This is a genomic window from Bradyrhizobium sp. SZCCHNGR1005, from assembly GCF_032489995.1.
Lineage (GTDB): Bacteria > Pseudomonadota > Alphaproteobacteria > Rhizobiales > Xanthobacteraceae > Bradyrhizobium.
On the sequence record NZ_JAUEZC010000003.1, the window covers coordinates 673,967 to 901,651 of the forward strand.

Sequence of the window (227,685 nt, forward strand, 5' to 3'; positions counted from 1 at the left end):
GAGCGCAAAGCCGTCGATCACCATATCGGCTTCCGGCGCGGTGACGAGGTCGGATGCGGGCGCGGCCAGCGTGACGTGATAGCCGAGCGGCTTGGCTTGCGCAGCCAACGACAGCGCCACCGGGCTGGCGCCGAAGATCACCAGCGAGGGATGCGGCAACACCGGCTCGACGAAGATGTCCATCGTGCCCTTGCTCGGGCACATGTTGCTGGCGAACTTCACGCCCAGGCGCGTCTCGCCAGCCTTGACGCCGAGTTCGGCCAGGAGGTTTTCCGGCTGCACCGAGACCATGCGCGGGATGCCGTCGGCCAGCGCCTCGCGCGCAGCCTTCAGCACCGCGCCGCGTGCGCAGCCACCGCCGATCCACCCCGCCACGATGGTGCCGTCGGGACGGATGATCGCCTTCGCCCCTGCCTTCGCCGCCGTCACCGACACCGTGCGCACGATGGTGGCGAGCACGAAGCTTTCCTCCGACGCCTTCAGCTGCGCGGCGAGATCGAGCACTTCGGGGATGGCGGTCATTGGCGCCTGCTCCGCAGGTCGTTCGAGGCATACTGTCGAGGCATCAGAAATGCGTTCCCTCCCCCCTTGTGGGGGAGGGTTAGGGAGGAGGGTAAGCCACGGGCGATCTGCCTGGAGGCCCCCCTCCCCAGCCCTCCCCCACAAGGGGGGAGGGAGCATACTGCCTTCGGGCTACCAGTTCGGCTCAGTCTCGCTTCAACCCGGCTCACCATCATCACAACCTCGCCAGATATGGCTCCAGCGCCGCGAGCGACGCGAGCGTGTGCGCCGGCGCATAGAGATCGACATGAGGCAGCGCCGCTTGGATGCCCTTGGCCTCCGGCGCGTAGCCCTGCCAGCCCGCCATCGGATTGAGCCAGACGATGCGGCGGCAGCGCCGCGCCAGCTGCGCCATCTCCCGTCCCAGCAGAGCAGCATCGCCGGTCTCGTAGCCGTCGGACACGATCATCACACAGCTACGCGAATGGATGACGCGCGTCGCGTGCCAGCGGTTGAAAGTCTGGAGGCTCTCGCCGATCCTGGTGCCGCCACCCGCTCCCTGCGCCATCATCGAGAGACGATCGAGCGCGCGCGCCGCATCCTTGTCCTTCATCGCATCGGAGACGTGGACCAGCCGCGTGTGGAACAGGAACGCCTCGGCCTCGCGAAATTCGTCGAGCACGCCATGGATGAAGCGCAGGAACACCGCCGTGTACATGCTCATCGAGCCGGAGGCGTCAAGCAGCACGACGAGCCGCAGCGGCTTGTGCTTGCGGCGGCGATGCACGAGCGTGATCGGCACGCCGCCATGACTGATATTGCGATGGATAGTGCGGCGCAGATCGAGCCGCTGGCCCTTCTTCGTCAGCTGATCACGGCGGGTCAGCCCCGTGCGCATGGCCTTCGCGAGCCGCGCGGCCGCCTCGTGCGCCCGCGCCATCTGATCCGGATCGGACAGCTTGCGGAAATCGACCTCGGCAAGATTGTCGACGCGCGAGGCGCCCTCGCTGCGCCCTTCACCACCTGCCTCCTGCGGCGCGTCGTCCGACGACGGCACCTGATCGGTCGCCGATTGCGGTGTGCCGCGCCTGTCATCTGCATCCAGCAAGCTCTTCAGGGATGGGCTGTTCGCCGCCTTCGACGATCCGGATATCAACGAGCGCGACCGCACGCGCATGTTCAGCCAGAATGCATCGAACAGGCCGTCGAACCGGTCCCATTCGCTCTTGCGCGCCGAGAGCAGGTGTTTCAGGGCCGAACGAAGCAAGCCCGGCTTCTGCGCGTAACCGGACGTCAAGATGGTCGCGGTATCCCGGCCTTCGGCGAGGCCCACGGCAAAGCCGTTATCGCGCAGGGTCTTCAAGAACGCCGAAAGACGGATCGCGATCAGTCGCGTGGCCGCGCTCATGTCGTCGGCATCTGGCGTGGGACCGCAGCAGCTCATGCGACCTTCCCCAGTAGGCGCGCCGAGACCTCACGCGTGATCCGGGCGCGATCTTCATGGGTCTTGAGCAGGCACATCAGCGTCTCCTGCACGATCTCGGGCTGGTCCTTGAGATCATGCACGTCGAGACCGACCAGCGCGGCCGCCCAGTCGAGCGTCTCGGCGACGCCCGGCACCTTGCGCAGCTCTTCCTTTCGGATCGATTCCACCATGCGCGCGATCTGCAGCGACAGCTGCGCCGATGCGCCGTCGATCCGCGCCAGGATAATGCGGGCCTCGCGATCGACGTCGGGATAATCGACATAATGGTAGAGGCAGCGCCGGCGCAGTGCATCGGAGAGCTCACGGGTGCCGTTCGAGGTCAGCACCACGTGCGGGATCGACGTCGCCTTGATGGTGCCGAGCTCAGGGATCGAGACCTGGAAGTCGGAGAGCAGCTCCAGCAGGAACGCCTCGAACTCGTCGTCGGCGCGGTCGATCTCGTCGATCAAGAGCACCGGCGGCGTGGCGCGCCGGATCGCGGCAAGCAGAGGCCGCTCCAGCAGATATTTTTCCGAGAAGATCTGGTCCTCGATCTCGTCGGCATGGCCGCGATGCGCCTCGATCGCAAGCAGCTGGCGCTGGTAGTTCCACTCGTACAGCGCCTGGGACTGGTCGAGCCCTTCGTAGCATTGCAGTCGGATCAGCTCGGTCGCGTGCACGCAGGCCAATGCCTTGGCCACTTCCGTCTTGCCGACGCCCGCCTCGCCTTCGAGCAGCAGCGGACGCTTCAACAGCTGCATCAGCGAGATTGCGATCGTGAGCTCGCTGTCGGCGATGTAGCCGCAGGCGGCGAGTTGTTCCGCAATCTGGTCTCGGGTTTTCATTGCCGAAACTTATTTGTAGCGACAACGGAAGCACGTTCCCTCCCCCCTTGCGGGGGAGGGTTAGGGAGGGGGGTACCCAGCAGGCAGTGTGCTTGGAGACCCCCACCCCCGACCCCTCCCCGCAAGGGGGAGGGGAGTAGAGGCACTTCTGCAAGAGAGCGAAGCTGACGCATCACGAGCTGCTCCTCGCAAGGACGGGCCATCACGCCACCACGCCCAGCTTCTTCGCCGCCTTCCAGTTGCGCCAGAAATCGTGCGGCATCTGGATATGCGTCGACCCTAAGAACGAGAAGGCATCGTTGACCGCATTGGAGAACGCCGGCACGCCGCCGACATTCGGGCTTTCGCCGACCCCCTTGGCGCCGATCGGGTGATGCGGCGACGGCGTGACCGTGAAGTCGGTTTCCCAATGCGGGGTTTCCACCGCGGTCGGCATGAAGAAGTCCATGAACGAGCCGGTGACGACATTGCCGCCCTCGTCGTAGCGGATCTCCTGGCCCATCGCGATCGCGAAAGCTTCGGTGAGGCCGCCATGCACCTGCCCTTCGATGATCATCGGATTGATGCGGGTGCCGCAATCGTCCAGCGCATAGAAGCGTCTGATCTTGTAGACGCCGGTGTCGACGTCGATATCCATCACACAGAGATAGGCGCCGAAAGGATAGGTCATATTGGGCGGATCATAATACGAGACCGCCTCCAGCCCCGGCTCCATGCCCGGCGGCACGGAATTATACGCCGCCCAGCAGATGTCCTTCATCGACATCACCTTCTCCGGCAGTCCCTTGACGCGGAAGCCGTCGATGTCCCATTCGAGATCGTCCTCGTGAACCTCGAGCTTGTAGGCAGCGATCATCTGCGCCTTGGCCTTGATTTTCCGCGCGGCCATCGCGATCGCGGCACCCGCGACCGGCGTCGAGCGCGAACCGTAAGTGCCGAGGCCGTAAGGCGCGGTATCGGTGTTGCCCTCCTCGACCATGATGTTGTCGGCGGGAATGCCGATTTCGGTGGCGATGATCTGTGCCCAGGTGGTCTCGTGGCCCTGGCCCTGGCTCTTGGTGCCCATCCGTGCGATCCCCGCACCGGTTGGATGCAGGCGGATCTCGCAGGAATCGAACATCGCGATGCCCAGGATGTCGCAGTTCTTCGATGGGCCGGCGCCGACGATCTCGGTGAAGAAGGAGATGCCGAGCCCCATGATCTCGCGGGTCTCGCCGCGCTTGAAGGCCGCGCGCTTCTCAGCCTGCTCCTTGCGGAGGCCGGCGTAATCCACACTCTCCATCATCTTGCGCATGGCGGTGTGGTAGTCGCCGGAATCGTACTCCCAGCCCAGCGCCGAATGATACGGAAATTGCTCCGGCTTGACGAAGTTCTTCAGGCGCAATTCGGCCGGATCCATGCCGAGCTTCTGCGCCAGGATATCCATCGCGCGCTCGATGCAATAGGCAGCCTCCGTAACGCGGAACGAGCAACGGTAGGCCACGCCGCCCGGAGCCTTGTTGGTATAGACGCCGTCGACCGCAAGATGCGCGACCGGGAAGTCATACGATCCCGTCACGATGTTGAAAAAGCCGGCCGGCCATTTCGACGGATCGGCGCAGGCGTCGAAGCCGCCGTGATCGGCAAGCACGTGAACACGCAGGCCGGTGACCCTGCCCTCCTTCGTCGCGGCGATTTCGGCCGTCATGTGATAGTCGCGTGCGAACGCGGTCGCGGTCAGGTTTTCGATGCGGTCCTCGACCCATTTCACCGGCTTGCCGGTGACGATCGAGGCCACCGCCGCGCAGATATAGCCCGGATAGGCGCCGACCTTGTTGCCGAAGCCGCCGCCGATGTCGGGCGCGATCACGTGGATCTTCTGCTCCGGCAGCTTGGCGATCAGCGACACCACCGTGCGGATGACATGCGGCGCCTGGAAGGTGCCCCAGATCGTCAGTTCGCCCTTGATCTTGTCGAACGAGCAGACGCACTGGCAGGTCTCCAGCGGCGACGGATGGGTGCGGTGATAGGAGATCATCTCCTTGATCGTGACCTCGGCCTTGTTGAAGGCTGCGTCCGTCAGCTCCTTGTCGCCGACGCTCCATTCGAAGATGTGGTTGTGATGCTTGCGCGGGCCGTGGGCGCCGGACGTCTTGCCGGCGAGATCCTCGCGCAGCACCGGCGCGTCGGGGTCCATCGCCTTGAACGGATCGATCAGCACCGGCAGCGGCTCGTATTCCACCACGACCTTGCAGACCCCATCGTCCGCCGCATAGCGGTCGGTCGCGACGACGAAGGCAACCTCCTGGTTCTGGAACAGCACCTTGCCGTCGGCGAGCACCATCTGCACGTCGCCAGCCAAGGTCGGCATCCAGGCGAGATTGACCGTCTTGAGCGTCTCGGCGGTGATGACCGCGAGCACGCCGGGCACCTTCAGCGCCTCCTCGGTGTTGATCGACTTCACCCGCGCATGCGCATGCGGGGAGCGGACGAAGTCGCCGTGCAGCATGCCCGGCAGCTTGACGTCGTCGACATAGTTGCCCTTGCCTTGCGTGAAGCGGATGTCCTCGACGCGCTTGCGCTTGCAGCCCATGCCTTCGAGCGCCGCTTCGCGTTGTTCCCGCGTGGGAGTCATGTCGTTCATTCGGCGGCCTCCTTGAATTCCACGCCATTGATCTTGGCGGCGGCGTATTGAATCGCCCTGACGATGTTCTGGTAACCGGTGCAGCGGCAGATGTTGCCGGAGATGCCGGCGCGGATTTCCTCTTCGGTGGGCGACGGATTTTCCTGCAGAAGCCGGTGGGCGCGCACGATCATGCCGGGCGTGCAGAAGCCGCATTGCAGGCCGTGCATCATGCGAAAGCCTTCCTGCAGTGGCGACAATGTCCCGTCGGCATTCGCCATGCCTTCGATCGTGGTGATCTCGGTCCCCTGCGCCTGGACCGCGAACATCGTGCAGCTCTTCACGCTCATGCCGTCGATGTCGACGGTGCAGGCGCCGCAATGGGTGGTTTCGCAACCAATATGCGTGCCGGTCAGCAGCGCCTGCTCGCGCAGGAAATGCACCAGCAGCGTGCGCGGCTCGACGAGGCCTTCGACCTCGCTGCCGTTCACTGTCATCGTGACGTGGGTTTTGGGCATTGGTTCGCTTCCTCAAGAAATTGTGGATCGGTCTCACTGAGGCTACGGCATCGGTTTGCTCCCCCCACGCCGCAATCGCGAAGCGATTGTCGGCAGCGGGGAGGGGTTGGGGGTCCACGGCGACAGAGCCGCTTGGGGCTCCCCCCACCCCGCCCCTTCCCCGCAAGAGGGAGGGAGACGACCGCGCTCGCGGCGGCTTCACTCCGAAAAGCAGATCGTCACTTCGCGCGTTGCGCTGCCCGCTGCAGCGCGCGGATCACCATGATGCCGCCGACATGTTTGCGGTATTCGACTGGGCCGCGCGCATCGGCCGCCGGCGCCATGATGGCGCGCGCCGCGTCGGCCGCCGCATTCAACGCGGCCGGATCGAGCGCCGTGCCGATCACTGCGTTGGCGGCATCGGTCGCGAGCAGCGGCGTCTCGTGCAGATTGGTCAGGCCAATCGCGCAGGCTGCGACTTTGCCGTTTGCCATTGTCAGCACCACGGCGGCGGCGGCGGTCGCGTAATCGCCCACTTTCCGTTTCAGCTTCTCATAGGCATAGCCATGGCCGGCCGGCGGAAGAGGAACGGAGATTTCCGTCAACAGCTCGCCGGGCTCGAGCGAAGTGAAATAGGCGCCCTGATAGAACTCGGTGGCGGCGATCTCGCGTGCCCCGCCGGGCCCTTCGAGCCTGTAGCCTGCGCCCAGCGCCATCATCAGGGCCGGCATGTCATTGCCGGGATCGCCATTGGCGACATTGCCGCCCAGCGTGCCGCGATAACGCACCTGGGGATCTGCGATCAGGGCGGCGGCCTCCTGCAGGATCGGCAGGTTCGCACGGATCTCGTCGGACGTGAGCAGGTCGTGTTGCGTCGTCATCGCGCCGATGCGGATGCGATTGCCGTCGCGGCGGATGAATTTCAATTCGGACAGGCCATGCAGATCGATCAGGTGCGCCGGCGTGGCGAGCCTGAGCTTCATCATCGGGACGAGACTATGGCCGCCGGCGAGCGGCCGGGCTTCGTCGCCCAGACCTGCGAGCAGCTTGACCGCATCGGCCACGCTCTCGGGCCGGTGATAGCTGAACGGACCAGGAATCATCCGCTGTCCTCCCTGTTCTGATTTTTCGCCGCGTCTCTTGCCGCAATCGCGAAGTTGCAGCCGCGAAGAGAAGAGGCGCGTCGTGTTGGGAGAAGGCTTGTCCGAGAATGAGCCGGGCGCAACGCGCCCGGCACGAATGCGGCTCAATTCACACGAATTGCGGGCCGCAGCGCACGAACTGCGTCAGCGTGTGCGACCTATCATGCCTGCCGCCGCACGAGCCCGAGGCGCGATTTGACCTCGGCGATCTTGGCGCGGCTAACGGGGACGCGATGCGGCGCGGGTCCGTCGAGTTCGATGATGGCGCCGTCGCCGTCCTTGCCCACGAAGCAGACATGCGAGATCGCGACGATGTGACTGCGGTGCACACGAACGAACAGGCTGGGATCGAGTTGCGCTTCGGCCTCCGAGATCGACCATGGGCACATGCGCTCGCGCATGCCGTCGTGCACCCTCGTATAATGAGCATCGGCACGGACGCTGCGGACCTCGGCGGCGTCGATGAAATGGGTGCCGTTGGCACCCTCGATCGGAAGCCGGGACGCCGCAACGCGCGGCGGCTGGCCGAGGCCGCCCAGCGGCGCCGCCGGCATCATGCGCGCACTGGTCGGAAGGATCGGCTCGGCTTCTTCGGGCGGGGCCGAAGCCAGGTCCTCTGCCCTCTCCGGCTCCAGATGGGCTGGTTCGTCCGAAGTGGCTTCGACCTGCCGCCGCGCGTCCGGCACCAGGGAGAGCAGAAACCCGGCCGCGATGACGAAGCACAGCACAGACACCACGATCGACAGCACCTGCTGCGACGCAGCGAGGCCCGCGACACCATGGTGATGAACGTCCGCCGTGAGCGGCACGAAATGCATGCCGAGCATCGCGGTATAGTGCATGCCGGAGACGGCGATGCCGAAGGCGATCGCGCTTGCCGCGAGCCGCAGGCCGTCCTGCCGCGCCAGAAAGATCCGCAAGCCGCCATAGGCAGCGAGCATCGCGATCGCGACCGACAGGAGCACCATCGGCGGATCATGCGTGATGGCGAAGTTTCCCGACAGGCCGTGGATGCCGACATAATGCATGCTGGCGATGCCGGTGCCGAGCAGCACGGCGGAAGGAATGATCCGCTCCGGTCCCCGCTCGCCGATGCTGACGAAGAAGAGCGAGATGCCGACGACCAGCGCGCAGATCAGGAACGAGGTGACGGTCGGCAGCATGAGGTAGGTGGCATCAGCCGGGAGCGGTGCGGCCATGACGCCGACGAAATGCATGGTCCAGATGCCAACGGCGAGAAAGGCCGCGGCGCCGGACAGCAGCACGCGGCGGTTCACGCCCGCGGCCTCGCGGATGCGCGCGGTCAGGCTGAAGCCGGTGTAGCCGCCCAGAATCGCGATTGCCACCGACAGCGCGACCAGAAAGGGATCGTGTCCGTCGAACATGATGCTTGCCGACCCGTCGCCACGGGCCGACGTCCTCCCACCGCCGATGTTATAGAGGTGGCGAGCACGATGGCAAACAATGCGTGGATAGCCGACGCGGACGGGCCTGATCACAGATCACACCCGTCCGCGATTGCGTTACACGATCCCCGCCGCGACCTGGCTGCGCAGCCGCTCCAAACTCAGCAGCGTGTTGGCGCAGGCTTCGGCGACTTCCCCGCCCTTGACCGCAAAATGCTTGCGGAAGAACTCGAAATGCGCCTGCGTCTCGTGGAATTGCTGCGGCGTCAGCACCGCCGAAAACACCGGCACTTCCGTTCGCAACTGCACATCCATCAGCGCCTTGATCACGGTATCGGCGACGAATTCGTGGCGGTAGATGCCGCCATCGACGACCAGCCCGGCCGCGACGATCGCGGTGTAGCGGCGGGTCTTGGCCAGCAGCTGCGCATGCAGCGGGATCTCGAAGGAGCCCGGCACCTCGAAGATGTCGACGCGCTCGCGTGCGATATGCCGCGCCTCGATCTCGTCGAGAAAGGCGATGCGGCATTCGGCGACGACGTCGCGGTGCCAGGCCGACTGCACGAAGGCGACGCGCTGCGGCTTGGCAAACCGCGGATGCGAGGGCGTAGGCGGCGCCTCGTCAGGCGGGCTTGGCTCCACCGGCACGGCGGCCTGCGGAGAGGCTTCGGTTTCGATATCAGCTTGGGGGTCTTGCAACATCTGATTCATGGTTGTCCTCGTTTGAGACCAGAATCAGGGCATACGGAACGACGACGCCCCCACGCGCATGCGCGGGGTGCCGGGACCCGTTCTCTTTCATCCGGACTGTGACCGTCGGCTTCGGAGTCGCACCGAATCTGCTGACCCCTGCCCGATCGCGAGAACGGACAGGGCGCTCGCGGGCTTGGACGCTTCCAGGAAGGCCCTTACCGCCGGTGGGGAATTCCACCCCGCCCTGAGAACATGAACCGCCCGGCTGGACGGCCCGCTCGAACTATGCCGGGCGGCGAGCAGCCCGACAAGTTCCCTGACCGGCAAAATTCGACCACCGGCCATGCAGTCCCGGCTCGGCCTCCGCCGAATCCCGAATGCCAGAATCAAGTCGCTGAGGCGGAGCGCGCCACCCGAATCCGATTCCGTTTTGTTCACGGCCATGGAGTCCATCGCTTGATGAGCTGTGGACGAAATAGGGTTTGGCTGTGGACGGATTCAGCGTGCAGTTGCGCGGATTCAGCAAATCACATCAGTTTGTTCGCGCAACGCCCGGGGTTCCTCCGGGACTGCAAGCCGGTTGCGACTGCGCCTCCAACGGCGCGGGCCGGGTCGCCGCGTGAGTACCACCCAGATCAAGAAGACAGAGGTCGAGACGGCATGTCCCTGCTCGAAGGCATCATCGATTCCGGAAACGATCCGCTGACCGTGGTCGAGACCATCGCCGCGGATAACAACTGGGCGTTCGAACGCTCCGGCATCGATGAAGTAACCATCGCCTCCAGGGGGCAGTGGACGGACTATCAGATCTCGTTCACCTGGATGGCCGAGATCGAGGCGCTGCATCTCGCTTGCGCCTTCGACATGAAGATTCCGGAAAACCGGCGCGCGGAAGTGCAGCGGCTGATCGGTGCGATCAACGAGCAGCTCTGGCTTGGCCATTTCGATATCTGGACCCACACCGGCATGGTGATGCACCGCCAGGCGCTGGTGCTGCCCGGCGGCATCACCGCTTCGGAACAGCAATGCGCCAGCATGCTCGAGGGCGCGATCCATGCCTGCGAGCGCTATTACCCGGCGTTCCAATTCGTGGTCTGGGCGGGCAAGTCGACGCAGGAAGCCATGGCTGCGGCGCTGTTCGACACCGAGGGCGAGGCGTAAGGCAAACAACGGCGGATCGCTGCCGCCTCAAATTCGGTGTCGTCCCGGCGCACGTCGGGACCCATAACGCGTGACCTCTCCGTTCAGGCAAGCTGCTTGTCGCTCTGCCATCGCTCCACTAAAACCGCGGTGGGTTATGGATCCCGGCTCAAGGCCGGGACGACAGCTTTTGTGCGGTGACAACAGTGAACAACAATAGGCTCCAAAACATCACGGGCACCATCGCACTCGCCGGGGCCGGCAAGATGGGCGGCGCGATGCTGACCGGCTGGCTGGCGCAAGGCCTCGATCCGTCGCGCGTGGTGGTGATCGATCCGATGCCGTCAGCCGAGATCGGCGCGCTCGCGGCCAGGGGCGTGCGGCTCAATCCGGCTGAAGCGCCGGAGGCGGAGACGCTGGTGATCGCGGTGAAGCCGCAGATGTTCCGCGAGGCCGGCCCGACGCTGAAACGTTGCGTGGGCGCGTCGACGCTGGTGGTCTCGATCATGGCCGGCACCACCATCGCCGCGCTCCAGGAGGTCGTGGGCGGCGCCGTGGTCCGGGCGATGCCGAACACGCCGGCCGCAATCGGTCGCGGCATCACGGTCGCGGTGCCGGCCCCCGACGTCAGCACCGCACAGCGCGCCATCGCCGACGCCTTGCTGCGCGCCACCGGCGCGGTCGAATGGGTCGATGACGAAGCCCTGATGGACGCTGTGACGGCCGTATCGGGCTCGGGACCGGCCTACGTCTTCCTGCTCGCCGAGGAGCTCGCGCGGGCCGGTGTCGCGGCTGGCCTGCCGGAAGCGCTGGCAACGAAACTCGCGCGCGACACGGTGTCGGGCGCGGGCGAATTGCTGCATCGCTCGGAGCTGTCAGCGGCGACCTTGCGCCAGAACGTGACCTCGCCCGGCGGCACCACGGCCGCGGCGCTGGCGGTGCTGATGGGCGCGGACGGATTTGGCCCGCTGCTGACGCGCGCGGTGGCCGCCGCCGCGGCGCGGTCCAAGGAATTGGCGAAGTAGGAGTTTCCGTCGTTGCGAGCCGCCCGGTCCGCGCGAAGCGCGACCGGATGACGAGCTCCGCGAAGCAATCCAGGCATGAGGCGCGGACAGAGCCTGGATTGCTTCGGCGCTTACGCGCCTCGAATGACGGCTTCGTCGTAGCCGCTACGGCACACCAAACCGCTTCTTGAACTGCGCGACATTGACGAGCCCGCGGCCGTGCCGGCCCTCGCCGATCTTGAGATCGCCGTGGAATGCGGCGACCGCAAACCGGATCACGCGCCGCTCGACCTCGATCACTTCGGCCGTGGTGCGGATGGTGGCACCGACCGGCGCGGCCGCCAGATGCTTGATGTCGACCTCGGTGCCGACCGTGACCCAGCCCTCCGGCAGGCTGGCCTTGATCGCGTCACCCGAGGTCATCTCCATTTCCAGGATCATCATCGGCGTCGCATAAACCATGGGCATGTGCGGCACAAAATGCCCGACCGTGCGCTCCGGCGGCACGATCAGGATGCGCTCGGCGCTCAGGCCGACTTTGATGATGTCGCGTGCGTCCATGTCGGGCCCCAGCTTTCGTCATTCCGGGCGCTCGCCAATAGCGAGCGAACCCGGAATCCAGAGATGATAGCTCGAGATTCCGGGTTCGCGCTACGCGCGCCCCGGAATGACGCTATGACCTATTTCTTTAACTCGGCCGCGCGTTCGACGAAGGTCTTGCCGCCCTTCATCTTGTGGGAGAGCGGCGCCTCGTTGATCTGGATCACCACGGCTTCTGCATCGACGCCGAGATGCGTCACCAGCGCCTTGGTGATGTCGCGCATCATGCCAGCCTTCTGCTCGTCGGTGCGGCCAGCGGCCATGTTCACGGTGATCTCGGGCATGCATTGCTCCCTGCTGTTTCGTTCTGGCCGAGCAAAAGCGCGAAGCGCGTCTTCGCCCCGAATGTCCCGGCCATCCACGTTGGGCCTATCAAACAAGACGTGGATGCCCGGCACAAGGCCGGGCATGACAGCAGAGCGGAATGCCTACCCCCAGTTCACATCATGCCTCGCGAGCACCTCGCGCACGCCGGCAACGAGCTCGTCCTCCTTGCAGGAGAACTGCGCCGGCCGGCTCTCGCGCCATTCCTGGTTGGAGGCGATCGCGGCCGCCGCCTTGGCGCCCTCGATCAGATCCTTGATCTGCACCTCGCCGCGCGCCTTCTCATCCGAACCCTGGATGATGACGCAGGGCGCGTTGCGGCGGTCGGCATATTTGAGCTGGTTGCCCATGTTCTTGGGATTGCCGAGATAGAGCTCGGCGCGGATGCCGTGATTGCGTAGCTGCGAGACCATGGCTTGATAATCGGCGACGCGATCGCGGTCGAACACAGTGACGACCACAGGTCCGAACGCCGGGCGCGTGTCGAGCTTGCCCAGCATCGTCAGCGCCGCCTGCAGCCGCGACACGCCGATGGAGAAGCCGGTCGCGGGGACCGGCTCGCCGCGAAAGCGCGAGACGAGGCCATCGTAGCGCCCGCCGCCGCCGACCGAACCGAACCGCACCGGCCGTCCCTTCTCGTCCTTGGTGTCGAGCAGCAGTTCGACCTCGTAGACCGGGCCCGTGTAGTATTCGAGGCCGCGGACGACGGAGGGCTCGATGCGAACGCGGCTGTAGCCGTAGCCAGCCGCACTGCAGAGTTTCGCGATCTCAGTCAGGTCATTGATGCCGTCGGCATAGGCCGCGGACGACATGAACAATTTCCGCTGGGCGACCGAGCCCAGCACCGTTGCATTGAACTGCAAATCCTGCTCGTCGTTTTGAAACGCCGGCTGAGCCACCTTCATCTCAAAAAAGGCCAGCAGCGCCTCGATCTGGTTGTTGTCGAGACCCGCGCCCTTGGTGAAGTCGCCCTTGCCGACCTCACCGCCATCCCAGCGGCCTTCACCGAGCAGCTTCCTGATTTCCGCGATCGGAAACTTGTCGGCCTTGTCGATCGCGCGCAGGACTGTGAGCCGGCGTCCTGCATGCTCTTCGCCGCCGATGCCGATCGCCTCCATCACGCCATCGAGCACCTTGCGGTTGTTGACCTTCACGACATAAGAGCCGCGCGGAATGCCCAGCGCCTCCATCGTGTCGGCCGCCATCATGCACATTTCGGCGTCCGCCGCGGGCGAACCCGACCCCACCGTATCGGCATCGAACTGCATGAACTGGCGGAAACGGCCGGGGCCCGGCTTCTCATTGCGGAATACGTAACCGGCCCGATAAGACCGATACGGCTTCGGCAGGTGATCGAAATTCTCGGCGACGTAGCGCGCGAGCGGCGCGGTGAGATCGTAGCGCAGCGAGATCCACTGCTCGTCATCGTCCTGGAACGAGAACACGCCCTCGTTGGGACGGTCCTGGTCGGGCAGGAATTTGCCGAGCGCGTCGGTGTATTCGAACGCCGGCGTCTCCACCGGCTCGAAACCGTAGCGCTCATAGACGGCGCGGATCTTCTCGACCATCTCGCGCGTGGCCGCGATCGCGGCGGGACCGCGATCCTCCAGCCCGCGCGGCAGCCGCGCCTTCAGCTTCTGGGGTTTCTTGGGTTTGTCGGACATGGCGGCTTGGTAGCAGCCGTCGCACAAGGCGGCAACCGCCGCTGACGTGCTTCAGTCTTGCAAGCTGCTCACATGTGGCGAGAGCACCCGATCGCCGCGCATGCGGTGCGCTCCGTCCCCACTTGCGGGGGAGGTCGGGGTGGGGGCCCCGCGGGCAGTCTTCGTGGAGCTACCCCCGCCCCCTCCCCCTTGCGGGGAGGGGGGCCTACCGTCCCTGTGGCACGGTTCGCCCGGCTTACTTCACTTCGCGGATCCAGTTGTGCGGATCGGGGCTGCGGCCATACTGGATGTCGACCAGCTTCTTGCGCAGGCCCATGGCGACCGGACCGGCCTCGCCGCCGCTGATCAGGAAGTCGCCGCTCGCCGAGCGCACCTTGCCGATCGGCGAGATCACCGCGGCGGTGCCGCAGGCGAAAGCTTCCTTCAGCCGGCCGCTCTTGGCGTCGGCGCGCCACTGGTCGATCGTGTAGGGCTCCTCGCGCACCACCGTGCCGGCATCTCTCGCCAGCGTGATGATCGAATCGCGGGTGATGCCCGGCAGGATCGTGCCCAGCGGCGGGGTCGACAGCGAGCCGTCGTCGAACACGAAGAAGACGTTCATGCCGCCGAGTTCCTCGACATAGCGGCGCTCGACCGCATCGAGGAAGACCACCTGGTCGCAGCCGTGCTCGATCGCTTCGGCCTGGGCGCGCAGGCTCGCCGCATAATTGCCGCCGCATTTGACGCTGCCGGTTCCGCCGATCGCGGCGCGCGTATAATTCTCCGACACCCAGATCGACACCGGCGCAGGTCCGCCCTTGAAATAGGAGCCGACCGGCGAGGCGATGACGGCGAAGAGATATTCGCCGGACGGCTTCACACCGAGGAACACCTCGTTCGCGATCATGAAGGGCCGCAGGTAGAGGCTGCCCTCGCCGCCCGGAATCCAGTCGCGGTCGATCCGCACCACCTGCTCGACGGCTTCGATAAACAGGTCCTCGGGCAGCGGCGCCATCGCCATCCGCTCGGCCGAATTCCAGAAGCGCTTGGCATTGGCATCGGGGCGGAACAGGTTCACGCCGCCGTCGTCGCGCTTATAGGCTTTCAGGCCCTCGAAGATCTCCTGCGCGTAATGCAGGACGGCCCCGGCCGGATCGAGCGGGAAATGGCTGCGGACGATGATCCGTGCATCGTGCCAGCCCTTCGCGTCGGTGTAGCGGACCACGGCCATATGGTCGGTGAACACCCGGCCGAAGCCCGGATTGGCGAGCTTCGCCGCGCGCTCCTCCGCCGAAATTGGATTGCTTGCCGGCTCGATTTCGAACGTCAGACTCATTTTTGCTTTCCCCGCTGTCCTGGCCATCGCGAGTTGTGGGGACCGACCGATCTGTTCGGCCCCGCTGGCTTGATCAATCCGGACGTCACGACCGCCGGCCCCAGGGCCGGTTGCGGTGCCAGCAAGTCGACGAGGACATGCTTTTGCGCTGGGCGGAAGTCCAGTATGTTTGCCGAAATGCCGCTCGACAACACGGTAGATCGCTGCCCAAGCCCTTTGCCGCCTGCGACGGCTTCTTTGGGCCAATGGAACAACCTGACCTCCGATCGAAAAGACCTAAAATTTCGTCGGAACCGACCGTTTTGTAACATTGAACCCAAGATACGTCAATATGGCTGACATAAATTTCTCAACGCCCGTGCCAGGCTCCGATTCGCGCTCTTCCGAGCCCCAGGCGGCGGCTGGGGACGACCCGGCGTTGCGCTGGGACATCATCGAGCTGTTGTTCTTTGCCTATCGCGATTTCGTCGGCGATGCCGATCACGAGTTGGAAGCTTTCGGCTTCGGCCGTGCCCATCACCGGGTGATCCATTTCGTCACCCGCTATCCCGGGCTCAAGGTCGCCGATCTCCTGGACGTGCTGCGCATCACCAAGCAGTCGCTCGGGCGGGTGCTGAAGCAGCTGCTCGACGAAGGCTACATCGTGCAGAAGACCGGCAACAACGACCGCAGGCAGCGCCTTCTTTTCGCCACCCCCAAGGGCGAGGCGCTGGTGACCAAGCTTGCCGGCTTGCAGACCCGGCGCATCGATCGTGCGCTGGAGCAGATCGGGCCGGCAGGCGCGGACAAGGTCCAGCAGTTCCTGCGCGCGATGATCGATCGCGACGACCCGGACAAGGTGCTGGAAGCGATCTTCAAGATGCCCGTCGTCACCGTAAAGGAGTGATCGTGCCGCTCGCCGCCATCACCACCCGCGCTCCGCAGACACCCGCCGACGACGCGCCGCACCTGCTGCTCGTCGATGACGACCGCCGCATCCGCGATCTGTTGTCGCGCTTCCTGCGCGCCGAAGGCTACCGCGTCACCACGGCGATGAGCGCGAGCGATGCCCGCGCCAAGCTCACCGGCCTCCATTTCGATCTCTTGATCCTCGATGTGATGATGCCCGGCGAGAGCGGCTTCGACCTCGCCCGCTTCATCCGCACCCAATCCTCGGTCCCGATCGTGATGCTGACCGCGCGCTCCGAGCCGGAGAGCCGGATCGAGGGACTGCAGCTCGGGGCGGATGACTATGTCGCCAAACCGTTCGAGCCGCGCGAGCTGGCGCTGCGCATCGGCAATATCCTGAAGCGGGCGGCGCCGCCGCCGGCGGAAGAGGTGATCGAGCAGGTCGCCTTCGGTCCCTTCAGCTATCATCTGGCGCGGGGCGAGCTGAAGCAGGGCGAAGAGGTGATCCACCTCACCGATCGCGAGCGCGAGATGCTGCGCATCCTCGCCAATGCCCGCGGCGAGACCGTGCCGCGCGGTGCCCTCACCGGCAACGGCACCGTGAACGAGCGTGCGGTCGATGTGCAGATCAACCGGCTCCGCCGCAAGATCGAAATCGATCCGGCCAATCCGCTGTTCCTGCAGGCCGTGCGCGGCATCGGCTATCGGCTGATGGTGGCGGGGTGACGTGCGTGAGAGATCGATTTCCGATGATGGCATCATACCGAGCCACAAGCGCGTTGCGCTCCCTCTCCCGTAGGGAGAGGGTTGGGGTGAGGGGTTACGGTCTTTCGATCGAGAGCTCCCCCTCACCCGGATTGCTATGCAATCCGACCTCTCCCCGCAGGGGAGAGGTGTCCCGGATTCGCGGCGCCGTTGTCGGTGCGAAAGCCGCCGTCCGACTCACATGACCACCCTCGACACCGGCTTAGCCTTCATCCGCACTGCCTCGCGCCGCGTGTCGGCTGCGAACGGCTGGATGGGCCATGCGTTCAAGAGCTGGATGCCGACCGGGCTCTACGCACGTGCGCTCCTGATCATGATCGTGCCGATGGTGATCCTGCAGACGGTGGTGGCCGGCGTGTTCATGGAGCGGCACTGGAACACGGTGACGCGACGACTCTCGACGGCCGTCGTGCAGGACATCGCGGCGCTGATCGACATCTACAAAGGCTATCCGCAGGACAAGGACCGCACGATGCTGCGGCGGATCGCCCAGCAGCGGCTCAATCTCGTGGTTGATTTCCTGCCCGCCGGCGACATGCCGCCGCCAGGGCCGAAACCGTTCTTCAACCTGCTCGATCAGTCGCTGTCGGGCCAGATCGGCCGGCAGATCAGCCGGCCCTATTGGATCGACACCGTCGGCCGCTCCAACCTGGTCGAGATCCGCATTGCGCTCGACGACGCGGTGATGCGCGTGTTCGCGCAGCGCAGCGCGGCCTATGCCTCCAACACCGACATCTTCCTGTTCTGGATGGTCGGCACCTCGTCCATCCTGCTCATCGTCTCGGTGCTGTTCCTGCGCAACCAGATCAAGCCGATCCTGCGACTGGCGGATGCGGCCGAGAGCTTCGGCAAGGGCCGCGAAGCCCCGAACTTCCGGCCGCGCGGCGCGCGCGAGGTGCGGCGGGCGGCGCACGCCTTCCTGGAAATGAAGGCCCGGATCGAGCGCACCATGGACCAGCGCACGGCGATGCTCGCCGGCGTGAGCCACGACCTGCGCACCATCCTCACCCGCTTCAAGCTCGAGCTCGCCTTGCTCGGCGACGGCCCCGAGATCGATGCGATGCGCAAGGACATCGACGAGATGTCCGGCATGCTGGAAGACTATCTCGCCTTCGCGCGCGGCGACGGCGGCGAGGTGGCGCAACCGACCGACATCTCGAACGCGCTGGAGGAGTTGCGCAGCGATGCCGAGCGCAACGGCCACACGGCCTCGGTCGCATTCCGGGGCCTGCCGGTCGTCACGGTGAAACCGCAGGCGTTGAAGCGCTGTCTCGGCAATCTCGTGTCCAACGCGGCGCGCTATGCCGACACGATCGCGATCTCAGGCCATCGCGATCACCGCTACCTCACGATCACCGTCGATGATGACGGCCCGGGCATTCCGCAAGCGATGCGCGAGGAGGTGTTCAAGCCGTTCCTGCGGCTCGATCATGCGCGCAATCAGGACGAGGGCGGCACCGGTCTCGGGCTTGCGATCGCCCGCGACATCGCCCGCTCCCATGGCGGCGACATCATGCTGGGCGAGAGCCCGGCGGGCGGCCTGCGCGCGACGGTGCGCATTCCGGTGTGAAGGCTGCAAAAGCACGGTAGCCAAGCGACAGGCTCGCAGAGCGTAGGAATCCGACGCTCGGGTGTCGCCGGGGCCTCAGTGATGCCCCTGTGCCTGCGCTCGAATCCCGCCTACTGCTTGGCGCCGGGAATCAATGCCTTCAGCTTGTCCATGTCTTTGACGTTCAGCTTGAAGCCACCGCCTGGCATCACGATGTCACCGGGCTTCTGACCCGGCTTGCAGGCCCCCAACCACTTCGCCTCGATCGTCATCGTGGTGTCGCGCAGGACCTTGGCCAGGCTGGTGTCGCGCACGACATTGCTCACGCCCTCGCTGTGTGAGGTCGTCTTCACCGTGTAGGCCGAGTTGAAGTCGCCGGTGATCTCGGCATGTGAGGCGGTGTTCACGCCGCGCATGCTGCATACCGAATCGACGACATAGCCGGTCGGCGTCTTCTGCACGTCCTGCTTGGAGCAGATCTGCTTGGCCATCGGCGAGACCATGTTGTTGAGGTCCTTGTCGGTGGTCTCGTCGGTGCAGTGCTGCATGGTCATGTCGGGCATCTGCGAGCCCGTCCTGACCATCTTCATTTCCCAAAGCCCCGGCTTGCGGGTCGGCAGCTCGGCGGCGAATGCGTTGCTGAGGGATGCCGCGAGCAGCACGCTGCATCCCAACAGCTTCGCGCCGACCTGTCCGCGGATCATATTCGCCTCAGCTTCCCGGGTGATTCCAGACCGGCTCAGTACAGCGTGCGCAACGGACGCTGCGCCGAGCCGTACGGCACCCAACGGCACGAGAACGACAAATAGCCGCCATACCGGGCGTCCACCGCCAGGAACTTGACCACCTTGCCGTAGGACGCGCAGTGGTCGACCGCCAACTGCCTAGCATCGGTGGTCTGGGCGAGCGAATAGGCGATGATGCCGCCGGTGTCATTACCCTTGAATGCCGGCACCCAGTCGGCCCGAGCCGGGCCTGCAGCCAGCGCGACGCCCACGGCCATCAGCCCGACGGCCTTGGAAACGACGTCGAAAAAACTGGGCTTCGTCATCAGCATTGCAATCTCCATCGGTTAGCTCCCATCCTAAATGGGCTGTCCGCGCAAGAAAAGAACACCGCGCGCGGAGTCCCCGACTTGTCGTGGAGTGTTGCCGCGTTGCACTTGACCTCATCAGGCCGGCACGGCACGTTCCATTCTTCTCTCCAGCTTTGCGGATGGCCTATGCGCGACCTCAGCATCTCGTTCAAGACCATTGGCGCTGTCTGCGGCGCGGTGCTCGGCGTTGTCACGGCTGTTGCCCCAGCGCAAGCTGCCAACCCGCTCGAGCTGAACTTCTGGCTGTCGGGTCCGAAATATGATGGCCGCCTGTCCCCCTGCGAATCGGCCCTGTCCAGAGTCGCCAGCGACTTCCGGGACAAGGAAAGCACGTTCTGGAATTCCTCGTTGACCATCACGGGCTTTTCAAACATCCACGAAATCGCTTTCCGGCCCTGGCAGTCCGACAATATTCCGCGACGCTACTGCACCGGCACCGCGATGATCAGCGACGGCAAGGCGCGCACCGTCAATTTCTCGCTGATCGAGGATGCCGGCTTTGCCGGTTACGGCGAGGGTGTCGAATTCTGCGTGGTCGGCCTCGACCGCAACTGGGCCTTCAACCCCGCCTGCCGCGCGGCGAAGCCCTAAGAGTCCCACCGACTGAACGGGACTGGACGAGACGCGTCGCAGGCTTTCGCCGGCGCGCGGCTCCAATTTTGTTCTTGAATTGTTCTTTCGCCTCCTGGTAGAGTTCTCGCCATGTTCCTGGGAGCTCGTCATGTTGGATCGGTTGTCTGATCGCCTGCCCACCTACTCCGGCCGCGGACTGCGGACAATTCAGATCCTCGCCGCTCTCGCGCTCAGCGGGATCACCCTGTGGTCGGCCCAGCTCTCGCCAGCCCAGGCGCAAGACCGCCGCCAGAACGCACCGGGCGCATTCGATTTTTACGTGCTGTCCTTGTCCTGGTCGCCCTCGTTCTGCGCGGACGTCGAGGAGCGCGGCAATGGCGGACGGTCCCAGCAGTGCAGCGGCCGTCCCTACTCTTTCGTGGTCCACGGGCTCTGGCCGCAATATGAGAACGGCTATCCGGAGTATTGCGAGCAGCCGTCGCCGCGGCTGCCGCGCAACATCATGGTCTCGATGCTCGACCTGATGCCGGCGCCGGGGCTGATCTACAACGAGTGGGACAAGCACGGCACCTGCTCCGGACTGCCGGCCAAGGCCTATTTCGAGACCATCCGCAAGGCTCGGGCGGTGATCAAGATTCCGCCGGAATTCCTCGACTTGTCCGAGCCCAAGACGGTGACGCCGGCCGCGGTCGAGGAGGCCTTCGTCAAGGCCAATCCCAACCTCACCAATTCCGCCGTCGCCGTGACCTGCAACCGCACCCGGCTCAGCGAGGTCAGGATCTGCCTCTCGAAGGAGCTGCAGTTCCGCTCCTGCGATGAGATCGATCGCCAGGCCTGCCGCCGCGACGAAGTCACGATGCCGCCAATCCGCGGCGGCTGAGGCCCGCGATCTCGTTCAAGGCGTAATCCCTGGAACGGCGCCATCGCTGATGAGCGCTGTTTCCGTGATGATGCAGGGTTACTTTCGTCGCAAGACGTCGTAACTCACAGCGATGAACTACCGTCACGCCTTTCATGCCGGCGGCTTCGCCGACGTCATCAAGCACATCGTGCTCACGCGCATCCTGATCTATCTGCAGGAGAAGCCGGCCGCGTTCCGCGTGATCGACACCCATGCCGGCGCGGGTCTCTATGACCTCACGGGCGAGGAGGCCAGCCGCAGCGGCGAATGGCGGACCGGAATTGCCCGCATCATGCAGGCGCGATTCTCCGATCAGGCGCTTGCTCTGGTTGCCCCCTATCTCGACATCGTCCGGGCCTTCAATCCCAAGGCCGAGCTCGCCGCCTATCCCGGTTCACCCTTGATCGCGCGCGCCCTCCTGCGGCCGCAGGACCGGATGACGGCCTGCGAGCTCGCACCTGTCCCGCGCAAGCATCTGATCGACGTGCTGCGGCGCGATACCCAGGCCCGCGTCGTCGATCTCGATGGCTGGGTGGCGCTACCGGCTTTCGTGCCGCCAAACGAACGGCGCGGCCTCGTGCTGATCGATCCCCCCTTCGAGGCGAAGGATGAATTCGAGCGGTTGGGCGAGCGCTTCGCAATCGCATTCGCCAAGTGGCCGACTGGTATCTATTTGCTCTGGTATCCAGCAAAGAGCCGCCGTGCGACCGACGAGTTGGTGCAGCACGTGGCGGGGCTGGCGGCGGCGGCAAAACCGCCCGGTAAGTTGTTACGTGTCGAGTTCAGCGTGGCGCCGCAGGTCGCCGGAGAGGGGCTGGCCACGACCGGCCTCCTGGTCGTGAACCCGCCCTGGACGTTGCATGACGAGCTTAAGGTCATCCTGCATGAGTTGGAGAAGCCGCTCGGCCAGGGCGGGGCCGCGCGCTTCCGGCTCGAGTTCCCCAAAGCCGGGGCCGGCAATTAGTCGAAAATCCATAGGCAATTGCCGAGGAACCGTAGTAAAATAACTGATTGAGACTGGCTTTACGTTCCGCTTCCGCGAATGGTTGCGGCGGGGTGATCAAGGCCCAACAAGAATCCGAGCGACCCGACACATGCACAATGTCGGCTCGTAAAGGTGGCCACGCTTTCCGATTCAGTGATGCCCGGTCGGACGCTGCGCATGTCGCGCAGTGGAGGAAGCAATGCGGGGGGAGGAGTTTCCCGATGCCAATGACGGGTACGGTCAAGTTCTTCAATGGTGAACGCGGCTACGGCTTCATCAAACCGGATGATGGCGGGCGCGACGTGTTCGTGCATATCACCGCGGTCGAGCGCGCCGGATTGAAGGATCTGACTGAAGGACAGCGGATCAGCTTCGAGGTTGAACCGGACAAGAAGGGCAAGGGCCCGAAGGCGGTCAATCTGGTGCTGTCGTCGTAAGGCCGCCGATCGACACTCGTCCGCAGTTTGCGGCGGAGTGCGAAGGCGAGGAATACGAACGTCCTTTTGTTTGTCGTTTGAACTTGGAGCCGCGGACGGCGCAGCCGGCTCGTGTGCGGCGAAGCTCGCAGCCGACATTCGCGTAGATGATGCAAAAAAATCCCGGCCGCGCGCGGCCGGGAGGTTATGATTTTTGCGGTTTCTTCTTCCTATCAGAAGTGGAAGTTGATGCCTGCGCGCACCACTCCAAACCGATAGTCGTTCTTCGCCCCCGTAACCACGAAATTGCTGCTGTCGAGATCGACATAGAGATATTCGATCTTGGCGGTCCAGTTCTGCGCCAGCCCGAATTCGGTGCCTGCGCCCAAGGTCCAGCCGATCGTCGAATGCGATTCGGACAGGCCGAAGGTTTCGCCGCGCAGCTCGCCGAAGGCGAGACCGCCGGTGCCGTAAAACAGGATGTTGTTGAAGGCGTAGCCGGCGCGGCCGCGCACGGTGCCGAACCACGGGTTGGAGAATTTCCAGGGCGCGAAGGTGTCGTTGGCGCCGGTCAGGTTGATGTCGCCCTCGATGCCGAACACCCAGGGACCGGTCTGCCAGTTGTAACCCGCCTCGATCCCGCCGGTGATGCCCGACGGCTTGGTCGGATTGTTGCCGACCTCGCCCCAGCTGTAACCGAGCGTGCCGCCGAGATAGGGGCCGGCCCAGCTATAGGCATTCAACGGCTGGTTCACCGTGTAGCCCGGACGCGGTGCATAGTTGAAATCGGCGGCCTGCGCCGACACCGTTCCCAGCGCCCCGAGCGCAACCGCGCCGGCGACGAACCTCTTCATGACCTACTCCACGCAACACCCGTGCCTGCCGGCTGCGTGCGGCGCCTGCATGAGGCAGCGCGCCTGACCGGCATGGTTACGGAACTCCAGCTTTTTTCGTGAAGATTTATCGAGAGTTTGAGGTTAAAGCCTCATTAAGCGCGGTTACCGGCCGCTTAACGTCCTTAATGGACGGTTACCGCCGCGCCTGTGCATGGGCGCCGCCGCGTGCTGGCATGCGCAGCCCCCAAAGCTTAAATTCGTCCCATGGCCACCCACAGCTCCGATCCACCAAAGGCGCCCGCGCCCGAGATGAAGCGCGCCGACGCCTCGCCGCAGCCCCTGGAATCCCCCGACATCGATCCAGCCGCATCCTCGACCGACGAGGACGAGGAAGGGCGCCTGCCCGAGCTGACCGAGGAAAGCACCGAGGTTGTTGCCGAAGGCCCGCTTGCGATCGGCCATGAGGCGATCGAGAAGGCGGTGCGGCTGGCCCCGACCTCGCCTGGCGTCTATCGCATGCTGAATGCGAACAACGACGTGCTCTATGTCGGCAAGGCCAAGAACGTCAAAAAGCGCCTGTCGTCCTATGCGCGGGCCAACGCACCGCTGCCGGCGCGCATCCTGCGCATGATCGCAGCGACTGTGAACGTCGAGATCATCTCGACCACGACCGAGACCGAAGCGCTGCTGCTCGAGGCCAACCTCATCAAGCAGCTGAAGCCCCGCTTCAACGTGCAGCTACGCGACGACAAGTCGTTCCCCTATATCCTGATCACCGGCGACCATTGGGCGCCGCAGATCCTCAAGCATCGCGGCGCGCAGTCGCGGCCCGGTCGCTATTTCGGCCCGTTCGCGTCCGCCGGCGCCGTCAACCGCACCATCACAGCGCTGCAGCGCGCCTTTCTGATCCGCTCCTGCACGGATTCCTTCTTCGAAAGCCGTACCCGGCCCTGCCTGCTCTACCAGATCCGCCGCTGCGCCGGCCCGTGCACCGGCGAGATCGATTTCCCCGGCTATACCGAGCTGGTGCGCGAGGCGACCGACTTCCTCTCCGGGCGCAGCCATGCGGTGAAGCAATTGCTCGCGGTGGAGATGGAGAAGGCCTCCAGCGAGCTCGAATTCGAGACCGCGGCGGTCTATCGCGATCGCCTCGCGGCACTGTCGGCGATCCAGTCGCAGCAGGGCATCAATCCACGCACGGTCGAAGAGGCCGACGTGTTCGCCATCCATCAGGAAGGCGGCTATTCCTGCGTCGAGGTGTTCTTCTTCCGCACCGGACAGAACTGGGGCAACCGCGCCTACTTCCCGCGCGCCGAAAAGACCTTCACGCCCGAAGAGGTGCTGGCGGCGTTCCTCACCCAGTTCTATGACGACAAGCCGCCGCCGAAACTGATCCTGCTGTCGCACGAGATCGAGGAGAGCGAGCTGCTGGCCGAGGCGCTCTGCGTCAAGGCCGGCCACAAGGTCGAGGTCACGACGCCGAAGCGCGGCGAGAAGAAGGAGCTGGTGATCCACGCGCTGACCAATGCGCGCGAGGCCTTGGGGCGCAAGCTCGCGGACACTGCGACGCAGAGCCGGCTGCTGGAGGCGATGACGTCCACGCTCGGCCTGCCGCAGGTGCCGAAGCGGATCGAGGTCTACGACAACAGCCACATCCAGGGCACCAACGCGGTGGGCGCGATGATCGTCGCCGGGCCCGACGGCTTCATGAAGAACCAGTACCGCAAGTTCAACATCAAATCCGAGGGGCTGACGCCCGGCGACGACTACGCGATGATGAAGGAGGTGCTGCAGCGCCGCTTCAAGCGGCTGTTGTCGCCGTCGGAAAAGGACACCGCGCGCGCCAAGGAGGACGATGTCCAGCAACGGCCCGACCTTGTCATCATCGACGGCGGCCGCGGCCAGCTCAACGCCGTCAGAGAGATCTTCACCGAGCTCGGCGTCAAGGACGTCGCGCTGATGTCGGTCGCCAAGGGTCCGGACCGCGACGCCGGCCGTGAGACGCTGTTCATCCCGGAGCGCGAGGCGATCAAGCTCGAGCCGCGCGATCCCGTGCTCTATTTCATCCAGCGGCTGCGCGACGAGGCGCATCGCTTCGTGATCGGCTCGCACCGCAAGCTGCGCAAGAAGGACATCCGCGAGGCCGGCCTGCAGGAGATCCCCGGCATCGGTCCCGCCCGCAAGCGCGCCCTGCTGTTGCATTTCGGCACGCTGAAGGAGATCGAGCGCGCCTCGATGGCCGATCTCGGCAAAGTGCCCGGCGTCTCGGCCGAAAGCGCGCGCAAGATCTTCGAGTATTTCCACAGCCAGCCGAATTAGGGCATGTATTGACAAGCGAGGGGCGCGGAACAGACCGCCTGTGACGTCCGTTGTGGTCCAAGCGGAGCGACGCCTTACTTCACCCAAATGTAAGATCGAACATATAGACCGCGAATCCGAGGCAGGCGCGGGACAGGCATCTCAACCGGGGCATGACATGGTCAATCGAGTAGCGGCGCCGCAATCCACCGGAACGATGCGGCGCTGGGGGCTCTCCGCCATCGGGGTGCTTGCAGCAACGCTTGCGTTGACCGCCCATGCCGGGGCACGGCAGGCGCGCCCTGCCCACACCGCGGAGGCTGTGGCGCCGCGCGAGGCCGGCGAGCCGATCATGGCGATCGTGTCGATCAAGGCTCAGAAGGTCACGTTTTACGACGCCGAGGGGTGGATCTATCGCGCGCCGGTGTCGACCGGAATCACGGAGCGCGAGACGCCGGCGGGTGTCTTTGCCGTGATCGAGAAGGACAAGGACCATCATTCGACGCTCTACGACGACGCCTGGATGCCGAACATGCAGCGCCTGACCTGGAACGGCATCGCGCTGCATGGCGGGCCGCTGCCCGGTTATCCGGCCTCGCATGGCTGCGTGCGGATGCCTTACGGCTTTGCGCAGAACCTGTTCGACAAGACGCGCATCGGGATGCGGGTGATCATTGCGCCCGACGATCCGGCTCCGGTCGAAATCTCCCACCCGGCGCTGCTCGTCCCGAATGTGCAGGCGCTCGCCGCCGCGTCTGGGCGTGCCGAGACGCTGGCCCGCGAGGCCGCGGACGCGGCCCAGGCGGCCGACCAGGCCAAGCAGGCAGCCGCCGCGAGCTCGCGCGAGGCGACCTCGCTCACGACCTCGTTACGTAAGCTGGAAAGGGCCAAGACTCGCGCCGACGCCGAGCTCGCCTACACCGACAAGCTGCTCGCCGCTGCGAAAACCGACCAGGCCAAAGCGCGCGCCGAGGACCTGAAGCAAAAGGCCGCCCTCAAGGCCACCGATATCGGGACGCAGCTCGAAGCCGCCAAAGCCGACTCGAAGCCGAAACTCGATGCTGCCGCTGCAACTAAGGATGCGACCAAGGCGGCGGAAGCCAGGAAGGCCGAAACCGCCAAGGCGGCGACCGAGGCGAAGCTCGCGCTCGAGCCGGTCTCGGTCTACATCAGCCGCGCCACCCAGAAGCTCTATGTGCGGCGCAACACGCACAAGCCGGCGCGGGACGGCGGCGGCGAGGTGTTCGATACCAGCATCGAGGTTCCCGTCACGATCCGCGATCCCAACAGGCCGATCGGCACGCATGTGTTCACGGCGATGGCACAGAACGGTGCGGGCCTGCGCTGGAGCGTGGTCACGATCGACAACGGCGACGACGCCAAGAATGCGCTCGACCGCATCACCATCCCGCAGGAGGTGCTCGATCGGATCGCGCCGACCGCATTGCCGCGCTCCTCGATCGTCGTCTCGGATGAGCCGCTCAGCGAGGAGACCAACTATCGCACCGAGTTCGTCGCGGTGCTGAGCAACCAGCCCCAGGGCGGCTTCATCACCCGTCAGCCGACGGCCGATATCGTGAGCAGAGACGATACGTACGACGACGGCTACGGGTCCTATTACCAGCAGAGCTGGGACTCGCAGCCGACCTACACCCGTCGGCGCGGCGGCCAGAATTATCGCCCGATGCAACAACAGGGGTTTTGGCCCTCCTGGTAAGGCGCGCCACGGCGGATACACGCCTCCGCCTGCTCTCGAAGGAGATGATCCCGATGCGCTCCAGGCGGATATTGACCCGGATAAAAAAGTAGGGTAATTATTATCCGGGTAATAATTACGGAACACACGATGACCCCGGCCCAACGCAAGGCGGCCCTCGCCGCCTACAAGGAGCGCAAGACCGCCGGCGGCATCTATGCCGTCGTCTGCCGGGTCACGGGCCAGCGCTGGATCGGCCGCGCCGCGGACTTGGACAAGATCCAGAATCGGCTCTGGTTTACGTTGCGCCAGGGCGGCCATCCGCACGCCGGTCTACAGGCCGCCTGGTCGGCCCATGGACCCCAGGCCTTTGCGCTGGAGGTGTTGGAACGGCTCGACGACGAGGCGGTCGCCTATGTTCGCGACCGGGTTTTCGCGGAGCGCCAGGCCCACTGGCGCAAGGTCCACGGCGCAGAAGCGATCTGACCGCCCCGCCGGGCTGGCGCCCTGCCGATCAGTCTGCTTAATGGCGTTTTGAAATCGCGTTGCCGGCCTGCGCGCCAGCTCATATCTCCCGCGAACGGCTTCAATGCGATTCGCGTAATATCTCCGTCATCTTCCAGAGGGCACTCCTGCTCTACGGTTGACGTCCGCGCGACAGCAGTATTGGTACATCGGATGAACATCGCCACCGCCCGTGGGACCAGCAAGATCTCGACGTCCCTGCCGAACATCCTGACCTATGCGCGGATCGCCGCCATACCGGTCGTGGTCGGCTGCATCTACGCGCAATCGATCCTGGATTATCCGCTGTGGCTGCGCTGGGTCGCCGTCGCGGTGTTCATCGCGGCCGGCGTCACCGACTATCTCGACGGCTATTATGCGCGGATCTGGAACCAGCAATCGGCATTCGGCCGCATGCTCGATCCGATCGCCGACAAGCTCCTCGTTGCCTCCTGCCTTCTGATGTTGGCGGCCGACGGCATCATCCATGGCTGGACCTTGTGGGCTGCGATCGTGATCCTCTGCCGCGAGATCCTGGTCTCGGGCCTGCGCGAATATCTGGCGGCGCTGCGCGTCAGCGTTCCCGTCACCAAGGTCGCGAAATGGAAGACCACGATGCAGCTGGTTGCGATCGGTTTCCTGCTGGCGGGCGAGGCCGGCGACATGGTGGTGCCGGTGGTGACCCAGATCGGACTCGTGCTGCTGTGGACCTCGGCGATCTTCACGATCTACACCGGCTATGATTATTTCCGTGCCGGCATCCACCATCTCATCGAGGAAGACGCCCGATGAAGGTGAAATATTTCGCCTGGGTGCGCGAGCGAATCGGCAAGGCCGAGGAGACGATCGAGCCGCCGGAACACGTGCACACGGTCTCCGAGTTGATCGCCTGGTTGAGCGACCGTGGCGAGGGTTACGCCTACGCATTCGAGAAGCCGAAGGTCATTCGCGCTGCGATCGACCAGGCCCATGTGCAGCCGGACACGGCGATCTCAGGCGCGCGCGAGATCGCGTTCTTCCCGCCGATGACCGGCGGCTGAAACCGCATCGCGCGTCGAACAACAGGACGCCCATGACTGCCATCGTCACCGTCCGCGTGCAGCAGGAAGACTTCGACACGGCGCGCGAGATCGCCGCGCTCAGCCGCGGGCGCACCGATGTCGGCGCGGTCGTGACCTTCTCCGGCATCTGCCGCGGCAGCGACCACAACGCGCCGCTGGCGGCGCTGACCCTGGAACATTATCCCGGCATGGCCGAAGCCGAGATCATGCGGCATGCCGAACAGGCGATGGCGCGCTGGCCGCTCGCGGGGCTGACCGTGATCCATCGCTACGGCCGCATCACGCCGGGCGAGAACATCGTGCTGGTGGTGACGGCGTCGAGCCATCGCCAGGCGGCATTCGAAGCCGCCGAATTCCTGATGGATTATCTGAAGACCAACGCGCCGTTCTGGAAGCGCGAAGAAACCGAGGACGGTACGAGCTGGGTCGAGGCCAAGAGCCACGACGATGCAGCCGCCGCGCGCTGGAAGGCATGATGACGAAACCGGTCAAGAAGGCGTCCCCGCCCAAGGTGTCCAACCTGCCGAAGGTCGGCGCGGGCGAATTGCAGACGCTGCTCGATTACGTCCGCTGCGCCGTGAGCTGTTTCCAGGCGGCCGAGCTTACATTCGCGCATGGCACCACGGACCCGATCGCGGAGGCCGCGTTCCTGGTCGGCGAGGCGCTGCACCTGCGCCCCGAGCAGTTCGAGAGCTTCGCTACCGCGCGCGTCACCGCAACCGAAGGCAAGACGATCCTCGACCTGGTCGAAGCGCGGGTGACGACGCGCAAGCCCGCCGCCTATCTCGTCAACAAGGTCTACATGCTGGGCTTGCCGTTCTATGTCGACGAGCGCGTCATCGTGCCGCGGTCTTTCATCGGCGAACTTTTGGAGTCGCATTTCGGCGGCAGCGAGAGCGAGGGCACATCGCTGATCGACGATCCGTTCGCGGTGGAGAGCGTGCTCGATCTCTGCACGGGATCCGGGTGCCTTGCGATCCTCGCCAGCCGCCATTTCCCGGACGCCACGATCGATGCGGTCGACATCTCCAAGGATGCGCTCGCCGTGGCGGAACGCAACGTCGCCGATTACGGCCTTCAGGACCGCATCTCGCTGCATCGCGGCGACCTGTTCGCGCCGATCAAGGGCCGCCGCTACGACCTGATCATCAGCAACCCGCCTTACGTCGATGCCGAGGGCATGGCAGCCCTGCCCGATGAATGCCGCGCCGAACCCAAGCTCGCCTTCGACGGCGGTGCTGACGGCATCGACATCATCCGCCGCATCCTCGAGCACGCCCGCGACCACCTGACGGCGGAAGGCGGCCTCTTATGCGAGGTCGGCCGCGACCGTCCGCAGATCGAGGCCGCCTATCCCGACCTGCCGCTGCTGTGGCTGGACACCGAGGATTCCGAAGGCGAGGTGTTCTGGATCACCGCGTCGGATTTGAGCTGAGAGCGTCCGCCTCTGCTGCGGGCTCCCTGATCGGGATTTGCCGGGAAAAGATGCAAGCACTCCGATCCGCAGGATTTTCACGCGGACGCCGTGCAGAAACCGCTCATCAGCTCAGCAGAGAACGCCGGTCCTTTGACATTTCCGTCCGCTTGCGAAGCTGATAGCTTGCGCGCAGCCGGGAGCCGCGGTCTTTGCCGCGCATCCGACCTTGAGCACCATCGTTCCGGAAAACGGGTCTTCCACTTTTCCTGACCATGCTGCCGATCTGAACATTCGCCTTGAACGTCCGAAGAGGTCCCCATGCTGGACAAGAGCCCACATTCCCCTGTCACCGTCCCGAACGATCTTGCCGCGCATTGGATGCCGTTCACTGCCAATCGGGCCTTCAAGAAGAATCCACGCCTGCTCGCGGGCGCCAAGGACATGCACTACATTACCGTCGACGGCCGCAAGATCATCGACGCCGCCTCCGGCATGTGGTGCACCAATGCCGGCCATGGCCGCACCCAGATCGCGACCGCGATCGCCAAGCAGGCCGAGGCGTTGGACTATGCGCCGCCGTTCCAGTTCGGCATTCCGCAGGCCTTCGAGCTTGCGAGCCGCATCGCCGACCTCGCGCCGGCCGGCCTCGACCATGTCTTCTTCTGCAACTCCGGTTCGGAAGCCGCCGATACCGCGCTGAAGATCGCGCTCGCCTATCACCAGATCAACGGCCAGGGCAGCCGCACCCGACTGATCGGCCGCGTCCGCGGCTATCATGGCGTCGGCTTCGGCGGCACCTCGGTCGGCGGCATCGTCAATAACCGCAAGCTGTTCGGCACGCTGCTCACCGGCGTCGACCACATCCCCGCGACCTATGACCGCGAGAAGCAGGCCTTCACCAAGGGCGAGCCGGAGTATGGCGCGCACTTCGCGGACGAGTTGGAGAACCTCGTCAACCTGCACGGCGCCAACACGATCGCCGCCGTGATCGTCGAGCCGATGGCGGGCTCGACCGGCGTGATCCCGGCGCCGAAGGGCTATCTGAAGCGGCTGCGCGAGATCACCCAGAAGCACGGCATCCTGCTGATCTTCGACGAGGTCATCACCGGCTTCGGCCGTCTGGGCTATGCCTTCGCCTCCGAGCGCTATGGGGTGACGCCGGACCTGCTCACCTTCGCCAAGGGCGTCACCAATGGTGCGGCGCCGATGGGCGGCGTGGTGGTGCGCGACACCATCCACGATGCCTTCATGACCGGCCCAGAGCACATGGTGGAATTCACCCATGGCTACACCTATTCGGCCCACCCGATCGCCTGCGCGGCCGGTCTCGCGACGCTCGACATTTATCGCGACGAGAAGCTGTTCGAGCATGCCCGCGGTCTCGAACAGAAATTCGCCGACGCCGTGATGTCGCTGAAGGGCCTGCCCAACGTGGTCGACATCCGCACCGTCGGACTCACGGCCGGCATCGATCTCGCATCGCTGCCCGACGCCGCCGGCAAGCGCGGCTACGCCGCCATGGAGTCCGCGTTCCACAACAACGACCTGATGCTGCGCATCGCCGGCGACACCCTGGCGCTGACCCCGCCTTTGATCATCAACGAGGACCAGATCGGCGAAATCGTCGAGAAGGTCGGCAAGGTGATCAAGGCCGTCGCTTAAGAGTCTCCTCTTCAGCGGCTCCCTCACGTCTCGATCCCCTCCATCGCGCGCGATGGAGGGGATTTTTCGTTGGGGTGACGCGGACGGAATGATCCGGCCCCGGCAACGGAACCATCCAAATCGCTCCACGTTCATCCCGGCGAGCACGGCGGGGCGACCGGCTTTGCTCGAGGATTGGCTTTTTTCCGAAAAGGAGACGCGCATGCTCGCGCCGCCGGGAGATTTGTTGCGACTGGGCCTCGAGCAGCGGCTCACCCGCGTCAAGCGCGCGACCAACGCTTATTTGCGCGACCGCGCGCGCCAGGCCACCGGGACCGCAAAATCCTACGCCATGGCCGGGGCGATGTTCGCCGCCGCCGGCCTGTTCGTGCTGCTGGCTTTCCTGGTCGGGCTCGGCACGTTGTTCTACTGGGTCCGGACTGTCGCCGGCACCTACGCGGCGTTCGGTACGGTCGGCGGTGTCTTGCTCTTAATTGCCATCGTCTGCGCCGTGATCGGCGCCATCCGGATGAAGCGGCCGGCGCCGGAGTATCCATCGCTCGCCAGCCGGCTCCGGGTCGCGATCGCAGCGCCTGTCCGCGATCCCGCTGCCGACGATGTCGACCCCGACACCATTCCGCTTGCGCCGTCAGCGGCCGACAGGGATGGGGCGGCCCGTTCCGTCCGCAACAATACTGTCAACATCCCGGTCGGCATCGCCGTTGCGGGTCTGCTGCTTGGCTTGGCCGCGCTGCGCCGCCGCCAGCGCTGACTCGTGTTTCCGGAGTCGTCGCGCAACGCTCGCGTGACGGATGACGGTTCCTCGTCGAATGCGCCTAAAAGCAACGCAACGCAGAAATCGACTGCGCGCGCGAGCTTTTGAATCCGTGCCGCTATCCTCGCGAATCAACAACGGTGCTAAGAGTCGTTCTCGGTTGGGAGCGTCTCACAGCATGATCCGTATTTCCACGATCTTCGTCGCCATCTGCATGGTTCTGGTCGCAGCGTCGCTCGGCCTCATCCTTTATTCGGTGGCCGGCATCAGCGGTCCCGAATCGGCGATCGTGGCGCTGACAGCGCTCACTTTCCTGATCCTCTACAACGCCGTGTCGATGCGGCTGCGTGACCGCAGCGATGTCGGCAGCCAGATCGCCGACCTGTCGCGCGGCACCGCGGACCTCGCCCGCCAGGTGGCCGAATTCGGCCGCAGGCTCTCGGCCATCGAAGGTCGCCTCGCATCGTCCCAGTCGGCCGGCGCCGATCGGTTGCAGGGCGTGATCGGCGAGATCAACGAGCTCGGCGGCCTCGTCAAGCAGCTCGCGACCACGGTCGCGCAACACGAGGATGTCTTGGCTGCGGCGGCGGAGGAGGAGCCCGCGCAGGCTCCTTCGCTGCAAGGACCGCTCGATGACGCTCCGGCCGCGAAGCCAGAGGCGGACATGCTCCAGATCCAAACCCAAGTCCACGCCCAGCTCCATCCCGAGCTCCGGACCCAAGTCCCCGCCCAGCCTTCTGCCGACGAATTCAAGCAAGCGCCGGCCAAGGCGCCCGCGGCGAAGACTTTGCCGCAAGCTGCAGCCGGCAGTGCCGCAGCGACGGCGGCGGCTCCAGCCCCGCAGCCAGCTCCCGCGGCCGGTGCCGCCGCCCCTGCCCCGCGCAGCCAGGCGCAGATTCTCGCTGCCGTCAGGGGCGCGATCGACCAGAACCGGCTCGACATCTACCTGCAGCCGCTGGTCAGCCTGCCCCAGCGCAAGGTGCGCTTCTACGAGGCGGTGACGCGGCTGCGCGACGAGCGCGACCAGGTGTTCGCCGCAGAGGATTTCATCGGCGTTGCCGAGGCCGCCGGCCTGGTCGGGCGGATCGACCACATGGTGGTCCTGCGCTGCGTGCAGGTGCTGCGCCGGCTGATGGTCCGCAACAAGGAGGTTGGCATCTTCTGCAACATCTCCTCCGCGACGTTGCGCAATCCCTCGATCTTTGCCCAGTGCCTCGACTTCCTCGAAGCCAACCGGGCGCTGGCGCCGTCCTTCGTGCTGGAGTTCAAGCAGTCGACCTTGCGCAGTCTCGGGCCGACCGAGACCGAGCACCTCGCCGCCCTTGCGCAGCGCGGCTACCGCTTTTCGATCGATCATGTCACCGACCTGCGCTTCGAGCCGCGCGAGCTCGCCGATCGCGGCGTGCGCTACATCAAGGTGCCGGCGGCGCTGCTGCTCGATCCGAAGCAGAGCTCGGCCTCCGACATCCATCCCTCGGACCTGTCCGACCTGCTCGGCCGCTTCGGCATCGACCTCATCGCGGAGCGGATCGAGGGGGAGCGTTCGGTGGTGGACCTGCTCGATTACGATGTCCGCTTCGGCCAGGGCTTCCTGTTTGCGCCGCCCCGCCCATTGCGGCCCGAAGGCGCATCTGCTACCGGCGAAGCCGCACCCGGCCCGGGAACCGGGCAGGACATCAAGATTCAGGACCCCAATGTCCCCGGCAACACAGTATCCGATGCCGCAAGCGCCAATCCGCCGCCACGCGCGGTCGGCAACGCTGCGCTGGCCCGTCGGATCGCAGGGTCGGTTTAAGCGGTTTGACGAGGCATGACCGAACTCCGCTTCGTCGAGCGGTTGCGCGACCTTCTCGACGGCAAAACGGTCGTGCTCAGCGACATCTGGGGCGTGGTCCATAACGGGCTCGAATCCTTCCCCGAGGCCTGCGATGCGCTGCATCGCTTTCGCCGGGACGGCGGTACCGTCATCCTGATTACCAACGCGCCGCGGCCGGCGGATTCGGTGCAGCGGCAGCTGCGCAAGCTCGGCGTCGCCGACGAGACCTATAACGCGATCGTCTCCTCCGGCGACCTGACCCGGCTCTATGTCGCCGAGCATCCCGGGCGCAAGCTGTTCTGGCTCGGCCCGGAGCGCGACAGCTCGATCCATCGCGGCCTCACGCCGGTGCTGTCGACACTGGAAGAGGCCGACTACATCATCTGCACCGGGCTGCTCGACGACGAGACCGAGACGGCCGAGGATTACCGGCCGATGATGCTGCGTGCGCGCGAACGAAAGCTGCCGCTGATCTGCGCCAACCCGGACATCGTGGTGGAGCGCGGCGACCGGCTGATCTACTGCGCCGGCGCCATCGCCGAGCTGTATCGCGATCTCGGCGGCGAGGTGATCTTCTACGGCAAGCCGCACCGCCCGATCTATGACCGCGCCATGACGCTGGCCACCGAGCATGCCGGCCACAGCATCGCGCCTGGCCAGGTGCTGGCGATCGGGGATTCCGTGCGGACCGACCTCGCCGGCGCGCACGGCTTCGGCATCGACTGCCTGTTCATCACCCGCGGCATCCACTCGGAGGAATTCGCCGGCGTCGACCAGCTCGACCCGGCCTCGGTCAGGGAGCTGTTCGGCCATCCGCCGCGCGCCTTGATGCGCGAATTGAAGTGGTGAAACGAAAACGCCCGGCGCGTGCCGGGCGTTTTCTCTTGTCTCTTGGTGAGTCGTAATGCCCGAGCGCACGCTCAGGCGGTCGCGAGATCCGGGAACACGGCCTCGATCTTGGTCTTCAGCGTGGCCGCGTTGAACGGCTTGACGATGTAATTGTTCACGCCTGCCTTTTTCGCCGCGATCACGTTCTCGGTCTTGGACTCCGCGGTGATCATGATGAAGGGCGTGGTGGCGAGATTGGGATCGGCGCGCACCTCGCGCAGCAGATCGTAGCCCGTCATCGGCTCCATGTTCCAATCCGAGATCACCAGGCCGTACTTCTTGGCGCGCATCTTGTTCAGCGCCATCGAGCCGTCGCTGGCATCGTCGATATTCTCAAATCCAATCTGTTTCAGAAGATTCCGGATGATACGGATCATGGTGCTGTAATCGTCGACGACGAGCACCGGCATCGTCAAATCCACCGCCATCTTGACTCCCCCACACGCGAACAAACGCGCAGACTCAATACTTGAACTCAACCGCGGACGAGGCCGCCAACGGCCCTCCGCATCCACTTCCACGACTAGCATCAGGCGTTAAACAGCCCGTTAACTGCGGCCGGTTCGCAACTTCGAGCCACTGCCTGAGCCGGAGCCAGCGGCTTGACTTCGAGGCCCCCGCCGCCCACGGTCCCGCCAACGATCGGCCCTTCCCGGCCAACCGCAGAATTCTTAAGGTCGTCCCGCGACATGCCTGGCTTCACCGTGATCCGCGACACCACCCCGTCATCGGCAATCCCCAGGGGGGCGGTGGTGGCGATGGGCAATTTCGACGGCGTTCATCTCGGTCACCGCGCCGTCATCAACGCCGCGCTGGAAATGGCCAAGGCGCATGGCCGCCCCGCTCTGGCGCTGACCTTCGAACCGCATCCGCGCCGCTTCTTCAGCCCCAATACCCCCCAATTCCGCCTGACCGACGAGAGCGCCAAGCTGCGCCTCCTGGCCGGGATCGGGCTCACGGGCGCCGTGGTCATGACCTTCGACAAGAGCCGGGCGCAAACGACGGCGCAAGATTTCATTCACCATGATCTGATCGGACGGCTCGGCGCGTCCGGGATCGCGGTCGGCTACGACTTCCATTTCGGCAAGGGCCGGGTCGGCTCCCCGAGCCTCTTGGTCAACGAGGCGCCGCGACTCGGTATGGAGGTCGATGTCCAGCCGCATGTCGACATCGACGAGCGCCCGGTCTCCTCCACCGCGATCCGGGAGGCGCTGGCGGAGGGCCTCATCGACGAGGCCACCACCATGCTCGGCGGCCCCTGGTTCGTCACCGGCGAGGTGATCCACGGCGACAAGCGCGGCCGCGACCTCGGCTATCCGACCGCCAACATCCGGCTCGACCGCGACTGCGGGCTCAAGCATGGCATCTACGCCGTCCGCGTCGGCCGCGGCCGGGGCGCCAGCCGGGTCCTGATCGACGGGGTCGCCAATTTCGGCCGCCGCCCGACCTTCGACAATGGCGCGCCGCTGCTCGAGGTCTTCCTGTTCGACTTCAAGGACAGCCTCTATGGCGAGACGCTCGATGTCGCTTTCATCGGCTATATCCGGGAAGAGGCCAAATTCACCTCGATCGAAGCCCTGATCCGGCAGATGGACGAAGACAGCGCCAAGGCGCGCGCCCAGCTCGCCGCCGACCCGGCCGCCTTCCCGAAGCTCGGCGAGATCGGCTAAATCGGCCCCCAAGGCTTTGCGAAACCGGCCCGCGGCTGCTATGGAAGCTCCATGTTGACGCGGCGCATCATCGGCATTAGCGGCCCGGCTTCCGCCTGAGCTTTTCAAGCTCGGCGCAAGACCGGGATTTCTCTGTTTCGCCGCCGCGATCCAATCGCGCCTCAGCGCCCTGTTTTCAGCCAGCCAGATCACGATGTCCGAGAAGCCGCAAAAGTCCGACGCCAACGACTATTCCAAAACCCTGTTCCTGCCGCAGACGGATTTCCCGATGCGCGCCGGCCTGCCGCAGCGCGAGCCGGAGATCCTCAACTACTGGAACGAGATCGACCTCTACGGCAAGCTGCGCGCGAGCGGCGAGAACCGCACGAAGTTCGTGCTGCATGACGGCCCGCCCTATGCCAACGGCAACATCCATATCGGGCACGCGCTGAACAAGATCCTCAAGGACGTCGTGACCAAGAGCCAGCAGATGCTCGGGCACGATTCCAACTACGTTCCCGGCTGGGACTGCCACGGCCTGCCGATCGAATGGAAGATCGAGGAGGAGAACTACCGCAAGAAGGGCAAGACCAAGCCGGACTTCCGCGACTCCGCCGCCATGGTGGCGTTCCGCAAGGAGTGCCGCGCCTATGCCAACCACTGGCTCAACGTGCAGCGCGAGGAATTCAAGCGCTTGGGCGTGATCGGCGATTGGGATCATCCCTACACCACGATGAGCTATCCGGCCGAAGCGCAGATCGCGCGCGAGCTGATGAAGTTCGCCGCCAACGGCACGCTCTATCGCGGCTCCAAGCCGGTGATGTGGAGCGTAGTCGAGAAGACCGCGCTCGCCGAAGCCGAGGTCGAGTACGAGGACCACACCTCGGATACGGTGTGGGTGAAGTTTCCGGTCACCTCGCCGGCGCATGGCGCGCTCGCCGCTGCCTCGGTCGTGATCTGGACCACGACGCCCTGGACCCTGCCCGGCAACCGCGCCATCTCGTTCTCGCCGAAGATCGCCTATGGCCTCTACAAGGTCACCGACGCCCCCGCTGACAATTGGGCCAAGACCGGCGATCTCTTGATCCTGGCGGATGCGCTGGCCGAAGGCGTCTTCAAGCAGGCCCGCGTCACGGCTTACGAGAAGCTGCGTGACATCCCCGCCGACACGCTGGATGCGGTGGAATGCGCGCACCCGCTCAAGGGTTTTGCCGGCGGCTACAATTTCACCGTGCCGCTGCTGCCCGGCGAGCACGTCACCGACGACACCGGCACCGGCTTCGTGCACACCGCCCCCGGCCATGGCCGCGAGGACTTCGACGTCTGGATGGCCCATGCGCGCGAGCTGGACAGCCGCGGCATCGCAACCACGATCCCTTACACCGTCGACGAAAACGGCGCGCTGACCGATCACGCGCCGGGCTTCACCGGCAGCCGCGTGCTCACCGACAAGGGCGAGAAGGGCGACGCCAACGAGGCCGTGATCAAGGCGCTGGTCGAGGCCGGCATGCTGCTCGCCCGCGGCCGGCTGAAGCATCAATATCCGCATTCCTGGCGCTCCAAGAAGCCGGTGATCTTCCGCAACACGCCGCAATGGTTCATCGCGATGGATAAACCTATTGTGGACGCCCCGGGTAAACCCGGGGCTATGGACATCGCGGACCACGGCAAGGCGACATCCGGCGACACCCTCCGCGCCCGCGCGCTCCGTGCGATCTCGGTGACGCAATGGGTGCCGGCGGCCGGCCAGAACCGCATCAACGGCATGATCGCCAACCGTCCCGACTGGGTGATCTCGCGCCAGCGCGCCTGGGGCGTGCCGATCGCGGTGTTCGTGCGCGAGGCCGGCGACGGCTCGGCGGAAATCCTGCAGGACGAGGCCGTCAACGCGCGCATCACGGAGGCCTTCGAGCAGGAAGGCGCCGACGCCTGGTACGCCGACGGCGCGCGCGAGCGCTTCTTAGGGAAGCGCGCCAACGAAGACTGGAAGAAGGTCGACGACATCTGCGACGTCTGGTTCGACTCCGGCTCGACCCATGCCTTCGTGCTCGACGATCCCGTGCACTTCCCGGGTCTGGCCGGCATCAGGCGCAAGGTCGATGGCGGCCAGGACACGGTGATGTATCTGGAAGGCAGCGACCAGCATCGCGGCTGGTTCCACTCCTCGCTGCTGGAGAGCTGCGGCACCCGCGGCCGCGCGCCCTACGACATCGTGCTGACCCACGGCTTCACGCTCGACGAGAACGGCCGCAAGATGTCGAAGTCGCTCGGCAACACGATCGAGCCGCAGAAGGTGATCAAGGATTCCGGCGCCGATATCCTTAGGCTCTGGGTCTGCGCCACCGACTATGCCGACGACCAGCGCATCGGACCGGAGATCCTCAAGAACACGGTCGAGACCTATCGCAAGCTGCGCAACACCATCCGCTGGATGCTCGGCACCTTGCACCATTTCAAGCGCAGCGAGGCGGTCGCCTATGCCGAGATGCCCGAGCTGGAACGGCTGATGCTGCATCAGCTGTCGCAGCAGGCCGAGATCGTCAGCCGCGCCTATGCCGCGTTCGACTACAAGACGGTGATCGCCTCGCTCGCGGCCTTCATGAACTCGGAGCTGTCGGCGTTCTATTTCGACATCCGCAAGGACACGCTCTACTGCGATCCGCCGTCCTCGGTGGCGCGCAAGGCGGCGCTGACCGCGATCGACATGATCTGCGACGCGATCCTGAAATGGCTGGCGCCGGTGCTCTCCTTCACCTGCGAGGAAGCCTGGCGCATGGCACGGCCGGAGGCTGAGCCATCGGTGCACCTGACGCTGTTCCCGGACGGGCTTGGCGACTATCGCGACGAGACGCTCGCGGCGAAGTGGGAAACCATCCGCGCCGTCAGGCGTGTGGTCACCGGTGCGCTCGAACTCGAACGCGCCGCCAAGACCATCGGCTCCTCGCTCGAAGCCTCGCCGATCATCTATGTCGGCGACCGCGCCCTGCTCGCCACGCTGTTCGATGCTGATCTGGCCGAGATCTGCATCACCTCGAACTACGAGGTACGCGAGGGCGAAGCGCCGGCTGGCGCGTTTCGTCTCGAGTCCGTGCCTGATGTGGCCGTGGTGGTCGAGAAGGCCCAGGGACGCAAATGCGCGCGCTCCTGGAAAGTGCTGCCGACCGTCGGCGAGGATCCCGACTATCCCGACGTCTCGCCGCGCGATGCGCAGGCGCTGCGCGAATGGAAGGCGCTGGGGGTGAGTGTTTAACCCGGCCCAGCCACCTCGAACTCCGCCGTTATCCCGGCGAACGCCGGGATCCATAACCACCGTCCTCGCTTGTCAGAAAAGACAGATGATCGGAAGTCTTTCCGCCAAAAACCATCACGCGGTATGGGTCCCGGCGTTCGCCCGGACGACGTCCTTGATTGCCGCGAGCACCCCGGCATGAAATCTCCGCTCCGTCTCGGCCTGATCGCCGCCCTCGCCACCTTGGTCATCGACCAGGCCTCCAAGCTCTGGCTGCTCTATGTCTTCGATATTGCCAATCGGGGCCGGGTCAGGGTCACGCCATTCTTCGACTTGGACCTCGCCTGGAACATCGGCATCAGCTTCGGCTGGCTGCAGAACGACAGCCCCCTGGCCCAGTTCGCCTTGATGGCGGTGAAGGCCGTCGCAGTGGTCGCGCTCGCGATCTGGATGGTCCGCTCCCAGACCAGGCTCGCGACGATCGCGCTCGGCATGATCATCGGCGGCGCGGTCGGCAATGCCATCGACCGCCTCGCCTATGGCGCGGTGGTCGACTTCGCCCTGTTCCACGTCGAGATCGCCGGCCACGTCTATAATTGGTATGTGTTCAATCTCGCGGATGTGGCCATTGTTGCTGGCGTGGCCGCCCTATTGTATGATTCCTTCATCGGAGTCCCCGCCGCAAAAGCGCCCTGATCCGGGTCGATACGACGCTTTGGCGAGTGATCGCCGAGGGGCAGCAAGGGATTGAGCCTTCTCACTTTTTCGCGATCGGCGGATATTTGCACCGTTCGGGGACACGAGCCGAAACGAGGGAAAGCCATGCGCAAGACCGATAGCACCGAGACCCGCGCAAGGAGCACTCATCGCGCGATGACGGGCGTCCTGAAGCTCTCCGCCGCAGCCTTCGGCATCGGCCTGCTGCTCGTCTCCGGCGCCGCCCGCGCCCAGGACGACGAAGAGGACGACAAGACCTTCGAAGAGAAGATCATCGACAACCTCATGCGCGGCATGGGCGCGACCAACATGGAGACGCCCTCCATCGACTATCGGGAGCGCTCCCCGCTGGTCGTGCCGCCCAAGATCGACCTGCCGCCGCCGGCCGCTTCTGCCGAAGCCAACGCACCGAACTGGCCGAAGGATCCGGACGTGCAGCGCCGCAAGGCGGCCGCCGCCGCCCGCAAGAAGGACAACAAGGATCCGGCGGCATCCGCCCGTCCGCTGACGCCGGCCGAGTTGAGGGCCGGGACCGCGGTGGCGGAGAAGAAGAGCAACGATCCGGTCCAGCCGGGCGTCACCGGCAACCCGATGCTGAGTCCGGCCCAGCTGGGCTTCAAAGGCGGCCTGTTCGGCATGTTCAAGGGCAACGACAGCGAGAGCAAGCCCTTCAGCACCGAACCGACCCGGGAAACCCTCACCCAACCACCGCCGGGCTATCAGACGCCGTCGCCGAACTATGCCTACGGCACCGGTCCGATGGAGCCTTTGAACAACAAGCAGATGGACATCATGTCCGGCAAAGAGAAGTGAGGCGCGCGCTGCCCGCATTTTTCCGGGATTGTGCGCATCATGCTTAACGCGTGTGGTGGTTCGGAATGCGCCCCGGCTGCGCTGACGGCGCGGAGGGTTGCTGAACCAAGCCACGCTGGAACTTGGAGCATGATCCGGAAAAGTGGAAACCGGTTTTCCGAAAAGATCATGCTCAATCAAAGAGATGAGATCATGATGCGATTCCTTCTAATCGCATCATGATCTAGGGTTTTTGAACTGCCCTTCGAATCCTCATTCGCTGACGTGGTCGTCGGGAATGTTAATTCGGATTCGGAATACGCCGGCGCTGCGATTTTCGTCGCCGCTTTGTGACGCCGGGCGTTTTCGGCTCGGTGTAGGATGCCGTTGCCCCACCCGATCGCTTGTCTTCGGGTTTTCAAAAGGATCAGGATGTCCGCTTTCCGCTTCGTCTTCGCCGCCGCCCTCATGTCGCTCGCGGCGATCTCCACCGGCGCCAAGGCACAAACGACGTTCGCATCGGAGCCTCCCGCCAGCTTCACGCTTCCGAATGGCCTGCAGGTGGTGGTGATCCAGGATCACCGTACCCCGGTGGTCACGGAGATGATCTGGTACAAGGTCGGCTCCGCCGACGAGACGCCCGGCAAATCGGGCCTCGCGCATTTTCTCGAACACCTGATGTTCAAGGGCACGGCCAAGCATCCGGCCGGCGAGTTCTCGCAGACCGTGCTGAAGATCGGCGGCAATGAGAACGCCTTCACCTCCGTCGACTACACCGGCTACTTCCAGCGGGTGCCGCGCGATCAGCTCGCCAAGATGATGGAGTTCGAGGCCGATCGCATGACCGGGCTCGTGCTGAAGGACGAGAACGTGCTGCCTGAGCGCGACGTCGTGCTCGAAGAATACAACATGCGGGTTGCCAACAATCCGGAGGCGCGGCTCAACGAGCAGATCATGGCTGCGCTGTATCTGAACCATCCTTACGGCCGGCCGGTGATCGGCTGGAAGCCCGAAATCGAGAAGCTCGGCCGCGAGGATGCGCTGGCCTTCTACCGGCGCTTCTATGCGCCCAACAACGCGATCCTGGTGATCGCGGGCGACACCGATATCAACGAAGTCCGTCCGATGGTCGAGCAGACCTTCGCCAAGGTCCCGGCCCAGCCCGATATCCCACCGCGACGCATTCGCCCGCAGGAACCCGAGCCGGTGGCCCCGCGCACCGTCACGCTCGCCGATCCGCATGTCGAGCAGCCCTCGATGCGCCGCTTCTACCTGGTGCCGTCGGCCGCGACCGCGGCCCCGGGCGAGTCCGCCGCGCTGGACGTGCTGGCGCAGCTGATGGGCAGCGGCAGCAACTCCTATCTCTACCGCGCGCTGGTGGTCGACAAGCCGCTCGCGGTCAATGCGAGCGCGTCCTATCAGGGCACCTCGCTCGATCCGACCCAGTTCTCGATTGCGGTCTCGCCAAGGTCCGGCGTCGACTTCGCGCAGGTCGAGGCGGTGGTCGATGGCGTGATCGCCGAACTCGCGCAGAACCCGGCACGCGCCGAGGATCTCGAGCGCGTCAAGACCCAGCTGGTCGCAGAAGCGATCTACGCCCAGGACAACCAGGCGACCATGGCGCGGTGGTATGGCGGCGGCCTCACTACGGGCCTCAGCATCGAAGACATCAGAAGCTGGCCGGATCGGATCAAGGCCGTCACCGCCGAGCAGGTGCGCGCGGCGGCCCAGAAGTGGCTGCAGAAGACACGCTCCGTCACCGGTTATCTGGTCAAGGACAATTCGGCCAAGCGCGAGGAGAAGCGTTCGTGAGCCATATCAGCACTTTCGCCCGCCGCTTCGCCTGCGTGCTCGTCGTCGCAACGGCCGCGCTTGCGGCATCGACCTCTGCGCAGGCCGCCGCCAAGATCCAGCATCTGATCTCGCCCGGCGGGATCGAGGCCTGGTTCGTGCAGGACTCCACCGTGCCGCTGATCGCGATGGAATATGCCTTCGCCGGCGGCGCTTCGCAGGATCCGGCGGGCAAGCCCGGCGTCAGCAATCTCGTCGCCAGCCTGCTCGACGAGGGCTCCGGCGACCTCGATTCCAAGACCTACCATGAGCGGCTTGATCGCCGCGCCATCGAATTGAGCTTCTCGACCTCGCGCGATCAGCTTCGCGGCTCGCTGCGCATGCTGCGCGACAACAAGGACGAGGCGTTCGATCTGCTCCGGATGGCGCTGACCTCGGCGCATTTCGACAGCGAGGATGTCGAGCGGATCCGTTCGCAGGTGATTTCGAACCTGCGGCGCGAGAGCACCAATCCGTCCGCGATGGCGGGCCGCAAATTCCTCGAGCTCGCCTATCCCGGCCATCCCTATGGCCGGCCGGCCAACGGCACGCTGGAAAGCGTCCCGACCATCACCATCGACGACCTCAAGGACTATGTCCGCCATGTCGTCGCCAAGGACACGCTGAAGGTCGCCGTGGTCGGCGATGTCGATCCGGCGACGCTCAGCAAGCTGCTCGATCAGACCTTCGGCTCGCTGCCGGCCAAGGCCAGCCTGACTCCGGTGCCCGACGTTGCCGCCACCCAGCCGCCGCAACGCGTGCAGGTCGCGCTCGACGTGCCGCAGACCGTGATCACCTTCGGTGGCCCCGGCATCGCCCGGCACGATCCGCAGTTCATGGCGGCCTATGTCGTGAACCACATCCTCGGTGGCGGCGGGCTGTCGTCGCGGCTCTACCGCGAAGTGCGCGAGAAGCGCGGGCTTGCCTATTCGGTCTATGACGCGCTGATCTGGATGGACCATTCGGCGCTGTTCATCGGCAACACCGGCACGCGCGCAGACCGCGCCGGCGAGACCATCGACGCCGTGGACCGCGAAATCCGCCGTATCGCCGAGGAGGGCCCGACGCAGAAGGAGCTCGACGAGGCCAAATCCTACATCAACGGCTCGCAGATGCTCGCGCTCGATACCTCCTCGAAGCTGGCCCAGGCGCTGTTGCAATACCAGCTCGACAAGATGCCGATCGACTACATCGAGAAGCGCAGCGAGGTCGTCAACGCGGTAACGCTGGAGGACGCCAAGGCCGTCGCCAAGCGGCTGTGGAGCCAGGGCCTGCTGACCGTGATGGTCGGCCGCACGCCGCAGGCCGTGGCCCAGCCCGCCGCCGCCACCGCACCGGCGATCAAGCCGGATTGAGCCGACCAACCAAAGATGCAGCAAATTGAGCTTAGCCCTGCCCTCATCGGCAGGGCTTTGCTTTATGGCCGGCAGCCGCACGGTTCGAGATGCGCCGCTACCGGCGCTCCTCGCCATGAGGATCGCACATTGCGCCGCAGAGCCTGTCCTCATCCCGAGGAGCCCGCCATCGGCGGACGTCTCGAAGGAGGGCCACAAAGAAAGACCGACAGCTTCCAGCCTCTGGAACAGGCGGAAATGACATGCGCGCTGAGGCGAATTTCGCGTGCCACTTCAAGCTGATTTGGCCTGTCCAGCCTTGCCGTGAGAAATAAATCACTTTCGTATTTTCAGAAATCATGGTTGTCTAGCGCCATCCCGCCTCGGCGAGAGGGGCGTTGCGCGCGATCGTCACGACACGTGAGGCGGGGATGCGATGGCCGCTGCCATGACGCAACGTAGCTTGCTACGCAGACGAACGGCATGGCGCGGACGTGAAGTCGCAGGGTCCTGATACCCCGACGCTGGTATCACCTGCGCAACGCGCCTCGCGCGTTGTCGCAGCATGGTGGCCAACAAGCCCGGCGCACCAGGGAGACTGCGTATAAGCGTTAAGACCGTCGCGCGGGGAATGCCGGTTGATCGGCTGCACCTGTGGTGACTGCCGCCTGCTTTTTTTCTGCAGGCGGGCCATGGGTGAGGCCTTCACCCGGCATTCCCCGCGCCCTCTCGATTTTCAAGAGGGACGAACTGATTGCAGACCTCGGGCGCGATGCGCCGCGAGACCGCGCTGACACGTCCGTTACCTGCCATGGCTGTTTGAGACGTAAATCCAACCTCGCCTCCGCTGTCGTCCCGGGCAAGCCGCGACGCGCGCCAGCGCGGTCGTGGCGCCGACCCGGGACCCATACGCCGCGGCGGATGTGATGCGGGAGGTCCAACGACGAGCGTGCCCCGAACTGCTCCCTGGGAGTATCGGTCCCGGCTGAACGCCGGGACGACAGCGGAGTTTTAGTTTCTTACCCGGGCCAGCCTCGCTCCAGCCATCCAGACCCGCGCAAACCCGCCATAAACCCGCTATGGTGCACGCCGAATCCTTAGCGCCTGGTGCCTTCATGCTGCGGATCGCCCGCGACCTTGCCATCGACGAGAACGACATCGAGATCACTTTCGTTCGCGCCTCCGGTCCCGGCGGGCAGAACGTGAACAAGCTCTCGACCGCGGCGCAGCTGCGCTTCGATGCGGCTCGTCTGCCTCTGCCGGAAGATGCCGCGGCGCGGCTGCAACGCCTGGCCGGGCAGCGCATGACCAAGAACGGCGTCATCGTCATCCAGGCCGATCGCTTCCGCACCCAGGAGCGCAACAAGGCCGACGCGATCGAGCGGCTGGTCACGCTCCTGCGCGAAGCGATGGTGCGACCGAAGGTGCGCCGTCCGACCAGGCCGACGCTCGGCTCCAAGCAGCGCCGGCTCGAAGGCAAGAAGCACCGCGGCGACATCAAGGCCGGCCGCGGCGCGCGGAGGTTTGATGATTAAGTGAAGTCGATGACCGATGCGACCTCGCGGCACGCTCGGTTCACCTCTCCCGGCGGGAAGAGGTCGATGGCGAATGTAATGAGTGATCCGGTGCGGGGGCTCCACGCTCACGAAGGACCGTAACCCTTCACCCGGATTGCATCTGACGATGCAATCCGACCTCTCCCAACGGGAGAGGTGAACCGAGCTCGCCGCACGAGATCGACCCCATTTCATCCTATTAAGGCGGAGATTCTGAAGCCTTGCGCATTGCAAGGAGTGCATCACCCGCTTTGTTCTTTCCTGAAATAGCCCGCTACTACCAACGCCAATTCGCTACGACCTAGTCTCCTCCAAAACGATGGGGAGGCTCGATGTCGGGACGGCGTGCAGCGCGGCGCATTGGAATTGGACTGAGCCTTGGATGTTGCGGCGCGGTGCTGCTTGTCGGCGTCGCGACGGCGCAGATGCCACTGCCCGCGCCCAAGCCGGTCGACGGCGCGACGCTGTTCAAACAGCAATGTGGCACCTGTCATACCACGACACTCTCCGAGCCGATCCGCCAGGGCCCGCCGCTGGTGGGCGTGATCGGGCGCCGCGCCGGCAGCTTCGCGGGCTTCCACTACTCGGCGGGCTTCGCCAAAGCCGATTTCACCTGGGACGCGGCGAAGCTCGATAGCTGGCTGACCAACCCGCAAGAGGTGATCCCCGGCGCCGTGATGGCCTATCGCCAGGCCAAGCCGGAGGTCCGCACCGCGATCATCACCCATCTGAAGGAGCTGAAGTAACATGGCCAAACCCGTTCATTCGATGATCCGTGTCTTCGACGAGGCGAAGTCGCTCGATTTCTACAAGCGCGCCTTTGGCCTCGAGATCGCCGATCACCTGCGGTTCGACGATTTCGCGCTAATCTATCTGCGCCATCCGTCATCGCCGTTCGAGGTCGAGTTGACCGTGAACTACGACCGCGAGGAGCCCTATGTGCTCGGCGACGGATATGGCCACCTCGCCGTCGTGGTCGACGACCTCGAGGCCGAGCACGCCCGCTTCGAACGCGAGCAGCTATCGCCGGGGCCCCTGCGCGACTTCAAGCACAATGGAGCAACGCTCGCCCGCTTCTTCTTCGTCACCGATCCCGACGGCTACAAGATCGAGGTGATCCAGCGCGGCGGGCGCTTCGGCTGAGAACGGCAAAGACCCAATCAAAATCCCACGGAGGAAACCATGAGAGAAGTCGATCCGCGCAGCAAGTTCGACCGCCGCGTCTTTCTCAAAGGTGCGGCATCGACGGTCCCCGCCGTTGCCGTTGCCACCACCACCGGCCTCGGGGTCACCGACGCCTGGGCCGAGGACGCCAAGACGCTGACGCCGGCGACCTTGAAGACGCTGGTGAAGGTGGCGCGCGACATCTATCCGCACGATATCCTCGCCGACCGCTACTACATCGTCGCGGTGAAGCCATGGGACGGCAAGGCGGCAGCAGACGCCGCGGTCAAAAGCATGATCAATGACGGTGTCGCGCGCCTCGACCAGGATGCGCGCGACCGCCACAACGTCGCTTACGCGGACGTACCATGGGAAGCCGATCGCGTGGCGCTCCTGCAGGGCATAGAGCACACGGCCTTCTTCAAGGCGATCCGCAGCGATCTCGTCGTCTCGCTCTACAATCAAAAAGAGGTCTGGCCGAAATTCGGCTACGAGGGCTCCTCCGCCGAGCACGGCGGCTACATCAACCGCGGCTTCTCCGACATCGACTGGCTGCCGAAAGCCTGAGCCCGAAAAACCAAGAACGCGGAGGAAACCACAATGGCCAAATTCGATCAGAACGATTCAAGCGTGGTCGTCATCATCGGCTCCGGCGCCGGCGGCGGCACGCTGGGCAACGAGCTCGCGCAGAAGGGCATCAAGGTCGTCATCCTCGAGGCGGGAGACCGCTACGAGATCCCCGACTTCATCAATGACGAGTGGGACAGCTTCACCCAGCTCGCCTGGAAGGACATGCGCACGACCTCCGGCACCTGGCGCGTCCATCAGGACTTCCCCAATTTGCCGGCCTGGATCGTCAAAGCCGTCGGCGGCTCGACCGTGCACTGGGCCGGCGCGTCGCTGCGCTTCGACGAGCATGAGTTCAAGGTCAGGACCACCTATGGCGCAGTGCCCGGTGCCAACCTGCTGGATTGGCCGATCACCTTGGCCGAGATGGAGCCATGGTACGCCAAGGCCGAGTTCAAGATGGGCGTGACCCGCACCAACGGCATTCCGGGGCTGCCCGGCAACAACAATTTCAAGGTGCTGGAGGCCGGCGCCAAGCGGCTCGGCTACAAGACCGTGCACACCGGCAACATGGCGATCAATTCCGAGCCGCGCGACGGCCGCGGCAGCTGCCAGCAGATCGGCTTCTGCTTCCAGGGCTGCAAGTCCGGCGCCAAATGGTCGACGCTCTACACCGAGATCCCGAAGGGCGAAGCCACCGGCAATCTCGAAGTGCGCCCCAACAGCATGGCCATCAAGATCGAGCATGATGCCTCGGGCAAGGTCACTGGTGTGGTCTATGCCGATGGCCAGGGCCAGATGCAGCTGCAGAAGGCGCGCGTGGTCGCGGTCGCCGGCAACTCGATCGAGAGCCCGCGGCTTCTGCTCAACAGCGCCTCCAGCATGTTCCCGGACGGCCTCGCCAACTCATCGGGCCAGGTCGGGCGCAACTACATGCGGCACATGACCGGCAGCGTCTATGCGAGCTTCGAAAATCCGGTGCACATGTATCGCGGCACCACCATGGCCGGCATCATCCGCGACGAGGCGCGGCACGACCCCAAGCGCGGCTTCGTCGGCGGTTACGAGATGGAGACGCTGTCGCTGGGCCTGCCCTTCATGGCCGCGTTCCTCAATCCCGGCGCCTGGGGCCGCAGCTTCACCGCGGCGATGGAGACCTATCCGCGCATGGCCGGCATGTGGCTGGTCGGCGAGGACATGGCGCAGGAAACCAACCGCATCACGCTCGATCCAGTCGCAAAGGATAAGTTCGGCATGCCGGTCGCGTCCGTGCATTTCGACGATCATCCGAACGACCTCGCGATGCGGGCGCATGCCTACAAGCAGGGCGCGGCGGTCTATGAGGCGGTCGGTGCGACCGTGACCTATCCGACCACGCCCTATCCCTCGACGCACAATCTCGGCACCAACCGGATGAGCGAGAAGCCGAAGGACGGCGTCGTCAACAAGTTCGGCCAGACCCACGACATCAAGAACCTGTTCGTCTCCGACGGCAGCCAGTTCACATCGGGCGCGGCCTGCAACCCGACGCTGACGATCGTGGCGCTGGCGATCCGCCAGGCCGACACCATCGCCGGCATGATGCAGAAGAAGGAGATCTGAACGCGTGACTTTGAAGGGGCCTCATGGTTATCAAGGCGATGCGTAGCATCGTCCGGAGACGCGCGGCTTCGCCGCTCACCATGAGGATCAAGGATCGCGCCGCAAAAACATCCTCATCCTGAGGAGCCCGCCGCAGGCGGGCGTCTCGACGGATGGTTGCGATTCATTCCGCCGCATCCAGGATCGCGGCCGCGCTGTCGGGGAATGCCGGCATCGCGGCGGTGGTCCTGGCGCGATAGATCAGGCAGGAGCAGCGCAGCAGCGAGGCGAAGTTCCTGACCTCGCCATGATGGTCGAGCACTTCGCTGTACAGCGTGGTGAGGAACTTGGCGAGGCTCATGCCTTCCTTCGCCGCGATCTCCTCCAGCGTGTCCCAGAACGACAGTTCGAGCCGGATCGAGGTGCAGTGGCCGCCGATGCGCAAAGACCGCGTCTGCGATTCATAGTCGCGTTGCGGCTGGTGGGCGAACAGATGGCACATGGTTCCCTCCCGGCAGATCGCTGTTTTTCGAAACGATATACCCGCGCCTGTCGCCTCACAATCCACCTGAGGCCGGGCTGTCCTCCCGGGGGCGGGATTCGATGGCTCGGCGCCATAATTCTGGCGCGACGCCATGGGGACAGGCGCGATTTCGCTGCATCCATCGACCTCGAGCGCGGCTACAATGGGCGGCTCTTTTCGAATCGCAGTGCAGCATCGCCCATGCCCGTCCGCCAGTTACCCGAACAGGTCGTCAACCGCATCGCCGCCGGCGAGGTGGTCGAACGGCCCGCGAGCGTGGTCAAGGAGCTGGTCGAGAACGCGATCGATGCCGGCGCGAGCCGGGTCGACATCTTCACCGATGGCGGCGGCCGCCGGCGCATCGCCATCACCGATGACGGCGCCGGCATGACCGCAGCCGATCTTGCGCTTGCGGTCGAGCGCCACGCCACCTCCAAGCTCGACGACGAGGACCTGCTGCAGATCAGGACACTGGGCTTCCGCGGCGAGGCGCTGCCCTCGATCGGCTCGGTGGCGCGGCTCTCGATCACCACGCGCCACAAGAGCGAGCCGCATGCCTGGGCGCTCTCGGTCGACGGTGGCGTGAAGTCGAAGGTGATGCCGGCCGCGTTGAACCAGGGGACCAGGGTCGAGGTCAGCGATCTCTTCCATGCGACCCCGGCGCGGCTGAAGTTCCTGAAAACGGACCGCACCGAAGCGGAAGCGATCCGCGAGGTGGTGCGCAGGCTGGCGATGGCGCGACCCGATATCGCCTTTACGCTTGCCGGCGAGGAGCGTGCGCCCGTGACCTGGGCCGCGGCGCTGCCGGGAGCGCCGGGGCAGCTCACGCGGCTTGGCGACATCCTCGGCGCGGATTTCCGCAGCCATGCGATCGAGGTGCGGAGCGAACGAGACGGAGTGGTGGTCGAGGGCTTTGCCGCGGCACCGGCGCTGACCCGCGCCAACGCGCTTGGCCAGTATCTCTTCGTCAATGGCCGTCCGGTGCGCGACAAGCTGATCCTGGGCGCCGTGCGCGCCGCCTATGCCGATTACCTACCGCGCGACCGGCACCCGGTGGTGGCGCTGTTCGTCACGCTGGATTCCCGCGAGGTCGATGCCAATGTGCACCCCGCCAAGACGGAGGTGCGCTTCCGCAATGCCGGCCTGGTGCGCGCGCTGATCGTGCATGCGCTGAAAGAGGGGCTGGCGCGCGAGGGCCGGCGCACCGCGGCCAATGAGGGCGGCGCCACCATCACCGCATTCCGTCCCGCCTTCACGCCGCCGCCGCGTCCGGGCAATTGGGACTGGCGCAGTTCGCCATCGTTTCCGGCGGGCCCGATGGCCGCGCTGGCCGGCGCCGCAGCCAACGCCTTCGCCGAAGCGGGGCAGCGCGCCTTCGATGTCGGCGCCCCCACCGCCGATGTGCGGCTGCATGAGCAGCCCGCCCCGCTCGATCTGCTCGACCGTCCGCTGGGCGCGGCGCGCACGCAGATCCACGACACCTATATCGTGTCGCAGACCCGCGACGGGCTCGTCATCGTCGATCAGCACGCCGCGCATGAGCGCATCGTCTATGAGCGGCTGAAGGCCTCGCTCGCCGCGCATGGCGTGCAGCGGCAGATCCTTTTGATCCCTGATATCGTCGAGCTGGATGAAGCCACCGTCGAGCAGCTGCTGTCGCGCGCCGAAGAGCTCGCCTCTTTTGGACTTGCGATCGAATCCTTCGGTCCCGGCGCGATCGCGGTGCGCGAGACGCCGTCCCTGCTCGGCAAGATCGATGCGGCGGCGCTGCTCCGCGATCTCGCCGAGCACATGGAGGAATGGGGCGAGGCGCTGCCGCTGGAGCGGCGCCTGATGCATGTCGCCGCCACCATGGCCTGTCACGGCTCGGTGCGCGCGGGCCGCCGACTCAAACCGGAAGAGATGAACGCGCTGCTTCGCGAGATGGAGGACACGCCGAACTCCGGCCAATGCAATCACGGCCGGCCGACTTATGTCGAACTGAAATTATCGGATATCGAGAAGCTGTTCGGGCGGAGATAGCGGATCACGCGCGCAGGAATACGAACTCGGTATCGTCATAGGCGCGGCGCTCGAGCTCCTCGAAGCCATCAGGCGCTTTGAACGCGGCAGCCTTGGCCTCTTCGACCACGACCAGCGCCGATGGCACGAGCCAGCCGCCCTCGCGCAAGGAGAGGAGCGCCTTCTCCGCGAGGCCCTTGCCATAGGGCGGATCCAGAAAGACGAGCGAGAACGGCTCGATCGGACGCGCAGGGCCGAGATTGGTCGCATCGCGACGATAAACCTTGGTGACGCCGCCGAGCGCGAGCGCCTCGACATTGTTGCGGAGCAGCGCCCGCGCTTCCGCGCCATTATCGACGAACAGCACAAACGCAGCCCCGCGCGAGACCGCCTCGATACCGAGCGCACCGGTACCGGCGAAGAGGTCGAGCACCCGCGCGCCTTCGATCGGGTTGTCGTAGGCGTGGATCAGGATGTTGAAGACGGACTCGCGCAAGCGATCCTGCGTCGGACGGATCTCTCGCGAGGCAGGCGAGGCGATGTTGCGGCCCTTCAGCCGTCCCCCGACGACGCGCATCAGAACGTCCTATTCGTCCCGCGGCGCGAGATCGCGCTTGCCGTGATAGCCGCGCTTCGGCCGCCGCGGCGGGCCGGGGAAACGCGCCTCGGCCTCGTGGCGGGCACGCGCCTCCTCGCTGCCGGTCCGCTGCACCAGCACGCGGCGGCCCTTGCGATCGGCCACCACTTCCCGCTTGGCTTTCGGCTTCGGCGACGGCAGCGGTTCACGTTCTCCGCTTCCCGATTTGCTCTCCGCCGCCACTCCGAAATCGGCACCGGCCTGCGCAATCACCTTCTCGCCGAGCTGCTCGCGCAGCACCCGCGACTTGATCTCCTGCACCTCGCCCTCGCCGAGCTCGCCGAGCTGGAACGGTCCGTACGAGACGCGGATCAGCCGGTTCACCTCCAGCCCGAGATGCGACAACACGTTGCGCACCTCGCGGTTCTTGCCTTCACGGATCGCCACCACCAGCCAGACATTGGCGCCCTGGTCGCGCTCGAGCGTGGCCTCGATGGGCCCGTATTTGACGCCGTCGACCTCGACGCCTGCGGCGAGCTGATCGAGCTGCGCCTGCGTGACCTCACCATGGGCGCGGACGCGATAGCGGCGCATCCAGCCCGTTTCCGGCAGCTCGAGCACGCGCGCCAGCCCGCCGTCATTGGTCAACAGCAACAGGCCCTCGGTGTTGAAGTCGAGCCGGCCGATCGAGATCAGCCGCGGCAACCCCTCCGGCAGATTGTCGAACACCGTCGGCCGCCCTTCGGGGTCGCTGTGCGTCGTCATCAGCCCGCGCGGCTTGTGATAGAGGAACAGTCGCGTGCGCTCGCGCTCCGGCAGTGGCGCACCGTCGACGGTGATTACATCATTCGCGGTGACGTCGAGCGCCGGCGAGTTGATCACCCGCCCGTTCACGGCGACGCGGCCCTGCGTGATCATCTCCTCGGCGTCGCGGCGCGAGGCAAGACCTGCCCGGGCTACCACCTTGGCGATCCTCTCGCCGGTCTTCTTGGACGTCGCCGGCTCAACAGCCGTGCGTGCACTGCGCTTGTCCGTGTCAGGCTTGCGTTCGCGATAGGGTCCGCGACCGCCAAAGGCCGGACGCTTGGCGAACACCTGACTATCATCCTCATTCTCGCGGCGAGGCCGCTCGGCGAAACGGTCACCGCCACGGCCCTCGCTGCGCGGATGCTCCTGCCAGTCGCTGCGACCGCGACTCGGCCGCTCGTCGCCCGCACGTTCGAAACGCGGACGGCCGAACTTCGGACGGTCCTCGCCCGTGCGCTCGGATCGCGGCCGGTCGAAATTGCGCGCGCCCTCCCGAGGCGGACGTGCGCTGCGCTCCGGACGATCCGCATCGGGCCCGCGTTTCTGCCAAGGCTTGCTGTCGCCACGGGATGGACGGTCACCAAAATTGCTGCGCGGACCGCGATCGCCTTTGCGGTCCGTCCAGGAGCTCTTGCGATCGCCGTCCGCACCGCGCGAGAACTTCTTGTCCCCACCGAATTTCCGCTCCGGCCGATCGCCGCTGCGGGGTGGACGGTCGCCAAAGCTTCGCTCTCCGCGGGGGCGATCGTTGCGGTCACCGCGCGGCGCGTAGGGGCGTTTGTCTCCGTCGCGGTCTCGCGAGGCGTAAGGCTTTCGCTCGCCAAATTTCCGCTCGGACGATCGGGCTGCGGGGCGGCCCTCATCGCGATTGGCGCGCGGCGTGTAAGGACGCTTATCGCCTCCACGATCGTCGCGGTCGAATTTCGGCCGGTCTCCGCGCGGCTTGAAGGCGCGCTTCTCGCCGTCCTCGCCGCGCGAGCGACGATCGGCGAACGGCCGGTCGCCCCGCGGACGTTCATCGCGGTTGAAGCGTGGCTTGTCGCCATAGGGACGGCGCGGCGCATCGGCGTCCTCGCGACGGCGCGGCGGTCGCCCCTCTCCGGCGGTGCGCTTACCGCCGTCGCGCTTGGCGGCGAAATCCTTGCCGCCGCCAGCGCCGCGCTTGGCGAACTTCTTCTCCGGTCCGCGAGCCGCGCCGGAACGGCCCTTGCCGCCATCAGACCGAGCCCGCTGAGGCCGATCACGCCGGCCGCGGGAGTCGTTGTCTTTATCGGTGTCGCGGGGCATGAAGGTCTCACTTCGAGGTACAGGACGGAAAGAGTGATACACGCGCTCTCAGCGGCGCATGTCACGCAAAAAACCGGGGTTCACTTGTGCTGAAGGCCAACCCAGTAGCAGACTTATCCAGGCAATACGAGCCATGAACACGCCTTCTTTCATGGATTTGGCGCTGGAAGCGGCCGAATCGGCCGCAAAGGCCGGCGAAGTCCCGATCGGCTGCGTGGTGGTACGGAACAATGCTGTCATTGCCACGGCCGCCAACCGGACCCTTACCGACCGCGATCCGACCGCCCATGCCGAGATGCTGGCGTTGCGCCAAGCGGCCCAGGTGATCGGCAGCGAGCGGCTGGTCGATTGCGATCTCTACGTCACGCTCGAGCCCTGCACCATGTGCGCCGGCGCGATCTCCTTCGCCCGCATCCGCAGGCTCTATTACGGCGCCGCCGATCCCAAGGGCGGCGCGGTGGAATCGGGCGTCCGCTTCTTTGCGTCGCCCACCTGCCATCATGCGCCGGAGGTCTATTCCACCGTCGGCGAGCAGGAGGCGGCGACGCTGCTGCGGGAATTCTTCAAGGCGAGGCGGTAAGGATGCCCTGCCTTCACTCTCTCGCCTTCTCCTGCTCGATGGCTTGCCAAGCGATGTCGCGGCGGCAAAAGCCATCGGCCCATTTGATGCGATCCACGGCCTGATAGGCGCGGGCCTGCGCTTCGGTGACCGTCTTGCCGGAAGCGCAGACATTGAGCACACGGCCGCCATTGGCCACGATCGTGGCATCCTTCGCCACCGTGCCGGCATGGAAGATCTCGACACCTTCGATCCTGGCCGCCTCGTCAAGTCCCTCGATGACGCTGCCCTTCTTGTAGTCGCCGGGATAACCCTTCGCCGCCATCACCACCGTCACTGCAGGCTCCCGGAACCAGCGCAGGTCGAAATTCTTCAACTGCCCGTCGCAGGCGGCGAGCATGGCCGGCACCAGGTCCGACATCAGTCTGAGCATCAAGACCTGGCATTCGGGATCGCCGAAACGAACGTTGTATTCGAACAGCTTCGGCCCCTGCTCGGTCAGCATCAGCCCGGCATAGAGGATGCCCTTGAACGGCGTGCCACGCGCCTTCATGCCCGCTATCGTCGGCAGAATGATGCGATCCATGATCTGGTCGTGGATGTCTGGCGTGACGAACGGCGTCGGCGAATAGGCGCCCATGCCGCCCGTATTCGGTCCCTCGTCATGGTCGAACACGCGCTTATGGTCTTGCGCCGAGGCCAGCGGGATCGCGGTCTCCCCATCACAGAGCGCGAAGAACGAAACCTCTCGTCCTGAAAGGAACTCTTCGATCACGACCTCGGCGCCGGCACTGCCGAATCCGCCGCCGAACATCATCTCGATGGCCGCTTCAGCCTCCGGCAACGTCTTCGCCACCACGACGCCCTTGCCGGCGGCGAGGCCATCTGCCTTGACCACGATCGGCGCGCCCTGCGCCCGCACATAGGCCAGCGCGTCGGCGGCGTTGGCGAAGCGGCGATAGGCGCCGGTTGGAATGTCGAACTCACGGCACAGATCTTTCGTGAACCCCTTCGATCCCTCGAGTTGCGCAGCCGATCTGCTCGGCCCGAACGCCTTGATCCCGGCAGCGGTGAGGTCGTCGACGATGCCGGCAGCCAGCGGCGTCTCCGGCCCGACCACGACCAGCGCCACGTCGTTCGCCCGGCAGAAGGCGATCACGGCCGCGTGGTCGCTGACATCGAGCGCGACGCATTCTGCCTCCTTCGCGATTCCCGCATTGCCGGGCGCACACCACAATCTGGTCACCAGGGGAGAGGCGGCGATCTTCCAGGCCAGGGCGTGTTCGCGGCCGCCGGAACCGATCAGGAGAATATGCATGTGTCGCGCCGTCGCTGTGGTGGAAGCGCCAGTGCGAAGCACGAATCGGCAGGATCTCGCAAGAGCCCCCCATTTCCACAGCGCCGACGGGCGGCACGCGGCAGAATATGATTGGCGACGCCGGCCCAAAATCCCTACGTTGGGGCTGCCCCAAACCCGAATCAGTTGCGATGCCGCCCGCAGAAGCCCTGCCCAACGCGCCCGAATTTACCGTTTCCGAGCTCTCCTCGGCGCTGAAGCGCACGGTCGAGGACCGGTTTGGTCACGTCCGGGTGCGCGGCGAGATCACCGGCTTCCGCGGTCCCCATTCCTCGGGCCACTGCTATTTTTCGCTCAAGGACGAGAACGCCAAGATCGAGGCGGTGATCTGGAAGGGCACCCACTACCGGATGCGCTTCAAGCCCCAGGAAGGGCTCGAGGTCATCGCCACCGGCAAGCTCACCACGTATCCGAACTCGTCGAAATACCAGATCGTGATCGAGGCGCTGGAGCCCGCCGGCATCGGCGCGTTGATGGCGCTGATGGAGGAGCGGAAGAAGAAGCTTGCTGCCGAAGGCCTGTTCGATCCGGCACGCAAACGACCCCTGCCCTGGCTCCCGGAGGTGATCGGCGTGGTCACCTCGCCTACCGGCGCAGTGATCCGCGATATCCTGCACCGGCTGGAGGACCGCTTTCCGCGTCGGGTCTTGGTGTGGCCGGTGAAGGTGCAGGGCGACGGCTCGGCCGAGCAGGTCGCAGCCGCCATCCGCGGCTTCAATGCGCTGCCGGAACACGGCCGCATCCCTCGCCCGGACGTGCTGATCGTCGCCCGCGGCGGCGGCTCGCTGGAGGACCTCTGGTCCTTCAATGAAGAGATCGTGGTCCGCGCCGCGGCCGAGAGCATGATCCCACTGATCTCGGCGGTGGGTCATGAGACGGACGTCACACTGATCGATTTTGCGTCCGACAAGCGCGCTCCGACGCCGACCGCCGCCGCCGAGATGGCGGTGCCGGTACGCAGCGATCTGATCCAGGAGATCGAGAGTCTCGCGCGACGCACCCGGATGTGCTGGCTCAGAGGCCAGGAGAACCGCCGCAACGAGCTGCGCGCCGCCGCGCGCGCTCTGCCGAATGCAGGCGACCTGCTGGCGATCCCGCGCCAGCGGTTGGACGCTGCGGCCGGCCGCCTGCCTCGCGCACTGAAGACCAACACCCACGTGCATTTCCGCCAGTTTGCCGCGGCGAGCGCCAGGCTGACCTTGCGGGTGCTGCATGCGCAGATCGGCCAAGCCGACCATCGTCTCGTGGTCGCCGCCGAACGGCTGTCGCTGTCGGCCCGTGCTTTGTTACACCGCCGGCGCGAGCGCTGTGACGGACTTTCCGCGCGTCTGAAGGCCTCCAAGTTCGCCAACGCGCAAGCGCAGCGCCAAAGAATCGGGCGCGACCGCGAACGCACCCAGCGTCTCGCAGAGCGCGCGCGACGCGCGCTTTCGACGTCGTTGCAGCGGCTTTCGGCCCGCATCGAGCAGAATGAGAAGCTGCTGGCGGCGCTATCCTATCGCAGCGTGCTGGCGAGGGGCTTCGCGCTGGTGCGGGACGGCGCCGGCCATCCGCTGCACAATGCCGCGAGCATCAACCCCGGTGCCGCACTCTCGATCGAGTTCGCCGACGGGCGTGTCGGGGCGACGGCCGATGGCGATCGGCCGACCACGGTCAGGCCCGAGGATCATCAAAGGACCACACGCGAAGCGCGGCCAGCATCGAAGCGCGTGTCGAAACCGGCCGGCCAAGGAAGCCTGTTTTAGACCATGATCCGGTTTCGGAGCATGATCCGGAGAAACGGCAACCAGTGCTCCCTCACGACAAAGGTCGAGCGCGCTTACGCAGAGATCACGCTCAGGCAAAGCGATGAGATCGGAATCCGATTCCGTCTCGCCGGATGATGATCCAGCAGCTCAGCGCGCGAGCCACTCGGCGACAAGCTTCTGCGCGTTGGCGCGTGCTTCCGGATCCGACCCGACATGGCCGCGCTCGGGTGTCCCGGCATCGGTACCAGCCAGCGCATGCACGGGCAGATTGACGCGGTCGAAATCGTGATAGGCGCCCGGATAGATCACGATCCGCGTCAGAGCGCTGCGGCCCCGCGCCCCCTCGATCATCTGCCGGCAGGCCGGCGGGGAGTAAACGTCATCCTTGCCCCCGATCAGGATCAAGGTCGGCACACGTGCGCTCCAGCCAAGGCCGGACGAGGCGCGGCAATCGGGATAAAACGCGATCGCCGATCGAAAGTCCGGCTCGACATGATCGGGCAGTTGCGGGCGCACCGCCCACAACATCGCGCTGGCACCGCTGCCCCATCCGAGCAAGCTGACGCGGTCGGGCATGGCCCAGGCCTGCTGCGCCAGCCACTTGCGTGCGGCGACGATGTCCGCGACGCGGTCGCGGCGACCGGTGATGTGGCGCTCCTTGACCCGGCATTGCGGCCCCAGTCCACGCGAGCCATAGCTGTCGGGCAGCAGCACGGCCTTGCCGTCCTTGACCAGCTCTTCGGCCCAATCGCGATAGCGCGGCAACACCGACTCGGAGTGGCCGGACAGACCGCCGCAGCCATGCAGCGCGATCACGATCGGAAACGGCCCGGCCCCCGGGGGTTTGTACAGCTGCGCATGCAGAATAACGCTGCCGGAGGGGATCTCGACTTCACCAGGCGGAGCTGACGATCCGGCATTTGCCGCCGAAAGGGCGGCACAGAGCAGCAGGACGGCTGAGAGTGCGAGGGAGCGCATCGATTGGTGAGACGCGGGATCTGCGGCGGACCGGCCCCTAGCTAGCACGGGGTTTTGGCCGGAAGCATCACAAATCGGTGGGTTTGCGGAAGCGACAGGACGGCTTATCTATGCTAGATATCAATGAACAATCGGTTTTACCTGCTTGAGACGCAAGCGGTATTGGAGACAGTAGACGTGCTCAACAAGTTTGGCCCTTCGAGCCAGGGCGAAGCCCAGGTGCAGTATCTCGACGGCGATTTCCGCGTGATCTCGCCGGGGAGCTATGTACGCTGCGCCATTACCGACGTGCGGATTCCGCTGGACGAGCTCAAATATTGGAGTGTCGACCTGCAGGAGGCCTATGCGGTGCCCAGTGCCGTGCTGCAGCGGCATTTTCCCGGCGCATTGAAGGCGCAAGGCTGAGCAGCTGTCAGCCGAGCTGGACCAAGCCAAAGCTGGAACAGTGGCTGCCGAGGTGCAACTCAGCCTGCGTCCTGGAATCGTTTCTGACGCGATGAGAAGAGGCGAGCACTCAGAAAGTCTCGCAATCTCGCGACATCATCAAACTGGAGTGTCACCGGGAAGGCAGCGATCGCCCGCGCGGCCGGCGGCAACGCCCCGCCTCGGCGCAGCCGGGCCAGGTCCTTCTCCGTGGTGACCAGGGTTAGCCCGTCTTTTTCCGCCTCCGCGATCAGAGCGGTGATTTCATCGGCGGCGAAGGGGTGGTGATCCGCAAAGGCCCGCTCGCGTTGCACGTCGATGCCGGCTGCACGCAGGGTGCGGATAAAGCGCGCCGGATCGCCGATGCCGGCGAAGGCGAGCACTTGCTGGCCCTTCAAGGCGGTCACAATTTCCGCATCGGGTTGCAAGCTTGCCGCCAGCACGGGTTTGCCGGCCGACGCGATGGCCGCAGACACCGTATCGGCGGCGTGGCCCCGTCCGATCACGATCAGCGCATCCGTAGCAGCAAGCTGCGGCGGCAGCGGCGCGCGCAAGGGTCCTGCGGGAAACACCTTCGCATTGCCGAGCCCGCGCTCGCTGTCGATCACGATCAGCGCGACGTCCTTGGAAATGGCCGGATTCTGGAAACCGTCATCCATCAGGATCAGGCTCGCACCTTGTGACTTCGCCAGGGCGACACCGTCGATCCGGTTACGCGCCACCGCCACCGGCACATGGGCCGCCATCATCAGCGGTTCGTCGCCGACCTCCGCCGCGCTGTGCCTCGCCGGATCGACCATCACAGGACCCTGCAGCCGGCCGCCATAGCCTCGGCTCAGCACCACCGGCCGCTCGCCGAGATCGCGCAGGATATTCGTCAGCGCCAATACGGTCGGCGTCTTACCGGCGCCCCCGACATGATAGTTGCCGACACAGATCACCGGGATGCCGGCATCGAGACCTGCGCGCTGCAGCCGATGCGCGGCCACGGCGCCATAGAGGGCCGACAGCGGGGAAAGCAGGTGGGATTGCCAGGAGGATGGCCGGTGCCAGAAGGCCGGCTCACGCACTGGCGGCTCCCATCTCGAGTTGGACCTGCAACAGATACGGCTCCAGCGCCGCGAGCGTGCGCTCCAGCGCACCGCCGAGCTGCTCGACGACGCGCCCTCCCGCCGACGCCAGCGCCTGCCGCGCCTCCTGATCCGCCAACAGCTGGCCGAGCTGCCGCACCAGGGCTTCCTGTCCATCGGCGAGCCGTGCACCGCCGGCGGCATCCAGCGCCTCGTAGACGTCGCTGAAGTTGAAGACATGCGGTCCGTGTACGATCGCAGCCCCCAGCTTCACGGCCTCGATCGGGTTCTGGCCACCATGAGCAACCAGCGACCCGCCCATGAACACGATCGGCGCCAACCGATAGAACAGGCCAAGTTCGCCCATCGTATCCGCGACGTAGATGCCGGTCGCGGCGTGCGGCAGCTCCTCGCGGGAGCGCAAGCCGACCTGCACGCCGGATGCGGCAACCAAATGCGCGATGGCGACGCCACGATGGGGGTGCCGCGGCACGATCACGGTGAGCAGCCCGGGAAAGAACCCGGACAGCGTCTTGTGCGTGGCGATCAGGATCTCGTCCTCGCCTGGATGGGTGGAGGCAGCCACGATCATCGGACGCCCCCGCATCGTCGCCATCAGCCGCTCGAACTTGGCCGGATCAGCCGGGGGCGCCGGCACGTCGAGCTTGAGATTACCTGTCGTCACCACATTGCGGCCGCCAAGCGCGATGAAACGCTCCGCGTCGGCTTTCGATTGTGCGAGGCAAACATCGAACCGGCCGAGCAGCGCCGAAATCGTGCCCGACATCCGGCGCCAGCGCGGAAACGACCGCGGCGACATGCGGCCGTTGATCAACACCATGGAGAGCCGCCGCGCCGCCCCAGCCAGAATCAGATTGGGCCACAGATCGGATTCGATGAACAGCGCAAGCGAGGGTCGCCAATGGTCGAGGAACCGTTCCACGAAGCGTGGCGAATCGTAGGGGACGTATTGGTGGATGACATCGGGCGGAAAGCGCTTGGCCACGATCGCAGCGGAGGTCACCGTGCCCGACGTAATGAGAATGCGCAAATTCAGCGCCCGCAGCCGCTCGATCAAGGCCGCCGCTGCCAGCACCTCGCCCACGCTGGCGCCATGAATCCAAACCAGCGGCCCCTGCGGCCGCAGATCATGGCTGAGCCCGCGCCGTTCCTCGGTGCGGGCCGGATCTTCCTTGCCACGTTTCAGGCGCTGCCTGATCACGGCGGGCGCGAACGGTGCCGCCGCCGAGGACAATCCGCGGTAGACGCGCAATGCCATCGGCAGCGTGTTAGGCACCGGATGCTCCCTGAGGACAATCTTGAGGTCGGCCGATGATCTCGTAGGCGCGGCGCGCGCATTCGTTCAGCGTCGCCTCGAGGTCCAGGCGAAGCTGTTCCATGGTCGCGGCATCTGCGTCAGGGGGCACGCTGATTTCCTTGATCCCCACCAATGCGCCGCGACCGAATGGCAAATTGATGGTGGTGCTGTCCCAATTCTTCAGCCGGATGAAACGGCTGGTGACCATCGCAAACGGCATGATCGGTCGTCCCGATTCCCGCGCCAGCATGATGATGCCGAGGCCCGCCGCCCGTGCGCGCTTCGGCACGTCGGCAGTCAGTGCAACGTTATAGTTCTCATCGAGCGCGCGCACCATCTCCTTGAAGGCTCCGACCCCGCCTTTGCGGTGGAAGGCCGCGCCATGGTCGCCCGAGCCCCTGATCGTGCCGATGCCGAGCCGCTCGGCGGCGATCGCGTTGAATTCGCCGTCCCGATGCCGCGAGATCAGGACCTTGGCGCGGTAGCTCGCCTTGGTCTTGATAAACGGCGTCATGAAGTGCTGGCCGTGCCAGAACGCGAAGATCGCCGGCATCTGCGGTTCGACGATGTCGTAGACGTCCGGCGGCTCATAGGTGAAGCGGTTGGTCAGCCACACCAGGCGAAGATACTCGGCCGCGAGGAAGCCCACAGCACGCTGAAACCAGTTGCTGCGCAGCGTATTACGAATGAGTTGCTTCAAGTCGCGGGCTTTGCGTCGTGACCCGGGTCGAGCAGGCGGTGCAGATGCACGATGAAGTAGCGCATGTGCGCGTTGTCGACGGTCTGTTGTGCCTTGGCTCTCCACGCCGCATAGGCGGTCGCGTAATTCGGGAACACCCCGACGATATCAACCTTATCGAGATTCTTGAATTCGTTCGTCTCGAGGCTGACGAGCTCGCCACCAAGAACGAGGTGAAGCAGCTGCTGAGGGGCGCTATCTGGCATAATGGCAGTTCCTAATTCCGCGCCTGGTGTCCCGGCGCTGACATTCATAGTGCGACGAATGTCAAATCCACCGCACTAACAGGCGGCGACTTGAACGGCGCAGATCGAAGGCTCAAGGCTTGGACGCTTCTCGAAAATGCGTGACGATTTCAGCATGTCGATCGCGTCCTGCTGCTACCAGCACCCCGTGCGCCACATCCCGACGATTATAGAGGATCGGATCGCCGGACAATGCGGTCATTTTACCATTCGCTTCCTGCACGATCAAATGCGCCGCCGCAAGATCCCAATCGCGGCTTTGTCCGCCTGCAAAAGCAGCATCGAGTGCGCCATGCGCGACACGGCACAGCCGCAGTGCTAACGAGCCGATTCGCGGATGAGGTTCAATCCGGGCTGTTCCGGACACAAGCTTTTCAACCAGCGGTTTCGGACCCGCCATGCGCGAGACGTCGAGCACGCTGCCTGCGGAGGCGCTGACAAGCTCGCCATTGCGGATGGTGCCCTGCCCGCGCGCAGCGAAGAAGAACTCGTCGGTCACGGGAACGAACACCGCCGCCAGGATCGGCGCCGAATCCTCGACCAGGGCTACGCTGACACACCAATCGTCGCGGCCACCGAGATAAGAGCGCGTGCCATCGATGGGATCGACGATCCAGACCCGCCGTTTGCCGAGGCGCGCCTCGTCGTCGACACTCTCCTCCGAAAGCCAGGCATATTCGGGGGTCGCCGCGCGCAGCCGGCTTTCCAGGAGGTCGTTGACCGCAATATCGGCTTCCGAAACCGGCGACGAGGCCCCCTTGGTCCACCTCCGCAAATCCGTTCCGAACAGCGACAGCGCGAGCCAGCCAGCGTCTCGCACCGCGTGCTTCAGGAGCTCGGCATCGCGCAGCAAGCTTTGTGCGTCGGAAGGTTCGAGATCAGCGGCCGCCAAGCGTCAATCCTTCGACGCGCACCGTCGGCGCATTGACGCCGTAGCGGAATTCCAGATCGTTGGCGGGCACCATCGACTTGAATATCTCGAACAGATGGCCGGCGATCGTCACCTCGCTGACAGCATAGGTCGCCTTGCCATTCTCGATCCAGAAGCCGGAGGCGCCGCGGCTGTAATCGCCGGTCACGCCGTTGACGCCCGAGCCGATCAGATCGGTGATGTAGAAGCCCTGCTTGATGTCGGACATCAGTTCGGCCGGGCTGACGCTGCCGGCTTCCAGATGCAGATTGTAGGGCCCCGGGGATGGGGAGGAGGAAACGCCCCGATGCGCGTGACCGGTGGTGACCAGGCCAAGCTCGCGCGCGGTCCCGGAATCGAGCAGCCATGTCGTCAGTACGCCGTCATCGACAAGCGCCGTGGTCTTAACCCTGACGCCCTCGGCATCGAAGGGCTGCGAACGAAGCCCGCGCTTGCGCAAAGGATCGTCGATGATGCGGATGCCCTTGGCGAACAATTGCGCGCCAAGCTTGTCCTTCAGAAAGCTGGTCTTGCGCGCGATCGAGGCGCCATTGATGGCCCCGACGAGATGGCCGACCAGCGAGCCCGAGGCGCGCGGATCGAACACGACCGGCACCTGGCAGGTCTCGACCTTGCGCGGATTGGCACGCGCGACCGCGCGCTCCCCGGCATTGCGCCCGACCGTCCCAGGCGGCAGCAGATCAGCACCGTGCGGTGCGGACGTGTAGTCATAATCCCGCTCCATGCCGGTCCCCTCGCCGGAGATCGCGGTGGTCGAGATGCTCTGGCTGGAGCGCAGATAGGCGCCACGGAAGCCGGCGCTGGTCACCAGCACCATGCCGCCGATGCCTGCCGCGGCCGAGGCGCCGCCTGACCTTGTCACGCCTTTCACCGCGAGTGCCGCAGCTTCGGCCTCCTGCGCCCGGCGCTCCAGTTCCGCGGTCGACGGGATATCCGGATCAAGCAGATCGAGGTCGGGGAAATCGCGCGACAGCAGCGCCGGATCGGCGAGACCGACATATTTGTCGTCGGGCGCGACGCGCGCCATCGCGACTGCGCGTTCGGCAAGCCGGGCCACGCCGTCGCCGCTGACATCGTTGGTCGAGACCACCGCCTGGCGCTGGCCCACGATCACACGCAGGCCGACGTCATCGCCTTCCGAACGTTCCGACTCCTCGACGCGGCCATCGCGCACCTCGACCCCTTGCGAAACGCCGCGCACCGCGATCGCATCGGCCGCATCCGCGCCAGCCTTGCGCGCCGCCTCGACGAGGCGTTCAGCCAATGCACTGAGCGCAGATTGATCGAGCAGATCGCTCTGGGCGGCTTTCGTGGGCGAAGTAGCTGACGGTGAAGAGGTCACGAACAGGATCCCAATGGGTACGGGTGGCGCCGAGACGGCTCTATTGAGACAAATGTGCGCGACGGCCGCCGACTTCAAGCTGATGAGGCCGATTACGCGTCGGATTGTCGGCAACTCGGCAAGGCTTCGTCAATCATGCAAGCCAAGCTCTTGTCAATCATGCCAACAAGAGCATGCCTCGTCACGTCTGATTAACCAGGCTTTTTAAGCAGAAACGGGCGGGAGCCGTGGCAAGGTCACACGCATCGACCGGGAACATAATCCTGGCGGGGAGATCAAGCCGTGAGGCGTCAAACAGCAACAGGCGGAAGCAATTCCGCTGGGTCGGGCCGCAGCCTGCGGCTCGACCCTCCTTCCCTGCCCGTCTCGTTTTCCACGCACGATATCCGTGCCGATGGCGGCGTACGGCAGGTCGAACTTCATCGCGAGCGCGTCGTGCTGCGTCGCGCCGTGCGCGGCATGCGGATGGCGGTGAATGTTCGGGTCAGCGACTTCCGCGGCATCGCATTGCGCGAGTCCGATAGCGTGCACATGCTGGTGCTGGTGCACCGCGACCCCTCGCTCAGCGTGCCGCTTTGCATCAGTGCCGATGACGACGAGATCGAAGCCGCCTGGACGATGTGGAGCGAAATCTTCGCACTGCCCCAACTGCAGGACACCACAAAGGAAGCGGCCCCGCGCCGCCGCCGCCGTAATGCGATCCGTTCGCGCCGCCCGCGTTTCCTGATGCGCCGCCGCGTCGGTGACCTGCTGAACGGCGCGACGATCCATCGCGGTGAGCGCGAGATCATCGCCCGGGATTGAGTTACACCAGCGACCGCAGCACCGCATCGGCCACGAGGCCGGCGAACAGGAACAGCCCGGCGTCACGGTTCGAATAGAATACCCGCTTGCACAGCGCTGTGTCGGAGATGTCGAGCCGACGGATCTGCGAGCCGAGTTGCACCGCAAAGGCGGCAAGACCGACCCAAGCCGCGACGTGAGAGCCGGCCGACAGCAGCGACGCGCCAATCAGCACGACGGCAAGTGTGTAGAGGATCGCCAGGGCGCGATACGTGCGCGCGCCGAACAGCCGAGCCGTCGACTTGATGCCGATCAGCGCGTCGTCCTCGATGTCCTGATGCGCATAGATCGTGTCATAGCCGATCACCCAGAAGATCGAGCCGGCATAAAGCAGAAACGCCGTTGCATCGAGCCGCGCGAAAGCGACGGCAAATCCCATCAGCGCGCCCCAGGAGAAGGCGAGCCCGAGCACGGTCTGTGGCCACCAGGTGATGCGTTTCATGAACGGATAAATCGCAACAATCAGCAGCGAGGCGATCCCGGTCACAATCGCGAACCGGTTGAACTGCAGCAGCACGATCAGTCCGATCAGCGCCTGCGCGACCAGAAACACCAGCGCCTGCTTGACACTGATCTGGCCGGCCGGAATCGGCCGGGACCGCGTGCGTTCCACCTTGGCATCGAGGTCGCGATCGGTGATGTCGTTCCAGGTGCAGCCCGCCCCGCGCATCACGAAAGCGCCGATGAAGAACAGCGCGATCCAGAGCGGCAACCGGATAAGATCGTGTGCAATGCCTGAGGCCAGTGCGGCCGACCACCAGCACGGCATCAACAGCAGCCATGAACCGATCGGCCGATCGTAGCGCGCGACTCTAAGATAGGGCCGCGCCCATGGCGGCGCCGCCGTATCGACCCAATTGCCGGTCGCGTCAGCAACGCGTACGGCCGCGTCGCTCATCGCGTCAGAACGTTGCCGGTCAAGGTATCGAACGCCGATCCGCCCTTCTTGGCCGTGTTGGCTTCGGGCAGCGAGGCCGAAGACCCCAGCACGTCGCTCAAGGTGGGACCGGCCGGCCCGCGCTGCTGCATCTGCTGGGCCACGTTGCAGACCTTCTTCTGCAGCGCCTCGGTGTTCTTATGGCCAGCCTTCAGCTGATCGGCGATCTGGGACGGAATACCGCAGCCCGCGGCATGCGCATCGACATATTTGATCATCTTCAGTTCGGCAGCACCGAAATTGCCGATCAGCTTGCAAGCCTCCTCGGGAGAGGCGTGGCGGTCACTCGCCGCCTTGATCAGCTTTCCGCGCCGTTCCGCTTCCTCGCGCAGCGGAAGAAAATCCTTCATGCAGGTGTCGGACGGACCGCCCTGCGGACGAGCCATTGGCGACGAGAAGCCGCCGCCTCCCCCAAAGGGAGCGGTACCGGCGCTCGGGAACGGGCTCGCCGGCGCGGCGGCGCTGGCGCCGGAATTGCCGTTGACAGGGGGAAAAGGTGAACTGCTGGTCTGCGTCTGGCCCGGCAGCGGCGCAGGAAACGCGCTCTGCGCGACCGCCTGCCCCGCAAACAGGGGCACGGCGGCGACGGCGAGCGGCATAATCAGGCTGCGAATGATCAAGGCTGGTTCTCCGGCAAGACCAAGCTGTCCTTCAAGCTTCCGGATCAAAGCGCGATCGGATTCAGGGGCTTTTACGATTCCTCTCACTTGTAAACAACCGCCGAATTCGTGAGCAACGCGGCGCAGAGGCGCAGTCCACCGGCCAAAAGGACCGTTTCGGACCCAAACCGACCCGTGTGAACTGCGATCAGAGTTCAGGCAGGCGAATCGCCGCCGCCAGGTTCGAGGGTTCAGCATTGTCCTTGGTCACCATGGACTGTACCACCATCCCAAAACGGACGGGCTCGATCAACGAAGCACGGTCACCGGGCTCTACAGGCGCCCGCTGTGTCAGCGTGCAGACCTTCTTCATCAGCGCCACGGTGCTCTCATGGCCCACCCGGAGCTGATTGGTGATCTTGGCCGGAATCCCGCAGGTCTCGGCATGTGCCACAGCAAAATCGATCATTTTGCTCTGGGCCAATTCGTAGTCATGCACCAGCCGGCAAGCTTCCGCATTTGGCGCATGCCGCTCGCCCGCCGCTCTCATCAGCCTGCCGCGGAGCAGCGTTTCGTCGCGCAAGGGCGTGAACTCCTTGAGGCAGCTTTCGGGCGGCTTGAAACCGCCGGCGAGCGGGCGCGACGGTGCCACGGCCGGAGGCGACGGATTGCCGGTCTGGGCAGTCCCTGGTGATGACCCTTGCGCCGAAGCCTGGCCAGCCAGCGCTAGCGCAGCGAGGGCCACCAGCGGTTTCAACGAACGTCTGATCATCAACTCGGTCCTCCGCCCGGGCATCATGCGCTCCCGGACGCCCTCGGAAGAAGGCCTGCGGGTCACAATCGATTTTGGCGAGGAATAGAGCTTGAGAAATCTGTCAGGAGCGCGGCGCGGCTTGGTTCCGCATTGCCGGCCCATGATTGCCGGCTCATGGCCCGCATGCATCTGCGCGGAAATCGCGTCGCCGCGCCGTTGAGGTCTTATTTTATGCTTTCGAAATCCCCGGTCGGCCCATTGGGAGGCCAAACGCGAGTCGGGGCCGTCGGCGCCGGACCCAGCATGTCTGGGCCCGCCTTTCCCGCCGGTTGTTGCGTCACTTGCTCCGCCAGCGCGCAGACCTTCTGCAGTAGCCGCTTCGTGTTCTCGTGACCGCTCTTGAGCTGATCGGAGACCTGAACGGAAATTCCGCAAGCGTGTGCGTGGGTCTCGACATATTTGACCATCTTGGCTTCCGCCTGCTCGAAGCTTCCGATCAACCGGCAGGCTTCGTCGGGCGGCGCGTGGCGATCGCTCGCCGCCTTGATCAGCCTGCTGCGCTGCTCGGCTTCCCCTCGCAGAGAAACCAACTCCACCGTGCAGTCGTCGCTCGGGGCGGCAGCTGGCGCGCTGCTGCCGGAAAAAGGGCTATCGAGAAAACCGATGGAGCCGTTGCCGGCATCTTTGCTCGGGGAGAACGTCGGATCGCTCGTCTGGGCCTGATTCGGCAGAGGCGCAGGAAAAGTGTCTTGGGCCAGGGCCTGTTGGCATCGGATGATTCCCACAGAGATGAGCAGCAGAATCAGCAAGCGAAGGGTCAAGGCGCGCTCCGAGCCCGATCGAGATTTCCGCAACGCGCGCTATTCGCGCTACAAGTGTGCGTCCGAGATCATCTTACCTCGTTCCAGCCAGCCCGAACAACCGCATGCCGAACTACGATTTCTCCGCTCCGCGCCTGTTCATCGATGCGTCCTTGAGCACCGGCCAGGTGATCACGCTGGAACGCGACCAGAGCAACTATCTCGGCAATGTCCTGCGGCTGTCCGCAGGCGATGCCGTCCTGGTGTTCAACGGACGCGACGGCGAATGGCGCGCGGCGATTGCCGGCCGCAAGCGTGCCGAGCAACTGACCATCCAGGAGCAGATGCGGCCACAGGACCACCTGCCCGACGTGGCCTATGTCTTTGCGCCGCTGAAGCACGCCCGCCTCGATTACATGGTGCAGAAGGCGGTGGAAATGGGCGCCAGCCGACTGCAGCCGGTCATCACGCGCTTTACCCAGGTCTCGCGGGTCAATAGCGAGCGCATGCGGGCCAATGTGGTCGAGGCCGCCGAACAATGCGGCATTCTCAGTCTCGCCGAGGTGGCCGACCCGGTGCCGCTCGCGCGCTTCCTTGCCCAGCGTCCGCCCGAACGGCTGCTGGTGTTCTGTGACGAGGCCGCTGAGGTCGCGAGCCCGCTTCAGGCTCTCCACGCCGCCGGCGCACCGGCCACCGGCATCGATTTACTGATCGGACCGGAAGGCGGCTTCGCCGACGAGGAACGGGCCTTGCTGCTCCGGCAGCCGCGACTGGCCCGGCTTGCGCTGGGACCGCGCATCTTGCGGGCAGATACCGCTGGCGTCGCTGCGCTCGCCCTGATTCAAGCGGTCCTTGGCGATTGGCAGGGCGACATCCGTTAAGACCGCCGCGAAGAGTCCGGCCGGAGCGACCCGTTCCCTGTCGAAACCGCGGATGTGGCATGCTAAGGGGGCCGCGCGCCCGGCCGGGCGCTACCCGAGTTTTGGAACCTTGAAGACGATGACCGGATCCGCCACTCCCGGAACCGCCGCCTGGGCGGACACGCTGCTGCAATCCCTTGCCCAGGCCGGCTATGTCAGGGCCGAGCCGGCCATCCTGCAGCCCGCCGAGCCGTTCCTGGACCTTTCGGGCGAGGATATTCGCAAGAGCCTGTACCTCACCACCGACGCAAGCGGCGAGGAACTGTGCCTGCGTCCCGACCTGACCATCCCCGTCGCCCGCGATTATCTCAGCTCGCCGCAGTCCGGCCAATCGGCCGGTTTCAGCTACCTCGGACCGGTGTTCCGCTACCGCGACGGTCGCCGCAGCGAATTCCTGCAGGCGGGCGTCGAATCCTTCGGCCGCCACGACCGTGCCGAGGCGGATGCCGAGATGCTGGCGCTCGCACTCGAAGCCGTCACAGCCGTCGGGATCAAAGACGTTGAGATCCGGACCGGCGATGTTGCGTTGTTCATCGCGCTGATTGACGCGCTCGATCTTTACCCCGTCTGGCGCCGCCGGCTGATCAAGGATTTTAATCGCAAGATCACGCTGGAACAGGATCTGGAACGGCTCGCCCTCGCCTCGTCGACGGTCCGTAACGAATATGAGGGCGTGCTGGCCGCGCTTGCCGGCAGCGACCGCAAGGCGGCGCTGGCGCTGGTGACGGACATGATGTCGATCGCGGGAGCCACCGCCGTCGGCGGCCGCACCGTGGCCGAGATTGCCGACCGCTTCCTCGAACAATCGACCTTGAAGGGCGGCGCCCTGCCCCGCGACGCCCTCAATCTGATCAAGCGATTTCTTGCCATCAGCGGCGCTCCGGACGAAGCCATCGCGACCTTGCGGAGCTTGGCCGGCGAGGCCAAGCTCGACGTCGGCGCCGCCATCGATCAGCTCGAAGCGCGGGTCGGCTTCATGGCCAAGCGCGGCATCGACGTCAAAACGATCCGCTTTGCCACTGCATTCGGACGGGGCCTGGACTACTACACGGGTTTCGAATTCGAGCTGCATCGCAAGGGGGGCGGCCCCGAGCCGCTGGTCGCCGGCGGGCGCTATGATGGGCTGCTGAGCCAGCTCGGCGCGCCGACGCCGATTCCCGCGGTCGGCTTCTCGATCTGGGTCGAAACGCTGACGCAAGCGAATGCTTCGCGTGCCGCCTCGCGCGGGAGAGTATCATGAGCGGTCCCCTTGTCGTCGCCGTCCCGTCCAAGGGACGCCTGCAGGAAAACGCCGAAGCGTTCTTCGCTCGGGCCGGCCTGACCTTGTCCAAGCCCGGCGGCGCCCGCGACTATCGCGGCACGATCGCTGGCCTGGACAATGTCGAGATCGCCTACCTTTCGGCCAGCGAGATCGCCTCACAGCTCGCGCGCGGCGCCGTCCATCTCGGCGTCACCGGCGAGGACCTGCTCCGCGAGAGCATCGTGGATGCCGACAGACGCGTGCTGCTGATCGACACGCTCGGCTTCGGCAGCGCCAATGTCGTCGTCGCCGTGCCGCAGGCCTGGATTGACGTTCGCACCATGGCCGACCTTGACGACGTCACCACCGGCTTTCGCGCCCAGCACGACCGGCGCATGCGGGTCGCGACCAAATATATCAACCTCACCCGCAGCTTCTTCGCCGCCCATGGCGTGGTGGATTACCGCATCGTCGAAAGCGCAGGCGCCACTGAAGGCGCGCCGGCCGTTGGAACGGCCGAGCTGATCGTGGACATCACCACCACGGGTGCCACCCTCGCCGCCAACGGGCTGAAGGTCCTCGACGACGGGGTGATCCTGCGCAGCCAGGCCAACCTGGTCGCCTCGCGCGAGGCCGATTGGTCGGAGGGGCCGCGCGAGAGCGCCCGGGTGATCCTCGACCACATCCACGCCCGCGCGCGCGCCAGCAAATACCGCGAGGTGCGCACCCGCTTCAAAGGCTGTGACGCCGCCATGCTCACCGAGGCCCACAACCGCTTCGGCGTGGTCGCCCCGTTCGGCGGCCCGACCTCGTCAGGGATGCTGACCCTTCATTGCCCGCCCGGGCAGATCTACGCGCTCGGCACCTTCCTGCGCAGCCATGGCGCAGAGACCGTGTCGGTCGCTGCGCTCGACTATGTGCTGGACCGCGAAAATCCCCTGTTCGCGAAACTCGAAGCCTTCCTGCGGTCATAAGTCGCCGTTCATCGTAGCGACAGGTCGTCGCGCCTACCATATGTTGAGGCTATGACCCGGGGGCCTGGGAACCTGACCGATGATGCTGGGTACTGACGTTTCGGATCTTTCGACGACCAAGGCCGATGCCGCGGCGCAGGGGCTGTCGATCGTGATCCCTGTCTACAACGAAGCGGCCGGACTGGTCGCGCTGCATGAGCGTCTCAACGGCTTGGCGCGCACGCTCCGGCAGCGCTTCGGGCTGCCGTGCGAGGTGGTCTATATCGACGACGGCAGCACCGACAATACGCTCGCGGTCGCGCGCAACCTGTCCGCCGACGCGTTCGACGTGCAGGTGATTTCGCTGTCGCGCAATTTCGGCAAGGAAGCCGCGCTGATGGCGGGGCTCGATCATGCCCGGCGCGGCGCCGTGATGTTCATGGATGGCGACGGACAACACCCGCCGGCACTGGTCGAGCAACTCGTCGCGCACTGGATCAATGACGGCTACGATGTCGTCTATACCGCCAAAGCCCACCGCGACAACGAGCCTTTGCTGCGCCGGGTCGCCGTGCACGGCTTCTACGCGCTGATCAATTGGGGCGCGCGGCAGAAGATCCCGGAGGACGCCGGCGATTTCCGCCTGTTGTCGCCGCGCGCGGTGGCCGCCTTGCGGCAGCTTCCCGAGCGCAACCGTTTCTTCAAGGGGCTTGCGAGCTGGATCGGCTTCCGCCAGATCCGGGTCGATTATGAACCGGCGCCGCGCGCGCACGGCGTCACCACGTTCAACCTGATGCGGCTGCTCGGGCTGTCGATCGAGGGCCTGACCTCGTTCTCGGTGGCGCCGCTGCGATTTGCCAGCCTGCTCGGGCTGCTGCTGGCGACGGCGGCCTTCCTGTTCGGTCTGTCGATCCTGTGGGAGACCTTGACGACGGGCAAGTCCGTGCCGGGCTATCCGTCCCTCGTGGTCGGACTGATGACGATCGGCGGCGTCCAGCTGATCATGATCGGCATCATGGGCGAATATATCGGCAAGATCCTATCGGAGTTGAAGGCACGCCCGATCTACTTCGTCGCCGAGCACAACGAGAAGCGCGCGGCGGATGCAGCCGCCGGCCGGCCCGAAAGGACTGCGGCTGAATGAGCGAGGCACACCGGCGCATCTGGCTGTGCGCCGATGATTACGGCATCAGCCCGGGCGTGAACCGCGCCATTCGCGACCTGATCGGGCGCGGCCGGCTGAATGCGACGTCGGTGATGACGGTCGGCCCGGCCATCGGCCGCGACGAGGTCGCCGAACTGCGCAAGGTCGCGGCTGACAGCGCGCGCTGCGCGATCGGCCTGCACGTGACCCTGACCGCGCCGTTTCGTCCGCTGACGATGCATTTTCGTCCGCTCCACGGCGGGCTGTTTCCGCCGTTTCCGAAGCTGCTCCGCACCGCGCTCATGCGTCGCATCGATCCTGAGATCATCCGCGCCGAAGTGATGGCGCAACTGACTGCGTTCGGCGAACTGTTCGGACAGGCGCCGGACTTCGTCGACGGCCATCAGCACGCGCAGCTCTATCCGCGAGTCAGCGAAGGCTTCCTGGCGGCGGTCAAGCATGCGGCGCCGTCGGCCTGGGTGCGGCAGGGCGGCCGCAATGCGCCGCTGTCGCAGAGTCTGCGATCACCGAAGGCGCTCGTGCTCGACATGCTCAGCGCCCGATTCCGGCAGCGCGCGGCGCGTGCCGACATCACCTTCAATCCCGCCTTCGCGGGGGCCTACGACTTCACCCGCGATTCCGACTTCGGCGCGCTGATGGGTGGCTTTCTCGCCGGCTTGCCCGAACACGGTCTCGTGATGTGCCATCCCGGCTTCGTCGATGACGTCCTGATCGAGCTCGACCCGCTGACCGTGCAGCGCGAGCATGAGCACAGCTATCTCGCCGGCGAACAATTTCCCGACCTGCTCGCCGAACACGGCGTGCGGCTGGATTGACGACGCTGCCGTGAACGCGGCGGTCACTTTGACGCATACAGAAATTTAATCCGCCCCCCACTAGCTGCCACATAAACCGCCCTTAGATTCTTGGCCGCGCTTCGCCAGACGAGGCGGCAGGAGGATCTGATGACACCGCAAGAACGCCAACTGATCGACGATCTGTTCGACCGGCTTGCAAAGCTGGAGAGTGCACCGCGTGATCCGGAGGCCGCCGCCGCTATCTCCCAGGGACTGCAGCGCGCGCCGCACGCGGTCTATCCCCTGGTGCAGACCGTGCTGGTGCAGGACGAAGCGCTGAAGCGGGCCAATGCGCGAATCGAAGAGCTGGAGCAGCAGGCGCAGGCGCCGCAGCAGAGCCAGTCCGGCGGCTTCCTGGACTCGATGCGTGAGACGATCTTCGGCTCCGGCCAATCCCGCGGCTCGGTCCCCAACGTTCCGCCTCCAAGTGCCCCTAGCCGGCCGGTGTGGAACAGCGGCCAGGCGATGCCCCAGGGGCAACCCGGCTATTACGGTCAGGGCGGCTACGGCCAGAGCGCCGGCTACGGCCAGGGCGGCGCCTACGGTCAAGGCGGCTACAGTCAGCCGCAAGGCGGTATCTTCGGCGGCGGCGGGGGCTCGTTCCTCGGCACGGCTGCAGCCGCGGCGGCCGGCATGGTCGGGGGCTCGCTGCTGTTGGGCGGCATCCGCAACATGATGGGCGGCGGCCAGCATCAGGCCTTCGGCGACACCACCATCATCGAGGAACGTCCTGGATCGAGCTCGCCCTGGAGCGATCAGTCCAACAGTTCGCTGGCGCGCGATGCCGGCATCGACGATATCGGCCGCTCCGGCGACAGCGGCCGCTCCGGCCTGTTCGACCAGGCCTCTAATGATGACAATGATCGCGACGACATGGATGCGGATGCCGGCGATTATGACAATGGCGGTGACGACGGCAGCGACTACGCGTAATAGCCCCTCCCTCTGCTAAGAAAAAAGGCCGCCTATTGGGGCGGCCTTTTGCTATTGAAAGCCGATCGGCTTCAAATGACGATCACCCTGGTACCCACATTGACGCGGCCATACAGGTCGATCACATCCTCGTTGCGCATCCGGATGCAGCCGGACGACACATTGGTCCCGATCGTCCAGGGCTCGTTGGAGCCGTGAATCCGATACAGCGTGGACCCCAGATACATCGCGCGCGCGCCGAGCGGGTTCTGCGGCCCGCCTTCCATGTGCCGCGGCAGGTCGGGCCTGCGGGCCAGCATCTCCGCCGGCGGCGTCCAATCCGGCCACTCGCGCTTGTTGGTGATGGTCTTGACGCCCGACCAGGTGAAGCCGGGACGGCCGACACCGATCCCATAACGCAACGCCTTTCCGTCTCCCTGAACCAGATAGAGGAACTTGTTGGGCGTATCGATCACGATCGTGCCCGGCCGTTCTCTGCCGTCATACTCAACGATCTGCTTCTCGTATTTCGGATCGAGCGGGCGCTGCGGATCATAAGCCTCCTCCTGCTCGGGGACTGCCCCGCCGGAGCGCTCCGGCTCATAGTAGGACGGCTGCTGCTGATAGATCGGCCGCTCCGCCGGATCGTCGCGGTAGCCCCGTCCCTGCGGGTCGCCAAACAGGAATTCGATGAAGCCCCCACCCATGCGCGAACGCTCGACATAGGCGGAGCGGACGGGGGCGCTCTGCTCCGGTGGGCCGGCATAGATCACGGTCGGCTGCTGAAATCCCGCGGCGTCGATCGCCGCGGCCCGATCGACCGCCATACAAGAGAAGCACGCGCCGGCAATCAGCGCTGGAAAGATGGACTTGAACATCGACGTACTCTGTACTGTTTCGTCTTGAAGATTGTTCATCGCGCGAGGTCGAGCATCCGCCCGCGCATGCCGCCAACTAAGATCAAAAGCCGATCGGTTTGGTAAACACGGGCCGTGTTTTGATTCACCATCGCGCCAAGCCGGGGCGGATTCGGCGGCTAGCGTTTATTTTGGATGAAGGGCTCATCGGCATGGTTAACCGCGGCTAACCGCGGCCGCAAACACGTGTCCGTTGAGAGTTTCCGTTGTGAACGTGATGTTAAATAGCGTTCGCTTAGAACAGACTGAAGTTGAGGACAGGGATTATCTCATGTCGGTTCGCAAGCGTTTTCGTATCGAAGAAGGAATTCTCGGCCATATGCCCGAGCCCGATTTCGCGGGCGGCGAGATTGGCCCGCAGCACAAGGAAATCATGGACGAGCTCCGCGCGATCCGCACTCAGATGGCCAATGTCATGCGCAACGGTGGCACCAGCTCGGCAAACGCCGCGATCGAAGAATCCGCAGCTCGCGAGGTCGCCGAAGCGCGCGCGCTGCTCGAGACCTACCGTGCGCAAATCGAGCAGTGCGAGAAGCTCAAGGTCGAACTCGACCTGATCCACGACGCGATCAACCGCACCAAGGGCGAGATCGCGGTACTCCATGCCAAGAGCTTCGACGGCCAGGAAATGGCCAAGGTCAATGGCGAACTCGGCGCGGTGGTCGGCGGCACCGAACAGGCGACCCAGCAGATCCTCGAAGCGGCCGAAGCGATCGACCAGGCGGCGAGCGCGCTAGCCAAGGTCGACTCGGCGGATCAGCAGCGAATCCTTTCCGAGGATATCCAGGAGCGCGTGGTCTCGATCTTCGAGGCCTGTAACTTCCAGGACCTCACCGGTCAGCGCATCAACAAGGTGATGACCACGATGAAATTCATCGAGCACCACATCGTGGTGATGATGGAGATCTGGGGCGGCGTCGACGCCATCAAGGCGCATACCCCTCCGATCGTGGACACCCGCGAGGGCGATGCGCGCCTGCTCAACGGCCCGAAGGCTGAAGGCGAGGTCGGCCATGCCTCGCAGGACGACATCGACGCCATGTTCAACTGAGCCATCGACCGCGCCGGACGGAGGGGCCGGCGTCAGGGCGAGAGACAAAACGCCGGCACAATGCCGGCGTTTTTCATTTTGATGGATGAAGACCGTCCAACGGTCGGTTCGATCGTCAGGCCCGCGGCCCACAACGGACATAGACCATGTTGCCGTAGCGGGTCGCGGCATCCTTGTCGACGAAACGGGTCACCAGCACCCGCCCGTCGAACGACAGCACCTCGCGATCCTGCTCGCCGCCGGGAGGCCCGGCCGGGCCGATATAGTTCTTGCCGCTGGATGAGCCTTTCAGCCGCAGCTCCTGCGGCGTGGCCTGATCGGCGAGATGCATCACCACGCCGCCCGAAGTGCCGGCCCCGATCGTATAGGGCTGCTTGCACTGCGCCACCGCCATCTTCTCGGTGCGCGCGCGGTCGGTGGGGTTCTGATACGAGGCGAGCCCCCACTTGCCGACCAGCTCATCGGGGCGGATCGTCGACGGGACCTCAGGTTCGACGCCGGGTTCGGGCGCGACGGGAGCCGAGGGCGATAGGCTGAAGCTGCTGCACGCGGCGAGAAAGATCGTGAGCGCTGAAGCGATTCCCAGATTGGCAACCGCCCGCGCGCACCGTGAACTCTTCATGGGATCCCCTTAGAAACAAGATCATGGCTGCCCCGTCCGGCAACCAAGCGCAAATCAGGCGCAAGGGCAACGACGTCGGATGCCGCCGTTGCCTCGCCACCATGGTTTACCCCAGGTAGCATCTTATAACAGCCTCAAGAACGGCTTAACCGGTTTGCTTGACAGGATCGGCGTCAAGCCATATTTCCCGAGCGACCTTAGCACTCGGAGGGCACGATTGCCAAAGGGGCGAGTCAGTTGGCGCCAGCTTCGCGCTAAATGTGGCCGCATTCAGATTCTTTTCCGACAGCAACCCCGTTCGAAGCGCCCGCAAAGGGAAACGTCATGGCCAAATCGAAATTTCGTCCGCTGCACGACCGCGTCGTGGTGAAGCGTATCAGCGCCGAGGAGAAGACCAAGGGCGGCATCATCATCCCCGACACCGCCAAGGAAAAGCCCTCGCAGGGCGAAGTGGTGGCTGTCGGCCCCGGCGGCCGCGATGAAAGCGGCAAGCTGGTGCCGATCGACCTCAAGGTCGGCGATCGCGTGCTGTTCGGCAAGTGGTCCGGCACCGAAGTCAAGCTCGACGGCGAGGAACTCCTGATCATGAAGGAGTCCGACATCATGGGCGTGCTGGCCTGATCCCCTTCGCGCCCCGCGCGTCCAAGCGCGACGGGGCGACAGATTTTGCAAACCTCATCAGCCACCGAAGGGCGGACACAGCCCTGGCGATGAGGTCCCACCAGAGGAACATTCAAAAATGGCAGCCAAGGACGTCAAATTCGCCGGAGACGCGCGCGATCGCATGCTGCGCGGCGTCGACATTCTCGCCAACGCCGTCAAGGTCACGCTGGGTCCGAAGGGCCGCAACGTCGTGATCGAGAAGAGCTTCGGCGCCCCCCGCATCACCAAGGACGGCGTCACCGTCGCCAAGGAGATCGAGCTGGAGGACAAGTTCGAGAACATGGGCGCGCAGATGCTGCGCGAGGTCGCCTCCAAGACCAACGACACCGCCGGTGACGGCACCACCACCGCGACCGTGCTGGCCCAGGCCATCGTGCGCGAGGGCGCCAAGGCGGTTGCCGCCGGCATGAACCCGATGGATCTCAAGCGCGGCATCGACATCGCGGTGGCCGCCGTGATCAAGGACATCGAAAAGCGCGCCAAGCCGGTCGCCTCGTCCTCCGAGGTCGCCCAGGTCGGCACCATCTCCGCCAATGGCGACGCCGCGATCGGCAAGATGATCGCCCAGGCGATGCAGAAGGTCGGCAACGAGGGCGTCATCACGGTCGAGGAGAACAAGTCGCTCGATACCGAGGTCGACATCGTCGAAGGCATGAAGTTCGACCGCGGCTATCTCTCGCCCTACTTCGTCACCAACGCCGAGAAGATGACCGCCGAGCTCGACGACGTCTACGTGCTGCTGCACGAGAAGAAGCTGTCCGGCCTGCAGGCGATGCTGCCGGTGCTCGAAGCCGTGGTGCAGTCGGGCCGTCCGCTGCTGATCATCGCCGAGGACGTCGAGGGCGAGGCGCTCGCGACCCTGGTCGTCAACCGCCTGCGCGGCGGCCTCAAGGTCGCCGCCGTCAAGGCGCCGGGCTTCGGCGATCGCCGCAAGGCCATGCTCGAGGACATCGCGATCCTGACCGGCGGTCAGCTGATCTCGGAAGACCTCGGCATGAAGCTCGAGAACGTCACCATCAAGATGCTCGGCCGCGCCAAGAAGGTCGTGATCGACAAGGAGAACACCACGATCGTCAACGGCGCCGGCAAGAAGGCCGACATCGAGGCGCGCGTCGGCCAGATCAAGGCGCAGATCGAGGAGACCACCTCGGACTACGACCGCGAGAAGCTGCAGGAGCGGCTGGCCAAGCTCGCCGGCGGCGTGGCGGTGATCCGGGTCGGCGGTGCCACCGAGATCGAGGTCAAGGAGAAGAAGGACCGCGTCGAGGACGCCCTCAACGCGACCCGCGCCGCGGTGCAGGAAGGCATCGTCCCCGGCGGCGGCGTCGCGCTGCTGCGCGCCAAGAAGGCGGTCGGCCGCATCACCAACGCCAATTCGGACGTCCAGGCCGGCATCAACATCGTGCTGAAGGCGCTCGAGGCTCCGATTCGCCAGATCTCCGAGAACGCCGGCGTCGAGGGCTCCATCGTGGTCGGCAAGATCCTGGATGAGAAGTCCGAGACCTTCGGCTTCGACGCCCAGACCGAGGACTATGTCGACATGGTCGCCAAGGGCATCATCGACCCGGCCAAGGTGGTCCGCACCGCGCTGCAGGACGCCTCGTCGGTCGCCGGCCTCCTGGTCACCACCGAGGCCATGGTCGCCGAGCTGCCGAAGGAGCCGGCACCGGCCATGCCGGCCGGCGGCGGCATGGGTGGGATGGGCGGCATGGGCTTCTGAGCCTGCCCTTTCGCACCTGCCAGAGATGACGAAGGCCGCCTCCGGGCGGCCTTTTTCTTGCGAAAGATGAGTGAGGCGCGGACCAACCGTTCGGAACTTCAAATTCGCCACACGCGATTTGCTTAAGGCGGATCACGGCGGATATGTAGCGGACCTCGAAGTCGGGACATTCGGGTCATTCGATTCTTACCCAAAGCAGGATTTTCATGATGCGCGCGATTTTGCTTGCTGGTGCCGTGGTTGTCGCGGCAGTGCCGGAACTCGGTTGGTCCCAGAGCAAGGTGGGCAAGACTGCCCCAAGCACGAGCGAGACCAGATACTTCACCGCGATCGACGGGCTGATGGACGGCAATGCGGATGTGATCCTGAAGGAAACCAGGCAGGGCAAGACAATCACCGCGGCGACGCTGGATGTCTGCTATCCGGTGGAGAAGAATTCCGAACGCAAGGATCGCTTCGTGGCCAATCTGGCGGTGAACGGCCAGACACTGACCGGCACCGCGCAGAGCAACGGCACCAAGGATCCCGTATCGGTCAAGCTGACCCAGAAGGCCAGCGGCGACACGTTCGAATTCCGCGGCCAGATCACGGTCGGCAAGACGGTCACGGAAGTTGCCTCGACGGACAATTCCGACATCAGCGAAAAGGAGTTCCAGGACAGTCAGTCGACCGACGACGGTATCGTTGCGCAGCCGAAGGATTTCACCGACGTGTCGCCGGAAGCCGTCGCCGTGCGCATCAAGCTGGATGCGGCGCTCGATTTCCTGAAGAGCCTCAGGGGCCAAGACGTCGAGCTCGGGCTGTCCAGCCTGACCGTTGGCTGCGATGCGCTGCGTGCGGGTGAGCAGACCATCAGCATGACCGTCGATCCCGATCGCGCCCCGGCGCTGATCGCCAAGGCGCGAACGATGAACGGAGTCGTCACTGCCGGCTGGACGGCGGGTGCCGTCGAGATGGACCGCACCTTGCGTTTCGCCGCGGCCGACTGGCGCGATGGCGACAAGATCAACCGGGACAAACTGGCAGCGACGGTCTCCGACGTGCTCGCCAAGAGCTACGGCGCCAAGGCCGTGGCTACGACCTGGAGCCCTGTCTCCGGCAAGATGAAGCTCACCTTCAAGCGGCCGAGCCAGTTGATGCCGGGCCTCGATCTCACCGAGGTCATCGAAGTCACCGGCTTGGTCGCACCGGACAAGCCGGGTGAATCGGATGCCTTGATGTTGTGGGTCGGCAGTCCCGTCACGACCACGGTGGACGAGGCCGGCGGCGCAAAATTGATCCTGGCGGAGGAATCGTCCGGGGACGAGGAAGGCGACCAACGCGACGATGGCGGCACCATCGCTGAGCTGGCCAAGGTGCTGAAGGCGAAACGCTGGGACGCCGACAACTCCGTCTGGAAATAACTGCGGACCCGATCCGCTCGGTCGCAGCCGAACCTGCGACCGGGGCGCGTCCACGGGCTCAATTGGTATTGAGCCGAAAGTGAAGCGTCTTCGGTCCGACGAAGAAGATCGAATCACCCTGCCGTTTCCAATTCGTTGCTGCCGTCAGTGCGGCAATCAGCTCGTCATCGGCCTGCGCGCGCGAGGCCGGGCAATTGCGATCCTCGATGGTTCTGGCCAGGAAAATCACGCTGTCGCCCGCGACCGAGAACTGCCCTTTCGCGCCTTTGCACCACAGCTCCAGCACGGTCTCGCCGTTGTCGCCAATATCGAGATCGGGCACCCGCTTCGATCCAGGTTGCGGCAGCGCGTCGAGGGTCATCTCCATGCCGAATGGAAAGCCCGCGTCGGCACGGGCCGCCTGCAAGCCTGCTATCGCGACAAACAACACGGCCACGCATCCAGCAGCCCCTCGCTTCACAGAAACCATAGCCCCCTCTCGATCGTTCAACGTTCGCCTTCATCCACTGGCGATCACGGCGGCGGCACGGCTCCCGCATAATTGTGACCCAAAAATAGCAATCCCCGCGCGAGCTGGCCTCGCGCGGGGATTTTTCCAAAGTGAAGCGGCTTTACTTCAGCACCATCGCCGTGAACGGATAGACGTAAGCCTGCAGCGTCACGAAGATGCCGACCAGGCAGGCCAGCACGATCGAATGCAGGAAGACGTAGCGCAGGATCGAGCTTTCATGCCCGTACCAATTGGTCGCAGTAGAGGCGACGACGATCGACTGCGCGTCGATCATCTTGCCCATCACGCCGCCGGACGAGTTCGCCGCCGCCATCAGAATCGACGGCAGGCCGAGCTGCTCCGACGTGATCTTCTGCAGATTGCCGAACAGCACGTTTGAAGCGGTGTCCGATCCTGTCAGTGCCACGCCCAACCAGCCCAGCAGGGTGCCGAAGAACGGATAGAGCACTCCGGTTGCAGCGAAGGCGAGACCAAGCGTGGCGTCGACGCCGGACAGCCGCGTCAGCGTTCCGATCGCAAGCATCGCCGAGATGGTGATCAGCGAGATCGCGCAGAGCCTGATCGTCCGGCCATATTCAGCGATGAGCTTGCCGGGCTTCACCCCCATCAGGAAGCCGGAGATGATCGCCGCGATCAGCATGCCCGTGCCGGTAAACGACAGGTAGGTGAACGAGAACACCGCTCCCTCCGGCGTCGGCTTCGCCGCAACCGGCGGCATCTTGTAGATCATCTTGTCCAGCTCGGGCACGGCGTAGTTCCAGGTGAAGATCGAATTCGCCCAGGTCTTGAAGCCGCCATTGCCCCAGATCAGCATCACGATGCAGACGATGATCCACGGCAGCAATGCGCTCCACAGCTCGGCTTGCGTCAGCGGCGTGCGATCGAGCGGCTTCGGCGCGGTCATGGTCGCAGCCGATTCGTCGCGGCCACGCAGGGCGGGCGACAGCCACAATTGCTTCGGCTGCCAGACCCGCAGGAAGAGGATCAAGGTGCCCATCGAGATCAGCGAGGCGCCGATATCGACGATCCAGGGGTTGACGTAGTTGGAGATCAGGAATTGCGGGACCGCAAAGGAGATGCCGGTGACCAGCACGGCCGGCCAGACGTCCTTCATGCCCTTCCAGCCCGCGAATGCCCACACCACCCAGAACGGAACGATCAGGGAGAACACCGGCAGTTGGCGTCCAACCATCGCGCCGAGAATGTAGGGATCGAGACCCGTCACCGAAGCGAGGCCCTGGATCGGCGTGCCCAGCGCGCCATAGGCCACCGGTGCGGTGTTGGCGATCAGCGACAGGCCGGAGGCCGCCAGCGGCGAGAAGCCGAGGCCGATGAGCACGGCACCGGTGATCGCCACGGGCGTGCCGAAGCCGGAGGCGCCTTCGAAAAATGCGCCGAAGGAAAACGCGACCAGCAGCAATTGCAGTCGCCGATCCTCGGTCACGCCGCCGACCGCACGCTTCAAGAGTTCAAAGCGGCCGGTCGAAACCGTAACTTGGTAGAGGAAGATGACGTTCAGCACGATCCAGCCGATCGGGAAAAAGCCGGTCACGATGCCGAGCACGGTGGCCCGGATCGACATATTGGGTGGCATCGTGAAGATGAAGATCGTGATCAGGTTGGTCACGATCACGGCGATGATGGCCGCGATATGCGCCTTCACCTTGCCGCTGGCGATCAGCACCAGCAGCGTGACCACAGGGATTGCGGCCGCGATGGTCGACAGCGCGGCGCTCCCGAGTGGGTTATAGATTTGGTTCCACATGACTTTCCTCCCCAACTCCCCATTTGAGCTTCTTGGGCCTTTGCCCGGCAGGGCGGGTCAGGCCGATATGGCGCCGGGGGCGCGAATCACGCCGGAACACGGAACCTGATCACATGCTTGGCAGCGCCAAACTGTGCTCAAATTCTCGCGAAATCTTCGGCAGTTCCCACCCCGCGCCGTGGCCCATGCTAGGGTCTGAGGCAACTGAACCACAAGTGAACCCCGGTCGCGCCGCTTACGACTTTAGTCTACCCTCCATGAGGGTCCACCCCGGCTATTTGCGCCGCGGCATTCTTTCCCGGTTGGGGGCCATGAGCCCTGTCTTCGGAGCAGTCAGCTAGTGAACAATCTGCGCTCGACCATCGCCATCGTCTGGCGGATCGCCATCCCCTATTTCCGGTCCGAGGACAAGCTCGCCGGCCGGGTTCTGCTCGCGGCCGTGATCGCGATCGAGCTCTCGCTGGTCGCCATCCAGGTCCTGGTCAATGAGTGGCAGAACCGGTTCTACAACGCCCTTCAGCAGTACGACTGGAACACCTTCGTTTGGCTGATCGGCGTCTTTCTCGTCCTCGGAGCGGCCTTCATCGTCCTGTCGGTCTACCAGCTCTATCTCAATCAGTGGCTGCAGATCCGCTGGCGACGATGGATGACCGAGGTCTATCTCCGCCGCTGGCTCGACGGAGCCAACCACTATCGGATGCAGCTCAAGGGCGATGCGGCCGACAATCCCGACCAGCGCATTGCCGAGGACGTCAAGCAGTTCATCGAGCAGACATTGGGCATCACGATCGGTCTGCTCAGCTCGATCGTGTCGCTGGCGTCCTTCGTCGTCGTGCTGTGGGGTCTGTCAAACGCCGCTCCGCTGCGCCTGTTTGGCGGCGAAGTCGCGATCCCCGGCTATCTCGTCTGGATCGCCTTGATGTACGCGATTTTCGGCACCGCGCTCACGCAGTGGATCGGCTCTCCGCTGGTCAACCTCAATTTCGAGCAGCAGCGGTTCGAAGCCGATTTCCGCTTCAATCTGGTCCGTGTCCGTGAAAACTCCGAGCAGATCGCGCTGTTGAGAGGCGAGCAGGCGGAGCAGGGACAGCTGTCGACGCGCTTCGGCCGCGTGGTGAACAACTGGTACCAGATCATGAGCCGGACCAAGCGGCTGACAGCATTCACAGCCGGCTATTCGCAGGCGGTCGTGATCTTTCCTTATGTCGTGGTTGCACCCGCCTATTTCGCCAAGACGATCGCGCTGGGCGGCATGATGCAGACTGCTTCCGCGTTTTCGACCGTACAAGGTGCATTGTCGTTTTTCGTCAGCGCATACCGAACGCTTGCTGATTGGCGCGCGACAGTCGCCCGCCTCGACGGCTTCGAGATGTCGATCGACAGCGCGATATCGCTGTCCAGCGAGCCGGAAACCGTCGACCTTGTCAGTGCGGCCGGCCGCGACGCGATCGAGATGGAGCAGCTGCTGCTCAAACTTCCGAACGGCCTGCCGTTGATCTCGGCGGATGGCTTCAGCATTCGCGGCAGTGAAAGCACCCTGGTGACCGGCCCATCAGGGGCAGGCAAGTCGACCTTATTCCGCGCCATCGCCGGCGTCTGGCCATTTGGCGCCGGCGTCATCAGCGTGCCCGCCCATGCCAAGCTGATGATGTTGCCGCAGCGGCCCTATTTCCCGATCGGGGCTCTGAAAGCGGCGATCGTCTATCCGGCGCCATCCGATGCCTTCAGCGACGACCAGGTCAGGGCTGCGCTCGCGGCGGTGGGGCTGCCGCAGCTCAGCGAGCAGCTGGAAGACGATGGACACTGGAATCGCACGCTGTCGCTGGGCGAACAGCAGCGGCTCGGGATCGCGCGGGCGTTGCTGCATGCGCCTCAATACCTGTTCCTGGACGAGGCGACGGCCTCCCTGGACGAGCCGTCCGAGGCCACGCTCTATCGCATGCTGCAGGAGCGCCTGCCCGATACCACCATCGTCTCGATCGGCCATCGCTCGACGCTTCACGAGCTTCATGACCGCAGGGTCGAACTGACCCGCGAGGGCGATCGGTTTGCCCTCCGCAACAAGGACCAGCAAGCGAAAGCCTACTCCGCCGGAGGCGGCGAGTAGAGGAACGGCGAAGCGGCGGGCGCCTGCGGCGCGGGAGTTAGCGTGTTGGACGTTGCAAGGCCGGGCGTTGTGCATGCGCATCCACCGCGCTCCAGTGCCTTCGTCAGAGCTGAATCGATGGGATCGCGAGCGCCGTCATCCGTTGTCTCGCGGATGCCCTGTTGATCCGGATGTCGATCCGACGCCGGCCGTTTGTCCGCCTTCGATGATCCTCACGCAAAAGCAAAGGGGCGGCAGATCGCTCTGCCGCCCCTCGTCCTCAAGTCTTGAGGACCGAACTTACTTCAGATTGCTCATCGCCGTCAGGTCGAACGAGAGCTTGGCGATGCCAGCCGCGCCGCACCAGTTCGAACTGGCTCCCAGCGGATTGTTGCCGGTAACGGGCGCCGCTCCGACGGTCGCGTTGAAGGCACCGGTGAAGACGCTGCAATCACCCTTCGACAGGTTGGTGTCGGAGTAACGCAGGTCGAGCGTGAACACCTTGTAGGTGAAGCCGATGCCGACGTTCCAGGTGTTGTAGTCGGCGTAATGGATGCCATTCGGGAATACCGCAGTGCCGTAGAAGCTGTCGGTGGTGCCGAACCACTGACGGCCGAACTCACCGGAGACATACATGCCGACGCCGCTCGAACCGAACAGATCAGCCGGCGCGGTCCACTTGCCGGTCACCGAGGTGTAGTTGCCCCAGGCGCCGGAGTTCAGGAAGCTCGGCGTATAGAACTCGGTGAAGCCGACGGCCCAGTTGTCGTTGATGGTGTAGGTGCCCTTGCCGTAGACCTCGAAGAAGCTGACGTCCTTCTTCATGGTGTTGCCGTTGAGCAGGAAGTTGGTGGCGCACTCGGTGCCCTGGAAATTCCCGGCGAAGTCAAACCCGGTGCCGCCGAACTGGCAGGTGCCGCCCGGATACAGATAGCCCCACACGCCGATGTCGAAGGCGAAGGCGCCGAAGGTCGGGCGGATACCGCCGTAGACGTCGATCTCAGCCGCGGCGCGGTTGGCGAAGGAAATGCTCTCGCCGGAGACGCCCAAATAGAGCTGCAGGTCCTTGGTGACGTTGTAGCGCGGCTCGATATAGGCGGCGACCGACGGCTTGTGGTTCGACTGGGTGACGCCGCGGAAGATGTAGTCGTTCATGATCGCGCCGCCGAAAGCGACATCCCAGGGCTCGAAGGCCGGAGCCGGAGGCGCCTTCAGAGCTTTCATCGGCAGATCCGCCGCGAAAGCCGACCCCGATACCATTGCCAGCGCCGTTGCCAACAAAGTCCATTTCCGCATGACGATCCCCATCACCTAGCTTCCAAACATCAGTCCGATTTCCGATCCCCCCGGGACACAAACAAACCGACTGCGTCAAACCATCGGCAATTTGTGTCAGGTCCCAGGCATTGGAGAAGCAAAAAAGCGCGGCATTTGCCGCCTTTTTAGGCGTTTTGGCGCTTCTACGGCAGGTTGTCGGCAGCTGTTGCATTTGAACAACAAACTTTACCGCGAGTAGAAGTATCGGGAATGCATCCGAGACATGACAGCCACACCAGGATGGCACGGGGCGCAGCCGAGCGAATCAGCCCGCGCATTTTGCGCCGGGCGTCGAGATCAATGTCGCGGCGGGAAACCCTGGCCCGCGAGTAGGTTCGAGCCAGCGCAAGCAAGTTCGAGCCGGCGCAAGCAAAAAGCCGCAGCAATCGCTGCGGCTTTCCGAATGATTCAAGCAGGGACTAGCTTCAGCTACCGGCCCGCGCCGGCGGCCGTTTCATCGTCGCCGGTTTCGACGGGCTCGGACGTCGGTCCCGCCCAGCTTTCACCCTGCGCCGATTCGGTTTCGGGCGTTTCGGCGTGGCTCATGTCGAAGATCGGCTCGGCTGGCGCCGCCTTCGGGGCGCGCTTCTTGGCGGCTTTCTTCTTCGGCGCCGGGACGGCTGCCGCCGCTTTCTTAGCGGGCGCCTTGGCCGCTTTCTTCGCCGCAGCCTTCTTGGCTTTCTTCGCCGGAGCCTTGGCTACCTTCTTCGTCGCCTTCTTTGCAGCTTTCTTCGCGGTCTTCTTGGTGGCTTTCTTGGCTGCCTTCTTCGGAGCCTTTTTCGCGGCCTTCTTTGCAGACGTCTTGGCGGATTTCTTCGCCGTCTTCTTGGCTGCCTTCTTGGCCTGCGCCATCAGCTTCTTTTTCTTTTTATCCTTCTTGTCTTTCTTGTCCTTTTTGTCTTTCGCCATCGTGATCCTCCTGTTGCCGCCGAGCATTCCGGCGGACGCCGGATGGGGCCGGCTGGTCGCGCACGACGCCCATCGCTCAATTGATTCCTGGCCGAGGACCGCCCGTCGCCCAGTCGAGAAGCTCAATCGTGTGGACCACAGGAACTGACGTGCCACTGGCGATCTGCATCATGCAGCCGATATTGCCCGCAGCAATCACATCCGGCTTGACGGTTGCGATGTTGGCGACCTTCCGATCACGCAGCCTCACCGCGATGTCAGGCTGGAGAATGTTGTAGGTCCCCGCCGAACCGCAACACAAATGACTCTCCGGCACATCTTTCACTACGAATCCCATCTTGGAAAGTAATTCTTTCGGAAGGGCCGTGATTTTCTGACCATGTTGCAGCGAACATGCGGAGTGATAGGCCACCACGATCTCAGCTTTAGGTGCGGCCGATCTCAGTTCGATCGCGCCGAGATACTCGGTGATGTCCTTGGCCAGGGCCGAGACGGATGCGGCCGCCGCGGCATATTGCGGGTCTTCCCGCAGCATATGGCCGTAGTCCTTGATCACGGTTCCGCAGCCGGATGTGGTCACCAGGATGGCGTCCAGGCCGCCGCGATCGCGCTCCGCGGTCCACGCCCGGACGTTGGCGCGGGCCCGCGCCAGCGCGTCTTCGTCCCGTCCCATGTGATGAGTTAGCGCGCCGCAGCATTGCTCGTCCCGGACCAGCACCACCTCGACGCCGTGCCGCGTGAGCATGTTGATCGCGGCCTGATTGATGCGCGGCGCCAGAGCCTGTTGCGCACACCCCTGCAGCAGGGCGACCCGGCCACGGCGCTCGCCCTGGGCCGGAAACACCGCGCCGCCGGAGGGGCCTGGCGGCGGCAGCTCGGCCGGCGCCAGGTCCAGCATGGCCCGCACTCTGCGGAGCAGGCTCGGTGCGGGGCCCTTCGAGACCGAGGGCTTGGGCAAGAGGGCGGTCACCGGCCGCCCCAGCCGCGCAAGCCGCGTGGCGAGCCGAAAAGCCTTGGGGCTCGGCAGGACGGCGGCGAGCACGGCCCGCAGCAGTCGATCGGCCAGCGGCCGCCGATAGGTCTTCTCGATCCGCACCCGCGCCTGGTCGACCAGGTGCATGTAGTGGACGCCGGACGGACAGGTCGTCATGCAGGACAGGCACGACAGGCAGCGGTCGATATGCTTGACGACGTCAGCGGTCGGCGCCTGGTCCTTCTCCAGCATCTGCTTGATCAGGTAGATCCGGCCGCGCGGACTGTCGAGCTCGTCGCCGAGCAGCACATAGGTCGGACAGGTCGCGGTGCAGAACCCGCAATGCACGCAGGCCCGCAGGATCTTGTCGGCGACCGCGATATCGGGATCGGCGAGCTGCGCCAGGCTGAATTCGGTTTTCATGGCGCAACACTCCGCCGCAGACGGCCGCGATTGAGAATGGCTTTCGGATCGAAGGAGGCGCGCACGCGCTCCTCGAGCGCGGCCACACCGGCCGATTGCGGTTGGAAGACGTCCACCCTGTGCCGGACGTCTTCGGATGCGCGCAGCAGCGTCGCGTGGCCGCCGGCGGCGCCGACATGCCGGCGCACCTGCGCCGCCGCGGCTTCGGGCTGCGGCGGCAGCGCCAGCCAGATCAGGCCGCCGCCCCAATCGTAGATCACCTGCCCGCCCGTCTCCCGCGCGAGAACCTGGCCCAGCCTGCCGCCCGAGCCCGGCGGACAGACGATGCGCCACACCGGCCAGGTCCCGAGCGGACCGTGGGCGGCGAACGGCAGCACGTCGCGCACGGCGCTCCAGATTGCGGCCGATGCGTCATCCTCAAGGATCTCGGCCGTTCCGAACGGCATCAGCTGCTTGGCAAGCGAGGCGGCGCGATCCACCGCCGACGCGGTGATGCCCTCCAGGCGCAGCAGGGTCATGGACTGTCCCGGAGCAGCAATTTTCGTCAGCCCGTCGGCCTCGGTGCCGGACAGCGATGCAGGCAGATGCGCCGCCCCCGACACGTCGAAGGCCGACCCAAGTGCCGCCGTCATCGCCTGATTGGCCCTATCGGCGTCCAGGCCGCGCAGCACCAGCGTCCGCTCGGCTTCCGGCCGCGGCATCACCTTCAGCGTCACCTCGGTCATGACGGCGAGCGTGCCCCAGGACCCCGCCAGCAGCTTGCAGAGGTCGTAGCCGGTGACGTTCTTCACCACCTTGCCGCCGGTCTTGAAGCTCTCGCCGAAGCCGGACACCGCGTGCGCGCCGAGCAGATGATCGCGCGCGCCGCCGGCCTTGATCCGGCGCGGACCGGCCAGCCCGGCCGCGATCATGCCGCCGATCGTCCCCCTGCCCGGCAGGCCCAGCAGCGGCCCGGTATCGACCGGCTCGAACGCGAATTGCTGGCTTTTCGAATCAATCAGCGACAGCACGTCGGCGAGCGGCGCGCCGGCCTGCACCGTGATGATCAGCTCGTTCGGCTCATAGGCGATGACGGCGTTCAGCGCCGAGAGGTCGAGCACCGCATTGGTCGCCGTCGGCTGGCCGATTGGCCGCTTCGAGCCGTGCCCGATGATCTCGAGCGGCTGATCGCCGGCGATGGCGGCGCGCACCGCCTCCTCGACATCGGCCGCATTCCGTACTTTGAGGGCGTCCACCACTGCTGCCTTGCTTGTTGATGATCCCAGGCGGCCGCGCGAGGCGCCGCCACCGGCGTTGGAATCCTTCTAGAGCATGATCTGCGAAAAGTGCAGCCCGGTTTTCCCTCGCGACAAACGCCATAGGCGTTTGCGCGGAGATCGTGCTCAATCAAGCAGATGAGATCATGATGCGAATCCTGCCGATCGCATCATGATCCCAAGCGTTGGAGGCCGGACACAAGGGTGGGCGTGACGGAACGTGCAGCCTGCGCGCGGCGCATCCGGTTCGATGCCGCGGAACGCTTGGGCGCGCGCGTCGTCCCGCATCCATTGTTCATCCACGATCGAACTATCCGCTACCGAAACGGAGCTATCGATGGCCTCGCGGACCCCCGAACGAGAGGATGACGACAATGGCGCGATATGCAATCGACACGACAACGGTGAACGAGGCCGTCAGCGGCGGCGGCCTGCTGGTGGTGGCGCAATGGGAAGCCAGGGACGGCGAGGCCGACCGCGTCGCCGAGATCCTGTCACGCTTCCTCCCGGAGGCGCAGAAGGAGCCCGGCGCCCAATTGTTCCTGATCTCCCGCGCCAAGGACAACCCAGCCCAGTTCCTGTTCTACGAGCTGTTCCGCGACGAGGCCGCGTTCCAGGCGCACCAGGAGAGCGCCCACTTCAAGACCTACATCGCGGGCCAAGCCCTGCCCCTGCTGGCGCGGCGAGAGCGGATGCAGTACGGGCTGATCTAGACGAGCGCTTTCAAAGCCTCGGTTCCTATCGATAAGGAAATGTAGACCCTCGCTGTCATCGTCCGCGAAAGCGGACGATCCAGTATCCAGAGGCGGTTGTGGGTCACCGAGAAGCCGCGGCGCGCTGGATCTCACTCATCTTGATTGTTCCATAAGCATTTTGTATCTACAAAATGCTTATGGAAATCCTTTGGGGTGAACCGAAGCGCATCGCGAACATCGCCAAGCACCGCTTGGATTTCGCCACGTTGACCGAGGAGTTCTTCGCGAACGCCTTGGTGCTTTCCGCAAAAGGCGGTCGTGACCCGAGCGATCGGAATGGATGCAAACGGCGTTATCTCGATCGTCTTCGCCGTTCTTGGCCTCGAAGGACTCTCGGTGATTTCAATGCGCCCGGCTTCGAAGAAGGAGAGGAAGCTGTTCAATGCCAAGCGCTAAAACGAAACCCGCCTACTCGAAGGCAGACATGAAAGCTGTCTCGGATAACCCGGAATGGACCGAGAAGGATTTCGCCAGGGCCAAGCCATTTTCTGACGTCTTCCCTGAGCTTGCGAAAACAATTGCCCGGCGCGGTCCGCAAAAGGAGCCGACAAAGATCCCAGTGAATATCCGCTTGAGCCCCGCCGTCGTGAAGTATTTCAAATCGAAGGGCCGGGGCTGGCAGACAAGGATCGATGACGCCCTGATTGAGATCGTGACAAAGAAACCGACCAAGAAGCGCAAGGCCGCGAAGAAGTCACCTCGCGACGCCACGTAAGCGGCCGTTGAAGCCGACGGCGCAACTGGTATTGCGGTGAAAGTGCTGAGCTGCGCTGACGCTGCACCTTAAGGTTTCGCAGGATTTAGTGCACTGTCACCATAATCCCGGCGCAAAATCTCCAAATCCAGCTACTGGGCCTAACGGCCCCACGCGAATGGGGATGTCGCGATTTGCGCCCTCACCGTAGTCGCGCTCGCATTCCTAGTCTGTCTGTTCTTGCGGAAACGGCGTTGAGGAACGTTATGCTGTCCCCTTCGACGATCGTTCAAGGTGTGTTTCGACAAGAAAGGTAGCGATGGCGCCCGCTGTGTTCACCGCAAGGCTTGCATGCCTGGGCGACGGCCTTACCGGCTTGCCCCCGCGTCCGTGTGAATCGCTCAACCGATTGCGCAAAGTGCCAAGTCCATTCACGAGGTGCATGGCACCGCCCAAAATGGCCTTGATCGGCTCTTCGGTATGCTGATCGGGTGCAAGATTGAGTTTCTTTGCTGTCATTGAATAGAGCTGCGGCAAGTCGTCCTTCTCGGAATACGAATCGCCCAATTCGTCGAGGATGCGCTTGCAAACGGTCTCCAGAAGCGTTCTCGCGACCGTAATTGCGCCTTCCGGGTCAGCATTGCGTCGGCCCAGCGCCTTTGTCCAAACCACGTGCACGCCCTCCGCATCAAACGTCTCCAACGCGTCCGACACAACCACATCGCCCGGCGCACGATTGCGCCCTTCGAGATGATCGAACAGCGGCGTGAAATCCCCCCTAATGATGGCGCGTCGCTCGGCGTAGGTCGGCGCCTTGTATTTGATGAACTGCCAAAACGCGTCGGGGGTCCGACAGGTTCTCACGAAGGCAGGCAACAGCGCGGACAGTTCGGGATCATCCATGAATAACCGGCGAATATGCCCCTATTGCGGGCCGCTGGCCGTACCACCGGTCGCGAGCGAGATCAGCATGTTTTCGAGCATTTGGGCCTGCTCGATAGGATCGGCGGGAATATCGTCCAAGGTCATATTAGGCCAATATCATACTCTACCCGCGGTTTTGCCAGTGGGTCTCGCTCAAGCGCTAGGCGGAATTCGCCTTAGGGCATGCCAAGCCACCGCCGCGTCGAGTCAGACGGGTCAAGGCTGCGCAGCGTCCCGGAGGACTTGGCCTTGAGGCGGCTGACTTGGCGCGGCCCCTGCTTAGGCTGTCAGTAAAAAATTGACTGGTCCCTCATACCATTAGGCCGGGATAGTGTTATCTTAGAACAACAGAGGAACACACCCACGTGGCAGAGCAACAGCAATATCGCTTGAAAATCGACGTTTTCAACGTCGATAGCCTGCCTATGTCCCGCTTGGCGGAGTACATGGCGGAGTTTGCCGTCCTGTTGGGCGAGCGTGAGCGCGTGCATTTCTCCCACCTTGAAAAGGGAAGCACTGTGCTGGTCTCAAGCATTGAGCCGGTCGCTTTCCCGAACGTCTCCGATCGCGTCGCCCGCGTCAGCCGCGGCCACGGACCGAAGGACGCAATGCAGGCCTATAAGAACATCGACAACCTCCTGGCAAAGGACGGTGCCGTTGCGGAGTTGATTGCGCCGGCTCACAACGTCATCATCGAATTCCCCGGCCGCAACCGGCCAAAGCCCGTGCATTATGGTCCTTTCCGCGAAATAGGCACACTCGATGGCCGCATTATCCGCATCGGCGGCCGGGACGAGACCATTCCCGTCTGGCTGAAAGACGGCGACGTTGAATATCATTGCAACGTGCGCGGGGAGGATGTCGCGCGGCGGCTGGCACCGTATTACCTGAATGGTGTCATTCGCGTGCACGGCAGCGGCAAATGGGTCCGTGAGGAAAATGGCACATGGAAGCTTGAACAATTCGACATCAACGATTTCGAGGTGCTGGACGAAAGTCCCATGACCGAGGTCGTCGGCAAGCTGCGCTCGGTCGAAGGCTGCACGTGGCATGAAAGCGAGGATGCGCTGAGCGACATCCTTGGGCTCCGGCGCGACGAACGGGACCGCCACTAAATGGCAGTCGTGGTCTTTGACACATCGTTTCTGGTGCCGCTCTTAGACCCACGCGTAAAGGGCGTCGGCAAAGTCGACGCCAAGCTGACCCACCTTATCGAGACCCTCGACAAGCAAAAGGATGTTGTAATCGTGCCGACGCCCGCGCTCAGCGAAGTGCTGATCGGCGCGGGCGAAGCTGCGCCTCAATATCTTGATATTCTCAGCAAGACGCCGCGCTTCAGGATCGCATCGTTCGGCACTCGTGCCGCCGTCGAAGCGGCCGAGCGCCATCGTCAAGCAATACGCACCAACCAAAAGAAGGAAGGCGCTGATAGCTGGGCCAAATTGAAGTTCGACCGGCAGATCATCGCCATCGCCAAGGTCGAAGGCGCAGAGCGGATTTATTCCAACGACAGCGATATTGCTCGACATGGCAAAGCTGACGGCCTCCAGGTGATTAAGCTTCAGGATTTGCCTGATCCGCCAGAAAAGACCCCTGATCTATTTGACGATTAATAGGCCCGCCCGCTCGCACGACCGTTAGGGGAAGCGATGTGTCAGCAATGGTTTTCGAATCTAGGCTTAGTCTTGGATATCGTAGGCTTTCTCATGATCGCCCGTGAATGGCATTGGGCAATTAATCTTCAAGGTGCGGAGCAAGTCGAGCGGCGAGCAAATGCCCGCGAGAGTGCCGAAGACCGAAAACATCGATGGCAAGGCTGGTCGCAGCAATACAAGCTTCGCAGGGCTCTCTTCAAAATCGGCGCCATGCTCGTGATCCTAGGCTTCGTTGGCCAGTCGATCGGCTCGTTGCCAACCTCGTACATCACCCGACTTGGCATCACATAGATTAAGAGCTGCAATTAGGTCCGCATTTTCGTGTTCTCACCAACTACGGGAAGCTCAGCGGCCGTAATCGATGACCGTCAATCGAGCGGCATCCTGGGATGTGTTCCATAGCCAATAGGGCCAGCTCAACGATGCCCATACGAGGCGTCGGGCAAATCACCTCTGCGGTTTCGTGCGATCTCGCTGCACAGGCGCGGCAGGCAGAGGCAAAAATTGCCCCGCGTGAAAACACTCATTTCGTAAGCTATCTCAACGCAGTATAGTACGGCCCCTCCGAGCGCCGAAATTCTCCTCTTTCGTTTTTGCAGAAATCATGCCATCCTGCGCCCATCCTGCTTCGCCGAGAGGGGCGTACGCGCGGTCGTCACGATACGTGAGGTGGGGATGCGGTGGCCGTGTCGGGTCGCAGCGTGGCAGCATGATCCGGAAAAGTGCGAAGCGGTTTTCCGGATAAGATCATGCTCAATCAAAGCCATGCCGACGAACGACTGCGATGCGGACGTGAAATCGTGTGGGCCTGGCCTCCCGGTGCTGAGGCCTAGCGCAACGCGCAAGCGTTGTCGCAACGCGATGAAGCTTTGCTTCACGCGGACGGGGGCAATCGAGCCGGTCCCCGGGGCGAGCACGTATAAGCGTTAAAACCAGCGCGCGGGGAATGCCGGATGACCGGCTGAACCTGTGGTGACTGCCGCCTGCTTTTTTTCTGCAGGCGGGCCATGGGTGAGGCCTTCACCCGGCATTCCCCGCGCCCTCTCGACGGTTTTCGAAGGGCGTGTCGGCCGCAACACTCGGGCGCAACGCGCTGCGGGACTGCTGACGTGTGTCTGCGGGGTGGGATGTGATGGGATGAGGACGACTCTCTGCGCCGTCATTGCGAGCGAAGCGACGCAATCCAGAGTCCCGCCCACGACTCTGGATTGCTTCGTCGCTTGCGCTCCTCGCAATGACGACGCTGAAGCGCCGGCGCCCCCTTCAGAACCGCGGAATGTCCGGGAAGGCGAGCTTGCCGGCATGGACGTGCATGCGGCCGAGTTCGGCGCAGCGATGCAGGGTCGGGAAGACCTTGCCGGGATTGAGCAGGCCCTGATTGTCGAAGGCGCATTTGACGCGCTGCTGCTGATTGAGGTCGATCTCGGTGAACATCTCCGGCATCAGGTCGCGCTTCTCGATGCCGACGCCATGTTCGCCGGTCAGGACGCCGCCGAGCTCGACGCAGCAGCGCAGGATGTCGGCGCCGAAGGCTTCCGCCCGCTCGATCTCGCCGGGCTTGTTGGCATCGTACAGGATCAGCGGGTGCAAGTTGCCGTCGCCGGCATGAAAGACGTTGGCGCAGCGAAGCTGGTATTTTTCGGACAGTTCGCGGATCCGCGCCAAGGCCTTCGGCAGCGCGCCGCGCGGAATCGTGCCGTCCATGCAGAGATAATCCGGCGAGATGCGGCCGACGGCCGGAAACGCCGCCTTGCGGCCGGCCCAGAACAGATTGCGTTCGGCCTCCGAGGTCGAGATGCGGCAGGTGGTCGAGCCGCAGCCATTGGCGATCGCCTCGACGCGGGTGATCAGTTCGTCCACTTCGACGGCCGGCCCGTCGAGCTCGATGATCAGGAGCGCTTCCACGTCGAGCGGATAGCCGGCATGGACGAAGGCTTCCGCCGCATGAATGGCCGGCTTGTCCATCATCTCCATGCCGCCGGGGATGATTCCGGCGCCGATGATGCGCGCGACGCATTCGCCGGCCGCCTCGACCTCGGCGAAGCCCACCATCAGCGCGCGAGCCGTTTCGGGCTTTTGCAGGATGCGCACGGTGACTTCCGTGACGACGCCGAGCAGACCTTCCGACCCCGTGATCAGCCCCATCAGGTCGTAGCCCGCGTTCTCCGCGCACTTGCCCCCGATTCGCAACACCTCGCCCGTCATCAGCACGAACTCGCAGCCGAGCACGTTGTTGGTGGTCATGCCGTATTTCAGGCAATGCACACCGCCGGAATTCTCAGCGATGTTGCCGCCGATCGAACAGGCGATCTGCGAAGACGGATCGGGCGCGTAGTAGAAGCCGGCATGCGCGACCGCCTGGCTGATCGCGAGATTGGTGACGCCAGGCTCGGTGACGACGACGCGGTTGTCGAAATCGATTTCGCGGATTCGCTTGAACTTACCGAGACCCAGCAGCACGCCATCCGCGAGCGGCAGCGCGCCGCCGGAGAGGGAGGTTCCCGAGCCGCGCGGAACCACCTTGATGCCTTGCTCGTGGCAGTATTTCAGAACTTTCGAGACCTGTTCCGTCGAGTCCGGCAGCACGACGACCATCGGAGGCTGCCGGTACGCCATCAGTCCATCGGACTCATAAGGAAGCATCTCGGCAGGGCTGTCGATGACGCCTTCGCCCGGTACGATAGCGCGCAAGGCGGCGACGATTTCGCTGCGGCGCATCAGCACCGCCTGATCGGCTTCCGGCATCTTGATGGCCATCGCGGCTCTCCCAGCGTTTCGATTTATCGAGCCATATCAATCACAACGACAGCGGCTTGGATAGGCTGCGAGACCGGCTTTCGATCTTTGCTGCTGCGCAAACAGATCGGAAAGATTGATAACTCCAACGGGAGCGTGGCGGCTTGTCTCTGCGGAAACGTCATGCCACAACCGCAGTGCACATTTGTCTCGCAACCACAGAGCCTGAAAATCCATGAACAAGCTGACTTTGAGTGCGCTCGTTGTCATCACCGCATCGTCGCTGGCTTCCGCTGCGCTGGCGGAGGATCTGGCGGCCGGCAAGACCTCGTTCAACAAGTGCCTGCCCTGTCACTCGATCGGCGAAGGCGCGAAGAACAAGGTCGGCCCCGAGCTCAACGGGCTCGATGGCCGCAAATCGGGCACCGTAGAGGGCTACAACTATTCGGATGCCAACAAGAACTCCGGCATCACCTGGAACGAAGCCCAGTTCAAGGAATACATCAAGGATCCGAAGGCCAAGATCCCCGGGACCAAGATGACCTTCGCCGGAATCAAGAACGAGAACGAGGTCAACAATCTGTGGGCCTACATCTCGTCCTTCGACAAGGACGGCAAGCAGAAGCAGTGATAGACGGCGATGTTGCAGCGCCGCATGGCGCTGCACATCGGCTCTGTGAGCAACAGCGCCTGATCATAGCCCCGGTCCCGCGGCCGGGGCTTTTTCATGCCGAGCGATCAGAGCCCCGCCGGCAACGCGTCCGCGGGCGCGATCCCGGCGACCATCCGATCGATCTCGCCGATCACGAGTTCGGGCACCGCGTTCTGCACCATGTGCCCGAGACCCGCCCGCACGATCAGCCTGGTCTGCGGCACGGCCTGCGCAAACGGGCGCGAATGGATATCCGTAAAGACAGTCCGGTCGGCGTCTCCCGCGATGATCGTGACCGGGACCTTGATCTCGCCATAACGCGGCACCTGCTCGATGACCGCCTGCTTGAGGGTCACGAGATCCTGCGCATTGGCGATGAATTCCCGCGGCCGGAGCAGCAGGGGCGTTGCGGTCCGATCCAGGAAATCCTCCGGCACGGGCTGGGGCAGGAACACGCTCCTTGCGGCAGGACCGGCCAGCAAGAGGCCGAGCGGCAGCGTGATGGTATGGGCGAGGAGCGGCCCAAGGAGAGGCGTCGTGACGGCCTTGTTGTACCGGCCGACGCCGCCACGCCAGGGATAGGCCACCGGCGCCAGCATCACGAGGCCGGCCACGCGTTCCGGGAAATCCAGCGCCATCCGGGCGCCAAGGGCGCCGCTCCAGGAATGGACCACCAGGATCACGCTGCCGATACCGAGCTTCTGCAGCGCATCCGCCAGCATCCGGGCCTGGGCGGCGGGGGTCGAATCCTGCACCCGGTCGCGATCGCTCCAACCATGGCCGGGGCGGTCCACCAGGAGCACCCGGTACCGCTTGGCGAGGAGATCGCCGAGCGGCTGGCGCATGGCTTCAAGGTTCGAACTCGCGCCGTGGAGCAGCAGGAGCGGCGGCGCATCCGGCCTCTCGAAGCCGATATCCACAAGATTAATGTTCGCGCCGTCGATTTTGATCGCCGTGCCCTGTGCCGGGTAGCGGCGCTCGACCAACGCCACTCCAAGACGCGTGACCGCAGCAAGCAACCCCAAAGCGCAGATAATGACTATTGAAATCATTGATAATTTTCTGCCCGTCACATTCCCGATACGAAGTCAGCATGGCAAAGGTTGCGAATCATCGCTGCTCTGCAGCCGGTCACGCGCGGGAAGGCTGTCATCAGCGCGTCGTCGGCCATTTTATAACCATGGTCCGGACTTTTTGTTGGACGTGGGCGCATGCCAAGAACCGTTCGTGATCCGATCCATCCACGTGATTCACAGCAACAAGGATCGGGATGCCGGAGTTAGTCGAGTAGGTTTTGGGAGGGGGTATCCGATGAGTTTACGTTCAAGCGAGGCGGCTATCGACGAGATCGTCGCGAGCTGCAATGGCGATCTGCGTGGCGCACTGAAGGCGCTCCTCTTGGTCAACGAGCACCTGGAAGCGGAAATTGCCCAGCTCTATGCGGCCGCCGCCCAATACGGCCTGACCGAGCGTCGCAGCAACGCGCTGCACTGATCGCGGCCTGCGACGAAGGTTCCGATGACGGGTGTGCGGGGAAATTGATCGCAAGCTCAATTCGCCGCGCTCATCTTGCCCGCATCAATCCTGCCGCATCAATCGTCGGCAGGGTCATCCTTGTTGGGACAGGCGCGGATCGTGGATCGCGCCAGCTTCGCATCGGCAAGCGTCTTGTAGGGACCGTCGGCGAACCAGATATCGCCGTCCACGACCGGATTACTGGTGACGATGGCGCATCGGTCGGTCGCGCGGTTGCCGACCACCCAGAACAGATCTTCCGCCGAACTTGGCGTCGTGACCAGGACGGTCAGGCTCGCGGCCAGCACCCAACGGTTCATCGCAACAGGCTCCTGCCCCATTCATGGCCGCCGATCGCGAGTTAAGAACGACCGCTCCGACGGGCAAGGCCGCCGCAGCAATCATGGTTAATCAAGCGTGAATTCGCTGACGATGTCGCTGCGAATGCAGTGCGCCTTCGGGATTGCCGCACTAGATGTCGCGCCCTTCGACCTTCTCGCTCAGCGTCTTGACGAGCTCCGGCACCTTCTCCAGATGCGGATTGATCTCCAGCGCTTTGCGGAAGGCGTCCAGCGCGCGCTTATCGTCGCCGAGATCCTGCATGATCATGCCGAGCCCGGCCAAAGCACCGAAATGCCGCGGCTCTCGGATCAGAACCTGCTGAATGTCGGCGAGGGAATGCGCGTAATCGTTCTGCAGATAATACAGCGTCGCGCGGCGATTCCAGGCCTCGACATAATCCGGGCGCAGCTTGATCACCGCGTCCAGCAGCTTGCGAGCCACCTCGGTCTGATGCCCGTCCAGGGCGGCCTTGGACCGCGACATCAGCAGCGCGACCGTGTCGCTCGGTGTCTGCAGCCAAGTCGCCCAGATTCGCGCCTCGACATGGCGGGCGCTTACCTCGTCCGGCGCGGCCTTCAGCGCTCCGAAGAGAAAGTCGAGGCCGCGCGTCTTGTCGGCGCCGACCCTGGGCAGCTTCGCCGGAGCTTCCGGCAGCTTGGGCTTGGGCGTGGCGTGCGGATTGTCCTGCGCGCAGGCAAGGGAGGATGTCGCAGCGAAAAGCGCGGCGAGCAGGATCGCGCGGAAAGATCTCAGTGTCATTGCTGAAGTGTAGATGTTCTCAACCGACCTTGCAAAGCAAGGTCCGTCTCAAACACCCGTGAGCAGCACTTCGGCGGCGCAGAGCCGTCAATCAGCCCTGGCGGGCCTTGAAACGGCGCTGCACCTTGTTGATGACGTAGACGCGGCCCTTGCGACGGACAAGGCGATTGGCGCGATGGCGGCCACGCAGCGATTTCAGCGAGTTACGGACCTTCATGGGACGTCCTGATGCTTCGAAAGGCCGTGTTGAACAGGCCGAAAGTGGCAAAAACGAATTCTTTCCCGCTGGCGGCCGTGCCGCCCGAGACGACCGGTTCTTAACCACCGTCCGGCCCGATGTCAACCAAATGGGCCACTTGCCGTGGCGGGAACCTTCGCCATTTGTCGGGACCGGATTGAACGGCAGCGCGTTTCCGTCCGAATTCACACGCGCCAGACGGCTCCGCTCACGATCAGGCTGGAGACGGCGCGGCCACAGCCCTGCTCCGGCAAGTGCAGGGAAACGGCGCGAGTCCTGCTTGCCAAATTTGTTATATCATATAATCAATTTTCCAACGCCTAAAGAAGCAATCCAGGAACGCCCATGCCCAAGCTCGCTCTGCCGAAGATCGACGACGTCGTCGCCATCGACATCCACACCCATGCCGAGGAGCCTTGCGGCATGCATCCCGACGACGGCTATGACGACTTCCAGGCGCAGATGGCTGACTACTTCAAGTCCCCGCACAAGCATCCGCCGACCGTGCCGGAGACTGCTGCCTATTATCGTTCGAAGAACATCGCCGCCGTGATCTTCCCGGTCGATGCCGAGCGCGAGACCGGCTTCCGCCGCTACAACAATTACGAGATGCTCGAGGTCGCCTCAGATCATCTCGATGTGCTGATTCCCTTCGTCAGCATCGATCCGCACAAGGGCAAACTCGGCGTGCGCGAGGCGCGGAAGCTCATGGAAGAGTACGGCGTCCGCGGCTTCAAATTCCATCCGACCATGCAGGGCTTCTACGCCAATGATCAGCTGGCCTATCCGCTTTATGAAGCGATCAATGACGGCGGCGCCATCGCACTGTTCCACACCGGCCAGACCGGCGTCGGCTCGGGCATGCCCGGCGGCATGGGCATGCGGCTGAAATATTCCAATCCCATGTATATGGACGACGTCGCGGCCGACTTCCCCGACCTCAAGATCATTCTCGCGCACCCCTCCTTTCCCTGGCAGGAAGAGGCGCTGTCGGTCGCAACCCACAAGCCGAACGTCTATATCGACCTCTCCGGCTGGTCGCCGAAATATTTCCCGCCGATCCTGGTCCGCTACATCAACTCGATTCTGCAGGACAAGATGCTGTTCGGCTCGGACTGGCCGGTGATCACGCCGGACCGTTGGCTCGCCGATTTTGCCAAGCTCGACATCCGCGACGAGATCCGGCCGAAGGTGTTGAAGGCGAACGCCCGCAAGCTGCTGGGCATCTGATCGGCTCACGTTTCAAAGCAAACGTGATCCGGTCCCCGGTCTCCTGTGCGGCGTTGACATGATACGGTCGAGCGCGGCGGAACGCCGCGCTCATGCTGTCGGGAGAGTGCCGTGCCGATCAAAGCCGTGGTGTTCGATGCCTATGGCACGCTGTACGACGTGCAGTCTGTCGCCGCCGTGACTGAACAGGCGTTTCCCGCCCGCGGCGATCTGATCACGCAGTTGTGGCGCATCAAGCAGCTCGAATATAGCTGGCTGCGCTCCCTGATGGGCCGCTACGAAGATTTTGCCACGGTCACCCGCGACTCGCTCGCCTACACCTTGCGGGTGCTCGGCCTCACGGCTGATGCCGCCGCCTTCGAACGCATCATGGCGAAGTATCTGCATCTCGATCTTTATCCGGATGCGCTGGCGGCGCTCGCCGCGATGAAGGACCGTAAGCTCGCCATTCTGTCGAACGGCAGCCCCGCCATGCTGAACGCGCTGGTTCGGAACAGCGGTCTTGAGCCGGTGCTCGACGCCACGATCAGCGTCGATACGGCCAAGATCTTCAAGCCGAACCCACAAGCCTATGCGCTGGTCGAGCCGGCGCTCGGCATCAGTCCCGCCGAGGTGCTGTTCGTCTCCTCCAATCCCTGGGACGCCTGCGGGGCCAAGGCATTCGGCATGAACGTGGCATGGATCGAGCGCGTCACTCCCGAATCGATGGCAGCGGCCTGCGCCAACAGCGTATCCCTACCGCCGCTGACCATGTTCAAGGCGTTGCGGACGCAGATGGACGAGTTGGGTTTTGCCCCAGACTATCGTATTGCTGCTTTGTCCGAACTGCCCGAGATTGTTGCGTCAGCATGAGCCTGGAATCCGTCCGCGCCTTCTTCGCCGAAAAAGCCCCCGACATCGACGTCCTCGTCTCCAGCCAGAGCTCGGCCACGGTCGCGCTCGCGGCAGAAGCCTATGGCGTTGAGCCGGCCCGTATCGCCAAGACGCTGAGCCTGCGGGTCGGCGAGCGCGTCATCCTGATCGTCGCGGCCGGCACCTCGCGCATGGACAACAAGAAGGTGAAAGCGCTGTTTGGCGGCAAACCGAAGATGCTCGGGCTTGACGAGGTCGCCGAGATCACAGGGCATGAGGTCGGCGGCGTTTGCCCGTTCGGGCTGAAGGCACCGCTGCCAGTGTATTGCGACCTCTCGCTGAAGGCGTTCGACATCGTCGTTCCCGCGGCAGGCTCCACCCACAGCGCGGTCAAGATCACACCCGCACGCCTGTCCGAATTGACCGGAGCCGAATGGGTCGACGTATGCGAATCCAAGGATTGATGACGTGAGCAAAACCGAGGAACGATAGGGAGCGCCCGAAGGGCTCACTCCTCGTCATCGGCGTCATAAGTCCGCCGCTGCGCCGGATAGGCTCGGGGCGACGCCGGCCGATGCTGTACGACGCGCCGCGCCGAATGCTGCTGAACCTGTGCCGTGCTCGGCTCAAAGACGGCGCGACATGGCCCCGACAACTGCGGCGTGTTCTGTTTCAGGCATGCGACGATGCTGTCGCGATCCGGAATATACGCGCTGCAGAGCCGCCATACATCCGGCGTGCAGGCCATCTGTTGATCCATCGTGCCGCGGTTGTCCTCGGCGAGGGCGGCACCAGCAGCGAACATCGGAGCCAGTACGATCATCATGTGCTGCAGGCGCATGCCTAAGTCCCTTTCGTCCAAATTAACGGCCCGGCCCCGCCGCTCTGCCAATGAACGGAACATTCAAAGGTTCGGTCCAGACAAACAGACGTGATCAGAACACCGCCGAGGCGACATGCGGCAGCGATTGTTCCCTGGGCAGCCACTACGGAACTCGCCCTGGTGTCCCGCGTTAGAGGTTCCGTTAAAGCTCATTATCGCAAACGACCTCTTTCAGCCGGATGACCACGACCTTTCAGCCTCTCCCGCGCGTTCTTCCGCGCGCTAACACGGGAATTCCGGGCCTCGACGACGTGCTTGTAGGCGGGCTGGCTCGCAATCGCCTTCATCTGCTGGAAGGAATTCCAGGTACGGGAAAGACCACCATCGCGCTGAGATTCCTGCTAGCGGGCGCCGAGGCTGGTGAGAGCGGGCTCTATGTGAGCTTGGCGGAAACAGAGGAAGAACTTCGTGACGGCGCGGCATCGCATGGTTGGCGGATCGGAAATCACATCAAGATCTGCGAGCTCGTGCCGCCCGAAAGCATTCTCGACGCGAGCCAGCATCAGAGCCTGCTGTATTCGTCGGATCTCGAACTCGGCGAAACCGTAGAACGCATTTTCGAAGCGATCGAAAAGCACCGGCCGCAACGCATCGTCATCGACAGCTTGTCCGAGATCCGCCTTCTGGCGCAAAGCTCGCTGCGCTACCGCCGTCAGATCCTGGCCCTGAAGCACTATTTCGCGCGGAACAAATCCACCGTCATCACGCTGGACGATCTCACGACCGAAAGCACCGACCGTGCCGTTCACAGCATCGCCCATAGTGTGATCCACCTCGATCAGCTCGCGCCGACTTACGGCGCCGATCGCAGGCGGCTGCGTGTCGCAAAATGTCGCGGCCAGAGTTTTCGCGGCGGCTATCATGACTTCACCATCGCTCATGGCGGCGTGCAGGTGTTTCCGCGCCTGGTTGCGGCCGAGCATCGCCGCGGCTTCACCGGCTCGCTCATCGGAAGCGGCATCACGCAACTCGACGATCTCTTGGGCGGCGGCATCACCGGCGGCTCCAGTACTCTGATTATCGGTCCGGCGGGCACCGGCAAATCGCTGCTCTCGCTGCAATTCCTCGCCAGCTCCGTTCGCCGCGGCGAGCGCGCGGGCCTGTTCGTCTTCGATGAAGAGCTTGGGCTTCTGATATCGCGCGCCAAGAGCCTCGGCATCGACATCGAGGCGATGCGCAATCCTGCACCTGCACGAACTGCTGCAATATCTCAACCGCCGCGGTGCCGCCACGCTGCTCACCGTCGCCCAGCACGGCATGATCGGCGAAATGAGGCAGCCGGTCGACGTCACTTATCTCGCCGATACCGTGATCATGCTGCGCTATTTCGAAGCGCGTGGTCGGGTGCGCCGCGCCATCTCGGTGATCAAGAAGCGCACGGGCGCTCATGAGGACACGATCAGAGAACTGATGATCAACAGTGGCGGCATCAAGATCGGCGAACCGCTCGTCGACTTCCAAGGCGTACTGCGCGGGATTCCTACCTATGTCGGTGGCGCTGCGCCGCTGATGGAAACACCGTGAACAGGTCCGACAGCACCGAACCGGCTGAGCGAACGCTGATCCTGGCGCCACGCGGAAGGGATGCCCAAGCTCGCGCAGAGCATCCTGCAGGAAGCGGACATCAGCGCGCAAATCTGCGGCTCTTTCCAGGAGCTCCTTGGCGGAGTTGCCCGAGGCTGCGAGCTTGCGATCGTGACGGAGGAGGCATTCCGCGGCATCGACATTCGCCCGCTCGTCGACTGGGTCAGCCGCCAGCCGGCTTGGTCGGATTTTCCTTTCATCGTGCTCACCGAACACGGCGGCGGCGTCGAGCGAAATCCGACCGCCGCGCAGCTCACAGAAGCGCTCGGCAGCGTGAGCTTTCTCGAGCGCCCGTTTCATCCGACTACCCTGATCAGCGTCGTCCGCACCCATCTGCGCGGACGCAGACGACAATATGAGTGCCGCAGACTCAACGAAGAGCTCGAGGAACGGGTGCAGGAGCGGACCAGGGAACTCGGCGCAGCCAATCGGCAGCTGCTAGCGCAGATGGAGGAACGCGAGCGGGTCGAAAGCACGCTCCGCCAGATGCAGCGGCTCGAGGCGATCGGTCAGCTGACCTCCGGCGTTGCGCATGATTTCAACAATCTGCTCACCGTCGTGCTCGGCAATATCGCCTTCATGGAAAGGGATTTCGCCGCCCGCGGCATCGACGGCAAGCTGTCGCAGCGGCTCCAATTCATGCGCGCGGCGGCCGAGCGCGGCGCCAAGCTGACGGACCTGCTCCTGTCGTTCTCGCGCCGCCAGCGGCTCGAGCCGAAGGTGCTCGACCTCAATCACACCATTGCCAATATGCACGATCTCCTGCACAGCACGATCGGCGGCAGCGTCCAGATCGAAACGTCGCTTGCCGACGGGCTCTGGCACGCCCTTGTCGATCCCACGCAGCTCGAGCTCGCCGTACTTAACCTCGCGATCAATGCGCGCGATGCCATGGGCGTCGGCGGCCGACTGACGGTATCGACGAACAACGCGACGTTGGGAGAGCCGGCTTCGGCGGAAGAGCCGGCAGCCGGTGACTATGTCGAGATCTGCGTATCGGACAGCGGCTCCGGCATGAGTCCGAGCGTGCGTGCGCGCGTGTTCGAGCCGTTCTTCACCACCAAGGAAATCGGCAAGGGCTCGGGCCTCGGCCTCAGCCAGGTGCTTGGTTTTGCCAAACAGTCAAATGGCGGAGTCCGCATCGACACCGTCGAGGGTCGCGGCACCTCGATCCGCATATTCGTGCCATGCTCGGACTTGGCCGAAGATCGCGCCGAGACCGCCGAGCCCTATGACGGTGGAGCTCCCAGGATGCCGGCACGTATCTTGATAGTCGATGACGACGACGCCGTACGTCAGATCGCCGCCGACATCTTGCGCGACCGTTGCTATGATGTCGTCGAGGTTGGCAGCGCCGGCGCTGCCTTCGACGTGTTGCAGTCGCAGACCGATATCGACCTTTTGCTGCTCGACTTCGCGATGCCCGGCATGAGCGGCGCCGAGGTGGCGCAGCGGATCCGCACCCGTTATCCGAAACTCCCTATCCTGTTCGTGACGGGCTACGCCGACCGCACAACGCTCGCCGGCATCAACGAGGCCCAAACCATCGGCAAGCCATTCCGCAGTGATGACCTCTGTACGAAGATCGCATCGGCATTGAACCGAGACGCGAGAGGCATCGCGCAGCAAACGGCATAGCAAACCCTCAGCCTGTGCGCTTGCGATCCTTCGCGAGTTGTTTGACCAGAAAATCGGCCAACGCTTCGACGCGGGCGGGGCGCGGCCCACCGGGCGGCATGACCAGATGCATGGCGCCTTCCGGCTGTTTCCAGCCTTTCAAGATCACTTCGACCTGGCCGGACGCGATGGCATCTCCGACGATGAACTCCGGCAGATCCGCGATGCCGAGCCCCGCAATCACCGCAGGCAGGACCGCTTCGCCATTGTTGACCCGCAACTGACCGGCGGGGCGGACGCTCGCCTGCTCGCCGGCCGCATTGGTGTAGTGCCAGACGCCGGCGGTCGCGAGATAGGCATAGCCAAAGCATTTGTGCTCGGCGAGATGCATCGGATGCGTCGGCCGGCCGTAACGCTTCAGATAGGACGGCGCCGCCACCGTGTAGCGCGGAATCGCACAGAGCCGGCGCGCAATCAGCGAGGAGTCCGGCAGTCGGGCGATCCGCAGCGCCAGATCAAAGCCTTCACCGATCAGATCGACCGTGGCATCACTGAGATGCAGATCGATCGCGACTTCCGGGTACTGCTCCAAGAAGCTGGGTAGGAGTGGCGCGATCTTCTTGACGCCGAAGGTCATCGGCACTGCGAACCGTACCAGCCCACGAGGTACCACGGACTGGGCGAGCGCTTCGGTCTCGGCCTCCTCACCGTCCGCAAGCAGCCTGATCGCGCGCTCCGACAGCCGCTGCCCGGCGTCAGTGAGGGCGAGACGGCGCGAGGTGCGGTTGAACAGCCGCGTGCCGAGCCGCTCCTCGAGCCGGCTCACCGCCTTGGAAACGGTGGCCTTCGAGAGCGTCAGTTCCTGCGCGGCGCCAGCAAAGGAGCGCTGCTCGACCACCTTGGCGAAGATCGCCATCGCTTCGAAATCGGGGAGTTTTGCCATCGGACCATTGGTACGTTTTTAGAAACAATACGTTTCAACAGTTTCTATTTCTATATCACGGGGAACTGCATATCCAAAGGCCAACAGCGCGGACCAAAGCATCTTTCGCCGGAGGTCTCGCGTTCAGATCACAAGGAGCAGTTCGATGATTGAACTCAGGCCATTTTCGAAGCTGGGCGGCGCCGACCACGGCTGGCTGAAGGCCAAACATCATTTCTCGTTCGCCAGCTACTATGACCCCAACAACATGGGCCATGGCGCGCTCAGGGTGTGGAACGACGACGAAATCGCGCCCAACACCGGCTTTCCGGCGCATCCGCATTCCAACATGGAGATCATCACTTACGTCCGCGAAGGGGCGATCACCCACCAGGACAGCCTGGGCAACAAGGGCCGCACCGAGGCCGGCGACGTCCAGGTCATGAGCGCGGGCAGCGGCATCCGGCATTCCGAGTACAATCTGGAGCCGACCACGACCCGGATCTTCCAGATCTGGATCGAACCGACCACGGACGGCGGCCAGCCGACCTGGGGCGCCAAGCCGTTCCCGAAGGCGGACCGTTCCGGCAAGCTCGTGACGCTCGCCAGCGGCTTCGCCGAGGACAGCGATGCGCTGCCGATCCGGGCCCAGGCGCGCGTGCTTGGCACCACTTTGAAGGCTGGCGAGTCCGCCGAATATGCCGCCGACACCTCGCACCATCTCTATCTGGTGCCGGCGGCCGGCAGCCTCGAGGTCAACGGCGTCCGGGTGAATGCCCGCGACGGTGCAGCGATCCGGAACGAAGCCACGCTGAAGATCACCGCGCTGGAAGATTCCGAGCTGGTGCTGGTCGACGCCGCCTGAGCCACGCTCCCCGACACGGCCGGAGGTCCGGCCGTGTCCCCTTCTTTTTTCCCTGACCGTTCAAGCCTACGGAGCACTTCAATGACCAAGGTCCTCGTCCTCTATTATTCCGCCTACGGCCACATCGAAGCGATGGCCAAGGCGGTGGCGGAAGGCGCCCGCGAAGCCGGCGCGACCGTCGACATCAAGCGCGTACCGGAGCTGGTGCCGGACGAGATCGCCAAGGCCTCGCACTACAAGCTCGACCAGGCCGCGCCGGTCGCCAAGGTCGAGGAGCTCGCCGATTATGACGCGATCATCGTCGGCGTCGGCACCCGCTTCGGCCGCATGGCTTCGCAGATGGCGAACTTCCTCGATCAGGCCGGCGGCCTCTGGGCCAAAGGCGCGCTCAACGGCAAAGTCGGCGGCGCCTTCACCTCGACCGCGACCCAGCATGGCGGGCAGGAGATGACGCTGTTCTCGATCATCACCAACCTGCTGCACTTCGGCATGACCGTGGTCGGGCTCAACTACGGCTTTGCCGGCCAAATGAAGCTCGACGAGATCACCGGCGGCTCGCCCTATGGCGCCACCACGATCACCGGCGGCGACGGCAGCCGGCTGCCGAGCGAGAACGAGCTGGCCGGCGCGCGCTATCAGGGACGCGTGATCGCGGAGACGGCCAAGAAACTCCACGGCTGAGATTCACGGCTGAGATTCACGGCTGACTGCATGGCAGATGCGATGCGGTCGGCACTTCTCCAAGAGATGTGCCGACCCATCTCTCACGTCGCGGGAAGGAGATCGCGATGCTTGATCTATTGATGTTCGCGCAACTGGCGCGCAATCCGCTGCAGGTGATGGCGCGCCGTTGGTATTGCAAGAGCCTGTACCGCGCCACGCGCGGACAACGCCGCTGTGCGGAATGCGCGCGCGCATAGCGCGCGCCTGTCCCGCTTACACCGCCGTCGAGCGGGCAAACTCGATATAGATCTCGCGCAAGCGCGCGGCCATCGGCCCCGGCCTGCCCTCGCCCACCGGCTTGCCGTCGATCGAGATCACCGGCTGCACGAACGAGCTCGCGCTGGTGATGAAGGCCTCCTTGGCAACAAGCGCTTCCGCGACCGTGAACGGTCGCTCCTCGACCTTAAGCTGACGCTCCTCGGCGAGCGCGACCACCGCTTTGCGGGTGCAACCCGGCAGGATCGCGTTGGAATTCGGCCGCGTCACGATGACGTCGTCCCGGGTCAGGATGAAAGCAGACGACGAGCCGCCCTCGGTGACAAAGCCGTCCTCGATCATCCAGGCTTCACCCGCCCCGGCGGCGGCCGCCGCCTGCTTCGCCAGCACCTGTGCGAGCAGCGCCACGCTCTTGATGTCGCGGCGTTCCCAGCGGATGTCGGGCACGGTGATGACCCCGATGCCGGCCTTGGCCGAAGGCGCGTTGACGATGTCCTTGGCGGTTACGAACATGACCAGCGTCGAGGACACCTCGCCCTTCGGGAAGGCGAAGTCGCGGCCCGTGTCCGCGCCGCGCGTCACCTGCAGATAGACCATACCGTTGTCGAGCTGGTTGCGCGCGACCAGCTCCTTCTGCAGCGCCTCGATCCGGGCGATGCTTTCAGGGAGCGCAAGCTGGATCTCGCCGACCGAGCGCTCCAGCCGGGCGAGATGAGAAGCGCTGTCGACCAGCTTGCCCTCGAGCACCGCGGCAACCTCGTAGATGCCGTCGGCGAACAGGAAGCCGCGGTCCAGCACCGAGACTTTCGCCTCGGACAGCGGGATGAACGAGCCGTTGACGTAAGCGATCGGGTCCAAGTTCTTTCTCCTAACTTCGAGATTCCGGGCTCGCTCGCGCCGCGAGCGCCCCGGAATGACGTGCCTGTCAATGCGACAAGATCTTCGACAGGAATTTTTGCGCCCGCTCGCTGCGCGGTTTGCCGAAGAAATCCTCTTTCTGCGCGTCCTCGACGATCTCGCCCTGGTCCATGAATATCACGCGGTTGGCGACCTTGCGGGCAAAACCCATCTCATGGGTGACCACCATCATGGTCATACCTTCGCGGGCGAGGTCGACCATCACGTCCAAGACCTCGCTGATCATCTCCGGATCGAGCGCCGAGGTCGGCTCGTCGAACAGCATCGCGATCGGGTCCATCGCAAGCGCGCGCGCGATGGCGACGCGCTGCTGCTGGCCGCCCGACAGCTGCGCCGGGAACTTCTGCGCATGCTCCTTCAAGCCCACGCGCTCCAGCAGCTTCATCGCCTTGGCTGCCGCCGCCTCATGACCGCGCCCCAGCACCTTCTCCTGCGCAAGGCACAAATTATCGATGATCTTCAGGTGCGGAAACAGCTCGAAGTGCTGGAACACCATGCCGACCCGCGCGCGCAGCTTCGGCAGATTGGTCTTGGGATCATTGACCCTGATGCCATCGACCGTGATCTCGCCGTCCTGGAACGGCTCCAGCGCGTTGACGCATTTGATCAGGGTCGACTTGCCCGAGCCCGACGGGCCACAGACCACCACGACCTCGCCCTTGGCGACGGAGGTGGTGCAGTCCTTGAGAACCTGGAAGGCCGGGCTGTACCATTTGTTGACGTGGCTGATCTCGATCATGGAACGTTCGTCGCCTGCTTCAACGAAGACGGTGCGCTCCCTCTCCCGTTGGAAGAGAGGTGGGGTGAGTGGTTCGGGTCTATCCGGGGAGCGTATCCCCTCACCCGGATCGCTGCGGGGCGATGCGCCGCATCGCCAGCGGCGATCCGACCTCTCCCCATGGGAGAGGTGAACGACCGCGTGTGTAACTGCTTGCTCATTCCGGCAACTACCTGATGATGGCGATGCGCGACTGCAGGCGGCGGACGCCGAAGGACGCGACACAAGAGATGGTGAAATAGACCAGGGCTGCGAACAGATACATCTCGACCAGCCGGCCGTCGCGCTGCGCGACCTTGGAGGCGGCACCGAGAAAATCCGGGATCGACAACACGTAGACCAGCGAGGTGTCCTGGAACAGCACGATGGTCTGGGTCAGCAGCACCGGCAGCATGTTGCGGAACGCCTGCGGCAGCACGACGTAGCGCATGGTCTGGCTGTAGGTCAGGCCGAGCGCCGAGGCCGCCGCCGGCTGTCCACGCGAGATCGACTGGATGCCGGCGCGCATGATTTCGGAGAAATAGGCCGCCTCGAACAGGATGAAGGTGATCAGCGACGAGGCGAAGGCGCCGACCTTGATCGGCTTGGAGGCGCCGGTCAGCCACTGCCCGATATAGGGGACCAGGAAGTAGAACCAGAAGATCACGAGGACCAGCGGCAGCGAACGCATGAAGTCGACGTAGAGCCCCGCCAGCCAACCGAGCATCCGGTAGCTGGAGAGCCGCATCAGCGCAATCAGCGTGCCGAAGACCAGCCCGCCGGCCGCCGAGAGCGCGGTCAGCGTCAGCGTGAAGGTCATGCCGTCGACGAAGAGATAAGCGAGCGAGCGGCGGATGACGTCGAAATCGAAATTGGCGAACATCTATTTCCCCGTGATGTAGCCGGGGATCGCGACGCTGCGCTCGATCAGGCGCATCGCGACGACGACGACGATATTGATGGCAAGGTACATCAGGGTCGCGGCGGTGAACGCCTCGAACACCTGAAACGAAAACTCCTGCATCGACCGCGCAGCTCCGGTCAATTCGATCAGGCCGATGGTGATCGCCACCGCGCTGTTCTTGACCGTGTTGAGAAATTCCGAGGTCAATGGCGGCAGGATGATGCGAAACGCCATCGGCAACAACACGTAGCGATAGGCCTGCGTGGTCGTCAGGCCAAGCGCGGTCGCTGCCATCTTCTGCCCGCGCGGCAGCGAGCCGATGCCGGCCGCGAGCTGCACGGCGACGCGCGCCGACATGAACAGGCCGATGCCGACCGCCGCCGTATAGAACGCCGCGTTCGGCAGCTGCTTCAGCCACAGGCCGGCCGCCTGCGGCAGCAGCTCCGGCAGCACGAAGAACCAGAGGAAGAGCTGCACCAGCAGCGGCATGTTGCGGAAGAATTCGACATAGAGGAAGCCGAACCAGCCGGCCGTCTTCGACGGCAGGGTGCGCAAGACGCCGACGATCGAGCCGCAGACCAGCGCAATCGCCCACGCCAGCAGCGAGGTCCAGATCGTCAGCTTCAACCCCGACAACAGCATGTCGAGATAGGTCCCGGCCCCGGTCGGGTCGGGCTCAAAGAAGATATGCCAGTTCCAGTGATAGTTCACGAGAAAGTCCTGAGAGGGATGACCTGAGCTACATCTTCGATTCGAGAGCTTCGGAAGCTGCCGTTGCGCATGCGGTATGCCCCCTCCCCCCTTGCGGGGGAGGGTTGGGGTGGGGGGTAGCCCCAAGCAAGACTGCCGTTGGAGACCCCACCCCCAACCCCTCCCCGCAAGGGGGAGGGGAGCGCACCGACTTCGTGGCGACAAGCCCACGCAACGAATTACTTCACCTTGTACGAATCCGGATCCGGCGAGTCCGACGGCTTGGCGAATTCAGCCTTCAGCTCCGGCGAGATCGGCGTGTTCAGGCTCAATCCCTTCGGCGGGATCTTCTGCATGAACCACTTGTCGTAGAGCTTGGCGCCCTCACCGCTGGTGTAGATCGCAGCCGTCGCCGCATCGACCACCTTCTTGAACTGCGGATCGTCCTTGCGCAGCATGATGCCGTAAGGTTCCGGCTTGGAGAACGCGTCCGTCGAGATCGCATAGAGGCTCGGGTCCTTCGAGCCGGCCACGAGGCTTGCCAGCAGGATGTCGTCCATCACGAAGGCGACGGCGCGATCGGTCTCCACCATCAGGAAGGCCTCGGCGTGGTCCTTGGCCGGAATGATGGTGACGCCGAGATTGCGCGCGGCGTTCGCCTCGGTGAGCTGCTTGATGTTGGTGGTGCCGGCGGTCGACACCACGGTCTTGCCCTTCAGATCGTCGATCGACTTCAGGTTGCTCGACTTCTTGAAAACGTAGCGGCTCGCGGTCAGGAAGTGGGTGTTGGTGAAGGCGATCTGCTTCTGCCGCTCGGCATTGTTGGTGGTCGAGCCGCATTCGAGATCGATGGTGCCGTTGGCGAGCAGCGGAATGCGCGTCGACGACGTCACCGGATTGAGCTTGACCTCAAGCTTGTCGAGCTTCAGCTCCTTCTTGACGGCATCGACGATGCCGTAGCACAGGTCCATCGCGAAACCGACCGGCTTCTGATTGTCATCGAGATAGGAAAAGGGAATCGAGGAATCGCGGTAGCCGAGCGTGATCGCCCCGGTCTCCTTGATGCTCTTCAAGGTGCCCGTCAGCTCCTCGGCTTGCAGCCCGCTCGCGCATAGTGCGGCTGCAAAGGCAAAGCTCAAAACTCGTAACTGCTTCATTCGTCGTCTCCTCAGTCCGCCCAGCGCGGGGGATTCAAAGTCGGATGCTTGCATAAATCAGGCCGAAATCAAAATGGCCCCGCCCTCCTCCACAATCAGGCAGTGGCACCAAGCTTACGGATGGTAAACAGCGATGCCAGGCTGAGCAGCGCTATTAGGCTTAAGTAGTAACCCGGCGCCATGTCGCCGATGAAGGCGACAGTGCCGAGCGCCGTCATGATCGCCGGCCCCATGCCACCGAAGATCGTGACTCCGATGTTGTAGCCGAGACCAAGCCCGGTAGCCCGGGTCTCGGCGGGCAACAGCTCTGCCATCAAGGCCGCGAGCGGACCATAATAGAGTGCCTTCAATGTCGCGACGACGAAGACCGCAGCGATGATCACGGCCGGCGTCGGGTAATTGGTCAGGACGTAGAAGGCCGGGTAGATCGTGATCAGCAGCAGCAGATTGACCGTGATCATGTGGGTGGTGCGGCCGATGCGGTCGGAAATCGCGCCCGCGACCGGCGTCAGCACCATGACCGCGAGGCTGCCGACCAGCGAGGCTGTGAAACCGACGGAAGCCGACAGGTTCAGCGTCTTCACCACGTAGGTCGGAATGTAGACGATCAGATAGTTGATCGCGGTGGACACCGCGAGCGCACCGATGCCGAGCAGCACCGCAAGCTTCTGGCGCAGGAACACGTCCTTGACCGGAGAACCATCCTTGCCGGCCGGCGGCGCACCGGCGTCTTCCATGTTGTTGCGGATATAGAGGCCGACCGGCCCGATCAGCACGCCGAAAAAGAACGGCAGACGCCAGCCCCAGGCCTGCAGGTCGGCAGGACTCATCGCTGAAGTCAGCAACGCGCCGAAGCCGGCGCCGAGCACGGCGCTCAAGCCTTGGCTGGCGAACTGCCAGCTGGCGATGAAGCCGCGCCGCTCCGGCATGTGCTCGACCAGAAACGCGGTCGAGCTGCCGAACTCGCCGCCGGCGGAAAAGCCCTGCACCAGGCGCGCCAGGATGACGAGCAGCGGCGCCAGCACACCGATGGTCTGATAGGTCGGCATCACCGCCACCGCGAGCGTCCCGAAGGTCATCATCACGATCGAGACCAGGAGCGACACCTTGCGGCCGTGGCGGTCCGCATAAGCGCCGAGCACGATGCCGCCGATCGGACGGATCAGATAAGACAGACCGAAGGTGCCGAAGGTCAGGAGCAAAGACGTGGTCGCGTCGTTGCTCGGGAAGAACGCCTTGGAGATGTAGACCGCGAAGAAGCCGTAGACGGCGATATCGAACCATTCCAGCGCATTGCCGACAGACGTCGCGATCACCTGCCTGGCAAAGCTCTTCTTGCGCTTGAGCTCCGAGGAAAGCGGGGCTGCGAGGGTCATCTGAGGTCCTTTATCGCTCGGCGTTTGGTCACAATGGCTTCTGCAGTTCGCCGAGATCCCAGAACAGGCCGGCCATGATGCCGAGCGCCTCTTCGGTAACGTCGAGCAGGATGTGCTCGTCCGGCGCATGCTGCGAGCAGCCGGGATAGGAGTGCGGCAGCCACATGGTCGGCATCTTCAGGATGTCAGCGAACACGTCGTTCGGCAGCGAGCCGCCGAAATTCGGCAGCACCGCGGGCGCCTTCCCGCTCGTCATCTTGACCGACTCCGCCGCCCATTTGATCCAGGGGCTGTCGAGATCGGCCCGCGAGGCCATGAAGCTTTGCGTGGTCGACACCTCGATCATCGGAAAGCCGTGCGCGACCAGATGCGCGCGGATCACCTCCGCAATGGTGTCGACCTTGGTGCCGACCACGAAGCGGAGCTGCAGCACGGCGCGGGCGCGGCCGGGAATCGCATTCGCGGGCTTGTCGATATTGCCGGAGGAGATCGCCAGCACCTCCAGCGTATTCCAGGCATAGAGCCGCTCGGCCGGCGACAGCCCATCCTCACCCCAGTTCTCCGACAGCTGCGGCTCGTCCGCGGTGGGCTCGACCTTGACGTCGGCCAGCGCGGCGCGGATCGCATTGGTCAGGCGCGGCGGCTTCAAGGCGTCCAGCTTGATGCGGCCCTGCCCGTCGACCAGCGTCGCAATCGCGTTCGCAAGGATGGTGGCGGGATTGGCCAGCACGCCGCCCCAATTGCCGGAGTGATTGCCGCCCTCGCGCAGGTTCACATCGAGATGGATGCGGACACCGCCGCGGCAACCGAGGAAGATGGTCGGACGCTCCGCCGACAGCCGCGGCCCATCGGAGCCGACGAACAGATCGGCCTTCAATTCGTCGCGCAGGAGATCGCAGACCTTGCCGAGATCCGGTGAGCCGGTCTCTTCCCCCATTTCGATGATGAACTTGGCATTGAAGCCGAGCTTGCCGCCGCGCGTTTCCTTGACCGCGCGAAGCGCCGCGATATTGATGCTGTGCTGGCCCTTGTTATCGGCGGTGCCGCGGCCATAGGCGCGGTTGCCGACTGTCGTGATCTTCCAGGGATCGAGCCCGTCGCGCCACTCGCCGACCATGCCGTCGACGGTATCGCCATGGCCGTAGCTCAGCACCGTCGGCGCGGTAACGCTCTCGTGATAACTGGCGATCAGGAACGGCGACCGGCCGCTCGGGGACTCCACGATGCGGGAGGTGAAGCCGAGCGCAGCCAGCGACGGAGTCAGCTCATCCTTCAGATAAGAGTAGAGCTCACCCTTGCGCTCGGCATTGAGGCTCTCGGTCCGATACGCCACCCGGCGGTCGAGTTCGGCAAGGAATTCGCCGGTCTTCAGATACTGGCGAGCACGGGTGATTGCATCATTCCTGGTCATGGCGCTTTTCCGGTCACGAATGGACGGCGCGTCTTATCGGGATCGTGACGGGAGCGGAAGAGACTCACGGTGGATTCTGTGGGGCCGAAGGTGGAATCCCGGATTTTGGAACTGCGCTGCGATTGCCTGAACGCGCGAACCATCATGTGCCGTCGTCTCCGCTATCATCACCCGCGAAAGCGGATGATCCAGTATTCCAGAGACGGCAGTGTTCTCCCGATACGCATCGGCGTACTGGATGCCCCGCATGCGCGGGGCATGACGACTGGATATGCATCATCATCCTCGCCACACGGTTCGTGCCCGAGCTTTGCCAATTCGTCGCCCTCCCGAGAGAGAGGGCGCAGGGAAGGCCAGGCGTCGGCTGACGCCTGCGGCCCGCCTGCGAAAAAAATGCAGGCGGCAGGTACCACAGGTGCAGCCGGAACGACCCGGCCTTCCCTGCGCGATGGTCTTCACGTTTATACGCAGTCTCCCTGGTGCGCCGGGCTTTCTGGCCACCATTGCCGCGCGAAGCGAAGCTTCGTCGCGACGGGACACCAGCATCGGGGTGTCAGGACGCTGCGATTTCACGTCCGCAAGAACATCGTTCGTCCGCATGCCAAAGAACATGCTGCGACATCCTGCGGCCATCGCATCTCGATCCAACGTTTCGTGACGATCGCGAAGCGCCCCTCATCGGGCCGAGATGCGGTGAAATGTGCCGGTGATTTGCCCGACACGGCAAGGCCGAGCAGCTGCGGCAGATTGGCACGACGGGCAGATCGGGCATGGCTTGCATGCACCGAATGCCCGCCGGGCAAGCCTGCGAGGACACTGGATCGCTCCAGGCGACGATCAGAACATGCCCTCGCGATCGGAGCGTTTCTTTCTCTTCGATCGCTGCCAGACCACGCCCGGAAACCCCTTCAGCGGGACCAGCGGCGCGCCGGTATAAGCCCAATCCGGCGCCTCCTCGATCGCGATGTGATAGAGCGGCTCGCGACCGGTACGCGAGGTGAACAGCGCGCGCGGGATGTTGATCATGTGCGACGAACGCGCGCGCTCGTAAAACAGCGGCGAGCCGCAACCGCTGCAGAAGCTGCGCGCGGTCTTGGTCGCTTCATCCTCGTAGCGCGAGATCGCATCCGCGCCTGCCGTGATGCGGAAGCGCTTGCGCCAGCTGCCGACATAGGTCGCATAGGCCGCGCCATGGGCGCGGCGGCTCGCCGACGAATGGTCATGCCAGGCCCAGCGCGCCGGCACGTCGATTTCGAACGTGACGCGACCGCAGAGGCAGTGGCCGGAGGCGATTCCAGCGGAAGGGGATTTGGGCATGGGCTGCAAATCCATCTACAGCGTCATTCCGGGACATCGCGCAGCGATGGGCCCGGAATCCATAGCCACGATCGCGAGTATGGATTCCGGGCTCGCTCGCTTTGCGAACGCCCCGGAATGACGGAATTGAACTTGACGTGACGTCCTCACGCCTCCGCCATCGCGTCATACGCCGGATAATCCGTGTAGCCCTTCACATCGCCGCCATAGAAAGTCGGGCGGTGATAGGGCGTGAGCGGGAAGCCGTGGGCGAGACGGCGCGGCAGATCCGGGTTGGAAATGAAAGTGCGACCGAAAGCGATGGCATCGGCATGCCCTTCCGCGATCGCGGCATTGGCGGTGTCGCCGACGAAGCCGCCGGCCGCGATCAGGACGCCCTTCCAGATCGGCCGGAACAGCACCATGGCCGACGGTACGTTCTGCCAGTTCACGTCGGCCCGTCCGGCGCCGGAGGAACGCGGCTCCAGCAGATGCAAATAGGCAAGCCCGAGCGGATTGAGCGCCTCGACGACGTGGGTGTAGAGCGGCATCGGATCCGGCTCGCCGGACCCGTTGGCAATGCCATAGGGCGATAGCCGCACCCCGACGCGGTCGGCGCCGTAGACCTCGATCGCGGCCTGCGTGGCCTCAAGCAGGAAACGCGCGCGGTTCTCGATGGAGCCGCCGTAGCGATCGGTGCGCTGATTGCTGCGCGACTGCAGGAACTGCTCGATCAAGTAACCATTGGCACCGTGGATCTCGACGCCGTCGAACCCGGACTCCCTGGCGTTGCGCGCCGCCTGCCCATAGGCTGCGACGATGCCAACGATTTCGTCGGTCTCGAGCGCGCGCGGGGTCTCATAAGGAACGACCCTGCCGTCGGATGTCATCGCCTTGAGGTCGTCGCCGATCGCAATCGCCGACGGCGCGACCGGCAGCACGCCGCCGGGCTGGAATGACGAATGCGAGACGCGCCCGACGTGCCAGAGCTGCAGGAAGATGATGCCGCCCTTGGCGTGCACGGCATCGACCACCCGCTTCCAGCCCGCGATCTGCGCCTCGCTATAGATGCCCGGCACGTTCGGATTGCCGAAGCCGGTCGGCAGCACCGGCGAAGCCTCGGCGATGATGAGGCCGCCCGGAGTGGCACGCTGCGCGTAGTATTCGGCATTCAGCGCGCGCGGCGCGAGCGTCCCCGGCTCGGCGCGCATCCGCGTCAGCGGCGCCATGACCACACGGTGCTTCAGTTCATAAGGCCCAACCTTCAGCGGCGAAAACAGCGCAGGCAGCATCACTCCCCCAATTGTGTCGTTGATCCGGATTGTCCTCATCTTGTTCGCAAACGAGTGGAGTGGCAATGTCCCGGCGTCACCTCACCACGTCAGCCACCTGGCGTGTCTGGCGCGGGACACTGGAAAGCATCGCCGCCATGCCGAAAACGAGCGCCCTTCCCTCTCTCAGCCTGCGCATCGACCTTGAGTCCGGAGACCGGATCGGACCGGGCAAGATCGCGCTCTTGGAGAATATCGGCCGGCACGGCTCGATCTCGGCCGCGGGCCGCGCCATGGACATGTCGTACAAGCGCGCCTGGGATCTCGTCGACGAGATCAACCGCGTCTGTCGCCAGCCGGTGGTCGAACGACAGGCCGGCGGCAAGAACGGCGGCGGCGCGGCGCTGACCCCGTTCGGGGAAACGCTGGTCGCGCGTTATCGCCGAATCGAACGCGAGGCGGCGAGCGCGGTGAAAAAGGAGCTCACCGCCTTGCGCAACGATATCGCGAAGCCGAAGAAGGGCGCGAAGTAGTTCGGTTGTGACGAATGTGCATTGAAGCCGCGGGGGCGGTGCGCTCCCCTCCCCCTTGCGGGGAGGGGTCGGGGGTGGCGGTCAACAAAGGCAGTCTTTCCTGCGTACCCCCCTCCCCCGCAAGGGGGGAGGGCGCGCACCACCGATGCCTTGAGAGCTTCACCAAATCTCGTCAGGCTCAAGCCGTCTTCACCCACACCGCCTTGACGTTGAGATATTCCTCGACGTGCTGCTTGCCTGACTCGCGGCCATAGCCGCTCATCTTGTAGCCGCCGAACGGCACCGCCGGATCCATCGCCTGATAGCAGTTGACCCAGACCGAGCCGGCGCGCAACGCCCTGGCGAGCTGGTGCGCCTTGCTGACATTGCTCGTCCACACCCCGGAGCCGAGGCCGAACATGGTGGCATTGGCACGCTTGATCAGGTCATCCATATCCTCGAACCGGATCGCGGAGATCACCGGGCCGAAGATCTCCTCCTGCGCGATGCGCATGGAGTCGGCGACATTGGCGAACACGGTCGGCTGCACGAAATAGCCCTTGGCGAGCGCCCCCTCGGTGAGACGTCCGCCGCCGGCGAGCGCACGCGCGCCCTCCTTCTGGCCGATCGCCAGATAATCCGAGACGCGGTCATATTGCTGCTGCGACACCAGCGGGCCGACCTGCACGTTCGGATCGAGGCCGTTGCCGACCTTGAGCTGCCTGCCATATTCGGCGACGCGGCCGACGAACTCGTCGTAGACCTTGCTCTCGACGAACAGCCGCGTGCCGGCGCTGCAGATCTGTCCGGAATTGGCGAACACCGCCATCGCCGCACCCGGCACCGCCGCATCGAGATCGGCATCCGCGAACACGATGTCCGGCGACTTGCCGCCGAGCTCGAGCGAGACGCGCTTGAGGTTGCCGGCCGAGGCGCGGATGATCGATTGGCCCGTGACGTGCGAGCCGGTGAAGGCGACCTTGTCGACATCCGGATGCGAGGCGAGCGCCGCGCCCGCCGTCTCGCCATAGCCCGGCACAACGTTGACCACTCCTGCGGGAATGCCGGCCTCCAGGCACAATTCGGCAAGCCGCAGCGAGGTCAGCGGCGCCTCCTCCGCCGGCTTCAGCACGACGGTGCAGCCGGTCGCGATCGCCGGCCCGATCTTCCAGATCGTCGCCGTCAGCGGCCCGTTCCAGGGAATGATGGCGCCGACCACGCCGACCGGCTCCTTCAGCGTGTAGGAGAAGATCTCGCCGGGCAGCGAGTTCTCGATGGTCTCGCCGTGGATCGCGGTGGCCTGGCCGGCGTAGTAACGCAACATGCCGAGCGCGCGGCCGCGATAGGCGCGGGTGCGGCTGAGCGGCGCGCCCATGTCGACGGTATCGAGCGCGGAGAGCTCGTCGAAATGCTTCTCCACGAGGTCGGCGAGCTTGAGCAGCAGCATCTGCCGCTCATAGGGCCTGACCTTGCTCCAGGGGCCCTCGAAGGCGCGGCGCGCCGCGGCGACCGCACGGTTGATGTCCTCGGCATCGCCCTCCGCCACGGTGGCCAGCAATTCGCCGGTCGCCGGATTGCGCGTCTCGAAGCGCTTGCCCGAGGCGGCATCGATCCACTGCCCGTCGATCAGCATCTTCTTGTAGGACCCGTCGGCGAAAGGATGGCGCGCGAGCGAAATGGCTTCGGTCACAGCCATGGTGTTTCTCCCTCGATCTCTGGTGGTTGCGATTTGCTGGAGCTCGGATTGCGGCAAAGCGCAATGCCGTTATGTCCGAAAATCTACAGCGAAGCCAACTCGCGGTAAAGTGAAGGCCGCGTTGCGTCCGCGAAGACCACCCATGCCGACAGCGTGGATGATGACGCCATGGCTGTGGCATAAGTCGAGCCCAGCATCACGATCGCAACCGCCGGGAGATCCACCGTGCCCCATCCTGCCCTGTCGCCCGATCACACTGCCGTCATCACCGGCGGCGCCTCCGGCATCGGCCTTGCCGCCGCAATGCGGCTCGCCGGCCTCGGCATGAAGGTCTGCATCGCCGATGTCGATGACAAGCGCCTCGAACAGGCCGCCACAAGACTGTCATCGATTGCAAAGCACGGGGCGGCCGCGGTGATGACGGCAAACGTCGACGTCAGCCGGCGCGAGAGCGTGGTCGAACTGGAGGAAGCGGTCCGGACGCGCTTCGGCGGCACCGACCTGCTCTTGAACAATGCCGGCATCCAGCCCGGCAGCAAGATGTTCGGCCCGCTCGACAACTGGCAGCGCATTCTCGGCGTCAACCTCTGGGGCATCATCAACGGCTCGCAGGTGTTCGCGCCCGGGATGATCGCGCGCGGCAAGCCGGCTCTCATCATCAACACCGGCTCCAAACAAGGCATCACCACGCCGCCGGGCGATCCCGCCTACAACGTCTCCAAGGCCGGCGTGAAGGCCTTTACCGAGGCTCTGCAGCACGAACTGCGCAACACGCCCGGTTGCCAGGTGTCGGCGCATCTGTTCATTCCGGGCTTCGTGTTCACGCCGCTGACCGCCAACGGCCGCATCGAGAAGCCGGCTGCCGCCTGGACGCCGGAACAGACGGTCGATTTCATGCTGGAGCGTGTCAACGCCGGCGACTTCTACATCCTTTGTCCCGATAACGACGTGCCGCGCGCGCTCGACGAGCGGCGCATCCTGTGGGCGGCCGGCGACATCGTCGAGAACCGCCCTCCTCTGTCGCGCTGGCACCCGGACTATGCGGATGCGTTCGCGGCGTTCGTGAGAGGGAAGTAGTCCATCCGTCGTCGCGACGAGCGCAACTTCCGGCGGAGCGAGCAGGATCAATTCGCTCGGATTGCGACCGGCTCCGGCTGCGCGACCAGCGCCTCGCCGAGTTCGCATTGCTGATCCCGTGGCATCGAGAAGCAGACCGAAAAACCATCGACGGTGCGGAAGGTCAGCATGCGCTGGGTCGGATCGGACGACTGCTCGACCGCCCATGACGCCAGCGGATAGGCATAGCGCAGCGACGCGTCGCCGAACCGCGTCTGCAGCGCCTTGTCGATCAGCCCAGGCAAGGTCATCGCCAGCGCGCCGACTTGGTTGAGCGACAATTTCAGCCTCGCCTCCTGCCCCTGCGCATCAAGGAATCCGAGAGAAATGGCGCCGCCGTCCTCGGACACAGTGCAGCAGGTCAGGGACTTGGGCTCGATCTCCATCGAGGTTCGTCTCCGGTCTCGTTATATATATAGAACTATATCGAAGCTTGGCCGCAAGTCCAGCCATCATAGTAGCAAATGCGGGATCGCCGCGGCGCCGGGCGAAAGCGATTCTAAATTGGAACGCTTCGCGCGTTTGGGATTGATGCGGACATCGCGCTCACGTCCGGTCCGGCGTCAGCACCAGCAATTGCCGCACCAGGGCCAGCGCGGTCTCGGTCGCGGGATCGGCCGAGATCACGGGCACCGCGAGCACGATCAGGTCGACCGGCTGGTGCGACAGGACGATGATGTGGGTGGCGCCTTCGGCCAGCATGAGCGCGACCAGGCGCTCGACCGCCGCATCGGTCGACGATAGGCCCCATGGCGCGTCGGCACGCCGCAGCACGCGGTGGCACGCGAGCAGGTCACGCAACAGCTGCGGATCATAGGCCGCGAGCTCCGCCTCGCGATGGCGGCGCGCAGTCTCGAATACCGGCTGCCGCGCCAGCTCGCTGATCAGCTCGTCGCGCGTACGCGCGCTCGAAGCCCCGATCGAAGCGAGCACGCCCGGCTCGCGCGCCTCCAGCAGCGCCCGCAACGCGTCCGTCATCAGACCGATGGTCAGCACCCCGGCCATCGCCACCGCGCCAAGGCGGACGATCTGCGCCGCATCGACATCGGGCCAAACGCAGGCCGCCGCAATGCCGAGCAAGGCGGAGGCGACGAGCCGCAGCGCGGTGAGCCAGAGGCCCTGCCGCTGCGTCTCGGCGCTGGAGCCCGCGAGCAGGATCGCGGTGACGACGAGCAGCGCACCGAGCGCGCCGAGCCGCACCGGCATATCAGGCGCCAGCGCCTTGAAATCGGTCACGATGAAGGGGATCACCAGCAGCGCACCAACCGCGACGCGATCGATGGCGCGATTTTCCGCGGCGAGCAGCGTGCTCCGGTCGCGCGTGAGCAGGAGAAGCGCGCAGACCGCAAAACTTGCGAGCTGGAAGGCGGACAGCACGAGCGTGTAGACGGTCTCGATCCCGGCAGGCGCGACCGCTCCTACAAGACCCATGAGGATGCCACCGAACAGCGCCAGCGCCTTCAAGGCGCGATGCGCGTGCCGCCGCAACAGGCCCTCCGTGACTAGCAGCGCGCCAAGCGGGATCAATGCGGCAGGAATGACCGAAATGCGATCGAGCGCCGCGTTGCCGCTCCACCAGGCCACCCCGCGCAACAGGAACAGAACTGCGACGATGCCGAGAACGAACACGAGCCGTGCGGTCAGCGCGCCGCGCGGATCACGCCGATACAGCATCGCGCCGGCAATGGTCAGCCCGATGCCGCCACACAGATTGACGATGGAATCGGCGACGAGGCCCGGCGTCATGCCGCCCCCTTGACCGCCCGCACTCGCGGCCGCAGGCTGCCGAAAGTCCTGGTGTCGTCGAACCAGTGAAGGAGCGGCAGGATCAGCCGCTGCAGCGCCAGCACGGCGGAGGTTGCAAGCAGGGCCGGCAACGAGCCCGACGGCAGCTCGCGCAACAGATAACGGCGCGCGGCCGCCAGATCGATGCGGCCGAGCTGCAGCAGGTCGTCCCCTCTGACATAATCGAGCTCGCGGGCGCAGAAGTCGTTGTAGATCTGATCGCGATGCCTGGGCGCGACCTCGAAGGTCTTCTTCAGCGCGTCGGATCCGCCGGTATAGGCATTGGTGATGACGAAGCGTGCCTCGTCGAAGCCGGCGTCCTCGCCGACACCGAACACGGCGCGATGCGCCTGCATGATGCCGCGCGCGAGCTGCAGATGGATGAAGCTCGACCGCGCCCCCTGTTGCGGAGTGGGAAATACGTCGGAGAAGGTCTCGCAGACCATGCCGACCACGGCCGGCACCTGCGTCACGTTGGAGATCCATTTCGGACGCAGGCCGTCGCGGATGAAGAGCAGCAGCGTCGTCAGGCCGTAGAGCACGCCCGACAGGCCCCGGCCGCGGACATCAGGATCGACCATCACGAGGCCGAGATGGATCACCTGCTGCGGCTCGCCGTCCCGCACGACCTCCATCACCGAGAGCGCATTGAATGCGATCGGCCGGCCGCCGGCCTCTTCCGACACCAGGGTCACGATCGCGCGCGATAAAGTCCCGCGATCGCCGGAGAAGATGCCGTAGGTGAGGCTGCCTTCCGGCATCGTCTTCGCGGCGACCGTCCTGAGATCGGAAACGAGTGCCGCAAGCGCGGCCTCGTCGAGTGTCCGGCCCGGGCTTTCGATGATCCGCGTGCGCAGGCCGGCATGGGTGCGCAGGGTGAGATTCATATCCTCCTGCGCCAGCGCCTTCAGCCAGAAGACAGTGTAGTCATAGCCCCTGCGCAGCACCGTCCAGATCCTCATGCCGCGCGCGCTCCGTCCAAGAATCCCTAGAAGACCATGATGCAGCGGTTAGGACCCATCCGCCAGGCTTCCTGCTTTGCCGCAACCCATGCACCACCCCGCATGAAGACGCCACAGACGCGTCGACGCGCTGCCTGTCACAGTAAACGCAGATTGAACAAAAAGTCGGGCAACACGAAAGACGGTGGGCGCTGCCGCGGCCACCGCCTCTCTGGTCCATGGAGGAAGTCAGACCGTCTTCTACGCCGCCTTGGAGACCTCCATCAGCAGGCGCTCGGCTTTGGCATCCTCGATGCGGTTCACGAGCCTGCTGCTCTCGTGGTTGTCGCGGACGGTCTTGGTCAGGGTCACGCAGGTCTGCACCAGCATCACGATGCCCATCGTCAGGTAGCCTTTCATCCAGAGATCGATCGGCAGGAAGAAGATGCCGAGCGCGACGAGGAAGGCGGAAGCGGCGAAAGAGCCGTAGGTGAAGGTGACCCAGGCACCGGTGTGGGGTTGAGCATTCTGATTCATGGTCGTCTCCTGTTGAGATTGGGTGGCGGTTGATCGGATATGAATGGGGTCAGGCGGCGCGCTTCGCCTTCAGCCGGGCCAGCACGTCGTCGGCGGTGCTCTTGATGCGCGGGCCAAAACCCTGCGCCGCGAGCTTTTCGGCGACGCTGAGCGGGGCTGTGGCCGCATCGAGCTCCATCAGCGCCTCGTCGGCCGCCTGCACTTCCAGCTGCCGTTCGCGCAACCGCTTCAAGGTCGCTTCCGCTTCCGGCAAGGTGCATTCATAAGGCCGCGCCGCCTCGATGCCGCCACGGCGTAGCGCGCGAACGGCTTCAGCAGCGCGCGCGATGCGCCGGCCGCGATCGAGCTCATTGATCCGCGCTTCGGCATTCGCCACATGGCGCTTCAGCCGCACCGTCTCAGCCGCGAACAGCGCCCGCGCCGTACTGGCCGCATCGCGCTCGGCCTCCAGATTGGCGATCGCCTGCGCCGCCTCGCGCGCGAGATCTTCGCGCCCGCCATCCAGTGCGGCGGTGGCCCGGATTTCGAGATCGGCGATCCGGCCCTGGACGGCCTCCAGCCGCCTGCCCTCCTGCTGGTCCTGCGCGATCGCGATCGCCAGCGCCCGCTTGCTGCGATCGAGGGCGGCGGCGGCATCGCGCATCTGCTGGTCCAGCAGCACGAGCGCAGTGCGGTCCTGCAGCTCGTCCTCCACCACAGCGGCGCTGCCGCGAAACAGTGTCAGAACGGTCTTGAACATTGTCGGCTCCCTGCTATGAGCATTGCTCATAGATTTGTTATAGAGAAAATATGAGCGGCGCTCAAGACATATTTTGAACGTCGCTCAAGAAAATGGTTAAGGATGTCCAAAACCTTGGAACGACGCGCAAAGCAGCGCGAGGCGCTGATCGATGCCGCAGAAAAAGCAATTGCTGCCAAAGGCTTGGCTGGCCTGAAAACCCGGGACCTGGCCCAGGAGATCGGCGTTGCCAATGGTGCCGTCTATAATCTCGTGGCCGATGTCGACGAACTCGTGCTCTTGGTGGGATCGCGCACCCTCGCCCGACTCGATGCCGAATTGGCCGCGGCGGACAGCGGCGGGCCGTCCGTCCCTGAAGCAGCCCTGGTCCGCATCGCGCTCGCCTATTGTGATTTCGCGGCCAAGAATCTCGAACTCTGGCGGGCCCTGTTCGAGCATCGGATGGCGCCGGACAAGCCGCTGCCCGATTGGGCGGTCAGCGAGCAGATGCATCTGTTTCGCCACATCCACCAGCCGCTCGCTGTTCTCTTCCCGCGCCGCTCGGCGGAGGAAAGCAGCATCACCGCGCGGAGCCTGTTCTCCGCGGTGCACGGCATGGTGGCGCTGGGGCTCGAACGGAAGCTGGTCGCCGTCCCGCTCGCCCTCCTGCGCCGGGAGATCACCACCATGGTGAAAGCGATGGTGACGGGCCTGGTGGCTGCGGCGGGATGAACCGTGCTGGGGATGGCCGGCTTATTGCATTCACGGAGAATTCACAGCGAAACCGTCAATGCATTTATGGTTGTCAGCGGCAACGGGGATTATGGAGCGCTGACCGGTCTGGAGGCTCCGCTCCAGTGAATCGGCAAGGAAGCATCACCATGAAACGATCGATCGTGACTGTCCTCATCTTCGCCGCAACGCTGCCGCCCTCGGCGGCGCTGGCCGCCGGTGCCAACACCGTCAATGGCGCGGCGGCCCTGGCGCTGGCCGGAGTCGTGGCGCCTTATTCTCCGCTGCTTCCGGCTGTCTACAAGAAGGCGGTGGCGGGCATCTTCGACGGCAATCCCGATGCCTCCTACAAGGACAAGATCACCGTTGCCGCCGACAAGATCGTCTGCCGCACCTCCAACGTCGACATCACGGCGCGGTCCTGCGAACTGACCTTCGGCAAGAGCACGGAGAAGTTGACCGGCCGCGCCGCCAACGAGATTTACGCAACCCTCGCCACGGCCGGCATTCCGTCCGACGGCGCGGCAGGCTCGGTGTTCGAAAGTCTCTCGAAGCTCGATTGCACGCTCGATCCGGCGGCCCTCAAGGACAAGGCCGGTGGCGGTGCCACCTGCAGTTACGGGCCGGCGGATTGATCCGGCCGCAACCTGATCGACTTTGCGGATCCCCGCTCGCGCTGACGTTTAAACGTGCGCGCATTTACCGGTCGGAAAGGCCTGTTGTCGTTCAATCGAACGATGGCACAGATACGCATGGAAGTTCGCGATATAAACGGCAGGCCGCTGCCGGACCATTGCGACGATTTTCTCGACCTTCGCCTTCCCGTCGATCATTCGCGCCTGGCGCAGAGCCTGCTGCGGATGATCCGCGACGATCACGGCCAGCTCTCGGCGCGAAGCGTCCATTTCTTCCGCGATGGCGAGGAGATCGGCTCCTGGTCGCTCGAGCGTGAGCGCGCGGAGATGGCCTTCACGGGACCGCGTGAACAGACGCCATCTGCCGCCGCGTGACGGTCGAACCTGTTCAAGCAGCCTTATTCGAAGCTGTTTGTTTCGTCCGCACCAGCAGAGCTGTGCCTAGCAGCAACGCGCTGGCGAGGAAGATGACCGCGACGAAGGCATGGTCGAAGGCAGCATGGGCGTTTGAGGTGACGAGCGCCGCCGCTTCGGCCGGCAGGCGCTCTGCCGCGATCAGGGCCTCGTCGATGCTGTCGCGCGCGGCGTCGGGGACGCCGAGCCCGTCCGGCAGCACCATGAAGGCGGTATAGACCCCGGACAGGATGCTGCCGAAGATACTGATGCCGATGGTGCCGCCGAGTTCGACCGAGACTTCCTCGATCGAGGCGGCCATGCCTTCGCGGCCCTCGGGCGCGTGATTCATGACCGCGTTGGACGCGGTCGCCATGGATGCCCCCAGTCCAAGGCCGTTGATTGCGAAGCAGATCAATTGCAGGACGAGATTTGCGTCGTAGCAGAGGAGATAGCCCGCTGCGCCGAGACCGCCGATCAGCAGCGCGCCCCCCATGGTGTTTGCCGCTCCCACGCGACGGAGCGCCAGGCTCGCCAGCGGTCCGCCGACGAACGCCGCCAGGGGGGCCGGCAGGATATATAGCGCCGCCTGCAGCGGCGAATATCCGAGCACAAGCTGCAGACGCTGGCTGATCGCCAGTTCGGGACCGGCGATGGCAAGCGCCGCGACGATCGCTGTCATCACGCCGAGCGTGAATTCGCGGTTGCTGAACAATGTGAAGTCGATGAGGGGCTCCTTGAGACCCAGTTGGCGGCGGATGAAGACCAACAACATGACGACCGTGCCGACTGCCGCGGCCGCCATGACGGCGTAAGGGGGACTGGCGCTCCCCAACTCCTCGACGACATAGGCGAAGCCGACCAGCCCGGCCATCGCCTGTAGCGAACCCACCAGGTCCCAGTTGCGGCCGGGGCGGTCGCCCGGCGCAGGAATGAGCAGCAGCGCGGCGGCGAGGGAAAGGACGACCAGGGGAACGTTGATCAGGAAGACCGATCCCCACCAGAAATATTCCAGCAGCACGCCGCCGACGAGCGGGCCGACGGCCGCGCCGCTCGACGCAACGGCTCCCCAGATGCCGATGGCAAGCGCCCGTTCGTGATCGTCGGTGAAGGTGACGCGAATGATCGACAGGGTCGCCGGCATCATCAGCGCCGCACCGATGGCGAGCAGAACCCGCCCGCCGATCAGAACCGCCGGCGTTGGCGAGTAGGCCGCCACGATGGACGCGATCCCGAACACCACAAGACCGCCGACGAATGTCCGTTTGTGGCCGAGGCGATCGCCGAGGGCGCCGAAGCCGGGAAGCAGACCGGCAACGACAAGGCCGTAAGCCATGACGATCCACAGCTTCTCCGACGCCGTCGCCGCAAGCTCACGGGTGAGGCTAGGCAGCGCCGTATACAGCACCGTCATGTCGATGACGATCAGAGCCAGCGCGCTGGATACGGTCAGCAGGATCAGCCAGCGATTACGTTTCGACATCAGTGCACCCGTCCGCGAACACCATCGATCCAAGCTCTGTTCCATCCGTGCGCGCTCGGCTCCAGCACGTTCACTGCTCCCGGTTAGATCCCGCTGCGGTGAGTCATCCGACCGTTCATCATTGTCAGCTGAATATTGACCTTGCCGATTTCGTGAGGCGCGACATCGAACAGGTTCTTCTCGAGCACGATCAGATCGGCCAGCTTGCCGACCTTGATGGAGCCGATCTTATCCTCCATGCGAAGCTGGTAGGCGCCGTTGAGGGTATAGCCTCGGATGAGTTCCGGCAGGCTCAGGCGTTCGGTCGCAGGCGGATGAACCAGGCCGTCGGGCTTGCCTGGCTCCTGACGCGTATGGCCGGCCTGCAACGCCTCGAGCGGCTTGATGACGACCTTGGAGCCGGTCGCCAGGGCATCCATTCCGAACGAAACCGTGACGCCTTCGTCGATGAACGTCTTGAAGGTGTACATGCGGCTCCAGCGCTCTTCGCCGTAGATCTCGCGGACGCGACGCTGGCTGATATCCGGCACGCCCCACTGGATCTGGGTATTCGCGATCACGCCAAGCTTTCTGAAACGCGGAATATCCGACGGCGCGGTGAGGAATGCGTGGCAGATGGTATGGCGGCGGTCGCCGGGCCCGTTCTTGCCAAACGCGGCTTCGTAGCCGTCGAGGCTCATTCGGACCGCGGCATCGCCCACGGCATGAAGGTGCGTATCGATCCCCTCCGCATGCGCCTGGCGCAGGATCCGGTTCAACACGGGCGAGGGCAATAACGGCTCGCCGCGCCGATCCGGCTGCCCGGCATAAGGCTCCAACAGATAGGCGGTACGGCTCAGCTCGGTGCCATCGACGATCAGCTTGAGCACGTCCGCCTTGACCAGCGGGGTGCGATAGCGCTTCCGATAGGCCCGAATGGTCGGCAACGGATCGACATTGGGATCATTGTGATAGAGGCTGCCAATCACGCGCTGCAACAACTTGCCGCGCTTCTCGAGGTCGACCAGCATGTCGAAACCGTGATGCTGCTCGGTCGGCCACGCGCTGAAGCCCGCATCGAAGAAGGTGGTGATGCCGGCAGCCGCGAGCTTGGGCTGCCATTCCTCGATCGCCGCGGCAGCCGACTTCAGGCCGAAGGGTTCGATGCCGTGCTTTTCGAGCGTCTGCAGCACCGCGAACAGCGCCGGCACTTCCGAGATGAAGCCGGTCGGCTCGCCATTGGGATCCTTTTCGTACCAGGAGGAGCCGGGCACGACATCGCGCGGGGTATCCTTCGTAATGCCGGCCATCTCCAGCAGCCTGGAATTGACCCAGTAGCTGTGCAGGTCGCAGCTCACGAGCAGTACGGGCCGGTCGGGGAAGATCGCGTCCAGCGCTTCCTTGCGAGGCCCTGAAGCAGGAAACGCGGCAGCGATCCATCCGAAGCCAAGGATGAACTTTTCGTCGGGATGCGTTTTCGCATAGTCGCGGAGGATGGCGTAGATGCGCTCCGGATCTTCCTCATTGACCCAGGCGCCGCGGGCGAACGCAAGCGTGCAAAGGTGCCAATGCGCCTCCACGAAACCCGGCATCAACATGCGTCCCTGGAGGTCGATGACCTCCGCCCCGCGTCCGGCAAACTTCATGGCCCCAGCATCATCGCCGACATAGGCGATCTTTTCTCCCTTGACGACGACAGCCTGCGCCCAGGGCTTGGACTCCTCCACCGTGTAGACGCGGCCACCGCGAAAGACGGTCGTACGGTTGGGGGCGGCCCAGGCTGGAGCCGAGGAAGAGGCCGCGAATGTTGCGGCCGCAGCAGCGGTCGCGACCATCTGCCGACGCGTCATTCCTCCGGCGTCCGACTTCGATGCCGCAAAAAGCGAACTGATGGTTGGACCGCATGCAATGCACATTGTTTTCCCCTTCAGGACGTCCGCAGCCCGGCAAGCTGCGTCGCTGCCGAATGTCTCCCCAGCATCAGGTGAAGCTCGGGAATCGGCCGCCAGCAAACAGGGCCGGCCGGAGTCGAGACCAGTTGGACGCGAACTGGAAAGTGTCGAGATCGGTGTAGGTCTGACCGATCACCTGCATGCCCGAGGGCATCCGATCCTCGACCACGCCAAGCGGGACATCGATGACCGGATAGCGGTTGAGGAGGTTCCAGTGCCAGGTCAGCGCGAAGCCCAGTCCGGTGCCCACCCACGGGTCCACCTTGTCCTCCTTGCTCTTGAACATGTCGGCGCGGACAAGCGGCGTCGCCATCGTCGGCATGAGCAAGACGCGGTAGCCTTTCCCGAACACGCGTTGTTGGACTTGCCGGTGCAGTTGGTCCAGCAGCTGTTCGGCTTCTTCGGCCTGGCGCGGTCCGACGGCTCCGATCTGGTCGAGCATCTCGGTCATATAGGGCGAGAGCTGATCTCGATGGGCATTCGAGATCTCGATCGCAGTGCCGATGGAGGTCGACATCAGCCCGCGAATGTAGACGAACTTCTGGGACTTCGAGAAGCCGCAATCGACCTCGTCCACGACGCAACCGGCCGCGCGCAAGCTCTCGATCCCCTTCAGCATCGCCGCCTTCACCGGCGGGATGACGTCGGCAATGGCGGCGCCCCAATCCACGGCGATGCGCCACCCCGAAAGGCGCGGGTAATGGGCGGGATAGTCCAGACGAGGCCGCATCGTCGCCATGCTCTTCTCGGAAGGCCCGACGATGGCGTTCTGGAAATGGACGATGTCGTCGAACCGCCTCGCGAGCGGGCCCGAGGTCGCGAAGGGGATTTCCCCACCCGCGACGCGCCCGAATGGCGGCCTGAAGCCATAGAGGCCGCATTGCGAGGCGGGAATCCGGATCGAGCCGCCCATATCCGAACCCATGGCGAGCGTCGCGAAACCTGCGGCCAGCGCCGCCGCCGATCCGGCGGACGACCCGCCCGGGGAGTATTCGAGATTCCACGGATTGCGTGTGGTGCCCCAGGCCCGGGTCGAAGCGCCGAGGAAGAGGTAGAACTCCGGCACCGTCGTCTGGAACGGCATCACGGCGCCGGCCGCCTCGAGCGCGTCGGTGATCGCCGAGCTTTCCGTTGCGGGCGGCGAGTCCTTGAGGAGGAGCGAGCCTTGCGTGATCCGCCAACCCGGCCTGCTGAATTCATCCTTGATGGCAACCGTGATTCCTTCCAGCGGCCTTGCGGTCCCGCGCCGATAGCGGTCTTCGGACTGTTTGGCCTCCTTGAGCGCCTGATCGAAGTGCTCATAGGTGATGCAATTGACCTTCGAATTAAGGGCCTCGATCCGCTTGATCTGCGCCTTCAAGAGATCGACCGGCGACGCCTTCCTGGCCCGGAACATGGCGATGAGATCGTCGACCGAGGCGTAGGAGAGCGGATCGTCGGCCTCGGCCCGCGCGGCCGCAAAGCCAAGCTCGGACGCAACCAACGCCGCGCCGGCGCCTTTGATGAGCGTTCGTCTATCGATCATATGCGCCTCCGCGCTTTCGTCCACGCGCCCTCGCGCATGACTGCGTTCGCGAAATTGAAGCTCACGGGGCATTCCAAACCTTTGCGGTAGATCAAGCGCCATCGCGGTCCGCGATGGAAATAGTTGCGATTGCCGACATGGCGGGAAACCAAGCTCTGTCAGGCGATGCCTGAGAGGATTACAATGAGCATTGCCGCAACCAGATCGGTCGCAAGATGCAAAAGGTTGCTTGTGCGAGTCGCACGGCCGCACCGCTCGCATTTGCATTTGCGGAAAATTGTCTTCGACCTGTTGCCGAGATCGTCGCTCGGTCGCCAGTGATGCGTCCGTAACTTTCCGGACAGGAGAGTAACGATGTGCTTCGTCCTAGATAGTGGCGGATTGAGCTGTCTGCTCGCGAGATCGGCGAGATCAATGATAGAGCAAGGGGGATGAGAATGTTTACGATCGCGCACGCAGCGACCTGGCTCGTGGTCGGGCTGATTGGCGGCAGCCTCGCCGGGATGCTGGTGAAAGGCCGCAAAGCCGGATTTGGCTTGCTTGCAAACATCGGGCTCGGATGCGCAGGAGCCGTCATCGGCGGCGCGTTGTTCGCATTGTTCGGGCTCTTCCCCAGCCTGGAGAGCATCGTCATTTCGCTGCGAGACGTCGTGGCAGCCTTCATCGGCTCGCTCGTCGTGCTGGCGGCAATCTGGCTGTGGCACGCGCGATCCGGCGCGTGAACTGCATCAGGGCACCTGAGTTCCAATATGACATGTGTTGGATTGGAACCGCGCGATTCGCACAACATCGCTGTACGGAGGCGGCCTCGTTTTCTTCGCGCACATGTCGCGAAGAACAAACTGCCGCCGCATTATGCCATATCATCTCGGCTCAAGATCGTCGGGATGATCGACTTCGACTCACGCGACGATACTCTCAAAAACACTTGACGATTAGTCGATGAGGCGCCGCGGCCTCGAGCAACCTTCACCGGCTGCGAGACCGCAATGCGCGACTGCGCAGCAATCCCGAAAAAAGATCCAACGACAACATGGGATGCGCGAGGCGAATTGGGGAGCCATCATGGGACGTCTGTCCGATCGGCGCGGCGAGAGCGAATATCCTAGATATGTGACTGATGGCGGCGACGACCCGGATTCGCTGCCGGAAATGTTCTGGCATGCCGAGCAGGACCGGATCAGGGCGCCTGATCGCTTTCCGAGGCTGGGCGTACAGGACGTTCCTCCGCCGCCCCGCGAGCGCAGATCATTCAACGTGCTTCTCCTGCTGGGTGCCGTGGTACTGGCCGCGGCAGCGGCCAGCTACGCCGCGCTGGTGCTGGTGCCGCGCTGGTCCGGCGCGCCTCTCAGCGATAGCCGCGCCGATGCGTCGGTGGGTCCGCCAACGACCGCAGCCGCGCCGCCGATTGCAACACCCGCCTTCGTTCCGAGCGTGACCTCGGCCAGTGCGGCCCCTGCCGCTGCGTCCGCTCCGCCAATCTCGGGCTCGCCGCTGCGCGAGGACGATCGCTTGGCGAGTCCCGAGACGCGGACCGCCAACGTTGCGCCGACCGCACGCGCCCTGCAGACGACGAGCGCGGTCCAGGGCGTCACCGACACCGAGATCCGCCTCGGCATGGCAGCGCCGTTCGGAGGGCCCGGCAGGGACATGGGCCGCGAGCTCAAGCTGGGTATCGAGACCGCGTTCAACCAGGTCAACGACAATGGCGGAGTCCACGGCCGGCAGCTCAAGCTGGTCACCGCCGACGACGGCTATGAGCCGACGCGAACGCTGGACGCGATGAAGCAGCTTTACGAGAAGGACAAGGTGTTCGGCTTCATCGAAAACTACGGCAGCCCGACCGCCCTGATCTCCGTCCCCTACGCGCTGGAGCACCATGCGCTCTATTTCGGCGCGTTCACCGGCGCGCCCTCGCTCCGGCATGATCCACCGGACCGTTACGTGTTCAACTTCCGCGCCGGTTATGCCGAGGAGGTCGATGCCATCATTCATTATCTGGTGAAGATCCGGCGTCTGCGTCCGGAGGAGATCGCAGTCCTCACTCAACAGGACGCCTATGGCGATGCAGGGTGGGACGGCGTGACCAAAGCCCTTCGCACCCTCCGCGGCGGCGATGCACCCGCCATCCTCCGCATGTACTACAATCGCAACACCGTCAACGTCGATGCAGCGGTGGCGCAACTGCGCCGGAAACCCGGGATCAAGGCAGTCGTGCTCGTGGCGACGTTTCGTCCGGCGGCGAAATTCATCGAGAAGACTCGCGAGCTTTATCCGGACATGATCTACGCGACGATCTCGGGTGTCGGCAGCACCGGCCTCGCCAATGAGCTGATGCTGCTCGGCCCGCGCTTCGCGGACGGCGTCATCTGCACCCAGGTCACGCCGCCGGTGGACAGCTATGCCTCGGTGGCGCTGAACTACAAGAAGGCGCTCGCCAAATACTTTCCCGGCGAGCAGCCGGATTACGCGTCACTGGAAGCCTACCTCACGGCCAACATCCTGATCGAAGGATTGCGGCGGGTCGGCCCGGCGTTCGACACCGAGGCGCTGGTGGACACGATGGAGAACATGCGCAACTACGAGCTCGGGCTCGGGCCGAAGGTGAATTTCGGGCCGTCCGACCACCAGGCGGTGCACAAGGTCTGGGGCACGCAGCTCGACAAGTCCGGGCAGTATCACGCCGTCGATCTGGAATAGGCTTGATCAGGCCGTGGCCTGACGCGGCGCACTTGCGATCGTCAGGCGATGCGCGGATGCGCCTTCTGGTGCCAGGCCCAGGCCGAGCGGATGATATGGCCGAGGTCGGAGCGGCGAGCTTTGAATCCGAGCTGCCGTTCGGCCTGGGAGGGATCGGCGACCAGGATGGCGGGATCACCGGCGCGGCGCTCGCGATAGACCAGCGGCACGGACTCGCCGGTCTCGTTGCGGATCGCATCCACGATCTCGCGCACCGAATAGCCGGTGCCGGTGCCGAGATTGAAAGCGCCGCCTGGATCGTCCTGAAGCAGCCGCTCGATGGCGGCGATATGCGCCGCGGCGAGATCGTCGACGTGGATGTAATCGCGCACTGCCGTGCCGTCCGGCGTATCATAGTCGGTGCCGAAGATCGCGAAATCATGCACGTGGCCCAGGATCGCCATCAGCGCGCGCGGGATCAGATGCGTCTCGGGATCGCGCAATTCGCCGATCAGGCCCGACGCATCGGCCCCGCAGGCGTTGAAATAGCGCAGGCTGATCGCGTTGAAGCCATAGGCAGCACGATAATCGGCGAGGATCTGCTCGATCATGTATTTCGAGCGGCCGTAAGGATTGACGGTCGGCCCCGCCGCGCTTTCCGGGATCGGCTCGCGGCCCGCATTACCGTAGACGGCTCCCGTCGATGAGAACACCAGGCGGTTACAGCCGGCCTCACGCATGCCCTGCAGCAGACCGAGCGTACCGGCAACATTGTTAACGTAATATTTTTGCGGATGGGCCAGCGACTCGCCGACGGCACTCGACGCCGCGAAATGCATCACTGCCTGGACATCGTATTGACGGATGGTCGAAGCGACCTTGGCGCTGTCGCCGACGTCGCCGAACACCAGCGGTCCCCAGCGAACGAAGCTGCGATGGCCCGAGGTCAGATCGTCGTAGCACACGGGCAGAAACCCGGCCTCTGCGACCGCCTTGCTGCAATGAGATCCGATATAGCCGGCGCCACCAGCAATCAGGATCGCGCCCCTATTCCGCATCAGTACGCATTCCTCTGTTCAATCGCTTTAACCGGCCTGCCGACGGTGCCGGTCGCAGCCAAATAAATCCCGACGATAAGCCATTCTCGCTGCAAGCACAAAACGGCATCTTCGATAACGTTAATCCGCGGCGGAGCGATCGCCCAAGCTGGGAGAACCACGGGGTTCCACATTCGGCGGCCCGCCGCAAGGGCTGGACTGGACGAAGCTATCGCGACAATCCTGGGGCGCCTCTGCGATCAACAGGGGTGGCCCACCGCATGGTTCTATCGTATGAGAGTCGTCATTCTCTTCCGGCTCGCGCTCGCTCTCCGATTTCGCGCCGTATCGCGGTGGCCTCGTTGGCGAAATCCGGGATCGTGACAGCCCCCGCGGAAGGGACGGAATGGAGATGCGCCGTGAGTGAGCAATCGGGCAGTGTCGTCGCGCCACAAGCCAGCCCCGCTCCCGCCGGTGTCCCCCGCACGACGAGCGCTCCAACTGGCGGTGCGCTGGCGCGGCTCGCGATTCCGCTGTTCGCCGTCGTGGTCGCGCTCGCATTCGTGGGCCTCGCCACGCTGCGCTGGGATGCCTGGGTCGGCAACGCCGCGATCCAGACCACCAACGATGCCTATGTCCGGGCCGAGCTGACGAAACTCTCCAGCCGCGTCGCCGGCGAAGTGCTCAAGGTGGCGGTCAGCGATTTTCAACGCGTCAAGACAGGTGACCTGCTGGTGCAGATCGATCCCGCCGATTACGAGGCGCAGGTTGCGCAGGCCGAGGCGACGGTCGAAGCCGCGCAGGCCGCGCTCGACAATCTGAGCAACCAGATCGAGCTGCAATATGCGACGATCGCGCAGGCCGAGGCGCAGCAGGTCTCGGCGACCGCAGCCGAAGTCGAAGCCCAGCAGGAACAGCAGCGGCAACAGTCGCTGTCGCAGAGCGAGGCCGGCACGAAGCAGAGGCTGGAACAGGCGACCGCGGCCTATGCCAAGGCGCAGGCCGACGTGCGCGCGAGCCGCGCGGTGATCGCCGCGCAACGCCACCAGCTCGACGTCTTGACCGGCACCAAGAAGCAGCGCGGCGCCGACCTCGCCGGCGCCAAGGCCGCACTCGCGGCCGCGAAGCTGAAGCTCGGCTATACCCGGATCACCGCGCCGTTCGACGGCGTCGTGGGCGAGCGGCAGGTACAGCCCGGCGACTACGTCAACATCGGCAGCAATCTCATCGCGGTGGTGCCGCTGCCGCACGTATATGTGGTCGCCAACTACAAGGAAACGCAGCTGACGCATGTCACGCCGGGCCAGCCTGTCGACATCTCGGTCGACACCTTCCCCGGCCAGCGCTTGCACGGCCGCGTCGAGCGGATCGCACCGGCGTCCGGCTCGCAATTCGCGCTGCTGCCGCCCGACAACGCCACCGGCAATTTCACCAAGGTGGTGCAGCGGATCCCGGTGCGCATCCAGCTCGACGACGACCAGCCGCTGCTGGCACGGCTGTTGCCGGGCATGTCGGTGGTGACCCATATTCACACCGATCGCACCGATGGCGGACGCTAGCGCCGCAAATCGCGGGCCGGTCTCGCGCGGCGAGGTCGCGCGCTATCCGCTGTTTGCCGTGGTCGCCGTGCTGCTCGGCGCGTTTCTCGCCAATTTCGACAGCCGGCTCACCTCGGTCGGCCTGCCGGACCTGCGCGGCGCGTTCTCGCTCGGCTTCGATGAAGGGGCGTGGCTTTCCACCGCCGGGATCGGCTCGCAGATCTTCATCGCGCCCGCGGTCGCCTGGCTTGCAACGGCGTTCGGACTGCGGCGGGTGCTCGGCATTCCGAGCCTGATCTATGCGCTGACCTCGCTCGTGATTCCATTCGTGCACCACTATCCGACGCTGATCGCGCTGAGCATCGTGCACGGCATGCTGCTCGGCACCTTCGTGCCGGCGACCTTGATGATCATCTTCCGCAACCTGCCGATCCGCTGGTGGCTGCCGGCGATCTCGCTCTATTCCATCCGCGTCGGCTTCGCGCTGGATTCGTCGACCTCGCTGGTCGGCTTCTATGTCGAGCATCTCGGCTGGCAATGGCTGTACTGGCAGGGCGTCGTGCTCGCACCGCTGATGGGACTGATGGTCTATCTCGGCACGCCGGCCGAGCCGGTCAATCGCGAGCTGTTGAAGGACGCCGACTGGGGCGGCATGCTGTTGCTCGGGACTTCGGTTGCGATGATCTATGCCGGCCTCGACCAGGGCAACCGGCTCGATTGGCTGCAATCCGGCACGGTGATGGCGCTGCTGCTCGGCGGCGCCGCGCTCCTGGCCATTTTCCTCATCAACGAGGCGCTGGTCCGCCAGCCCTGGGCGCACGTGAACGTGCTGTTCTCGCGCAATATCGGGCTCTCTCTGACGGTCATCCTGCTCTACACCTTGACCAGCCTCTCCAACTCCTCGCTGGTGCCGAACTTCCTCGGCACCATCACCCAGTTGCGGCCCGAGCAGAGCGGCATGCTGCTGCTGATCTACGGCGCACTGCCGATGGTCGTGCTCGTGCCGGTCTCGATCTGGCTGCTGCGGCATCTCGATCCCCGCATCGTCGTCGTCATCGGTTTTGCGGCCTTCGCCAGCGCGAACCTGCTCGGCACCCAGGTGACGCATGATTGGGCGCGCGAGGACTTCGTCCCGATCGTGCTGCTGCAGTCGATCGGCCAGGCCTTCACGCTGCTGCCGATCATCATCGTGGCGCTGGCCAATTCCGATCCCTCGCGCGCGACGGCGTTCGCGGCCTATATCCAGATCATGCGGCTCGGCGGCGCCGAGATCGGCGTCGCCTTGATGGGCACCTGGCTGCGCGTGCGCGAGCAGGTGCACTCCGCCTATCTCGGGCTCAATATCCAAAGCGGGGATGCCGACGTGGTGCGGGTGCTGCAGCGGCTCATCAGCTATTTTTCCAGCCGCGGCGCCGGAGAGGCCCAGGGCCGCGCGATCGGCACCCTCGCGGGCCAGGTGCAGCGCGAAGCCAACGTGCTCGCTTATATCGACGGCTTCTGGCTGTGCTTCTGGCTTGCGATCACCGCGCTCGGCTTCATCGCCCTGATCACGCGTGCACCGCAGGGGCCGTTCTCACCGACACCGTTCAAGCTGATAGGTCGGCCGACGCGGCAGATCGAAGTCCCCCGGTCCTGAGCCGGCGCTCTTACATATGATGACCTTGTGTTGCAGACCTGCGACACCGGGACCCGGGCGCATCCAACGTTTCCGCCGCGCCGACGCTTGGACGATCGACATCATCCAAGCGTCCCCTCCCCTCATGCAGCTTTCAGATAGGTGGAATCAGCAATCGCGACTACGCTGTCGCAGGACCTTCACCCGAGTTTTTTACGGTTGGCGCCGTTTGCAGGGGTGGGTGACTGCAATAACGAAGGGGAAAACCATGAGGATACGGACGGCAACGATGGTCGCCGTGGCGGGGCTGCTGGCGGCCTCGTCGGCGCGTGCGGCCGAGGGCACAGATGCCGAGATCGCGCTGTTGAAGCAGCAGCTCAAGATGCTCGAGCAGAAGCTCGACAGATTGCAGAAGCAGACGACGGCCAATACGCAGGCCGCGGCGACAGCCAACGCCAAGGCAGACATGGCGAAGGCCGACGTCAAGACCGCGGTCGCCAACGCCAATGCGGCCATCCCGACCAAGGGACCGCTCGTGGCGTCGGGCGTCGTCGTGACGATGCCGAACAATCGGCCGACGATCTGCACCGCGGACGAGCAGAACTGCATCTCGCTGACCAGCCGCCTGCATTGGGATGTCGGTGGCTACAATTATCGTCCGAACAGCGCGGCGACGTCGCCGCAGAAACTGGACAGCGGCGAGAATGTGCGCCGCGCCCGCATCGGTGTGTTAGGCAAGTTCCTGGGCGATTGGAATTATGCGTTGATCTACGACTTTGGCGGCTCATCGGACGGCTTCGGCGGCACGGCGCCCGGCTCGCTGCCCGGCGGCGGCGTCGCGGGGGTCGAGAACGCTTATCTGAGCTACACCGGCCTCAAGCCGTTCGGCGGCAAGATGGCGATCGAGGGCGGCATCATGGACCTGCCCTGGACGCTCGATGAGGCCACGAGCTCGAACGACATCCTGTTCATGGAGCGCGCCTCGGCAGGCGTCGTCGCCACCAACATCGCTGCCGGCGACTTCCGCTCGGCTTTCGGCACGCGCTGGTGGAACGACACGTTCTGGGCCGGCGGCTATGTCACGGGACCGACGACCGGCGCGATCCACTCCGCCTCCAGCGTCGCGCCCGCCGGCACCAGCGAGCAATATGGCGCGGTGGCCCGCGTCGCCGGCCAGGTCGTCAGCGGTCCGGACTATTCGTTCCACCTCGGCGCCGATGCGGAATGGCTGATCCAGCCGCCGCGCAACCTCGTCACGCAGGCGCAGACGCTGACCCTAAGCGACCGTCCCGAGCTGCGCATCGATCCGACCTCGCTGGTCTCGACCGGCGCGATCGCCAACGTCTCCGGCGCCCAGGTCTACGGCGTCGAGGCGGCCGGGACGTACGGCTCGTTCTTCGCCCAGGGCGAATATTATTGGTTCAATGTCGATCGCACCGCCAACACCGGCCTGCCGCCGTTCGGCGCGTCGAGCCTGAAATTCCAGGGCGGCTATGTCGAGGCGAGCTATGTCCTGACCGGCGAAAGCCACAAGTACAATCCGGCCTCGGCCTCCTATGGCGGCATCGCGCCGGCGCATCCGTTCTCGCTGCAGGCCGGCAGCTGGGGGGCCTGGGAGATCGCCGGTCGCTTCAGCACGATCGACCTGAATGATCAGCTTGCCACCGCGGCCGGCATCGCCGGCGGACGGCAGAACGTCTACACCGCGGCGCTGAACTGGTACGTCAGCAGCAACATCCGCTTCATGTTCAACTACCTGCATGGCGACATCTCCAAACAGGCCAGCTCGACCAGCACCGTCAATGCAGGTTCGAGGTTCGATGCCTTCGCGATGCGCACGCAGGTCGCGTTCTGACCTGATCGTGCTCTGACCTGACGGCTTAAGGACTAGGGCCCGGCGCTTGCGCCGGGCTTTAACGTTTCGGAGCTGAGATCGCCTCGCCAGGCGAACGCTTCGGCTGGATATTGTATGCCGCTGCGGCAGAGCGCGAGATCTAGCCGTGAACAGACGACGCACCCGACGGCGCCAGCGATTCGGACATGCTTCGTTCCAGGCGCGTTCCAAAAGTTAAGAGCCGCGCTCGTAGCGTTTCGTTTTGAAGCATCTGACATACGCAATCGCCCATGTCTTTGGCTGCTCAACCAGAGCCCGGCGTTTGCGCCGGGCCTTAACTTTTTGAGCTCGCATCTACCGGCCACGCCGGGCTCGTTCGGCAGAACTATGGGGTACAGCGTCAGCCACGCCGACATCTAGCCGTGAACAAGTATCGTACCGCGCCTCGCCGCTGATTCGGACGCGATTCGTTCAGGCCGCGTTCGAATCGTTAACGGCGACGCGCCGGGCGTTGCGTTTTGAAACAGCTCGCTCGCCTCACGCCTTCGGCAATTCGTCCAGCGGCCATTTCGGGCGCTTGATCGTCTTGTACGGCAAGGTCGTGAGATCGCGCGCCACCACGCCCGGCGCGTCCACCGTGATCACGGCGGTTGCGATCGGTGCATAGGCGGCACGGAAATGCTGCGCCGACTTGACCACCACGAGCTTATGCGTCGCCGGATCGCAGCCGAGCTGGGTGAAGAGATCGGTTCCGAAGGCCTGGCAGCGGAAGGTCGTGATCACGACCTCGACACCGCCACAAGCGATCAGGGCGCAATCGCCGAGCTTGGCCGGCGTGCCGGCGAGACCCGTCATCACCATGTCCTGCTTCAACGCCTTGATCTCCCAGGTGGCATCGACGGGATCGCCGGACAGCGGCCCGATCTTGCCGCCGATCCGCAGCGGCAGCTTGGCGCCGACACCGGCATCGAAGGCGATGCGCACCGCGATCGGATCCCACACCGGGCCGAGGCAGACATTGTCGATCTTTCGTTCGATGATCCGCTGCAGCAGGAAAGTGGAATCGCCGGGCGCGCCGCCGCCGGGATTGTCGCTGGCGTCGGCCAGCACAATCGTGCCTTCGGTCGCGAGCGCCTGGTCCAGCGCCGCATCGACCCCGGGCATGCGCTCGGTCACGGCCTCGCGCATCGCGATCAGTTCATCGGCGAGCCGACGCGCCAGCGCCGCGGCACGTGCGCCGTCCGGATCGACAGCAGCATCGCTGTAAACGAGCACCTTGGTGCCCATGGAAGGCGTGTCGCCCCAGCCGAAGCCGTGCACGATCGAGACCGAGACGATGCCCTCCTTGCCTTCCAGCGCGCTCACGCGGTCGACGAAGCTGCGCACCGGCTCGCGCGTGGTGTGCAGGGTGACGATCATGTTGGTGTCGACCAGGGCATGCCGGAGCATCAAGCGCTTCTCGGCCAGCGCGGCGCAGAACTCCACCAACTCCTGCGCGCGCTCGAAGATGTCGGTGTGCGGATATTCCTTCCAGCAGATCAGCAGGTCGGCGCCTGCGACCATCGCCTCGCTCATATGGCAGTGCGGATCGAGCGTGCCGCCGATCACCACGTCAGGCCCGACGATCTCGCGCACCCGCGTGATCAGCTCGCCCTCGCAATCGCCATAGCCGTCGGCGATCATCGCCCCGTGCAGGCCGAGCAGCACCATGTCGACCGGCAGCGCCGCCTTGAGATCGGCCAGGATCTGGTCGCGCAGCGTCTCGAACGCCTGGCGGGTGACGACGCCGTTCGGCACCGCAGCCGCGACCAGCCCCTCGATCAGCGTCCAACCTCTGGACGGGCCGACCTGCCGCGCCGCCCACAGCGGCCCGCCGTGCATCTGCATCTTGTCGGGATGGCTGCCGGCGGGGAAATAGGCCCGCTCATGAAAGGTGGCGAGCCCGGTGGGCATCGGCGCGAACGTATTGGTCTCGGTGGCGAGAGCGGCGGAGAAGACACGCATGAAGGCTGAACCTGCTTGGTCGCGAGAGAAAACGGCGCGCATCGTCCCGGCCGGCGATGCCCGTCCCAGAGAAACCAAGCTGGTTCGGAAGCACAAGAGACCAACGCGAAGGGCGACCGCCGCCCAGCGCATGGGACGGCCCGCCTCATCATCGCGCAGCGGTCATGTGCTTCGCCGAATTAAGTCCGCTTGTCCGCCGATAGCCGCGCAGAAGCGGAGCTCGCCCGAGGTCGCAGAAGGGCCAAGAGGCGACATCTCAGGCTTGGCCTGATATGACAGAGGCCGCCAACTGACGCGGCCTAAAATATGGAAAGATCTATGGTTCATGAATTGGAAAACATTATCCCTCTGATTATGGCTGGACTCATTGTCCTATTTTTTGTTGCGTATCGCTCATATCAGTATGTCCGCGTACGGAAGCAGTTGGCTCAGCAAAACGTCGCTACTCTGGAAGTCGTGAGTCGAAATACAGAGGCACTTGAGCGCATAGCCGCTGCGTTAGAAGCAATCGCTCAAAATAGGACACTCTGAATGTCCGGGATAGGTCGACAGCAAGCGTAGGGTGGGCAAAGCGTCGCCGTGAGGCGGCGCGTGCCCACCATTGCTATTTCATGAACCAGTTGGGGGACACGGCGCCGTCGCGAGCCCGAGCAAGCGTAGGGTGGGCAAAGCGCCGCCCTGAGGCGGCGCGTGCCCACCATCGCTATTTCAAGTTCATGAACCAGTTGGTGGGCACGGCGCCATCGAGAGCTCGCGCGTGGAGACATCACGCATGCGCCTTTGCCCACCCTACGGCCGGCTAAGTTATGAATCGCTCTGACCGCATGCCGTAGCTCTGTAGCACTTCGACAGGACGGAAGCTCACCAAGTCGACCCGGTCGAGAACGCCTGCAATTGGCTCCCAATTGGAGAGGAGAGCCATGAGAGCCGGCCCCGGGTCAGGCAAGGCGGCTGACAACGTCACGTGAGGGACCCAGGCTCCAGGCCGATAATGCGCATGAACCTTAAGGTCGGGAAGTGCAGTTTGTATGGCCTGATGCCGAGCAAGCAACTCGGCGGTCACAACGGGCACAGCCCATAGAACGGCGCCGTCCCCCGGAAAAGCACCTAATCCGCTGAAGCGAACCGGAAGAGCCTCCCAATTTCGGCAGATATCTTCAAGCGCGCTGCGAAGCCTGTTAAGAGGAGCTTCATCTGGGTAGATGGCCAGGGTGATATGCGGAGCGTAGCCAAGTTGATGCCGATCGGCGTCGATTCCGTCGGCGGCAAGCTTAAGCCACAGCGCTTCGATAGGACCAGCGCTGGCGGAATCTAAGCGGAGTGTAATTGCGAACGGCATGGGCGCGATACTAACAGTGCCCACGCGCGGACAGCAACGTATTCAGCGAAGTAGGGTGGGCAAAGCGCCGCCGTGAGGCGGCACGTGCCCACCATCGCTGTTTCATGAACCAGTTGGGGGACGCGGCGCCGTCGCGAGCTCGCGCGTGGAGACATCACGCAGGCGCCTTTGCCCACGGCTGGCTAATCGTCGTCGTCGTCATCCCAATTCGAAACATTGCCGTAGCCGTGGTCGCAATTGCGGTCCCGGTAGGCCGGCGCGTAACCGGCGTGGTCATAGCCGTAGCTGTCATAAGCGGGGTGGCGATAGTAGGAGCGGTAGACCGGCGCAGGCTCATAGGCTTGCGCTTCCGACGCCAGCGCGCCACCGATGAGGGCCCCGGCAACCAGGCCGCCGATCAACGCCGCGTTGCGTCCATCATGGGCTTGAGCCGGCGCCGAGCCGGCGAACAGGGTTGCAGTCACGGCGAGCGCGGCGAGGCCGCCTGAGAGAGATGTCTTGAGCGAGACCATTGTCCCCTCCATTGAAGTTGTGGCGATGTTCTACATTCCCTGCTTTGAAGCCATGCTGAACACGCCGTTGTTCGCCGTTCATTTCCGAAGCCGACCTCGGTCGCCCGGCTTTCAGGCGCAGCGGTCGCGAGCAGGTGGACCAGACCTCGGAGCTGCCGGTGCTTCATCGGTCGCCGATTGCGCCGAGCGCCTAATTTCGTCCACGGCATCAAACGCATGCGGCGGGTCAAGACGCTGCGCGAAAAATATATCTGTTTCGTTTTTTCAGAAATCATGTTCTGATGCCGCCATCCTGCCTCACGCGGAGGGGCGTACGCGTCGTCACGATACGTAGAGGCGGGCTGCGATGGCCGTGACGGTTGCGCCAGACGAGCGCATGCCGGCACGGACGGCGAAATCGTGTGGTCCTGGCATCCCGGCGCTGATGCCAAGCTCGCCGCGTGACGCGGATGGGTGACGGGGGCAAGAGAGCCGGTCCCCGGGGAGAGCACGTATAAGCCGTAAAGCCCTTCGCGCAGGGAAGGCCGGATGATCCCGGTCGAACCTGTGGTGACTGCCGCCTGCTTTTTTTCCTGCAGGCGGGCCATGGGTGCGGCCAGCATCCGGCCTTCCCTGCGCCCTCCCGATGTCGAGGGCCGCCTCTGCCATCAACTCGGACGCGAGACGCGTCGCGAGACTGACGTCTCATGTCTAGGCCACGCCCATGAACGAGCCTTTGAACGAGCCTTGCCAGCGAACTCTCTTTCAAATTGCGCGTCGATGCCCGGCGTCAACGCGCCGACTGCTCCTCGATCGCCTTGATCGCAACGGCCGCGACCTGCGCCAGCGCCTCGCGGTCGGCGCCGGAGGAGGCCATCACGCCCATGCCGACACTGACGGCCGAGACATAGCGCGCGAGCGCCGCCGGATCCGCGGAGGGCTTCAGATCGCCCTCCTCCTTGGCCCGCGCGAACCGGTCACGCAATTGCTCTTCGGTCTGGGCACGGCGTGCCGCGAGTTCGAACGGCACGCTGGCCGAGCCGGTGCCGCAGGCAATCCCGCCCTGCACCAACAGACAGCCGGGCGGATTGGCGGGATCGGTCTGCTTCTCGGCGACCCCCATCAGCATCCGCTCCGCAACCTCGCGGGCGGTCGGCGCGCTCAGCACCTCTTCCATCCAGGCGGCCCGCCGCTCGGTGTAGCGGTCGAGCGCGGCCTTCAAGAGACCTTCCTTGCTGCCGAAGGCGGCATAGAGGCTGGGCGGGTTGATGCCCATCGCCTCGGTCAGCTGCGCGATCGTCGCCCCCTCATAGCCATGGCGCCAGAACACCTCCATCGCGTGGTCCAGCGCGACGTCGCAATCGAATGTTCGGGGTCGTCCCACAGCCATCGGCCTTCCTCTCCTGCCCTGCTCCCGGTAGCGGCAACGTCCGCCTGCTGTCCAGGGTTCGCGCTATCTTATTGTTCTTTCGAGGGCTTTCTTTGATCTCGCGCAGCTTTCCCACAAGGGGCTACCATTTTCGTAGTATCCGATACATAAGTCTCTTGCGAACTGGTTGCCAGACGCACATCTGTAGCGCGCACTACATTATTGGAGCGCGCGAATGCCTTCGTCCAAAAATCCCCCTTACGGCCGTCTCAAGCGCCTGCTCGGCACCGTCGCAGTCGCTGCCATCCTTCTTGCCGGCGCTTCGGTGGCCGGAAATCGTTACTTCAATACCTCCCCCAACGCAGCGAAGGCCGCGGCCCCTGAACAGGCCGTCCCGGTCACCATCGCGGTCGTCGAACCGCGCCAAGCCACGCTGTGGGATGAATTTTCGGGGCGGCTGGAAGCCGTCGAGCGGGTCGAGGTCCGGCCACGCGTCGCCGGCGCGATCCTGGCGACCAATTTCACCGAGGGCGCGCTGGTGAAGGCCGGCGATGTCCTGTTCAAGATCGACCCGGCACCTTACGCCGCTGAGGTGGACAAGGCGCAAGCGCAGCTCGAGGCCGCGAAGGCCCGTGCTGCTTTTGCCGCCAATGAACTGGAGCGTGGCGCCCAACTGGTCGGCAATGCCGTGGTGACCCGGCGCGACTACGACCAGCGCGACAACGGCAATCGCGAGGCCATCGCCAACGTCAAGGCGGCGGAAGCCACGCTGCAGACCGCCAGGCTCAACCTCGACTACACGCAAGTTCGCGCACCGGTGGACGGCCGCGTCGGCAAGATCGAGGTCACCGTCGGCAATCTCGTCGCCGCCGGTTCAGCCTCGCCGGTGCTGACCAGCCTGGTCTCGGTGAATCCGATCTATGCAAGCTTCGATGCCGACGAAGAGGTGGTGCTGCGTGCGTTGAACGCGATCGCGGACGCCTCCGGCAAGCGCGGCAATCTCGATCGCATCCCGGTGGAGATGACGACCTCCGGCGGCCTTTCGGCGAAAGGCCACATCCAGCTGATTGATAACCAGGTCAATGGCCAGAGCGGCACCATCCGCGTGCGCGCGGTGTTCAAGAACGAAGACGGCCGATTCATCCCGGGCCAGTTCGCCCGCGTGCGCATGGGGCAGCCACAGCAGCAGACCTTGGTGCTGCTCGACGATCGCGCCATCGGCACCGACCAGGACAAGAAGTTCGTGATGGTGGTCGGCGACGACGATCGCGCGGTGTACCGCCCGATCACGATCGGCGGCAACGTGGAGGGGCTTCGCATCGTGCAGACCGGCCTCAAGCCGGGCGATCGCGTCGTCGTCAACGGCCTGCAACGCGTGCGGCCAGGTGCGCTGTTGAAGACGCAAGTTGCGTCGATGGGCGCGCGCGATGGCGACGCCGCCTCGCCCGCCTCCAGACAACTGGCGCAGCGCTGATCATGATCGCCCGCGTCAACCAAAGCCGTCGTCCCCGCGAAGGCGGGGACCCATAACCACCGGCGCCCTTTGCAGACGACGGAAGATGACCCGAAGCCTTTTCCACCAATCGGCCATCCGCAGTATGGGTCCCGGCGTGCGCCGGGACGACAGCTTGTATGCGGATGGGTCGCGCACAATCGCTCACCCGGATTTCACATCAGGCGCTGACATCTCCCGACCACAGGTCCACCCATGAACCTCTCGAAATTCTTCATCGACCGGCCGATCTTTGCCGGCGTGCTGTCGATCCTGATCTTTCTCGCCGGGCTGATCGCGCTGTTCGCGATGCCGATCTCGGAATATCCGGACGTGGTGCCGCCCTCGGTCGTGGTGCGCGCCACCTATCCCGGCGCCAATCCGAAGGTGATCGCCGAGACGGTGGCGACGCCGATCGAGGAGCAAATCAACGGCGTCGAGAACATGCTCTATATGAGCAGCCAGGCCACCACCGACGGCGCGATGACGCTGACGGTGACCTTCCGGCTCGGCACCGATCCCGACAAGGCCCAGCAGCTGGTGCAGAACCGGGTGCAGCAGGCCGAGCCGCGCCTGCCCAACGTGGTGCGCCAGCTCGGCATCATCACCAAGAAGAGTTCGCCCGACCTCACCATGGTCGTGCATCTGAATTCGCCGAACGGCCGCTACGACATGACGTATTTGCGCAACTACGCGGTGCTCAACGTCAAGGACCGGCTGGCGCGGATCGACGGCGTCGGCGACGTGCAGCTCTACGGCGCCGGCGACTATTCGATGCGGGTCTGGGTCGATCCGCAGAAGGCTGCCGAGCACGGGCTGACCGCCAGCGACATCGTCAAGGCGATCCAGGCGCAGAACGTCGAGGCCGCGGCCGGCGTGGTCGGCGCCTCCCCCAGCGTCAAGGGCCTGGACCTGCAGCTCTCGGTGAATGCCGAGGGGCGTCTTTCGACCGAGGAGCAGTTCGGCGACATCGTCGTGAAGACCGGCGGGCGAGGCGAGGTCACGCGGCTGCGTGACGTCGCGCGTCTCGAGCTTGGCGCGTCCGAATATGGCCTGCGTTCGCTGCTCGATAACAAGCAGGCGGTGGCGATCCCGATTTTCCAGGCGCCCGGCTCCAACGCGCTGCAGATCTCGGACAATGTCCGCGCGACGATGGCCGAGATCAAGAAGAACATGCCGGAGGGGGTCGACTACCAGATCGTCTACGACCCCACCCAGTTCGTGCGCTCGTCGATCGAGGCCGTCGTGCACACGCTGTTCGAAGCGATCGTGCTAGTCGTGATCGTCGTCATCCTGTTCCTGCAGACCTGGCGCGCCTCGATCATTCCGCTGCTTGCCGTTCCGGTCTCCATCATCGGCACCTTCGCGGTGATGCATCTGTTCGGCTTCTCCATCAACGCGCTCAGCCTGTTCGGCCTCGTGCTCGCGATCGGCATCGTCGTCGACGACGCGATCGTCGTGGTGGAAAATGTCGAGCGCAACATCGAGAACGGGCTGTCGCCGCGCGACGCCACCTATCAGGCCATGCGCGAAGTGTCGGGACCGATCATCGCCATCGCGCTGGTCCTGATCGCCGTGTTCGTGCCGCTCGCCTTCATCTCCGGGCTGACCGGACAGTTCTACAAGCAGTTCGCGCTGACCATCGCGATCTCGACCGTGATCTCGGCCGTCAACTCGCTGACATTGTCGCCGGCTCTGGCCGCGCTGCTGCTCAAGGGCCATCACGATCCGAAGGACCGGCTGACGCGGTTTCTCGACGCAGTGCTGGGCTGGTTCTTCCGCGGCTTCAACCGCGCCTTCGTGAAGGCGTCCGACAATTACAGCGGCAGCGTCAGCAAGGTGATCGTCGGCAAGACCGTCGTGCTGGGGCTCTATGTGCTCCTGGTCGGCGCCACGGCCGTGCTGTTCAAGCAGGTCCCCGGCGGCTTCGTTCCGGGGCAGGACAAGCAATATCTGGTCGGCTTCGCCCGCCTGCCTGATGGCGCCACCCTGGATCGCACCGAGGAAGTCATCCGCAAGATGGGCGACATCGCGCTGACGCAGCCCGGCGTCCAGAGCTCGGTGCAGTTTCCGGGGCTGTCGATCTCCGGCTTCACCAACTCCTCGAACGCCGGCATCGTATTCTCGACCCTGAAGCCGTTCGACGAGCGCAAGGATCCGTCACTTTCGGGTCCTGCCATCGCGATGGAGCTGAACAAGAAATATTCCGGCATTCAGGATGCCTTCATCGCCATGTTCCCGCCGCCGCCGGTCAATGGCCTGGGCACGATCGGCGGCTTCAAGCTGCAGATCGAGGATCGCGCGGGGCTCGGCTATGACGCGCTGAACGACGCCACCAAGGCATTCCTCGCCGGCTTGCAGAAGGCGCCGGAAATCGCCGGGGTGTTCTCGAGCTTCCAGGTCAACGTGCCGCAGCTATTTGCCGACATCGACCGCACCAAGGCACTGCAGTTAGGCGTGCCCGTCACCGAGGTCTTCAATACGCTGCAGATCTACCTCGGCTCCTACTACGTGAACGACTTCAACAAGTTCGGCCGCACCTATTCGGTTCGCGTGCAGGCCGATGCGCCGTTCCGCGCCCGCGCCGACGACATCCGGCAGCTCAAGGTCCGCGCCGCCTCCGGCGACATGGTGCCGCTGTCCGCGCTGCTGCATGTCCGCCAGAGCGCAGGCCCTGAGCGCGCCATCCGCTACAACGGCTTCCTGTCGTCCGACATCAATGCCGCAGCCGCCCCGGGCTATTCGTCCGGCCAGGCGCAGGCCGCGGCCGAGCGTGTCGCCGCGGAAACCCTGCCCCCCGGCTTCACCTTCGAATGGACCGACCTGACCTATCAGGAGTTCATCGCCGGCAATTCCGGACTGTGGGTGTTCCCGCTCGCGATCCTCCTGGTGTTCCTGGTGCTGGCGGCTCTCTATGAGAGCCTGGCCCTGCCGCTCGCGATTCTCCTGATCGTGCCGATGGCGCTGCTCGCGGCCATGTTCGGCGTCTACATCTCGAAAGGCGACAACAACATCTTCACCCAGATCGGGCTGATCGTTCTCGTCGGTCTCTCCGCCAAGAATGCGATCCTGATCGTGGAGTTCGCGCGCGAGCTCGAATTCGCGGGCCGCACCCCGATCCGCGCCGCGATCGAGGCGAGCCGGCTGCGGCTGCGGCCGATCCTGATGACGTCGATGGCGTTCATCATGGGCGTGCTGCCGCTGGTGCTCTCGACCGGCGCAGGGTCGGAGATGCGGCGCGCGATGGGGGTGGCCGTGTTCTCCGGGATGATCGGCGTCACCGTGTTCGGCCTGTTCCTGACGCCCGTGTTCTACGTGCTGCTGCGGACCATCACCGGCATGAAGCCGCTGACCCAGCACGGCGATCACGGCACGGTCGGTCACATTCCGCAGGCGGCGGAATAAACGCCCCGAATGTGAGTTCGATCATAGAACCGCGCGGCGAAATGGAGGACGCCACCTCGATTACGCCGCGCCGACCCGGCGGCCGGACCCGCGACCGGCCGCCGGGTCATTCTCCTTGAAGGAGTTGGCAATGGAACTTTTGAATCACCTGGTCGCAGCCAATCTGATGAAGACGGCCGAAATGTTCGAACGCATCGGCCAGCATGGCGCGACGCCTCGGTTGGAGGCGCGAAATCGTGCTGCTGCCCCATCCGTGGTGGAGTTGGCCGCGCGGGAGCGACCGCCGTCGCGAGATGCGATGGAATTGCGCCGGCCATGTCGGCATGACAGAACCGATTCGCCCTGCAGTTGAGCACGTGGCCGCCGAGAAACTGGGCTTGCAAGGCCGTTGGCTTGCCGATAGCTTTTTTTCGGCCGATCAGTGGTGTGGCGGATTTCGCAGCGTTGACCTTGCAGCGTGATCCTTGACGTCCAGTCCCCGTGCGCTGGTCAGGCAACGACTTGCTTCGGCCAAAGAGGGGGATGCCGATGAAGGCCTTGAAGGCGGCGCTCGTGGCCGCAGCCGCGCTGGCGAGCGTCACACTGCCGGCTTATGCGCGCGATCTCACCGTCGTCTCCTGGGGCGGCAATTACCAGGATGCCCAGCGCAAGATCTATTTCCAGCCGTTCGCCGCCAAGATCGGCGCCACCGTGCTCGACGAAAGCTGGGATGGCGGTTATGGCGTGCTGCAGGCCAAGGTGAAGGCCGGCGTTCCGAACTGGGATGCGGTGCAGGTCGAGGCCGAGGAGCTCGAGCTCGGCTGCAGCGACGGCATCTACGAGAAGATCGATTGGCAGAAGCTCGGCGGCAAGGGCGGCTTCATTCCGGCCGCCGTCAGCGATTGCGGCGTCGGCGCGATCGTGTGGTCGACCGGCATCGCCTATGACGCCGACAAGATCAAGGACGGGCCGAAATCCTGGGCCGACTTCTGGGATACCGCGAAGTTTCCCGGCAAGCGTTCCCTGCGCAAGGGCGCCAAATACACCCTCGAATTCGCCCTGCTCGCGGACGGCGTGCCCGCCGCCGATCTTTACAAGGTGCTGAAGACCCCGGAAGGGGTCGACCGCGCCTTCAAGAAGCTCGATGCGATCAAATCCGACATCGTCTGGTGGGAGGCCGGCGCGCAGCCGCTGCAGCTGCTGTCGTCCGGACAGGTCGCGATGACCTCGGTCTATAACGGCCGTATCAGCGCCATCAACCGTTCCGAAGGCAAGCACTTCACCTTCATCTTTCCGGGCAGCATCTACGCGGTCGACAGCTGGGTCATCCTGAAGAACTCGCCGAACAAGGACGCCGCGATGGATTTCATCGCCTTCGCGAGCCAGACCGAGAACCAGGCCAAGCTGCCGGAATACATCGCCTACGGCCTCCCCAACATCGCCGCGGCCAAGCTCGTGCCGGAAAAATACGCCGCCGAGTTGCCGACCACCCCGGACAATCTCAAGCAGGCGATCGCGCTCGACGTCACCTTCTGGACCGACAATTCGGAAGCGCTCTCCAAGCGCTTCAATGCCTGGCTCGCACGTTGAGATGGCCTGAGTTGAGACCCTCCGCATCTGTGCTCGCGCTGTCTGCAATCCCGTGAAGCTGCCGGACATGGACAATCCGTTCATCTCGTTCCGGCAGGTCACCAAGCGCTATCAGACGCTGACCGTGGTCGATCATCTCGACCTCGACATCGCCCGCGGCGAGCTCGTCAGCCTGCTCGGCCCGTCCGGCTCGGGCAAGACCACGCTGCTGATGATGCTCGCCGGCTTCGAGCAGCCGACCAGCGGCACCATCGCGATCGATGGGCGTCGCATCGACGGGCTGCCGCCCTACAAGCGCAATATGGGCGTTGTGTTCCAGAACTACGCCCTGTTCCCGCACATGACGGTGGCCGACAACATCGCCTTTCCGCTCAAGATGCGCGGCGTGGCGAAGGCCGAGACCGCCGAACGCGTCGCGCGCGCGCTCGACATGGTCAAGCTTACGACGATGGCCGCCCGCAAGCCGGCCCAGCTGTCCGGCGGCCAGCAGCAGCGTGTCGCGCTCGCCCGCGCTCTGGTGTTCGAGCCGCAGGTCATCCTGATGGACGAGCCGCTCGGGGCGCTCGACAAGAAGCTACGCGAACAGATGCAGCTCGACATCCGCGACCTGCATCGGCGGCTTGGGCTCACGATCGTGTTCGTGACCCACGACCAGGACGAGGCGCTGACGATGTCGGACCGGATCGCCGTGTTCAACCACGGCCGGATCGAGCAGATCGGCACGCCCCAGCAGATCTACGACCTGCCAAGCACGCCCTTCGTCGCCGAGTTCATCGGCGAGACCAACCTGCTGCCCTGCAGGATCGCGCAACGAACGGAAGACGCGCTGAGCCTGATGTCCGAGTCGGGCCTGAGCCTGTCGGCGCGGGCCACGGCCCCCCCCATCAATGAAGCGCGGGTACAGATCTCGATCCGCCCGGAGGCGATCCGGATCAACGATCCCGCGCCCGCGGCCAACGGCTTGACGGCGCGCATCATCGACGCGGTCTATTTCGGCGATCATATCAGGCTGGTCGCGACAGTCGGCACGCAACGGCTGATCATCAAGAGTGAGCGCGCCAGGCGGGCGGTCGATGTCGGAGACGAGGTCGCGCTGTCCTTTGCAGCGTCGGACGTGTGGGTGGTTGGATCATGCAAGGATCGAGCATCGCCCATCGGCTGAAGCCGGTCGTGCTGCTGGCACCGCTTTTGGCCTTCATGATCTGCTTCTTCGTGGTGCCGCTGGTGACCATGATGAAGTCGGCGGTGTCGGACCCGGTCGCGACCAATGCCCTGCCGCGCACCGCGCAAGCCTTTTCGGGCTGGGACCGCACGGCCGTCCCGACGCCGGCGCAAGAGGCCGCGTTCGTCGCCGACCTGCGCGCGCTCACTGATCATGACGAGCAGTTCGGCGATCTGGTGCGGCGGCTCAACAGCGCCCAGTCCGGCTTTCGCAGCCTGCTCGGCAAGACCCGCCGAGCCGTCGACGGCGCGGCCGGATCAGTCGATCTCGCCGCCATCGACGCGCGCTGGCGTGAGCTGACCTACTGGACCACGATTGCCGAGGCGGTCGCCTCGCGCTGGACCGACCAGAACCTGCTGGCGGCGGTCGATCTCGAACGCAACGCAGCCGGCGCGGTCGCCGCGATGCCCGAGGGCACATCCGCCAACCGGCTGATCCTGACCCGGACTTTCGTGACCGCGGCCATCGTAACGCTGGTCTGCATCGCGATCGGGCTGCCGTTTGCGATGGTCGCTGCCTCGGTCGAGGGATGGCGTCGCCAGCTCCTGCTCGGTGCGGTGCTGCTGCCACTATGGACTTCGCTGCTGGTGCGCACCGCGGCCTGGTACATCGTGCTGCAGGACAACGGCTTGATCAATGTGACGCTGAAGGCGCTCGGCATCATCTCAAATCCGCTTCCCTTGATGTTCAACCGGCTCGGCGTGGTCATCGCCATGACCCATGTGCTGCTGCCTTTCATGGTGCTGCCGATCTTCAGCGTGCTGGTCGCGATCCCGAAAAACCTGATGCCGGCCGCGGCCTCGCTCGGCGCGCATCCGCTTCGCGCCTTCCTCCACGTGCTGCTGCCCCTGAGCCTGCGCGGCGTGGTTTCGGGTGCGCTGCTCGTGTTCATGGCGGCGCTCGGCTACTACATTACCCCCGCCCTGATCGGCGGCGCCAACGACCAGATGATCTCGTCCGTCATCGCCTACTACGCCACCGCGGCCGCCAATTGGGGCATGGCCGGCGCGCTCGGCCTCGTGTTGTTGGCAATGACGATGCTGCTCTATGCGGTCTACATCAGGCTCGCGCAGGAGGAGGAGCACGCATGAAGGCGCTTCCCCTCATCAAGGCTCTCTTCGCGAGCCTGGTCGTGCTGTTCCTGCTCGGCCCCCTGGTTGCGATCCTGCCGCTCTCGCTGACCGACAGCGTGTTCCTAAATTATCCGATCCCCGGCTACTCGACGCGCTGGTTTCGCGAACTGATCGAAGCCGATTCCTGGCGCCTGTCTATCCTTAACAGCCTCATCATCGGCACCGGCACCACGGTGCTTGCAACGCTACTCGGCACGCTGGCCGCACTCGGCTTGCGCGGCAAACGGGCGTCGTTGACGTTCGCTGCCATGCGCACCTTATTCCTGTTGCCGATGGTGGTACCGGCGGTCGTGCTCGGCGTCGGCATGCAGTTGATGTTCGCGCGCTATGGGCTGGTCAACACCTATCTCGGTGTCATCATCGCCCACACGGTGATCGCGGTCCCGTTCGTGCTGGTCAACGTATCCTCGGCGCTGCAAGGCGTCGACACCAGGGTCGAGCGTGCCGCCGCGAGCCTCGGCGCCTCGCCGCAGACCGTGCTGTTCGCGGTGACGCTGCCGCTGGCCCTGCCCGGCATCGTCTCCGGCGCGCTGTTCGCCTTTGCGACTTCGCTGGATGAGGTCGTGCTGACCCTGTTCGTGGCAGGGCCGAATCAGCGCACCCTGGCACGGCAGATGTTCGCCACCATCCGCGAGAACATCAGCCCGGCGATCGTGTCGGCCGCTGCCGTCTTCATCGCCGGAACCATCGTGCTGTCGCTGCTGATGGTCGCGATCCGCCGCCGCCTTTCCTGAATGCCTGCCGCGCGATCGTAGACGCTACCCGGCTTTGACGTATGTCCGCCAGTTGTGCGCTTCCTTGAATCCGAGCACCTCGCGTGCCTTGCGGTTCGACAGCGGCGCCTCGTCGTCACCGAGTTCGCGGGTCACCGAGACATCGGGACAATAGCGGCGCAGCAACTCGCGCGTCGGGATGTTGGCGGTGACGGTGTCGTTGACGGCGTTGAAGACCTGAAAGCCGAGCCCATCCTTCTGGATAGCGAGGTGTACGATCTCCCCCAGATCGCGAGCGTCGATGTAGGACCAGGCATTGCGCTTTCGCGACGGAGGATCGGCCAGGAAGCCGGGGAACATGTCGTACTCATGCGGCTCAATGACGTTACCGATGCGCAGCGCATAGATGTCGATGCCGTAGCGCATGGCAAAAGCGCGCGCGGTCTTTTCGTTGACGACCTTGGACAATCCGTAGGAGTCCATCGGGTCGGTGTCGTAGTCCTCCTCGAGCGGGAAGCTCTTGAAGTCCTTATCGCCTTCGGCAAAGCAGACGCCATAGGTGGTCTCGCTGGAGGCGATCACGACCTTGCGGACGCCGAGCTTCGCTGCGGCTTCGATGACGTTGTAGGTACTGATCGTGTTGACACGGAAGGTCTCGTTGTCAGGCGCAATGAGAACGCGCGGAATTGCCGCAAAATGAACCACGGCGTCCGGCGCCTGCGGCGCCCTGCCGGCTTTGAAGCCGTCGAAGCCGAAATGCGTGGTCAAAGCGTTGAAGGCCTCGCCGCTGTCCGTCAGATCAGCGGTTAGGGTATTGATGCCAGGGTGATCGAACGGCTTGAGATCGACGTTGAGAAGCTCGTAGCCCTTGCTCTGCAGATGCGGCAGCACATGCCTGCCGGCCTTGCCCGTTCCCCCGGTGAACACCACGCGCTTGCCTGTCATTGATTTCTCATCCTCGTTAGTGCGCGAATTCGTTTCTAGCAGTTTCGGCTGCACCCGCTCCATAGGAACTTCCAACTTGCCGCGCGAGGACGATGTGCGCCGGCCACTCAAGCGCAATCGCTCGGGCGATTGTGCCCTGCTCCCGATACGCCTCCAAAGCGCTGAACCTTGCCCGCCGGTTGCAGCGCGCACTTGGCTGCGGCCAGGTCGCACCATCAGCACAGGGGCCGTGATGAATGCCGGCTATTTTTTTGCAAACGAGCCGTTGGGCGGGGCCAGCGCCCGTGCGCCTCTGGCTTTCGAGGACGGTCGTTCGGCACAGATCGGACGCGAGGGGAGCGCCGCAAGAGAGCACGCTCATGCCCGCCGTCATCCGTCATATCTGGCGGCTCTGGCGGCGATCCGGACCACCCTGCGGAGCGGTCACATCCACCACAACGCGAACCACAAAATTCTGCGATCTCGCGTCAATTGAGATATTCGAGGCTGGGTCACCGGCCGGATCAGCCGATGGTGGGCACGACAGGGATCGAACCTGTGACCCCTACCATGTCAAGGTAGTGCTCTCCCGCTGAGCTACGTGCCCTGGAACCAGGAAGGTCATTATCGGGTGGGGGTCCGTATATCGGCTCCCGCGCGGGCAAGCAAGGACGCAAAACCATGGAATGCGGGATATTTCGCCCGCAGGCCGGCCTGCCTCCCGAAATACGGCTCAGGCCGCCAGCATCTTATTCACTTCGCTGACCAGCTCGCGCAGATGAACCGGCTTCGACAGTACCTTGGCGTTCTTCGGCGCTTCCGAGTCGGAGTTCAGCGCCACGGCGGCAAAGCCGGTGATGAACATGATCTTGATGTCGGGATCGAGCTCGGAGGCGCGGCGGGCCAGCTCGATGCCGTCCATCTCGGGCATCACGATGTCGGTAAGCAGCATCTCGAACGGCTCCTCGCGCAGCCGCTGATAGGCCGACATGCCGTTGTCATGCGGCGAGACCTGGAAACCGGCGTTTTCCAAGGCCTTGACCAAAAAGCGGCGCATGTCGTTGTCGTCTTCGGCGAGGAGGATCTTGTGCATGGCGAAAGGTCGTATGTCCCGGTGAAAACGGAGCGGCTAGCGTCACTTAGCCCGACGGACGGTAAATTTCGGGTGAAGGGTTGAGGATGTTGATCCGATATCCGCAAGGCATTTTCAGGGCCGTCGCGCCACCACATGCTCCGGAGCGTTCTGCCGTAATCTCAGAGTTGTTCCAAGCCGGCGTTGAACTTTTTCCTTGCTTTTCACTTGGCAGAACGGCTGGGATTACCGACAATGTTCGCTCATCATGAACGAGTCCGCGTTGTCCTGGCCTTGGCTCTCGGCCGTAAAGGTCCGGCGGAGTCGGCGACATGGTCAAGGGACCGCTCCAAGGGATCACTCCAAGGGACGGCACTTAAGGGATGACGGAGTTGACTGGGGAACTGCCGCCATTTGAGATCATGGAGCCCTCGACGTGGCGGGCGCCCATCATCTTCAACTCGCCGCATTCCGGCTCGGTCTATCCAGACGAATTCCTCAAGGCCTCGCGGATCGACCTGCCGACGCTGCGCCGCTCCGAAGATTCCTTCATGGACGAACTGGTCGGGGGTCTCGTGACCAGCGGTTTCCCGGTCGTCCGGGTGCATTTCCCGCGCTGCTATGTCGACGTGAACCGCGAACCTTACGAACTCGATCCCCGGATGTTCACCGGACGGCTGCCGAGCTTTGCGAACACGCGCTCGATGCGGGTCGCCGGGGGTCTCGGCACTATTCCCCGCGTGGTCGGCGACGGTCAGGAGATCTATCGCGACCGGCTCGGTGTCGAGGACGCGTTGCACCGCATCGAGACCTTGTACAAACCCTACCACCGGGCACTGCGACGGCTGATCAACCGCGTGCACCAGCACTTCGGCACGGCAATCGTTGTCGACTGTCATTCGATGCCGTCGGTCGGCGTCTCGCGCGACGAGCCGCGGCGTCCGGACATGGTGATCGGCGACCGCTATGGCACGAGCTGCGCGGCGCTGCTGCCCGACCTGATAGAAGACGTGATGGGCCGGCTCGGCTATTCGGTTGGACGTAACAAGCCCTATGCCGGCGGCTTCATCACCGAGCATTATGGCAATCCGGCCAGCGGGCTGCACGCGGTGCAGATTGAGCTCAATCGTGCCATCTATATGGACGAGCGCCGGCGCGAACGCGGACCGCGCTTCGCACAGATCGCCTCCGATCTTGCCGTGCTCGCCGAAGTCTTGGCGACCGTGCCGCTCGACGATCTCGGCCCGTTCCAGGCCGCGGCGGAATAGCCACGACGCCCGTCGCAGCGCTGGCCGACTCGGCCAGTGGCCGCATGAGCAGCGACGACTGTTACGATAGCCGAAAGCGCCGCCACAAAAAAAAGGGCCGCTTGTGAAGACAAGCGGCCCAAGTCTAGGGAGGAAACGCCCAAGGAGGGCAGCGGTAACGCGAAGCGCTACCGCACCGCAACAATATGCAATCGCGCTGCACAAAGCGCAAGGGTTTTTCTGCCGTTTCCCATGCGAAAATCGCAGGCCGGGTTGCGCCTTCCGCGAACCTAGCTTCGTTTCATAAGCTATTTCAATTGCTTGATCGAGAGATCGGAAGAGACCTGGATACCGTCCGATTTCGTTCTCCGTTTCGTGATGGCAAAAATCGAAAATAGACCGCGCCTGGAAGACCTCAGCGGCCGAAAGATATTTGATATCTTGACCGATGGTTCCGCCAACGGTGCATCTCCGCGGCATTTGGGCTAGGGCATGCCGGCATGGGCGCGCACTCCACGACCAGGCGGTTACGGCCATTCGGCCCGCGGCGCTTGGGACGTGGCGGGCGCATCTCATTCTAATAAGTCGCCTTGATTGAGAGCCCGCAAATGACGCGGAGGCTGCAATCGGCGATACTGGTTCCGCCGAATTCGCATTGAAGGACCTATTGTGACGGTTATCGACTTCTCCGCCTTCATTGGCCGCCTGGCAACCGCCTCCGGCGAAACCATTCTGCCGTTCTTCCGGACCTCGCTCTCCATCGACAACAAGAGCATCCGGCAGGATTTCGATCCGGTGACCGAAGCCGACCGCGCCGCGGAAGCCGTGATGCGCCGGCTGATCAAGGCCAACTTCCCTCAGCATGGCATCGTCGGCGAGGAGTTCGGCAATGAACGCGAGGACGCCGATTACGTCTGGGTGCTGGACCCGATCGACGGAACCAAGTCCTTCATCGCGGGCTTTCCGATCTGGGGCACGTTGATCGCGCTGCTGCACAAGGGCACGCCAGTCTTCGGCATGATGCACCAGCCCTTCATCGGCGAGCGTTTCTCGGGCGACAACGGCTCGGCAACCTACCGGAATTCCGTCGGCGAGCGCCGGCTCTCGGTGCGGCGCTGTGGATCCCTGAAAGAAGCCGTCTGCTACACCACGAGCCCGTTGCTGATGAACAAGGCCGACCGGGCCACCTATGAGCGGGTCGAAGCCGAGGTGCGGCTGTCGCGTTACGGAGGCGATTGTTACTCCTATTGCATGCTGGCGGCGGGTCACCTCGACCTCGTGATCGAGACCGAGCTCAAGCCCTATGACATCGCCGCGCTGATTCCGATCATCAACGGCGCCGGCGGCATCGTTACCAATTGGGACGGCGGCCCGGCGCAGACCGGCGGCCGTATCATCGCCGCCGGCGACAAGCGCGTGCACGAGGCGGCGCTGAAGATGCTGGCTGGCTGACCTTGCAGCTGAGTGCGTGCGTGCACTCATCCCGCCGCCTTGCGCAGATGATCGACCAGGAGCTTCGCGGGCCGTGGCAGCGCCTTGAAACTGCGCGCACAGATCACGAGCCGGCGATTGGCCCAGCTGTCACGCAGCGTCACCACCGAGATCGGCATCGTGCGCGCGCAGCGCCGGGCGGCGGCTTCCGGCACCACCGCGATGCCGACCCCCGCCGCCACCATCTGACAGATCGCGTCGAAATCGCGCAGCCGCGCCCGGAAATGCTGGCGGATGCCGAGTCGCGCTGCGTGCTTGCCGATATGGACCTGCAGCGCGGTAGCCTGGGTCAGCCCGACGAAATCCTGGCCTGCGGTCTCGACGAAATCGATCTGACGGCGGCCCGCAAACGGGCCGCGCCGTCCGGCAACCAGCGTGAGCCGGTCCTCGCCGAACACGAAGCGCTCGACATTGTCGGGCAGCGCATGCTCGGCGGCGAAGCCGAGATCGGCGCTGCCGGCCGCGATGGCGGCGGCAATGTCGGTACTCTCCCGCTCCTCGACGTCGACGCTGATATCGGGATGGTCGCGCAGGAACGCGGCCAGAGCCCGCGGCAGATGTTCGGCAAGACCAACAGTGTTGGCGAGCAGCTCCACATTGGCACGCAGGCCTGAGGCGAAGCGGGCCATCTCGCCCTGCATCGTCTCGACATTGTGCATGATGATGCGGGCGTGATCGAGCAGGCTTTCGCCGGCGGCGGTCAGCGCGACGCCGCGACGGCCGCGCTTGAACAGCGGCACGCCGAACGCGTCCTCCAGGCCCTTGATGCGCGCGCTCGCCGAGGCCAGCGCCAGATGCGCGCGGTCGGCACCGCCGGTGATGCTGCGCGCATCGGCAACCGCGATGAACAGCCTGAGATCGACCAGGTCGAACCGCATCGCCTCATGCCCCCCTAGGCTTCGAGCAGGCCGAAGGCTTGCTCCGTAACCTCCAGATTGTGCCCTCGCCCGCGATCGGTCAATCTCCGGGCCATGATCGACCCCATCCTGATCTTCATCGCGTTCGCGCTCACGCTCGCCGGCTTCATCAAGGGCGCGCTCGGGCTGGGCTTGCCGACCGTCTCGGTCGGACTGCTGGCGGTGGCGATGCCGCCGGGCCGCGCCCTCGCCATCGTCATCGTGCCGGCCGTGATCACCAACATCTGGCAGACCTTCGTCGGCCCCTATTTGCGAGACATCGCCCGACGGCTGTGGCCATTGATGCTCGGCACCGCGATCGGCATCTGCCTGAACGCGTCGGCGCTGAGTCACGGCTCGACCCATTACGGCAACATCGCGCTTGGGCTCCTGCTCGTCGTCTACGCGCTGCTCGGCCTGTCGAAGCTCGCCTTCAGCGTGGCACCGCGCCACGAGAAATGGGTCGGCGGCATCGTCGGCCTGATCACCGGCCTGATCTCGGCCGCGACCGGCGTGCAGGTGGTTCCATCCGTCCCCTACATGCAGGCGATCGGGCTGCAGAAGGACGAGCTGGTGCAGGCGCTCGGCGTGTTCTTCACCGTGGCCACCATTACGCTGGCCTTCAACCTCACGAGCTCCGGCCTGCTCTCGACCGCCACCGCGCTCCCGGGCGCGGTAGCAATGGCGTGCGCTTTCCTCGGCATGTTCATCGGCCAGAGCGTGCGCTCGAAAATGCCGGCCGAAACCTTCCGCCGCGTCTTCCTGATCGCGATGATCCTGCTCGGCCTTTATCTCGTCGGCAGCGCCGTCCTGGAACTCTATTGGTAGATCTATCGCGCCTCCAGCAGCGCGATCCGGACGCCCAAATAGACGAACAGACCGCCGATCGCCCGGTTGAGCCACGCCATCACCTGCGAAGAGCGCTGGACGCGCTTGGCCGTCCTCGCCGCGACCGCGGCGACGCCGAGGCACCAGATCGTGCCGTTGAAAATAAAAATTCCGCCGAGCAGCAGAAAGGCCAAGGCCTTCTGCGGCGCGTCGCCTGCGACGAATTGCGGGAGGAAGGCGAGGAAGAACAGCGCCACCTTGGGGTTCAGCACGTTGGTCAGCGCACCCTGCAGGAACACGCTCCGAAGCGGAAGTGCCGTGCTGACGAAGCTCGTGCCCTGGGCAGATGAATGCTGCCGCGTGAGCAGCATCTTGATACCAACATAGGCCAGATAGGCCGCGCCGAGCCATTTCACGGCAAAAAACGCGGTCGCCGACGCCGCGAGCAGCGCCGAGAGCCCAACCGCCGCGGCAAACACATGGACCAAGCACCCGGCGCTGATGCCGACCGCAGCGGCGGCACCACCCCGCCAGCCCATCTGCACGCTGCGGCCAACGATATAGGCCGTGTCCGGCCCCGGCGTAACGTTGAGCAATAAGCCCGACAGGATGAACAGCCCGAAATCGTGAATCCCCAACATGGATGGCTCCTTTCAAAGTGACCGAACCGACGAGCGTTCACCTAGACGAATTATCAGTTGCAAAAGCATTGGATTCAACAGCTGCAGCCATGGTATCGGGAACGCAGGAGCGGGAGTGCGATGGAAAGACGGCTGGCTGCCATTGTTTGCGCCGACGTAGCCGGCTACTCGCGGATGATGGGAGCCGACGAAGCCGGCACGCATGCCGCGTTCAAGGCCCATCGCGGCGCGATCCATCCCATCATCCTCAATCATGGCGGCCGGATCATCAAGAAGACCGGCGATGGCTTTCTGCTCGAATTCCCGAGCGTGGTCGGCGCCGTCGAGGCGTCGGTCGCGATGCAGACCCTGATGGCCGAACGCAATGCGCATCTGCCGGCGGAACGCACCATGCGGTTCCGCCTCGGCGTCCACATGGGCGATGTCATTGCCGATGAGGATGAGGTGTTCGGCGACGGCGTCAACCTTGCGGTGCGGTTGGAAGCGGCAGCCAACCCCGGCGGCGTTGCGATTTCCGCCAAAGCCTATCAGGAGGCGAGCCGGCACGTCGCGGTCAGCTTCGCCGACGCCGGCAATTTCCGCTTCAAGAACATCGAAGACACCATCAATGTCTGGACCTGGGAGCCCGGCGGACCGGATAAGATCCGCGAGCCGCGCACCGCTTCGGTCCTGCCCCCACAATACCGGACCGCGATCGTCGGCGTTCTCCCTTTCGTCAACCTGAGCGATGCAACCGACGATTATTTCTCCGACGGGCTGGCCGAGGACCTCATTCATGCGCTCTCGCTGCAGTCGTTCTTCCGCGTGCTGAGCCGGAATTCGACCTTCGTTTTCAAGACCGCAGACCTGAGCGCCCGCCTGATCGCGCGCGAGATCGACGCCACCTACCTGATCCAAGGCTCGGTGCGGCGCGCCGGCGCCAAGATCCGGGTCACGGCCGAGCTGGTGGCGCCGGAGAGCGGCGAACAACTCTGGGCCGGGCGCTATGACCGGGATATCGGCGACGTGTTCGCCGTGCAGGACGACATCACCAGCAATCTGTGCGCGGCGCTGATCCCCGAGATCTACCGCGCCGAGGCCTCGGTCCCGACCCGGTCGCTCAACACCGATCTCACCGCTTGGGACCGCTTCCTGCGTGGGCTGTCGCACTATTATCAGCCGACCAAAGCGGATTATGAGCGGTCGATCGCGCTGTTCCGCGAGGCGATCGCGCTCGATCCGGCGCTTGCGATCGCCCACACCTATCTCGGCACCATCCTGCTGCAGGGCATCCATTTCGGCTGGATCAGGAGCACCCACCAATTGTGGGATGAGGCGATGCGGCTGGCCGAAACCAGCGTGCGGCTCGCCCCCCGCTCCTCCTTCGCCTATTCGCTGCTCGCCTACGTCAACGCGATGGAGGGGCAGCCGGACGCGGGCATGGCCGCGGCGCGGAAAGCGCTCGAGCTCAACCCTTACGACATGGGCGCCCGTGGCGTGCTCGGCGTGTGTCACATGGTTCGCGGCGAGCACCGGCAGGCTGTGGAGCTGTTCTCGATCGCAGCGCAACGCGGCAACAGCGACCCTCGCTATCAGTGGAACGTGCTGAGCGCGTTCAGCCATTATCTGCTCGGGCACTATGATGCGGCGCTGTCCTGGGCGCGGGAGGCCTACTACGAGAACCCCGACCATCTGCAGGGCCTCTCGATCCGGGCCGCCAGCCTCGCGCAACTTGGGCGATGCGCCGAAGCCAAGGAGGTCGTCGCCGCGATGCTCGAGCTCTATCCGTGGCTCACGGTGGAGCGGTTGTTGAGCAACCGTTGGAAAAGTTCGGATGACATCGCGCATTACCGTGACGGTCTGGTGAAGGCGCGCATGCCCTCGTCGAAGCTCACATTGGTGGAGACGGTCGCGCCCCGCGCGCGTGGATGAGAGCAGACGTCCGGCAGTGGACGCCCCGCGACTTCTGGTTGACACCAAATCCGAATACGCCATCATCCGCAGACTCTCGTGAAAATCCTCGCGTAGATGTGGGCTGGCTCACGTCCGGCCGCCTTGGTCCGCGCTACTCCTTTCATCACCGGTTTCTTCCCAAGGATGCGATTGCATGCCCCCAGACCCCGCCCCCGGCAGCAACGCGCTGCCTGAGCAGATTCCGGTGTCGGCCAACAATCCCTGCCCGTTCCTGCGCGCACTCGTGGCCGGCGGCTTCGTCGATAGGCACACCGTTGCGCTGCCGAAGATCAGCAGCACGATCCAGGCCGCGAGCGGCGAGACCGGCTTGCGGCGGCGGATGGTCTGGCCGCAGACCTTTGGTGTGGCACTGATCGCCAACGGGTTCGGCCCGCTGCGGCTGATCCACAGCCTGTGGTCGGGCGTGAATCTGGACCAGCTTCGCAACGGCCCGCTGGACAAGCACGGCGGCGGCTCGCGCATCCTCGATGCCGAGGCCCATGTGCACGAAGGCGAGATCGACCGCCTCGCCTGTTTCGGCAGCGACTATCCCAACCCTTGCGGCGGCACCGAGCGCGGGCTGAACGCGGCGCGGATCAAGACCTACATGCGCTCCAACATCGATCGGGACGGAGCCGATGCGCGCTGGTACTTCCCCTTGCTGATGCGAGGCGAATGGCCGGTGCTGCTGCGCGTGATGGGCAAGGGCGAAGGCGACAATCGCTATCTCAGCGTCGCCGAGGTGCGCACCTTGTTCGTCGACCGCCGCCTGCCCGAGCGGATCGTGACACGGCTCTTGACCAAGCCGAGGCCCGCGGGCCTGCTGTGGCGCCTCGGCCGGGCGACGATCGGCTTCGCGGTCGCGCTGGTTGTTCTGCTCGGCGTCGCGTGGATCGCCTTCCCCGACCAGACCGATGAGACCCTGAGCAGCATCCTGCCAAAGTCGATTGCGGAAATGGTCCCACCGGCGCTGCCGGCCTATGAGGCGCCGAAGACGGCGCATTGGCTGAATCAGGGCTGGACAGTCAAGGACCGCCAGTGGTTTCACCACGCAACCCAGGGCACGGCGACCTTCCCGGTGCCCTACAAATGGTTCATGGCGCTGGAGCAGCCTTATCTGTCGCCATTCGGTACGCCCGGCCGGATTTCCGACAGCAGCTATCTCGAACGTTTCGGCTTCATCCCGAGTCCCAAGAGCACCGATGGCGATTCCGCCGGCCTCAAAGCCTATGGCTTCGATGCAGCCGCGGATGCCAATGCGAGCCCTGCGCCGGCGCCGCTGCCGGGCCTCGCGCCGACCCCGGCCGCCAACAACGACGGCCTGCCGGTCGGCTTCGCGCGGCTGAGCGGCGCGGTCGATCCCGCAACCGGCGCGGCCGAGCCCGACAAGATCGGCCTCACCTGCGCGGCCTGCCATACCGGCAGCATCCGCTACAAGGGCACCAGCATCCGCTTCGATGGCGGCCCGGCGATGGTGGACTTGCGCAAGCTCGAAAAGGCCATGGGCTTTGCAATGATGCTCACGCAATGGGTCCCCACGCGCTTCTCGCGCTTTGCCGAGCAGGTGCTCGGCGCCGGCGCGAGCGAGTCGGAGCGCACGGCCCTGAAGAAAGGGCTGAAGGCCGCGACCGATTTCGCGCTGACCATGCAGGCCAAGAACTATCAGAAAGCGATCGAGGCCAAGGGCCAGAGCGAAACCCAGGAAGGTTTCGGCCGGCTCGATGCGCTGAACCGCATCGGCAACCAGGTGTTCTATCTCGACATGGCGGTCGGCGGCCTGCCCGGCTACCTCGACAATCAAGAGGCCATCGCTGCTCCCGTCAGCTATCCGCCGATCTGGACCGTGCCGTGGTTCTCCTGGGCGCAATATGACGCCTCGATCTCTCAGCCTTTGATCCGCAACGCCGGCGAGGCGCTCGGCGTGTTTGCCGCCGTGAACTTCTCGCCCGATCGGCCGGCGAATCGGCTGTTCCGCTCCTCGATCGCAATCGAGAATCTCGTGTACATCGAGAACATGCTGCACGGCCCGGATCCGTTCGCGGCCGACCCGCCGCGCTTCGGCGGCCTGACCTCGCCGAAATGGCCGGACAAGCTGTTTCCCGGCGACAAGGCGTGGACCATCGATCTGGCCAAGGTCGATGCCGGCCGCAAGCTCTATGGCAAGATCTGCGTCGAGTGCCATCTGGGCCCGGTCGACGATCAGAGCTTCGACACCGACGAAGACACCAAGGCGCTCAGCTTCTGGCGACGCGACGGCGGTCCTTGGAACAAGTCCGGCGACGCCGTGAATCTGGTGGAGAAGCCGGTCGCCGACATGAGGACCGACCCTGGCCAGTCCAGCATCCTGCGGACGCGAATGGTCAAGGTGCCCGGCTTCTTCGGTCTCGATCCGGCCAAGGACCTGAAGGGCTGCGGCCTGCCGCCGAGCACATCGACCACCGACATGCCTTACGCGCTGGCGCTGATGGACGTCGTGCAGCGCGCCAGCGACAAATGGTTCGACGAGCATCCGGTCGTCGATCGGAGCCAGGTGTGGGGCAAGCGCAAGAACTGCCCCAACCCGGCGCCAAAGCCGATCTATCGCGCCCGGCCGCTGAACGGCGTCTGGGCCACCGCGCCCTATCTGCACAACGGCTCGGTGCCTTCGCTCTACTGGCTGCTGAGCCCGGCCGCGGACCGGCCCACCTCGTTCTGCCAGGGCGCGCGCGACTATGATCCGATCACGGTCGGCTTTGCCGTGCCTGCCGGCGGCGAGGCCTCCTGCAAGACCGGCCAGACCCGCTTCATGGCATCCGACAGCAAGGGGCCGATCAAGGGCAACAGCGTGATGGGCCATTCCTTCGAAGGACCCGAGCGCGATCCGCACGACTATCCCCCGGGCGTGATCGGCCGCGGCTTCAGCGACACGGAGCGCTGGCAGCTGATCGAATATCTGAAGACGCTGTAGGAACGCACTGCCACGGCTCCTCCGCCACCCGTCATTGCGAGGCGCGCCACCGCCGAAACAATCCAGAGCTCAGCCAGGATTCTGGATTGCTTCCGCCGCAGCTCCAGGGGCTTCGGCGGACCGGTCGCTCGCGCTTGCAATGACGCAACGCCGCTCATTGCTATTCAACGGTCAAACAGCTTGAGCCATGCATCCGCGCTCTCGCGGCATGAGTTGCCCGAGCTTTGCTGACGACTTCGCCTTCGACCAAATCGGAGGCGCAGGGAAGGCCGCATAGGCGTTAAGGTAGCGCGAGCATCGATTGATACTTGCGTTTTCGAGGAGGCTCGCGAAGGTGGCGCCCCAACGCGCGTTTTCTGCGGCGCAAGCAACGGATGGTTGGTTGTGGAATGATTGCTTGCAGCAAGGATGCAACGAGCTGCTGCAGGACCCGCCAAGCGCCAGGCGTCGTTAAGCGGCCTGCGTCCAGTGGGGAGAGTCCTCGAAGTCGCTGGCAAGCGGCTCGAGCAACAGGATGATCAGGAGGTGGGCCAGCAGGTAGGGCTTGGCAGAGCGCGGATCGGTTCCTGGCGGCGTCTTGAGGCCAATCAGACTCTTCAGTCGCTTGAACCCAAGCTCGATCCGCCATCGCAATCGATAGAGCGCAAGCACATCTTTGGTGGAGAACTCGTCCCGCGCGAGCGACGTGATCAGAATGACCCAATCCGCAGCCTCCAAAGTTTCTTTGGAGATGATGCGGTTTTCATCTTTTGCGTCTTGCCGGGCTTTACGCCGAGAAGCAGCAGCCGCACCGGTGGGCTTCTTGATTGCGACCAGACGCATAGCCAGAGGCGCGCCGCCCTTGCGCTTGATCCAAATCTCCCGATCGACCAGTCCGCGCGCCTTCGCGGCACGCAATTGGGCCATCAGATCGAACGGAAGGCCTTTGGCGTCAAGCCAACGTGCGTTCTTCCAGCCCGCTCGGATCAAAACGTCGGCCCCGGCTTCGCGGACGGCCGCAATGCGGTCAGGTTGCAGATAAGCGCGGTCAGCAATGCGGATCTCGTTCTTGACCACTGGTATCCGGTCAAACGTTTCGCCCTCTTGCTGATCTGTCAGCTCGAAGTGACCAAAGCGCTCATAGGGCAGATCAAATGCGCTATGAACGCGCCAAAGCTCACTGTTCTTGCGCGCAGCCGGTCCCGCCTGAGGCACTGTCGTCGCATCGATGATGCGGATCAGGCGGCCTTGGCTCGCCTTCGGAGCTGCCGCAGCGAGCAAGCCCTCCACCAGCACCGCAAACCAATCACCACATTGACGCAGCCGATAGAACAACGCCACGCTGGTGAGGTCGGCAAGGCCAACAGAAGCCGCCCATGCGGCTGTCGATCTCAGCCCTCTTTCACCCAAACAATAGGCCAGCATCAGCCGAAGTAACGTCACCGCATCTGGAATCTGCCGCCGACGCGCGAAGGCCTTCGTCTGGCGCGCAGTTTTCTCGAGCTGCGCAGCCCCGCCCAGCTGCGCAACCACTCTCGTCCAGTCCTCGTTCAGGAGCGATTCGTCTGCCATCCCCTGTTCGAATCACGGCGGATTCCAACACTCAAGCATAAACTTAACGCCTATGGGGAATGCCGGGTGAAGGCCTCACCCATGGCCCGCCTGCAACAAAGAAAGCAGGCGGCAGTCACCACAGGTTAAGCCGAACATCCGGCATTCCCTGCGCGATGGCTTTACGACTTACTCCGCGCTCTCCCCAGGGACCGGCTTTATTGCCCCTGTCATCCGCGCAAACGTCAGCGCGAACTTGGCCTCAGCACCGGGAGACCAGGACCACACGGCTTGATCGTGCGCATCGGATTGTTCGTCCGCATGAATGATCACGCTGCAACCCGACACGCCCACCGCATCCCGCTACCCACGTCCGTGACGATCGCGATACGCCCTCCTGAAAGGAAGCGGGACGGCGCTGATTAATGCACGACTTCTGAAAAAACGAAAGTGAAATATTTTTCGCGCGGGGACTGGACAGGGTTTGGCAGAGCGCGCCTGGCGGGCAAACCACCCATCTCGCGGCGAAGCGCCGCCATGCCTGAACTCGAACGCACGATCAGCGTGTCTATCAGGGTCGCATCGCTACGCGGACGCACCGCCGACCGCGATCCGCGTCGCCCTGAGTTGCCGGAACAGCAGATAGAAGGCGGCGACATGCGTGATCATGAGCAGAGGCACGTAGATGACCGGGATCGCATAGGCGGCACCCAACTCGCCCGCCATCGATGGAAGGTCGACGCTGACGGCCTGGGCGTAGTCGACGAAGAGATCGATGATACCCACCACGTTGAAGGCTGTGACGAACAGCCAGAACAAGGGACGCATCCTGACGGCCAGCAGCGCCAGCGTGGCAAGGAGCCCGGTCACGAAATCCCAGTACGCGGCGAAGGTCGCGAAGTCGGCCGAAAGATGGGGCCCGACGTAGCCGGGCAGGATAAAGACCAGGCCGAAAAAGCGGAAGCTGTGCAGCGTCGCGATGGCACGCTGGGCTTCGACATGGTCCATGGATCTGAGACGCGGCCCGATATAGGTGGCGAAGCAAAGCAGCCACGCGACATAGCCGAAGACGAGCTGAGTGCGGAAGATGGCCTCGGGTGACATGATCTCCTCCTCTCAGGCGCTCGCCGGCGCGGCTTCGAACACGGCGGTCAGAATGACGATCCGGCCTTCCAGCAGATTCCGTCCGAGATTGGCGGACAGTTCTGCGAAATCCGGACCCATCACCACGCCGAGATTGGGCGACGGTGGCGGCCCCGAGGCGCGCAGTCGCGCGATCCAGGCTTTTGCCGCCTCGGTATCGTCGCGCCAGACCAGCGTTCGGAAGCCCGCCGATTCGATCGCCTCGCGCGTTGCGTCCGCGGTCAGCAGAAAGCTCGTCGCCGCGGTCCGTGCCCAGGGTACGGGATAGTGCGGCTCGGCGCCGTTCGAGACGACGTCGAAGATCGCGAACCTGCCGCCTGCCTTCAGCACGCGCCGGATCTCGCGATACAGCCGTGCCCGTTCCACGATATTCATCGCGACGTGCTGCATGAGAACGGCATCGAATGCGCCATCGCCGAAGGGCAGCTCCAGGGCGCTTGCGACTTGGAATGACACCTGCCCGCTTTGCCTCGTGCGCTCGGTCAAATAGCGCGCGGCCTCCACGAACGGGACGCTGAGGTCGATGCCGGTCACCTTGCAGCCGCAGGTCGCGGCGACAAAGCGCGCCGGACCGCCAACGCCTGAGCCGACGTCCAGAACCGACGTGTCGGCGGTGATTCCGGCCAGCTTGGCCAGTTCGTCGGTCGCGGCAAGCCCGATGCTGTGAAACTGGTCGAGACCAGCGAGCTGTCGCGGGTCGAGACGCTGATCCTCCGAGCCGAACGCGGCGAGCGCCGCCTTCAGCCGCTCCGTCAGACCCGTCGCCCGGTAATGGTTGCGTACACCATCAAGCGCATCGTTCATGGCGGTCCTCCTGATCGGCACGGATGCCGGTTGCAGCTCATGAGATACGCTCGCTTTCCCCGGACAACTATTCGCGATAATGTCGATGGGCCATGAAGCAGAGCTTCACAGTCCGGCAGGGTGCGCTCGACGGCATCGAGGCCTTCCTCGGCGTCGCGAAACACCGCAACTTTCGCAGAGCGGCGGCGGAGCTTGGCGTGACGCCGTCCGCGATCAGCCAGGCGATCAGAGCGCTCGAGACACGTCTCGGCGCAGCCCTCTTCATTCGCACGACCCGCAGTGTCGGGCTGACGGAGGCTGGCACGCGTTTCCTGTCCCGTGCGAAGCCGGCCTTCGAGGAACTCGTGGCCGCCAGCGAGACCGCGCGTGACCTCGGACGGCGGCCAACCGGACTGCTGCGGCTTTCGGTGCCGCGCGCGGTTCTGCCGGTCCTCCTGCAGCCGCTGATCGCATCCTTCTGCAAGGCCTATCCGGAGATCGAAGTCGAGATTGCCGCAGGCGAGGAGCTGGTCGACCTTGCGGCCGCGGGTTTCGATGCCGGTATCCGATTGGGGCAATTCATCGCGGCCGACATGGTCGCCGTGCGGCTGTCCCCGCCGTTTCGCCTCGTGATGGTCGGCAGCCCGGCTTATTTCGGCGGCAACCGGCGGCCCCAACGCCCGGACGATTTGCGTCATCACCGCTGTATCAGGCTGCGGCGCTCCAACGGTGCAGTCGGATCGTGGACGCTCAACGATGGCGACCGCTCCATCGAGATTGCGGTCAGCGGTCCGCTCATCGCCAACGATTTTACAACCATGCTCGGCGCGGCCGTCGAAGGCGTGGGGTTGGCGCAACTTCCCGAGCCGGTGGCCGCCGAGCCATTGCGCGCTGGAAAGCTCGTACAGGTTCTGGCGCCGTTCGCGCCAACCGCGCCGGGGGTCTTCCTCTACTATCCGGCGCATCGCGAGATCATGCCGAAGCTCCGCGCCTTCGTCGATCATGCGAAAAGCCACTCGCCGGCGATGCGGCGGTCCCGAACCAGGACCGCCTGATAACCTGCTGGCCAGTCGGAGGTAGCAGCCGGAATGCATGCCGCGATCAGGCCTTTTGGCGTTGAGAATGACGGTGGCGAGCGCTCGCCAGTCTCGCGGCAGGCCCGCGCGCGCCCTCAAAGGAGGCGGGACGCTCCTAATCGATTTTCGAAGATGAAACCGGAATATTTTTTGCGCGCATGATGGCCACCATGCCCAAAGCCGTCGGGTGGCCGTAAGTTGACCTACGTCAACAGTGCATTGCTTCGGGCTTCTTACACTGCGTGACGTCACCTGAGGGAGAGCCCCATGCGCGTGCAGGCAACCACATTCTTTGCAGCGACTCTGGTGTTGGCGATCGTCGCCTCGCCCGCCTCAGCCCAACCCGGGCCAAGCGCGACGCAAGGCTGGGGCCCCGGCATGATGATGGGCCCCGGAATGATGGGAGGACGCGGCTTCGGCTTTTTCTGCCACCCGCGCATGGCGGGGTTTGCAGAGTGGCGCATCTCCGCGATCGAGGCCGCCGTCAAGCCGAACGACACCCAGCGCGCACGCCTCGACGAATTGAAGGCGGCGTCCGCCAAGGCAGCTGACATCATCACGAAGGACTGTCCGACGGCGCTCCCGGCCAAAGCGACCGACCGCCTCGCCCTGGCCGAACAGCGGCTCGATGCCATGCAGCAGGCCATCAAGATAGTCCGGCCAGCCTTTCAGGCCTTTTACGATTCACTCGACGACAAGCAGAAGGCGACGCTGGATGCCAGCGGACCCCGCCATTGGGGATGGCACCACTGGCACTGGCCCTGGAGCGAGGATTAGTGGAATCGCCGCTCGCGCAGCGTCACGGCGTGCGCAGTCGGTCCCAACGTGCGGCACGACACCGGCCAAAGGAAAGCGCACCACCTGACCAGCGGGCGAAACGCACAGGTTGCGCCCGCATCGGCCACACTTGACGCAGCGGCCCATCGCACAAACGACGTCCGACTGCGCGATCACGGAAGATCCGTAGCAGCGTAATGCGCCGCCGTTCGTGAGCAGCTCAGCGTGAGAACACGCGCGGCCTCTGCACGCCACGCGTGCATCCGCAAGCACGCTTCCCCTCTCCCGCCCAGGCCGAGCTGCAGGGGTGTCTGCGCCGCGCGGTATTCGAAGACGGCGCGAGTCGACATTCACGTAAACCCAATCGCAACAGCCCGATGCGATCTTTCGCAGGTTGGCCGAACTCGCCTGGATCCGTCTGCACGCGCTGGGAACGCGATCCCGCTGCACGAAAACGGTCAAGGACGTCTTCGCCGCGAACATCGCCAACAAGCAAAGAGATCAAAGGTCTCTACCGCGTCGAGAACGGGATCTTGGAGGGCATGGCATGATGGGCGTCAGCCGAACAGCAAACCGGGCGATCGCCCTCTTGGCCCGCTTTTCGCGGGACAGCAACGCCAACATCGCGGTCACATTCGCAGTGGCGCTGTTGCCGATCCTCGCGGCGATCGGCTGTGCGACCGACTACTCGATGGCGATGCGCATCAAGACGAAGCTCCAGTCCGCGGCAGATGCCGCGAGCATCGCCTCGATCGCGGTCAATTCGGCAGGCTACAACGCGGCGATGTCGATGACATCGGACGGATCCGTTGCGGCCGGCATCACCGAGGCGAACAACATCTTCAACGGCGATGCGTCCACGGCGAGCGGCTACACCATAGTGTCGGAAACCAGCACCGTCACCAAGACCGGCTCCACATTGACGTCGCAAGTGCAATTCACGGCCAACGTTCCGGTCACCTTCCTGGTCGTGCTCGGCTATCAGAACCTGACGGTCAGCGGCAAGTCGTCTTCCTCGACCACGTTGCCGCTCTATCTCGATTTCTATCTGACGCTCGACGTCTCGGGATCGATGGGGCTGCCGTCGACAACGGCGGAAGCTCAGCGGATGCAGGCGGTCAGCCCGGACAACTACAGGCAATACCCCACCGGATGCACCCTCGCCTGCCATTTTTCACCGCAGAACAGCGCGTGCACCGATTCGGGCACGCAAGGATATCCCACCAACAATTATTGCCTGGGCTATGCGATCTCGCGCGTCAGTCAGAGCGGATACAAGAACCTGCTGACCACCAACCGCAACTACCCCAAGGGCGTTCAACTGCCGTCCTGGATCGTGTCCGGCCTGCCGAACTCGCTCTACAACAACCTGCCGACCGTCGCGAACTGCCCGACCGACGGCACGGATGCGTGTATCCAGCTGCGGCTGGACGCGGTCGGCTATGCCGTGAACCAGCTGTTCGTGACGGCGAACAATACCAAGAAGGTCAGCAACCAGTTCAGGATCGGCCTCTATCCCTTCATCCGCTATCTCTATTCCTACTTCCCGCTCACCAGCAACATCAACGGCTCGACGACCGATTCGTCGACCATCAACTATGCCGCGGCCAACCTTGCGACGCTTCTCGACACGAACACCAATAGCTATCTCGGCTCGGGCGGCACGCATATCGACACGGCCTTGTCCAGCGTCAACAACCTGATCGTCAGCGTGGGCAACGGCAGCGCCTCGAACAACACCTTGCCCTATGTGTTCCTGGTCACCGACGGTGCGCAGGACCCGCAGGTGAAGGGCGTCCCCAACGGCTCCTGGTCCGGCAGCAACCATGCCACCGTGATCGATCCGAGCACTTCCTGCAGCCCGCTGAAAAGCCGCGGCATCATCATTGCGGTGCTGTACATTCCCTATCAGCCGATCAATCCGGTCAACGCATCGTTCGCCGGCGACGAGGACGACTACGCCAACAACAACATCCCGTATATTCCACCGAGCCTGCAGGCCTGTGCGTCGCCGGGCTTCTTCTACACGGCGAACTCGCCGGCCGACATCACGTCGGCGCTGAATGCGATGTTCAACCACGCGGTGGCCGAAGCCCATCTGACGAAATAGCAGCGAGGACGGTTTGCGAGGATCCGCCCTGGTTCAGGCTGCGGCGAACGAAACGCTCCGCCGATCCGGCCTGACCGTTCCCTCATCCCGCCGCGTTCATCGCCGCCGCCTGCAGCAGCACCGCTTCGATCGTGTGCCGGGTCTTGTCGATGTGCTCCGTCATCGCGCTGACCGCGCGCTCGGTATCGCGCGCCAGCGCGGCCTCCATCAGCTCGCGATGCTCGCGTGCGGCATCGCGATTGCCCCGGTCGGTCTTGCGGGCGAGGTCGAGATAACGCTCATTGTGGGCGAACAGCAGATCGCGCACCCGCATCATCCAGGCGCTGCCGCAGGCCTGAGCGAGCGCGGCGTGAAACTCGCCATGCGCCACGATCCAGGCCGGCGAGAAGCTGCCGTCCGCGGCCGCGATCGGCGTGGCGGCCAGCCGATGGTGCGCGGCGACGATTGCCGTTTCCCAGGAGAGATCACCGTTGGCGATGGCGCGGCGCAGGCACTTGGTTTCGATCTCGATGCGCATGTCGGTGAGATCGCGCAGATCGGCGACCGACACCGGGGCGACGCGAAAGCCGCGCTGCGGCATCGCGGTGACGAGCCCTTCCGCCGTGAGCCGGGCGAGCGCCTCGCGGATCGCCCCGGTGCTGACCGAGAAAGCCGAGCCGAGCTCGCTGATCTTCAGCTTCTCCTCGGGCCGATAGAGGCCCGTCAGCAGGCTGGCGCGAAGCTGTTCATAGACGGTCTGGGTGGCGCTTCCGGACATGGGCGATTCTCGCTGCGGGCCGAGCCAGACTATCAAACCAAAAGTTCATTTTCTTCGAAAAATATATTTTTTGTTGCGAGACGTCAGCACGGTCCTTATGGTTGGCAAAAAGCCGCCGCCAGCGCGGCCCACCAGGGAGGTGTCCATGCGAAGCATCATCGCGATTGCAGGGCTGTTCGTCGTCTCGTCCGTGCTCGGCGCGCCTGCTCAGGCCGAAGACCCGCCCGGCATCACCGCCACCGAAATCCGCATCGGACAGACCATGCCCTATAGCGGGCCGGTCTCCGCCTTCGGCATCCTGGGCAAGGGCGAGGTCGCCTATTTCAAGATGGTCAACGACCGCGGCGGCATCAACGGCCGCAAGGTCAACCTGCTCTCCCTCGACGACAGCTACGTGCCGCCCAAGACCGTCGAGCAGACGCGGCGGCTGATCGAGAGCGATGAGGTCTCCTTCATCTTCTCGACCATGGGCACCGCGCACAACACGGCGATCGCCAAATATCTGCAGGGCAAGAAGGTGCCGCAGCTGTTCGTGGCCTCCGGCGCCTCGAAGTTCGGCGATCCCGCACAGTTTCCGCTGGCGCTGATGGGCGTGATGGCGCCGTTCCGCAACGAAGCCCGCATGTATGCGCGCTACGCGCTGCAGAAGAAGCCCGACGCGACCTTCGCGGTGCTGGCGCAGAACGACGATTTCGGCCGCGACTATCTCGCCGGGCTGAAGGACGTGCTCGGCGAGCGCTTCGACAGCGCGGTCACGGTCGCGAGCTACGAGTCGACCGAGCCGACGATCGACTCCCAGATCGTGAAGCTGAAATCGACCGGCGCCGACGCGCTGATCATCGCCGCGACACCGAAATTCGCCGCACAGGCGATCCGCAAGACCTTCGAGATCAACTGGCGTCCGATGACGTTCCTGACCAATGTCTCGGTGTGGATGTCCTCGGTGATGGAGCCGGCCGGGCTCGAGGCCGGTACGGGCATCATCTCCACGGCCTATGTGAAGGACCCGCTCGATCCGGCCTGGGCAGACGATCCCGGCGTGAAGGGCTGGCGCGACTACATGGCCAAATACGTTCCCGACGGCGACATCCGCGATTCCAACTACGTCAACGGCTACAACAACGGCATGCTGCTGGAGCACGTCCTGAAGGCCGCGGGGAACGACCTGAGCCGCGAGAACATCCTGCGGCAGGCGCTGTCGATCAAGGACCTGGAGCTGCCGATGCTGCTGCCGGGCATCAAGGTGAACACCAGCGAGAGCGACCATCTCCCGGTCGAGCAGGTGCAGTTCATGCGCTTCACCGGCAAGCAGTGGGAGCGCTTCGGCGAAGTGCTCTCGACCAAGTAGCGAAACGCTGCACCCGGCACCGCGTGATCGCGGCAAGCAACCAGGGCGAGCGGATGCCGCTCACGCTTATCCGGGCTGCGCTTTGGCTTGGCCGTTGGACTTTCGGCGCTGAAGGCGTAGAGCTTTCCGTCGAGAACAAGAGAGCCGCGGCGCCATGTCCGAGACCGATCCCCTCACGCTCAAATTCCGCTGCCCGAAGGAGCTCGAAGGCCTGATCCCACAGCCAGTCCCGGCGACGCTGGGGCTTCCCGATTGGCTCAAGGCCATGCCGTCGACGGCCTTCAGCGCGCTCAACCAGGGCGAGGAGCAGACCATCAAGCGCTGCCCGCCTTTCGTCGACGCGATGACATCAGGCTTTCTGATTCCGCTGGTGTGCGACCTCAAGGTCGAGGACGGCGGAATCAGCTGGGACAACGAGCTGCCGCCGGGCGGCGCGATCGATTTTCCGCGCTCGCCGGTCAGCTTCCACGATGTTGCGCAGGTCACGGGATCGCCGCTGTTCGAAGCCGACCGCTTCCTCCTCAAGTTTCACAATCTGTGGACGATCGAGGCGCCGGAAGGCTGGGCGGTGTTGTTCACCCATCCGATCAACCGTTTCGATCTGCCGTTCACCACGCTGACCGGGCTGGTCGACAGCGATCGCTATCACGACTCCTTCGTGCATTTTCCGGTCCATTGGCACGACACGGCGTTCCGCGGCGTTCTTCCGAAGGGCACGCCGGTGGCTCAATGCATTCCGGTGAAGCGGCAGGCGTGGACGATGCAGACGTCCAGCTTCACCGATGAGGAGATTGCAGAGGTGCACGAGGTGCGCGACGCGCTGAAACGCGAGCAGGGACTCTATCGCAAGAAGTTCAGGGCCTAGCCGTTCCCTGCGCCATCGGCTTGCAGAAATTTCGCGGCGGCGCTCGGGCGGAAGAAGAAGCGGCCATGCGAGCTGGCCGCCAGCGCATAGGCGGCGCGGGTGAGCAGATGCGGCCGGCCGCGCAACAATGTGCGCAGCGCCGCCTGCGCGCCGTCGCGCTCGCCCATTTCGAGCAGGCACATCGCCAGACTGGCGCGCGACTGCGTATCGTCGGGCCGCAAGCCGAGCGCGCGGCGGAAGGTGTCGGCAGCATCGGCATAGGCGCCGTCCAGAAACTGCACCGAGGCGAGCTCGATCAGGATATCGGGACGTCCGGGTGCGGCGTCCCGCGCCGCCACGAGGTTCGCATGCGCGCGTGCCCGGTCATTGGTCCGCAGACACAGGCGGGCGAGGTCGAGCTTCAGGTCGACGCTGTCAGGAGACAGAGCCAGCGCATCCTCGATGACGCCAATGGCATCATGGATCTGGCCCGCCTTGGCCAGCCGACCGGCCAGCTCCTGGAACGACGGCAGATAGGGCGGACGCCGCGCCGCGGTCCTGCGCAGCTGCGCGATGCCGTCGGCCGAACGCCGTGCATCGCAGAGCGCTGCGCCCAACAGGGTTTCGATCTCGGGATCAGTGCCGCGAAGCGCCGCCTTCTCCAGCGGTCCGATCGCCTCGCCGGCGCGCTGCTGGCCGAGCAGCGCATGCGCCAGAACAAGAAGTGCCGTCCGGTCGGTCCGGCTGGCTTTCAGGATCGAGGCGGCGATCTGCTCGGCGCGGGCGAACTGCCGCGCGCGCAGCGCGTGGATCGCTTCCTGCAGAGCCTGAGCCTGCAAATTTTTCCGCCGTTCACTCACGCGCTTCTGTCACGACTTGCGGGGACATGTCAGCACTAGCCCGATGGCCGAGGGGTGTCCAGCAACGCGCTCAGCCGAACAATGGCGTTCCCGGAACGAACGCGTCGAAGGCCGCCCAGAACTGCTCGCGATAGCGGTCCTGCTCCTGCAGGATCTCGTGCTTGGCGCCGGCAATGACGAGATGCGAGCCGGCACGCAGATGATAGGCGAACTCCTCGATCGCCGAGGTCGAGACCACGGCATCGTTGGAGGCGGCCAGCATCAGGACCGGCTGGCGGATCTGCGAGGGATAGTGGACGCCGCGGAAAGTGACCATGGCCGAGAAGGCGGCATCGGCCCATGCCACGGTCGGCGACGCGATGCCGAGCGTCGGGTCCTCCTCCAGGATCGCCGCGTTCCGGGCGTAACGCACGGGATCCGAGGTGACGGGATTGCTGACGAACGGCTCGAGCCCGGCCATCCTGTCGTTGCCGCCGGGCACATAGCTGCCGCCCTGCCCGGCGAAGCGCAGCGCCTTCAACAAGAGCCGCGCCGGCAACGCGGTGCGCCGGCCCGGCAGGTCGATCATCGGCGCCGACAGCACCATGCGGTCGAACCAGCGCTTGCCCGCATGGGCAAGCCTGAGCAGCACCGTGCCGCCCATCGAATGCGCCAGCGCGAAATGCGGCGGCGGACAATCCGGCAGCACCACCTGCTGGACGAAGGTCTCGACATCGACTTCGTAATCGGCGAACGAGCGCACATAGCCCTTGCGGGGATCGCGCAAGCGGCGCGACGAATGGCCCTGTCCGCGCCAGTCGAGGATCGCCACCGCGAAGCCGCGGTCGCGCAGGTCCCGCACCGTCTCGAAATACTTCTCGATCATCTCGCTGCGGCCGGTGAAGATGCAGACCGTGCCCTTGCGGCCCGAAGGCGCCGCCCAGCGCGCAAAGCGCAGCTCGGCGCCATCAGGGGTCTTGATGGTGCCGGCGACGACGTTTTCCGGGACGGGATTGGCAGGGATCGAGACGAGCGTCATGAGGCGCGATCGAATAGGTCAATGAAGCCGGGAATCAAGGGTGAACGAAGCGAAAAAGAGGGACGGCAAGATCAGCTTGAACGGCGCCGCATAAGACCCATATCAGCAGCGTGCAGGCCGCTACCAGTGCTTTCGGACGACATCCGGAACATCAGGCTGCACGACGCGGCCCGGCCCGATGGCGGGCGGGTCATTCGAAACAGTCGCTCAATTGGAGGACTTTCATGCGTACCTACGATCTCACCCCCTTCTACCGCTCCACCGTCGGCTTCGACCGTCTCTTCAACCTGCTCGACCAGGCCACCTCCGACGGCAGCCCCGGCTACCCGCCCTACAACATCGAGCGCACCGGCGAGAATGCCTACCGCATCACGGTCGCGGTATCCGGCTTCGGCAAGGATGATCTCTCGATCGTCGCCAAGGAAAACACGCTGACCATCAAGGGCGAGAAGGCCGCCAACGAGAACGCCAAGGCCAAGAGCGACGTGCTGTATCGCGGCATCGCCGCGCGCGCCTTCGAGCGCTCGTTCCAGCTCGCCGACCATGTGGTGGTCAAGAATGCCAGCCTCGAGAACGGCCTGCTCCATGTCGACCTCGAGCGCGAGATTCCCGAGGCCAAGAAGCCCCGCAGCATCCCGATCCAGACCGGCGCGCAGCAGCCGGTAATCGAGGGCTCGGCCGACAAGGCCGCCGCATAAGGCGATCCCGAACTATTCTGAATAATGCAACGCCCCGGGCCTCCGGGGCGTTCTTGTTTGCGCCGGTACCTTTTCCCGTTTGTTGCACTGCGATCAAACGACCGTGATGCAGTAATGGCGCACCGCTCCACGACGAAGACGAGAGCGTGACCAGATCGAGCCTCTTTTTCAGTTCCTCATGGAGCAAACCGATGAACCTCCTTCGCACTCTCACGCTTGCCGCCGCTGCATTGATTGCGGCCGGCACCGCCGCCTCTGCCGCACCGGCCGAGCCTGTCAAAGCCAATAATGTCGTGCTGGTGCACGGCGCCTGGGCGGACGGCTCGAGCTGGGCCAAGGTCATTCCCTATCTGCAGGCGGCAGGCCTCAAGGTGACTGCGGTCCAGAATCCGCTCACCTCTCTTGAGGATTCCGCCGCCGCCACCCGCCGCGCGCTGGCGCTGCAGGACGGGCCGACCGTGCTGGTCGGCCATTCCTGGGCCGGCACCGTCGTCAGCGAGGTCGGCACCGATCCCAAGGTCAGCGCACTCGTCTATATCGCGGCGCGGGCGCCGGATGCCGGCGAAGACTTCTTGGCGTTGGCCGGCAAGTTTCCCAATCCGCCGGCACGGGCCGGCATCGTCAACCATGACGGCGAGACCAAGCTGTCGGAGGATGCGTTCCTGAAGTACTTCGCCAATGGCGTCGATGCGACGACGGCGAAGGAGCTCTATGCGGTGCAATGGCCGACCGCCGCCTCGATCTTTGCAGGCCGCACCACGGCAGCGGCCTGGCACGACAAGCCTTCCTTCTATGCAGTCTCAAAGGAAGACAAGACCATCGATCCGGATTTCGAGCGCTTCCTTGCCAAGCGGATGAAGGCCACCACGATCGAACTGGATGCCGGCCACCTGTCGCTGGTCTCGCATCCGAAGGAGGTCGCGGACCTGATCCTGAAGGCAGCGGGACGGGCGGAGTAACAGGCGAGGCCAGTTCCCGGTCGATAAGCGATAGGCCAAGCTCCGGCTTCCTACTCCAGCCCCTGCACCGGCGGCATGGCCTGCGTCGGCAGCACCCGCGGCATAGGCTTCTGCTCTGCCGCAGGCTTCGGCGGCGTAACGGACGCCGTGGTCTGGGGAGCTGGCTTCGGCTCCGCCGCAGGCTGCGGCTGAGTGACGGTGGCCGTGGCCTGCGGCGCCGGCGGGCTCTCGACCGGCTTCGCCTCGGCAGGCTTGGGATTGAGGGCCGCGGTCTGTGCCGCCGGAGCGGCCGGCCTGACCGCGGGTGCGGCCAGCTTCGGCGCGGGTGGAAGCGCAACGCGGCTCGCCACCCGCGGCGACGGCACGGGCGCCGGCGGCATGAGCCGCGGATCGGCCCGGATCACCGTCGGCGGCGGCAGGCTGTCGATCTGGCCGCGCGGCGGCGCATAGCGCATCCGCTCGTAGTCGCCGCCCCACCGGGAGGCCGGGACGAAGCGGACGATGCGCCCGGATACGGCGTCGATCACGAGCTTGCCGTCCTCGCCGTCGCGATCGAGCACGGCGACGACATAGACATGACCACGCTGCCGCGGCGCGCCCAGAGGCGAGAAGCCGTGGTCGCGCAGGATCGCATAGACCTCGTGTGCCGGCAGGAACGCCGGAGCGTAGCCGTAGTCCGGCGCATAGCCCTCCGGCCGGTACGGCCGCTGCGGCGGGTAGCGGTCATCGGGCCGATACGCATAATCCGGAGCTGGAGCCGGCCCCGGCGCATAACCGTAGGGCGGCGGGGCCGGAACCGGCGCTGGCGGAAGCGGCTGGTCGGCATAAGGGCCGTCGAAATCCGACACCGCGCGGTAGGACGGCGCCAGCGGCTCGGCCTGCGCTGCGGCTGCTGCGATCAAGGCGGCCGAAACGGCACCAAGGGATAATTTCATGGCTTCACGCTCCTGAATGCCCCTGCACCTCGGAGCTTTACGCGCCTGAGGCGTTGGGGCGGAGACGTTCGGCCCCGATTCTGGCGGTCCTTGGCCGGGGCTGCGGCCGGATCACGGCGGCTGATCGCAATCGGTAATGCGATGGCCGGCCCGATTTCACGAAAAGTCCTGCTGGGAAGGCAGGTCCTACTGCGCGCGCCGGGACACTGCGGCCCTTGTATGATAAAGAAAGGTTTGACATGGTGAAGCGTTAGGACAGAATGACTGTCTCAAATTTCGTTGCAAAGAGTGCCTGACCTTTGCAATGATATTGCGGCGCCGAAGGGCGCTGTGACATGACAGGCAGACGTACCAGGCTCGGGCCGTCCGTTGGGACATTCACCCGGACCCCAGCCTGAATTCTGAAAATGCGGCTCGCTGATGAGGACGAGCGTGGGTTCCGGAGAGGGGCCGCGCGACGACCGAGGTGCGCCGGACGGTGGTGGTGGCAAGGCCCAGACCGAAAAAGACGAGGGATGGACATGAGCGGGTCGATGAAGCACGAACAATCGGGTGGCGCAGTGCTGGCGACGGATTCCCGCTTCAAACCGGCCGAGACCACCCACGAAATCCACAAGGAACTTCACACCTGGCGCCCGGAGGCCGAGGGTCTCTATGACCCGGCTCAGGAGAAGGATTCCTGCGGCGTCGGCTTCATCGCCAACATCAAGGGCCAGAAGTCTCACCAGATCGTTGCGGATGCGCTGAGCATCCTGTGCAACCTCGAGCATCGTGGTGCCGTCGGCGCCGACCCGCGCTTCGGCGACGGCGCCGGCATCCTGGTGCAGATCCCGCATGCGTTCTTCTCGCGCAAGGCGACCGAGCTCGGCTTCAAGCTGCCGGCGCCCGGCGAATATGCCATCGGCGCGCTGTTCATGCCGCGCGACGAGGCCTGGCGCAACGTCATCAAGAGCATCATCGCCGACCAGATCGAGGACGAAGGCCTGGTGCTGCTCGGCTGGCGCGACGTGCCCACCGACAACTCCTCGCTGGGCGTCACCGTGAAGCCGACCGAGCCGCGCACCATGCAGGTGTTCATCGGCCGCAACGGCGCCGCCAAGACCGAGGACGAGTTCGAGCGCAAGCTCTACATCCTCCGCAAGTCGATCTCGCAGGCGATCTATCAGCGCCGCGACCGCGGCATGTCGGGCTACTACCCGTGCTCGATGTCGTGCCGGACCGTGATCTACAAGGGCATGTTCCTGGCCGACCAGCTCGGCAAATACTACGCCGATCTGCACGAGCCGGATTTCGAGAGCGCGCTGGCGCTGGTGCATCAGCGTTTCTCGACCAACACCTTCCCGACCTGGTCGCTGGCGCATCCCTACCGCATGATCGCGCACAACGGCGAGATCAACACCCTGCGTGGCAACGTCAACTGGATGGCGGCGCGCCAGGCCTCGGTCTCGTCGGAGCTGTTCGGCAAGGACATCAGCCGGCTCTGGCCGATCTCCTATGAAGGCCAGTCCGATACCGCCTGCTTCGACAACGCGCTCGAATTCCTGGTGCAGGGCGGCTACTCGCTGCCGCACGCGGTCATGATGATGATCCCGGAAGCGTGGGCCGGCAATCCGCTGATGAGCGAGGAGCGCCGCTCGTTCTACGAATATCACGCCGCCATGATGGAGCCGTGGGACGGACCGGCTGCGATCGCCTTTACCGACGGCCGCCAGATCGGCGCCACGCTTGACCGCAACGGCCTGCGTCCGGCGCGCTATCTCGTCACCAAGGACGACCGCATCGTGATGGCGTCCGAAATGGGCGTGTTGAAGATCCCGGAGGACCAGATCGTCACCAAGTGGCGGCTGCAGCCCGGCAAGATGCTGCTGGTCGATCTCGACCAGGGCCGCCTCATTCCGGACGATGAGATCAAGGCGCAGCTCGCGGCCAGCCATCCTTATAAGGAGTGGCTCGCGCGCACCCAGATCCAGGTCGAGAAGCTGCCGGATGCGCCGACCAAGGGCGCGCGCACCAACCTGCCGCTGCTCGATCGGCAGCAGGCGTTCGGCTACACCCAGGAAGACATCAGCATCCTGATGACGCCGATGGCCGCCACCGGCGAAGAGCCCACGGGCTCGATGGGCAATGACACGCCGATCTCGGCGCTGTCGGACAAGCCGAAGCTGCTGTTCACCTATTTCAAGCAGAACTTCGCCCAGGTGACCAATCCGCCGATCGATCCGATCCGCGAGGAACTGGTGATGAGCCTGGTCTCGATCATCGGACCCAGGCCGAACCTGTTCGACCTCGAGGGCGTTGCCTCGACCAAGCGGCTCGAAGTGCACCAGCCGATCCTGACCGATGCGGACCTGGAGAAGATCCGGTCGATCTCGGAAGTCTCCGACAGCCATTTCGTCTCGCGCACGCTCGACACCACCTTCGATGCCGGCCTGGGCGCGAACGGTTTGGAAGAGATGCTCGACGATCTCTGCGGCCGCGCCGAAGCCGCGGTGCGCGAGGGCGTCAACATCATCATCCTGTCGGACCGCATGGTCTCGGCCGAGCGGATCGCGATCCCCTCGCTGCTCGCCTGCGCCGCCGTGCATCATCATCTGATCCGCACCGGGCTGCGCACCTCGGTGGGCCTGGTGGTCGAATCGGGCGAGCCGCGCGAGGTGCACCACTTCGCCTGCCTCGCCGGCTACGGCGCCGAGGCGATCAACCCCTATCTCGCCTTCGAGACCATCATCGCTCTGAAGGACAAGCTGCCTGGCGCTCTGAGCGACTACGAGGTGGTGAAGCGCTACATCAAGTCGATCGGCAAGGGCCTGCTCAAGGTCATGTCCAAGATGGGCATCTCGACCTATCAATCCTATTGCGGCGCGCAGATCTTCGACGCGGTCGGGCTCAAGGGGGAGTTCGTACAGAAGTTCTTCGCCGGCACGCATAGCCGCGTCGAAGGCGTGGGGCTCGCCGAGATCGCCGAGGAAACCACGCGCCGTCACACGGACGCTTTCGGCGAGGCGCTGGTCTACAAGAGCGCGCTCGATGTCGGCGGCGAATATGCCTTCCGTAGCCGCGGCGAAGATCACGCCTGGACTGCGGAGTCGGTGTCGACCCTGCAGCATGCGGTGCGCGGCAACTCCAAGGAGCGCTACCAGGCGTTCGCGAAGATCCTCAACGAGCAATCGGAACGGCTCTTGACCTTGCGCGGCCTGTTCCGGATCAAGTCGGCCGAGGACGATAAGCGCAAGCCGGTCCCGCTCGACGAGGTCGAGCCGGCCAAGGAGATCGTCAAGCGCTTTGCCACGGGTGCGATGAGCTTCGGCTCGATCTCGCGCGAGGCGCATACGACGCTGGCGATCGCGATGAACCGGATCGGCGGCAAGTCGAACACCGGCGAAGGCGGCGAGGAAGCCGACCGCTTCAAGCCGCTGCCGAACGGCGATTCCATGCGCTCGGCGATCAAGCAGGTGGCCTCGGGCCGGTTCGGCGTGACGACGGAATATCTCGTCAACTCCGACATGATGCAGATCAAGATGGCTCAAGGAGCGAAGCCCGGCGAAGGTGGCCAGCTCCCCGGCCACAAGGTCGATGCCACCATCGCCAAGGTGCGGCATTCGACGCCGGGCGTCGGCCTGATTTCGCCGCCGCCGCATCACGACATCTATTCGATCGAAGACCTGGCGCAGCTGATCTACGACCTGAAGAACGTCAATCCGGACGGTCAGGTCTCGGTCAAGCTGGTCTCGGAAATCGGCGTCGGCACGGTCGCGGCGGGCGTCGCCAAGGCCCGTGCCGACCATGTGACGATCGCGGGCTTCGAGGGCGGCACCGGTGCCTCGCCGCTGACCTCGATCAAGCATGCCGGCTCGCCCTGGGAGATCGGCCTTGCCGAAACCCACCAGACCCTGGTGCGCGAGCGGCTGCGCAGCCGCATCGTGGTCCAGGTCGACGGCGGCTTCCGCACCGGGCGTGACGTCGTGATCGGCGCGCTGCTCGGTGCCGACGAGTTCGGCTTCGCCACCGCGCCCTTGATCGCGGCCGGCTGCATCATGATGCGCAAGTGCCATCTGAACACCTGCCCGGTCGGCGTCGCGACGCAGGACCCGGTGCTGCGCAAGCGCTTCACCGGCCAGCCCGAGCACGTCATCAACTACTTCTTCTTCGTGGCCGAAGAGGTCCGCGAGATCATGGCGAGCCTCGGCTATCGCTCCTTCAACGAGATGGTCGGCCAGGTGCAGATGCTGGATCAGTCCAAGCTGGTCGCGCATTGGAAGGCCAAGGGCCTCGATTTCTCCAAGCTGTTCGTGAAGCAGAAGGAGCAGCCGGGCCAGAAGATCTATCGTTCGGAAGCGCAGAACCATCACCTGGAGGCCGTGCTCGACCGCAAGCTGATCGAGCAGGCGCGGCCCGCGCTCGATCGCGGCGCACCGGTGAAGATCGAGGCCGAGATCAACAACACCGACCGCTCGGCCGGTGCGATGCTCTCCGGCGCGGTCGCCAAGATCTACGGCCATGCCGGCCTGCCGCATGACACGATCCATGTCAGCCTCAAGGGCACCGCGGGCCAGGCCTTCGGCGCGTGGCTGGCGCACGGCGTCACCTTCGAGCTCGAAGGCGAAGGCAACGACTATGTCGGCAAGGGCCTCTCCGGCGGCCGCATCATCGTCAAGCCGCCGCGGATCTCCGGCATCGTGCCGGAGGAATCGATCATCGTCGGCAACACCGTGATGTACGGCGCGATCTCCGGCGAGTGCTACTTCCGCGGCATCGCCGGCGAGCGCTTCGCCGTACGCAACTCCGGCGCGGTCGCGGTGGTCGAAGGCGCCGGCGACCATTGCTGCGAGTACATGACCGGCGGCATCGTCGTCGTGCTGGGTAAGACCGGGCGCAACTTCGCGGCCGGCATGTCGGGCGGCGTCGCCTACGTGCTGGACGAGGCCGGCGACTTCGACAAGCTCTGCAACATGGCGATGGTCGAGCTCGAACCGGTGCTGTCCGAGGAGATGATCGCCGAGGACACCTACCACCAGATGAGCGATCTCGAGGCGCATGGCCGGGTCGACGTGTTCAAGAACCTGCTCGCCTCCGACGTCGAACGGCTGCATATCTTGATCTCGCGTCACGCCAAGGCGACAGGCTCCAAACGAGCGGCCGAGATCCTTTCGAACTGGAAGGACTATGCGCCGAAGTTCCGGAAGGTGATGCCGGTGGAATACCGCCGCGCGCTGAAGGAAATGGCGGCCAATGCCGACGCCGAGCCGAAGATCGCAATCGGGGCTTGATGCGGGACAAAGCCGCTAGCGTCATTGCGAGCGCAGCGAAGCAATCCATGGCTCCAGACAAAGGCTGGATTGCTTCGTCACCTCGCTCCTCGCAATGACGGGAATTACTTCGAGATTCCGGGTCTGCGCCGATCGGCGCGTCCCGGAATGACGGGACAAGGATCGTAAGGGACGTCGTAGGTTCATGGGCAAGGTCACAGGTTTTCTCGAAATCGAGCGGCACGATCGCAAGTACACGCCCGTGGCCGAGCGTCTGAAACACTTCCACGAATTCGTGGTCCCGCTCTCCGAGAAGGAGCTGCGCGACCAGGCGGCACGCTGCATGAACTGCGGCATCCCCTATTGCCACGGCACCGGCTCGGCCGCGCCGGGGGCGCCCGGGTGCCCGGTCAACAACCAGATCCCGGATTGGAACGACCTCGTCTACAACGGCAATTGGGAAGAGGCCGCGCGCAACCTGCACTCGACCAACAACTTCCCGGAATTCACCGGCCGCATCTGCCCTGCCCCGTGCGAGGCCTCCTGCACGCTCAACATCGACGACAACCCGGTCACCATCAAGACGATCGAATGCGCGATCGTCGACAAGGCGTTCGAGCAGGGCTGGATCAAGCCGGAGCCGGCGGCGGTGAAGACCGGCAAGAAGATCGCGGTCGTGGGCGCCGGCCCCGCCGGGCTCGCCTGCGCGCAGCAACTGGCGCGGGCCGGCCATGACGTCCACGTCTTCGAGAAGAACGCCAAGGCCGGCGGCCTGCTGCGCTACGGCATTCCCGACTTCAAGATGGAGAAGGGCATCATCGACCGTCGCCTGGCGCAGATGGAAGGCGAAGGCGTCACCTTCCATTACGGCGTCCATGTCGGCGGCAATGGCGGGCTCGATGCCAAGAGCCTGCTGAAGGACTATGATGCCGTGGCGCTGACCGGCGGCGCCGAGGCGCCGCGCGACCTGGCGATCCCCGGCCGCGATCTCTCCGGCATCCACTACGCCATGGACTTCCTGCCGCAGCAGAACCGCCGCGTGGGCAACGAGCCTGTCAACGCCACCGACATCCTCGCCGGCGGCAAGCATGTCGTCGTGATCGGCGGCGGCGATACCGGAAGTGACTGCATCGGCACCTCGCTGCGCCAGGGCGCATTGTCGGTCACGCAGCTCGAGATCATGCCGGCGCCGCCCGAGCACGAGAACAAGCCGCTGACCTGGCCGAACTGGCCCTTGAAGATGCGGACCTCGTCGAGCCAGGCCGAAGGTGCCGCGCGCGAATTCGCGGTGCTCACCCAGAAGTTCGAGGGCGAGAGCGGCGCAGTCAAGAAGCTGCATTGCGTGCGCGTCGATGGCCAGTTCAAGCCGATCCCCGGCACCGAGTTCGAGCTCGCCGCCGACCTCGTGCTGCTGGCGATGGGTTTCGTGCATCCGGTGCATGAGGGTCTGCTGAAGACTCTCGGCGTCGATCTCGACCCGCGCGGCAACGTCAAGGCCAACCTCACCGACTATCAGACCTCGGTGCAGAAGGTGTTCTCGGCCGGCGACATGCGCCGCGGCCAATCGCTGGTGGTGTGGGCGATCCGCGAGGGCCGGCTCTGCGCGCAGGCCATCGACACCTTCCTGATGGGCAGGACCGACCTGCCGCGGTGAAGCGGCGGTCAACCTGTTGGTTGCGGCGCTCGCGCCGCACCCGCTTTCGCGGGTGATCTAGCCGGATTTTCCGAAGCAGCGCCGCCTCTCACCCGCACAAGGCAGACTCACGTCGCCAGTGCAGTGCGAATGGCTCGCGCCAAATCGGAGCTGAGATACGGCTTCGGCAACAGCAGCACGCCCGCATCGAGCCGGCCGTGATGCACGATCGCGTTCTCGGTGTAGCCGGAGGTGTAGAGCACTTTCAGGTCCGGCCGCCGTTTCACGGCCTCGGTCGCGAGCTGGCGACCATTCATTCCGCCGGGCATGATCACATCCGTGAACAACAGGTCGATGTGGCCGGCTTCGTCGATGACCGCCAGCGCCTCGCCGGCATTGCCGGCGGCGATGGTGCGATAACCCAGGCGCTCGATCTGGGCCACGACGTAATCGCGGACCAGCACGTCGTCCTCGACGATCAGGATGGTTTCGTCGCCACGCTCGCTTCCCGAACTGGCGGGCTCGACCTCCGGCGCATCGGCCTCCGCATCCTGGGCGGGGGAGGCCTGCGGCAGATACAGCCTCACGGTGGTGCCGTGGCCTTCTTCGCTGTAGATCTTGATGTGCCCGTTGGACTGCCTGACGAAGCCATAGACCATGGACAGGCCGAGCCCTGATCCCTTGCCGAGGCCCTTGGTGGTGAAGAAGGGATCGAACACCTTGTCGAGCAAGGGACGCGGGATGCCCTCTCCCGTGTCGCTCACGGCGATCATGACGTAATTGCCGGGCCGGACCTCGCTGTTGCGGCTGGCATAGTCGGTATCGAGCACGACGTTCTTGGTCTCCAAGATCAGCTTGCCGCCATTGGGCATGGCGTCACGCGCGTTCAAGGCGAGGTTCAGGATCGCGGTCGAGAGCTGGCTCGGATCGATCAGCGCCGGCGCGGCATCGTGCGCCAGCATCGATTCGATTTCGATCTGCACGCCGAGCGTCGGGCGCAGCAGGCCCGCGACATCCACGACCAGGGCGTTGATGTCCGTGCTGCGCGGCTGCAGCGGCTGCTGGCGGGCGAACGCCAGCAGATGCCGGGTCAGGTCCGCGCCCCTCGCCGCGGCGGCGCCGATCATGGAGGTGATCTGGGCCAGCAGCGGCCGATCCTTGACGCCGTCGCTGAGCATTTCGATCGAGCCGGTGATCACGGTCAGGATGTTGTTGAAGTCGTGCGCGACGCCGCCGGTGAGCTGGCCGATCGCTTCCATCTTCTGCGCCTGCCGCACCTGAGCCTCGGTCGCCTCCATCTCCTGAAAGCGCCGGACCATGGCCTCGGCGTTGCGGCGCTGCCGGGTCTCCTCCTCGAGCGCCGCATAGGCCTGCAGAAGCTGCACACGCGTCGGCATCACCAGGAGATGCGGCAGTCCCAGCAGCAGCCCGGTCCCGAGCACGGCGGAGATCAGCGCCAGGACCACTTTGATGGCTACAGCCAGGCCATCGACCGGCACCCACAGCCCAGCGATCGAAAGCGCACAGCTCACGGCGCCGACCGCGGCGAGCCCGCCGAGTGCCCCGATCAGGCTGACGAAGATTCGCAACATGTCGCCATGCCGGCGCAGCAGGAAAACCGCGACTGCAATCGCCATCGCAAGCGATCCACAGGCGAGCACGGCCTCGGAAACCACATTCAACCAGAGCAATCCCGGCTGCCACGGCAAGCAGGCCTCGTGCGGGGTGAGCGTCGACATGTCCAGAACATCTCCAGGCCATAGCCACCCCGGCACCGGCTCCGCGCCGAGTCGGAATGGTCAGACGGATCATTCAGGTTCCTGCTTACCGCGCAAGCGCACAACGCCTGGATCAGGAGTGATCGTGGGGAAGGCTCCGGTCCCGCGGGGAGTGCCCGCCCGCTGGGCAGCCAGCGGGTGCGGCAACGTCCCGGGCTTACGAGCGCAAGCTCAACCCTGCCCCTCGATCCGACCCCAGATCTCGTCCGCTGACACCGGCAGCGTGACGCCGAAGGTCTCCTCGATCACCCGCCCCAGTTCGCCGGCGGTCTCGATCATACGCTCGGAGACCATCTCCCCGTCGCGCGCCTCGATCAACAGCCGCCGGTTGACGAGCTTGTAGCGCGCCTCGCGCGCAAGCCGCTCCATCACCACCATCGAGGTGAACGGCACGCTGGGGTGGGTGGAGGTGTACCAATTGCCCAGTGCATAGTCAGCCGGCAGCTGCGGATGCAGATCGAACACATACATCGTCCGCCAGCCCGCGGGCTGCTTCGCCGCGAGCCAGAACAGGCCGTCATCGGATTGGGTCAGGCGGAACGTCCCCATCGCCGTCGGCTGCACGATGTCAGCCTGAAGCCTCAGCGGCGCATCGAGCAGGCAGGAGCCGAAGCCGGCATCGGCCAGATAAGGCCCGTCGGCGAGATCGACCTTGAGCAGCATGTGCGTGCGCGGGCCGAGCGGAGCATCGGGCTCGAAGCGCCAGCGGACCCGCCCCGACAGGCTGGTGACCGTAAAGCCGACTGCCTCGAGCGCGGCCTGCAGCAGCGCGTTCTGCTCGAAGCAATAACCGCCACGACGGCCATCGACGAGCTTCCGCTGCACCGAGGCGAGATCGAGGTGAACGGGACGACCGAGCAGCGGATCGAGCCCCTCGAACGCGATCGCATCCACATGCGCGGCATGGAGTGCTGCCAACGTTTGCCGATTTGGCTGAAGCGGCCCGCGATAGCCGATGCGGGCGAGATATTTGTCGAGGTGGAATTCGTCAGGCATCGGCCGCGCCTCTGTTTTCTCTCGCTAGAGGGCATAGCATGGTCGCATGCAGTCGTTCCAGATCGCACGAGCTGCAGTCCACCCGCCGGCTGCGCAGGTGCTTTGCCCCATCCTACCCCCATCACCCTGCCTTCTTGCTCCAGCGCTCCGCGAAGTGATGCAGCGGCATGAAGGTTTCCAACAGTTCGCGACCAAGCGGCGTGAGTGCATAGCCGCCTTCGCCGAGCGCGACAAAGCCAGCCTCGCGCAGCTCGGTGATGCGCGTCTGCAGCACGGTTGGCGAGACCTCGTCGCAAGCCGTGCGAAGTGCACGCGAGGTCAGCGCGTCATCACGCAACTCCCACAGGATACGCAAGGACCAGCGCCTGCCCAACAGATCGAGCAGCACCATGATCGGACGGCCCGAGCGGGAGCCACGCACGGCTCGTGATTTGACCGGAGACGACTCGGCTGCAGCCGAGATGGTCCGACGCGATTTTGCCAGACTTGGCTTGTTTGGCCCCGGTTTGGTCGGTGCCGGCATGTCGTGCCCCCTTCGCACAGAAATACGGCTCTTGCCAAACGCTACAAAAAGCGTAGCGTTTCGCTACAATAAATGTAGCACACAGGAGGAGCCGCCGCATGCCCCGCATCCCCCCGCTGGAGCCGCCCTACCCTGCAGACATCCAGGCGCAGTTCGATCGCATCATGCGCGGCGCGCCGCCGCTGATGCTGTTCCGCGTCATGGCCGGCCACCAGCGGGCGTGGGGCAAGTTCGGTGGGGGCAGCTTGCTCGATCGCGGTCCCCTGTCCCTGCGCGAACGCGAGATTGCGATCGACCGGACCTGCGCCCTGAATGGATGCGAATATGAGTGGGGCGTGCATGTCAGCACGTTCGCTGCTGCCGCCGAGCTGACTGCCGAGCAAATTCGCGCAACCGTCCTCGAAGGCAGTCAGGCGGCCTGCTGGTCCGAAGCCGAGCGGGCGTTGCTCCTCGCCGTCGACGCTCTGCACCGGCGTGCGACTCTGGGCGTGGCCGAGTTCGCGACACTACGCGCACATTACAACGAGGATCAGATCCTCGAGATCATCCTGCTCTGCGGATTCTATCGCACCGTGTCGTATCTGGCGAACGCGCTGGACCTGCCGCTGGAGGAAACTGCGGCGCGTTTTCCTGCACGGACCTCATGCGGAGCGTGAGCGAAGCAATCCGGCGCTCAGCCCTAATCTGGATTTGCTTCGGAGCCTAACGCTCCTCGCAATGACGGCTGGAGAGAGATCACGCCACCCCGGCGCGCAGCAGATCGTGCATGTGCAGGATGCCGACCGGCTTGCCTGCCTCGGTGACGATCAGCGTGGTGATCTTCGCGGAGTTGAGGATCTCCAGCGCTTCCGAGGCGAGCGCGTCGCTGCGGACCGTGCGCGGCGTCTGCGTCATGATGTCGTCGACCAGCGCCGTCATCAAATCGGGCCGCATCTTCCGCCGGAGATCGCCGTCGGTGATGATGCCCGCGACGTGGCCGTTTCCATCGGTGATGATGACGCAGCCGAGCCCCTTGTCCGACATCTCCAGCAGCGCGTCCGTCATGACGGTGCCGAGCGGTTTCACCGGCACCGCATCGCCCGAGCGCATCAGATCGGCGATGTGCTTGAGCATCGCCCCTAACTTGCCGCCAGGATGGAAATTGGCGAATTCGAGCGCGGTGAAGCCGCGGCCTTCGAGCAGCGCGATCGCGAGCGCATCGCCGATCGCCGCCTGCATCAGGGTCGAGGTGGTCGGCGCCAGATTGTGCGGACAGGCCTCGCGCACCTTCGGCAGCTCCAGCACGATCCGCGCGGCCTGACCGAGCGAGGAGGCCGCATTCGAGGTCACCGCGATCATCGGGATCGCGAAGCGCTTGGAATAATTGACGAGGTTCTTCATCTCCGACTGCTCGCCGGACCAGGACAGCGCGATGATGACGTCGTCGCCGGTGATCATGCCGAGGTCGCCATGGCCGGCTTCCGCCGCATGCACGAAGAAGGCGGGCGTGCCGGTCGAGGCCAGGGTCGCCGCGATCTTGCGCGCGACATGGCCGGACTTGCCGAGCCCGGTCAGGATGGCGCGGCCCTTGGCCTCGCGGATCAGCGTCGTCGCCGCGATGAAAGCCGTTCCGAGCGTTCCCCGCAGCGCGGCCGAGATCGCGACGATACCGTTGCTGCCGATCTCCAGGGTGCGCAGCGCCGACTGCACATCGGCATGGTCGGCGGCGGATTCGATCAGGGGATTGGAGCTCGGCATCGACGCATTCCACGACAGACAGATGACGCGGAGGTCTTACCACGGGTCGGGCGGTAAAGGCGGCATCAACAGCCCATTAACCATATTTGTTTTTACTCCCTTCACGGCAGGAATTGCCGACCGGCGCGGGGCCGCGCGGGCCAAATACATGATTTCGTTGGAGTATTTTCATCGTGGGTTGGGGGCCCGACAGCGGCCGGATCAGGCGCCCTTCGTGGTGCGACCGCGCCGCCGCAAGCCTATGGCTCCTGGCCGCCGCGGCCGCGCCTGCCTCGGCGCAGACCACGGATATGCTTCGCCCGGTCCCTGACGGCTTCCTGCTGCCGCAGGATTCACCGCTGCGTCGGATCGCCACAAGCGAACTGCCCGCGCCGGCCGCCCCTGCCCGCGTTGTGCAGTCCCCCGGCGGCGCCGCCGCATCACGGGTCAGCCTGGGGCCGCTGGCCGGCCTGTCGGCCGCGAGCGGGGCGGCGGACTCTGGGTATGATTCGCTGAACCGCACCCGCAGGAAGCCGAAATATTATCCGGCGCAGCCCCGCCCGAAGCCCGCCCTCGGCCCTGGCACGCCGCCGCCCGGCGGCCTCGTCGGCGAGCTCCGCCCGTCCCTGCCGCCGTCTGCCGGTGCCAACAGGCCGCCGCTGCCGCCGGCGATGGCCGGCAGCGTGCCCGGCCAGCCACCCCGGAAGCGGCTCAGGGTCGACGACGATCCATTCGGCGCGGTCGGCGACTATATGGGCCCGTTCCTGGTGAAATCGGCGGTCGAGATCTCCGCCGGCTACGACACCAATCCGGCGCGGCTTGCGAACGCGCGCGGGCTGCCGTTCTGGGTGGTCGCGCCGGAGTTTCTCGCGGTATCGAACTGGGAGCGCCACGCTGTCGTCGCCGATCTGCGCGGCTCCTTCACCGGCTATGGCGGCTCGCTGCCGGCCATCATCGACGGCGGCATCAACCCGGCGCCCACCAATCTCGACCGGCCGGATTTCACCGGCCACGTCGACGGCCGGCTCGACGTCACCGGGGACACCTCGGTCGGCGCGCAGCTGCGGCTGCGGGCTGCGACCGACAATCCCGGCAGCCCGAACATCCAGGCCGGGCTCGCCCGCTATCCGGTCTACACCACGCTGGGCACGACGATTGGCGTCGACCAGCGCTTCAATCGCCTGCAGATTTCGGCCGGCGCCACCATCGACCGCACCAGCTACGAGCAGAGCAAGCTGACCAACGGCGCCATGACCTCGAACGACGACCGCAACTTCAACCAATATGGCGGGGTCGGGCGCGCCTCCTATGAAGTCTCGCCCGGCTTGAAGCCGTTCGTGGAAGTCGAAGGCGACAGCCGCGTACATGACCTGCCGTACGACCGCTCCTTCTATCGGCGCGACTCGAGCGGCGGCTACGCCAAGGCCGGCAGCTCGTTCGAGCTGACGCGACTTCTGACCGGCGAGGTCTCGATCGGTTACGCCGCGCGCAGCTATGTCGATCCCAGACTGAACCGGCTGCAGGGATTTTTGACCACGGCCTCGCTGGTGTGGTCGGCGACGCCGTTGACGACGGCCAAATTCCTCTCCGACACGCAGCTTGCGGAAACCACCGTGGCCGGCGCCTCCGGCGTCCTCGTGCGCACCTACACCGTCGAGGTCGACCACGATTTCCGCCGCTGGCTCACCGCCATCGGCAAGTTCACCTTCGGCACGCTGGACTATCAGGGCTACGGTCGCAGCGACAAGACCTACTCGACCGAAGGCAACCTGATCTACAAGATGACCCGCAACCTCTGGCTCAAGGGCACGTTACGCTACGATGTGCTGGATTCGAACGTCGCAGGCGCAAGCTCATCCGGCACGGTGGTGATGCTCGGCGTCCGGCTGCAGAATTGAGCTTAAGCGAACGACCGTAGGGTGGGCAAAGCGAAGCGTGCCCACCCTACAAATCGAAGTCGGCTCGCGCCTACGCTCCGGTCACCGTGAGATTGGCGCCGTCGGCCTGCACGATCCGCACGCGGCTGCCGGCCGGCGTATCGGGCCCGGCGACACGCCAGACGGTGTCGTCGACGCGCACCGTGCCGGAGCCGTCGACGATCGGCTTCTCAAGCGTGAAGACGCGGCCGACGAGCGCGGCCGCGCGGCGGTTGAGATAGGGATTATCGCTGGCCGGCCGCGCCGCGCTGCCGGCGAGCCGGCGCCAGACCGGCACTGCGGCTACCGCGAACAGCGCGAACATCAGGATCTGGATCTGCCAGGACGGCGTGAACGCAAACGATACGAACCCGACCAAAAGCGCGGCCAAGCCGAACCAGAACAGGAAGATGCCCGGGGCGAGCAATTCCAGGGCCATCAGGATGACACCGAAGATCAACCAGTTCCAGGTGCCCAGGCTCTCAAACATTTCGGCCATGACGTGACCCTCGCTAGATGCCCGCATCCTATCACGCGCGCGGCGGGAGCGGCGGCGCAGGCGGCGTCGTTCCGGCCGGCGGCACCGAGCCCGTTCGGCGCGCAGCCGCCGCGGCGGAGGCCGCGCTTTCGCCGAAGGTCGCCTTGGCTATCTCGCCGATGCCGGCCAGCGAGCCGAGCATGCTCATCGCTTCCACGGGCAGCATGATGATTTTCTGATTCGGCGAGTCCGCGAGCTGGCCGAACGCCTTGATGTATTTGTCGGCGATGAAATAATTGAGCGCGGCGACATCGCCCTTGGCGATCGCCTCCGACACCATCTGCGTGGCCTTGGCCTCGGCCTCTGCGGAACGTTCGCGCGCTTCCGCATCGAGGAAGGCGGATTGCCTGCGGCCCTCGGCCTGCAGGATCTGGCTCTGCTTGGCGCCTTCGGCGCGCAGGATCTCGGACTGCCGCTGGCCTTCCGCCTGCAGGATGTCGGCGCGCTTGACGCGTTCGGCCTTCATCTGCCGGCCCATCGCCTCGACGAGGTCGGCCGGCGGCACGATGTCCTTGATCTCGATGCGGTTGACCTTGACGCCCCAAGGCGAGACCGCGGCATCGACGACGCGGAGCAGCCGCTCGTTGATCTCGTCGCGATGCGACAGCACCTGGTCGAGGTCCATGGCGCCCATCACCGAGCGGATGTTGGTCATGGTCAGCACGATGATGGATTGCGAGAGGCTGGCGACCTCGTAGCTCGCCTTCGCCGCATCGAACACCTGGAAGAAGGCGACGCCGTCCACCGTCACGGTGGCGTTGTCCTTGGTGATCACCTCCTGCTCGGGAATCTCGATCACCTGCTCCATCATATTCATCTTGCGCCCGATCCGGTCGAAATAGGGCACGATGATGTTCAACCCCGGCGACAGCGTCCGGGTGTATTTGCCGAACCGCTCGACGGTCCAGTCATAGCCCTGCGGCACCGTCTTCACGCCGGCAAACAACGTAAAGATGACCAAGAGCGCCAGCGCAATCGCGAAAATGTCGAAACCGCTCATAAGACCTCCAAGACGAAAGACCCGTCACAAGGATGGGCTTCCGCACAATTCCACAGCAATCAAGACGTAAGGATTGCCGCGTGAATTTGTCTCGGCGGCGGCGGGGCCGGTTCAGCGAACTATTTTCGACATACCGACGTGGTAAAGGCCTTGCAGGCAGCAGCGGTGCTCCTAAGAAGCTACGCCCCGCCGGAGCCGCGGCACGTCACCAAAGCTTCAAATTCGAAGCGATCAACCGCCGCGTCCGAGATCCAGCCTGCTCAGATCCAACCCTGCAGTTCGCGCAGCACCAATTGCCGGATCACGTCCATGCCCGGCTCGCTGTCGTTCAGGCAGGGGATGGCGGAAAACGCCTCGCCGCCATTGTGCTTGAAGATCTCGGCGTTTTCCCCAGCGATCTCCTCCAAGGTCTCGAGGCAGTCGGCGGTAAAGCCCGGCATCACCACGGCGATGCGCTTCACGCCGTCCTTGGCGAGCTTCTCGATGGTCTTGTCGGTATAGGGCTGCAGCCACTCGGCACGGCCAAAGCGCGACTGGAAGGTGAGCAGAAGCTTGGACTCGTCCAGGCCGAGCCGCTTGCGCAACAAGGCGGTGGTGGCGACGCATTGCTCGAGATAGGGGTCGCCCTTGTCCACATATTCCTTCGGCATGCCGTGAAACGAGGACACGATCAACTCGGGCTTGAACGGCAGCGTCGCAAGATGGTCCTCGATCGAGGTCGCGAGCGCCTCAATGTAGAACTCGTCATCATAATAAGGCGGCGTCACCCGCAGGGTCGGCTGCGCCCGCAGGCTCGCGAGCACGCGGAAGACCTCGTCGCAGACGGTTGCCGACGTCGCGGCGGAATATTGCGGATAGAGCGGGACCACCAGGATGCGGTCGCAGCCCTTGGCCATCAAAGCATCGATCCCCGCCTTGATCGATGGATTGCCGTAGCGCATCGCCCAATCGACCACAACGTGTCCGGCATCGGCAATGCTCGCCGCCAGCTTCTCGCTCTGGGCGCGCGTGATCGTCTTCAGCGGCGACTCGTTCTTCTCATTGTTCCAGATGGTCTGGTAATCGCGCGCCTTCCGGCGCGGCCGCGTGTTCAGGATGATGCCGTTGAGAATGAGCTTCCACAGCAGCCCCTGGTCCTCGACCACCCGCGGGTCGGACAAGAACTCTTTCAGGTAGACGCGCACGCCGGCAGCATCGGCGGTGTCGGGCGTGCCGAGATTGACCAAGAGCACACCGACGCGCGATGGATTGGCGGTAGAGAGCGGCCTTGCATTGTCGAGGGAGATGGCAGCGGTCATGGTATCCAGGCTGATGTCGGACGGCTCGTGACGGGCGACTTGTAACAGGCCGCTTGGCGGGGTGCGGCAGCCCTGTCTAGATAATGGTTGTGACGACGATGTCATCAGGCCGGAGGAGCCATGACGATTGCTGAACTCTGCATCTTCGCCAGCGTGATATTGTACCTCTTAACGATCGCCCCGGTGAAATGGATCAGCGCCGGACAATACGACAATGCGCGCCCCCGGGACCCCGCTTTCTACCAGAGCGGCATCCGCGAGCGCGCGCTGGGCGCCCATCAGAACGGCATCGAGGCATTCCCGTTCTTCGCCGCCGCCGTGCTGCTGGCCGAGTTCCGCGCAGCGCCGCAGAACCTGATCAACGAGCTCGCGATGCTGTTCCTGATCGTGCGCACGGCCTACGTGCTCACCTATGTCGGCAACCGCCCGGCGCTGCGCTCGATCCTGTGGGTGCTGGGTTTCGCGATCACGGTGGCGATCTTCTTCCTGCCGCTGTTGCGCAACTATCTCCCAATCTGAGTGGAGAGGCCCAGCACCCATAGGATGACGCGGATCACATCGAATGGCTGTTGAGACGGTTAACGGCACGTGCAGGCCACCGATCCGGGAGTGCAGGCTGACGCACCTTTGTTCCGGCTTTGATCTAGGGCGCCACGGCCAATTGATTGGATTCGCCGCCAGAATTTTCTATACGGCGACGGAACTTTGGACCGGTGAAGGCGCCCCGCCAAGGGAAACGCCAAAGGGATTGTGATGACGTCGAACGGCCCGACGCTGGCGACCACGGCCAGCGCCCCCGATAATTTCCAGACCGCCCTGAAATCGACCGTGCGGGCGGCCGCCGATTGGCTGATCGCACATCAGAAGCCGGACGGCCACTGGGTCGGGCGCGCGGAATCCAACGCGTGCATGGAAGCGCAATGGTGCCTCGCGCTGTGGTTCATCGGCCTGGAAGATCACCCGCTGCGTCCGCGCATGGGGCAGGCGCTGCTGCAGACCCAGCGCGGCGACGGCTCCTGGCAGATCTATTTCAACGCGCCGAACGGCGACATCAATGCGACCGTGGAGGCCTATGCCGCCCTCCGCTCGCTCGGCCACCGCGATGATGAGCCGGCATTGCGCCGCGCGCGCGAATGGATCGAGGCCAAGGGCGGCTTGCGCAACGTCCGCGTCTTCACCCGCTATTGGCTGGCGCTGATCGGCGAATGGCCCTGGGAGAAGACCCCGAACCTTCCGCCGGAGGTGATCTGGTTTCCGGTCTGGTTTCCGTTCTCGATCTACAATTTCGCGCAATGGGCGCGCGCAACCCTGATGCCGATCGCGGTCCTTTCGGCGCGGCGGCCGAGCCGGCCGCTACCGCCCGAGAACCGATTGGATGCGTTGTTTCCGCAGGGGCGCGACGCGTTCGACTATGAGCTGCCGACCAAGGTCGGCGCCGGTGGCTGGGACAAGTTCTTCCGCGGCGCCGACAAGGTGCTGCACGCGCTGCAGAACCTCGGCAACAGGCTCAATCTCGGCCTCTTCCGCCCGGCCGCCGTGCGCCACGTGCTGGAATGGATGATCCGCCACCAGGATTTCGACGGCGCGTGGGGCGGCATCCAGCCGCCCTGGATCTACGGCCTGATGGCGCTCCATGTCGAAGGCTATCCGCTCAACCACCCGGTCATCGCCAAGGGCCTCGACGCCCTGAACGACCCGGGCTGGCGCGTCGACATCGGAGAAGCGACCTACATCCAGGCGACCAACAGCCCGGTCTGGGACACCATCCTGACCCTGCTCGCCTTCGACGACGCGGGCGTGATCGGCGATTATCCCGAGGCGATCGAGAAGGCGGTGAATTGGGTGCTGGAGCGCCAGGTGCGCGTGCCCGGCGACTGGTCGGTGAAGCTGCCGCACGTCAAGCCGGGCGGCTGGGCGTTCGAATATGCCAACAACTTCTATCCCGATACGGACGACACGGCGGTGGCGCTGATCGCGCTGGCGCCGCTGCGGCATGATCCGAAGTGGAAGGCCAAGGGCATCGACGAGGCGATCCAGCTCGGCGTCGACTGGCTGATCGGCATGCAGAGCCGAAGCGGCGGCTGGGGCGCCTTCGACAAGGACAACAATCAGCAGATCCTGACCAAGATCCCGTTCTGCGACTTCGGCGAGGCGCTCGATCCGCCGTCGGTCGACGTCACGGCGCACGTCATCGAAGCCTTCGGCAAGCTCGGCCTCTCACGCAACCATCCGACCATGGTGCGCGCGCTCGACTACATCCGTCGCGAGCAGGAGCCGAGCGGACCATGGTTCGGCCGCTGGGGCGTGAACTATGTCTACGGCACCAGCGCCGTGCTGCCGGCACTGGCTGCGATCGGCGAAGACATGAGCCAGCCCTACATCCAGCGCGCCTGCGACTGGCTGGTAGCGCATCAGCAGAACGATGGCGGCTGGGGCGAGAGCTGTGCCTCCTACATGGATCTCGGCGCGGTCGGCCGCGGCACCGCGACCGCGTCGCAGACGGCGTGGGCGCTGATGGCGTTGCTCGCCGCAAACCGCGCGCAGGATCGCGAAGCGATCGAACGCGGCTGCCTGTGGCTGGTCGAGCGGCAGTCCGAAGGCACCTGGGTTGAGCCGGAATTCACCGGCACCGGCTTTCCCGGCTACGGCGTCGGCCAGACCATCAAGCTCACCGATCCAGCGCTGCAGCAACGGCTGATGCAAGGCCCGGAGCTGTCACGCGCCTTCATGCTGCGCTACGAGATGTACCGGCACTATTTCCCGCTGATGGCGCTCGGCCGCACCCTGCGGCCGCAGGCGCATGGCAAGGCTCCGGTGCAAGGAGCAGCTGCGGCGCAGCCAGCAACGGCCCCTGCCGGCCAGCAAGGTCCGGAACTATCGCGCGCGTTCATGCTGCGCTGGGACTTGTACCGGCAATACTTTCCGGTCGCCGCGCTCGGCCGCGCGTTGCGGAGAGGGAACGCACAGCCCTAGCGACAGTGCGCGACCGACGTCCGCTCCTCTGCGTCAGAAACAGGTGGTGCGCTCGGCAGCGATGTAGCCGAGCAGCAGCCCGGTGCCGAACAGCAGCACGAGACCGGCGGCGCCGAATTCGAGCCCGCGCATGATCAGCACGCCGCCGCCCTCGCGCGCCTGGCTCAGCCGCTGCGCCACTCCCCGCGCCGAGACGGCAACCAGCGCGATGGTCGCGACCGTCACGGCGGTCCCGAGCCCCATCACGAAGGTTGCGGCGATGCCCGCCCAGAACAGGCCCTGCGCTAGCGCGAAGACCAACACCAGGATCGCTCCGGAGCAGGGCCTCACCCCGGCAGCGAACACCGCCTGAATACCCCGCTGCCAGCCGCCCGGGCCGGCAAGCTCGCTCGGCTCCGGCCCGTGCGAATGACCGCAATGGGCGTCATGGACGTGTGCGGGGCCGTGATCGTGGTCGTGATGGTGGTCGTGATGGTGGTGATCATGATCGCCATGGTGATGATGCTCGCGATAATGATGGCCATGATCATGATCGTGCGCGTGGTCGTGAGCCGCATGCGCGTGGACGTGTTCGTGGCCGGCCAGAGCCAGCGCCGGTCGCTGGGGCTGCAGCGTCCGCAGCAGCGCAACGCCCTTGGTCCAGACCAGCCGCGCCCCGAGCAGCGCGATCAGCGCGTAGCTGCCGATCTCCACTGCCTTCTCGGCGCTGCACATCGTCGCCGCGGTGGCGTTGAGCAGCCAGGCGCAGATGCCGACGATGACGACCGCGACCAGCGACTGCATCAGGGCCGAAGCAAATGACAGCAGGATGCCGCGGCGCGCGGTCTCCTGGTTGGCGACCAGATAGGAGGCGATCACCGCCTTGCCGTGGCCGGGACCGGCCGCGTGAAAGATGCCGTACGCGAACGAGATCGCCAGCAGCAGCCACACCGCCGAGCCGTCGGACTTGGCGGCGCGGATGGTCGACGACATCTGGCGATAGAACTCCGATTGCCTGGCCAGGAGCCAGCCGACGATGCCGCCTGCCTGGGGCTCGGCCGGCGCGCCGAACGGCGATTTGGCAAGCAGCACATGCGAGGCGGCATCTGCGGCGGCCAGCGCGGCAAGGATCGCAGCGCAGATCAGGAGCGGACGAACGGCGTTGGGGCGAGCTTGCAGTATCATGGGCATTCCACCGAGATCTTGTTGGCAAAGTTCATTCCGAAATTGGCGTTCGCCCCGCCGCTCAGGAATGTCTGTTCGTTCATCGTCTGCGCGACCGCGCCGCCATCGCTCGGCCTAACCAAGCCGAGCTTGCAGCCCGCCGGCGCACTGACCATCCGGACGGGATCCTTGTCCGCCATCTGGAAGTCGATGAAATAGCTCGGATCGAACACCTCGACCGAGAGCTGCTTCGGCTTGACCGGCGCCTTCAGCGGCAGCGTGAAATGCAAGATCAGCTTGGTGTCATTGTATTCGAGAAAATAGTCGACCGGGTCCTCGAACTTCTGTTTCTTGCCGTCCGCCTTCAGGAAGGTGAAATAGGCGTATTCCTTCAGCGACTCGACGTTGGTCTGCGCCAGCGGCGCCAACTCCTCGCGGGTGTAGACCCCGCGCGTCTTGCTCTCGGTGCCCTGCAGGGCATAGCTCGCGAACATGTCGTCGAAGGTCCACGCATGGCGCACGCCGGTGATCGAACCGTCGGGCGCGTAGAGCAGTTCGCTGCTCGCCGTGATCCAGACATGCGGATGCGCCTGCGCGGCGCTGGCGCCCACGACCAGCGCAAGCACGGTGAGAAGAGTGCGGAGCAAGGCCACCACCTCACGCCGCCTTGGGAACATCGAGCAGGCCGCGGCGCCGGAGCAACGCGTCCGGCTCCGGCTCGCGGCCGCGGAAGGCGACATAGGCCGCTTCCGGATCGACCGAGCCGCCGGAGGAATAGACGTTGTCATGGAGCCGCTTGGCGACCGCGGGATCGAAGATGTTGCCCGCCTCCTCGAACGCGCCGAACGCATCGGCATCCATCACCTCCGACCACATGTAGCTGTAATAGCCCGAGGCATAATGGTCTCCGGAGAAGATGTGGCCGAACTGGGTCGGCCGGTGCCGCATCGCGATCTCCGCCGGCATGCCGATTTTTTCGAGTTCGGCCCGCTCGAAGGCTCCCACATCCTTGGCCGCCGAGGCCGGCTGGGTGTGGAATTCGAGATCGACCAGCGCCGAGGCGACGAACTCGACCGTGGCAAAGCCCTGGTTGAACCTACGCGCGGCAAGAAAGCGGTTCAGCAGGTCGTCCGGCAGCGGCTCGCCGGTCTGGTAATGGCGGGCGAAGCGCTGCAACACCTCGGGCCGCTCCTGCCAGTGCTCGTAGAGCTGCGACGGCAGCTCGACGAAGTCGGTGAACACGGACGTGCCGGAGAGCGAGGGATAGGTCACGTTCGACAACAGGCCGTGCAGGCCGTGGCCGAATTCGTGAAACAGCGTGCGCGCCTCGTCCGGCGACAGTAGCGCAGGCTGGCCCTCGGCCCCCCTCGCAAAGTTGCAGACATTGATGATCAGCGGCGCCACCTCGCCGTCGAGCTTCTGCTGGTCGCGCAGCGAGGTCATCCAGGCGCCGGAGCGCTTCGAGGCCCTGGCGAAGTAGTCGCCATAAAACAGCGCCTTGTGCTTGCCGGCGGGATCCCTGATCTCCCAGACCCGGACGTCCGGATGCCAGACCGGAATATCCTTCCGCTCGGCAAAGGTGATGCCGAACAGGCGCGTCGCGCAGTCGAAGGCCGCGGCGATCATGTTGTCCAGCGTCAGATACGGCTTGATCGCATCGTCGTCGAAATTGGCTTTGGCCTGGCGGAGCTTTTCGGCATAGAAGCGCCAGTCCCAGGCTTCGAGCTTGAAGTTGCCGCCCTCTTCCGTGATCAGCTTCTGCAATTCGTCGCGGTCGGCCAGCGCCTTGGCGCGCGCCGGCTTCCACACCCGCTCCAGCAGGCCGCGCACCGCCTCCGGCGTCTTCGCCATGGAGTCCTCCAGGCGATAGGCCGCGTAGTTCGGGAAATCCATGATCTTGGCAGCTTCCTCGCGCAAGCTCAGGATCTCGCCGATGATGGCCTTGTTGTCATTGGCGTTGCCGTTGTTCCCGCGCGCCGTGAACGCTTTGTAAACCTTCTCGCGCAGGTCGCGCCGGGCGGAGCTCTGCAGGAACGGCTCGACCGCCGAGCGCGACAGCGTCACGATCGCCTTGCCCGGCAGACCCCGCTCCTCGGCCGCGGCCTTGGCCGCCGCGATGAACTGCTCGGACAGGCCGGCGCGGTCGTCCTCGGAAAGCTCCAGGAACCAGTCCTGCTCGTCGCCGAGCAGATGATGGCTGAAGGTGGTGCCGAGCTGGGCGAGCCGCTCGTTGATCTCGGCCATCCGCGTCTTGGCCTCTTCGGAAAGGCCGGCGCCGGCACGGCGGAAGCGGGTATAGGTGCGCTCCAAGAGACGGATCTCTTCGCCGGTCAGGTCGAGCGTCTTGCGGTTCTCGTGCAGCCGGGCGACACGGCCGAACAGCACCGCATTCATCTGAATCGGATTCCAGTGCCGCGCCATCCGCAGCGAGACTTCCTTGTCGATCTCCAGGATCTGCGGATTGGAGTGCGCCGAGACCAGATCATAGAACACGGCGGACACCTTGGAGAGCAGCTTGCCCGAGCGCTCCAGCGCCGTGATCGTGTTGGCGAAGTCGGGCTCCGCCGGATCATGCGTGATGGCGGCGATCTCCGCGGCATGATCGGCAAAGGCGCGCTCGAAAGCGGGGAGGAAGTGCTCCGGCTTGATCGCGTCGAACGGCGGTGTCTGGTGCGGCGTTTCCCACGCCTTCAGGAGCGGGTTGATCGCGGTCGCGTCGGCGGTGTCTGTCATCGGCAAAGGTCCGTGGTCTCTCGAAATCCAAATCTGGCTCCTCTTACCACGCAAGGCGCCCTTTTTGGGTCATTTCCCCTTGATGCAGCGCAGCTTTTCGGAGAGATTGCGGCCCGCCCACAAGGACCCGATCATGAGCTCAGAGAACCAGACCGCCGCCTCCCGCCAGATCGTCTGGACCAGCGTCATCACCGTGCTCTCGGCTGCGATCCTGATCGGCGCCGAAGTGTTCGGGGCGGCCTTCGCCGGCGGCTGGGCGCTTTCGATTCTGTTCGGGCTCGGCGACACCGGCACCCATGTGCTGCAGGCGCTGCTGTTCGCGCTCGGCGTCTTCGTGATGGTGGCCTTCATCCGCGGCGCGCAGCGCGTCGAGCCGTTCGTGAAGCGCGCGTAGTCCTGGCGCTGCACGAAAGCACTACGCCACAAGGCTTTCGCGCGTGACAGAGCTTTAAGCTAGCTTAACGTTCGTTCACACAAGCCCGCGCTCCCGCACAAGCTGTGTCCGCCAAGCACACCGTTAGGGAAATCACGCGCGAGACTTCAAAAAAATCTTGCGGTCGAAATTCAAAACGCTTATTTCCCGACTTGCCCAATTTCGCACGTGCCTGTGGTCGTGTGTCAGTCGGTAGGTATCCGGACAAGAGGCCGGACAGCCGCCAAGGGATGAGGAACCGAGGGGCCCTCGGCTTTGTTAGGATCGCGATCGCACCGATCGGGATCAGCACAAACCGAAAGCCCAGCATCTCTCTCAAGAGATGCCGCTGAAGGTGACCTCGCCTCTTGCAACCGTGACTGGCAGCCGGAGGCGAACCGGCGCACCCCGCTCTCAACGGGGGACGCGACTTAAAGCAACGACGGATCGGGCTTTTTTGGTCTCTACCGGCAGTCCAACGCCGGCGCGGGCTACTGAAAAGGCTTGTCCTTCATTGCCAGGTGTGCGGGCGGGAACCCTCCCAACCAATCCACGGCAGCACAATTCGGCTTCGGTCCGAGGTTTTGTCGCCTTTCCATCGGGTGGCAACGCCAAAGCACCGCCGTCGAGAACGTTTGAACGGGTCTCGTCGCTGGGGCCGTTTGGAGGGTGCTATGACCGAACGTATTCGGGAATTCCTGCGCAACCGCCGCGAGGAAGGTCTGGACACCGAGCCCTGTCTCGTTGTCGATCTCGACGTCGTGCGCGACAACTACATGAGCTTCGCCAAGGCGCTGCCGGACAGCCGCGTGTTTTATGCGGTGAAGGCCAATCCGGCCCCCGAAGTGCTGTCGCTGCTGGCCTCGCTCGGCTCCTCGTTCGACACCGCCACCGTCGCCGAGATCGAGATGGCGTTGGCCGCCGGCGCGACGCCTGACCGCATCTCCTACGGCAACACCATCAAGAAAGAGCGCGACATCGCGCGCGCCCATGCGCTCGGCATCCGCCTGTTCGCGGTCGACTGCGCCGCCGAGGTCGAGAAGATCGCCCGTGCAGCCCCGGGCGCCAAGGTGTTCTGCCGCATCCTCTACGACTGCGCCGGCGCCGAGTGGCCGCTGTCGCGCAAGTTCGGCTGCGACCCGGAAATGGCGGTCGAGGTGCTCGATCTCGCCAAGCGGCTGGGTCTCGAGCCCTGCGGCATTTCGTTCCATGTCGGCTCCCAGCAGCGCAAGGTGAAGGCGTGGGACCGCGCGCTGGCGATGGCCTCGACCGTGTTCCGCGACTGCGCCGAACGCGGCATCAACCTGACCATGGTCAACATGGGCGGGGGCTTCCCGACCAAATATCTGAAGGACGTGCCGCCGGTCGTGCAGTACGGCCGCTCGATCTTCCGTGCGCTGCGCAAGCATTTCGGCAACCAGATCCCGGAGACGATCATCGAGCCGGGCCGCGGCATGGTCGGCAATGCCGGTGTCATCGAGTCGGAAGTGGTGCTGATCTCGAAGAAGAGCGACGAGGACGAACTGCGCTGGGTCTATCTCGACATCGGCAAGTTCGGCGGCCTCGCCGAGACGATGGACGAATCGATCCGCTACGCGATCCGCACCCCGCATGACGGCGCGGACATGGCGCCGTGCGTGCTCGCCGGCCCGACCTGCGATTCGGCCGACGTGCTCTACGAGAAGCTGCCGTATCCGCTGCCGGTGACGCTCTCGATCGGCGACAAGGTGCTGATCGAGGGGACCGGGGCCTATACCTCGACCTACTCGTCGGTGGCCTTCAACGGCATCCCGCCGCTCAAGACCTATCACATCTGAGCGCTCGCATTTCCGAGCCCCGGGTGGGATGAGCCCCCACCCCGACCCTCCCCCGCAAGCGGGAGAGGGAGCGATAGAGCTTCCTTATTGACCTGACATGACGTGCTTGCGCGCGGGCGACAGTCTGCAGCGGCGAGCCGGGACTGATGTGCCATGACTGCTTTTCGGCCGACCGCCACTGCGCCTGTTCAAGCCGCCGCTCCGTTCGCGATCCGCAGCGAGCGCGGCTCCGACGTGCCGGCGCGCGAGGCGCTGCTCGATGCCTGCTTTGGCGACAACCGCCATGAGCGCACCTGCCAGCGCCTGCGCGACGGACGCGCGCCCGCCGCAGGCCTTGCCCTGTCGGCGGTTCGCGAGCGCCGGGTGATCGGGACCGTGCGGTTGTGGCACGTCTGCGCCGGTGGGCGCGATGCGCTGATGCTGGGCCCGCTGGCCGTCGATCCCGATGCCCGGAGCCTCGGCATCGGGGCCGCGCTGATGGAAGAGGCGCTCGCGATCGCGGCCGCCCGCGGCCATGGCGCGGTGATCCTGCTCGGCGATGCGCCCTACTACGCCCGCTTCGGCTTCTCGGCCGAGAAGACGGCCGAGCTGGAACTGCCGGGCCCGTTCGAGCGCGAGCGCCTGCTCGGCCGCGAGCTCATCGCCGGTGCGCTCGACGGCGCCTGGGGCATGATCGTGCCGACGGGCGCGCAAGAACGCAAATCGCGGCGCAGCCGCAAAGCGGCGCTGGTATCATGCGCGGCGTGACGGCCCGCACAGCGAAGGCGCAGCAGCCCGGAGCGGCCATCGCCGTGCCGGCGCGGCGTCGCGGCACGCTGGTCGCAAGCCTCGTCCTGCTCCTGCTCGCCATCATGATCGTCCGAGACATCGTGGTCCGGCGCTGGACGGGCTCCCCTGCAGCGCCGCCGGACGTCACCCGCCCGCGCTGACGATCTCCCAGCAATCCCGGCTCCGGGGTTGCGCAGGTGCAGCAAAACCCCTTAAACCCCGGCCAAATCCCATATGAGGTTGCCCATGTCCCGCCGCCTGATCTCCACCGGATCGCCCTTCGAGAAGACCTTTGGCTACAGCCGCGCCGTCGTCGACGGCGACTTCGCCTTTGTCGCCGGCACCACCGGCTACGATTACACCACCATGACGATGCCGGCCGACGTCACGAGCCAGTCACGCAACTGCTTCAAGACCATCGAGTCCGCCCTGAAGGAGGGCGGCTTCGAGATGGCCGACGTCGTGCGGGCGACCTACTACATCACCGATCCCAAGGACGCCGACGCCCACTTCGCCGTCTGCGGCGAGGTGTTCGGCGACATCCGCCCTGCGGCCACGCTGCTCGTCGTCGCCGCGCTGCTCAAGCCCGAGATGAAGGTCGAGATCGAAGTCACGGCCAAGCGCCGCAGCGCCTGAACCCGTTCAGTACCCTATCGTTTTCGGAGAACATGATGAGCTCGCAGATCCACGCGAAGATCACCGGTCCCATCGTCATGATCGGCTTCGGCTCGATCGGCAAGGGCACCCTGCCCTTGATCGAGCGGCACTTCGCCTATGACAAGAACCGCTTCGTGATCATCGATCCGCATGACAATGGCGAGCTCGCCAAGCAGCACGGCGTCCGCTTCATCCAGCAGGCGGTGACCCGCGAGAATTATCGCGAACTGCTGGTGCCGCTGCTCACCGAGGGCGGCGGCCAGGGCTTCTGCGTCAATCTCTCGGTCGACACGTCTTCGGTCGACATCATGACGCTGTGTCGGGAAATCGGCGCGCTCTACGTCGACACCGTGGTCGAGCCCTGGGCCGGGTTCTATTTCGACAAGAACATGGGGGTCGAGCAGCGCTCCAACTACGCACTGCGCGAGACGTTGCTGGCGGCACGCCGCAAGAACCCGGGCGGCACCACCGCCGTCTCCACCTGCGGCGCCAATCCCGGCATGGTGTCCTGGTTCGTCAAGCAGGCGCTGCTCGACATCGCCCGCGACACCAAGACCGAGATCGTCGAGCCGAAGAGCCGCGAGGGCTGGGCGCAACTCGCGCAGAAGCTCGGGGTCAAGGGCATCCATATCGCCGAACGCGACACCCAGCGTTCCAAGAACCCGAAGCCGATGGACGTGTTCGTCAACACCTGGTCGGTCGAAGGCTTCGTATCCGAAGGCATGCAGCCGGCGGAGCTCGGCTGGGGCACCAACGAAAAATGGATGCCGGACAATGGCCGCACGCACTCGGAAGGCTGTGGTGCCGCGATCTATCTGCTGCAGCCCGGCGCCAATACCCGCGTGCGCTCCTGGTGCCCGACGCCGGGCGCGCAATACGGCTTCCTGGTGACACACAACGAGTCGATCTCGATCGCCGACTATTTCACCGTGCGCGACGGCGACAAGGTGGTGTACCGCCCGACCTGCCACTACGCCTATCACCCCGCCAACGACGCAGTGCTGTCGCTGCACGAGATCTTCGGCGCCACCGGCAAGATGCAGGAGAAGTGGCACATCCTGGATGAGCACGAGATCGTCGACGGCATCGACGAGCTCGGCGTGCTGGTCTACGGCCACGCCAAGAACGCCTACTGGTACGGCTCGCAGCTGTCGATCGAGGAGACGCGCAAGCTCGCGCCCTATCAAAACGCGACCGGCCTGCAGGTCTCCTCAGCCGTGCTCGCCGGCATGGTGTGGGCGCTGGAGAACCCGAACGCCGGCATCGTCGAGGCCGACGAGCTGGATTTCCGCCGCTGCCTCGAAATCCAGATGCCGTATCTCGGCCCGGTCAAGGGCTTCTACACCGACTGGACGCCGCTGACCGATCGCCCGGGCCTGTTCCCGGAAGACATCGACACCAACGATCCCTGGCAGTTCCGGAATATTTTGGTGCGGTGATTCCAACGCCGTCGTTCCGGGGCGAGGCGTAAGCGTCGAACCCGGAACCTCGAGCTGAGGGAAACGACGCAAAACAACGTCGAGATTCCGGGTTCGCGTCTTCGACGCGCCCCGGAATGACGGTGAGAACTACTTCTTCTCGATCGGCGGGGCGACCTTCTCGGCCGGGGCTGGTGGCAGCGCCGGCTTGGCGCCCTCCTTCTGAGCGGCCGGGTCGGGTCGGGCGGGTTCGGGTGCCGGCGTCGTCGGCCGGGTGCCACCCGGCTTCGATTCGGCCGGCGGCGATGGGGAGGGCTCCGGCGAGGCTGACGGCGTCGCCTGCGCCACTTCGCCCAGGTGGGTCGCGCGGATATCCGCCAGCGACAGCACCGCGATCAGCGCACCGACGGCAAACAGCCCGGCCCCGAGCAGCAGTTCCCTGCGCAACCTTTGTTTGCTGTTCGCTAACATCATGGTCACACCCGCCAATCGATATTGCCGGGAACAACGAGCGGCGCTGGACGCGGTTCCCGGGGGAGCCGCGCCTACGACTGGCCTCAGACCTTCAACAGCCCCGCCCCACCGGCTTCATCGGAGAAGGCGAGCCAAGTTCCACCGGCATTCCAGGCCAGCGCCACCACCGGCGGCGTGCCGTTGCGGCGCACCAGGATCTCGGCACCGTCATGCATCCGTACCATCAGAACGGTGCCATCCTCATAGCCGGCGGCGAGGATGTCCTGCTTCGGATGGCAGGCCACTGCGGTCACCTTGGCCTGCAGCGGCGCCAGCATGGCCGGCTCCTTGCCCATCGGGCCATCCTTGCCGACGAAGGGCCACATGATCACCATGTCGGCGCCGGAGGTCGCCAAGAAGCGGCCGCCCGCCCCCCACGCCATCGACCTCACCCGCGAGGGATAGCCGGTCATGCGCATGTGCTTGCCGTCGGCGAGCCGCCAGCCGTGCAGCGCCGGCTCATGCATTGCGGTGACCAGGAACTTGTTATCCGGGCTGAAGCTGACGGCGAGATGGGAGCCGGCCCAGGCGAGAAATTCCGGCGTCCCCGCCATGTTGGGAAACCACAGGGTGGCGCCGTTGTAATGGGCGATCGCGAGCCGCAGCCCCTTGGGCGCGAACGCAAGTCCGCCGACGGTCGAGGGCACTTCGAGCGACTTCTCCTCGCCCTTGGGCGAGCGGACGAAGGCGGTCTTGCCGACCGACCAGGCCACGCTGCCATCCGTATGCACGGCGACATTATCGATCCAGCGCCGCTTCGGATCGGTCGCGAGCGCGGTCACTGCGCCCTTGCCGTCGACTGCAACGACTTTGCCGTCGTCGCTGCCGATCACGATCCGCGAGCCGTCGGACACGGCCGACAGAATGCCGCCGCCGACCACCTCGACCTTCGTCATCGCGCCTTCGGGATCGACAAAGGCCACGCTCTCCTCGGTGCCGACGAAGACAGCGCGATCGCCGAGATAATGCACGGCGGTCACGTTCATGCCGAGTTCGACCGGCTTCACCCGGTCGGTCACCGAAACGATGGATGCGGCCTCGCCGCCTGGCTCGAACGAACTCATCACGTCACGATGCAGCGCTCGAAACCTTCGCGAATGGCCTGTTCCGGCAATTCGCGGCCGATGAAGACGACGCGGCTTTCACGCGGCTCGCCCTCCTTCCATTTCCGCTGGTGATCACCCTCCAGCATCATGTGGACGCCCTGGAACACGTAGCGATCATCATCGTCCTGGAACGACAGGATGCCCTTGGAGCGCAGGATCTTGCCGCCCTCCGTCTGCACCAGGTTCTGCAGCCACGGCATGAACTTCATCGGATCGAGCGGCTTGTCGGTCCGCAGCGACAGCGACTGCATCTCCTCGTCGTGATAGTGCCTCAAGCCATGGCCGTGATCATGGTGATGGCCATGGTCATGATCGTGGTGATGATGGTCGTGGTCGTGATCGTCGCCGGCTTCCAGGAAGTCGGGCTCGATTTCGAGGATGCGGTCGAGATCGAAGGCGCCGCGCTCGAGCACGTCCGCTATCGCGATCTGACAGCGCTCGGTGCGATGCAGCTTGGCGTAGGGATTGATGCCGCGGATGCGCGCCTCGACCTCGGAGAGTTCTCCCCCGGAGACGAGGTCGGTCTTGTTCAGCACGATCACGTCGGCGAAGGCGATCTGGTTCTTGGCCTCCGGTGCATCCTTCAGCCGATCCGACAGCCATTTGGCGTCGGCCACCGTGACGACCGCGTCGAGCCGGGCATTCTTCTGCACGTCTTCGTCGACGAAGAAGGTCTGCGCCACCGGGGCCGGATCGGCGAGGCCGGTGGTCTCGACGATGATCGCATCGAACTTGCCCTTGCGCCGCATCAGGCCCTCGATGATGCGCACGAGATCGCCGCGCACCGTGCAGCAGATGCAGCCATTGTTCATCTCGAAGACTTCTTCGTCGGCGCCGACGATCAGGTCGTTGTCGATGCCGATCTCGCCGAATTCGTTGACGATGACGGCGTATTTCTTGCCATGGTCCTCGGAGAGAATGCGGTTCAGCAGCGTGGTCTTGCCGGCACCGAGATAGCCGGTCAATACGGTCACGGGGACTTTCTGGGAGGTCACGTCAGACATATTCGCTCCGGGAAGTAGCTCGCATTCGAAATCGATTTGCCGCGCTGAACATAGGCCGCCGGCCTAGCGGCCGAGCGCGCTGGTCAAGGCCTTTATATTGTGCCTGACCATCGCAATGTAAGTGGGTGCCGGGCCGTTTTCCTCGCTGAGGGCATCTGAGTACAGGGTGCCGCCGACCTTGGCGCCGGTTTCGGCGGCGATCCGGCTGATCAGCCGATCGTCATTGAAGTTCTCCAGAAAGACCGCGGGGATCTGTGCGCGCTTGATCTGCGCGATGATGCCGGCGAGGTCGCGCGCGCTCGGCTCGGTCTCGGTGGATACACCGAGCGGAGCGATGAACTCCACACCGTAAGCGTCGGCGAAATAGCCGAAGGCGTCGTGGGTCGAGATCACCTTGCGCCGCTCGGGAGGGATCTTCTCGATCTCGGCGCGGACCTCGCGGTCCAAACCGTCGAGCTCGGCCAGATAGCGATCGGCGTTCCGCTTGAACGTGTCGGCGTCGGCGGCATCGGCCGCGACCAGCGCATCGCGGATATCAGTCACATAGATCATCGCATTTTTGACCGACTGCCAAGCGTGCGGATCAGCATCGGCGCCGCGCTTCCGGGGCGTGATCCCTTGGGTCACCGTCACGATCCGGGCCTTGGCTCCGGAGGCCTGCAAGAGACGCGGCAGCCAGCCCTCCAGGCCGAGACCGTTGACGACCAAGAGCCGCGCCTCGGCCACATCCTTCGCATCATGCGGCGTCGGCGTGTAGACATGGACATCGCTGTCAGGCCCAACCAGCGTGGTGACATTGACCTTGTCGCCACCCACCTGCCGGACGAAATCGCCGAGGATCGAGAAGCTCGCGACGACATTAAGCCGCGCATCCGCATGTGCATGCGCCGAGACGAGACCGAACAACGCAACACTGAGGACTAAGCAGAAACGTCGCATGGCAAGGCTCATCAGGCTTCGAGATGGCGCCCGGGAAACAGCTGTGGGAGCACGCCGCCGACGCGCCCGAACAGCACCGAGGCGAGATAGATCAGCGCGGCGACCAGAATGATCGCCGGGCCGGAAGGAATCCGGGTCTGGAACGACAGCACCAGCCCGACATAGCCGGAGACGATCGCGGCCGCGACGGCGATGCAGATCATCGGCGTGATATCGCGCGACCAGAACCGGGCGATGCCCGCGGGCAGGATCATCAGCCCGACCGCAAGCAGGGTGCCGAGCGCCTGGAAGCCGTTGACGAGATTGACCACGATCAGCCCGAGAAAGACCAGATGCGCAGGTGCGCCGGCCCGGCTCACCGTGCGCAGGAACAGGGGATCCACGCTCTCGATCATCAGCGGGCGGTAGATCACCGCCAGCACGAGCAGCGTGAGCGTGGCGTTGCTGGCGACCATCAGCAGTGTCGGATCATCCATCGCCAGGATGTTGCCGAATAGCACGTGCAGCAGGTCGATATTAGTGCCCTTCACCGAGACGATGGTGACACCGATCGCAAGCGAGGCGAGATAGAAGGTCGCGAGCGAAGCGTCCTCCTTCAGCCCGGTCGAGCGTGACACGAGGCCCGAGAGCAGCGCCACCGTGAAGCCGGCGATCAGGCCGCCCGTCGTCATCGCGAACAAATTGAGGCCGGAGAGCAGAAAGCCGATGGCCGCGCCCGGCAGGATCGCATGCGCCATGGCGTCACCCATCAGGCTCATCCGGCGCAGCATCAAAAACACGCCGATCGGCCCCGAGCCGAGCGCCAAGGCGATCACCGCCGCCAGCGCGCGGCGCATGAACGCGAAGTCTGAGAACGGCGTGATCAGGACGTCGGTGATCATCATGCCGCCTGTGACGGAAGCTGGTCGGGCACGCAGGCCCTCGCTTTCTCGTCGAACGCTTCGCACATCCGCCGTGCCGTCGCGAGATTGTCGGCGTTCAGCACGTCTGCCGTGGGCCCCCAGGCGACCGGCTCGCGCGCGAGCAGGAGCGTTTGCGGAAAGTACGCACGGACCATGTCGAGGTCGTGCAGCGCCGCCAGCACGGTGCGCCCCTCCCGGTGCCAGTGCTCGACCAGCCGCAACAGGTCGGTCGAGGTGCTGGTGTCCATCGCATTGAACGGTTCGTCCAGCACGATCATCCGCGCATCCTGCAGCAGCACGCGCGCGAACAGCAGGCGCTGCATCTGGCCGCCCGACAGCGTGCCGATGCCGCGGGTCTCGAAGCCGGTGAGGCCGACGGCAGCGATCGCCTGTGCGATCCGCACCCGGGCCGCCTTGCCGATGCCGCCGAATGGACCCACGGAGCGCCACAAGCCGGTGCTGGCGAAATCGAACACCGAGATCGGGAAAGTGCGGTCGATATCGGCGATCTGCGGCAGATAGGCGATGCTCCGCCGGTCCAGGCCGCCGGTGCTGATGGCGCCCGCCAACGGCTTGAGCAGGCCGACGATGCCGCGGAACAGCGTCGACTTGCCGGCCCCATTGGGACCGACCACGGCCAGCAGGCTGCCCGCAGCGACGTCGCCGGAAAGGTGATGCACGGCGGGATGCCGGTCGTAGCCGAGCGTCACATCGCGAAATTGCAGCTGCATGGTCATCGGCGTCAGCGCATCGCAAGCCAGACGATCACCCACAGCCCGGCGCTCGCCGCCAGGGCCGCGGCGAGCCGCGCGGTGGCCGGCATCCGCAGGATCGACCACGGCGCGGCCTGCGCCGGATGCGGCATGGCCGGCCCGTGGCGGTGCGCATGCGGGTGGGGATGGGCGTGGGTATGAAGATCGTGTGACACCATAGACTAACGTTATATTATAACGTTACAGCTGTCCACGGCAGCGGCCGCCCGCCCCGGGCGAGGCCAAGCCTCAAGTGAGGTACCGCACCAGCGCGAGCGCTCCGAACAATCCGGCGATCGACAGCCCGACCGATCCCAGCACATAGAGGGCGGCGAGCCCCACGGCCCCACGCTCGTACAGGAGCGCGGTATCGAGCGAAAAGGCGGAGAAGGTGGTGTAGCCACCGAGAATGCCGGTCATCAGGAACAGCCGCCAGTGCTGGGTCGCCCCGCCCTTGAAGGCGAGATAGCCGGCGATCAGGCCCATCACGATCGAGCCCGTGACGTTGATGATGAGCGTGCCGAACGGAAAGGCCGTGCCGAGCGCCTTGGCGCTCGCCATGTTCACCGCGTGTCGAATTGAGGCGCCCATCCCGCCCCCGAAAAACACCAGCACGTAACCCAACAACTGCTTCACCTGAACCTCATCCCCGCAACGTCATTCGCACACGCGGCATGCCACCAAAGGCGGTCAACAGAGAAAAAAATTGCCGCAATCCTGCGCCTCTGACAAGAACCGCCCCCAACAAAAAGGGCGGCTGACCGAAGCCGCCGCCCTCTTCGCGCACCATAGCGGCGCGGATCAGATCGTCTTGCCGTAGAGCTCGTCGACATAATCCCAGTTGATGAGGCTTTCGACGAAGGCCTTCAGGTAGTCCGGACGGCGGTTGCGATAATCGATGTAATAGGAATGCTCCCAGACGTCGCAGCCGAGGATCGGGGTGGCGCCATGCACCAGCGGATTCTCGCCGTTCGGGGTCTTGGAAATTTCCAGCTTGCCGTTCTTGACCTGGAGCCAGCACCAGCCCGAGCCGAATTGGCCGACGCCGGCCGCGGCGAAATCCGCCTTGAATTTCTCGAAGCCGCCAAGATCTTCGTTGATCTTCTTCTCGAGGCGGCCCGGCAATTTGCTGCCGCCGCCATCCTTCTTCATCCACTGCCAGAAGTGGATGTGGTTGTAGTGCTGGCCGGCATTGTTGAACACGGCAGGATTCTTGCCGAACGAGCCCTTCACGATCTCCTCGAGGGACTTCCCTTCGAATTCGGTCCCCTTGATCGCATTGTTGCCGTTGGTCACATAGGCTTGGTGATGCTTGTCATGGTGATATTCGAGCGTCTCCTTCGACATATAGGGGCCAAGGGCTTCATAGTCGTAAGGGAGCGGGGGAAGAGTAAAGGTCATGGGGTGGTTTCCGCAACTTGTGGGAAGACGGGGATTTAACGGGACCTCCTTATAGAAGGTTCCAGGAGTGTAAAACACTGTGATTTTGGAAAAAGCGAGCCGCTTTGATGAGCATCGAGATCGAGGTCCTCAATGGCGCCGCCTCTTGGGAGCTGGTTCACCCTCTCTATCAAGCGGTCTGGCCGCCTGAGGTCGTCGCCACATTACCCTGGGCAGGTATCAGCTTTGCCCATGCCGATCTCCGCGTCCTGGTGCAGGACGAGGCCGGCGACCTGGTCTGCCACGTCGGCCTCTATCGCCGCGTCGTGACCTGGAATGGCCAGAAGATCAATGTCGGCGGCATCGGCGGTGTGATGACGCGCGAGGACGTGCGCAATCGCGGGCTTGCCACGATTGCGCTGAACGCCGCGATCCAGACTTTCAGGCATGAGGATTCCGTGAACTTCGCGATCCTGTTCTGCGAGCCGTATCGTGCACCGTTTTACATGGCGCGCGGCTTCATGCCGTTCGAAGGCGACGTCTATGTCGAGCAGCCGGACAAAGGACGCGTGCGCTTCGACGCGATTGGACCTCACGTTCACGATCTCAAGCGCACCGCGCCGACACGCGGCACGATCGATCTCTGCGGCCTGCCATGGTGAGCACCGGCGAAAGAGCACCGCAAGATGCCGACAGCGAAATGCGCAACTCATCGTGATGCGGCGGCATTGGACAAACAGCCGCGGCCGGTTGCATCGACGCAATTTGCTGTTATGGACATCGTCCTGATCCGGGGGGTATCATGATTGCGAAATTGAATATTCTTGCTCTTGCGCTCGCGGCGTTGATGGGAGCCGCGCATCCGGCCTTGGCGGCCGACGATCCGACCGGGACCTGGCTGACGCAAGCGGGCGACGCAAAGATCAAGGTCAGCAAATGTGGCGCCAACCTGTGCGGCAATGTGGTCTGGCTCAAGCAGCCGATCGATCCGGGCACCGCCAAGCCCGCCGTCGACGACAAGAATCCGGATCGCGAGCTGCGCCAGCGTCCGATCATGGGGCTGCAATTGTTCATCGGCGTGCACCCGGACGGGGCCAACCGATGGTCAGGCAAGATCTACAATGCCGATGATGGCCAGAGCTACGAAAGCCACATCTCCGTCGCCGGCCCCGAAGCGCTCAAGGTCGAAGGCTGCGTCGGCGCACTCTGCGGCGGCGAGACCTGGACGCGCGCGCACTAAGTGCGGTCAAGCTGTGACCGCCGCCTTCAGCGCGGTCGCAGCCGACGCATAACCACCGCGCGCGCCGTCGATGAAGTGCACATGATCGGGGCGCAGTGCCGAGGGCGTAAAGCAGGTCATCATCGCGGCATCCTGCCGATGCAGTCCGTAGCGCACGATACCGCGTGAAGCGGCATCCGCCAGGCGGTTGTTCAACGCCTGCGCAAGCTCCTCGGTGCAGTCGAGGATCATGCGCAGCGCGTCGTCATATTTGCGGAAGTCAGAATTCTCGACCAGCTGCTGCTTGTAGAGCTTCGGTACGAAGCCGCCGATCCGGATGCCGAAACGAAAGACCGCATAGACGAACAGCGTTCGTGCGAGCACACGAACCCAGCGCGCGACCAAGGGGCCGCCGCGCGATGCACGGACCTCGTAGCCGAAACCTTGGGGCGGCCATTTCAGCGCCGGCCCACCCGCCGGGACCGGCCTGCCGGAGTCGGGGCTGCGCTCGACCAGCGCGATGATCTCTTCGATCACCTTGCGATAGTCCGACGGATCAGTGCTTTCCGCCGGCAGTACCAGCACCGAGAGGATGAGCCCGCGCGCGGACGGAATTTCCTCGAACCGGCAGGACAGGCCGGAGAGATCCGGCTGCGTGCCGGGGGGCGCCGGCTGCACGGCGAATTCGCCGCGTTTCATCGCCGCCTCCGCCCAGCCGAGCCCGCCGCCGGAGAACATCGCATAGGACAGATTGGCGGACGGACCGTAACGCGCCACCCGCACGTCCAGCCCCTGGGCGCGGATCGCCGCCATCGGCACCAGCGCCACGCGCATGGTCAGTCCCAGATCTTCGCGCACCCAGGTCGCGGTTGCGGCCAGCGTGGCGCGTGCGCGATCGACATCGCCCGGCGCGACTGCGAAGCTCGCGCCATCGCCACCGAACACGAACGGAAATTCCCGTCCACCCAAGCCGTTGGTCACGGCGGCGATGACGGCGGCGCCTGCCATGTTGACAGCCTTGTAGCGCTTGTCGGCAATGGCCTTCGTCGAGTCGACGATATCGGCGACGCCGACCGTCCAATCGTCAGGCAGCGGCCGATATAGCGACGGCTCCATCAGCCGGGCGAAGCCGCGGAAGACCGGAATGGCGGCGTAGAAATCGGCGGCGCTCGTGCTCGACATGGATGGACGATCTGTCTCGGTTGCGACCTCAGAGAGGAGCTACGGCTGCAGCTGTCAAGCCGGTTCACGCCGCATCAGGTTTGAACCCGACATTGGCCAGCAGCAAGGCCGATGGCCGCCGCACGCGCGTTGTCGTCGAAATATCGCTCCGCCCCTGCTAGGCTGAAGGGATGACCCAGACCCCACCTGCCCCACAGCTCTCCGCCCGCGCGCTGCAGATCGCCGATCGCATCAATACCGCGGGTTTCGAGGGCCAGGTGCTGTCCGCGACGCCGCTTGCAGTCGGCATCGGATCGAGCGGCGTGGCTGTGGTGTTTCGCTATGGCGTCGTCGTGTTCATCGGCATGTCGGCGGCCGAGGAGACCGAGTTTCTCGAACGCTTGAGGCCGCGGCTGTTCGGGCTGATCAATCCCCCCGAGGAAGAGACCGCGAAAGTGCAGGTGGCGCGCGAGGCCGAAGAACCGATACCTGTCGGCGGACCGATCGTTGTCAAGGAGTTCTCGCTCGAGCGGCTGCTCGTCGTCGCCGATGCGCTTGCCAAGAGTGTCGTACTCGGGCGCGGCGAGCGCGAGGTCGCCAACGTCTTCGATACGATCGAACCGTTCGCGCGCGAGCTTGCCATGTTCGGACGCAGTTCGCGGAGCGGCACAGCGATGCTGAAGCTGCTCGGCGAGGCCCTCTTGGTGCAGCATCGGGTCTCAGGGCGCGTCGCCGTCGGCGAGAAGCCGGACGTGCTGTGGGATCGGCCGGACCTCGAACGGCTCTATGCGCGGCTGGAGGACGAATACGAGCTGAGCGAGCGCGTCGAGACCCTGAACCGCAAGCTCTCGGTGATCGCGGAGACCGCGACGGCGCTCGCCGACATCATCGACACCAAGCGTTCGCTCCGGCTCGAGATCATCGTGGTGATCCTCATCGCCTGCGAGATCGTCCTCGGCTTTTACGAAATTTACGCCCGCGGCGGACACTGACCGTTTACCTTCGCCAGATCAAAATCTTAGGTTGCATTATTTAGCGGCGCACCTATCATGGTTCCGATACAATGGCGGTCGGGGTCGCCGCATGAACGGTCTCTCCGGGGCATTCCGGCACGCGATGGGGGCAACTGTTATGAGCAGCGGACGCCCGTGGCATTCAGCCATGGTTCACACGACGAATGGAACATTTCGCGCCTGATCGATGACCGGCCCGAGGGGACGGATTCCGGCCTTGCCAGACCAGTTGGGTGAATTTTTGGGTGTGTTTTTGGACGACCAGCCAGTTTCGTCCGGCTCCGATGAGAGACCGACGGCTTCCGGCGAAGTCGTCCCCTGCATCATCGATCATTCCACCCAAGCGCTCAGTCACTCCAGCGCACTGACATTCCAGGTGGCATGACGTACCCCCGGCAATTTGGAGAGCTCGGCGGTGACGCGGTCGAGATCGCCCGGTTCGACCGCGAGCGGCACCAGCAGCGCCGTGATCTCGACATTGTCCGGGGAGCGGTAGGCCACCTCGGTCTCGCGAACCGGGTATTTGGCGGCCTCCAGCCGCTCGTCGATCGCCTCCCGTATCTCAGCGGCCCGCAAGCCGTCCGTGGTCACGACGATCTCGTAATTGGCTTCGGAGTGCTTCTCGGTGAGGGGGATACGGTCGATGGCGTTGACCAACGGCCGCAACAGCGTGTTGCCGGCGAGCACGAACAGCGTCAACGCCGCCGACTGCGCAATCAAATCGGCGCCGGCGCAGGCGCCAACCGCCGCCGAGGCCCACAAGGTCGCCGCGGTGTTGAGGCCGCGGACATTCATGCCTTCCTTCATGATCGTCCCGGCACCAAGAAAGCCGATCCCCGACACCACATAGGCGATGATCCGCACTGCGCCGTCCGCACCGGTGAGACGGTTGCCGAGATCGACAAAGGCCGCAGCCCCGACCGCCACCAGCACATTGGTGCGCAGGCCCGCGCTGCGCTGCCGATATTGCCGCTCGGCCCCGATCAAGGTCCCGAGCACGAAGGCCGTGAGCAGGCTGACCAGGGTGTCAAGGAAATCAAACAGCTGGAAAGTTTGCAGGAAGCGCATGCCAAGCCCGTTGCCGTCTCACTTGTGATTGTGCCGCAGGTCCCTAACCCTGCCCGGCATGGTGATCAACCAGTTCGCGCCGGCAAGCGACCGGACGGTCGATGCCCGCGCGGAGCTTCATTGATTGGAATCAAATCCCGTTCCGTCAAACCCATCTAGGCTGCCATGTGCAACAGACAGACGACGCCCGTGTTCGACGCGAGAAATGAGCTTCGTCCCGCCGTCCGGCTTGGACACGATGCCGTCAGCGCGGTGAAGCTGTCGCAACAGCTGACCGCGAAAATCGACGCCTGGGCAGAAACGCAGGAGATCACGCGGGCTGATGGTATCCGCCGCCTGCTGGAAATCGGCTTGCAGGCCTCAGCGCCGGCAGCCAGTCCGCGCAAATCCGTCTGCGATTCGATCGCACTCGAGCAGATCGTCGCCCAGCAGCTCGAGCGAATGCTCGCCCCGGATCTGCCGGCAGACGAACGCGAGCGCCGCATCCGGCGGCTGATCGAGGGTCCGCCGGAGTTCTCCAAAGATCGGCTCGACCGGCCGAAATATTCGCGGTGAGCACCGCGCTCAGGCGGCGGTCCGCTCGACCACGGCTTCGTAGATGTCGTCCTCCTGCGCGGTGTGCATCCGCACCAGCGTCTCGATGGCCTCGATCACGCGCTGGGCGTCGCGGACCAGATAGCGATCGATCTTTTCCGACGGAAGGTCCTCGGCGATGCGCGCCAGCAGCCGCGCCAGATGCAGGATCTCCCGATGGGCGCGGCTCATCGCCGAAAGTCCATGGCTCTCCTGTAGCAACGCGGCGAGCCTGGGATAGATCGCGCCTTCATCGTCGCGTTCATGCGCGACCACCTGATCCTGCACCAGGCGATTGGCTTCGGCGATCAGGGCCGGGGCCGACTCGGCAGCCGCCTCGTCCAGCGCGTCGGCGATCGCCCTGAGCCGATCGAGGCCGCGGATCAGCGCCTGGTGGTCGTGCCGAAGCTCGCGCCCGGCCTCGACGGGCATCTGCCCCGAGCTGCTGCGATAAGGCGGCAGCAATGCGCGCAGCGCGTTGAGAATGACGGCGACGTCGATCGCCTCCTGGATGAGCGCGGCCGGCACCGGCCGCAGCCAGCCGAACGCCGCGGCGCCCATGGCCAGGAAGGAGAGGCTCATCCCGATCGCGATGCTTTCCAGCGCGATCCGCCGCGCTCGCTGCGCGACCATGATCGCTTCGCCGACCCGGTCGAGCCGATCGGCGAGGATCACGACGTCGGCAGCCTCCGAGGAGGCGCTGGCGCCACGCGCGCCGAGCGCGACCCCGACATCGGCGGCGGCCAGCGCCGGCGCATCGTTGATGCCGTCGCCGACCATGATGGTCGGATGCAGGCGCTGCTCGGTCCTGACCGCATCGACCTTGTCGGCGGGCACGCGGTCGGCCAGCACGGCATCGAGATCGAGCGCCGCGCCGATCGCCTGCGCGGCCGCGGCACGGTCGCCGGTTACCATCACCATGCGCGCGACGCCGGCTTGCCGGAGCAGGCGAATGGCACGCGGCGTGTCGGGGCGCAATTCGTCGGCCAGCAGGAGTGCGCCCACTGGCCGCCCCTCCACCGCGACAAAGACGACGAGCGCCGAGCGCCAGGATGCGCGCCGGATCGCACGCGCCGCCCAAGGCGCGGGATTTCCGCTCGCCAGGATCAGATCGCGCGAGCCCGCGCTGACCTCGCGGCCCTCGATCATGCCGTGGAGGCCGGAACCCAGGGTCTCCCGCACCTGCTCCGGGACCTTGAGCTTGAAGCCGCGCGCCAGGCCCGCTTCGACGATGGCGTGGGCCACCACGTGATGCGAAGCCTGCTCGAGCGAGGCGCCGAGCAGCAGCACGGCATCGGCGTCCTCGCCGGGGGCCGCTTCGACCGACAGGAGGCGCGCACCGCCAACCGTCAGCGTACCGGTCTTGTCGAACAGAACGGTGTGCGCGCGCGCGAGCGCCTCGAGCTTGCCGCCACCCTTGACCAGGATGCCACGGCGCGCCGCCTGCGCCACCCCGGCGATAAAGGCGACCGGGGCTGCCAGGATCAGCGGACACGGCGTCGCCGCGACGAGCACCGCAAGGCTGCGGGTCAGATCGCCCGAGGCGAGCCAGGCCAAGGCGGCAATCGCAAGGCTCACCGGCAGGAAGATCAACGCATAGCGATCCGCCATCCGCACGAAAGGCGCCTTCGCGGTCTGTGCCGCGGTGACCAGCTTGACGATCCCGGCATACGTGCTTTCGCCCGCGGTCGCCGTCACCGACAGTTCGAACGTCTCACCCGCGTTCAACGAGCCGGACAGGATCCCCGTGCCGTGCGGCTTGTTGACCGGGATCGGCTCCCCGGTCAGCGCTGACTCGTCGACCACAGCGACCTCGGATTCGATCACGCCATCGACCGGCACGATCTCGCCCGCGCGCACCATCAGGAGATCGCCGATGGCGACATCGGCAATCGGCACATCCTGGATGTGACCGCCGATCCGACGATGCGCCTCGCGCGGGGCCCGGTCGACCAGCGCGCGCAGATCATGTTCGGCGCGCGCAACCGCGATATCCTCCAGCACATTGCCACCGGCGTACATCAGCGCCACGACCGCACCGGCCAGCGGCTGGCGCAGGATGATGGCCGCGCTCATCGAGACCAGAGCGATCGCATCGACGCCGACACGGCCGGCAAGAAAATCCCTGATGATGGAGACGATCAGGCCGATAATCACCGGCACGGTCGCCACTGTAAATGCGACATCCGCGAGGTCCGGCCGCGCGAACGCATGAGCAATGCCGCCGGCAGCGAGCCCGGCCACGGCGATCGCAACGAGACTCCACCGCAGAATACGTTCGAGCATGACCGACAGGATTCCATGAAGAAGACCTGCACTATCGCTGCCGATCGCAACCCGTCACTTGAGGAAAATCAACGGGAGGGAACGCGAGATTGCGACCCGGACGCAAGCTCCGTCAGGCCGTATTGCCGGCATCGACGGTGAGCACGGTTCCGGTGACGTTGCGGCCGCCCTCGCCGAGCAGATATTCGACCATCGCAGCAACATCGTCAGCGTCGGGCAGCCGCCGCAGCGCGCTGCGGCCGGCGATGCGCTGGCGCTGTGCGTCATCCATGCTCTGCGTCAGCTCTGTTGCGATAAAGCCGGGCGCGACCGCATTCACGGTGATGCCGACCTTGCCGACCTCACGCGCCAGCGACCGGGTGAAGCCGTTGGCGGCCGCCTTGGTCGCACCATAGACCGACAGGCCGTTATATCCGGTCTCGGCGATGATCGAGGAAATGTTGACGATGCGGCCCTCGCCGGCCGCCATCATGTGGCGAACGACGTATTTGGTGAGGATCATCGGCGCCAGCACGTTGAGGCGCACCAGCGCCTCGATCTCGGAATTGTGCATGGTGGCCAGCAATCCCTCGGTCCCGATGCCGGCATTGTTCACCAAGCCATAAAGCGGACCGAACTCGTCGCGCAGCGATTTGACGAAGGCCGGGATCGCGTCGATCGCGCTCAAGTCGCAGGCGCGAAACTGGATGCCAGAGCTGGCGGCGCTGAACTCGGCAACCGCCGCACGCAACTCCTCGCTCTCGCGACGCGCCACCGCGATGACGTCGTAACCGGCACCTGCCAGCCGACGCGCGAGGGCA

210 protein-coding genes, 1 tRNA gene, 1 pseudogene and 1 riboswitch (2 of these 213 only partly in view) are annotated in these 227,685 nt (G+C 64.7%); of the genes and pseudogenes, 106 read left to right on the forward strand and 106 right to left on the reverse strand.

All coding sequences use genetic code 11. The annotated features are described in order from the left end of the window. The 8 genes from QXZ85_RS15625 to QXZ85_RS15660 all read right to left on the reverse strand — a co-directional run. On the reverse strand, positions 1-522 hold the 5' portion of the coding sequence (locus QXZ85_RS15625) for an XdhC family protein (protein WP_315769565.1). It extends 315 nt beyond the left edge of the window; 522 of the gene's 837 nt are visible here — the first part of the coding sequence; its start codon is at positions 520-522; its stop codon lies beyond the left edge, outside the window. 214 nt (positions 523-736) lie between these two features. Beyond that, the gene (locus QXZ85_RS15630) at positions 737-1,945 is read right to left on the reverse strand and encodes a VWA domain-containing protein (RefSeq protein WP_315769563.1); all 1,209 of its coding nucleotides are present in this window, start codon (positions 1,943-1,945) and stop codon (positions 737-739) included. Then, positions 1,942-2,811 (reverse strand): MoxR family ATPase, encoded by an 870-nt coding sequence (locus QXZ85_RS15635; protein ID WP_315769562.1) that lies wholly within the window; start codon positions 2,809-2,811, stop codon positions 1,942-1,944. Before QXZ85_RS15635 ends, QXZ85_RS15630 begins: the two co-directional genes overlap by 4 nt. Before the next feature lie 202 nt (positions 2,812-3,013). Continuing rightward, entirely contained in the window at positions 3,014-5,434 is a 2,421-nt protein-coding gene (locus tag QXZ85_RS15640; protein ID WP_315744041.1) for an aerobic carbon-monoxide dehydrogenase large subunit, read from the reverse strand. Next, positions 5,431-5,931, reverse strand: coding sequence for a (2Fe-2S)-binding protein (locus QXZ85_RS15645; protein WP_315704934.1), 501 nt, complete (start codon positions 5,929-5,931; stop codon positions 5,431-5,433). Before QXZ85_RS15645 ends, QXZ85_RS15640 begins: the two co-directional genes overlap by 4 nt. Positions 5,932-6,149: 218 nt before the next feature. Beyond that, entirely contained in the window at positions 6,150-7,013 is an 864-nt protein-coding gene (locus tag QXZ85_RS15650) for a xanthine dehydrogenase family protein subunit M (protein ID WP_315744040.1), read from the reverse strand. A 200-nt stretch (positions 7,014-7,213) separates the two neighbouring features. Then, the gene (locus tag QXZ85_RS15655) at positions 7,214-8,437 is read right to left on the reverse strand and encodes an MHYT domain-containing protein (protein WP_315744038.1); all 1,224 of its coding nucleotides are present in this window, start codon (positions 8,435-8,437) and stop codon (positions 7,214-7,216) included. A gap of 138 nt (positions 8,438-8,575) precedes the next feature. Beyond that, on the reverse strand, positions 8,576-9,169 hold the full coding sequence (locus QXZ85_RS15660) for a 6,7-dimethyl-8-ribityllumazine synthase (RefSeq protein WP_315744036.1): 594 nt from the start codon (positions 9,167-9,169) through the stop codon (positions 8,576-8,578). Positions 9,170-9,244: 75 nt separating this feature from the next. Further along, positions 9,245-9,407, reverse strand: a riboswitch (FMN riboswitch). A 404-nt stretch (positions 9,408-9,811) separates the two neighbouring features. On the opposite strand from QXZ85_RS15660, the gene QXZ85_RS15665 reads away from it, so the two are divergent. Continuing rightward, positions 9,812-10,312 carry a YbjN domain-containing protein gene (locus QXZ85_RS15665; RefSeq protein ID WP_315704938.1) on the forward strand — a complete coding sequence of 167 codons (501 nt, stop codon included), beginning with the start codon at positions 9,812-9,814 and terminating at the stop codon, positions 10,310-10,312. A gap of 176 nt (positions 10,313-10,488) precedes the next feature. Further along, positions 10,489-11,316: a pyrroline-5-carboxylate reductase gene (proC, locus tag QXZ85_RS15670; protein ID WP_316174406.1), complete on the forward strand. Its 828-nt coding sequence runs from the start codon at positions 10,489-10,491 to the stop codon at positions 11,314-11,316. A gap of 144 nt (positions 11,317-11,460) precedes the next feature. Here the strand turns inward: proC and QXZ85_RS15675 are convergent, their stop codons facing one another. From QXZ85_RS15675 to QXZ85_RS15690, 4 genes are all read right to left on the reverse strand, one after another. Further along, positions 11,461-11,856 (reverse strand): thioesterase family protein, encoded by a 396-nt coding sequence (locus QXZ85_RS15675; RefSeq protein ID WP_315704940.1) that lies wholly within the window; start codon positions 11,854-11,856, stop codon positions 11,461-11,463. Between the two features lie 119 nt (positions 11,857-11,975). Further along, positions 11,976-12,179, reverse strand: coding sequence for a tautomerase family protein (locus tag QXZ85_RS15680; RefSeq protein WP_315706691.1), 204 nt, complete (start codon positions 12,177-12,179; stop codon positions 11,976-11,978). 144 nt (positions 12,180-12,323) lie between these two features. Next, on the reverse strand, positions 12,324-13,883 hold the full coding sequence (gene hisS / locus QXZ85_RS15685; RefSeq protein WP_316174408.1) for a histidine--tRNA ligase: 1,560 nt from the start codon (positions 13,881-13,883) through the stop codon (positions 12,324-12,326). Positions 13,884-14,118: 235 nt separating this feature from the next. Beyond that, positions 14,119-15,198 (reverse strand): branched-chain amino acid aminotransferase, encoded by a 1,080-nt coding sequence (locus QXZ85_RS15690; protein WP_315769558.1) that lies wholly within the window; start codon positions 15,196-15,198, stop codon positions 14,119-14,121. A gap of 331 nt (positions 15,199-15,529) precedes the next feature. Between QXZ85_RS15690 and QXZ85_RS15695 the strand changes: the two genes are divergently transcribed. The 3 genes from QXZ85_RS15695 to QXZ85_RS15705 all read left to right on the forward strand — a co-directional run bounded on the left by QXZ85_RS15695 (position 15,530) and on the right by QXZ85_RS15705 (position 18,421). After that, positions 15,530-16,084 (forward strand): MarR family winged helix-turn-helix transcriptional regulator, encoded by a 555-nt coding sequence (locus QXZ85_RS15695; protein WP_315706688.1) that lies wholly within the window; start codon positions 15,530-15,532, stop codon positions 16,082-16,084. Next, entirely contained in the window at positions 16,081-16,812 is a 732-nt protein-coding gene (locus QXZ85_RS15700; protein ID WP_315706687.1) for a response regulator transcription factor, read from the forward strand. Before QXZ85_RS15695 ends, QXZ85_RS15700 begins: the two co-directional genes overlap by 4 nt. A 220-nt stretch (positions 16,813-17,032) precedes the next feature. Continuing rightward, positions 17,033-18,421, forward strand: coding sequence for an ATP-binding protein (locus tag QXZ85_RS15705; RefSeq protein ID WP_315706686.1), 1,389 nt, complete (start codon positions 17,033-17,035; stop codon positions 18,419-18,421). Between the two features lie 110 nt (positions 18,422-18,531). Here QXZ85_RS15705 and QXZ85_RS15710 read toward each other — a convergent pair whose 3' ends face one another. Next, positions 18,532-19,104 carry a DUF3617 domain-containing protein gene (locus QXZ85_RS15710; RefSeq protein WP_315706685.1) on the reverse strand — a complete coding sequence of 191 codons (573 nt, stop codon included), beginning with the start codon at positions 19,102-19,104 and terminating at the stop codon, positions 18,532-18,534. Positions 19,105-19,139: 35 nt separating this feature from the next. Further along, a complete protein-coding gene (locus QXZ85_RS15715) occupies positions 19,140-19,457 on the reverse strand; it encodes a hypothetical protein (RefSeq protein ID WP_315706684.1) in 318 nt (105 codons plus the stop codon). Positions 19,458-19,622: 165 nt separating this feature from the next. Here QXZ85_RS15715 and QXZ85_RS15720 point away from each other — a divergent pair, with 165 nt between their 5' ends. The 4 genes from QXZ85_RS15720 (at position 19,623) to QXZ85_RS15735 (ending at position 22,392) form a co-directional block, all read left to right on the forward strand. Continuing rightward, positions 19,623-20,087 (forward strand): hypothetical protein, encoded by a 465-nt coding sequence (locus tag QXZ85_RS15720; protein ID WP_315706683.1) that lies wholly within the window; start codon positions 19,623-19,625, stop codon positions 20,085-20,087. Between the two features lie 130 nt (positions 20,088-20,217). Further along, the gene (locus tag QXZ85_RS15725; RefSeq protein WP_315706682.1) at positions 20,218-20,949 is read left to right on the forward strand and encodes a ribonuclease T2; all 732 of its coding nucleotides are present in this window, start codon (positions 20,218-20,220) and stop codon (positions 20,947-20,949) included. Positions 20,950-21,061: 112 nt separating this feature from the next. Beyond that, complete coding sequence (locus QXZ85_RS15730) at positions 21,062-21,934, forward strand: 23S rRNA (adenine(2030)-N(6))-methyltransferase RlmJ (protein ID WP_315706681.1); 873 nt, start codon at positions 21,062-21,064, stop codon at positions 21,932-21,934. A 242-nt stretch (positions 21,935-22,176) separates the two neighbouring features. Then, entirely contained in the window at positions 22,177-22,392 is a 216-nt protein-coding gene (locus QXZ85_RS15735; protein WP_315706680.1) for a cold-shock protein, read from the forward strand. A gap of 212 nt (positions 22,393-22,604) precedes the next feature. Here the strand turns inward: QXZ85_RS15735 and QXZ85_RS15740 are convergent, their stop codons facing one another. Next, positions 22,605-23,225 (reverse strand): porin family protein, encoded by a 621-nt coding sequence (locus QXZ85_RS15740; RefSeq protein ID WP_315706679.1) that lies wholly within the window; start codon positions 23,223-23,225, stop codon positions 22,605-22,607. A gap of 246 nt (positions 23,226-23,471) precedes the next feature. Between QXZ85_RS15740 and uvrC the strand changes: the two genes are divergently transcribed. From uvrC to QXZ85_RS15795, 11 genes are all read left to right on the forward strand, one after another. After that, positions 23,472-25,526, forward strand: a complete 2,055-nt coding sequence (gene uvrC / locus QXZ85_RS15745) for an excinuclease ABC subunit UvrC (RefSeq protein WP_316174411.1) — start codon at positions 23,472-23,474, stop codon at positions 25,524-25,526. A gap of 157 nt (positions 25,527-25,683) precedes the next feature. Continuing rightward, a complete protein-coding gene (locus QXZ85_RS15750; RefSeq protein ID WP_316174413.1) occupies positions 25,684-27,222 on the forward strand; it encodes a L,D-transpeptidase in 1,539 nt (512 codons plus the stop codon). A gap of 129 nt (positions 27,223-27,351) precedes the next feature. Next, entirely contained in the window at positions 27,352-27,687 is a 336-nt protein-coding gene (locus tag QXZ85_RS15755) for a GIY-YIG nuclease family protein (RefSeq protein WP_315706677.1), read from the forward strand. A 192-nt stretch (positions 27,688-27,879) separates the two neighbouring features. Continuing rightward, complete coding sequence (gene pgsA / locus QXZ85_RS15760) at positions 27,880-28,497, forward strand: CDP-diacylglycerol--glycerol-3-phosphate 3-phosphatidyltransferase (protein ID WP_315706676.1); 618 nt, start codon at positions 27,880-27,882, stop codon at positions 28,495-28,497. Then, the gene (gene moaD, locus QXZ85_RS15765; protein ID WP_315706675.1) at positions 28,494-28,745 is read left to right on the forward strand and encodes a molybdopterin converting factor subunit 1; all 252 of its coding nucleotides are present in this window, start codon (positions 28,494-28,496) and stop codon (positions 28,743-28,745) included. Before pgsA ends, moaD begins: the two co-directional genes overlap by 4 nt. A 32-nt stretch (positions 28,746-28,777) precedes the next feature. Further along, the gene (locus QXZ85_RS15770; protein ID WP_315706674.1) at positions 28,778-29,242 is read left to right on the forward strand and encodes a molybdenum cofactor biosynthesis protein MoaE; all 465 of its coding nucleotides are present in this window, start codon (positions 28,778-28,780) and stop codon (positions 29,240-29,242) included. Beyond that, the gene (gene prmB / locus QXZ85_RS15775) at positions 29,239-30,201 is read left to right on the forward strand and encodes a 50S ribosomal protein L3 N(5)-glutamine methyltransferase (RefSeq protein WP_315706673.1); all 963 of its coding nucleotides are present in this window, start codon (positions 29,239-29,241) and stop codon (positions 30,199-30,201) included. Before QXZ85_RS15770 ends, prmB begins: the two co-directional genes overlap by 4 nt. A gap of 300 nt (positions 30,202-30,501) precedes the next feature. Beyond that, a complete protein-coding gene (locus tag QXZ85_RS15780) occupies positions 30,502-31,845 on the forward strand; it encodes an aspartate aminotransferase family protein (RefSeq protein WP_315706672.1) in 1,344 nt (447 codons plus the stop codon). A 202-nt stretch (positions 31,846-32,047) separates the two neighbouring features. Continuing rightward, positions 32,048-32,596, forward strand: a complete 549-nt coding sequence (locus QXZ85_RS15785; RefSeq protein ID WP_315706671.1) for a phage holin family protein — start codon at positions 32,048-32,050, stop codon at positions 32,594-32,596. A gap of 181 nt (positions 32,597-32,777) precedes the next feature. After that, the gene (locus QXZ85_RS15790) at positions 32,778-34,394 is read left to right on the forward strand and encodes an EAL domain-containing protein (RefSeq protein WP_315769553.1); all 1,617 of its coding nucleotides are present in this window, start codon (positions 32,778-32,780) and stop codon (positions 34,392-34,394) included. A gap of 15 nt (positions 34,395-34,409) precedes the next feature. Further along, entirely contained in the window at positions 34,410-35,264 is an 855-nt protein-coding gene (locus QXZ85_RS15795) for a TIGR01459 family HAD-type hydrolase (RefSeq protein WP_316174415.1), read from the forward strand. Positions 35,265-35,335: 71 nt separating this feature from the next. On the opposite strand, the gene QXZ85_RS15800 is transcribed toward QXZ85_RS15795, so the two are convergent. Then, positions 35,336-35,731, reverse strand: a complete 396-nt coding sequence (locus QXZ85_RS15800; protein ID WP_315706668.1) for a response regulator — start codon at positions 35,729-35,731, stop codon at positions 35,336-35,338. Positions 35,732-35,992: 261 nt separating this feature from the next. Here QXZ85_RS15800 and QXZ85_RS15805 point away from each other — a divergent pair, with 261 nt between their 5' ends. From QXZ85_RS15805 to QXZ85_RS15855, 11 genes are all read left to right on the forward strand, one after another. Further along, entirely contained in the window at positions 35,993-36,973 is a 981-nt protein-coding gene (locus tag QXZ85_RS15805) for a bifunctional riboflavin kinase/FAD synthetase (protein ID WP_315706667.1), read from the forward strand. A gap of 193 nt (positions 36,974-37,166) precedes the next feature. Further along, entirely contained in the window at positions 37,167-40,202 is a 3,036-nt protein-coding gene (gene ileS, locus QXZ85_RS15810; protein ID WP_316174418.1) for an isoleucine--tRNA ligase, read from the forward strand. A gap of 177 nt (positions 40,203-40,379) precedes the next feature. Beyond that, the gene (gene lspA / locus QXZ85_RS15815) at positions 40,380-40,877 is read left to right on the forward strand and encodes a signal peptidase II (protein WP_315744014.1); all 498 of its coding nucleotides are present in this window, start codon (positions 40,380-40,382) and stop codon (positions 40,875-40,877) included. A gap of 126 nt (positions 40,878-41,003) precedes the next feature. After that, positions 41,004-41,711 (forward strand): hypothetical protein, encoded by a 708-nt coding sequence (locus QXZ85_RS15820; RefSeq protein WP_409998409.1) that lies wholly within the window; start codon positions 41,004-41,006, stop codon positions 41,709-41,711. A 411-nt stretch (positions 41,712-42,122) separates the two neighbouring features. After that, positions 42,123-43,502: a pitrilysin family protein gene (locus QXZ85_RS15825; RefSeq protein ID WP_315744012.1), complete on the forward strand. Its 1,380-nt coding sequence runs from the start codon at positions 42,123-42,125 to the stop codon at positions 43,500-43,502. After that, positions 43,499-44,875: a pitrilysin family protein gene (locus QXZ85_RS15830; protein ID WP_315744010.1), complete on the forward strand. Its 1,377-nt coding sequence runs from the start codon at positions 43,499-43,501 to the stop codon at positions 44,873-44,875. Before QXZ85_RS15825 ends, QXZ85_RS15830 begins: the two co-directional genes overlap by 4 nt. Positions 44,876-45,969: 1,094 nt before the next feature. Next, positions 45,970-46,389 carry an alternative ribosome rescue aminoacyl-tRNA hydrolase ArfB gene (arfB, locus tag QXZ85_RS15835; RefSeq protein ID WP_315706662.1) on the forward strand — a complete coding sequence of 140 codons (420 nt, stop codon included), beginning with the start codon at positions 45,970-45,972 and terminating at the stop codon, positions 46,387-46,389. A gap of 446 nt (positions 46,390-46,835) precedes the next feature. Then, positions 46,836-47,156, forward strand: coding sequence for a c-type cytochrome (locus QXZ85_RS15840; RefSeq protein ID WP_315744108.1), 321 nt, complete (start codon positions 46,836-46,838; stop codon positions 47,154-47,156). 1 nt (position 47,157) lies between these two features. Further along, on the forward strand, positions 47,158-47,553 hold the full coding sequence (locus tag QXZ85_RS15845; RefSeq protein WP_316174421.1) for a VOC family protein: 396 nt from the start codon (positions 47,158-47,160) through the stop codon (positions 47,551-47,553). Between the two features lie 39 nt (positions 47,554-47,592). After that, the gene (locus tag QXZ85_RS15850; RefSeq protein WP_315747626.1) at positions 47,593-48,141 is read left to right on the forward strand and encodes a gluconate 2-dehydrogenase subunit 3 family protein; all 549 of its coding nucleotides are present in this window, start codon (positions 47,593-47,595) and stop codon (positions 48,139-48,141) included. A gap of 33 nt (positions 48,142-48,174) precedes the next feature. After that, complete coding sequence (locus QXZ85_RS15855; RefSeq protein WP_315744006.1) at positions 48,175-49,743, forward strand: GMC family oxidoreductase; 1,569 nt, start codon at positions 48,175-48,177, stop codon at positions 49,741-49,743. 163 nt (positions 49,744-49,906) lie between these two features. Here QXZ85_RS15855 and QXZ85_RS15860 read toward each other — a convergent pair whose 3' ends face one another. Further along, positions 49,907-50,224: a ribbon-helix-helix domain-containing protein gene (locus tag QXZ85_RS15860; protein WP_315706658.1), complete on the reverse strand. Its 318-nt coding sequence runs from the start codon at positions 50,222-50,224 to the stop codon at positions 49,907-49,909. 222 nt (positions 50,225-50,446) lie between these two features. On the opposite strand from QXZ85_RS15860, the gene mutL reads away from it, so the two are divergent. Next, entirely contained in the window at positions 50,447-52,267 is a 1,821-nt protein-coding gene (gene mutL, locus QXZ85_RS15865; RefSeq protein ID WP_315769551.1) for a DNA mismatch repair endonuclease MutL, read from the forward strand. A 4-nt stretch (positions 52,268-52,271) separates the two neighbouring features. On the opposite strand, the gene rsmD is transcribed toward mutL, so the two are convergent. Together rsmD and QXZ85_RS15875 are read right to left on the reverse strand one after the other, a co-directional pair. Beyond that, the gene (gene rsmD / locus QXZ85_RS15870) at positions 52,272-52,823 is read right to left on the reverse strand and encodes a 16S rRNA (guanine(966)-N(2))-methyltransferase RsmD (protein ID WP_315766028.1); all 552 of its coding nucleotides are present in this window, start codon (positions 52,821-52,823) and stop codon (positions 52,272-52,274) included. Positions 52,824-52,832: 9 nt separating this feature from the next. Then, entirely contained in the window at positions 52,833-54,917 is a 2,085-nt protein-coding gene (locus tag QXZ85_RS15875; protein ID WP_315706655.1) for a pseudouridine synthase, read from the reverse strand. Positions 54,918-55,050: 133 nt separating this feature from the next. Between QXZ85_RS15875 and tadA the strand changes: the two genes are divergently transcribed. Continuing rightward, positions 55,051-55,497 carry a tRNA adenosine(34) deaminase TadA gene (gene tadA, locus QXZ85_RS15880; RefSeq protein ID WP_315706654.1) on the forward strand — a complete coding sequence of 149 codons (447 nt, stop codon included), beginning with the start codon at positions 55,051-55,053 and terminating at the stop codon, positions 55,495-55,497. A 13-nt stretch (positions 55,498-55,510) separates the two neighbouring features. Here the strand turns inward: tadA and purD are convergent, their stop codons facing one another. Further along, positions 55,511-56,794 (reverse strand): phosphoribosylamine--glycine ligase, encoded by a 1,284-nt coding sequence (gene purD, locus QXZ85_RS15885; protein WP_315744000.1) that lies wholly within the window; start codon positions 56,792-56,794, stop codon positions 55,511-55,513. Positions 56,795-56,964: 170 nt separating this feature from the next. Between purD and xseA the strand changes: the two genes are divergently transcribed. Next, entirely contained in the window at positions 56,965-58,578 is a 1,614-nt protein-coding gene (gene xseA / locus QXZ85_RS15890) for an exodeoxyribonuclease VII large subunit (RefSeq protein WP_315706652.1), read from the forward strand. A 150-nt stretch (positions 58,579-58,728) separates the two neighbouring features. Here xseA and QXZ85_RS15895 read toward each other — a convergent pair whose 3' ends face one another. Continuing rightward, positions 58,729-59,559, reverse strand: a complete 831-nt coding sequence (locus QXZ85_RS15895; RefSeq protein WP_315769549.1) for a dienelactone hydrolase family protein — start codon at positions 59,557-59,559, stop codon at positions 58,729-58,731. A gap of 177 nt (positions 59,560-59,736) precedes the next feature. Here QXZ85_RS15895 and QXZ85_RS15900 point away from each other — a divergent pair, with 177 nt between their 5' ends. Further along, positions 59,737-59,964, forward strand: a complete 228-nt coding sequence (locus tag QXZ85_RS15900) for a DUF2093 domain-containing protein (protein ID WP_315706650.1) — start codon at positions 59,737-59,739, stop codon at positions 59,962-59,964. A 59-nt stretch (positions 59,965-60,023) separates the two neighbouring features. Here QXZ85_RS15900 and lpxK read toward each other — a convergent pair whose 3' ends face one another. The 6 genes from lpxK to QXZ85_RS15930 all read right to left on the reverse strand — a co-directional run bounded on the left by lpxK (position 60,024) and on the right by QXZ85_RS15930 (position 65,627). After that, the gene (gene lpxK / locus QXZ85_RS15905) at positions 60,024-61,052 is read right to left on the reverse strand and encodes a tetraacyldisaccharide 4'-kinase (RefSeq protein ID WP_315706649.1); all 1,029 of its coding nucleotides are present in this window, start codon (positions 61,050-61,052) and stop codon (positions 60,024-60,026) included. Continuing rightward, positions 61,045-62,349 (reverse strand): 3-deoxy-D-manno-octulosonic acid transferase, encoded by a 1,305-nt coding sequence (locus QXZ85_RS15910; protein WP_315706648.1) that lies wholly within the window; start codon positions 62,347-62,349, stop codon positions 61,045-61,047. Before QXZ85_RS15910 ends, lpxK begins: the two co-directional genes overlap by 8 nt. Next, positions 62,342-63,070 carry a lysophospholipid acyltransferase family protein gene (locus QXZ85_RS15915; RefSeq protein WP_315747622.1) on the reverse strand — a complete coding sequence of 243 codons (729 nt, stop codon included), beginning with the start codon at positions 63,068-63,070 and terminating at the stop codon, positions 62,342-62,344. Before QXZ85_RS15915 ends, QXZ85_RS15910 begins: the two co-directional genes overlap by 8 nt. After that, on the reverse strand, positions 63,067-63,315 hold the full coding sequence (locus tag QXZ85_RS15920) for a DUF4170 domain-containing protein (protein ID WP_315706646.1): 249 nt from the start codon (positions 63,313-63,315) through the stop codon (positions 63,067-63,069). The genes QXZ85_RS15915 and QXZ85_RS15920 overlap by 4 nt, the downstream gene beginning before the upstream one ends. Positions 63,316-63,427: 112 nt before the next feature. Further along, positions 63,428-64,246, reverse strand: a complete 819-nt coding sequence (locus tag QXZ85_RS15925) for a 3'(2'),5'-bisphosphate nucleotidase CysQ (RefSeq protein WP_410051371.1) — start codon at positions 64,244-64,246, stop codon at positions 63,428-63,430. Continuing rightward, on the reverse strand, positions 64,233-65,627 hold the full coding sequence (locus QXZ85_RS15930) for a TldD/PmbA family protein (protein WP_315706645.1): 1,395 nt from the start codon (positions 65,625-65,627) through the stop codon (positions 64,233-64,235). The genes QXZ85_RS15925 and QXZ85_RS15930 overlap by 14 nt, the downstream gene beginning before the upstream one ends. Positions 65,628-65,909: 282 nt before the next feature. On the opposite strand from QXZ85_RS15930, the gene QXZ85_RS15935 reads away from it, so the two are divergent. Next, entirely contained in the window at positions 65,910-66,431 is a 522-nt protein-coding gene (locus QXZ85_RS15935; protein WP_316174423.1) for a DUF6101 family protein, read from the forward strand. A 1-nt stretch (position 66,432) separates the two neighbouring features. On the opposite strand, the gene ubiA is transcribed toward QXZ85_RS15935, so the two are convergent. From ubiA to QXZ85_RS15955, 4 genes are all read right to left on the reverse strand, one after another. Next, entirely contained in the window at positions 66,433-67,368 is a 936-nt protein-coding gene (gene ubiA, locus QXZ85_RS15940; protein ID WP_315706643.1) for a 4-hydroxybenzoate octaprenyltransferase, read from the reverse strand. Beyond that, positions 67,365-68,006: a hypothetical protein gene (locus tag QXZ85_RS15945; protein WP_409977593.1), complete on the reverse strand. Its 642-nt coding sequence runs from the start codon at positions 68,004-68,006 to the stop codon at positions 67,365-67,367. Before QXZ85_RS15945 ends, ubiA begins: the two co-directional genes overlap by 4 nt. Positions 68,007-68,214: 208 nt before the next feature. Then, positions 68,215-68,751, reverse strand: coding sequence for a hypothetical protein (locus QXZ85_RS15950; protein WP_315807241.1), 537 nt, complete (start codon positions 68,749-68,751; stop codon positions 68,215-68,217). 233 nt (positions 68,752-68,984) lie between these two features. Continuing rightward, positions 68,985-69,581, reverse strand: coding sequence for a hypothetical protein (locus QXZ85_RS15955; RefSeq protein WP_315706641.1), 597 nt, complete (start codon positions 69,579-69,581; stop codon positions 68,985-68,987). A gap of 104 nt (positions 69,582-69,685) precedes the next feature. Here QXZ85_RS15955 and QXZ85_RS15960 point away from each other — a divergent pair, with 104 nt between their 5' ends. From QXZ85_RS15960 to QXZ85_RS15985, 6 genes are all read left to right on the forward strand, one after another. Continuing rightward, the gene (locus QXZ85_RS15960) at positions 69,686-70,441 is read left to right on the forward strand and encodes a 16S rRNA (uracil(1498)-N(3))-methyltransferase (RefSeq protein WP_315706640.1); all 756 of its coding nucleotides are present in this window, start codon (positions 69,686-69,688) and stop codon (positions 70,439-70,441) included. A gap of 118 nt (positions 70,442-70,559) precedes the next feature. After that, a complete protein-coding gene (locus QXZ85_RS15965) occupies positions 70,560-71,720 on the forward strand; it encodes an ATP phosphoribosyltransferase regulatory subunit (protein WP_315706639.1) in 1,161 nt (386 codons plus the stop codon). Beyond that, the gene (hisG, locus tag QXZ85_RS15970) at positions 71,717-72,694 is read left to right on the forward strand and encodes an ATP phosphoribosyltransferase (RefSeq protein ID WP_315706638.1); all 978 of its coding nucleotides are present in this window, start codon (positions 71,717-71,719) and stop codon (positions 72,692-72,694) included. The genes QXZ85_RS15965 and hisG overlap by 4 nt, the downstream gene beginning before the upstream one ends. 79 nt (positions 72,695-72,773) lie before the next feature. Then, entirely contained in the window at positions 72,774-73,817 is a 1,044-nt protein-coding gene (locus QXZ85_RS15975; RefSeq protein WP_315706637.1) for a glycosyltransferase family 2 protein, read from the forward strand. Next, positions 73,814-74,653: a ChbG/HpnK family deacetylase gene (locus tag QXZ85_RS15980; protein ID WP_315706636.1), complete on the forward strand. Its 840-nt coding sequence runs from the start codon at positions 73,814-73,816 to the stop codon at positions 74,651-74,653. The genes QXZ85_RS15975 and QXZ85_RS15980 overlap by 4 nt, the downstream gene beginning before the upstream one ends. Positions 74,654-74,782: 129 nt before the next feature. Next, positions 74,783-75,607, forward strand: coding sequence for a DUF2076 domain-containing protein (locus QXZ85_RS15985; protein WP_315743992.1), 825 nt, complete (start codon positions 74,783-74,785; stop codon positions 75,605-75,607). Between the two features lie 71 nt (positions 75,608-75,678). Here QXZ85_RS15985 and QXZ85_RS15990 read toward each other — a convergent pair whose 3' ends face one another. Beyond that, on the reverse strand, positions 75,679-76,464 hold the full coding sequence (locus tag QXZ85_RS15990) for a L,D-transpeptidase (RefSeq protein ID WP_315747615.1): 786 nt from the start codon (positions 76,462-76,464) through the stop codon (positions 75,679-75,681). Positions 76,465-76,774: 310 nt separating this feature from the next. On the opposite strand from QXZ85_RS15990, the gene QXZ85_RS15995 reads away from it, so the two are divergent. Further along, complete coding sequence (locus QXZ85_RS15995; RefSeq protein WP_315706633.1) at positions 76,775-77,554, forward strand: protein phosphatase CheZ; 780 nt, start codon at positions 76,775-76,777, stop codon at positions 77,552-77,554. Between the two features lie 115 nt (positions 77,555-77,669). On the opposite strand, the gene QXZ85_RS16000 is transcribed toward QXZ85_RS15995, so the two are convergent. Beyond that, positions 77,670-78,176: a hypothetical protein gene (locus tag QXZ85_RS16000; RefSeq protein WP_315706632.1), complete on the reverse strand. Its 507-nt coding sequence runs from the start codon at positions 78,174-78,176 to the stop codon at positions 77,670-77,672. Between the two features lie 324 nt (positions 78,177-78,500). Here QXZ85_RS16000 and groES point away from each other — a divergent pair, with 324 nt between their 5' ends. The 3 genes from groES (at position 78,501) to QXZ85_RS16015 (ending at position 81,962) form a co-directional block, all read left to right on the forward strand. Then, positions 78,501-78,797, forward strand: coding sequence for a co-chaperone GroES (gene groES, locus QXZ85_RS16005; RefSeq protein ID WP_315706631.1), 297 nt, complete (start codon positions 78,501-78,503; stop codon positions 78,795-78,797). Between the two features lie 118 nt (positions 78,798-78,915). Then, positions 78,916-80,559, forward strand: a complete 1,644-nt coding sequence (gene groL / locus QXZ85_RS16010) for a chaperonin GroEL (RefSeq protein ID WP_315727605.1) — start codon at positions 78,916-78,918, stop codon at positions 80,557-80,559. A 209-nt stretch (positions 80,560-80,768) separates the two neighbouring features. Then, positions 80,769-81,962: a hypothetical protein gene (locus QXZ85_RS16015; RefSeq protein ID WP_315706629.1), complete on the forward strand. Its 1,194-nt coding sequence runs from the start codon at positions 80,769-80,771 to the stop codon at positions 81,960-81,962. 58 nt (positions 81,963-82,020) lie between these two features. On the opposite strand, the gene QXZ85_RS16020 is transcribed toward QXZ85_RS16015, so the two are convergent. Both QXZ85_RS16020 and QXZ85_RS16025 read right to left on the reverse strand, forming a co-directional pair. Next, positions 82,021-82,431, reverse strand: coding sequence for a hypothetical protein (locus tag QXZ85_RS16020; RefSeq protein WP_315706628.1), 411 nt, complete (start codon positions 82,429-82,431; stop codon positions 82,021-82,023). Between the two features lie 142 nt (positions 82,432-82,573). After that, on the reverse strand, positions 82,574-84,238 hold the full coding sequence (locus tag QXZ85_RS16025) for an L-lactate permease (protein WP_315706627.1): 1,665 nt from the start codon (positions 84,236-84,238) through the stop codon (positions 82,574-82,576). A gap of 340 nt (positions 84,239-84,578) precedes the next feature. Between QXZ85_RS16025 and QXZ85_RS16030 the strand changes: the two genes are divergently transcribed. Beyond that, positions 84,579-86,345, forward strand: a complete 1,767-nt coding sequence (locus QXZ85_RS16030; RefSeq protein ID WP_315727601.1) for an ABC transporter ATP-binding protein/permease — start codon at positions 84,579-84,581, stop codon at positions 86,343-86,345. A gap of 279 nt (positions 86,346-86,624) precedes the next feature. On the opposite strand, the gene QXZ85_RS16035 is transcribed toward QXZ85_RS16030, so the two are convergent. The 4 genes from QXZ85_RS16035 to QXZ85_RS16050 form a co-directional block, all read right to left on the reverse strand. Beyond that, positions 86,625-87,620, reverse strand: coding sequence for a TorF family putative porin (locus tag QXZ85_RS16035; RefSeq protein WP_315744106.1), 996 nt, complete (start codon positions 87,618-87,620; stop codon positions 86,625-86,627). 450 nt (positions 87,621-88,070) lie between these two features. Beyond that, the gene (locus QXZ85_RS16040) at positions 88,071-88,577 is read right to left on the reverse strand and encodes a hypothetical protein (protein WP_316174427.1); all 507 of its coding nucleotides are present in this window, start codon (positions 88,575-88,577) and stop codon (positions 88,071-88,073) included. Between the two features lie 49 nt (positions 88,578-88,626). Then, entirely contained in the window at positions 88,627-89,946 is a 1,320-nt protein-coding gene (glcF, locus tag QXZ85_RS16045; RefSeq protein ID WP_316174429.1) for a glycolate oxidase subunit GlcF, read from the reverse strand. Continuing rightward, positions 89,943-91,181 (reverse strand): FAD-binding protein, encoded by a 1,239-nt coding sequence (locus QXZ85_RS16050; RefSeq protein WP_315729662.1) that lies wholly within the window; start codon positions 91,179-91,181, stop codon positions 89,943-89,945. Before QXZ85_RS16050 ends, glcF begins: the two co-directional genes overlap by 4 nt. 395 nt (positions 91,182-91,576) lie before the next feature. Here QXZ85_RS16050 and QXZ85_RS16055 point away from each other — a divergent pair, with 395 nt between their 5' ends. Then, complete coding sequence (locus QXZ85_RS16055; protein WP_315729663.1) at positions 91,577-91,915, forward strand: putative quinol monooxygenase; 339 nt, start codon at positions 91,577-91,579, stop codon at positions 91,913-91,915. Between the two features lie 131 nt (positions 91,916-92,046). Here the strand turns inward: QXZ85_RS16055 and QXZ85_RS33780 are convergent, their stop codons facing one another. Further along, positions 92,047-92,340: a hypothetical protein gene (locus tag QXZ85_RS33780; protein ID WP_410052717.1), complete on the reverse strand. Its 294-nt coding sequence runs from the start codon at positions 92,338-92,340 to the stop codon at positions 92,047-92,049. A 41-nt stretch (positions 92,341-92,381) separates the two neighbouring features. On the opposite strand from QXZ85_RS33780, the gene QXZ85_RS16065 reads away from it, so the two are divergent. Further along, positions 92,382-92,672, forward strand: a complete 291-nt coding sequence (locus QXZ85_RS16065; protein ID WP_316174432.1) for a BrnA antitoxin family protein — start codon at positions 92,382-92,384, stop codon at positions 92,670-92,672. A 243-nt stretch (positions 92,673-92,915) separates the two neighbouring features. Here QXZ85_RS16065 and QXZ85_RS16070 read toward each other — a convergent pair whose 3' ends face one another. Continuing rightward, positions 92,916-93,554 (reverse strand): abortive infection family protein, encoded by a 639-nt coding sequence (locus QXZ85_RS16070; RefSeq protein ID WP_316174434.1) that lies wholly within the window; start codon positions 93,552-93,554, stop codon positions 92,916-92,918. A gap of 386 nt (positions 93,555-93,940) precedes the next feature. Between QXZ85_RS16070 and QXZ85_RS16075 the strand changes: the two genes are divergently transcribed. The 3 genes from QXZ85_RS16075 (at position 93,941) to QXZ85_RS16085 (ending at position 95,521) form a co-directional block, all read left to right on the forward strand. Continuing rightward, complete coding sequence (locus QXZ85_RS16075) at positions 93,941-94,690, forward strand: hypothetical protein (RefSeq protein ID WP_316174436.1); 750 nt, start codon at positions 93,941-93,943, stop codon at positions 94,688-94,690. Then, positions 94,691-95,188 (forward strand): PIN domain-containing protein, encoded by a 498-nt coding sequence (locus QXZ85_RS16080; protein WP_316174438.1) that lies wholly within the window; start codon positions 94,691-94,693, stop codon positions 95,186-95,188. Between the two features lie 93 nt (positions 95,189-95,281). Beyond that, entirely contained in the window at positions 95,282-95,521 is a 240-nt protein-coding gene (locus QXZ85_RS16085) for a hypothetical protein (protein WP_316174439.1), read from the forward strand. A gap of 972 nt (positions 95,522-96,493) precedes the next feature. Here QXZ85_RS16085 and QXZ85_RS16090 read toward each other — a convergent pair. Continuing rightward, entirely contained in the window at positions 96,494-97,987 is a 1,494-nt protein-coding gene (locus QXZ85_RS16090; RefSeq protein WP_315706615.1) for an FAD-linked oxidase C-terminal domain-containing protein, read from the reverse strand. 214 nt (positions 97,988-98,201) lie between these two features. On the opposite strand from QXZ85_RS16090, the gene cycA reads away from it, so the two are divergent. Further along, positions 98,202-98,597, forward strand: a complete 396-nt coding sequence (cycA, locus tag QXZ85_RS16095) for a cytochrome c-550 CycA (RefSeq protein WP_315729667.1) — start codon at positions 98,202-98,204, stop codon at positions 98,595-98,597. 107 nt (positions 98,598-98,704) lie between these two features. On the opposite strand, the gene QXZ85_RS16100 is transcribed toward cycA, so the two are convergent. Beyond that, on the reverse strand, positions 98,705-99,670 hold the full coding sequence (locus QXZ85_RS16100) for an alpha/beta hydrolase (RefSeq protein WP_315744329.1): 966 nt from the start codon (positions 99,668-99,670) through the stop codon (positions 98,705-98,707). 259 nt (positions 99,671-99,929) lie between these two features. Between QXZ85_RS16100 and QXZ85_RS16105 the strand changes: the two genes are divergently transcribed. Then, positions 99,930-100,112 carry a hypothetical protein gene (locus QXZ85_RS16105; RefSeq protein ID WP_315706612.1) on the forward strand — a complete coding sequence of 61 codons (183 nt, stop codon included), beginning with the start codon at positions 99,930-99,932 and terminating at the stop codon, positions 100,110-100,112. A 98-nt stretch (positions 100,113-100,210) separates the two neighbouring features. Here QXZ85_RS16105 and QXZ85_RS16110 read toward each other — a convergent pair whose 3' ends face one another. The 3 genes from QXZ85_RS16110 to ykgO form a co-directional block, all read right to left on the reverse strand. Beyond that, positions 100,211-100,453, reverse strand: coding sequence for a hypothetical protein (locus QXZ85_RS16110; protein WP_315706611.1), 243 nt, complete (start codon positions 100,451-100,453; stop codon positions 100,211-100,213). Between the two features lie 151 nt (positions 100,454-100,604). After that, on the reverse strand, positions 100,605-101,234 hold the full coding sequence (locus QXZ85_RS16115; protein ID WP_315744327.1) for a tetratricopeptide repeat protein: 630 nt from the start codon (positions 101,232-101,234) through the stop codon (positions 100,605-100,607). Between the two features lie 91 nt (positions 101,235-101,325). Further along, complete coding sequence (ykgO, locus tag QXZ85_RS16120; protein WP_006611362.1) at positions 101,326-101,451, reverse strand: type B 50S ribosomal protein L36; 126 nt, start codon at positions 101,449-101,451, stop codon at positions 101,326-101,328. A gap of 366 nt (positions 101,452-101,817) precedes the next feature. On the opposite strand from ykgO, the gene QXZ85_RS16125 reads away from it, so the two are divergent. From QXZ85_RS16125 to QXZ85_RS16135, 3 genes are all read left to right on the forward strand, one after another. Further along, positions 101,818-102,702 (forward strand): amidohydrolase family protein, encoded by an 885-nt coding sequence (locus tag QXZ85_RS16125; RefSeq protein WP_315706609.1) that lies wholly within the window; start codon positions 101,818-101,820, stop codon positions 102,700-102,702. Between the two features lie 111 nt (positions 102,703-102,813). Continuing rightward, positions 102,814-103,554, forward strand: a complete 741-nt coding sequence (locus QXZ85_RS16130; RefSeq protein ID WP_315769715.1) for a haloacid dehalogenase type II — start codon at positions 102,814-102,816, stop codon at positions 103,552-103,554. After that, entirely contained in the window at positions 103,551-104,018 is a 468-nt protein-coding gene (locus QXZ85_RS16135; RefSeq protein WP_315706607.1) for a YbaK/EbsC family protein, read from the forward strand. The genes QXZ85_RS16130 and QXZ85_RS16135 overlap by 4 nt, the downstream gene beginning before the upstream one ends. Before the next feature lie 44 nt (positions 104,019-104,062). Here QXZ85_RS16135 and QXZ85_RS16140 read toward each other — a convergent pair whose 3' ends face one another. Next, positions 104,063-104,395: a hypothetical protein gene (locus QXZ85_RS16140; protein WP_315706606.1), complete on the reverse strand. Its 333-nt coding sequence runs from the start codon at positions 104,393-104,395 to the stop codon at positions 104,063-104,065. A gap of 221 nt (positions 104,396-104,616) precedes the next feature. On the opposite strand from QXZ85_RS16140, the pseudogene QXZ85_RS16145 reads away from it, so the two are divergent. Further along, positions 104,617-105,961, forward strand: a pseudogene (locus QXZ85_RS16145) (ATPase domain-containing protein). A 60-nt stretch (positions 105,962-106,021) separates the two neighbouring features. Next, positions 106,022-107,659, forward strand: a complete 1,638-nt coding sequence (locus QXZ85_RS16150) for a response regulator (RefSeq protein ID WP_316174443.1) — start codon at positions 106,022-106,024, stop codon at positions 107,657-107,659. A 7-nt stretch (positions 107,660-107,666) separates the two neighbouring features. On the opposite strand, the gene QXZ85_RS16155 is transcribed toward QXZ85_RS16150, so the two are convergent. Continuing rightward, complete coding sequence (locus tag QXZ85_RS16155) at positions 107,667-108,581, reverse strand: LysR family transcriptional regulator (RefSeq protein WP_315706603.1); 915 nt, start codon at positions 108,579-108,581, stop codon at positions 107,667-107,669. A 145-nt stretch (positions 108,582-108,726) separates the two neighbouring features. Between QXZ85_RS16155 and QXZ85_RS16160 the strand changes: the two genes are divergently transcribed. The 3 genes from QXZ85_RS16160 (at position 108,727) to QXZ85_RS16170 (ending at position 110,345) form a co-directional block, all read left to right on the forward strand. After that, positions 108,727-109,425: a pirin family protein gene (locus tag QXZ85_RS16160; RefSeq protein ID WP_315706602.1), complete on the forward strand. Its 699-nt coding sequence runs from the start codon at positions 108,727-108,729 to the stop codon at positions 109,423-109,425. 81 nt (positions 109,426-109,506) lie between these two features. After that, positions 109,507-110,106: an NAD(P)H:quinone oxidoreductase gene (gene wrbA, locus QXZ85_RS16165; protein ID WP_315706601.1), complete on the forward strand. Its 600-nt coding sequence runs from the start codon at positions 109,507-109,509 to the stop codon at positions 110,104-110,106. A gap of 107 nt (positions 110,107-110,213) precedes the next feature. Then, the gene (locus tag QXZ85_RS16170) at positions 110,214-110,345 is read left to right on the forward strand and encodes a hypothetical protein (protein ID WP_315706600.1); all 132 of its coding nucleotides are present in this window, start codon (positions 110,214-110,216) and stop codon (positions 110,343-110,345) included. Between the two features lie 16 nt (positions 110,346-110,361). Here the strand turns inward: QXZ85_RS16170 and QXZ85_RS16175 are convergent, their stop codons facing one another. The 9 genes from QXZ85_RS16175 to QXZ85_RS16215 form a co-directional block, all read right to left on the reverse strand. After that, on the reverse strand, positions 110,362-111,222 hold the full coding sequence (locus QXZ85_RS16175) for a D-amino-acid transaminase (protein ID WP_315706599.1): 861 nt from the start codon (positions 111,220-111,222) through the stop codon (positions 110,362-110,364). A 67-nt stretch (positions 111,223-111,289) separates the two neighbouring features. Beyond that, positions 111,290-112,021 (reverse strand): amino acid ABC transporter ATP-binding protein, encoded by a 732-nt coding sequence (locus QXZ85_RS16180; RefSeq protein WP_315706598.1) that lies wholly within the window; start codon positions 112,019-112,021, stop codon positions 111,290-111,292. 208 nt (positions 112,022-112,229) lie between these two features. Beyond that, positions 112,230-112,922 carry an amino acid ABC transporter permease gene (locus QXZ85_RS16185; RefSeq protein ID WP_315706597.1) on the reverse strand — a complete coding sequence of 231 codons (693 nt, stop codon included), beginning with the start codon at positions 112,920-112,922 and terminating at the stop codon, positions 112,230-112,232. After that, entirely contained in the window at positions 112,923-113,654 is a 732-nt protein-coding gene (locus QXZ85_RS16190) for an amino acid ABC transporter permease (RefSeq protein WP_315706596.1), read from the reverse strand. Between the two features lie 218 nt (positions 113,655-113,872). Then, positions 113,873-114,790: an amino acid ABC transporter substrate-binding protein gene (locus tag QXZ85_RS16195; RefSeq protein ID WP_315706595.1), complete on the reverse strand. Its 918-nt coding sequence runs from the start codon at positions 114,788-114,790 to the stop codon at positions 113,873-113,875. 95 nt (positions 114,791-114,885) lie between these two features. Then, the gene (locus QXZ85_RS16200) at positions 114,886-116,166 is read right to left on the reverse strand and encodes an MFS transporter (RefSeq protein WP_315729675.1); all 1,281 of its coding nucleotides are present in this window, start codon (positions 116,164-116,166) and stop codon (positions 114,886-114,888) included. A gap of 28 nt (positions 116,167-116,194) precedes the next feature. After that, positions 116,195-117,577 carry a M20 family metallopeptidase gene (locus QXZ85_RS16205; RefSeq protein ID WP_315764652.1) on the reverse strand — a complete coding sequence of 461 codons (1,383 nt, stop codon included), beginning with the start codon at positions 117,575-117,577 and terminating at the stop codon, positions 116,195-116,197. Positions 117,578-118,414: 837 nt separating this feature from the next. Continuing rightward, the gene (locus QXZ85_RS16210) at positions 118,415-118,894 is read right to left on the reverse strand and encodes a GFA family protein (RefSeq protein ID WP_315706592.1); all 480 of its coding nucleotides are present in this window, start codon (positions 118,892-118,894) and stop codon (positions 118,415-118,417) included. 146 nt (positions 118,895-119,040) lie between these two features. Continuing rightward, the gene (locus QXZ85_RS16215) at positions 119,041-120,165 is read right to left on the reverse strand and encodes an alkene reductase (protein WP_315706591.1); all 1,125 of its coding nucleotides are present in this window, start codon (positions 120,163-120,165) and stop codon (positions 119,041-119,043) included. A gap of 137 nt (positions 120,166-120,302) precedes the next feature. Here QXZ85_RS16215 and QXZ85_RS16220 point away from each other — a divergent pair, with 137 nt between their 5' ends. Further along, positions 120,303-120,677: a LysR family transcriptional regulator gene (locus QXZ85_RS16220; protein ID WP_315706696.1), complete on the forward strand. Its 375-nt coding sequence runs from the start codon at positions 120,303-120,305 to the stop codon at positions 120,675-120,677. A 178-nt stretch (positions 120,678-120,855) separates the two neighbouring features. Here QXZ85_RS16220 and QXZ85_RS16225 read toward each other — a convergent pair whose 3' ends face one another. Then, a complete protein-coding gene (locus QXZ85_RS16225; protein WP_315706590.1) occupies positions 120,856-122,352 on the reverse strand; it encodes an aldehyde dehydrogenase family protein in 1,497 nt (498 codons plus the stop codon). Between the two features lie 225 nt (positions 122,353-122,577). Between QXZ85_RS16225 and QXZ85_RS16230 the strand changes: the two genes are divergently transcribed. Beyond that, positions 122,578-123,429, forward strand: coding sequence for an SDR family NAD(P)-dependent oxidoreductase (locus tag QXZ85_RS16230; protein WP_316174446.1), 852 nt, complete (start codon positions 122,578-122,580; stop codon positions 123,427-123,429). Between the two features lie 47 nt (positions 123,430-123,476). On the opposite strand, the gene QXZ85_RS16235 is transcribed toward QXZ85_RS16230, so the two are convergent. From QXZ85_RS16235 to QXZ85_RS16255, 5 genes are all read right to left on the reverse strand, one after another. Further along, positions 123,477-123,854, reverse strand: a complete 378-nt coding sequence (locus QXZ85_RS16235; protein ID WP_315706588.1) for a hypothetical protein — start codon at positions 123,852-123,854, stop codon at positions 123,477-123,479. A gap of 160 nt (positions 123,855-124,014) precedes the next feature. After that, positions 124,015-125,214 (reverse strand): hypothetical protein, encoded by a 1,200-nt coding sequence (locus QXZ85_RS16240; RefSeq protein WP_316174448.1) that lies wholly within the window; start codon positions 125,212-125,214, stop codon positions 124,015-124,017. Beyond that, complete coding sequence (locus tag QXZ85_RS16245) at positions 125,211-126,215, reverse strand: hypothetical protein (protein ID WP_316174449.1); 1,005 nt, start codon at positions 126,213-126,215, stop codon at positions 125,211-125,213. The genes QXZ85_RS16240 and QXZ85_RS16245 overlap by 4 nt, the downstream gene beginning before the upstream one ends. A gap of 240 nt (positions 126,216-126,455) precedes the next feature. Then, entirely contained in the window at positions 126,456-126,731 is a 276-nt protein-coding gene (locus QXZ85_RS16250; RefSeq protein ID WP_315706585.1) for a YiaA/YiaB family inner membrane protein, read from the reverse strand. 49 nt (positions 126,732-126,780) lie between these two features. Next, positions 126,781-127,470 carry a PspA/IM30 family protein gene (locus QXZ85_RS16255; RefSeq protein ID WP_315706584.1) on the reverse strand — a complete coding sequence of 230 codons (690 nt, stop codon included), beginning with the start codon at positions 127,468-127,470 and terminating at the stop codon, positions 126,781-126,783. A 102-nt stretch (positions 127,471-127,572) separates the two neighbouring features. Here QXZ85_RS16255 and QXZ85_RS16260 point away from each other — a divergent pair, with 102 nt between their 5' ends. The 3 genes from QXZ85_RS16260 (at position 127,573) to QXZ85_RS16270 (ending at position 129,191) form a co-directional block, all read left to right on the forward strand. Then, entirely contained in the window at positions 127,573-128,181 is a 609-nt protein-coding gene (locus QXZ85_RS16260; protein WP_315766666.1) for a TetR/AcrR family transcriptional regulator, read from the forward strand. A gap of 149 nt (positions 128,182-128,330) precedes the next feature. Then, entirely contained in the window at positions 128,331-128,816 is a 486-nt protein-coding gene (locus QXZ85_RS16265) for a hypothetical protein (protein ID WP_315706582.1), read from the forward strand. A 102-nt stretch (positions 128,817-128,918) separates the two neighbouring features. Continuing rightward, positions 128,919-129,191, forward strand: coding sequence for a hypothetical protein (locus QXZ85_RS16270; protein WP_315727578.1), 273 nt, complete (start codon positions 128,919-128,921; stop codon positions 129,189-129,191). 13 nt (positions 129,192-129,204) lie between these two features. Here QXZ85_RS16270 and QXZ85_RS16275 read toward each other — a convergent pair whose 3' ends face one another. From QXZ85_RS16275 to QXZ85_RS16285, 3 genes are all read right to left on the reverse strand, one after another. After that, entirely contained in the window at positions 129,205-130,692 is a 1,488-nt protein-coding gene (locus QXZ85_RS16275) for an MFS transporter (RefSeq protein WP_315766664.1), read from the reverse strand. 83 nt (positions 130,693-130,775) lie between these two features. After that, a complete protein-coding gene (locus QXZ85_RS16280; protein WP_316174451.1) occupies positions 130,776-132,521 on the reverse strand; it encodes an amidohydrolase in 1,746 nt (581 codons plus the stop codon). 130 nt (positions 132,522-132,651) lie between these two features. Further along, complete coding sequence (locus tag QXZ85_RS16285; RefSeq protein WP_315706578.1) at positions 132,652-134,148, reverse strand: amidase; 1,497 nt, start codon at positions 134,146-134,148, stop codon at positions 132,652-132,654. Positions 134,149-134,579: 431 nt separating this feature from the next. On the opposite strand from QXZ85_RS16285, the gene QXZ85_RS16290 reads away from it, so the two are divergent. Next, entirely contained in the window at positions 134,580-134,870 is a 291-nt protein-coding gene (locus QXZ85_RS16290; protein WP_315706577.1) for a GlsB/YeaQ/YmgE family stress response membrane protein, read from the forward strand. 343 nt (positions 134,871-135,213) lie between these two features. Next, a complete protein-coding gene (locus tag QXZ85_RS16295) occupies positions 135,214-136,848 on the forward strand; it encodes an ABC transporter substrate-binding protein (protein ID WP_315706576.1) in 1,635 nt (544 codons plus the stop codon). A 41-nt stretch (positions 136,849-136,889) separates the two neighbouring features. Here QXZ85_RS16295 and galE read toward each other — a convergent pair whose 3' ends face one another. After that, positions 136,890-137,885: a UDP-glucose 4-epimerase GalE gene (galE, locus tag QXZ85_RS16300; protein WP_315769677.1), complete on the reverse strand. Its 996-nt coding sequence runs from the start codon at positions 137,883-137,885 to the stop codon at positions 136,890-136,892. Between the two features lie 398 nt (positions 137,886-138,283). On the opposite strand from galE, the gene QXZ85_RS16305 reads away from it, so the two are divergent. From QXZ85_RS16305 to QXZ85_RS16315, 3 genes are all read left to right on the forward strand, one after another. Beyond that, positions 138,284-139,423 carry an HlyD family secretion protein gene (locus QXZ85_RS16305; protein ID WP_315744317.1) on the forward strand — a complete coding sequence of 380 codons (1,140 nt, stop codon included), beginning with the start codon at positions 138,284-138,286 and terminating at the stop codon, positions 139,421-139,423. Next, entirely contained in the window at positions 139,410-141,038 is a 1,629-nt protein-coding gene (locus QXZ85_RS16310) for an MFS transporter (protein WP_315807237.1), read from the forward strand. Before QXZ85_RS16305 ends, QXZ85_RS16310 begins: the two co-directional genes overlap by 14 nt. Positions 141,039-141,285: 247 nt before the next feature. Further along, positions 141,286-142,872 carry an OprO/OprP family phosphate-selective porin gene (locus QXZ85_RS16315; protein WP_315744315.1) on the forward strand — a complete coding sequence of 529 codons (1,587 nt, stop codon included), beginning with the start codon at positions 141,286-141,288 and terminating at the stop codon, positions 142,870-142,872. Between the two features lie 516 nt (positions 142,873-143,388). On the opposite strand, the gene QXZ85_RS16320 is transcribed toward QXZ85_RS16315, so the two are convergent. The 4 genes from QXZ85_RS16320 to QXZ85_RS16330 all read right to left on the reverse strand — a co-directional run bounded on the left by QXZ85_RS16320 (position 143,389) and on the right by QXZ85_RS16330 (position 148,075). After that, a complete protein-coding gene (locus QXZ85_RS16320; RefSeq protein WP_315706571.1) occupies positions 143,389-144,855 on the reverse strand; it encodes a M81 family metallopeptidase in 1,467 nt (488 codons plus the stop codon). Positions 144,856-145,654: 799 nt separating this feature from the next. Beyond that, positions 145,655-146,194, reverse strand: coding sequence for a 2'-5' RNA ligase family protein (locus tag QXZ85_RS33785; RefSeq protein WP_409977778.1), 540 nt, complete (start codon positions 146,192-146,194; stop codon positions 145,655-145,657). 182 nt (positions 146,195-146,376) lie between these two features. Next, a complete protein-coding gene (locus QXZ85_RS16325; protein ID WP_315706570.1) occupies positions 146,377-146,706 on the reverse strand; it encodes a hypothetical protein in 330 nt (109 codons plus the stop codon). Between the two features lie 769 nt (positions 146,707-147,475). Beyond that, positions 147,476-148,075: a TetR/AcrR family transcriptional regulator gene (locus tag QXZ85_RS16330; protein WP_315747602.1), complete on the reverse strand. Its 600-nt coding sequence runs from the start codon at positions 148,073-148,075 to the stop codon at positions 147,476-147,478. Positions 148,076-148,289: 214 nt separating this feature from the next. On the opposite strand from QXZ85_RS16330, the gene QXZ85_RS16335 reads away from it, so the two are divergent. The 6 genes from QXZ85_RS16335 (at position 148,290) to QXZ85_RS16360 (ending at position 157,609) form a co-directional block, all read left to right on the forward strand. Then, entirely contained in the window at positions 148,290-149,528 is a 1,239-nt protein-coding gene (locus tag QXZ85_RS16335) for an efflux RND transporter periplasmic adaptor subunit (protein WP_315747601.1), read from the forward strand. Positions 149,529-149,762: 234 nt separating this feature from the next. Beyond that, positions 149,763-152,951 carry a multidrug efflux RND transporter permease subunit gene (locus QXZ85_RS16340; protein ID WP_316174455.1) on the forward strand — a complete coding sequence of 1,063 codons (3,189 nt, stop codon included), beginning with the start codon at positions 149,763-149,765 and terminating at the stop codon, positions 152,949-152,951. A gap of 528 nt (positions 152,952-153,479) precedes the next feature. Next, positions 153,480-154,520: an ABC transporter substrate-binding protein gene (locus QXZ85_RS16345; RefSeq protein WP_315747599.1), complete on the forward strand. Its 1,041-nt coding sequence runs from the start codon at positions 153,480-153,482 to the stop codon at positions 154,518-154,520. A gap of 67 nt (positions 154,521-154,587) precedes the next feature. After that, entirely contained in the window at positions 154,588-155,682 is a 1,095-nt protein-coding gene (locus QXZ85_RS16350) for an ABC transporter ATP-binding protein (RefSeq protein WP_315766883.1), read from the forward strand. A 35-nt stretch (positions 155,683-155,717) separates the two neighbouring features. Continuing rightward, complete coding sequence (locus QXZ85_RS16355; protein ID WP_315706695.1) at positions 155,718-156,833, forward strand: ABC transporter permease; 1,116 nt, start codon at positions 155,718-155,720, stop codon at positions 156,831-156,833. Then, positions 156,830-157,609: an ABC transporter permease gene (locus QXZ85_RS16360; RefSeq protein WP_315744307.1), complete on the forward strand. Its 780-nt coding sequence runs from the start codon at positions 156,830-156,832 to the stop codon at positions 157,607-157,609. Before QXZ85_RS16355 ends, QXZ85_RS16360 begins: the two co-directional genes overlap by 4 nt. A 24-nt stretch (positions 157,610-157,633) precedes the next feature. On the opposite strand, the gene QXZ85_RS16365 is transcribed toward QXZ85_RS16360, so the two are convergent. The 3 genes from QXZ85_RS16365 to cpdR form a co-directional block, all read right to left on the reverse strand. Next, entirely contained in the window at positions 157,634-158,533 is a 900-nt protein-coding gene (locus QXZ85_RS16365) for an NAD(P)-dependent oxidoreductase (protein WP_315744306.1), read from the reverse strand. 511 nt (positions 158,534-159,044) lie between these two features. Then, positions 159,045-159,119: transfer RNA gene (locus tag QXZ85_RS16370), tRNA-Val, on the reverse strand. A 126-nt stretch (positions 159,120-159,245) separates the two neighbouring features. Next, positions 159,246-159,605, reverse strand: a complete 360-nt coding sequence (gene cpdR, locus QXZ85_RS16375) for a cell cycle two-component system response regulator CpdR (protein ID WP_006610087.1) — start codon at positions 159,603-159,605, stop codon at positions 159,246-159,248. Between the two features lie 362 nt (positions 159,606-159,967). Here cpdR and QXZ85_RS16380 point away from each other — a divergent pair, with 362 nt between their 5' ends. Both QXZ85_RS16380 and hisN read left to right on the forward strand, forming a co-directional pair. Further along, positions 159,968-160,852 carry an N-formylglutamate amidohydrolase gene (locus QXZ85_RS16380; RefSeq protein WP_315706562.1) on the forward strand — a complete coding sequence of 295 codons (885 nt, stop codon included), beginning with the start codon at positions 159,968-159,970 and terminating at the stop codon, positions 160,850-160,852. 648 nt (positions 160,853-161,500) lie between these two features. Continuing rightward, positions 161,501-162,283, forward strand: coding sequence for a histidinol-phosphatase (hisN, locus tag QXZ85_RS16385; protein WP_315706561.1), 783 nt, complete (start codon positions 161,501-161,503; stop codon positions 162,281-162,283). 26 nt (positions 162,284-162,309) lie between these two features. Here the strand turns inward: hisN and QXZ85_RS16390 are convergent, their stop codons facing one another. After that, positions 162,310-163,200, reverse strand: a complete 891-nt coding sequence (locus QXZ85_RS16390) for a LysR substrate-binding domain-containing protein (RefSeq protein WP_315727574.1) — start codon at positions 163,198-163,200, stop codon at positions 162,310-162,312. A 93-nt stretch (positions 163,201-163,293) separates the two neighbouring features. Between QXZ85_RS16390 and QXZ85_RS16395 the strand changes: the two genes are divergently transcribed. Then, entirely contained in the window at positions 163,294-164,046 is a 753-nt protein-coding gene (locus QXZ85_RS16395) for a sulfite exporter TauE/SafE family protein (RefSeq protein ID WP_315706559.1), read from the forward strand. 2 nt (positions 164,047-164,048) lie between these two features. Here the strand turns inward: QXZ85_RS16395 and QXZ85_RS16400 are convergent, their stop codons facing one another. Then, positions 164,049-164,687, reverse strand: coding sequence for a LysE family translocator (locus QXZ85_RS16400; RefSeq protein WP_315769659.1), 639 nt, complete (start codon positions 164,685-164,687; stop codon positions 164,049-164,051). Between the two features lie 120 nt (positions 164,688-164,807). Between QXZ85_RS16400 and QXZ85_RS16405 the strand changes: the two genes are divergently transcribed. Next, positions 164,808-166,598, forward strand: a complete 1,791-nt coding sequence (locus QXZ85_RS16405) for an adenylate/guanylate cyclase domain-containing protein (protein WP_315769658.1) — start codon at positions 164,808-164,810, stop codon at positions 166,596-166,598. A gap of 175 nt (positions 166,599-166,773) precedes the next feature. Further along, entirely contained in the window at positions 166,774-169,566 is a 2,793-nt protein-coding gene (locus tag QXZ85_RS16410; protein WP_316174459.1) for a di-heme-cytochrome C peroxidase, read from the forward strand. Positions 169,567-170,016: 450 nt separating this feature from the next. Here QXZ85_RS16410 and QXZ85_RS16415 read toward each other — a convergent pair whose 3' ends face one another. The 3 genes from QXZ85_RS16415 to QXZ85_RS16425 all read right to left on the reverse strand — a co-directional run bounded on the left by QXZ85_RS16415 (position 170,017) and on the right by QXZ85_RS16425 (position 173,043). Beyond that, positions 170,017-171,117 (reverse strand): IS4 family transposase, encoded by a 1,101-nt coding sequence (locus tag QXZ85_RS16415; RefSeq protein WP_315701243.1) that lies wholly within the window; start codon positions 171,115-171,117, stop codon positions 170,017-170,019. Between the two features lie 564 nt (positions 171,118-171,681). Continuing rightward, entirely contained in the window at positions 171,682-172,200 is a 519-nt protein-coding gene (locus QXZ85_RS16420) for a hypothetical protein (protein ID WP_315706554.1), read from the reverse strand. A 12-nt stretch (positions 172,201-172,212) separates the two neighbouring features. Next, on the reverse strand, positions 172,213-173,043 hold the full coding sequence (locus QXZ85_RS16425; protein ID WP_315727566.1) for a class I SAM-dependent methyltransferase: 831 nt from the start codon (positions 173,041-173,043) through the stop codon (positions 172,213-172,215). A gap of 92 nt (positions 173,044-173,135) precedes the next feature. On the opposite strand from QXZ85_RS16425, the gene QXZ85_RS16430 reads away from it, so the two are divergent. The 3 genes from QXZ85_RS16430 (at position 173,136) to QXZ85_RS16440 (ending at position 176,985) form a co-directional block, all read left to right on the forward strand. Beyond that, a complete protein-coding gene (locus QXZ85_RS16430) occupies positions 173,136-174,077 on the forward strand; it encodes a LysR family transcriptional regulator (RefSeq protein ID WP_315706552.1) in 942 nt (313 codons plus the stop codon). Positions 174,078-174,365: 288 nt separating this feature from the next. Beyond that, positions 174,366-174,875 (forward strand): Spy/CpxP family protein refolding chaperone, encoded by a 510-nt coding sequence (locus tag QXZ85_RS16435; protein WP_315727564.1) that lies wholly within the window; start codon positions 174,366-174,368, stop codon positions 174,873-174,875. Positions 174,876-175,425: 550 nt separating this feature from the next. Beyond that, on the forward strand, positions 175,426-176,985 hold the full coding sequence (locus QXZ85_RS16440; RefSeq protein WP_315706694.1) for a TadE/TadG family type IV pilus assembly protein: 1,560 nt from the start codon (positions 175,426-175,428) through the stop codon (positions 176,983-176,985). A gap of 82 nt (positions 176,986-177,067) precedes the next feature. On the opposite strand, the gene QXZ85_RS16445 is transcribed toward QXZ85_RS16440, so the two are convergent. Beyond that, positions 177,068-177,742, reverse strand: a complete 675-nt coding sequence (locus QXZ85_RS16445; RefSeq protein WP_315768652.1) for a GntR family transcriptional regulator — start codon at positions 177,740-177,742, stop codon at positions 177,068-177,070. A gap of 145 nt (positions 177,743-177,887) precedes the next feature. On the opposite strand from QXZ85_RS16445, the gene QXZ85_RS16450 reads away from it, so the two are divergent. Beyond that, complete coding sequence (locus QXZ85_RS16450) at positions 177,888-179,090, forward strand: ABC transporter substrate-binding protein (protein ID WP_315768651.1); 1,203 nt, start codon at positions 177,888-177,890, stop codon at positions 179,088-179,090. A gap of 154 nt (positions 179,091-179,244) precedes the next feature. Next, complete coding sequence (locus QXZ85_RS16455) at positions 179,245-179,955, forward strand: hypothetical protein (protein WP_315727560.1); 711 nt, start codon at positions 179,245-179,247, stop codon at positions 179,953-179,955. On the opposite strand, the gene QXZ85_RS16460 is transcribed toward QXZ85_RS16455, so the two are convergent. Further along, positions 179,952-180,773: a tetratricopeptide repeat protein gene (locus tag QXZ85_RS16460; RefSeq protein ID WP_315706547.1), complete on the reverse strand. Its 822-nt coding sequence runs from the start codon at positions 180,771-180,773 to the stop codon at positions 179,952-179,954. The genes QXZ85_RS16455 and QXZ85_RS16460 overlap by 4 nt on opposite strands. Before the next feature lie 91 nt (positions 180,774-180,864). Then, positions 180,865-181,812: an alpha/beta hydrolase gene (locus QXZ85_RS16465; protein ID WP_315727558.1), complete on the reverse strand. Its 948-nt coding sequence runs from the start codon at positions 181,810-181,812 to the stop codon at positions 180,865-180,867. A 224-nt stretch (positions 181,813-182,036) separates the two neighbouring features. Between QXZ85_RS16465 and QXZ85_RS16470 the strand changes: the two genes are divergently transcribed. Continuing rightward, entirely contained in the window at positions 182,037-182,510 is a 474-nt protein-coding gene (locus QXZ85_RS16470; protein ID WP_315706545.1) for an Hsp20 family protein, read from the forward strand. A gap of 191 nt (positions 182,511-182,701) precedes the next feature. Next, positions 182,702-183,469, forward strand: coding sequence for an alpha/beta hydrolase (locus QXZ85_RS16475; protein WP_315706544.1), 768 nt, complete (start codon positions 182,702-182,704; stop codon positions 183,467-183,469). Between the two features lie 50 nt (positions 183,470-183,519). On the opposite strand, the gene QXZ85_RS16480 is transcribed toward QXZ85_RS16475, so the two are convergent. Further along, positions 183,520-184,404 (reverse strand): hypothetical protein, encoded by an 885-nt coding sequence (locus tag QXZ85_RS16480; RefSeq protein WP_315764716.1) that lies wholly within the window; start codon positions 184,402-184,404, stop codon positions 183,520-183,522. A gap of 533 nt (positions 184,405-184,937) precedes the next feature. Here QXZ85_RS16480 and gltB point away from each other — a divergent pair. Both gltB and QXZ85_RS16490 read left to right on the forward strand, forming a co-directional pair. Further along, complete coding sequence (gene gltB, locus QXZ85_RS16485) at positions 184,938-189,671, forward strand: glutamate synthase large subunit (RefSeq protein WP_409977777.1); 4,734 nt, start codon at positions 184,938-184,940, stop codon at positions 189,669-189,671. A gap of 184 nt (positions 189,672-189,855) precedes the next feature. Next, positions 189,856-191,304 carry a glutamate synthase subunit beta gene (locus tag QXZ85_RS16490; RefSeq protein ID WP_315764721.1) on the forward strand — a complete coding sequence of 483 codons (1,449 nt, stop codon included), beginning with the start codon at positions 189,856-189,858 and terminating at the stop codon, positions 191,302-191,304. A gap of 107 nt (positions 191,305-191,411) precedes the next feature. On the opposite strand, the gene QXZ85_RS16495 is transcribed toward QXZ85_RS16490, so the two are convergent. From QXZ85_RS16495 to QXZ85_RS16505, 3 genes are all read right to left on the reverse strand, one after another. Continuing rightward, positions 191,412-193,022: an ATP-binding protein gene (locus tag QXZ85_RS16495; protein WP_315766882.1), complete on the reverse strand. Its 1,611-nt coding sequence runs from the start codon at positions 193,020-193,022 to the stop codon at positions 191,412-191,414. 210 nt (positions 193,023-193,232) lie between these two features. Beyond that, positions 193,233-194,057, reverse strand: coding sequence for an arylamine N-acetyltransferase (locus QXZ85_RS16500; RefSeq protein ID WP_315729678.1), 825 nt, complete (start codon positions 194,055-194,057; stop codon positions 193,233-193,235). A 121-nt stretch (positions 194,058-194,178) separates the two neighbouring features. Next, positions 194,179-194,448 carry a helix-turn-helix domain-containing protein gene (locus tag QXZ85_RS16505; protein ID WP_315706693.1) on the reverse strand — a complete coding sequence of 90 codons (270 nt, stop codon included), beginning with the start codon at positions 194,446-194,448 and terminating at the stop codon, positions 194,179-194,181. 230 nt (positions 194,449-194,678) lie between these two features. On the opposite strand from QXZ85_RS16505, the gene QXZ85_RS16510 reads away from it, so the two are divergent. Next, complete coding sequence (locus tag QXZ85_RS16510; RefSeq protein WP_315744303.1) at positions 194,679-195,236, forward strand: carboxymuconolactone decarboxylase family protein; 558 nt, start codon at positions 194,679-194,681, stop codon at positions 195,234-195,236. 79 nt (positions 195,237-195,315) lie between these two features. Here QXZ85_RS16510 and QXZ85_RS16515 read toward each other — a convergent pair whose 3' ends face one another. Beyond that, on the reverse strand, positions 195,316-196,317 hold the full coding sequence (locus tag QXZ85_RS16515; RefSeq protein WP_316174464.1) for a KpsF/GutQ family sugar-phosphate isomerase: 1,002 nt from the start codon (positions 196,315-196,317) through the stop codon (positions 195,316-195,318). A 173-nt stretch (positions 196,318-196,490) separates the two neighbouring features. Here QXZ85_RS16515 and QXZ85_RS16520 point away from each other — a divergent pair, with 173 nt between their 5' ends. Next, positions 196,491-198,194: an outer membrane beta-barrel protein gene (locus QXZ85_RS16520; RefSeq protein ID WP_409977776.1), complete on the forward strand. Its 1,704-nt coding sequence runs from the start codon at positions 196,491-196,493 to the stop codon at positions 198,192-198,194. Positions 198,195-198,264: 70 nt separating this feature from the next. On the opposite strand, the gene QXZ85_RS16525 is transcribed toward QXZ85_RS16520, so the two are convergent. The 3 genes from QXZ85_RS16525 to hemH all read right to left on the reverse strand — a co-directional run bounded on the left by QXZ85_RS16525 (position 198,265) and on the right by hemH (position 201,048). Continuing rightward, positions 198,265-198,711 (reverse strand): NfeD family protein, encoded by a 447-nt coding sequence (locus QXZ85_RS16525; protein WP_315729680.1) that lies wholly within the window; start codon positions 198,709-198,711, stop codon positions 198,265-198,267. A 31-nt stretch (positions 198,712-198,742) separates the two neighbouring features. Next, positions 198,743-199,750, reverse strand: a complete 1,008-nt coding sequence (locus tag QXZ85_RS16530) for an SPFH domain-containing protein (protein ID WP_315729681.1) — start codon at positions 199,748-199,750, stop codon at positions 198,743-198,745. Between the two features lie 260 nt (positions 199,751-200,010). Further along, positions 200,011-201,048 (reverse strand): ferrochelatase, encoded by a 1,038-nt coding sequence (gene hemH, locus QXZ85_RS16535; RefSeq protein ID WP_316174466.1) that lies wholly within the window; start codon positions 201,046-201,048, stop codon positions 200,011-200,013. Positions 201,049-201,168: 120 nt separating this feature from the next. Between hemH and QXZ85_RS16540 the strand changes: the two genes are divergently transcribed. Beyond that, a complete protein-coding gene (locus QXZ85_RS16540; protein ID WP_315744299.1) occupies positions 201,169-201,567 on the forward strand; it encodes an MAPEG family protein in 399 nt (132 codons plus the stop codon). 234 nt (positions 201,568-201,801) lie between these two features. Continuing rightward, positions 201,802-204,021, forward strand: coding sequence for a squalene--hopene cyclase (gene shc, locus QXZ85_RS16545; protein ID WP_316174468.1), 2,220 nt, complete (start codon positions 201,802-201,804; stop codon positions 204,019-204,021). Between the two features lie 33 nt (positions 204,022-204,054). Here the strand turns inward: shc and QXZ85_RS16550 are convergent, their stop codons facing one another. Genes QXZ85_RS16550 through QXZ85_RS16560 form a run of 3 tightly spaced genes read right to left on the reverse strand, consistent with a single transcriptional unit; the run spans position 204,055 to position 207,897 of the window. Next, the gene (locus QXZ85_RS16550; RefSeq protein WP_409977825.1) at positions 204,055-205,191 is read right to left on the reverse strand and encodes a nickel/cobalt transporter; all 1,137 of its coding nucleotides are present in this window, start codon (positions 205,189-205,191) and stop codon (positions 204,055-204,057) included. Next, positions 205,182-205,841, reverse strand: coding sequence for a DUF1007 family protein (locus tag QXZ85_RS16555; RefSeq protein WP_315706530.1), 660 nt, complete (start codon positions 205,839-205,841; stop codon positions 205,182-205,184). Before QXZ85_RS16555 ends, QXZ85_RS16550 begins: the two co-directional genes overlap by 10 nt. Continuing rightward, a complete protein-coding gene (locus tag QXZ85_RS16560) occupies positions 205,822-207,897 on the reverse strand; it encodes a M3 family metallopeptidase (protein WP_315706529.1) in 2,076 nt (691 codons plus the stop codon). Before QXZ85_RS16560 ends, QXZ85_RS16555 begins: the two co-directional genes overlap by 20 nt. A gap of 133 nt (positions 207,898-208,030) precedes the next feature. On the opposite strand from QXZ85_RS16560, the gene QXZ85_RS16565 reads away from it, so the two are divergent. The 6 genes from QXZ85_RS16565 to QXZ85_RS16590 all read left to right on the forward strand — a co-directional run bounded on the left by QXZ85_RS16565 (position 208,031) and on the right by QXZ85_RS16590 (position 212,990). Further along, positions 208,031-208,291: a hypothetical protein gene (locus QXZ85_RS16565; protein ID WP_315706528.1), complete on the forward strand. Its 261-nt coding sequence runs from the start codon at positions 208,031-208,033 to the stop codon at positions 208,289-208,291. 692 nt (positions 208,292-208,983) lie between these two features. Continuing rightward, a complete protein-coding gene (locus tag QXZ85_RS16570) occupies positions 208,984-210,126 on the forward strand; it encodes a type III PLP-dependent enzyme (protein WP_315744295.1) in 1,143 nt (380 codons plus the stop codon). 153 nt (positions 210,127-210,279) lie between these two features. Next, a complete protein-coding gene (locus tag QXZ85_RS16575; RefSeq protein ID WP_316174471.1) occupies positions 210,280-210,873 on the forward strand; it encodes an N-acetyltransferase in 594 nt (197 codons plus the stop codon). Next, entirely contained in the window at positions 210,861-211,055 is a 195-nt protein-coding gene (locus QXZ85_RS16580; RefSeq protein ID WP_315706525.1) for a hypothetical protein, read from the forward strand. The genes QXZ85_RS16575 and QXZ85_RS16580 overlap by 13 nt, the downstream gene beginning before the upstream one ends. A gap of 85 nt (positions 211,056-211,140) precedes the next feature. Next, on the forward strand, positions 211,141-211,530 hold the full coding sequence (locus tag QXZ85_RS16585; protein ID WP_315706524.1) for a RidA family protein: 390 nt from the start codon (positions 211,141-211,143) through the stop codon (positions 211,528-211,530). Positions 211,531-211,565: 35 nt separating this feature from the next. Continuing rightward, complete coding sequence (locus QXZ85_RS16590) at positions 211,566-212,990, forward strand: homospermidine synthase (protein WP_315744292.1); 1,425 nt, start codon at positions 211,566-211,568, stop codon at positions 212,988-212,990. Between the two features lie 129 nt (positions 212,991-213,119). Here QXZ85_RS16590 and QXZ85_RS16595 read toward each other — a convergent pair whose 3' ends face one another. From QXZ85_RS16595 to QXZ85_RS16635, 9 genes are all read right to left on the reverse strand, one after another. Further along, a complete protein-coding gene (locus tag QXZ85_RS16595; protein ID WP_315744291.1) occupies positions 213,120-213,443 on the reverse strand; it encodes a hypothetical protein in 324 nt (107 codons plus the stop codon). 83 nt (positions 213,444-213,526) lie between these two features. Continuing rightward, a complete protein-coding gene (locus tag QXZ85_RS16600) occupies positions 213,527-214,546 on the reverse strand; it encodes a WD40 repeat domain-containing protein (RefSeq protein WP_316174473.1) in 1,020 nt (339 codons plus the stop codon). Further along, entirely contained in the window at positions 214,546-215,592 is a 1,047-nt protein-coding gene (locus QXZ85_RS16605; RefSeq protein ID WP_315707258.1) for a GTP-binding protein, read from the reverse strand. The genes QXZ85_RS16600 and QXZ85_RS16605 overlap by 1 nt, the downstream gene beginning before the upstream one ends. A gap of 63 nt (positions 215,593-215,655) precedes the next feature. Beyond that, positions 215,656-216,531 (reverse strand): metal ABC transporter substrate-binding protein, encoded by an 876-nt coding sequence (locus QXZ85_RS16610; protein WP_315764742.1) that lies wholly within the window; start codon positions 216,529-216,531, stop codon positions 215,656-215,658. 11 nt (positions 216,532-216,542) lie between these two features. Continuing rightward, positions 216,543-217,412: a metal ABC transporter permease gene (locus tag QXZ85_RS16615; protein ID WP_315744289.1), complete on the reverse strand. Its 870-nt coding sequence runs from the start codon at positions 217,410-217,412 to the stop codon at positions 216,543-216,545. Further along, positions 217,412-218,170, reverse strand: a complete 759-nt coding sequence (locus QXZ85_RS16620) for an ABC transporter ATP-binding protein (protein ID WP_316174541.1) — start codon at positions 218,168-218,170, stop codon at positions 217,412-217,414. Before QXZ85_RS16620 ends, QXZ85_RS16615 begins: the two co-directional genes overlap by 1 nt. A 5-nt stretch (positions 218,171-218,175) precedes the next feature. Next, complete coding sequence (locus tag QXZ85_RS16625) at positions 218,176-218,364, reverse strand: hypothetical protein (protein WP_315707261.1); 189 nt, start codon at positions 218,362-218,364, stop codon at positions 218,176-218,178. Positions 218,365-218,434: 70 nt separating this feature from the next. Next, positions 218,435-218,821 (reverse strand): fluoride efflux transporter CrcB, encoded by a 387-nt coding sequence (gene crcB / locus QXZ85_RS16630; RefSeq protein WP_315707262.1) that lies wholly within the window; start codon positions 218,819-218,821, stop codon positions 218,435-218,437. A 165-nt stretch (positions 218,822-218,986) separates the two neighbouring features. After that, positions 218,987-219,586: a superoxide dismutase gene (locus QXZ85_RS16635; protein ID WP_315766880.1), complete on the reverse strand. Its 600-nt coding sequence runs from the start codon at positions 219,584-219,586 to the stop codon at positions 218,987-218,989. Positions 219,587-219,693: 107 nt separating this feature from the next. Between QXZ85_RS16635 and QXZ85_RS16640 the strand changes: the two genes are divergently transcribed. Further along, positions 219,694-220,227 (forward strand): GNAT family N-acetyltransferase, encoded by a 534-nt coding sequence (locus tag QXZ85_RS16640; RefSeq protein WP_315766879.1) that lies wholly within the window; start codon positions 219,694-219,696, stop codon positions 220,225-220,227. Between the two features lie 140 nt (positions 220,228-220,367). Further along, a complete protein-coding gene (locus tag QXZ85_RS16645) occupies positions 220,368-220,805 on the forward strand; it encodes a DUF2147 domain-containing protein (protein ID WP_315707265.1) in 438 nt (145 codons plus the stop codon). Positions 220,806-220,811: 6 nt separating this feature from the next. Here QXZ85_RS16645 and QXZ85_RS16650 read toward each other — a convergent pair whose 3' ends face one another. Continuing rightward, the gene (locus tag QXZ85_RS16650) at positions 220,812-221,966 is read right to left on the reverse strand and encodes a DUF3095 domain-containing protein (protein WP_315707266.1); all 1,155 of its coding nucleotides are present in this window, start codon (positions 221,964-221,966) and stop codon (positions 220,812-220,814) included. Between the two features lie 170 nt (positions 221,967-222,136). Between QXZ85_RS16650 and QXZ85_RS16655 the strand changes: the two genes are divergently transcribed. Next, on the forward strand, positions 222,137-222,937 hold the full coding sequence (locus QXZ85_RS16655) for an RMD1 family protein (protein ID WP_315707267.1): 801 nt from the start codon (positions 222,137-222,139) through the stop codon (positions 222,935-222,937). A 372-nt stretch (positions 222,938-223,309) separates the two neighbouring features. Here QXZ85_RS16655 and QXZ85_RS16660 read toward each other — a convergent pair whose 3' ends face one another. Then, positions 223,310-224,026: an MgtC/SapB family protein gene (locus QXZ85_RS16660; RefSeq protein ID WP_315707268.1), complete on the reverse strand. Its 717-nt coding sequence runs from the start codon at positions 224,024-224,026 to the stop codon at positions 223,310-223,312. 165 nt (positions 224,027-224,191) lie between these two features. On the opposite strand from QXZ85_RS16660, the gene QXZ85_RS16665 reads away from it, so the two are divergent. Continuing rightward, entirely contained in the window at positions 224,192-224,581 is a 390-nt protein-coding gene (locus tag QXZ85_RS16665) for a hypothetical protein (protein WP_409977551.1), read from the forward strand. Positions 224,582-224,590: 9 nt separating this feature from the next. Here QXZ85_RS16665 and QXZ85_RS16670 read toward each other — a convergent pair whose 3' ends face one another. Both QXZ85_RS16670 and QXZ85_RS16675 read right to left on the reverse strand, forming a co-directional pair. Beyond that, entirely contained in the window at positions 224,591-226,885 is a 2,295-nt protein-coding gene (locus QXZ85_RS16670; protein ID WP_315707270.1) for a heavy metal translocating P-type ATPase, read from the reverse strand. Positions 226,886-226,997: 112 nt separating this feature from the next. Next, positions 226,998-227,685 carry the 3' portion of an SDR family NAD(P)-dependent oxidoreductase gene (locus tag QXZ85_RS16675; protein ID WP_315707271.1) on the reverse strand. The gene runs 44 nt beyond the window's last position, so only the last 688 of its 732 coding nucleotides appear in the window; its start codon lies beyond the right edge, outside the window; it ends in the stop codon at positions 226,998-227,000.

Bases quoted from the DNA above. Each gene is read 5' to 3' on its own strand.
- QXZ85_RS15630 (WP_315769563.1), bottom strand. From the start codon at position 1,945: ATGAGCTGCTGCGGTCCCACGCCAGATGCCGACGACATGAGCGCGGCC.
- QXZ85_RS15635 (WP_315769562.1), bottom strand. From the start codon at position 2,811: ATGAAAACCCGAGACCAGATTGCGGAACAACTCGCCGCCTGCGGCTAC.
- QXZ85_RS15640 (WP_315744041.1), bottom strand. From the start codon at position 5,434: ATGAACGACATGACTCCCACGCGGGAACAACGCGAAGCGGCGCTCGAA.
- QXZ85_RS15645 (WP_315704934.1), bottom strand. From the start codon at position 5,931: ATGCCCAAAACCCACGTCACGATGACAGTGAACGGCAGCGAGGTCGAA.
- QXZ85_RS15650 (WP_315744040.1), bottom strand. From the start codon at position 7,013: ATGATTCCTGGTCCGTTCAGCTATCACCGGCCCGAGAGCGTGGCCGAT.
- QXZ85_RS15655 (WP_315744038.1), bottom strand. From the start codon at position 8,437: ATGTTCGACGGACACGATCCCTTTCTGGTCGCGCTGTCGGTGGCAATC.
- QXZ85_RS15660 (WP_315744036.1), bottom strand. From the start codon at position 9,169: ATGAATCAGATGTTGCAAGACCCCCAAGCTGATATCGAAACCGAAGCC.
- QXZ85_RS15665 (WP_315704938.1), top strand. From the start codon at position 9,812: ATGTCCCTGCTCGAAGGCATCATCGATTCCGGAAACGATCCGCTGACC.
- QXZ85_RS15675 (WP_315704940.1), bottom strand. From the start codon at position 11,856: ATGGACGCACGCGACATCATCAAAGTCGGCCTGAGCGCCGAGCGCATC.
- QXZ85_RS15680 (WP_315706691.1), bottom strand. From the start codon at position 12,179: ATGCCCGAGATCACCGTGAACATGGCCGCTGGCCGCACCGACGAGCAG.
- hisS (WP_316174408.1), bottom strand. From the start codon at position 13,883: ATGTCCGACAAACCCAAGAAACCCCAGAAGCTGAAGGCGCGGCTGCCG.
- QXZ85_RS15690 (WP_315769558.1), bottom strand. From the start codon at position 15,198: ATGAGTCTGACGTTCGAAATCGAGCCGGCAAGCAATCCAATTTCGGCG.
- QXZ85_RS15695 (WP_315706688.1), top strand. From the start codon at position 15,530: ATGGCTGACATAAATTTCTCAACGCCCGTGCCAGGCTCCGATTCGCGC.
- QXZ85_RS15705 (WP_315706686.1), top strand. From the start codon at position 17,033: ATGACCACCCTCGACACCGGCTTAGCCTTCATCCGCACTGCCTCGCGC.
- QXZ85_RS15710 (WP_315706685.1), bottom strand. From the start codon at position 19,104: ATGATCCGCGGACAGGTCGGCGCGAAGCTGTTGGGATGCAGCGTGCTG.
- QXZ85_RS15715 (WP_315706684.1), bottom strand. From the start codon at position 19,457: ATGCTGATGACGAAGCCCAGTTTTTTCGACGTCGTTTCCAAGGCCGTC.
- QXZ85_RS15720 (WP_315706683.1), top strand. From the start codon at position 19,623: ATGCGCGACCTCAGCATCTCGTTCAAGACCATTGGCGCTGTCTGCGGC.
- QXZ85_RS15725 (WP_315706682.1), top strand. From the start codon at position 20,218: ATGTTGGATCGGTTGTCTGATCGCCTGCCCACCTACTCCGGCCGCGGA.
- QXZ85_RS15730 (WP_315706681.1), top strand. From the start codon at position 21,062: ATGAACTACCGTCACGCCTTTCATGCCGGCGGCTTCGCCGACGTCATC.
- QXZ85_RS15735 (WP_315706680.1), top strand. From the start codon at position 22,177: ATGCCAATGACGGGTACGGTCAAGTTCTTCAATGGTGAACGCGGCTAC.
- QXZ85_RS15740 (WP_315706679.1), bottom strand. From the start codon at position 23,225: ATGAAGAGGTTCGTCGCCGGCGCGGTTGCGCTCGGGGCGCTGGGAACG.
- uvrC (WP_316174411.1), top strand. From the start codon at position 23,472: ATGGCCACCCACAGCTCCGATCCACCAAAGGCGCCCGCGCCCGAGATG.
- QXZ85_RS15750 (WP_316174413.1), top strand. From the start codon at position 25,684: ATGGTCAATCGAGTAGCGGCGCCGCAATCCACCGGAACGATGCGGCGC.
- QXZ85_RS15755 (WP_315706677.1), top strand. From the start codon at position 27,352: ATGACCCCGGCCCAACGCAAGGCGGCCCTCGCCGCCTACAAGGAGCGC.
- pgsA (WP_315706676.1), top strand. From the start codon at position 27,880: ATGAACATCGCCACCGCCCGTGGGACCAGCAAGATCTCGACGTCCCTG.
- moaD (WP_315706675.1), top strand. From the start codon at position 28,494: ATGAAGGTGAAATATTTCGCCTGGGTGCGCGAGCGAATCGGCAAGGCC.
- QXZ85_RS15770 (WP_315706674.1), top strand. From the start codon at position 28,778: ATGACTGCCATCGTCACCGTCCGCGTGCAGCAGGAAGACTTCGACACG.
- prmB (WP_315706673.1), top strand. From the start codon at position 29,239: ATGATGACGAAACCGGTCAAGAAGGCGTCCCCGCCCAAGGTGTCCAAC.
- QXZ85_RS15780 (WP_315706672.1), top strand. From the start codon at position 30,502: ATGCTGGACAAGAGCCCACATTCCCCTGTCACCGTCCCGAACGATCTT.
- QXZ85_RS15785 (WP_315706671.1), top strand. From the start codon at position 32,048: ATGCTCGCGCCGCCGGGAGATTTGTTGCGACTGGGCCTCGAGCAGCGG.
- QXZ85_RS15790 (WP_315769553.1), top strand. From the start codon at position 32,778: ATGATCCGTATTTCCACGATCTTCGTCGCCATCTGCATGGTTCTGGTC.
- QXZ85_RS15795 (WP_316174415.1), top strand. From the start codon at position 34,410: ATGACCGAACTCCGCTTCGTCGAGCGGTTGCGCGACCTTCTCGACGGC.
- QXZ85_RS15800 (WP_315706668.1), bottom strand. From the start codon at position 35,731: ATGGCGGTGGATTTGACGATGCCGGTGCTCGTCGTCGACGATTACAGC.
- QXZ85_RS15805 (WP_315706667.1), top strand. From the start codon at position 35,993: ATGCCTGGCTTCACCGTGATCCGCGACACCACCCCGTCATCGGCAATC.
- ileS (WP_316174418.1), top strand. From the start codon at position 37,167: ATGTCCGAGAAGCCGCAAAAGTCCGACGCCAACGACTATTCCAAAACC.
- lspA (WP_315744014.1), top strand. From the start codon at position 40,380: ATGAAATCTCCGCTCCGTCTCGGCCTGATCGCCGCCCTCGCCACCTTG.
- QXZ85_RS15820 (WP_409998409.1), top strand. From the start codon at position 41,004: ATGCGCAAGACCGATAGCACCGAGACCCGCGCAAGGAGCACTCATCGC.
- QXZ85_RS15825 (WP_315744012.1), top strand. From the start codon at position 42,123: ATGTCCGCTTTCCGCTTCGTCTTCGCCGCCGCCCTCATGTCGCTCGCG.
- arfB (WP_315706662.1), top strand. From the start codon at position 45,970: ATGCTGCGGATCGCCCGCGACCTTGCCATCGACGAGAACGACATCGAG.
- QXZ85_RS15840 (WP_315744108.1), top strand. From the start codon at position 46,836: ATGCCACTGCCCGCGCCCAAGCCGGTCGACGGCGCGACGCTGTTCAAA.
- QXZ85_RS15845 (WP_316174421.1), top strand. From the start codon at position 47,158: ATGGCCAAACCCGTTCATTCGATGATCCGTGTCTTCGACGAGGCGAAG.
- QXZ85_RS15850 (WP_315747626.1), top strand. From the start codon at position 47,593: ATGAGAGAAGTCGATCCGCGCAGCAAGTTCGACCGCCGCGTCTTTCTC.
- QXZ85_RS15855 (WP_315744006.1), top strand. From the start codon at position 48,175: ATGGCCAAATTCGATCAGAACGATTCAAGCGTGGTCGTCATCATCGGC.
- QXZ85_RS15860 (WP_315706658.1), bottom strand. From the start codon at position 50,224: ATGTGCCATCTGTTCGCCCACCAGCCGCAACGCGACTATGAATCGCAG.
- mutL (WP_315769551.1), top strand. From the start codon at position 50,447: ATGCCCGTCCGCCAGTTACCCGAACAGGTCGTCAACCGCATCGCCGCC.
- rsmD (WP_315766028.1), bottom strand. From the start codon at position 52,823: ATGCGCGTCGTCGGGGGACGGCTGAAGGGCCGCAACATCGCCTCGCCT.
- QXZ85_RS15875 (WP_315706655.1), bottom strand. From the start codon at position 54,917: ATGCCCCGCGACACCGATAAAGACAACGACTCCCGCGGCCGGCGTGAT.
- tadA (WP_315706654.1), top strand. From the start codon at position 55,051: ATGAACACGCCTTCTTTCATGGATTTGGCGCTGGAAGCGGCCGAATCG.
- purD (WP_315744000.1), bottom strand. From the start codon at position 56,794: ATGCATATTCTCCTGATCGGTTCCGGCGGCCGCGAACACGCCCTGGCC.
- xseA (WP_315706652.1), top strand. From the start codon at position 56,965: ATGCCGCCCGCAGAAGCCCTGCCCAACGCGCCCGAATTTACCGTTTCC.
- QXZ85_RS15895 (WP_315769549.1), bottom strand. From the start codon at position 59,559: ATGCGCTCCCTCGCACTCTCAGCCGTCCTGCTGCTCTGTGCCGCCCTT.
- QXZ85_RS15920 (WP_315706646.1), bottom strand. From the start codon at position 63,315: ATGCCAGATAGCGCCCCTCAGCAGCTGCTTCACCTCGTTCTTGGTGGC.
- ubiA (WP_315706643.1), bottom strand. From the start codon at position 67,368: ATGAGCGACGCGGCCGTACGCGTTGCTGACGCGACCGGCAATTGGGTC.
- QXZ85_RS15945 (WP_409977593.1), bottom strand. From the start codon at position 68,006: ATGCCGCTCGCCGTCGCCGCCGTGCCCCTGTTTGCGGGGCAGGCGGTC.
- QXZ85_RS15960 (WP_315706640.1), top strand. From the start codon at position 69,686: ATGCCGAACTACGATTTCTCCGCTCCGCGCCTGTTCATCGATGCGTCC.
- QXZ85_RS15965 (WP_315706639.1), top strand. From the start codon at position 70,560: ATGACCGGATCCGCCACTCCCGGAACCGCCGCCTGGGCGGACACGCTG.
- hisG (WP_315706638.1), top strand. From the start codon at position 71,717: ATGAGCGGTCCCCTTGTCGTCGCCGTCCCGTCCAAGGGACGCCTGCAG.
- QXZ85_RS15975 (WP_315706637.1), top strand. From the start codon at position 72,774: ATGATGCTGGGTACTGACGTTTCGGATCTTTCGACGACCAAGGCCGAT.
- QXZ85_RS15980 (WP_315706636.1), top strand. From the start codon at position 73,814: ATGAGCGAGGCACACCGGCGCATCTGGCTGTGCGCCGATGATTACGGC.
- QXZ85_RS15985 (WP_315743992.1), top strand. From the start codon at position 74,783: ATGACACCGCAAGAACGCCAACTGATCGACGATCTGTTCGACCGGCTT.
- QXZ85_RS15990 (WP_315747615.1), bottom strand. From the start codon at position 76,464: ATGTTCAAGTCCATCTTTCCAGCGCTGATTGCCGGCGCGTGCTTCTCT.
- QXZ85_RS15995 (WP_315706633.1), top strand. From the start codon at position 76,775: ATGTCGGTTCGCAAGCGTTTTCGTATCGAAGAAGGAATTCTCGGCCAT.
- QXZ85_RS16000 (WP_315706632.1), bottom strand. From the start codon at position 78,176: ATGAAGAGTTCACGGTGCGCGCGGGCGGTTGCCAATCTGGGAATCGCT.
- groES (WP_315706631.1), top strand. From the start codon at position 78,501: ATGGCCAAATCGAAATTTCGTCCGCTGCACGACCGCGTCGTGGTGAAG.
- groL (WP_315727605.1), top strand. From the start codon at position 78,916: ATGGCAGCCAAGGACGTCAAATTCGCCGGAGACGCGCGCGATCGCATG.
- QXZ85_RS16015 (WP_315706629.1), top strand. From the start codon at position 80,769: ATGCGCGCGATTTTGCTTGCTGGTGCCGTGGTTGTCGCGGCAGTGCCG.
- QXZ85_RS16020 (WP_315706628.1), bottom strand. From the start codon at position 82,431: ATGGTTTCTGTGAAGCGAGGGGCTGCTGGATGCGTGGCCGTGTTGTTT.
- QXZ85_RS16025 (WP_315706627.1), bottom strand. From the start codon at position 84,238: ATGTGGAACCAAATCTATAACCCACTCGGGAGCGCCGCGCTGTCGACC.
- QXZ85_RS16035 (WP_315744106.1), bottom strand. From the start codon at position 87,620: ATGCGGAAATGGACTTTGTTGGCAACGGCGCTGGCAATGGTATCGGGG.
- QXZ85_RS16040 (WP_316174427.1), bottom strand. From the start codon at position 88,577: ATGCTCGGCGGCAACAGGAGGATCACGATGGCGAAAGACAAAAAGGAC.
- glcF (WP_316174429.1), bottom strand. From the start codon at position 89,946: ATGAAAACCGAATTCAGCCTGGCGCAGCTCGCCGATCCCGATATCGCG.
- QXZ85_RS16055 (WP_315729663.1), top strand. From the start codon at position 91,577: ATGGCGCGATATGCAATCGACACGACAACGGTGAACGAGGCCGTCAGC.
- QXZ85_RS16065 (WP_316174432.1), top strand. From the start codon at position 92,382: ATGAAAGCTGTCTCGGATAACCCGGAATGGACCGAGAAGGATTTCGCC.
- QXZ85_RS16070 (WP_316174434.1), bottom strand. From the start codon at position 93,554: ATGGATGATCCCGAACTGTCCGCGCTGTTGCCTGCCTTCGTGAGAACC.
- QXZ85_RS16080 (WP_316174438.1), top strand. From the start codon at position 94,691: ATGGCAGTCGTGGTCTTTGACACATCGTTTCTGGTGCCGCTCTTAGAC.
- QXZ85_RS16085 (WP_316174439.1), top strand. From the start codon at position 95,282: ATGATCGCCCGTGAATGGCATTGGGCAATTAATCTTCAAGGTGCGGAG.
- QXZ85_RS16090 (WP_315706615.1), bottom strand. From the start codon at position 97,987: ATGGCCATCAAGATGCCGGAAGCCGATCAGGCGGTGCTGATGCGCCGC.
- cycA (WP_315729667.1), top strand. From the start codon at position 98,202: ATGAACAAGCTGACTTTGAGTGCGCTCGTTGTCATCACCGCATCGTCG.
- QXZ85_RS16100 (WP_315744329.1), bottom strand. From the start codon at position 99,670: ATGATTTCAATAGTCATTATCTGCGCTTTGGGGTTGCTTGCTGCGGTC.
- QXZ85_RS16105 (WP_315706612.1), top strand. From the start codon at position 99,930: ATGAGTTTACGTTCAAGCGAGGCGGCTATCGACGAGATCGTCGCGAGC.
- QXZ85_RS16110 (WP_315706611.1), bottom strand. From the start codon at position 100,453: ATGAACCGTTGGGTGCTGGCCGCGAGCCTGACCGTCCTGGTCACGACG.
- QXZ85_RS16115 (WP_315744327.1), bottom strand. From the start codon at position 101,234: ATGACACTGAGATCTTTCCGCGCGATCCTGCTCGCCGCGCTTTTCGCT.
- ykgO (WP_006611362.1), bottom strand. From the start codon at position 101,451: ATGAAGGTCCGTAACTCGCTGAAATCGCTGCGTGGCCGCCATCGCGCC.
- QXZ85_RS16125 (WP_315706609.1), top strand. From the start codon at position 101,818: ATGCCCAAGCTCGCTCTGCCGAAGATCGACGACGTCGTCGCCATCGAC.
- QXZ85_RS16135 (WP_315706607.1), top strand. From the start codon at position 103,551: ATGAGCCTGGAATCCGTCCGCGCCTTCTTCGCCGAAAAAGCCCCCGAC.
- QXZ85_RS16140 (WP_315706606.1), bottom strand. From the start codon at position 104,395: ATGCGCCTGCAGCACATGATGATCGTACTGGCTCCGATGTTCGCTGCT.
- QXZ85_RS16150 (WP_316174443.1), top strand. From the start codon at position 106,022: ATGCCCAAGCTCGCGCAGAGCATCCTGCAGGAAGCGGACATCAGCGCG.
- QXZ85_RS16155 (WP_315706603.1), bottom strand. From the start codon at position 108,581: ATGGCAAAACTCCCCGATTTCGAAGCGATGGCGATCTTCGCCAAGGTG.
- QXZ85_RS16160 (WP_315706602.1), top strand. From the start codon at position 108,727: ATGATTGAACTCAGGCCATTTTCGAAGCTGGGCGGCGCCGACCACGGC.
- wrbA (WP_315706601.1), top strand. From the start codon at position 109,507: ATGACCAAGGTCCTCGTCCTCTATTATTCCGCCTACGGCCACATCGAA.
- QXZ85_RS16170 (WP_315706600.1), top strand. From the start codon at position 110,214: ATGCTTGATCTATTGATGTTCGCGCAACTGGCGCGCAATCCGCTGCAG.
- QXZ85_RS16180 (WP_315706598.1), bottom strand. From the start codon at position 112,021: ATGATCGAGATCAGCCACGTCAACAAATGGTACAGCCCGGCCTTCCAG.
- QXZ85_RS16185 (WP_315706597.1), bottom strand. From the start codon at position 112,922: ATGTTCGCCAATTTCGATTTCGACGTCATCCGCCGCTCGCTCGCTTAT.
- QXZ85_RS16195 (WP_315706595.1), bottom strand. From the start codon at position 114,790: ATGAAGCAGTTACGAGTTTTGAGCTTTGCCTTTGCAGCCGCACTATGC.
- QXZ85_RS16200 (WP_315729675.1), bottom strand. From the start codon at position 116,166: ATGACCCTCGCAGCCCCGCTTTCCTCGGAGCTCAAGCGCAAGAAGAGC.
- QXZ85_RS16205 (WP_315764652.1), bottom strand. From the start codon at position 117,577: ATGACCAGGAATGATGCAATCACCCGTGCTCGCCAGTATCTGAAGACC.
- QXZ85_RS16210 (WP_315706592.1), bottom strand. From the start codon at position 118,894: ATGCCCAAATCCCCTTCCGCTGGAATCGCCTCCGGCCACTGCCTCTGC.
- QXZ85_RS16215 (WP_315706591.1), bottom strand. From the start codon at position 120,165: ATGCTGCCTGCGCTGTTTTCGCCGCTGAAGGTTGGGCCTTATGAACTG.
- QXZ85_RS16220 (WP_315706696.1), top strand. From the start codon at position 120,303: ATGCCGAAAACGAGCGCCCTTCCCTCTCTCAGCCTGCGCATCGACCTT.
- QXZ85_RS16225 (WP_315706590.1), bottom strand. From the start codon at position 122,352: ATGGCTGTGACCGAAGCCATTTCGCTCGCGCGCCATCCTTTCGCCGAC.
- QXZ85_RS16235 (WP_315706588.1), bottom strand. From the start codon at position 123,854: ATGGAGATCGAGCCCAAGTCCCTGACCTGCTGCACTGTGTCCGAGGAC.
- QXZ85_RS16240 (WP_316174448.1), bottom strand. From the start codon at position 125,214: ATGACGCCGGGCCTCGTCGCCGATTCCATCGTCAATCTGTGTGGCGGC.
- QXZ85_RS16245 (WP_316174449.1), bottom strand. From the start codon at position 126,215: ATGAGGATCTGGACGGTGCTGCGCAGGGGCTATGACTACACTGTCTTC.
- QXZ85_RS16250 (WP_315706585.1), bottom strand. From the start codon at position 126,731: ATGAATCAGAATGCTCAACCCCACACCGGTGCCTGGGTCACCTTCACC.
- QXZ85_RS16255 (WP_315706584.1), bottom strand. From the start codon at position 127,470: ATGTTCAAGACCGTTCTGACACTGTTTCGCGGCAGCGCCGCTGTGGTG.
- QXZ85_RS16260 (WP_315766666.1), top strand. From the start codon at position 127,573: ATGTCCAAAACCTTGGAACGACGCGCAAAGCAGCGCGAGGCGCTGATC.
- QXZ85_RS16265 (WP_315706582.1), top strand. From the start codon at position 128,331: ATGAAACGATCGATCGTGACTGTCCTCATCTTCGCCGCAACGCTGCCG.
- QXZ85_RS16270 (WP_315727578.1), top strand. From the start codon at position 128,919: ATGGCACAGATACGCATGGAAGTTCGCGATATAAACGGCAGGCCGCTG.
- QXZ85_RS16275 (WP_315766664.1), bottom strand. From the start codon at position 130,692: ATGTCGAAACGTAATCGCTGGCTGATCCTGCTGACCGTATCCAGCGCG.
- QXZ85_RS16280 (WP_316174451.1), bottom strand. From the start codon at position 132,521: ATGACGCGTCGGCAGATGGTCGCGACCGCTGCTGCGGCCGCAACATTC.
- QXZ85_RS16285 (WP_315706578.1), bottom strand. From the start codon at position 134,148: ATGATCGATAGACGAACGCTCATCAAAGGCGCCGGCGCGGCGTTGGTT.
- QXZ85_RS16290 (WP_315706577.1), top strand. From the start codon at position 134,580: ATGAGAATGTTTACGATCGCGCACGCAGCGACCTGGCTCGTGGTCGGG.
- QXZ85_RS16295 (WP_315706576.1), top strand. From the start codon at position 135,214: ATGGGACGTCTGTCCGATCGGCGCGGCGAGAGCGAATATCCTAGATAT.
- galE (WP_315769677.1), bottom strand. From the start codon at position 137,885: ATGCGGAATAGGGGCGCGATCCTGATTGCTGGTGGCGCCGGCTATATC.
- QXZ85_RS16310 (WP_315807237.1), top strand. From the start codon at position 139,410: ATGGCGGACGCTAGCGCCGCAAATCGCGGGCCGGTCTCGCGCGGCGAG.
- QXZ85_RS16315 (WP_315744315.1), top strand. From the start codon at position 141,286: ATGAGGATACGGACGGCAACGATGGTCGCCGTGGCGGGGCTGCTGGCG.
- QXZ85_RS16320 (WP_315706571.1), bottom strand. From the start codon at position 144,855: ATGCGTGTCTTCTCCGCCGCTCTCGCCACCGAGACCAATACGTTCGCG.
- QXZ85_RS33785 (WP_409977778.1), bottom strand. From the start codon at position 146,194: ATGCCGTTCGCAATTACACTCCGCTTAGATTCCGCCAGCGCTGGTCCT.
- QXZ85_RS16325 (WP_315706570.1), bottom strand. From the start codon at position 146,706: ATGGTCTCGCTCAAGACATCTCTCTCAGGCGGCCTCGCCGCGCTCGCC.
- QXZ85_RS16330 (WP_315747602.1), bottom strand. From the start codon at position 148,075: ATGGCTGTGGGACGACCCCGAACATTCGATTGCGACGTCGCGCTGGAC.
- QXZ85_RS16335 (WP_315747601.1), top strand. From the start codon at position 148,290: ATGCCTTCGTCCAAAAATCCCCCTTACGGCCGTCTCAAGCGCCTGCTC.
- QXZ85_RS16340 (WP_316174455.1), top strand. From the start codon at position 149,763: ATGAACCTCTCGAAATTCTTCATCGACCGGCCGATCTTTGCCGGCGTG.
- QXZ85_RS16345 (WP_315747599.1), top strand. From the start codon at position 153,480: ATGAAGGCCTTGAAGGCGGCGCTCGTGGCCGCAGCCGCGCTGGCGAGC.
- QXZ85_RS16350 (WP_315766883.1), top strand. From the start codon at position 154,588: ATGGACAATCCGTTCATCTCGTTCCGGCAGGTCACCAAGCGCTATCAG.
- QXZ85_RS16355 (WP_315706695.1), top strand. From the start codon at position 155,718: ATGATCTGCTTCTTCGTGGTGCCGCTGGTGACCATGATGAAGTCGGCG.
- QXZ85_RS16360 (WP_315744307.1), top strand. From the start codon at position 156,830: ATGAAGGCGCTTCCCCTCATCAAGGCTCTCTTCGCGAGCCTGGTCGTG.
- QXZ85_RS16365 (WP_315744306.1), bottom strand. From the start codon at position 158,533: ATGACAGGCAAGCGCGTGGTGTTCACCGGGGGAACGGGCAAGGCCGGC.
- cpdR (WP_006610087.1), bottom strand. From the start codon at position 159,605: ATGCACAAGATCCTCCTCGCCGAAGACGACAACGACATGCGCCGCTTT.
- QXZ85_RS16380 (WP_315706562.1), top strand. From the start codon at position 159,968: ATGACGGAGTTGACTGGGGAACTGCCGCCATTTGAGATCATGGAGCCC.
- QXZ85_RS16390 (WP_315727574.1), bottom strand. From the start codon at position 163,200: ATGCGGTTCGACCTGGTCGATCTCAGGCTGTTCATCGCGGTTGCCGAT.
- QXZ85_RS16395 (WP_315706559.1), top strand. From the start codon at position 163,294: ATGATCGACCCCATCCTGATCTTCATCGCGTTCGCGCTCACGCTCGCC.
- QXZ85_RS16400 (WP_315769659.1), bottom strand. From the start codon at position 164,687: ATGTTGGGGATTCACGATTTCGGGCTGTTCATCCTGTCGGGCTTATTG.
- QXZ85_RS16405 (WP_315769658.1), top strand. From the start codon at position 164,808: ATGGAAAGACGGCTGGCTGCCATTGTTTGCGCCGACGTAGCCGGCTAC.
- QXZ85_RS16410 (WP_316174459.1), top strand. From the start codon at position 166,774: ATGCCCCCAGACCCCGCCCCCGGCAGCAACGCGCTGCCTGAGCAGATT.
- QXZ85_RS16415 (WP_315701243.1), bottom strand. From the start codon at position 171,117: ATGGCAGACGAATCGCTCCTGAACGAGGACTGGACGAGAGTGGTTGCG.
- QXZ85_RS16420 (WP_315706554.1), bottom strand. From the start codon at position 172,200: ATGTCACCCGAGGCCATCTTCCGCACTCAGCTCGTCTTCGGCTATGTC.
- QXZ85_RS16425 (WP_315727566.1), bottom strand. From the start codon at position 173,043: ATGAACGATGCGCTTGATGGTGTACGCAACCATTACCGGGCGACGGGT.
- QXZ85_RS16430 (WP_315706552.1), top strand. From the start codon at position 173,136: ATGAAGCAGAGCTTCACAGTCCGGCAGGGTGCGCTCGACGGCATCGAG.
- QXZ85_RS16435 (WP_315727564.1), top strand. From the start codon at position 174,366: ATGCGCGTGCAGGCAACCACATTCTTTGCAGCGACTCTGGTGTTGGCG.
- QXZ85_RS16440 (WP_315706694.1), top strand. From the start codon at position 175,426: ATGGGCGTCAGCCGAACAGCAAACCGGGCGATCGCCCTCTTGGCCCGC.
- QXZ85_RS16445 (WP_315768652.1), bottom strand. From the start codon at position 177,742: ATGTCCGGAAGCGCCACCCAGACCGTCTATGAACAGCTTCGCGCCAGC.
- QXZ85_RS16450 (WP_315768651.1), top strand. From the start codon at position 177,888: ATGCGAAGCATCATCGCGATTGCAGGGCTGTTCGTCGTCTCGTCCGTG.
- QXZ85_RS16455 (WP_315727560.1), top strand. From the start codon at position 179,245: ATGTCCGAGACCGATCCCCTCACGCTCAAATTCCGCTGCCCGAAGGAG.
- QXZ85_RS16465 (WP_315727558.1), bottom strand. From the start codon at position 181,812: ATGACGCTCGTCTCGATCCCTGCCAATCCCGTCCCGGAAAACGTCGTC.
- QXZ85_RS16470 (WP_315706545.1), top strand. From the start codon at position 182,037: ATGCGTACCTACGATCTCACCCCCTTCTACCGCTCCACCGTCGGCTTC.
- QXZ85_RS16475 (WP_315706544.1), top strand. From the start codon at position 182,702: ATGAACCTCCTTCGCACTCTCACGCTTGCCGCCGCTGCATTGATTGCG.
- QXZ85_RS16480 (WP_315764716.1), bottom strand. From the start codon at position 184,404: ATGAAATTATCCCTTGGTGCCGTTTCGGCCGCCTTGATCGCAGCAGCC.
- gltB (WP_409977777.1), top strand. From the start codon at position 184,938: ATGAAGCACGAACAATCGGGTGGCGCAGTGCTGGCGACGGATTCCCGC.
- QXZ85_RS16490 (WP_315764721.1), top strand. From the start codon at position 189,856: ATGGGCAAGGTCACAGGTTTTCTCGAAATCGAGCGGCACGATCGCAAG.
- QXZ85_RS16495 (WP_315766882.1), bottom strand. From the start codon at position 193,022: ATGTCGACGCTCACCCCGCACGAGGCCTGCTTGCCGTGGCAGCCGGGA.
- QXZ85_RS16500 (WP_315729678.1), bottom strand. From the start codon at position 194,057: ATGCCTGACGAATTCCACCTCGACAAATATCTCGCCCGCATCGGCTAT.
- QXZ85_RS16505 (WP_315706693.1), bottom strand. From the start codon at position 194,448: ATGGTGCTGCTCGATCTGTTGGGCAGGCGCTGGTCCTTGCGTATCCTG.
- QXZ85_RS16510 (WP_315744303.1), top strand. From the start codon at position 194,679: ATGCCCCGCATCCCCCCGCTGGAGCCGCCCTACCCTGCAGACATCCAG.
- QXZ85_RS16515 (WP_316174464.1), bottom strand. From the start codon at position 196,317: ATGCCGAGCTCCAATCCCCTGATCGAATCCGCCGCCGACCATGCCGAT.
- QXZ85_RS16525 (WP_315729680.1), bottom strand. From the start codon at position 198,711: ATGGCCGAAATGTTTGAGAGCCTGGGCACCTGGAACTGGTTGATCTTC.
- QXZ85_RS16530 (WP_315729681.1), bottom strand. From the start codon at position 199,750: ATGAGCGGTTTCGACATTTTCGCGATTGCGCTGGCGCTCTTGGTCATC.
- hemH (WP_316174466.1), bottom strand. From the start codon at position 201,048: ATGACCGCTGCCATCTCCCTCGACAATGCAAGGCCGCTCTCTACCGCC.
- QXZ85_RS16540 (WP_315744299.1), top strand. From the start codon at position 201,169: ATGACGATTGCTGAACTCTGCATCTTCGCCAGCGTGATATTGTACCTC.
- shc (WP_316174468.1), top strand. From the start codon at position 201,802: ATGACGTCGAACGGCCCGACGCTGGCGACCACGGCCAGCGCCCCCGAT.
- QXZ85_RS16550 (WP_409977825.1), bottom strand. From the start codon at position 205,191: ATGCCCATGATACTGCAAGCTCGCCCCAACGCCGTTCGTCCGCTCCTG.
- QXZ85_RS16555 (WP_315706530.1), bottom strand. From the start codon at position 205,841: ATGTTCCCAAGGCGGCGTGAGGTGGTGGCCTTGCTCCGCACTCTTCTC.
- QXZ85_RS16560 (WP_315706529.1), bottom strand. From the start codon at position 207,897: ATGACAGACACCGCCGACGCGACCGCGATCAACCCGCTCCTGAAGGCG.
- QXZ85_RS16565 (WP_315706528.1), top strand. From the start codon at position 208,031: ATGAGCTCAGAGAACCAGACCGCCGCCTCCCGCCAGATCGTCTGGACC.
- QXZ85_RS16570 (WP_315744295.1), top strand. From the start codon at position 208,984: ATGACCGAACGTATTCGGGAATTCCTGCGCAACCGCCGCGAGGAAGGT.
- QXZ85_RS16575 (WP_316174471.1), top strand. From the start codon at position 210,280: ATGACTGCTTTTCGGCCGACCGCCACTGCGCCTGTTCAAGCCGCCGCT.
- QXZ85_RS16580 (WP_315706525.1), top strand. From the start codon at position 210,861: ATGCGCGGCGTGACGGCCCGCACAGCGAAGGCGCAGCAGCCCGGAGCG.
- QXZ85_RS16585 (WP_315706524.1), top strand. From the start codon at position 211,141: ATGTCCCGCCGCCTGATCTCCACCGGATCGCCCTTCGAGAAGACCTTT.
- QXZ85_RS16590 (WP_315744292.1), top strand. From the start codon at position 211,566: ATGAGCTCGCAGATCCACGCGAAGATCACCGGTCCCATCGTCATGATC.
- QXZ85_RS16595 (WP_315744291.1), bottom strand. From the start codon at position 213,443: ATGATGTTAGCGAACAGCAAACAAAGGTTGCGCAGGGAACTGCTGCTC.
- QXZ85_RS16600 (WP_316174473.1), bottom strand. From the start codon at position 214,546: ATGAGTTCGTTCGAGCCAGGCGGCGAGGCCGCATCCATCGTTTCGGTG.
- QXZ85_RS16605 (WP_315707258.1), bottom strand. From the start codon at position 215,592: ATGTCTGACGTGACCTCCCAGAAAGTCCCCGTGACCGTATTGACCGGC.
- QXZ85_RS16610 (WP_315764742.1), bottom strand. From the start codon at position 216,531: ATGCGACGTTTCTGCTTAGTCCTCAGTGTTGCGTTGTTCGGTCTCGTC.
- QXZ85_RS16615 (WP_315744289.1), bottom strand. From the start codon at position 217,412: ATGATCACCGACGTCCTGATCACGCCGTTCTCAGACTTCGCGTTCATG.
- QXZ85_RS16620 (WP_316174541.1), bottom strand. From the start codon at position 218,170: ATGACCATGCAGCTGCAATTTCGCGATGTGACGCTCGGCTACGACCGG.
- QXZ85_RS16625 (WP_315707261.1), bottom strand. From the start codon at position 218,364: ATGGTGTCACACGATCTTCATACCCACGCCCATCCCCACCCGCATGCG.
- QXZ85_RS16635 (WP_315766880.1), bottom strand. From the start codon at position 219,586: ATGACCTTTACTCTTCCCCCGCTCCCTTACGACTATGAAGCCCTTGGC.
- QXZ85_RS16640 (WP_315766879.1), top strand. From the start codon at position 219,694: ATGAGCATCGAGATCGAGGTCCTCAATGGCGCCGCCTCTTGGGAGCTG.
- QXZ85_RS16645 (WP_315707265.1), top strand. From the start codon at position 220,368: ATGATTGCGAAATTGAATATTCTTGCTCTTGCGCTCGCGGCGTTGATG.
- QXZ85_RS16650 (WP_315707266.1), bottom strand. From the start codon at position 221,966: ATGTCGAGCACGAGCGCCGCCGATTTCTACGCCGCCATTCCGGTCTTC.
- QXZ85_RS16655 (WP_315707267.1), top strand. From the start codon at position 222,137: ATGACCCAGACCCCACCTGCCCCACAGCTCTCCGCCCGCGCGCTGCAG.
- QXZ85_RS16660 (WP_315707268.1), bottom strand. From the start codon at position 224,026: ATGCGCTTCCTGCAAACTTTCCAGCTGTTTGATTTCCTTGACACCCTG.
- QXZ85_RS16665 (WP_409977551.1), top strand. From the start codon at position 224,192: ATGTGCAACAGACAGACGACGCCCGTGTTCGACGCGAGAAATGAGCTT.
- QXZ85_RS16670 (WP_315707270.1), bottom strand. From the start codon at position 226,885: ATGCTCGAACGTATTCTGCGGTGGAGTCTCGTTGCGATCGCCGTGGCC.